This is a genomic window from Streptomyces sp. NPDC088733, from assembly GCF_044751185.1.
Taxonomy (GTDB): Bacteria; Actinomycetota; Actinomycetes; order Streptomycetales; family Streptomycetaceae; genus Actinacidiphila.
The window spans coordinates 288,358-511,083 of record NZ_JBIVLH010000001.1 but is presented as its reverse complement, the minus strand read 5'-3'; the positions used below and the strand labels follow the sequence as shown (position 1 = coordinate 511,083).

Genomic DNA, 222,726 nt, shown 5'->3' with positions numbered 1-222,726 from the left:
GCGCGCACTGTGTTGGTCCACGCACCCAACGTAGGCGCCCCGCAGGGGGAAAACAGGGGCAGGACACGACTTTTCAGCCCCACAGGGGGCGAGGCGGGCCGCCGGAGCCTCCGGGGGTCTCCCGCTTCCGTAGACTGGTGGATCGGTCCGTCCCCGCCCGCCCCGGGCGCACGGGCCCTCCACCCACCTCGCTACGGGAAGTCGTCACGTGTCGCTCACGATCGGAATCGTCGGCCTGCCGAACGTCGGCAAGTCGACCCTGTTCAACGCCCTGACCAAGAACGACGTGCTGGCGGCCAACTACCCGTTCGCCACGATCGAGCCCAACGTCGGCGTCGTCGGTGTCCCCGACCCCCGCCTGGACACGCTCGCGAAGATCTTCGACTCGCAGCGCAAGCTCCCGGCGACGGTCGACTTCGTCGACATCGCGGGCATCGTGCGCGGCGCCAGCGAGGGCGCGGGCCTGGGCAACAAGTTCCTCGCGAACATCCGCGAGTCCGACGCGATCTGCCAGGTCATCCGGGCCTTCGTCGACCCGGACGTGGTCCACGTCGACGGCAAGGTGTCCCCGAAGGACGACATCGAGACGATCAACACCGAGCTGATCCTCGCCGACATGCAGACCATCGAGAAGGTCCTGCCCCGGCTGACCAAGGACGCCCGTCTCCAGAAGGAGAAGGCGGCGATGCTCGCCGCCGTCCAGGAGGCCCAGCAGATCCTCGAGGACGGCCGCACCCTGTTCTCCGCCGGCATCACCGCCGCCACGGAGAAGGGCGGCCTCCTGCACGAGCTGCACCTGCTGACCACGAAGCCGTTCCTCTACGTCTTCAACGTGGACGAGGACGAGCTGACCGACGACGCGTTCAAGGCGGAGCAGCGCGCCCTGGTCGCTCCCGCGGAGGCGATCTTCCTCAACGCCAAGATCGAGTCCGAGCTCATCGAGCTCGACGACGAGGAGGCCCTGGAGCTCCTGCAGTCCATGGGCCAGGACGAGCCCGGTCTCGCCACCCTCGCCCGCGTCGGCTTCGACACCCTCGGCCTCCAGACCTACCTCACGGCCGGCCCGAAGGAAGCCCGCGCCTGGACGATCAAGAAGGGCGCCACCGCCCCCGAGGCCGCCGGTGTCATCCACACCGACTTCCAGAAGGGCTTCATCAAGGCGGAGATCGTCTCCTTCGGCGACCTGGTCGAGTGCGGCTCCATCCCCGAGGCCCGCGCCAAGGGCAAGGCCCGCATGGAGGGCAAGGAGTACGTCATGCAGGACGGCGACGTGGTGGAGTTCCGCTTCAACGTGTGATCGTTGAGCAGCGGTCCTGAGAAGGTCGCGGCTCAGAGCGGGAAACCGCAGGTCAGGGGCCAGATCGAAAGGTCTGGCCCCTTCCTGTTTCCTTCCATTGGGTCAGGCCTCCTGACGCTGCGTCAGGAGGCCTGACCTGTGGTTCTTGCGCCCCTTCGGGCGACTGTCGAGCGGCCGATCACGGGCTGGAGCTACCGGCGCACGAGACCGTCGTCGAGATCCCCGTTGAACTCTTCCGGAAGGTCCGCCGTGATCAGCGCATCCGACAACCTGGCCGCCCGCTTCTCCTCCTTCGAGTCGGCGGCGTTTCGCCTGGAGACCCTGGACGACTACGGGAAGTCCGATGACTCCGCCGCCTACCGGGCCTTCCTGGCAGGGGAGCCGAAGCCGGAGGACTACAACGCGGCCTGGCTGGAGACGGTGCGCCGCGCAACCGAGAGCGGCAAGCACATGAAGCGGGTACACATCGTGTCCCGGCCGCTGACGCCCTACCTGCGCTATGAGCTGGGCTGGGGCTACCTGACGAACATGACAGCCGGCGAGGAGTTCTTCATCCTCGACACCACTGACCGCCCGAACCCGCTGGAAGGCGTGCCGGACTTCTGGCTGTTCGACGGCTGCGAGCCGGTCGTCCTGAACTACGACAAGGCCGGGGCCTTCCTCGGTCCCACCTTCTTGCCCGCCAAGGACGAGCTGCCCACCGAGGCGGAGTTCGAGTTCGCCACCCACCGGGACATCGCGCTGGCGCAGTCGGTGCCGTTTCCGGAGTGGTGGGAAGAGCACGGGGCGGAGTGAACCGAGCAGAGCCGGGTGCGGCGCTGGGGGCGCCACGGCAGGCATCCGGCAAGGAAGCCAAGGCTGTCGCCCGCAGCGCCGTGATGTCCACCAGCAAGCTCAGCAAGATCGAGAACGGTCGTGCTGCGCCGAGCGTGGTGGAGGTGGAGCGCATCCCCCTGATCCCGGGCCTCCTCCAGACCCCCGAGTACGTCCGAGCCGTATTGTCTGAACAAGAATGTGATCCGACTGCCCGCCTTGGATGAGAACACGCCAAATGTGAACGAGAATTTCAAGGCCATGGTTCGGGCGATGACGGCTCTCGAAGGATGGAGTGGGGCTGCCCGAAGCCTTGGCGGGTACGGTCCGTGATGTCCTACAGTGGAGTACGGCCGAGAGCCGTAAAGAGGCCCTGGAGCCTGAGGGCCGTACGAACGTCACGGTGGTAGCCGTGCCGACCCTTGGGGGGAAACGCTCATGGACCTGAAGAAGGAAATCAAGGACACGCCGCAAGGGCAGATGGCCTCGCTCCTGGCCGAGGTGGTCAAGGTCGCCAAGGACCTCAAGTTCGAGAAGAAGAAGGACGGGAGCATGCACGCCTCCGCCACCTTCAACGCAACTCGGCTGGTGGTCGAGTGGGGCGGTCCCGATGGATTCAGCCTGAGAATCCCTCGCGTCAAGACCGTCCCCGGCGAGGTGAAGAAGTCTTCTTGAGGCGTGAAACAAAGAATGGCCCGCCCCACGAAATGGGGCGGGCTTCTCTGTTTTCCTCCCGCTCCGGGACGGACCCCTTTGCCTCGGGCCCGGGGTCGATCCGGCCGCGAAAGCAGGCCGAAATGCGGCGCGGGAAGAATGAATTCCCTGGGGCATGTTCCGGGTCTGCTTCCTGCGGTTCGCGGACAGTGCGGGGGGTGCGCGTTCAGGACTCGGGCCATGGGTCATTTGGGCCAGGTTACTAACGTCCATGTTGCCAACATGAATGTTAGTGTGGTCCGTGGAGGTGGCGGACATGGTCGATTTTGTGGGTCGGGGGCAGGAGCTGGCGACGCTGGAGCGAGAGCTCCAGAAGGTCGTGGCCGGGGTTGGCGGGGAGCGGCCCGGTCGGTGCGTGATGCTGCGCGGGCGGCGCCGGGTGGGCAAGTCGCGGCTGGTCGAGAGGTTCGCGGAGCATTCCGGAATGCCGTTCCTGTTCTACGCGGCGACCGGCGCGTCTCCCCGGGCCGATCTGGCCCGGCTGGCGCGGGACGCACAGGCGTCGACGCTGCCGTTGGCCGGGCTGGTGGCCGCCGCGCGGCCGGAGAGCTGGGACGCCGCATTCGATGTGCTGGCCGCGGCGCTGCCCGCAGACCGGGCGAGCGTACTGGTCATCGACGAGGTGCCGTACCTGATGGATGCCGACGGTGCTTTTGAGGGGATGCTGCAACGGGCCTGGGACCGGGTCCTGGAGGCCAAGCCGGTTCTGCTGGTCCTCATCGGCTCCGATCTGTCGATGATGGAGGCGCTGAACAGCTACGGACGCCCCTTCCATCAGCGCGGCCGGGAGATGGTTCTGGGTCCGCTGAACCCCGCCGAGGTGGGGCGGATGCTCGGGCTGGATCCGGCGGAAGCCTTCGACGCCGCGCTGGTCACCGGCGGGCTGCCGCTGATCTGCGCGGAATGGCCGCACGGGGCCGGGGTGTGGGACTTCCTCGGCGAGGCGCTGAGCGACCCGGTGTCGGCCCTGCTGGTGTCGGCCGAGCGCTCACAGGCTGCCGAATTCCCCCCGCAGGCCCAGGCGCGCACGGTGCTGGCGGCCATCGGCAGTGGCGAGCGGACCTTCACCAACATCGCCCGTGCGGCCGGTGGGATCGGGGCCACGCCGCTGCAACGGGCGCTGGAACTGCTCACGGACAAACGGATCGTCGCCGCGGAACTGCCCGTGTCGCCGCGTCCGTCGAAGGACCGCCGCTACCGGGTGGCGGATCCGTACCTGCGGTTCTGGTTGCGATTTCTCGGCCCGTCCATGGAGGAGATCGAGCGGGGGCGCGGCGATCTGACTCTGGCGCGGATCCGGGAGGGCTGGTCCAGCTGGCGTGGCCGGGCCGTCGAGCCCCTGGTCCGCGAGGCCCTGGCGCGGATACTGCCCGACGACAGGCTGCCGGCAGCCCCCGCGGTGGGGGGCTACTGGACCCGTACCAACGACATCGAGATCGATATCGTCGGGGCGGACCGCGCCCCTGTCGCCAAGGAGCTGCTCTTCGTCGGTTCCATCAAGTGGCTGGAGCGGTCGCCCTTCGACCGGCACGACTCGGCCGCTCTCCATCGGCACCGGGCCGCCCTCACCGACCAACCCGTTCCCGTCGTGGCGGTCTCGCGCAGCGGAGTCGACTCTCCGGGCCTCGATGCCGCCTACGGCCCCGGCGACCTGCTCACCGCTTGGCCGCTGTGAGCGGCGCCACCCCCGATGGTGGCCGGCTCGTCTGCGCGCTCCATTGCTTCCGGCGGGTGCCCGCACCCCAGACCTTGACATAAGTAAACGTGTTACGGTTCTTTCATCGGGAACGCTGGAGATTCTTGCCGCAGGGGCCCCGCCGCGAGGAGGCCGCAGGCCGATGCGCGGCAACGGAAGCCGGTCGCGGTTGAGGGGGGCTCTCCGGCCCCGATTCCTGGAGGCGCCGACGACGATGCCGGCGCAGCATTGTTCCTGTGCGGAACGCCCGCCGAGTTCGCCGGGCGTTGCGAGACGAAAGGTCCCCCCTCATGCCCCCATCCATGCGTGCGCTCGTGGCCGGCGAAGTCGGCGAGCCCGGTGACGTCCTGCGGCTGGAGTCCCGGCCGGTGCCCACGCCGGAGGCCGGCCAGGCGCTGATCCGTGTGCGGGCGACGCCGATTCACGCCAGTGATCTGCACGTGCTGCGCGGCCGCTACGGTTTCTCCCCCGAATTCCCCGTCGTGGGCGGTCACATGGAGTGCGTGGGCCGCGTCGAGGCCCTGGGACCGGACACCGAGGGGCCGGCGGTCGGCGAGCGGGTGGTGGTCGCCGCCGTTCCCGCCGTACCCGGCCCGGCGGTGGCCGGCACCTGGCAGGAGTACCTCGTCGCCGACACACGAAGGCTCCTGGCGGTCCCCGACGGGCTGAGCGACTCCAGCGCCTGCCAGCTCGCCGTCAACCCGCTGACCGCGCTGCTCCTCGTGACGCGCGAACTCGACGTCCAGCCGGGGGAGTGGCTGCTGCAGACGGCCGCGGGCTCCACCGTCGGCCGGCTCGTCATCCAGCTGTCCCGGCACCTGGGCATCCGCACGATCAATGTCGTGCGGCGGCGCGACGCCGTCGAGGAGATCAAGGCGCTGGGCGGTGACGAGGTCATCTGCACCGAGGACGAGGACCTGGTGCGGCGCGTGGCCGAGATCGCCGGACCGGCCGGGGTGCGCAAGGCCGTCGACTGCGTCGCGGGCCCGGTCGGCGCCCAGGTGTCCCAGGCGCTGGCTCCGGGCGGCGAGGTCGTGGTCTACGGCGCGCTCTCCACCCACCGGCAGACCGACCCGGCGGCGCTGACCATCCCGTTGGCGGCACGCTCGGTCATCTACGAGACCAAGGCGGTCCGCGGCTTCTGGCTGAACCGCTGGTTCGGCACCGCCGCACCCGAGGAGGCGCTGCGCGCGCTGGCCCAGGTGCGCGATCTCGTCGCCGAGGGCGTGCTGAGCATCCCCCAGGGACGGCCGTTCCCGCTGGACCGCTTCGCGGAGGCCGTCGCGGTCGCCGAAGCACCCGCACGGGGCACCAAGCCGCTCTTCGTCCTCGACGGCGACTGATCCGGCGAACGGACTGCGCGAGGGGCCGGCTGCTGGTCAGCCGGTGCGCGGCGGCGTGAGCGTGCCCAGGTCCAGGCTGATCCCGAAGGGCACCGGGCGCCGGAGGGTGCCTCGGAAGATGCCGGCGGGTGCGTAGGCGCCGGTGGGTGAGTCGAGTTCATGGACGTGGACGACGGGTGCCCCGTCCTCGTCCTCGATGCACCAGTAGTGCGGGATGCCGGCCTCCGCGTACTTGCGCGGCTTCACCGTGCGGCCGCGGTGGGCGGACTCGGGGGAGACGACCTCGATGACGAGCTTGACGTCCTCCGGGGCGTACCAGGTGCGGTCCGGGTCGTAGGGCAGGTCCGTCAGCAAGAGGTCCGGCTCGGGGCGGTTCCTTGCGTCGAGGCGGATCGTCATCTCGCGCTCGACCTCGAAGCCGACCGGCGCCTGCGCCATGAGCGTGGCGGTCAGGGCGGTGACGAGGCGGCCGTGCCAGGCCCGCTGCGGCGCCAACGGGAAGACGAGTGCTCCGTCGATCAGCTCTGTGTGGCGAGGTGCCTCGGGGAGGCGGTCCAGGTCCTCCGCGAACCAGCCTTCCGCGCGCGGCGGCCACATCCAGTCGGGCAGCGCGGTCATGGCTCAACGGTAGCGATTCCGCGGGGACCGGACCATGAAGCCGGTCGCGCCGTCCGGGGCCGCGTCTCCTATCCCGCCTCATTTCTGGACTTGCCGGTCCAATCTTTTCTCCGCACGATGGGTGGACCAGCCAGTCCAGAAGAGGTGGTCGACCCATGGATACCGCAGAGCGTCTGAGCATCACCGAGGATCTTCGCCGTCTGATGGCGCGCTACGTCCGCTACGCGGACCACCAGCGCTGGCAGGACCTGGCGGGCCTGTTCACGCCGGACGGCACCTTCACCCCGCGCAAGCCGGACGGTTCGGTGTGGCTGCGCATGGAGGGCCGCGAGCAGATCGTGGCGACCGTCGGCTCCAGCGGCGGCCCCGGCGTCACCCTGATCCACCACCTGTTCTCCGACGAGATCGACGTCGCCTCGGCGACCGCCGCCCGGGGTGTATGGGCGATGGAGGACATCGTGACCCGCCCCGCGGACGCCCCCGTGTCCGAGGCCGTCCCCTTCCGGGGCATGCACGGCTACGGCCACTACCGCGTGCGCTTCGTCAGGACCGGCGGTTCCTGGTTCATCGCCGAGCTCGAGCAGACCCGGATCCGTCTCGACTTCAGCGACTGACGCCGGCCGACGCCCCCTCCCACCACCCCCCTACGCGAAGGAAGCACGACTGTGAGCGACAACACCGAGCGCGCCGCGCTCGCCCCGTACCGGATCGACGTCCCGCAGGACGTCCTGGACGACCTCAAGGACCGCCTGCGGAGGACCCGTTTCTTCGACGACCTGGACAACGAGGAGGAGTACTACGGGGTGAGCACCGCCTACCTCAGGCCGCTCGTGGAGTACTGGGCCGACGGCTTCGACTGGCGGGCGCAGGAGGCGCGGCTGAACTCCTTCAACCAGCACAAGGTCGAGATCGACGGCGCGCCCGTGCACTTCGTCCACGAGCGCGGCAAGGGCACGGACGCGATCCCCGTCATGGTCCTGCACGGCTGGCCGTGGCCCGGTGAGTTCAGTCTTCCGGTCGTCGGCCCGCTGGCGGACCCCGTCGCCCACGGCGGCGACGCGGCGGACGCCTTCGACGTCGTCGTGCCGAACCTCCCCGGTTTCGCCTGGTCCACCCCGCTCACCAGGGGCGATCTCAACTACTGGAAGATCGCCGACATCCTGCACACGCTGATGACCGAGACGCTGGGCTACGAGAAGTACGCCGTGGCGGGCTCCGACTACGGCTCTCTGGTCGCGAGCGCGCTCGGCCACAAGTACGCGGACAGCATCATCGGCCTGCACTACGGGCAGGACCTGCCCCCGGGCATGTTCGCCAACGAGCGGTTCTGGGACGTGACCGACGGGGCCACGATCCCCGCGGACGCCTCACCGGAACTGCGCGCGGGCATGGAGGACTTCGTCACCACGTACGTCTCCCACGTCACCGCGCACATGCTGGACGCGTCGACCCTCACCCACGGTCTGAACGACTCGCCGATCGGCATGCTGGCCTGGCTGCTCCAGCGGTGGCGGAAGTGGAGCGACAAGAACGGGGACTTCGAGGCGGCGTTCCCCCGCGACTTCGTCCTCACGCAGGCCACCACCTTCTGGGTGACCGAGTCCATCGGCTCGTCCATCCGCATGTACCGCAACGCGGTGCGCTACCCGTGGGTGCCCTCGCACGACCGCCGGCCGACCGTCGAGCCGCCGGCCGGTTTCACCTTCCTCCTCGGTGACGCCTACCCGCCCGGCGTCCGCACCGTCGAGGAGCGCATCGCCGCGTTCGAGAACGGGCCGACCCGTGCCGCGTTCAACGCGATCAACGTCAACGCCCATGAGAAGGGGGGCCACTTCGTGCACTACGAGAACACCGAGGCCTTCGTCTCCGACCTGCGGGGAACCTTCAGGAAACTGCGCTGACCCGGAGCCGGCCGGGCCCCGGGGACGGCGAGGCGGCGCTGCCACCGCCTCGCCGGCCCGGCCGGTCAGAGCGTGTTCAGCACGGCGAACGGGTCGAGCGAGGCCCGGTTGTCGACCGCGGTGATCCGCCGGCGCAGGGTCCAGGCCGCCCCCGGCTCGATCGTGACCTGGCGCTGGCTCATCGCCCAGATGTCGCACGCGTACGCGGTGAACGCGGTGTCCTCGTAGAGCAGGCCGTACGTCTGGCTGTCGGCCCCGGTCATGCCGATCCACGGCGCGGTGGGCGCGTAGTCGGCGGGCGTGCCGGTGGTGATGGTGCCGTGGCCGGGGACGCCGCTGCGCTGGCCCGTTCCGTCGTGGTCGATCACGTCGCCGATCCACAGGGTGCGGGCCACCGTGCCGCGGTTGGTGAAGACGCTCTCGGCGGTGATCCAGCGCTCGCCCTCGCGGACGGAGTACTCGGTGACCACCGCGACGTCCGGGAACGCGGTGCTCGCGCCGGTGGCCCTGATCCGGGCCTCGGCGCCGGTCGAGGAGACCACCTGGACCGACGTCGACTTCACGGTGCGCTGCTGCCAGGCGTTCGAGCCGCGCGGCTGGGCGGCCGACGCGTAGGGCAGGTTGAACCAGTCGATCTGGTCCAGGTGGCCCACGGCGGCCATGTCGCGCGGCTTGCCGAGGGTGACGGGGGTCAGCTGCGAGTCCTCGGAACCGGCCGAGATCGCCAGGGCCAGCTGGTCGTTGGAGATCACCAGGTCGGAGACCAGGCCCTCGGCCACGGGGCCGGGGATAGTGGTTCCCGTGCCGGCGCGCGCCCGCGCGCGGTCCGCGCGCAGGGTGACGCGGGTCTGCGCGCCGTCCTGCACGGTGGCGGTCACCTGGACGGGGTCGTAACCGACGCCGTCGGCGGCCACGGTGTAGACGCCGGGGACGGCGAAGGCGAGGAACTCGCCGTCCGCGCCGGTCGTGCTCGACACGACCGCCTTGCCGGCCGAGTCCAGCACCTTGACGCGCATGTTGGTGAGCGGGGTGCCGGTCGCGCTGTCGGTGATCCGGCCGGACAGGCCGTCGCCCGCGCCGTCGACCCGGCGGGCGCCGGGGACGCCGTCGAGCACCTCGAACGCGGCGATCGTGTACGCGGGGGACGCGGCGTCGCCGGCGCTCAGCACGATCCGCAGGTCGGCGCGCCAGCGCTCCGGTGTGACGTCGCAGATCACATAGCCGCGGTAGGTGCCGTTGTAGAACTTCACGTGCGGGTTGGCCGCAAGACCCGCCCGGACGTCCGCGTCCCAGCTCGCGCCCGAGGAGATGGACGTGCCGACGAACTCGGTGGCGACGGTGCGGGAGGCCGGGTCGTCGAAGTCCTTCTTGAGGTCGTTGACCCAGTGCGTGTGCCAGTCGCCGCTGAGGACCACCGGGTTCTGGGGGCGCTCGGTGTCCAGGAAGTCCAGGATCCGGGAGCGGGCGGCGGGGTAGCCGTCCCACTGGTCGAGGTTGACGATCTTCGACGGGCCCAGGTCGTAGTCGAACGCGGCCATGATGGTCTGCTGCGCGATGACGTTCCACTGCGCGCCGGACTTGTGCAGACCCCGGAGCAGCCACTTCTCCTGCTCCGGGCCGGTGAGGGTGGCCGCCGGGTCGCCGACCGCCTCGCAGGGCGTCTTCCGGCCGTCGCCGCACGGCTGATCGGTGCGGTACTGGCGGGTGTCCAGGACGCTGAACCCGGCCAGCCGCCCGAAGTCGAACCTGCGGTACATCAGCGCGTCGGGGCCCTCGGGCCGCTGCTCCCGGCGCAGCGGCAGGTGCTCGTAGTACGCCTGGTAGCCGTTGGCCCGGCGCTCCAGGAACGGCCGCCCGTCGCCGGCGCCGCCCGCGACATCGCCCGCGTAGTTGTTCTGGACCTCGTGGTCGTCCCAGGTCACGAAGAACGGGAAGCGGGCGTGGGCGTCGCGGAGTTCGGGGGCGCTCTTGTACAGGGCGTGCAGCCGGCGGAACTCGGTCAGGCTGCCGTCGGCGGTCTCGTAGATGTAGTCGCCGAGGTGCATGACGAAGTCGAGTTCCTGCCCGGCCAGGTCGCGGTAGGCCGCGAAGTGGCCGCCGGCCCAGCTCTGGCAGGACACGAAGGCGAAGCGCAGCTGGTCGGCCGGGGAACCGGGCTTCGGCAGGGTGCGGGTACGGCCGGTGCGGCTGTAGGTCCCGTTGACCTGGAAGCGGTACCAGTACCAGGTGTCGGGCGTCAGGTGCCTCGCCTCGACGAGCACGCTGTGCGCGGACTCGGGGACGGCCTCGGTGTGACCGTCGTCGACGATGTGGCGGAACTCCTCGTCCCGCGCCAGCTCCCAGCTCACCTTGACCGGCACGGGTGCCATGCCGCCGGTCTCCGCGTCGAGCGGGTCGGTGACGAGCCGCGTCCACAGCACGACGCTGTCCTCGTCGGGGTCGCCGGAGGCGACACCGAGCAGGAAGGGGGCCGGGTCGACGACGCCCGACGGGCCGGTGGCGGCGGTGGCGGTTCCCGTCCCGCCGTCGGCGGCCGAGGCGGCTCCGATGGCCAACTGGCCTGCGGCGACGGCGCCGAGGGTGGTGCCGCCCGCCGCCGCCAGGAACTTCCGGCGGTCGAAGGGAACGATCGTAGGTGTGTCGGTCATGCGTCGAGGGTTGTCCGGGCAGGTGCCGCCCCGGTTGCGTGATCATGAATGGACCGGTCACGACAGGCCACCGGGCGATGTTGCCGGCCGCCGCGCGGCAGGCGGGCGGGCCGGTCCGCCGCCGGAACGTTCCGCCATCCGCCGGCCGGGAGGGCGCGACACGTGCGCGCCCCGGGCCGGGGCGAGTGTCGCGGGCACAGCCCGATGGGCCATACTGCCCGCCGTGGAGCAGAGCAGAGGTTCGAACATCCCGCTCGTACAGGCGGCCGGCATCGATCCGGCGTACGTCCCCGGCATCGCCGTGCCGGAGCCGGACGAGCCCCAGGTCACGTCCGCGGAGCCGTCCGCGGACCTGGTGAAGGCGGCGCCCGCGCCGGACGACGCCCCGACCCCCGTGGAAGACACCGCCGAGGACACCGGCGACGACAGCTCCGTCGAGGAGCCCGCCGTCGAGGAGGCCCCGCGCAGCGACGCGGAGCCGGCCGGCGGACCGGAGTTCGAGGTCGCCGACCGCCGCGGCTCGATCCGGGCGGACCGGGACGGCGTCACGTTCCGGCTCGACGACACCGAGGCCGAGTTCGGCTGGGACGAGATCGGCGCGGTCGAGGTCGACGCCCCGCGGTGGGGGCGCCGGTTCGGTGTGACGGTCTACCTCTCGCCGCGGCGCTGGTACGAGACCTGGGTCGAGGCGCCCTCCAGGAGCCGGCTGAAGACCTGGTCCGAGGAGCTCGACGCCGTGCTCGACACCTACTTCGAGAAGGCCGACGAATCGGCGGAGACCGCTGACGCCGCCGAGGCCGCGGAGCCGGCCGGCGCGTAGGGCTGCTGTCCGGCGACCGGGGACTTGGGCGTGATCAGCCCCGACTCGTAGGCGAACACGACCAGTTGGGCCCGGTCGCGGGCGCCCAGCTTGGTCATGGCCCGGCTGACGTGGGTCTTGGCGGTCAGCGGGCTGATGACCATGCGCGCGGCGATCTCGTCGTTGGCCAGTCCGCGCGCGGCGAGCGCCACCACCTCGCGCTCGCGGTTGGTGAGCGCCTCCAGGCCCGCCGCGTGCGCCGCGTCCGGCGGCCGGGAGACGAACTCGGCGATCAGGCGGCGCGTGATGGCCGGGGACAGCAGCGCGTCGCCGCGCTGCGCGACATGGATGGCCTGGACGAGGTCGGCGGGCTCGGTGTCCTTGAGCAGGAAGCCGCTGGCACCGGCGCGCAGCGCGTCGAAGACGTACTCGTCCAGGCCGTAGTTGGTCAGGATCACGACGTGCACCTCCGCCAGCCGCGGGTCGGCGGCGATCCGCCGGGTCGCACCGATGCCGTCGAGCACGGGCATCTGGATGTCGAGCAGCACCACGTCGGGCACATGCCGTTCGGCGAGCGCGACGGCCTCCTGCCCGTCGGCCGCCTCGGCGACGACCTCGATCCCCTCCTCCGCGTCCAGCAGGGCCCGGAACCCGGCGCGCATCAGTGCCTGGTCGTCGACGATCAGTACCCGGATCATGTCGCGGCCTCCAGTGGCAGTTCGGCCCGTACGGTGAAGCCGCCCTCGGGCCGCGGTCCGGCCCGCAGCCGCCCGCCGAGCGCGGTGACCCGCTCGCGCATGCCGGTGAGGCCGACGCCGGGCACCGGCTGTGCGTCCGGCGCGGCGGTGCCGTCGTCGTCGACCTGGACGACGAGCTGCCGGTCGGCGTACTCGATGCGGACGGTGGCGCGCGGCCGGGGTCCCGCGTGCCGGGTGACGTTGGTCAGCGCCTCCTGCACGATGCGGTACGCGGCCCGGTCCACGCCGTCCGCGAGCGGCCGCTCCCGGCCGCTGACGGTGACGCTGGTGGGCAGCCCGGCGGTCCGGGAGCGCTCGGCCAGGTCCCCGATGCGGTCCACGCCGTGGCCGCCCCCGCTGCCGCGCAGCACCTCCAGCGTCGCCCGCAGTTCCCGCATGGCCTCGCCGCTCGCCTCCTGGATGGCGAGCAGCGCCTCGGGGGCCTCCTCGCCGCGCTTGCGGGCCAGATGGACGGCGACACCCGCCTGGAGCTTGATGATCGAGATGCTGTGCGTCAGCGAGTCGTGCAGCTCCCGTGCGATGCGCAGCCGTTCCTCGCCCGCGCGGCGCAAGGCGGCCTCCTCGCGGGTGCGTTCGGCCTCCAGTGCCCGCCGTTCCAGCTGCTCCAGGTACGCGCGGCGGTGCCGCCCCACGACCGCCATGGCGACCGAGGCGAGGAACCAGCCGAGCAGCAGCGCGGTCGACTGCGCCGCGGTCGGCGCGGGCTGCCCGGAGGCCAGGTAGCCGCCGAGGAAGGCGAGCACCGCCAGCTTCACCGGCAGCCGCCGCCCGCCGCTCCTGACCGCGATGTGCACGGCGACCAGCACCGGGAAGGCCGCCGACGGCCCCGGGTGCACCCGCAGCGCGTAGGCCAGCATGCAGCCCGTGCACAGCAGCAGCGCGGACACGGGGGCGCGGCGGCTGCCGCTGACGGCCAGCGTGCCGACGAGGGCGAGGACGAGGTCCACCGCGTCCGCGGGCGCCGGCACCCCGGGCAGCAGCAGGACGTCGGCGACGAGCACGAGACCGAGCAGCCCGTCGAAGAGGACGCCCTGCCACCCCCGCAAGTCCAGCGGCGACTCGCGGACCTGACGTGCGATCAGCCTGGCTCCTCCCATGACGGCACCTTAACCGGGGCCCGCGCCCCGCACGTCCTCCTGGAAGACGGCTCCCGCGCTACTCCCCGGGGAGTAGCGCCGCCCCGCCACGCGGCCCGTGCAGCAGTGCCATGTCACTTCCCGGGGACGACGACCCGGGGGCCGGTCCGGGTCCACGATCGAGATCCGCGAACGGGCCGACGACCCCGGAGGAGGCATCCCGTGCCCGCACCCTTCCGCCTCACCACCCCCGCGCCGCCGGACACGCTCACCGGGCGGTCCGCCGCGGTGTACGCCCAGCTGGCGACCGACTTCGGCATCCGGCGGGCGCCCACCTTCGTGGTGCTGTCGCCCGCCCCCGACCTGCTGGCCGCTACCTGGGCCGTGCTGCGCGAGTCGCTGCTCGCGGGCCGCGCCTCCCGTACCGCGAAGGAACTCGTCGCGCTCGGGGTCTCGCAGGCCAACCGCTGCCCGTTCTGCGTGGACGCGCACACCGTCCTGCTGCACGCCACCGGCGACCACCGGCTCGCCGAGACCGTCGCCCGCGGTGACGCGCCCGCCGACCCGGGGCACGCCGCGCTGCTCGCCTGGGGGAAGGCGACCAGGACCGCGCTCGGGCCGGACGCGCCCGAGGCGGCGGGCCGGCCCTTCGACGCCGCGGACGCACCGGAGTTCATCGGCACCGCGCTGGCCTTCCACTTCATCAACCGCATGGTGTCGGCGCTGCTCACCGACGACATGCTGCCCGCGGGACTGCAGCGGCTGCGGCTGGTGCGCAGCGCCGGGGGCCGGGCCCTGGGGCGCACCGTGCGCAGGGAACTGGAGCCCGGCGCGAGCCTGCCGTTGCTGCGCGGCGTGCCGGCCGGGCCGCCGCCGGACTGGGCCGAAGGGGCGCCCGTGGGGACCGCGTTCGCCGCGCTGCGGGTCGCGGCGGGGCGCGGCGGGGAACGGCTCGGCGTGCAGGCGCGGGAGGCCGTGGCCGCCGCCGTGGACGTGTGGGACGGCTCGCACCCGCCGCTGGACGGCGGCTGGATCGCGCACCGGACGTCCCCGCTGCCCCCGGCCCAGCGCCCGGCGGCGCGGCTGGTGCTGCTCGCCGCGCTGGCCCCGTACCGGATCACCGAGGCGGACGTGGAGGCCTGGCGCGCCGCCGACCCCGATCCGTACGACGCGGACCTGGTGCGACTGATCGCGTTCGGCGCACTTTCCGCCATTTCCCGGATCGAAACCTCGATCCAACGACCTTTTCAGCGGGCCAGGTTGACAGGCCATTGACGCAGACACGACGATGCGTGGTGCCACTGGGGCCGGAGAGCCCCGTGTGCACCTCGACCTCTGCCCGGCGACGCCTCGGCCTGCTCGCACACGGGGAAGCAGCTGCCGTCCTTCGCGCTCCCGCCGGGCCACGCAACGCAAGATTGGGTTCCGCATGGCCATATCGCGACGCGTCACCATCGGACGGCTGCTCGGTGTGAGTGCCGCCGCCGTCGCCCTCTCCGCGGCCGGTGCCACCTCCGCCTGGGCGGGCGACTGCCCCGGCGGCAAGGGCTGGGACAAGGGCGGCCACCACACCTACAAGCCCGGGCAGGGAGGCGGCACCAAGACCAGCACCGACCGCTGCGAGTTCTCGCTCGACGGCACCAACTGGTACGCGTCGGTGAAGGTCGACGACGTCACCCTCAAGCCCGCCGAGGACGGAAAGGTGCACGTCAAGGTGCGCGTCGCGGACGGCTCCTCGTCCTGCACCGTGTCCCTGGCCTCGTACCGCACGCACGGCGCCACCTTCGAGACCTCCGGCAAGCAGGTGTTCCACGACTGGGACACCGTGACGATCACCAACGGCACCGACACGCTCGACGTCGCCGTCCCGGACGTCACCTGCTTCGCCCAGGTCGACCTGTACTACGGCAACAAGAAGTACGACGGCGTCATGGACGCCAACGACGGGTACGAGCACGGGCCGCTGCCCGAGGGCCCGGACCACGCGGTCATCGGCGACAAGAAGATCGCCTGGTGGAACGGCGGCACCAAGGACTGCAGCACGCAGACCGTGCCGTCCACGCCGCCGACCACCGCCCCGCCGACCACGCCGTCCGGCGGCGACGAGACCACGACGCCGCCGGTCTCGGCGACGCCGTCCACCTCGGCTCCGGTCACCGAGTCCGAGACGCCGTCGGCTTCGGCTTCGGCGTCGGACTCCGCGTCCGCGTCCGCCTCCGCCTCCGCGTCGGACTCCAGCCCCGCGGTCGACGCCGCCCAGTCCCCGAACGGTGACTCCGGCGACCTCGCCGAGACCGGTTCCGGCAACGTCGGCATGGTCTCCGCGGCCGCCGCGCTGCTGCTGCTCGCCGGCGGTGGCGTCGTCTTCGCCTCGCGCCGCCGCCAGGCCGCCCGTCGCCACTGACGCTCCGGCAGGGAAGGGGGTACGGCTGCGCCAGGCGCCGTACCCCCTTCATCCGTGTGCGGCGACCACGCCTACGCGTACTAGCCCCGGGTTGACGGGCATTGGAACAATCCAGTGCGACCGTTCGACCACAGCGGGGGGGCTGTATGAGACATCCGGGGGAGACCACCGCCGGCGACCGCTACCCGACCGTGGACGAGGTGAACGCGGCGGCCAGGGCGCTGACCCTCCGCCGGCCCGATCTGTGCCGGGTACGGACGGTGGGGACCTCCCGGGCGGGCGAGCCGCTGCTCCTGCTGTCGGTGGGCCACGGACGGCGCAACGTGCTGGTCGTGGCCGGGCCGCACGCCAACGAGATGATCGGCGGCGCCACCGCGCTCCGGCTGGCCCGGCGGGTGGCCGCCGACCCCGCGCTGCGCGAGGGCGCCGACGCCGCCTGGCACTTCCTGCTGTGCGCCGACCCGGACGGCGCGCGGCTCAACGAGGCCGTTCCCGACGGCCGGTTCACGATGCTCGGCCACTACCGGCACTTCTTCCGGCCGCGCGCCGCCGAGCAGCCGGAGTGGCTGCCCGACGACGGCTCACTGGCCGGCGCGCTGCCCGAGACCCGGGCGCTGATCGCGGTCATCGACGAACTGCGCCCGGTGCTCCAGTGCTCGCTGCACGGCATCGACGTCGGCGGCAGCTTCATCCAGGTGACCCGGGCCATCCCCCGGCTGGCCGAGCGGATCGCCAAATCGGCCGCCGAGTTCGACATCCCGCTGGAGGCCGGCTCGTCCGACGCCTTCCACTGGCCGAGCCCCGGGCCCGGCGTCTACGTGATGCCGCCCCCCGGCGGCCCGCGCGAGGACGCCAGCAACTCCACCTGGACCTACGCCCACCGCTACGGCGGCATCACCGCGATCGCGGAGGTGCCGATGTGGGCCTGCGACCGCGCGGGCGACACCTCCCCGCACCCCGCCGCCGACGAGGCGCTGCGCGCCGCGGGCGTCGCCCTGCGCCGGGCGAGCGAGCACGTCGGCGGGCTCATAGGTGAGCTGCGGCCCTGCCTGCCCGGGGACGGCGGGCCGCTGCTGCGCGCCGCGCAGGAGATCGTCGCCGTGGGCCCGCAGCTCGCCGCCGACTGGGACCCGGCGCTGCGCACCGCCTCCGCGCCGCCGCTGCCCGCGATGACCCGGGCCCGGGTCAGCAGCGTCGAGATCTACGCGCAGCGGCTGCCGCTGCGCGCCGCGGCCATGCTGCTGCGACTCGCCCGGGGCGCCGATCCGTCCCAGGTCCCGGCCGCCGCGGTGCGCGAGTGCCTGGAACGCCTGGTCGCGGACTGGTGCCGGGCGTACGAGACCGCGCACCGGGCGCGCTGGGTCCCGGTCAGGCACCAGGCGGAGCAGCACGCCAGGGTGGTCCTCGCGGCGTTCGAGCTGTTGCCGGGTTGACGCGACAGAAGTAATCCGATGGGCAAGACTTGCGACTGGCAACGGTGTGTTGCCAAGCTGTTGCACACAGTCAACCCGAGGGAGGGGCACGTGCCTTTCGGTGAGCAGCCCGCGTACCTTCGCGTCGCCGGGGATCTCCGCCAGAAGATCCTCGACGGCACGCTCCCTCCGCACACCCGCCTGCCGTCGCAGGCCCGCATCCGCGCCGAGTACGGGGTGTCGGACACCGTCGCGCTGGAGGCCCGCAAGGTCCTGATGGCCGAGGGCTTCGTGGAGGGCCGCTCCGGCTCCGGTACGTACGTCCGCGAGCGCCCCGACCCGCGGCTGATCGTCCGCACCGGCTACCGGCCGGGCGGCGGCCAGGCGTCGCCGTTCCGGCAGGAACAGGCGGACGAGAGCTTCAAGGGCAACTGGGAGGCGAACAGCTTCCAGGACGCGGCCGGACCGCGGGTCGCCGAACGGCTGGGCATCCAGCCCGGCGACCGGGTGATGCGCACCCGCTACCTCTACCGCACGGAGGGCGAGCCGATGATGCTCGCCACCTCGTGGGAACCGCTGTCGGTCACCGGACGCACCCCGGTCCTGCTGCCGGAGGAGGGTCCGCTGGCCGGGCAGGGCGTGGTCGAGCGCATGGCCGCGCTGGACGTCGTCGTCGACAACGTCGCCGAGGAGGTCGGCGCCCGCCCCGGGCTCGCGGAGGAGACCGCGGTGCTGGGCGGCGTCCCCGGCCATGTCGTCATCGAGATCCGCCGCACGTTCTACGCCTCGGGCCTGCCCGTCGAGACCGCGGACATCATCGTCCCCGCCGAGCGCTACCGGGCGTCCTACCGCATGCCGGTCAAGTGACCCCGGCGGCGCGGTCCGCCCTCTGACGGCACGTCCCGGCGCGGTGGGCGCCGCGGTCGTTTCCGGCCCGCCGTCCCTTCCGCGGCGCGGTCCCGGCCGGAGTGGGATCCGACCGCCGCGCCCGGCCCCGACGATCGGCGCGGGCCCCGGTGAACCGTCCGCGCGGCGGCCGCGGACCGGGCCCCGGGCACGCGTCGGCGACCCACCGACCGGGAGGCCGCCCGCCCCCGGCCAGGGCCGGGTCAGCCCACGAGGGACTGGGTGCCGAGCACGGTGAGCAGGGAGAGGCGTTCGGCGTCCTCGGTGCCGGGTTCGGCGGTGTAGACCATGATCCGCAGGTCGCTGCCGGCCACGGTGAGCACGTCGCAGTCCAGCCGCACGGCGCCGACCCCCGGATGGTCGATGGTCTTGCGCGCGGCTTCGTGGCGGCCGATCGCGCCGGAGTCCCACCGCGCGCTGAAGCGTTCGCTGCCCGCCCTCAGCTCCGTGATCATGCGTCGCAGCCGCTGGTCGGACGGGTAGCGGGCGGCCGCCGCGCGCAGGTCGGAGACCACCGCGGTCTCGAACGCCTCCAGCTCCTCCGGGGTGAGCCGGGCGCGGCTGCCCGCACCGAGGAAGTGCCGCCACACGCCGTTGCGGTCGTTGCCGCGCCATCCGGAGGGGTCGCCCATCAGGGCCGCGTACGGCGGGTTGTACTGGAGCAGCGTCCAGGAGGCGTCGTAGACCGCGACGGGTGTGCCGGTCATGCGGTCCAGCAGCCGGTGGACGCTGGGGGTGATGTACGCGGGGACGGTCTCGGGCCCCGGCGGCGCCAGCCCGGCCAGCTCGAAGAGGTGGCCGCGCTCGGTCGGCGACAGCCGCAGCGCCCGCGCCATGGCCTCCACGACCTGGGCGGACGGGTTGGAGGCGCGGCCCTGTTCCAGCCGGGTGACGTAGTCGACGGAGATCCCCGCGAGCTGCGCCAGTTCCTCCCGGCGCAGCCCCGCGGCACGCCGGTGACCGCCCGCGGGCAGGCCGGCCGCCTCCGGGGACACCTGGTCGCGCCACCGGCGCACCGCCCTGCCGAACTCCGCTGTCGCCATGCTCCCCAGTGTGCGCCGCGCGGGCTCGATCGCCCTGGTACCGCGAGTCCCAGGAACACGGGACGACTGTCTGCGCGGCGGCCCCCGCCGCACGCTGGAGGCATCAGTCACCGACCCTCCCACACCCCCACAGGAGCAAGACCATGCCGACGATGCCGACCACGCCGACCACTCTCATCACCGGCGCCAACAAGGGCCTCGGGTACGAGACCGCCCGCCGTCTGATCGCCGAGGGCCACACCGTCTGGATCGGCGCCCGGGACGCCGGGCGCGGCCGGGAGGCCGCCGAGCGGCTGGGTGCGCGCTTCGTCGTCCTCGACGTCACCGACGACGCCTCGGTGGCGGCCGCCGCGCGGACGGTCGAGGCCGACGGCGGACTGGACGTCCTGATCAACAACGCCGGCATCGAGGTGCGCCGGCCGGACAACAGCGTGGTGCCCACCGTCGAGACCACCGCCGACGCGATGCGGCAGACCTTCGAGACCAATGTCTTCGGCGTCGTGCGGGTCACCCACGCCTTCCTGCCGCTGCTGCGCAGGTCCGCCGCTCCCGTCGTCGTCAACGTCAGCAGCGGACTGGCCTCGCTGCACCACGTCACCGACCCCGACCAGCCGGCCCACATGTTCCCGGGCCTGGACTACCCGGCGTCGAAGCTGGCGGTCAACATGATCACCGTGCAGTACGCGAAGGCGCTCCCGCACTTCCGGATCAACTCCGTGGAGCCCGGCTTCACCAAGACCGACCTGAACGGCAACACCGGCTTCCAGACGGTCGAGGAGGGCGCCGAGGTCATCGTCCGCATGGCGACGGTCGCCCCCGACGGCCCGACCGGCGGCTACTTCGACCGCAACGGCGTCCTGCCCTGGTGATGCACCGTCACTTCGCCTGCTCCGGCGGCCGCTTGGGGATCCGAGCGGCGCCGCCGGGGCGCGCGGGGAGCCCGAAGGGCGCGAACGAGTGGCCCTTCTGAGTCAACTCCCCATCGAACATGGCCCGATCGAGTCGAATACCGTCCGAACGTGTCCGGCGCGTCACGTTGAGGCGTAGGCTCCGGCATATGCGCATCGCCGTTTCCTCGGACATGGACGAGCCAGTGGCGCGGCAGCTCGTCGACGAACTGCGCGGCCGCGGCCACACCGTCCTCCCGCACGGCGCACTGCGCGCCGGTGACCGCCAGGACTGGGCCTGGAGCGCCGAGAGCGCCGCCCGGGACGTCGCCGAGGGCCGCGCCGACCACGCCGTGGTCTGCTGCTGGACCGGTACGGGAGCCTCCATCGCCGCCAACAAGCTGCCGGGCGTCCGCGCCGCCCTGTGCGTCGACGCGTACTCCGCCGACGGCGCCCGCACATGGAACGACGCCAACGCCCTCGCGCTCAGCCTGCGGCTGACCAGCGGACCGCTGCTGCGGGAGATCCTCGACGCCTGGTTCGCGGGCCGGCCCAGCGCCGAGGACGACGACCGCGCCAATGTCGCGCACCTGGAGGAGATCCGATGAGCGGCGAGCTGGTGTGGGTCGTCATACGCCAGGACGACAACGGCAACCGCTACCGCGTCGGCCGCTACGCCACCCGCCAGGAGGCCGAGCGGGTCGCGGACACCCTCGACGCCCGGGGGCACAAGCAGCTCTACCTGATCGAGCGCATCGACCGCCGCGCGTCGTAAGGTTCCGCGCATGACGACGCGTGACGTGACCGTGGTGGTCGGTGCCGCCCTGCTCGACGACGGCAGGCTGCTGGCCGCCCGGCGCACCGCCCCGCCGGAACTGGCCGGCCGCTGGGAGCTGCCGGGCGGCAAGACCGAGGCCGGCGAGACCGCGCGGGACGCGCTGGTGCGGGAGCTGCGCGAGGAACTCGGCATCGAGGCGGAGCCCCTGGAACGCGTCCCGGGCGAGTGGCCGCTGAAACCGGGGTACGTCCTGCACGTCTGGACGGCGCGCATCCTCGCGGGGGAGCCCCGGCCGCTCCAGGACCACGACGAACTGCGCTGGCTGGCCGCCGACCGCGTCGACGAGGTCGACTGGCTGGACCAGGACCGGCCGGCCGTGGCCTGGGTGGCGGCACGCGCGTCCGCACGCCGATGAGCCGTCCTCCGGCCGCCGGACCCCCCGCCGCCGTCCCGCGATATGCGGACCGGAATACCGGGTATGGGCTGATTGATCTGTCCAGGACGCTCCGACGGGCACCCGCCGGACACCCCCCAATGGTCTGGGGCCCCCATTCATGACAGGGAGCGACGACTCCACCCAGGACGCGGAGGGCGCACGGGAGCCCGCGCCGCCCGCGGCCGCGACTGCGCGTGGGCTCGGACCCGCCAGGGCGCTGCCGCCGCCGTTGCCGCCGCCACCCCTGCGCACCATGGCGGGCGGCCTCCTGGACAGCCTGCGGCTGGCCGTGGTCATGCTCGACACCTCCGGGCGGGTCCTGCTGTGGAGCCCGCTCGCGGAGGAGATGCTCGGCTGGGCGGGCGAGCACATCGTGGGCCGCCGGGTGGGCACCCTGCTGGCGGCCGGCGCCCGGCCGTCCGCTCGCGGCGCCCCCCGGTCCGGCGCGGTGCCGGGCCCGGGCCCGGCGGAGGGCATCCTGGAGGAACTGCTGCGCTCCGGGAGCTGGGACGGCGTCCTGTGGCTGCGCCACCGGGACGGGCACAGCGTCCAGGTGGAGGCCAGGGCCTCGATGCTCGTCGACGGGGACGGCCGCCAGTTCGTGCTGGCCTCGGTCGCCGAGACCAGCCGGATCCGCACCCTGGAGCACGATCTCGCGGCCCTGGACCCGCTCTTCGACTCCTCCCCGCTGGGCGTCGCCATCTTCGACACCGACCTGCGCTACATCCGCGTCAACGACGCCCTGACCCGGATGAACGGCGTCCCCCGCGAGCGGACTTTGGGCCGCCGGGTCGACGAGGTCGTCCACAAGGGCGCCGCGGACGAACTGGCCGCGCTGCAACGGCACGTACTGGCCACCGGGCGGGCCGTCATCGACGTCGTCATCCCCGGACGGGACGGCGGATGGCGGTCGGTGTCCTACCACCGCCTGGAGGACGGGGCGGGCCGGGTGCTGGGCATCAGCTGCACCGTCATGGACGTCACCGAACGGCAGCACTCCGCGGCGAAGATCGAACGCGCCCGGCGCCGCCTGGCCCTGCTCAACGACGTCGGCTCGCGGCTGGCGGACCTCCTGGACGTGCGGCGGATCGCCGAGCAGCTGGCGCAGACCGTGGTGCCGCGGTTCAGCGACTACAGCGGCGTCATCCTGCACACCGCGGTCCCCGACGGCGGCGAGCTGCCCGGCGCCCCGTACGGCGAGACCACGAGGATGCGCCAGCTCGGCATCGGGGCGATCAAGGAGGGGCCGCTCGTCGAGCGGATGCTCGGCATCGGCAAGACGATCCAGGTCGACCGCGCGTCGATCTTCGGCGCCGTGCTGCACACCGGCAGGCCCGCCCTGGTGCAGAGCCCGCGGGAACTGCGCGACACGATCACCACCTACCCGGGCGACCCCAAGGTGCAGGCCGCGGTCGACCTCGGCATCCACTCGCTGATCGTGGCCCCGCTGGTGGCCCGCGGCATCGTGCTGGGCCTGCTGGTGGTCAGCCGGGCCGGCGGGCGCGAGCCCTTCGACGCCGAGGACCTCGCGCTGGCGACGGAGCTCGCCGACCGCTCCGCCGCCGCCCTGGACAACGCCCGCCTCTACATCCGCGAGCGCGAGGGCGCGCTGATGCTCCAGCGCAGCCTGCTGCCGCAGAGCGTCCCCGAACCGCCGGGCGTCGAACTCGCCTTCCGCTACGTGCCGGGCAGTTCGGGAGCCGCCGCCGGAGGCGACTGGTTCGACGTCATCCCGCTGGCCGGCGGCCGGGTGGCGCTGGTCGTCGGCGACGTCATCGGGCACGGGCTGCGGGCCGCGGCGACCATGGGGCGGCTGCGCACCGCGGTGCGCACCCTGGCGGCGATGGAGATGGCGCCGGAGGAGCTGCTGAGGCGCGTCGACGACCTCGGGGACGACCTGGCCGGGGACACCGCGGAGGGCTGGACGGCGACATGCGTCTACGCCGTCTACGACCCCTCCACGCGGCGGCTGACCGTCGCGCGCGCCGGGCATCCGCCGCCCGTCCTGGTCGTCCCGGGAACGGGCCGTACGGAGGGGACGGCCGGCACGGCGGTCACGGACCCCGCGGACCCCGCGGACCCCGTGAAGGAGGTGCGGCTGATGGACATCCCCGCCGGGGTGCCGCTCGGTGTCGGCGGGGTGGAGTTCGAGTCGGTGGAACTCGACGTCCCCGACGGGGCCGTGCTGGTGCTCTACACCGACGGCCTGATCGAGGCGCGCGACGAGGACATCGACGTCGGCCTGGAGCGGCTGCGCGCGGTGCTCGCCGCCCGGCCCCCGCACTCCCTGGAGGCCACCTGCGACGACCTGCTGGCCACCCTCGCGCACGGCCGCGAACCCGACGACGTGGCCCTGCTGGTGGCCCGCCTCGGCGGTCTGCCCGAGGGCAGCACGGCCTCCTGGACCTTCGCCGCGGAGCCCAGCGCGGTGCGCCACGCCCGGGCGCTCGTACGGGACACCCTGGCGCGGTGGGAGCTGCGGGAACTGACCGACGTGACCGCGCTGCTCGTCAGCGAACTCGTCACCAACTCCCTGCGCCACGCCCACGGGCCGATCGGCGTCCGCGTCGTGCGCGGCAGCTCGCTGCTGGTCGAGGTCTCCGACCCGCTGCCCGATCCGCCCCGCGAACGCTCCGCCGGCGCCGAGGACGAGGGCGGCCGGGGCCTGCAGCTGGTGGCCCGCGCCTCCCGGCGCTGGGGGACGCGCCACGGGCCGCCGGGGAAGACCGTCTGGTTCGAACTCGCCCTGCCCGTACCGGCATGACCCCCTCGCGCACGGTTCGACGCGCTGGAGCAGGGTAGTTGAAGTGGGGCACCGGCGGGATCGGTACGCCTTGAGATGATGCTGTGATCGACAAGACCATGTGCGAAACGGGGGTAATGCTGAATACTCGGCACCAGCCGGTCCGTATGTGTGAGCTGGAGGGGTCGGGCGTGAGCGATGAGCCATCGGGGGCCGTTGGGCCCCGGAACCCTGAGGCCCTGCCGCAGAGCGCCTGGCAGTCGAGCCCTCCCGGGTCGATCTACGACTACATCCGGGTCGCCTCGTTCTCCCTCGGCCCCGACGGGCGGATCGAGCAGTGGAGCGAGCGCGCCGAGGAGTTCTTCGGGGTGTCCGCGGCCGAGGCCCTCGGCAAGGACCCGATCCGCGCCTTCGTGCCCGAGGACCGCCGGGAGCGCGCGCACGAGCGCGTCGCGGAGATCCTCGACGGCCGCGAGTGGACCGGTGTCGTCCCCTACCGCGACAAGGCCGGCCAGGAGGGCCTCGCCGAGGTCTACGTCATGCCCTCGCGCGGTGAGACCAACGCCCGCGGGGCACTGTGCATCGCCGTCGACATGCGGGTGCTGCGCCAGATCGAGACCGATCTCGCCTCCTCCCAGGCGGTGTTCGGCCAGTCGCCGATGGGCTTCATCCTCTTCGACACCAACCTGCGGCTGCTGCGCGTCAACGAGCGCTTCGCCACCGTCTTCGGCCGTACTCCCGGCGGCCACCACGGCCGCAGCCCGCACGACTTCCTCTCCCGGGTCGAGGCCGACCGGCTGACCGCCGCGCTCAAGCAGGTCCTGGACAGCGGCAACCCGGTGCTCGACATGACGATCGTCGGTACGGTCCCCGCGGCCGGCGGGACCACCAGCCGCCGGCGCTGGGCGATCTCGCTCTACCGGCTGCACAGCGGCAGCGGGCGGCCCATCGGCGTCGCCGGCCTCGCCCAGGACGTGACCGGGCGCCAGCGCGCCGAGCGGGAGGCCGCCCACACCCGCCGCAACCTCGCCCTGCTCAACGAGGCCGGCCGGCGCATCGGCAGCTCCCTGGACCTGGAGACCACCGCGCGCGAGCTGCTCGACGTCGCCGTGCCGCACTTCTGCGACCTGGCCTCGGTCGACCTCTACCAGGCGCTCCTGGTGGGCGAGGAGGGCCCGGTCGGGACCGCCGACGGCAGCGGCGAGGTCCGCCGGGTGGCCTTCGCCAGCGCCGTCTCCGACGCGCCGGTGACCCGGCTGGGCGGCGACACCGGCAGCAGCCCGGTGTCGGTCGGCGCCGTGCACCGCTATCCGTTCAACTCGCCCTGGGCGGGCGCCCTGCGCACCGCGCAGACCCAGGTCATAGCCGGCGACGGCGGCGACACCGAGGTCGAACTCGGCGAACTGGGCGGCGGGCTCGTCCAGTCCATCCTGGCGGTGCCCGTGGTCGCCCGCGACACCGTGCTCGGCCTGGTGCAGTTCGCCCGCGCCAAGGGCAGCGAGCCGTTCTCCGAGCGCGACCGCATGATCGCCGAGGAACTGGCCGCCCGCGCCGCGATCTTCATCGACAACGCGCGGCTCTACCGCCGCGAGCACGAACGCGCCCTCATCCTCCAGCGCAGCCTGCTGCCCCCCGGCAACCCCGAGGCCGCCGGGCTGGACATCGCCTGCCGCTACCTGCCGGGCAACATGGAGACCGAGGTCGGCGGCGACTGGTTCGACGTCATCGAACTGCCCGGCCACCGCACCGCGCTCGTCGTCGGCGATGTCATGGGCCGCGGCCTGCGCGCCGCCGTCGCCATGGGCGAACTGCGCACCGCGGTGCGCACCCTGGCCCTGCTCGACATCGAGCCCGCCGACGTGCTGACCGCCCTGGACGAGGTCGCCCGCGGCCTCGGCGGCAGCGGCGAGGGCCGCACCAGCCGGCACGGCAAGGAGGCGGACTCCTCCGACCTGTCCGAGGTCTACCTCGCCACCTGCGTCTACGCCGTCTACGACGCGATCACCCGCCGGGTCGTCATCGCCAACGCCGGCCATCTGCCGCCCGTCCTCGTGGAGCCCGGCGAGCCGGCGATGATGCTGGAGGTGCCCACCGGCATGCCGCTCGGCGTCGGTGGCGAGCCCTTCGAGGAGGTCGAGATCGACCTCCCGGACGGCGCCTTGCTGGCCCTCTACACCGACGGCCTGGTCGAGTCCCGCAGCCACCCCCTGGACGAGGGCCTGCGCGCGTTCCGGCTGGCCCTGGACGACCCCCAGCGCCCTCTGGAGGACGTCTGCGACCACATACTGGCCCGGCTCGACACCGCCCACGGCGAGGACGACATCGCCCTGCTGATGGCCCGCGTGCACGGCCTGCCCGCCGACTCCGTCGGCGACTGGACGCTGGAGCCGACCCCCCGCTCGGTCGCGAGAGCCCGCGAACTGGCCCGTGACTGCCTGCTGTCGTGGGACCTGGAAGCCCTGGTGGACACCACCGAGCTGCTCGTCAGCGAACTGGTCACCAACGCCCTGCGGCACGGCCACGGCGACATCCGGCTGCGCCTGCTGCGCGACCGCACCCTGGTCTGCGAGGTCTGGGACGACGCCCTCCTGCAGCCCCGCCGCCGGCGTGCCCGCGCCACCGACGAGGGCGGCCGCGGCCTGCAACTGGTCTCGCTGCTCAGTACGCGATGGGGCTCGCGCCGCACCCACCGCGGCAAGACGGTCTGGTTCGAACTGGCGCTGCCCGCGGACGGCGGCGGCACCTCGGGGGAGGACACGATCGAGGCGCTGCTCAGCCTGTTCTGAGCAGCGCCCCGGTGCGAGCGTGCGGGCCGGCCCCGCGGGGCCGGCCCGGGCCGGTCAGCTGCTGCTGCGGCGCCGGATCTTGTCGCCGAGCCAGACCAGCGGGTCGTACTTGCGGTCCACCGCGCGTTCCTTGAGGGGGATGAGCGCGTTGTCCGTGATCTTGATGTGCTCGGGACACACCTCGGTGCAGCACTTGGTGATGTTGCAGTAGCCGAGCCCGTGGTCCTCCTGCGCGGAGCGCTTGCGGTCCAGGCCCGACTCCTCGGCCGCGTCCAGCGGGTGCATGTCCAGCTCGGCCACCCGCATCAGGAAACGCGGGCCCGCGAAGGCCTTCTTGTTCTCCTCGTGGTCACGGACGACGTGGCAGGTGTCCTGGCACAGGAAGCACTCGATGCACTTGCGGAACTCCTGCGAGCGCTCCACGTCCTCCTGGAACATCCGGTACTCACCCGGCGCGACGCCCTTGGGCGGGACGAAGGAGGGGACCTCCAGCGCCTTCTCGTAGTTGAAGGACACGTCCGTCACCAGGTCCCGCACCACCGGGAAGGTGCGCATCGGGGTCACCGTGACGGTCTCCTCGCGGGTGAAGACCGACATGCGCGTCATGCACATCAGCCGCGGCCGCCCGTTGACCTCCGCGCTGCACGAACCGCACTTGCCCGCCTTGCAGTTCCACCGCACCGCCAGGTCGCCGGCCTGGGTGGCCTGCAGGCGGTGGATGATGTCGAGGACGACCTCGCCGTCGTGCACCTCGACCTCGTAGTCCTTGAGCTCACCGCCGTCGGCGTCGCCGCGCCACACCCTGAAGTGCCCCGAGTACGTGCTCACCGGTCCAGCTCCTCGTCCGTCAGGTACTTCAGCAGCTCGTCCTTCTCGAACAGCGCGAGCAGGTCGTCACGGATCGGGACCGACTCCCGCCGATCCACCGAGACGTCGCCGAAGGCGTTCGCCGGATCGGCCAGCCGGCACACCAGATTGACCTTGCGCCAGCGGCGGTCCATCTCCGGGTAGTCGTCCCGGGTGTGCCCGCCGCGCGACTCCGTGCGCTGCAGGGCCGCCCGCGCCACGCACTCGCTGACCAGCAGCATGTTGCGCAGGTCGATCGCCAGGTGCCAGCCGGGGTTGAACTGCCGGTGCCCCTCGACACCGGCCCGCCGCGCCCGCACCCGCAGGGCCGCCAGCCGGGTCAGCGCCTCCTCCATCTCGTTCTGCTTGCGGATGATGCCGACCAGGTCGTTCATCGTCTGCTGCAGTTCCTGGTGCAGGCCGTACGGGTTCTCGGCGACCTCGTCGGCGACCGTCTCGGCCTCCGCGCTGAACGGGCGCAGCGCCTCCGCCGCGGCGGCGTCGACCTGCCACTCGGCCACCGACGGACGGTCCGCGGCCAGCCCGGACGCGTACTCGCTCGCGTGCAGGCCCGCCCGCCGGCCGAAGACCAGCAGGTCCGACAGGGAGTTGCCGCCGAGCCGGTTGGAGCCGTGCATGCCGCCCGCGACCTCACCGGCCGCGAACAGCCCCGGCACCCCGGTCGCCGCCGTCGTGTCCGGTTCGACGTCCACGCCGCCCATCACGTAGTGGCAGGTCGGGCCGACCTCCATCGCCTCGGCGGTGATGTCGACATCCGCCAGCTCCTTGAACTGGTGGTGCATGGAGGGCAGTTTGCGCCGGATGACCTCGGCGGGCAGCCGGGTGGAGACGTCCAGGAAGACACCGCCGTGCGGGGTGCCGCGGCCGGCCTTGACCTCGGAGTTGATCGCGCGCGCCACCTCGTCGCGGGGCAGCAGCTCGGGCGGGCGCCGGTTGTTGTCCGGGTCCTCGTACCAGCGGTCGCCCTCCTCCTCGCTCTGCGCGTACTTCTCCTTGAACACGTCCGGGATGTAGTCGAACATGAACCGCTTGCCGTCGGAGTTGCGCAGCACCCCGCCGTCGCCGCGCACCGACTCGGTGACGAGGATCCCCTTCACCGACGGCGGCCAGACCATGCCGGTCGGGTGGAACTGCACGAACTCCATGTTGATCAGCGGAGCCCCGGCCAGCAGCGCCAGCGCGTGCCCGTCGCCGGTGTACTCCCAGGAGTTCGACGTCACCTTGAAGGACTTGCCGATGCCGCCGGTGGCCAGCACCACGGCCGGTGACTCGATCACGAAGAAGCGCCCGGACTCCCGCACGTAGCCGAAGACCCCCGACACGCGGTCGCCGTCCTTGAGCACCCGGGTGACCGTGCACTCCTGGAAGACCTTCAGCCGGGCCTCGTGGTCGCCGTACTCGGCCAGGTCCTCCTGCTGCAGCGAGACGATCTTCTGCTGGAGGGTGCGGATCAGCTCCAGGCCGGTCCGGTCGCCGACGTGCGCCAGCCGCGGGTACTCGTGGCCGCCGAAGTTGCGCTGGGAGATCCTCCCGTCCTTGGTGCGGTCGAAGAGCGCGCCCCAGGTCTCCAGCTCCCACACCCGGTCCGGTGCCTCGCGGGCGTGCAGCTCCGCCATCCGCCACTGGTTGAGGAACTTGCCCCCGCGCATGGTGTCGCGGAAGTGCACCTGCCAGTTGTCGTGCGGATTGACGTTGGCCATACTCGCCGCGATGCCGCCCTCGGCCATGACGGTGTGCGCCTTGCCGAAGAGCGACTTGCAGATCACGGCGGTGCGCATGCCCTGCTCGCGCGCCTCGATGGCGGCCCGCAGTCCCGCCCCGCCCGCACCGACCACGACGACGTCGTAGGTGTGCCGTTCGACTTGTGCCATCAGAAGAACCTCGGATCGTCGAACGCGCCACTGGCGACCAGGTAGACATAGAAGTCGGACACCGCCACGCTCACCAGCGAGGCCCAGGCGAGTCCCATGTGGTGCCGGTTGAGCCGCCCCACCCAGGTCCACGCGCGGTAGCGCACCGGATGCCGCGAGAAGTGCTTCAGCCGCCCGCCGACGATGTGCCGGCAGGAGTGGCAGGAGAAGGTGTACGCCCAGATCAGGGCGATGTTCACCAGCAGCACCAGGGTGCCGAGCCCCATGTGCCCCCACGCGCCCCGCCCGTCCCGGAAGGCCAGGACGACGTCGTAGCTGAGGATCGCGGCCACCGGGATCGCGAAGTAGAAGAAGTACCGGTGGATGTTCTGCAGGATCAGCGGGAAGCGGGTCTCGCCGGTGTAGCCCGTGTGCGGCTCGGCCACCGCGCAGGCGGGCGGCGAGGCCCAGAAGCCCCGGTAGTACGCCTTGCGGTAGTAGTAGCAGGTCAGCCGGAAGCCCAGCGGGAAGATCAGCACCAGCAGCGCCGGGGACAGCCCCCACCAGTCGCCGAAGAGCGGCCAGCGGGCGCCGAGCGGCATGTCCACGCAGTTCGATCCCAGGCAGGGGGAGTAGAACGGCGAGACGTACGGCTCCGCGTAGTAGTGCGCGTTGGCGAAGGCGCGCCACGTCGAGTAGACGACGAAGGCGGTCAGGCCCAGCGCGGTCAGCAGCGGTTGCAGCCACCACCGGTCGGTGCGCAGGTGGCGGGCGGGAATGGCGGCGCGCCCGGCGGAAAGGACACCGTGGCGCGCGGGTGGTGCGGGTGGAGGCGGTTCGGTTCCGGGTGCGGTTCCGGTATCTGTGGCCAAAGGTGGCTCCCTAGGGCGCTCGGCGGTCCGGCGCCCCCAGCCCTTCGTCCTCCGCGCCGGACCAGAATGAGGGGTCGTACGGCGTGTCGGGGATGGTCACCATCTCCGGGCGCGGCTTCTGGCCCGCGTGTGTGGCGCCGACACTGTCGCGCAGCAGCGCGAGGTCGTCGCTCAGGTGCTTGGTGTCGGCGCGCACGCGCCGCATGTCAAGGCTGTCGCCGACCTGCTGTTCCAGCCGGGAGACGGCTCTGCCGAGCTCGTCCAGCCGACGCTGTACCGATGTCAGATCGTCCTGCAGGGACATGGCTGTCCTCACCTCCGCCACGGTGCGGGCGCACGACGCCGGCGCCTGCCGAGTGTTGCGCGTCACAGTCGCGCTTGGGAAGAGATCTGCCGTGATTCTCCCACTCATGGGGGGGGCGTATGCCCGGCGCCGCGCGCCCCGTTGGGCCGGGCGGGTGGGAGCCGGGAGGTGTGCGCCGTGTCGAACACGAGGGGGCGCGATGATCGCTTTCAGTGAGGTGCGATAAGCGGCAAATAACGCCAGATGGTCATGGCCCCGGTTCGCGGAGGTACGCAACGATGGCCCGCAGCGCCCCCCTGTCCCCTCCCGCGCTCGCCACCGCGCTGGCCCTCGCGGTGGCGACGCTCGCCGGCTGCTCCTCGGGCCGCGAGGACCCGCTCGCCGGGACCGACCTCGCCTCCGCGCCGCGCGACGCCGTGCGCGACGGCGGCACGCTGCACTGGGCCGTCGACACCGCGCCCGCCACCCTCAACGCCTTCCAGGTCCAGGCCGGCGACACCACCGACATGGTGGCCGCGGCGGTGCTCCCCGCGACGTTCCGGCTGGACGGAAGCGGACGGCCCCAGCGGGACACCGACCTGCTGCAGTCCGCGGAGGTCGTGGAGCGCGCGCCGCGGCAGGTCGTGTCGTACAAGCTCAATCCGAAGGCGGTGTGGAGCGACGGCCGGGCCGTGTCCACCGCCGACTTCGCCGCCCAGTGGAAGGCGCTGCGCGGCAAGGACGAGGCCTACTGGGCCGCCCGCAACGCCGGCTACGACCGCATCGCCTCGGTGGCCCAGGGCAAGGAGCCGGGCGAGGTCCGCGTCACCTTCGCCCGTCGCTTCGCCGACTGGCAGTCCCTGTTCACCCCGCTCTACCCCAAGTCCGTCACCGGCACGGCCGCCGCGTTCAACGACTCCGCCCGGCGCTCGCTGCCGGTCTCCGGCGGTCCGTTCCAGGTGCGGAAGGTCACCGGCAAGGACGTCACCCTGGTCCGCAACCCCCGCTGGTGGGGTGACCGGGCGAGACTCGACAAGCTGGTGCTCACCGCGGTGCCGGCGCACCTGCGGGCCGCGGGCCTGGCCGACGGCAGCCTGGACCTGGCGAACGTCGACCGCACCCCGAAGATCAAGAACGTGTCCGTCTACCGGACGCGGTCGGCCTCCTACACCCAGCTCGCCCTGAACGGCGCCGACGGCCCGCTGGCCGACGAGCGGGTCCGGCGCGCGGTGGCCCGTGCGATCGACCGCCAGGCGATCGCACGGGCGGTGCTCAAGCCGGTCGGCCTGCCCGACGAACCGCTCGGCAACCACCTGCTGCTCGCTTCCCAGGCCGGGTACGCCGACCACAGCGCGGCCCTCGGCGAGTCCGACCCCAAGGCCGCCCAGGCGCTGCTCGCCGACGCGGGCTGGCGCCGCACCGCCCTGGCCCCCGCCCGTCCCGCCGAGCGCAACCTCGCGGCACCCGCGCACAAGGTGCGGGTCACGGTCGTCGAGCCCTCCACCACCGTGCTGCGCAAGGACGGCAAGGCGCTCACGCTGCGGTTCGTGCTGCCGGAGTCCAACAAGGCCCTGGACACGGTCGGCGGCCGCGTCGCCGCGATGCTCTCCGGGATCGGCGTCCGCACCGAGATCCAGAAGGTCTCCGACGAGAGCTTCCTGCGCGACCACCTCGCCGCCGGCGACTTCGACCTGGCCCTCTACTCCTGGCCCGGCACGGCCTACCCGGCCACCGACACCCGGCCCATCTACGCCAAGCCGGAGGCGGGCCCGGACGGCAGCCTGGTCGTCGCGCAGAACTTCCCCCGGGTCGGCACCGACCAGATCGACCAGCTCCTCGACCAGGCCGCCGGCGAACTCGACCCCTCCCGGGCCCGCGACCTCGCCGCCCGCGCCGACGCCCGCATCTGGGCCGTCGCCGGCTCCCTCCCCCTCTTCCAGCGCCCCGAACTGGTCGCCCTGCGCTCCTCCGTCCGCAACGCGGGCGCCTTCGGCTTCGCGACCCCGCGCTTCCAGGACATCGGCTTCAAGAAATGACCTTCCCGTTCGGGTGACCACTCCGGATCACGCCCTCGTCGAGTCCCCCCGAGTCATAGCGTTCGTGCTATGGCTTGGGGTAGCGTGGAACTCGAACCGGAGGTCGCGCAGTGGCTCGCGGCTCTCGACGACAGGCGCTGGGCTCAGGCTCTGATGCACCTGGATCTTCTGGAGGAACGGGGAGTTCTGCTCGGCGAGCCGTATACGCGGCAGCTGGACGGGAAACTTCGCGAGCTGCGGTTCTACTGTGGCGAGCGCCAGGTCCGGATCACGTACTGGATCGCGGAGAAGCGCCGGATCATCATGCTGACCGTGTTCGTCAAGACGAGGATGCGCGAGACAGACGAGGTGAACCGAGCCCGGCGGGCTCTGCAACGCTGCGTGGATGAAGGTCACACCGCCGACCACGAGGAGGAGCTGTGAGCGCTGAGTCGGGGCGTACGACGCTCGCCGGGGCGCGGCAGGCACGGGCCGTCACGCCGGAAATGGAAGAGGAGTACACGGCTGCGCGCCTGCGCTTCGAACTGGGTACTGCCGTGCGGGAGCGGCGCCTGGAGCTGGGTATCTCGCAGTCCGAACTCGGCCGCCGGTCGAATCTCACACAGTCGGCCGTGGCCCGGTTCGAAGCGGGCGGCACCGTGCCGACTCTGCCGGTGCTCGATCGCCTGGCGCGGGCGCTCGGCCTCGATCTGCGCGTCGAGCTCATCCCGCACACCGCGACCGCCTGAAAGGCACCTGGGGACGGCCCGGGGGCGGGCGATCATGCCCGGGCGGGCGTTACCGTTCGGGCCCCGTACCATGGGGTGAGGCCGTGGCTCGACTCGCCCGGCGGCAGGTGTGCCGACGAGGGTATGCCGCCACACCCACCAACCCGGGAGAAGCGCCGCAGTATGCCCACGCGCAACGACATTCGTAATGTCGCCATCGTCGCCCACGTCGACCACGGCAAGACGACGCTGGTCGACGCCATGCTCAAGCAGGCCGGAGCCTTCGCCGCGCACCAGCATCTGGACGACCGGATGATGGACTCCAACGACCTGGAGCGCGAGAAGGGCATCACGATCCTCGCGAAGAACACGGCCGTGAAGTACCACCCCAAGGGTGGTGGCGACCCCATCACGATCAACATCATCGACACCCCCGGCCACGCCGACTTCGGTGGCGAGGTCGAGCGCGGCCTGTCGATGGTCGACGCGGTCGTGCTGCTGGTGGACGCCTCCGAGGGCCCGCTGCCGCAGACCCGCTTCGTGCTCCGCAAGGCGCTGGCGGCCAAGCTGCCGGTCATCCTCTGCATCAACAAGACCGACCGCCCGGACTCCCGGATCGACGAGGTCGTCAACGAGACGTACGACCTGTTCCTGGACCTGGACGCGGACGAGGACCAGATCGAGTTCCCGATCGTCTACGCGTGCGCGCGCGACGGTGTGGCCTCGCTCACCAAGCCGGAGAACGGCACCGTCCCCGCGGACAGCGACAGCCTGGAGCCGTTCTTCTCCACGCTGCTGGAGCACGTGCCTGCCCCCTCCTACGACGAGGCCGCGCCGCTCCAGGCGCACGTCACCAACCTCGACGCCGACAACTTCCTCGGCCGTATCGCGCTGCTCCGCGTCGAGCAGGGCGAGCTCACGAAGGGCCAGACGGTCGCGTGGATCAAGCGCGACGGCTCGATCCAGAACGTGCGCATCACCGAGCTGCTGATGACCGAGGCGCTCACCCGCAAGCCCGCCGAGAAGGCCGGCCCCGGTGACATCTGCGCCGTCGCCGGCATCCCGGACATCACCATCGGCGAGACCCTGGCCGACCCGGAGAACCCGGTCGCGCTGCCGCTGATCACGGTGGACGAGCCCGCGATCTCCATGACCATCGGCACCAACACCTCCCCGCTGGTCGGTCGCGGCCCCGGCGGCAAGGGCGCCGTCAAGTCCGCGGTCAAGGACCGCAAGGTCACCGCTCGCCAGGTCAAGGACCGTCTTGACCGCGAGCTGATCGGCAACGTCTCCCTCCGGGTGCTGGACACCGAGCGTCCGGACGCGTGGGAGGTGCAGGGCCGAGGTGAGCTCGCGCTCGCCATCCTGGTCGAGCAGATGCGCCGTGAGGGCTTCGAGCTGACCATCGGCAAGCCGCAGGTGGTCACCCGCGAGGTCGAGGGCAAGGTCCACGAGCCGGTCGAGCGCATCACCATCGACGTGCCCGAGGAGCACATGGGCGCCGTGACGCAGCTCATGGGCACCCGCAAGGGCCGGATGGACAACATGTCGAACCACGGCTCCGGCTGGGTCCGCATGGAGTTCGTCGTCCCCTCCCGCGGTCTGATCGGCTTCCGTACCGAGTTCCTGACCGGTACGCGCGGCACGGGCATCGCCCACTCGATCCACGAGGGCCACGAGCCGTGGTTCGGCCAGCTGGTCACCCGTAACAACGGTTCGCTGGTCGCCGACCGCGCCGGTGCCGTCACCGCCTTCGCGATGACGAACCTCCAGGAGCGCGGCGTGCTGTTCACCGACCCGGGCACCGAGGTGTACGAGGGCATGATCGTCGGCGAGAACTCCCGCGCCGACGACATGGACGTGAACATCACCAAGGAGAAGAAGCTCACCAACATGCGCTCCTCCTCCGCCGACTCCTTCGAGGCGATCGTGCCGCCGCGCAAGCTCTCCCTGGAGCAGTCGCTGGAGTTCTGCCGCGACGACGAGTGCGTCGAGGTGACCCCGGAGACGGTCCGCATCCGCAAGGTCGTGCTGGACCAGAAGGAGCGCGGCCGCACCGCCTCCCGCGCCAAGCGCTGACATGCACCAGGGGCACCGGTCCTGCTCCCGTTCCCACGGGCGGCCAGGGCCGGTGCCTTTGCGTGACGGCACCGTGACGGGGCGGTCCGCGCATGTGAGGCGGGCCACGGACCGGGCCCTCACGGGCGGTTGCTGTGACCGATGTCACCGTCGGCAACCGCCGGTCGCGGCGGGCCTCGTGGACCGGGGCGAAGTGTCGCGGTTACGCCAGTGGCGCGGCCGCGACAGCACGTTCCCTGGCGGTCCGTCAGCGCCGTAGATTCGCGTGGATCCACGCGCTTTGAGGCAAGTGTTTTTCAGTTTCAGACGTCCGAATACCGGACAGTGTTCACCGATACTTGTGTTACAAGTCCGTTTCGTCGGTGTCTGTCTACAATCCAAATGTCCGAATTGCGAAACTGTTTTGGACCGGTTGTGACCAAAACGAGATCGTAAGTGTGTGGTTCGTAGGCCCAACGTGACCGATAGTTGGAGCCGTTGAGCTCGGGTCAATGGGTCCAAGCGCTTATGGGGAGCGCCGACTCACGAGCACAGGTAGCCGGTAGTCCACTGTCAGGGGTGTCAGTGGGGTCCGGCGCCTTTCACGTACGGACAGTGACTCCTGAGGAGGCAAACCCATGCGCGGTGCCAAGAGCGCCACTTGGGTCGCAGGCGCGATCATCGTCGCCATGGCCGCAACTGCTTGCGGCGGTGGCAAGGACAATGCCGGTGGTGGCAGCAAGTCTGACGGCATTGTGTCGATGGAGATTGGCGAGCCGCAGAACGGTCTCGTCCCCTCGAACACCTACGAGACCGAGGGTGGCGAGGTTGTTCACGCCCTCTTCGTCGGTCTCACCAAGCTCGACGCCGACAACAAGATCGTCGACGACATGGCCCAGTCCATAGAGACGACGGACTCCAAGGTCTGGACGATCAAGCTCAAGCCGGGCTACACCTTCCACAACGGTGAGAAGGTGACCGCCCAGTCCTACGTCGACGCCTGGAACTACGGCGCCAACCAGGACAACGCGCAGCAGACCAACGCGCTGTTCTCGCACATCCAGGGCTACGCGGACCTGAACCCGGGCGAGGGCAAGAAGCCGGCGACCGACAAGCTGTCCGGTCTCCAGGCGGTCGACGACTCGACCCTGAAGGTCACGCTGACCGCGCCGTTCTCGGCGTTCAAGGCGCAGCTGTCCTTCAACGGCTTCGACCCGCTGCCGAAGGCCTTCTTCAAGGACCCCAAGGGCTTCGGCGAGGCCCCGATCGGCAACGGCCCTTACATGATGAAGGGCAAGGTCAAGCACAACGAGTCGATCAGCGTCGTCAAGTACGACAAGTTCCCCGAGGCCTCGCAGTACGAGGTCAAGGGCATCAACTTCAAGGTCTACTCGGACTCCGACACGTCCTACAAGGACCTGGTCGCGGGCAACCTCGACATCGACGACTCGATCCCGACCTCCGGTCTGGCCACCTACAAGAAGGACCTCGGCGACCGCGCGATCGACGAGTCCGACTCCGGCGTGGGCTACATCGGCTTCCCGCTGAAGTACAACAAGGCCTTCCAGAACGCGGACCTCCGCAAGGCCATCTCGATGTCGATCGACCGCAAGACCATCGCGGACAAGATCTTCCTCGGCGCCCGTATGCCGGCTGACGACTTCATCAGCCCGATCATCCCGGGTTACCGCCAGGGCGCCTGCGGCGACGCGTGCACCCTGAACCCGACCGAGGCCAAGGAGCTCTACAAGAAGAGCGGCGGCCTCCCGGGCAACACGCTGGAGCTCGGCTACAACGCCGACGGTGACCACAAGGCGTGGATCGAGGCTGTCGCCAACGAGATCCAGACCAACCTGGGCATCAAGGTCACGGCGAAGCCGTTCGAGCAGTTCCAGACCATCCTGAACGACCTGGACGCCAAGAAGTACCAGGGCGCCTTCCGTATGGGCTGGAACATGGACTACCCGAACATGGAGAACTACCTCCGTCCGATCTTCTCGAAGGACGCCATCGCCAACGGCTCCAACTACGCGGGCTACACCAACCCGCAGTTCGAGAAGCTGCTCGCCGACGGTGACCAGGCGGCGACCGACGCGGACGCGCAGAAGCAGTACCAGGCTGCCGACGACATCCTCCTCAACGAGATGCCGTACATCCCGGTCTACTTCTACAAGCTGAACGCGGGCTACAGCGACAAGCTCTCGGCCCTGAAGATCGCCGGCGGCAACGTCCTGTGGGACACCGTCAAGCTCGCCTGAGCGAGTACGCCCTTGAAGTAACGGGCTGACATGGGGTGGGTTAGGGGAGGCCTGATGGTTTCCCCTGCCCACCCTGTCTGCCGTCCGCGTCCGCCCCGCCGCCCCCTCCCAGCCCTCCGGCGGCAGGCGGGTCAGCACCCCCTTCTGGAGAACCAATGGGCCGATACGTCGCGCGCCGTATCTTGCAGGCGATACCTGTACTGATAGGCGTCACGTTGATCATCTATGTCCTGGTCTTCGCCCTGCACGGCGACCCGATCCAGGCGCTTGCAGGCGAGAAGCGAGCCGATCCCAACATCGCCGCGATCCTCAGAGACCAGTACCACCTCAACGATCCCTGGTACGTGCAGTACTGGTACTACATCAAGGGGGTGTTCACCGGGGATCTGGGCACCACGTACACCGGGCGCCCGATCTCCGAGATCGTCTCCCAGCGCTTCCCGGTGACGGCGCAGCTGGCGATCACCGCCTTCGTCATCGAGGCCGTCATCGGCATCCTGGCGGGTGTGCTCTCGGCGCTGCGCAAGGGCAAGTTCCTGGACCAGCTGGTCCTGGTCAGCACCCTGCTGCTGATCTCGATCCCGGTCTTCGTGCTCGGCAACGTGCTCCAGCTGGAGCTCGGCGTCAACCTGGGCATCGTCCCGGTTGCCGGTACCGACGACGGCTGGCCCACCAGCTTCATCCTGCCGGGCCTCGTGCTCGCGTCCACGTCGATGGCGTACATCACCCGTCTGACCCGGGCCAGCATGATGGAGTCCATCCGTGCCGACTACGTGCGTACCGCGGTCGCCAAGGGCCTGCCGTACCGTCGGGTGATCGGGCTGCACGCCCTGCGCAACTCCCTGATCCCCGTCGTCACGTTCCTGGGCATGGACCTGGGCGCGCTGATGGGTGGTGCGATCATCACGGAGAGAATCTTCAACCTGCCGGGCATCGGCCAGCAGCTGGCGCAGTCGGTGTACCTGCGCGAGCGTCCGGTGGTGGTCGGGATCGTCACCCTGCTCGTCCTGATCTACCTGGTGGCCAACCTCGTCGTAGACGTTCTCTACGCCGTGCTCGACCCGAGGATCCGCTATGAGTGAGAACACCATCGAGAAGTCCATCCCGGCCAAGGACGGGATGCCCGGCGAGCCGGTGACGGCTGCCGAGGAGAAGCCGGCCCGCGCGGCCAGCCTGCTCAAGGACGGCTGGACCGACCTGCGCCGCAATCCGATGTTCATCGTCTCGGGCGTGATCATCCTGCTTCTGCTGGCGCTCGCGGTCGCGCCTGGCGTCTTCACCTCCCGCAGTCCGTTCGTCGACGGTTTCTGCCAGCTGGAGCACTCGCTGGACCGGCCCTCCTCGGGCCACCTGTTCGGCTACGACCTCCAGGGCTGTGACATCTACACCCGCACGGTCTGGGGCACCCGGAACTCGATCATCGTCGGTGTGGTGACCACCCTGCTGACCTCGCTGGTCGGCTGTGTGCTCGGCATGATCGCCGGTCTGCGCGGCGGCTGGCTCGACAACGTCCTGTCCCGGGTCACCGAGGTCTTCTTCGCCCTGCCGCTGATCGTCGGCGCGCTGCTGATCATGTCGATGTTCAACACCGGCAACGTGTGGACGGTCTCGCTGGTGCTGGCGATCCTGGGCTGGCCCCAGGTGTTCCGCATCATGCGTGGCGAGGTGATCTCCAACAAGCACAACGACTACGTCATGGCGGCGAAGGCGCTGGGCGCGGACAGCAAGCGCATCGCGTTCCGGCACATCCTGCCGAACGCGCTGGCGCCGGTGATCGTCATCACGACGATGAACCTCGGTGTGTACATCGCCGCGGAGGCCGCGCTGTCCTACCTCGGTATCGGCATCCAGTCGCCGAACATCTCCTGGGGTCTGATGATCAGCGACGTGCAGGACCGGTTCCTGACCGCCCCGCACGCCCTGCTCTTCCCGGCCGGTGCGCTCAGCCTCACGGTGCTGGCGTTCATCATGCTCGGCGACGCGGTCCGCGACGCCTTCGACCCCAAACTGCGCTGAGGAGGGCGTACATGACCACCATGGATATGACGGAGGGCGTGCCGGCCCCCCGGCGCGCCGACGGCACGGGTGTTCCCCTGCTGGAGGTCCGAGACCTGCACGTGGAGTTCCACACCCGGGACGGCGTCGCCAAGGCCGTCAACGGTGTGAACTACACCGTCGAGCCGGGCGAGACCCTTGCGGTGCTGGGCGAGTCCGGTTCGGGCAAGTCCGTGACCGCGCAGGCCATCATGGGCATCCTCGACATGCCGCCCGGCAGGATCCCGCAGGGCGAGATCCTCTTCCAGGGCAAGGACATGCTCAAGATGTCCTCGGAGGAGCGCCGCAAGATCCGCGGTCGCAAGATCGCCATGATCTTCCAGGACGCCCTGTCCTCGCTGAACCCGGTGCTGAGCGTCGGCTACCAGCTGGGCGAGATGTTCCGGGTGCACCAGGGCATGTCCCGCAAGGACGCCAAGGCCAAGGCCATCGAGCTGATGGACCGGGTCCGCATCCCCGCGGCGAAGCAGCGGGTGGGCGACTACCCGCACCAGTTCTCCGGCGGTATGCGTCAGCGCATCATGATCGCCATGGCGCTGGCACTGGAGCCCGACCTGATCATCGCGGACGAGCCGACCACCGCCCTGGACGTCACCGTCCAGGCACAGGTCATGGAGCTCCTCGCGGAGCTCCAGCGCGAGTTCAACATGGGCCTGATCCTGATCACCCACGACCTCGGCGTGGTCGCCGACGTCGCGGACAAGATCGCCGTGATGTACGCGGGGCGCATCGTGGAGACCGCCCCCGTCCACGAGATCTACAAGCGTCCGGCCCACCCTTACACCAAGGGCCTGCTGGCGTCGATCCCGCGCCTGGACCAGAAGGGCCAGGAGCTCTACGCGATCAAGGGCCTGCCGCCCAACCTCCTGCGCATCCCGACCGGCTGCGCGTTCAACCCGCGCTGCGAGATGGCGCAGGACATCTGCCGCACCGAGGTGCCCAGGCTCGTCCCGGTCACCGAGCGGGACGGTGGCGAGCTGCCGGGCCGCGGCAGCGCGTGCCACTTCTGGAAGGAGACGATCCATGGCTGAGCTCCCCACGAACGATGAGGCGGCAGCCGAGGTCGTCGAGGCCGCGATCGCCAAGCCGGTCGAGCGCGGCGAACCGATCCTGCAGGTGCGCAACCTGGTCAAGCACTTCCCGCTGACCCAGGGCATCCTGTTCAAGAAGCAGGTCGGCGCCGTCAAGGCCGTCGACGGCGTCTCCTTCGACCTGTACCAGGGCGAGACCCTGGGCATCGTCGGCGAGTCCGGCTGCGGCAAGTCCACGGTCGCCAAGCTGCTGATGAACCTGGAGCGCGCCACCGCCGGCGAGGTCTTCTACAAGGGCCAGGACATCACCCGGCTGTCCGGACGGGCGCTCAAGGCCGTCCGCCGGAACATCCAGATGGTCTTCCAGGACCCGTACACCTCGCTGAACCCGCGCATGACGGTCGGCGACATCATCGGCGAGCCCTTCGACATCCACCCCGAGGTGGCCCCGAAGGGCGACCGGCGCCGCAAGGTGCAGGAGCTGCTGGACGTCGTCGGTCTCAACCCGGAGTACATCAACCGGTACCCGCACCAGTTCTCCGGCGGCCAGCGGCAGCGCATCGGCATCGCCCGCGGCCTGGCGCTCAACCCGGAGATCATCATCTGCGACGAGCCCGTCTCGGCGCTGGACGTGTCCGTGCAGGCGCAGGTCATCAACCTGATGGAGAACCTCCAGGACGAGTTCAACCTGTCCTACATCTTCATCGCGCACGACCTGTCCATCGTCCGGCACATCTCCGACCGCGTCGGCGTGATGTACCTGGGCAGGATGGCCGAGATCGGTACCGACACCGAGATCTACGAGCACCCCACCCACCCGTACACGCAGGCCCTGCTGTCGGCGGTGCCCGTGCCGGACCCGGAGGCCCGCGAGCACCGCGAGCGCATCATCCTCACCGGCGACGTGCCGTCCCCGGCCAACCCGCCGTCGGGCTGCCGCTTCCGCACCCGCTGCTGGAAGGCGCAGGACAAGTGCGCCACCGAGGAGCCGCTGCTGGCGATCCCGGAGCGTTTCAAGAACTCCGAGACCCCGGCCGCGCACGACTCGGCGTGCCACTTCGCCGAGGAGAAGGACGTCGTCAACGCGACGGTCTGATCCCGGCCCAGCCCCCGAAGGGCGCCCACGCGATCATCGCGTGGGCGCCCTTCCGCGTTCGCGCATGGGCCCGGGAACGCCGAGGGCCCCGGTGCCGGTCCTGGTCCAGGTGTGGCGGAACGGCTCACGGCGGCCCGTGGTTGCCCTGGACGACGCGACCGTCAGGGAGGGCACCTGGGCGCCTCCGGCGCGGAGGTGCGGATCCAGCCCGTGTGACGGACCGCGCGGCGCCGCAGGGTGCCCCCGGGAACGGCTCCGCCCCGCCGCCGCGGGGTGCGGTGGCGGGGCGGAGCCGGCGGGACTTACTTGGTGTAGCCGATGTTCTCGTAGCGCAGGTCCTGGAAGCCGTAGGCGCCGATGTTCGCCAGGTTCTTCTGGACGGCGTAGATGTCGGGGCGCTGGTACAGCGGCAGCAGGTTGGCCTGCTGCCAGATCAGCACGTCCGCGGCGTTGGCGTCGGTGATGGCCTGGGCCGCGTCGGTGTCCGCCGCCGCCTTGTTCATGGCCGCGTCGAGCTCGTCGCTGCCGACACCGGTGTAGTTCTGCTGGATGTTGTCACCGACGGGCTTGGCGTAGATCGACTTGGTCGACGACACCGGGAAGGCGGTGCCCAGCCAGGAGAAGGCCGTCAGGTCGAAGCTGCCGGTGTTGACGTACTTGTCGAAGAAGTCCTGGATCGGGACGGTCTTGATGTTCAGCTTGATGCCGACCGCCTTGAGCATGGGCTGCATCAGCTTGCCCTCGTTGGCGGAGGTGGCGACGTTCGCCGGGATGACGAAGTCCAGCTCCAGGGTCTTGCCGCCCTTGGTGCGGAACTCGCCGTCCTGCTTCCAGCCGGCCTCGTCCAGCAGGCTCTTGGCCTTGGCCTGGTCGAAGACGCCGATGCCGGTCGCGTTGTCCTTGTACCCCTTCTGGTTGGTGACGAAGAAGTGGTTGTTCAGCGGCTTGGGGTCCCAGTCCAGTCCCTGGAGGTCGGACTGGGCGATGGCGTCGCGGTTGAGGGCCGACATGATGGCCTGCCGCACCTTGACGTCCTTGAGGTTGTCGTGCGCGCCGTTGAAGGTGATGTGGCGGTAGTTGGGGCCGGCCGCCTTGCGGATCTCGGCGTTCGTGACCTCCTTGGCCTGCTTGTACGCGGCCGAGTCGGGGCCCACGTTGAAGAAGCCGATCTCGCCGTTGGCGAAGGCGCCGGCCTGGGCGTCGGCGTCCAGGGCCCGGAAGATGATCTTGTCCAGTATGGCCTTGTTGCCCCACCACTTGTCGTCGCGGACGACGGTGAGGGTCTTGGTGGTCTTGTCGATGCCCTGGAACTTGAACGGGCCGGCGGTGACCGGGATCTTGCCGAGGTAACCGGTGTTGAAGCCGTCCGGGGTGCCGATGACCGAGGCCGGGTAGAGCGGGCTGAACAGGCTCTTCCAGTCACCGAAGGGGCTGTCGAAGGTGACCACGACCTCCTGGTCGGTCTTGCCCTTCGCGACGCTGCTGATCAGCTCGTAGCCGGTGCTGGAGGAGATCTTGTACTTGGCGTCCTTGCCGTTCAGCGCCTTCCAGCTGGCCTCGTAGTCCTTCCAGGACATGGCCGTGCCGTCGGACCACTTGGCCTTGGGGTTGATCTCGTAGGTGACGACCTGCTTGCCGGAGCTGTCGTCGACCTTCGCCGAGGTCAGGTAGTCCGGGTTCGGCGTCACGGTGCCCGTCGCGTCCGACAGCATCGTGATCGGGATCAGGGAGCGCTCGACGTCGAAGCCGTCCGCGAGCGTGCCGTCGATCTCGTTGTAGTTGAAGTTCTCGGCGATCTCCGCGACCGGCCAGTTGAGGGTGCCGCCCTCCTTCAGCTGGTCGCGGTCGGTGGCCTTGATGTTGTTGGCGCTGGACTTGGGCACCGAGTTCTTCTTGGCCGCGGCGTCGTCACCGCCGCTGTCGCCGCCGCACGCGGTGAGCACCAGCGCGCCGGCGGTGGCCAGCGCGACCATGACCGCGGAAGTACGGGTTCTGTTCAACGGACTCTCTCCTCTAACGGGTTGGGACAACAAGGGGGTCAGACGACAGTGACCGCGGCGGCGTAGTGGCAGGCCGCGTTGTGGTCGCCCGCCAGGGCGGAGGGTGACGGGTCCTCGTCGCGGCAGCGGCCGCGCTGGACCTCGTCGAGGGAGGCGAACTTCGGGCACCGGTTGCGGAAGCGGCAGCCGGTGGGCACATCGGTGGGACTGGGCAGGTCGCCGGAGAGCAGGACGCGCTTGCGCATCCGTTCCTTGCGGGGGTCGGGCAGGGGGACCGCCGACAGCAGGGCCTGGGTGTACGGGTGCGAAGGGGCGTCGAAGACGGCCTCCGCGGAGCCGATCTCGACGATCCGGCCCAGGTACATCACGGCGATCCGGTCGGCGATGTGCCGTACGACGGACAGGTCGTGCGCGACGAACAGATAGCTGAGCCCCAGCCGCGACTTGAGCTCGTCCAGCAGGTTGAGCACACCGGCCTGGATGGAGACGTCCAGGGCGGAGACCGGTTCGTCCAGGACGACCAGCTTGGGCTCCAGGGCCAGGGCGCGGGCGATGCTGATGCGCTGCCGCTGGCCGCCGGAGAACTCGGCGGGGAAGCGGTCCACGTGGTCCGGGTCGAGGCCGACCTGCGACAGCAGTTCGGGCACGCGGGCGGCGATGCGGTCCCGGGACCAGCCGTGGGTCTTCATGGGCTCGGCGAGGATGTCCCCGACCGGCATGCGCGGGTCGAGGGCCGCCATCGGGTCCTGGAAGACCACCTGGAGGTCGCGGCGCAGCGCCTTGCGGTCGGCGCGCCCCAGGCCCCGGATGTCCTTGCCGAAGACCGTGACGGCGCCGGACTGGCCCGACGGCAGGTCGAGGATCTCCAGCAGCGTGGTGGTCTTGCCGCAGCCGGACTCGCCGACCAGGCCGAGGGTCTCGCCCTCGCGGATGTCGAAGGTGATGCCGTCGACGGCCCGCACCTCGCCGACCCGGCGCTTGATGACGGCGCCGTGCATCAGCGGGAAGTGCTTGACCAGCCCGCGTACCTCCAGCACGGTGTCGCGCAGGTCGCGGGGCACGTCCGCGGCCGGCGGCGGCGGGGGCAGTTCCGGCACCGGGTAGACGGTGGCCGGGTCCAGGGAGCCGCCGTCCTCCAGCTCGTGACTGCGGTGGCAGGCGGTGGGGTGGTTGCCGCCCTCGCGCACCGTCAGCTCCGGCTCGGTCCGGCGGCACACGTCGATCGCCACGGGGCAGCGGGCGGCGAAGGGGCAGCCCGTCGGCAGGGCGACCATCGACGGCGGGTTGCCGTCGATGGGGGTCAGGGCGTGCCGGCCGCCGTCGTCCAGCCGCGGGATCGAGCCCAGCAGGCCGATGGTGTACGGCATGCGGGGCGCGTAGTAGACGTCGTCGACGGGGCCGGTCTCCACCGGGCGGCCCGCGTACATCACCTGGACCCGGTCGGCGAAGCCGGCCACCACGCCGAGGTCGTGGGTGATGATGACGATGGCGGCGCCGGTGACCTCCTGGGCCTTCTTCAGCACGTCCAGGATCTGCGCCTGGATGGTGACGTCCAGGGCGGTCGTCGGCTCGTCGGCGATGATCACCTCGGGGTCGTTGGCGATCGCCATCGCGATCATCGCCCGCTGGCGCATGCCGCCGGAGAACTCGTGCGGGAAGGCGTCGGCGCGCCGCTGCGGGTCGGGGATGCCGACCAGGTCCAGCAGTTCGACCGCGCGCTTGCGGGCGGCGTCCTTGTCCAGGTCCTGGTGGATGCGCAGGGCCTCGACGATCTGGTCGCCGACGGAGTAGACCGGGGTCAGCGCGGACAGCGGGTCCTGGAAGACCATCGCGATGTCCTTGCCGCGGATCTTCGTCATCTCCCGGTCGTCCAGCTCCAGCAGCTCACGGCCGTGCAGCTTCACCGAGCCCTTGACGTCGGCGGTGTCCGGCAGGAGGCCGAGGACGGCCAGGGAGGAGACGGACTTGCCGGAACCCGACTCGCCGACGATGCCGAGGACTTCGCCGCGCCGCACCGAGAAGGAGACGCCGCGTACGGCCCCGACCGGCCCGGCCTCGCTCGGGAAGGAGACGTGGAGGTCGGTGACCTCCAGGGCGGGGATCTCGGTCACGACGTGCGTCCTTCCTTGGACGTGCTCTTGAGCGTGCGGGGGGCGCGGGCCTTGGCACCGGCGGAGTTGGGGTCGAGGGCGTCCCGCAGGCCGTCGCCGATGAAGGCGATCGACAGGCAGATCAGCACCAGGCAGCCGGCCGGGAAGTAGAACAGCCACGGGAAGGCGGGGGCGGCGGGGGTGCCGGTGGCGATGAGGGTGCCGAGCGAGATGTCGGGGGCCTGCACGCCGAAGCCGAAGTACGACAGGCTGCTCTCGCCGATGATCGCGGCACCGACCTGGATCGTGCCGTCGATGATCAGCATCGAGGCCATCGACGGCAGGATGTGCCGGAAGATGATGACCGGTGCCGGGACGCCCATGTACTTGGCGGCCTTGACGAACTCGCGGTCCTTCAGTGTCAGCGTCATGCTGCGGATGACCCGGCCGGTGATCATCCAGCTGAACAGCGCCAGCAGGAGCACGAACACCAGCCAGGTGGTGCCCTGGAAGAGCGGGGAGAGCACCGCGATGATCAGGAAGCTGGGCATCACCAGCAGCAGGTCGACCACCCACATCAAGGAACGGTCGGTCCAGCTGCCGAAGTAGCCCGCGCTCGCCCCGACCGCGGCGGCGAAGAACGTGCAGATGATGCCGGTCAGGATGCCGATGACCAGGGACTTCTGCAGGCCGCGCATGGTCATGGCGAACAGGTCGGTACCGGTCTGGTCGGTGCCGAACCAGTGGGCTCCCGAGGGCGGCTTCTGGAACGCGGTGAAGTCCAGCTCCGTGTAGCTCCACTTGTAGAACAGCGGGGAGCCGTAGGCCAGGACGAAGAGCACGAAGAGCATGCACAGCCCGAACAGCGCCAGGCGGTTGCGGGCGAAGCGGACGGCGGTGAGCCGCAGCCGTCCGCCGCTGCGGCGCCGGGCCGGCGGGGCGGGGAGGGTGGCGGGCTGGACGGAGGGGGTCTGGACGGCCATGAGAGAGGGCTCCTGGTGACGCGGGATCAGGGCGACGGAGGCGCGGTGGGGCTCAGCGCACCCGTACGCGCGGATCGAGTGCCGCGTAGAGCACATCGGAGAGCAGACCGGCCACCAGGACGACGAGGGCGGTGAACATGCCCACGGCGGCGACCGCGTTGACGTCATTGGTGTTGATCGAGTTGACCAGCCACTCGCCCATGCCGTGCCAGCCGTAGATCTTCTCCGTGAAGGTGGCGCCGGTGAAGAGCAGCACGACGTTGTAGACCAGCAGCGGGACCACCGGCAGCACGGCGGTGCGCAGTCCGTGCTTCATCAGGGCCGCCCGCCGGGACAGGCCCTTGGCCCGGGCCGTGCGCAGGAAGTCGCTGCCGAGTACGTCCAGCATGGTGCTGCGCTGGTAGCGGCTGTAGAGCGCCACCTGGACGAGGATCAGGGTGAGGCTGGGGACCAGCAGGTGCTGGAGCCGGCTGAGCAGGATGTCCCAGGTGCCGGTCAGGCCCGGATCGTACTCGTTGGTGTACTCGATGAGCTTGAAGCCGACGGCCTCGTTGACGTCGATCGACCACAGCTTGAGCGTCACCGCGATCACGGGCACCGGCATCGCCAGGATGAAGAAGGAGCCCAGTGTGGCGACCCGGTCCGAGACGCGGTACTGCCTGATGGCGCCCCAGGCGCCGACCAGCACGCCGCCGATCGAGCCGACGATGGTGGCGATCAGCAGCAGCCGGGTGCTCACCCCGACGCGCCGGGCGAACTCGTCGTTGACCTGGCCGCCGGTGACGGTCCGTCCGAGGTCGCCGTGGGCCACACCGTCGGCCCAGTGGCCGAAGCGCACCACGAAGGGGGTGTCCGGGTTGAGGTTGTACTCGTCCAGGGTGGCCGACACGGAGGTGGCCGAGACCGGGGGGTTCCGGCCCAGGAAGTTGGACCTCGGGTCGAGGCTCAGCGCCGCCAGCGTGTAGGTGAGCGAGGCCGCGATGAGGACCAGCGCCAGATAGTTGACGAGTCGGCGCAGCAGATATCGGCCCACGAGTCACACACTCTCACTCGGTTGAAGATAATGAAAAATAATTCGGCGTTACGTTTCAGCCGGCTCTGGCATAGTGGTGCAACGCGGTTGAAACATTGGGGACGCATCCGTCTTCGCAGGTCGTGCGAGTGGGGGTGCGCGGCCCTTGCGGGTTGAGTGGGACTTTCGCAACGGAATTACATCCGCGTCAATGAAGGCCGGTTCGTCGTGATCGATCCTTTATTTTCTTGATCGAAACTTAACCTGACGATCGGGTAAACCCTTATTGGCGGACCGCGACCGAGGGATAACCCTTCATCGCCGCGGCGGCCCGGCCCGGGCCCGGTGAGCCGCAGTGCGCAATGTCCGGTTTTGCGGTCTGATGGGGGCTCAGGTGTCCTGTGCGGCACAGAGTTCCCTGAGGAGGCGGCCGATGCGACGGAGCGCGGCGGGTCGGGCCATGAGCGCGGCGGCCCTCGTCCTGGCGGCGACGGCGTGCGGGGGCGGAGGGAGCGGCTCGGGGGGCGAGCCGGACGGCAAGGACGTGCTCAGCGCCTCGTGGAGCGACCCGCAGAACCCGCTGGAGCCCGCCAACACCAATGAGGTGCAGGGCGGCAAAGTGCTCGACATGATCTTCCGCGGCCTGAAGCGCTACAACCCGAGGACCGGGGCCGCCGAGAACGTCGTCGCCGACTCGGTCTCGACCACCGACTCCCGCACCTTCGAGGTGCGGCTCAAGGACGGCTGGACGTTCAGCAACGGCGAGAAGGTCACCTCCGACTCGTTCATCAACGCCTGGAACTATGCCGCGCTGGTGACGAACAAGCAGGTCAATGCGCCTTTCTTCAGTTACATCGAGGGCTACGGCACGGTGCACCCGGCCAGTGGCGCCCCGACCGCCAAGGTGCTGTCCGGACTGGTGAGGAAGGACGCCCTGAACTTCACCGTGAAGCTCAACCAGACGTTCTCCAGCTGGCCCGACACCCTCGGCTACAACGCCTTCATGCCGCTGCCGAAGAGCTTCTTCACCGACCACGCGGCGTGGCTGAAGAGGCCGGTCGGCGACGGCCCGTACCAGGTCGACTCGTACACCAGGGGCCAGGTCATGAAGCTGCGCACGTGGCGCGGCTACAAGGGCGCCGACGCCGCGGTCAACGGCGGTGTGGACCTTCAGGTCTACACCGACAGCAACACCGCCTACACCGATCTGCAGGCCGGCAACCTCGACCTGGTCGACGACGTCCCCGCCCAGCAGTTGAGGCACGTCCGGTCCGACCTCGGCAACCGCTACCTCAACACCCCGGCCGGCATCATCCAGACCCTCGCCTTCCCGCTGTACGACAAGGCCTGGTCGGGGCCGCGCTCCGCCGAACTCCGCCAGGGCATCTCGATGGCGATCAACCGCGACCAGATCACCCAGCAGATCTTCCAGAAGACCCGCACGCCCGCCAAGGACTGGACCTCACCGGTGCTCGGCGCGCGGGGCGGCTTCGACGACACCATCTGCGGCGACGTCTGCCGTTACGACCCGGCGCGGGCGAAGCAGCTGGTCAAGGAGGCCGGCGGCATTCCCGGCGGCACCATGAAGATCACGTACAACGCCGACAGCGGGTCCCACAAGGACTGGGTGGACGCCGTCTGCAACAGCATCAACAACGCCCTGGGCAACGACAGGGCCTGCGTCGGCAATCCCGTCGGCACCTTCGCCGACTTCCGCAACCAGATCGCCAACAAGCAGATGAAGGGCCCCTTCCGGGCGGGCTGGCAGATGGACTACCCGCTGATCCAGAACTTCCTCCAGCCGCTGTACTACACCGGCGCCTCGTCCAACGACTCGCACTTCAGCGACCCGAGGTTCGACAAGCTGGTCGACCGGGCCAACGCTGAGACCGACCTCGCCAAGGCCGTCGCCACGTTCAAGGACGCCGAGCGCATCCTGCCCCAGCAGGTGCCGGCCATCGCGCTGTGGTACCAGAACGGCAGCGCGGGCTGGTCGGAGCGGCTGTCCGGCGTGGCGCTCAACCCGTTCAGCGTCCCCGTCTACAACCAGATCAAGGTCAGCTGACGCCGTGGGACGGTACGTCGTCCGCAGGCTGCTGCAGATGATCCCCGTGTTCATCGGCACCACCCTGCTGATCTTCCTCATGGTGTACGCGCTCGGCGACCCGGTGCAGGCCAAGTGCGGGGACCGCGCCTGCGACCCCGCCACCGCCGCGCAGGTCCGCCACGACCTCTACCTGGACCACCCCCTCGCGCAGCAGTACCTGCACTACATGGGGCAGATCTTCCAGGGCGACTTCGGCACGGCCTGGAACGGCCAGGCGGTCACCGAACTGATGCGGACCGCCTTCCCGGTCACGCTGCGCCTGACGATCGTCGCGATCCTCTTCGAGATCCTGATCGGCATCAGCCTCGGGGTGCTCACCGGGCTGCGCCGCGGCCGCCCGGTCGACACCGCGGCGCTGCTCGCCACCCTGATCGTCATCTCGGTCCCGACGTTCGTCTCCGGCTACGTGCTGCAGTACCTGCTCGGCGTCAAGTGGGGCCTGATCGCGCCCTCGGTCTCCATCGAGGCGCCCTTCGGTGAACTGATCGTCCCGGGCCTGGTCCTGGCGCTGACCTCGCTCGCGTACGTCACCCGGCTCACCCGCACCTCGATCGTGGAGAACGCCCGTGCCGACTACGTGCGCACCGCCGTCGCCAAGGGACTCCCGCGCCGCCGGGTGGTCACCCGCCACCTGCTGCGCAACTCCCTCATCCCGGTGGTCACCTTCATCGGCACCGACATCGGGGCCCTGATGGGCGGCGCCATCGTCACCGAGCGCATCTTCAACATCCGCGGCGTCGGCTTCCAGCTCTACCAGGGCATCCTGCGGCTGGACTCGGCCACCGTCGTCGGCTTCGTGACGATCCTGGTCATCGTCTTCCTCGTGGCGAACCTGCTCGTCGACCTCCTGTACGCGGTGCTCGACCCGAGGATCCGCTATGCCTGAGCCGGACGGCGGCGGCCCGGAGCGAGCCGGCAGCACCTTCAGCCCGAGCCGGGGGACCACCATGCCCGAACCCACCGACCACCCCGACGAGGCCATGGAGGCCGCCGGCGGCACCGGCGCCTCCATGGGGCTCGGGCAGGACGAGGCACGCAGCCTGGAGAAACCGCTTCCGGGCGGCCCCGGCGGCTCCGGCGAGACGGGACCGCCGATCGCGGACAAGCCGCGCAGCCTGTGGTCGGACGCCTGGCGCGACCTGCGGCGCAATCCGGTCTTCCTGCTCTCCGCGCTCGTCATCGTCTTCCTCGTCGTCATCGCGATCCGGCCGCAGCTGATCGCCGACGGCAATCCGCTCAGCTGCAACCTCGCCAACTCCCAGTTGGGGTCGTCGCCCGGCCATCCCTTCGGCTTCGACAACCAGGGCTGCGACGTCTACACCCGGGTCGTGTACGGCGCCCGCGCCTCGGTCACCGTCGGCCTTTGCGCGACCGTCGGCGCCGCGCTCCTCGGCAGCCTCCTCGGCGGCCTGGCGGGCTACTTCGGCGGCTGGACGGACGCCGTCCTCTCCCGGGTCAGCGACATCTTCTTCGGCATCCCCATCGTGCTGGGCGGCCTGGTCTTCCTGTCGGTGGTCACCAATTCCACGGTCTGGCCCGTGGTCGGCTTCATCGTGCTGCTGGGCTGGCCGCAGATCGGCCGTATCGCGCGCGGCGCGGTCATCACCGCCAAGCACAACGACTACGTGCAGGCCGCACGGGCACTGGGCGCCGGCAACGGGCGCATCCTGCTCCGGCACATCGCGCCCAACGCCGTGGCGCCGGTCATCGTCGTCGCGACCATCGCGCTCGGCACGTACATCGCGCTGGAGGCCACCTTGTCCTATCTCGGCGTCGGCCTGAAACCGCCCACGGTGTCCTGGGGCATCGACATCTCCCAGGCGTCCACCCAGATCCGCAACGCCCCGCACATGCTGCTGTGGCCCGCCGGGGCGCTCAGCGTGACGGTGCTGGCGTTCATCATGCTCGGCGACGCCGTGCGCGACGCCCTCGACCCCAAGCTGCGCTGATGGACGGAGGCGTGATGACCGGCCCGGTGACGGACGCGGCGGCGGCGCGGGACGCGGCGCCGCTGCTCGACGTCCGCGACCTGCACGTGGAGTTCCGCACCCGCGACGGCGTCGCCAAGGCCGTCAACGGCGTCAGCTACTCCGTGCGGTCCCGCCAGACCCTCGCCGTGCTCGGGGAGTCCGGCAGCGGCAAGTCGGTGACCGCCCAGGCGGTGATGGGCATCCTCGACTCGCCGCCCGGCCACGTCACCCGGGGCGAGATCCTCTTCCAGGGCCGGGACCTGCTCACCATGAGCGGCGAGGAGCGCCGCAAGGTCCGCGGCGCCCGGATGGCGATGATCTTCCAGGACGCGCTGTCCTCGCTCAACCCCGTGCTCACCGTCGGCGACCAGCTCGGCGAGATGTTCCGGGTGCACCGGGGCATGTCGCGCAAGGACGCCAAGGCCAAGGCCGTCGAACTGATGGACCGGGTCCGCATCCCGGCGGCGAAGGAGCGCGTGGGCCAGTACCCGCACCAGTTCTCCGGCGGTATGCGGCAGCGCGTCATGATCGCCATGGCGCTCGCCCTCGAACCCGAGCTGATCATCGCCGACGAGCCGACCACCGCCCTGGACGTCACCGTCCAGGCGCAGGTCATGGAGCTCCTGGCCGAGCTCCAACGCGAGTACGGGATGGGCCTGATCCTGATCACCCACGACCTCGGCGTGGTCGCCGACGTCGCGGACCACATCGCCGTGATGTACGCGGGGCGCATCGTGGAGACCGCCCCCGTCCACGAGATCTACAGGAACCCCGCCCACCCGTACACCAAGGGCCTGCTGGCGTCGATCCCGCGCCTGGACCACAAGGGCCGGGACCTGTTCGCCATCAAGGGCCTGCCGCCCAACCTGCTGCGCATCCCGCCCGGTTGCGCCTTCCACCCCCGCTGCCCGATGGCCCGCGAGAGGTGCCGCACCGACGAACCCGGGCTCTACCGGGTGAGCGACACGCGCGGCAGCGCCTGCCACTTCTGGAGGGAGTGCCTCGGTGGGCACGAGCACTGAACCCGTTCTCCAGGTGCGCGGGCTGGTCAAGCACTTCCCGCTCACCCAGGGCATCCTGGTCAAGAAGCAGATCGGCGCCGTCAAGGCCGTCGACGGCGTCGACTTCGACCTCCACAAGGGCGAGACCCTGGGCATCGTGGGGGAGTCCGGCTGCGGCAAGTCCACCGTCGCCCGGCTGCTGGTCAATCTGGAGCAGGCCACCGCGGGCCGCATCCTCTACAAGGGCGAGGACATCACCCGGCTGTCCGGGCGCGCCCTCAAAGCGGTGCGCCGGAACATCCAGATGGTCTTCCAGGACCCGTACACCTCGCTCAACCCGCGCATGACGGTCGGCGACATCATCGGCGAGCCCTACGACATCCACCCCGAGGTCGCCCCCAAGGGCGACCGCCGCCGCAAGGTGCAGGAGCTGCTGGACGTCGTCGGTCTCAACCCGGAGTACATCAACCGCTACCCGCACCAGTTCTCCGGCGGCCAGCGGCAGCGCATCGGCATCGCCCGCGGCCTGGCCCTGCGCCCGGAGATCATCGTCGCCGACGAGCCCGTCTCGGCGCTGGACGTCTCCGTCCAGGCCCAGGTCGTCAACCTGATGGAGCGGCTGCAGAACGAGTTCGAGCTGTCCTACGTCTTCATCGCGCACGACCTGTCCATCGTCCGGCACATCTCCGACCGCGTCGCGGTGATGTACCTCGGGCGGATCGTGGAGACCGGCGACGACTCCCAGATCTACGAACACCCCACCCACCCGTACACGCAGGCCCTGCTCTCCGCCGTCCCCGTGCCCGACCCCGAGGCCCGCGGGCACCGCGAACGCATCCTGCTCTCCGGCGACGTGCCCTCCCCGGCCGACCCGCCCTCCGGATGCCGCTTCCGCACCCGCTGCTGGAAGGCCCAGGAGCGCTGCGCCCTGGAGGTCCCCGAACTCGCCGTCCCCGCGGTCTTCCGCGGCCTGGACTCCCCGGCGGCGCACCCCAGCGCCTGCCACTTCGCCGAGGAGAGGACGGTGGTCCCCCCGGACCCCGCGGAGGGCTGACCCGCCGTACGCGCCCCGTCGCCGTGCCGATCGCGGTTACGCGCGGGCAACGCGCCCGACCCGCCCGCGACATGCGGACGCGGCAGGCTGGGCGCGTACGGCCGTGCGGGTGCCGTCCGCCGGCCGGGGCGACCTCGGGTCGCCCCGGCCGGCCACCGCAGGGCCCCGCGTTGAACGCGGGGCGCCCGCGCCCCGTATTCCCCCGGAACGCAAGGACACTGCTGCCGGAGGGGCCTGGGAGGTGGCCATGCGGCAGACGTATCGGCTCGGAGGAGCGATCTGTGCCGCCCTGGGAACGGCCGAGGCCGTCTGGGTGGCGCAGGACATCACCCAGTTCCGGGCGGAGGGCGCCCTCAGGGTGTGGACCGGGCTCGGAGTGCCGGTCGGCGGGGCACCGATGATCACCTCCACCGTGGACCTGCTGCTGCTCGGGCTGTACGCGGCCGGCGCGGTGGCCGCCTTCCGGCCCGGCGGGGTGGGGGTGCTCGGGGCCGCCGCCGTCATCACCCTGGCGCTGCGCACCCCCGCGGCCCTCCTGCTCGCCCCCGCCTCCGGCGGCGTCCTGCGCGGCCTCCAGGGGCCGTTGCTGCTCACCGCCGGCGGCCAGGTGGCCGGGGCGCTCCTGCTGCTCCTGGTCGTGCGCCGCAACGGCACGGACGCCCCCGCGCCGCCCAGACCCGCCGCGGGAGTGCTGGCGGGGCTGCTGCTGCTGGTCGCCGCGGCGATCACGGGCATCTGGGAGTTCACCCGCACCCACGGCGACCCGGCCGCCACCCCGCTGCCGCCCAGCTTCCTGTTCCGCACGGCCGTCGGCGGCTACCTCGTCAACTCCCAACTGGGCGCCCCCTTCGACTGGCAGGCCTGGGCGGGCACGGCCCTGGCCGCGGCCGCCGGGGCGGCGGCCCTGGCACGGGCGCCGTTCTCCCGGCCGCTGGGCATCTCGGTCGCGTGCCTGCTGGGGGCCGTCGCGGTCCCCGTCCTCGTCACCTTCCGGCTCCAGGCCCTGGGCGGCGCCGAGTTCGCGGCGGGCTTCTCGGCGGCCGCGGCCGTCGTGGCCGTCCTGCTGCTGATTCCCCGCCGGCCGGACCATGACGGGGCGCCGGAGGGCGACCCCTTCGCGGACGCGGAGGTGGTGCCGGCCGCCGACACCCTCAGCATGCCGCTGTTCGACCGGACGGCGGTCCTGCCCGTCGTCGACGCGTACGGGCCGCCGCCCGGGGAGGCCCGGGCGGCGTACCTGCGCGAGCCCCCGTTCGGCTAGGAAGCGCCGCCCGGGGTGGTGCTCCGTGAGGCTCGTGGTGCGTGGCCGGTGCGCTCGGGCCGGCGCGGCGGAGCCGGGGGAGGGACCGGGTCAGGACGCGGTGCCGAGTCCCAGTGCCCGCTTGAGGAAGGCGACCTGGAGCAGCAGGAGGTTCTCGGCGACCTGCTCCTGCGGGGTCATGTGGGTCACCCCGGACAGCGGGAGGACCTCGTGCGGGCGCCCGGCGGCCAGCAGGGCGGAGGACAGCCGCAGGGTGTGGGCGGCGACCACGTTGTCGTCCGCGAGGCCGTGGACGAGCATCAGCGGCCGCGCCCGCTCCGCCGGTGCGGACAGCCCGGCGTCGGTGACGAGGGAGTTGGCGGCGTACACGGCCGCCTGCTGCCCGGGGTCGCCGAGATAGCGCTCGGTGTAGTGGGTGTCGTACAGCCGCCAGTCGGTGACCGGGGCGCCGGCCACGCCCGCGTGGAAGACGTCCGGACGGCGCAGCACCGCCAGTGCGGCGAGGTAACCGCCGTACGACCAGCCGCGGATGGCGACCCGGCCGAGGTCCAGCGGGTAGCGGGCGGCGAGCGCGTGCAGCGCGTCGACCTGGTCGTCGAGGGTGACCCCGGCGAAGTCGCCGGCGATCGCCTTCTCCCACGCGGGGGAGTGCCCGGGGGTGCCGCGGCCGTCCGCGACGACGACCGCGAAGCCCTGGTCGGCCAGCCACTGCGCGTGCAGGTAGGCGCGCTGGGAGCGCACCACCATCTGGCCGTGCGGGCCGCCGTAGGGGTCCATGAGCACGGGCAGCGGCCCGTCGCCGTCCCGGTACCCGGAGGGCAGCAGGACCGCCGCGGGGATGTCCCGCCCGCCGGCGGTGGTGAGCGCGGGGCGGGCGGTCAGCACGGGGGTCTCGGCGTGCGAGGCGATCACGGACGCCTCCGCGCCGTCGCGCAGCACGCGCGTGGTCGCGGCCGGCTCCTCCAGCGAGGCGGACGTCAGCACGGTGACGCCGCCGGAGCGCACCGCGGTGTGGACGCCCGGGGTGCCGGACAGCCGGACCGGGCCGCCGGGCCCGCCGTCCGCCCGGTACACATGGATCTCGCCGGTCTCCGGGTCCTTGGCGCCGGCACCCGCCGAGGCGGTCAGCAGGAAGGCGTCCCCGTCGCTCCCGAGCACCGAACGCACGTGCAACTCGGGCCCGGTGAAGGCGCGTTCACCCACGACCAGGCACCGCGCGCCGCTCTCGTCGGTGATCCGCACCAGGCGCTCACCGCTCGCCCAGGCCGGCACTCCAGCGAAAAGATCGAGCCAGATTTCGTCGCGCTCGCGGTGCACCTCGCGGGTGCCGCCGGTGGCCGTGTCGACCGCCAGGTACACCTGCTCGCGCTGGTCCCTGGCCTGTACGAGCAGCAGCGGCGGGCCGGCCGCCGACCAGTGCACCCGGGCCAGGTACGGATAGCGCTCCCGGTCCCACTCCACGGGCGTCGCCGCGCCGTCCAGGGCCAGCAGCACCAGCGTGACCTGGGCGTTCGGCGTGCCGGCCGCCGGGTAGGCGACCTCGACGGGCTCCTGCCCGGGGTTGGCGGGGTCGGCGATCCACCAGCGCCGCACCGGGGTGTCGTCCACCCGCGCGGCGAGCAGCGCGCCGCCGTCCGGGGCCCACCAGTGGCCGCGGCTGCGGGACATCTCCTCGGCGGCGATGAATTCCGCCAATCCGTAGGTGACGCCGGGGCCCTCCGGCACGGCCAGCGCGCGGTCACCGCCGCCGTCCGCGTCCACCACGCGCAGCGCGCCGTCCGCCACATAGGCCACCCGGCGCCCGTCGGGCGAGGGCCGGGGGTCCGCCACCGGGCCCGGCACCGGGAGCTCCCGGGCGGTGCCCGCGGCCAGGTCCGCCGCGAACAGCCGCCCGGACAGCGCGAAGGCGGCCAGGGCGACCGCGTCGTCCGTCGCGTACGCCACGATGCCCGCCGAGCCCTCGCGGCTGCGTTCGCGCCGCGCCCGCTCCTGCGGCGACAGCTCCTCGTCCGCGCCGGCGAGCAGCGCCGCGGGGTCGGCCGCGACCCGCTCGGCCGCCGTGCCGCCGCCGGCGGGCAGGTCCAGCACCCACAGCAGGTGCGAGCGGTCGGTTCCGGACCGGGAGCGCAGGAAGGCGATGCGCCCGCCGTCCGGCGAGACGGAGAAGGCACGCGGGGCGCCGAGCGAGAACCGCTGCGTGCGGGCGTACTGCCGCGGGAAGGAGAGCGATTGCGTCATGCCGCGATCCTCCCACCGGGCCGGTCGCCGGACCCGGCGCGCGCACCCGCGAGAACCGGCCATGCGCCCCCGCGTGCTCCCGTGCACCGAGCTGTGCGGTCCACCACAAAGTTATGATCCATTGCCAAGAGTGGGTAACAACCGGTTGGCAACTGCTGTCGCGACCCTGAGGCCCTGGAGGTGAGCCGCTGTGGCACTCTCGATTTCGGCGGTGCTGCTGCTGCTGATCGTCGTGTTCCTGCTCGTCCGGAAGTCCGGGCTGAAGGCGGGCCATGCGGTGGTCTGCGTACTGCTCGGCTTCTATCTGGCGAGCTCGTCGATCGCCCCGACGATCAGGGACCTGACCAACAACGTCGCGGGCATGATCGGGGACTTCAAGTTCTGAGCCGTAGGCTCTCCCCATGACCGCTACGCCCGCCCGCCGGCTGCTCCTCGTCCACGCACACCCCGACGACGAGTCGATCAACAACGGCGCCACCATGGCCAAGTACGTCGCCGAGGGGGCCCTTGTGACGCTCGTGACGTGCACCCTGGGCGAGGAGGGCGAGGTGATCCCGCCGGAACTGGCCCACCTGGCCGCCGACCGGGACGACACCCTCGGCACGCAGCGGATCGGCGAACTGGCCGACGCCATGAAGGAGCTGGGCGTCACCGACCACCGGTTCCTCGGCGGCCCCGGCCGGTACCGCGACTCGGGGATGATGGGCGTCCCGCAGAACGAGCGGCCCGACTGCTTCTGGCAGGCGGACCTCGACGAGGCGGCCTCGTACCTCGTGGAGGTGATCCGCGAGACGCTGCCGCAGGTGCTCGTCACGTACGACCCCGACGGCGGCTACGGCCACCCCGACCACATCCAGGCGCACCGCGTCGCCATGCGTGCCGCGGAGCTGGCCGCGGACGCGTCCTGGAGACCGGACCTCGGCGACCCGTACACCGTCGCCAAGGTCTACTGGAACTGCATTCCGCGCTCCGAGGTCGAGAAGGGCTTCGCGCGGCTGCACGCGGCCGGCAGGTCCGCGCTGTTCGAGGGCGTCGCGAGCCCCGACGACCTGCCGGGCGTCGTGGACGACTCCGTGGCGACCGCGGTCGTCGACCTGGAGGGACGGCATGCCGCGCAGAAGACGGCGGCGATGCGCGCCCACATCACGCAGATCGCGGTGGACGGCCCGTTCTTCGCCCTCTCCAACGACCTCGGGCAGCCGCTCTTCGGCGCCGAGTACTACCGGCTGGTCCAGGGCGAGCCCGGGGTCGCCGACGGCCGTGAGGACGACCTGTTCGCGGGGGTGGTGGGGGCATGAGGCGGCTCGCGTACCCCGTACTGGCGGTGCTCGGCGCCGCCGTCGCCGTCGCCGGGGCGCTGGTCCAGGCGGCCTGGTTCCCCGGCGGGCTGATCCTGGCCCTTGCCGGGAGCGCGGCCCTGTTCTGGGGCGGCGGCAGGCTGACCGGCGGGCGGGTGGGGGCGGTGGTGCCGGCGGCCGTCTGGCTGCTCACCGTGATCTTCCTCAGCTCCGCGCGCCCGGAGGGCGACTTCCTGTTCGCCAATGGACTCAGCCCGTACATCTACTTGTTGGGCGGTGCGATGGCCGGCGTGATGTCGGCCACGCTTGCGCAACCCGGGCCTCCCGGCGGCGGATCGCTTGAGGCACGATAGGCGCCACGTTCCGTCCGTTACGATGCGCGCGTTGACCGCTCACGAACTGCGCGTCGTCCGATTTGGTGGATGACGTCGCATAAGTCCCGTTGGTACGGGCGGTCTCCCCCCGGCGGCAGGCGACTCCTCGGCGGTGCCCAGTATGGTGGTGCGCGCCGCCGGGCCGCCCGCGGAAGGCCGTGACGGGTGGCGAAGCGAACCGGGAGAGCCTGCATTGAGTCGTGAAACTGACCGTCCGTCCCCCGGCCACCAGGGCCGGGGCGGAGCCGCGTATCCCTCGGGCACCCCGCCGTACGGGACCCGCCCGTTTCCGTCGCTGCATCCGCAGGAGGGCCCGCGGGACGAGGCGGCCGCCGAAGGGGAGACCCCGGCCGCCGCAGCCGCGGGAGAGCCGAGGACCGAGACGACGCTGACCACCCGGGTCCGGATCAACATCCCCGGGTCCCGGCCGATTCCGCCCGTCGTGGTCCGTACGACCGTCGACGGCGGCGCCGAGGGCGAGGCCCCGGCCTCCCCGGCCGCCGGCCCCGCCGCCGAGGCGGCGCAGCAGCCCATGGGATGGACCGGGGGCGGCGCCGCCGGCCCCGGGCAGGGCGAGCCCGCCCCCGCGCCGGCACCGGCCGCCGAGCCGGAGCTCCCGGCGCAGGGCGGCTCCAAGCCGACCAGCGACTGGTTCGCCCCGCGCAAGGCCACCCCGGCCCCGCAGGCGCCCGAGGCGGCGGCACTGCCCGCCCCCGCACCGGCCCCGGCACCCGCTCCGGCGCAGGACTTCGCTCCCGCCCAGGACTTCGCCCCGGCGCAGGAGTTCGCTCCCGCCCAGGACTTCGCCCCGGCGCAGGACTTCACCGCCCCGGAGACCACGCAGCCGATGCAGCTCGGCGACCTGCCGATGCGCAACGGCGGGCCGGGACGCGGTCCCGGCCGTCCGGGCGGCCCCGCCGCGTCCGGCGGCGGCCCCATCCCGTACCTCACCGACGGCCCCATGGGCCCGGGCGGGCCCGGCGGCCCGGGTGCTCCCGGCCCCCGGCCGTTCCCCGGCCAGGCGGGCCCCGGCGGGCCGTCGGGGCCCGGTGCGCCCGGTCCCGGCGCCGGTGGCCCCGGCACCCCGTTCCGCGGCTTCCAGCCCCCGTCCGGCCCCACCACGGGCCCCGTGACCGGCGACATGCGGATCCCCCCGGCCGGTGCCCCGCACGCCGCGCAGTCCCCGGCGCCCTTCCCCGCCGCGTTCGCGCCCGCGGGTGAGCGGCTGTCCGGTGACACGGTCGTCAGCGGCATCCCGGCCGTGCCCCCCGCGGGCCCCTCGGTGACCCGCCCGGTCCCGGCGGCCGGGGGCGACGCGTACCACTTCCAGAAGGACGAGGAGCCGGCCCCCAAGCCCAAGGGACGCTCCAAGCTGATACTGGCGGGCGCGGCCGTGGTGGTCCTGCTCGGCATCGCCTACGGGGCGGGTCTGCTGATGGACCACTCCGACGTCCCGGCCGGCACCACCGTCTACGGCGTGGACATCGGCGGCAAGTCCAGCGACGACGCCATGGCGTCGCTCGACGCGGCGCTCGGCAGCCGCAAGGACGCGCCGATCACCGTCACCGTCGGCGACCAGACCAGGAAGCTCAAGCCCTCGGCCGCCGGTCTCGTCCTCGACACCGACGCGACCGTCCGCAACGTGGCGCACCGCGACTACAACCCGGTCACGGTGATCGGCTCGCTGTTCGGCGGCAGCCGCGAGGTCGACCCGGTCGTGGACACCGACAAGGACAAGCTCCGCGCGCAGCTGGAGAACCTCTCCGCCGGCCTCGGCGGCGCCGGCTCCGAGGGCAAGGTGACGTTCGTGTCCGGCAAGGCCGTGGCCGTCGCCGGCAAGCCGCACCAGGCCGTCGACGTCGACGGCTCGGTGGACAAGCTGACCGCGGCCTACGCCACGCAGCTCGCCAGCGGCAAGCCCGGCCTGGTCACCCTGGCGGCCACCACCGTCGAGCCCAAGGTCACCCAGGCCGCGCTCGACGACGCGGTCAACGGCTTCGGCAAGACCGCCATGTCGGGCTACGTGTACGTGAAGGCCGGCAACGGCTCCCCCGTCCCGTTCAGCCCGGAGCACTCGCTCTCGGAGATCCTGTCCATGGTCCCGGACAAGGACGGCAACCTGAGCCCGTACATCGACACCAAGGTGCTCAAGGAGCTGTACGGCGGCGCCTTCGACGGCGTGCTGGTCACCCGCGGGGACGGCAGCAAGACCGCCGTGACCCCGCAGGACGTCGCCTCGGCCATGCTGCCCGCGCTGCGGACGGACGACCCGCAGAAGAAGACGGTCACCGTGGAGGGCACCTCCTGACCGGCTGAGCTCCGCGTCACGAAGGCCATGGGTGTGGCCCCGGTACCCGTACCGGGGCCACACCCATGACATCTGTCATGCGCGGAACGGGACGCCCGGCACTGCCGGGCGGGGCCCCGCACCGGCGAATCTGCTGCCATGACCGCCATCGCGTTCACGCACGTGACGAAGAACTTCGGCCCGGTACGGGCCGTCGACGACCTGACCCTGACCCTCCACCCGGGCGAGACCGTCGCCCTCCTCGGCCCCAACGGCGCCGGCAAGTCCACCGCGCTGGACCTGCTGCTGGGCCTGCGCACCCCCGACTCCGGCACCGTCGAGCTCTTCGGCCGCCCCCCGCGCCGGGCGATCTCCGAGGGGCTGGTCGGCGCGATGCTGCAGAGCGGCGGCCTCATGGAGGACGTCACCGTCCGGGAGATCGTGCGGCTCGCCTGCGACCTGCACCCCCGCCCGCGTCCCGTCGCCGAGGTGCTCTCCGGCGCGGGCCTGGACGCGATCACCGACCGCAAGGTCAACAAGCTCTCCGGCGGCCAGGAGCAGCGGGTGCGCTTCGCCATGGCGACCGCCGGGGCGAGCGACCTGCTGGTCCTGGACGAGCCCACCACCGGCATGGACGTCTCCGCGCGCCAGGCCTTCTGGGACGCCATGCGCGGCCAGGTGCGGCAGGGCCGCACCGTGCTCTTCGCCACCCACTACCTGGAGGAGGCCGACGCGGTCGCCGACCGCGTGCTCGTCCTCCAGGGCGGCCGGCTGCTGGCCGACGGCACCGCCGCGGAGATCAAGGCCCGCGCCGGCGCCCGGCGGATCGTCTTCGACCTCGACGACGCGTGGGACGAGGCGGCGCTGCTCGCCCTGCCCGGCGTCACGGCGGCCGAGGTGACCGGCCGCACCGTGCGGCTGCGCTCCACGGACGCCGACGCGACCGTGCACGCCGTCTACGCCGCCGGGCTCTACCCCCGGCACCTGGAGGTCGCCGGACTCGGCCTGGAGCAGGCCTTCCTGGCGATCACGGCCGCCACAGCGGACATGTCCGAGGACGAGGAGGTGGCGGCCCGATGAGGACGCTGGTCACGCTGGAGATCCTGCGCGTGCTGCGCAACCGCAAGTTCATGTTCTTCTCGGTGCTCTACCCGGTGCTGCTCTTCCTGATCCTGACGGCAGGTCAGAACAGCACCCTGGTGACGTACTACATGGTCGCGATGTGCGCCTTCGGGGCCATGACCGCCGTGCTCATGGGCAACTCCGAGCGCATCGCCCGCGAACGCGACAAGGGCTGGGTCCGGCAGCTGCGGCTGACCGCCCTGCCCGGCCGCGGCTACGTCCTGGCGAAGATCGCCTCGGCCGCCACCGTCAGCCTGCCCTCCATCGTCCTGGTCCTGATCGCGGGCGCGGCCGTCAAGGGCGTGCGGCTGGACGCCTGGCAGTGGGGCGGCGTGCTGCTGACCAGCTGGGCCGGCAGCTTCGTCTTCGCCGCGCTGGGCGTGGCCATCGGCTACGTCGCCACCGCCGACGTGGCGCGCCCGGTCGCCATGATCGCCTACTTCGGGATGGCACTGCTCGGCGGCCTGTGGATGCCGTACAGCTCTTTCCCGGGCTGGCTGCGGCGCATCGCGGACGTGCTCCCGGCACGCCCGTACGCCGCGCTCGGCCAGGCCGTCGAGCTCGGCCACGCCCCGCACCTGCGCGACGTGGCGGTGCTCGTGGTCTACCTGGTGCTCTTCGCGGGCACAGCCGCTTGGATGTACCGCAAGGACACCGCGAAGGCCTGACCGCCGCGACGGGACCGGGAAGAACGACGGAGAGGAAGACGCCGTGGCGGACCACGACAACACGGCGATCGGCCGGGCGCCGGAGAACCGCCGGCAGGCGGTCGTGAAGCTGATCTGGATCGCGATGTGGATGCTCTACCTGGGCTCCCCCGTCAGCGACCTGGCCGACGGCGGCCACGCCCTGCCCGGCACCCTGCTGGGGTGGGCCGGGCTCGCCGCCTACGTCACGCTCTACCTCGGGCTGGTCTTCCGGCGGACCAACGCCGAACGGCAGCCGCGCTGGGTGTACGGGGTGCTGGGGCTGCTCGGTCTGCTCGCCCTCGTGCTGGGGCTGACCCTCGGCAGCGCGTTCCTCGTGCTCTTCGTCTACCTGTCGGTGGCCTGCGGCGCCGTCCTGCCCGTCCGCCAGGCGCGCTGGGCGATCCCCCTGGCCACCGCCGCGCTCGCCCTGTGCGCCGCGCCCGTCGGCGTGAACGGCATCACGCTGGTCTCCCTGCTCGTGCCGTGCATGCTCGGCGGCTTCGCCATGACCGGCGTACGGCAACTGGTCCGCACCACCCGGGAACTGCGCGAGGCCCGCGAGGCCGTCGCGCAACTGGCCGCCACCGAGGAACGGCTGCGGCTCGCCCGCGATCTGCACGACCTGCTGGGGCACTCGCTGTCCCTCATCACCCTCAAGAGCGAACTCGCCGGACGGATGCTGCCCGACCGGCCCGGCGACGCCGCCGCGCAGGTCGCCGACATCGAGCGGGTCAGCCGCCAGGCCCTCGTCGACGTCCGCGAGGCCGTCACCGGCTACCGGCGGCCCAGCCTCGCCGACGAACTGATCGCCGCCCGCGGCGCCCTGCGGACCGCCGGCATCCACGCCGACCTGCCCGCCGAGGTCACCGCCTCCCTCACGTCCGACACGGAGGGCGCGCTGGCCTGGGCCCTGCGCGAGGCGGTCACCAACGTCGTACGGCACAGCGGCGCCCGGAACTGCGCCGTCTCCGTCGGCGAGGACGGCGCAACGGTGTGCCTGACCGTCTCCGACGACGGGCACGGCCCCGGCGACGCCGGGCCCGGCAACGGCCTCACAGGGCTGGAGGAGCGCCTCGCACTCGCCGGCGGCCGCCTGGAGACCGAGGGCGGACGCGGCTTCACCCTCCGCGCCTTCGTCCCGGCGGGCTACGCTGCCGCCCATGATCCGGGTGCTGCTGGCGGAGGACCAGTCGATGGTGCGCGAGGCGCTGGCCGCCCTGCTGGGGCTGGAGGCTGACATCGAGGTCGTCGCGCAGGTCGCCTCGGGCGACGGGATCGTGGCCGCCGCCCGGGAGGCCCGGCCGGACGTCGCGCTGCTCGACATCGAGATGCCCGGCACCCTGACGGGCCTCGACGCGGCTGCCGCGCTGCGGGCCGAACTGCCGCACGTGCGCGTCGTCATCGTCACCACCTTCGGCCGCCCCGGCTACCTGCGGCGCGCCATGGAGGCCGGCGCCGACGCCTTCCTGGTCAAGGACGCCCCCGCGGCGCGGCTCGCGGACGCCGTGCGCGCCGTCCTGCGCGGCGAGAAGGTCATCGACCCCGCCCTCGCCGCGGCCGCCCTCAGCGAGGGCGCCGACCCCCTCACCGCCCGCGAGCGCGACGTCCTGCGGGCGGCGGCCGACGGCTCGGTCAACGCGGAGATCGCGCGACGGCTGCATCTCTCCGAGGGGACGGTGCGGAATTATTTGTCGACCGCGATGCAGAAGGCGGGGGCGCGGAATCGGGCGGAGGCGGTCCGGGTCGCCCTCGAGCGCGGCTGGCTCTGACCCTTTCCCTCCCCGCCCGCCCTCCCTCCCCCAACCTTCGGCCGGGGGTGCCCCCAGCCCTGTGAAGTCACGCGCCCCGACGCAAGTTGTTGGGGGGCCGGGTTCGGGGCCCCCGGGGCTGCCATTCTGGACAGCACATTTAGGTGCCTCAGGCACTCGGATTGATCGCTCCGGGTTGTGCACCCAAATATGCTCCACAGTCCAGAACGCCACCCTCCCCCAGCTACCGCTGGGAGGTGCCCCCAACTCCCCCGCCCCCTCCGTCTCGTATCGCGCCTGATCCCCGGTGGGTGGGTGAAGAGGCGGTCCGGGGTTGCTGCAAGTGCTCTCTGAACCCCCACCGGCCGTCAGTCGCCCCAACCGGCCCGGGAGGGGGTGCGCCGGGGTCCGCCCGCAGGGGACGAGCGGCGACCGCGGTGCGCAGCACGTTGGCGTAGACCGCGAGCCCCGAGGACGGACTCCGGAGCGGCGCCGACCCCACAACGCACGCAGCGCAGGGCCCGCACTTACCGCGCCGGGTACACGGGCGGGAGGGTGGGGAAAAGCCCAGGCACACAACCTCAGTTGAGGCGTGCGCGGGCGGCCCGGGCCTGATGACGCAACGCCCCAGCCACGCCAGGCTCCACCGCGTCGAGGGCGTCCGCGTACGCCTCCATCTCCGCCGCGCCCCGCGCGAACTCCCCCGCCCGCACCAGCAGTTGCGCATGCTCCTGGCGCAGCCGCGCCGGATGGTGGGGCAGCAGCAGCGCGAGCTCCACGGCCCACAGCTGCACCGCGAGGTGCTCGGGGCGGGCGTCGGCCCAGGCGCGGATGTTGTTCAGGACGCGCAGCACGATGTCGAGCGGGTCGGCCGGGCTGAGCATCGCGGGGGACAGGCCCGAGCCGGTGGCGCCGGCCACGAGGAGGCGGACGTCCTCGTCGCCGAGGGGGCGGCCGCCGTTGAAGGGGTCGGCGAGCACGAACGCGCCGGCCGGGTCGCCGAAGCCGACCACGAAGTGGCCGGGCAGGGCGACACCGTAGACCGGGGCGCCGGCCCGGCGGGCGACCTCGATCCACACCACGGAGAGCAGGATGGGCAGTCCGCGCCGCCGTCGCAGCACTTCGTGCAGCAGGGAGGAGTCCAGCCGCTGGTAGTCCGCGGGCGTGCCGCCGAAGCCGAGCCGGCCGCCGAGCAGGGCGGCGGTGGCGGCGGCCCAGTCGGCGGGGCGGGTCAGCCCGTACGGCAGGAGCCCGGCGAGCCGGTCGAGTTCGATCTGCGCGGCGTCCGTTCCCGCCTCGCCGAGGTCCGGGTCGGCCTCCTCGCCGATGAGCAGGCAGAGCGTCGCCAGGTCCGGGCGCGGGTCGCGGGCGGCCTCGGTGAAGCGCGGCCTGACCGTGTCGTCCATGCCGTCGCTCCTAACCGTCGGCCGGGCGCGGTCCGCGCCGGTAGTGGTAGGCGTGGTGGGTGACGAAGCCCAGCCGGTCCCAGAGTGCGCGGGCGCCGTCGTTGTCGGCCTCGACCTGGAGGTACGCGCCCGAGGCGCCCTCGTCCAGCGCCTTGCGGGCCAGGGCCGCGACGACGGCCGTGGCCAGCCCGGTGCGGCGCAGGGCGGGGTCGGTCTCGACGGCGGCGAAGGACGCCCAGCGTCCGTCGACCGCGCACCGCCCGATGGCGGCGGGCGGGCCGCCCGCGGTGCCCGGGACGCTCGCGAGCCACACGGAGGGGCCGCCGGTGAGCACGGCGAGGGCCGCGTCGCCGAGTCCGCCGGTGCGGTGGTAGCGGGCGAGCCATCCGGTGTCCGGTTCGCGGGTCAGCGTCACGTGTTCGGCGCCGGGCAGGTCCGCGAGCGGCGCGAGCGGGGCGGTGCGCAGCAGGGCGTGGCCCTCGGCGGTCCAGCCGAGGCCGTCGAGGGTGTCCGCGAGGGCGTCGTCCCCGACCTGGATGTACGCGGGCAGGCCGCGTTCGCGGTACCAGTGGGCCACCGCCTCGGCGGCGGCCGGGGCGGGCATGCCCGGTTCGCCGAGCGGCAGCGCGGAGTTGGCCCGCCGGGTGAAGCCGCCGGCGGCGCGCAGGGTCCAGGTGCCGAGCCGTGCGGTCTCGGGCGCGGGCCAGCAGCGCGCGGCGCTCTCCTGGAGTTCGCGGGCCGTCGCGCGGGGAGCCCGCGCGCCGCGCCGGGCGGGCGTGTCGGGCACGATCTTGGCCGCCACGAGCAGGCGTTCCGCGATGCGGACGGCCGCGCCGTCCCTGCGGGTGACGACCAGTTCGCCCCCGTCCCACGATGTGAGAACCCCTACCGCGTCGGTGAACACGGGGCGTCCGCCGACGATCTCTGCGATACGGCGGGTTGACACGCGTTTGCCCACGTCAGAGGGGGTTATCCGTACGTCAGCCCGGGCTCCGGCGGTGAAATCCATGCTCATGACCGCCCCTCCTGTTCGTCTGCCGCCCAAGAACGGAGATACTAGGTGCGGGCATCGACGACGCCGCGCTCCCGCGCGAGACAGCCCTATCGAGGAGGAACGACAGCGTGACCTACGTCATCGCGCAGCCTTGTGTCGACGTCAAGGACAAGGCGTGCATCGAGGAGTGCCCGGTCGACTGCATCTACGAGGGCCAGCGGTCCTTGTACATCCACCCGGACGAATGCGTCGACTGCGGAGCCTGTGAGCCGGTCTGCCCGGTGGAGGCCATCTTCTACGAGGATGACACCCCGGAGGAGTGGAAGGACTACTACAAGGCGAACGTCGAGTTCTTCGACGAGCTCGGTTCGCCCGGTGGTGCCTCCAAGCTCGGGCTGATCGAGCGCGACCACCCCTTCATCGCCGCTCTGCCGCCGCAGGGCGAGTGACCCCGACAGTTGTGGGCGGTCCCGCACGGCACACCGCCGTGCGGGGCCGCCGTGTTTGGCGGCCCCCGGCCGTTCGGTAACGGAAAGTGAGCACCAGCGTGGCGCAGCCCGTCTCGTCCAGACTCCCCGTCTTCCCGTGGGACCGGCTGGAGCCGTACAAGGCCACGGCCGCCGCACACGCCGGCGGCATCGTCGACCTGTCGGTGGGCACCCCCGTCGACCCGGTCCCGCACATCGTCCGCCGTGCGCTGAGCGAGGCCTCCGACAGCCCCGGCTACCCCACGGTGTGGGGCACCCCCGAGCTGCGGGCCGCCATCACCGGCTGGGCGGGGCGCCGGCTCGGCGCCGCGGACCTGGGGGACACCCATGTCCTGCCGGTGGTCGGCTCCAAGGAGCTGGTCGCCTGGCTGCCGACGCAGTTGGGCCTGGGCGCCGGCGACAAGGTCGCGTACCCGCGGCTGGCCTACCCGACCTACGAGGTCGGCGCGCGCCTCGCGGGCGCCGAGCCGGTCGTCTACGACGAGCCGACCGGGCTCGACCCGGCGGGCCTGCGGCTGCTGTGGCTCAACAGCCCCTCCAACCCCACGGGGCGGGTGCTCGGCAAGGACGAGCTGCGCCGGGCGGTGGCCTGGGCGCGCGAGCACGGCGTGCTGGTCTTCAGCGACGAGTGCTACCTCGAACTGGGCTGGGAGGCCGACCCGGTCTCGGTGCTGCACCCGGACGTCTGCGGCGGCTCGTACGAGGGCATCGTCGCCGTCCACTCGCTGTCCAAGCGCTCCAACCTGGCCGGGTACCGGTCCGCCTTCCTGCTGGGCGACCCGGCCGTGCTCGGTGAGCTGCTGCAGATCCGCAAGCACGGCGGCATGATGACGTCCGCCCCGGTGCAGGCCGCCACCATCGCGGCCCTCGGCGACGACGCGCATGTGGCCGGGCAGCGCGAGCGCTACGCGCGGCGCCGGGCCGCGCTGCGCACGGCGTTCGAGGCGGCCGGTTTCCGCATCGAGCACAGCGAGGCCAGCCTCTACCTGTGGGCCACGCGCGACGAGTCGGGCTGGGACACGGTCGCCGACCTGTCCAAGCGCGGCATCCTCGTGGCGCCGGGCGACTTCTACGGTGAGGCCGGCGAGCGGTTCGTGCGGATCGCCTTCACGGCCACCGACGAGCGGGTCGCGGCCGCCGTGCGCCGCCTGACCGCCTGATCCGTTCCGGAGCAGCCCGAAGGGCCCGGGGAGCCGAGGCTCTCCGGGCCCTTCCGGTGCGGCTGTGGGGGTCAGCCGCCGAGGGGAAGCCCCTTGAGGGGAAGCTGGTCGGTGGTGGGCAGGCTCTGCAGCGGCAGACCGGTCTTGCCGGCGCGCTTGCCGACCTCGACGGCGGCGCCGCCGATGGTGCCCGCCGCCTTCGTGGCGACGCCGCTGACGGCCGGCTGGGCCGTCTTGCCGAGCCCGGCGACGGTGCGCGCCGCGGCGGGCACGGTCTGCTGGACGGCCTTCACCGCGCCGGAGTCCTGGGCGGCGTTGGTGACCGTGCCGGCGAGTTCCGGGGCCTTGTCCACGTTGGTCAGCCCACCCAGGTCGCCGACCTGAGGCAGCTCGGCTGCGGACGCGGCACCGGCACCGATGAGGGGAGCCGCGGCCGCGCCGACCAGCAGGGCGGCCCGGGCGATCCGACGCGTGAGGGGGAGAGACATGGTGCTCCTCTTACGGAGAGACGACAGTTACGGCGTGACATGTCCGCGGGGCGGACGTCGTGACTACCGCGTGAGGTGCCCCGAAGGTTGCGGCCGCCCAAGGTAAAGAGTTGGTAATGCGGCGCGTTCCGGCGCCAGGTAAAGCGGAGCAATTCGGGCGTTGTGAGCTGCACCGACGAAACGTCACAGCCCGTCCTCAGAAGGAGTTTTGACGCTTCGCCAAGACGGTTTCCCATCTGATGGGTTTGGCGTACAAGCGACCCGCCTGGGGGTGAATGCCCGCACTATTGCGCGACGGTGATGCGCACGTCTTCCGCCGCGGCACCGGAATCGGCGCTATTCGATTTCGTCCAGCCCTTGCGGGAGGCCGCCGCGGACCACTCCTGGTGCGCGAACGCCACTTTCTCGACCTTCAGTTCGTCCGCGTGTGCCACCGCCCACTGCGCCAGTTCCCAGCCGCGCCGGGCATCGCCGCCCCGCGCCCCGCCGCCGGCCGGTGCGGACGGCACCGCCACCGTCCGCCGGTCCGGGGACTGTTGGGGGGCGGCCCCGGCGCGCTCGGGAGTGTCGGCGTTCTTGGCGTCGCCCCCGGCGCCGCGGGCCGCCAGCGTCCGCGGCGCCACCTCCGGGCCGAACTCCCGCACCAGGCGGGCCCGTACCTTCGCGGGGTCCCCGCCGGCGGCGGTCCGCCCGCCGTCCGCCGTCGTGCAGGTCAGCGCCGCACCGTGACGGCCCGTCAAGGCGGCGGCCAGCAGCGCCGCGTCGGCCTCGTGCTTGGCGTACGCCTGCGGGTAGCCGCTCTTCTGCACCCGCTGCGCGGCCACGGTGAGCGGCAGCCGCGAATAGCCCTGGATCTTCACCAGGCCGTCGAAGAACTCGTTCGAGGCGTAGACCGGGTCCATGATCTGCGCCGCCGTGCCCCAGCCCTGCGAGGGACGCTGCTGGAACAGGCCCATCGAGTCGCGGTCGCCGTGGTTGATGTTGCGCAGCGCTGACTCCTGCATCGATGTCGCCAGCGCTATCGCCACGGCCCGCTCCGGCAGCCCGCGGGAACTGGCCACGGCGGCGATCGTGGAGGCGTTGGCGGCCTGCTGCGGCTCCAGCCGCAGCGTGCCGCCCTCGGCGGTCACCGTGCACTCGACGGCCCCGGGACCGCCGATCAGACCGAAGTGGTAGGCCGCGTAGCCCGCGACCCCCAGCAGCACCAGCGAGGAGGTGACCAGGCGCGCGGCCCGCCGGCGCCCCCTGGGGGCGCGCGCGGCGGGACGGGACGAGGACGTCGGCTTCGGCACGCGCACACCGTACCGAAGGCGGCTGTGCCGCCCCCGGTATTCGTCCCCCGGTAGGGTCGGCGCCATGGAACGGCCCGTGCTCGATCTCAGTCAGGACGCCGCCGCGGTGACGGCGCAGCTCGTCGACATCCCCTCCGTCAGCCTCCACGAGAAGCCGCTGGCCGACGCCGTCGAGGCGGCACTGCGCGCCCTGCCGCACCTCACCGTCGACCGCGACGGCGACGCCGTGGTCGCCCGCACCCGTCTGGGGCGCGCCGAGCGGGTCGTGCTCGCCGGGCACCTGGACACCGTGCCCATCGCCGACAACGTGCCGTCCCGGCTGGACGACGACGGCATCCTGTGGGGCTGCGGCACCTCCGACATGAAGTCCGGCGTCGCCGTGCAGCTGCGCCTCGCCGCCACCCTCCCCGAGCCCAACCGCGACCTCACCTTCGTCTTCTACGACGCCGAGGAGATCGAGGCCGAGCGCAACGGGCTGCGGCGGCTGGCCGAGCACCACCCCGACTGGCTCGAGGGCGACTTCGCGGTCCTGCTGGAGCCCACCGACGCCAAGGTCGAGGGCGGCTGCCAGGGCACCCTGCGGGTCCGCGTCGAGACCACCGGCCGCCGCGCCCACTCGGCCCGCAGCTGGCTCGGCGAGAACGCCATCCACAAGGCCGCACCGATCCTGGCCCGGCTCGCCGCGTACGAGCCCCGGCAGGCCGTCATCGACGGACTGACGTACCACGAGGGCCTCAACGCCGTCATGATCGAGGGCGGTCACGCCGGCAACGTCATCCCCGACTTCTGCGCGGTGATCGTCAACTTCCGCTTCGCCCCCGACCGTTCGGAGGCCGAGGCGTTCGCCCACGTCCGCGAGGTCTTCGAGGGCTTCGACGTGCTGCTCACCGACAGCGCCCCCGGCGCCCTGCCCGGTCTGTCCCACCCCGCCGCGGCGGCCTTCGTGGCGGCCATCGGCACCGAACCCGCCCCCAAGGACGCCTGGACCGACGTCGCCCGCTTCTCCGCGCTCGGCGTCCCCGCCGTGAACTACGGCCCCGGCGACCCCCGGCTCGCCCACACCCGCGAGGAGCACGTCGCCGTCGCCGCCGTCCTGGAGGCGGAGCGGAAACTGCGCGCCTGGCTGGTGTAACGAGCTGTTAAGCGGCGCGTTCTTGATCCCTGCGGTGGGCGCGTGCGTACCCTGACCGGACCGGGGGGACGCAGCGAAAGGAGCGCGACATGGACCGTGACGCGGAGGAGGCGGCGGCAGCCGAGACGGCGGCGGCGGAGGGCAGCTCCACGGGCCGTGACTGGCCCGAGCGCCACACCGGCCCGGTGGTGCGCCGCCGGGGCCAGGTGCAGAAGTCCACCACCGACCAGCGGCTGCTGGACACCCGCGGCCCGTCGGACTGGGTGCACGGCGATCCCTGGCGCGTGATGCGCATCCAGTCCGAGTTCGTCGAGGGCTTCGGCGCCCTGGCCGAACTCGGCCGTGCCGTCAGCGTCTTCGGCTCCGCCCGCACACCCGAGGGCGCACCGGAGTACGAGACCGGCGTCCGCATCGGCCGCGCCCTGGCGGAGGCCGGCTTCGCCGTCATCACCGGCGGCGGGCCGGGCGCCATGGAGGCGGCCAACCGCGGCGCGTGCGAGGCCGGCGGCGTCTCGGTGGGGCTCGGCATCGAGCTGCCCTTCGAGCAGGGGCTCAACCCCTACGTCGACATCGGCGTGAACTTCCGCTACTTCTTCGTCCGCAAGACGATGTTCGTGAAGTACGCCTCCGGCTTCATCGTGCTGCCCGGCGGCTTCGGCACGCTCGACGAGCTCTTCGAGGCCCTCACCCTCGTGCAGACCCGCAAGGTCACGCAGTTCCCCATCGTCCTGTTCGGCACCGCGTACTGGCGGGGCCTGGTCGACTGGGTCCGGGAGACCGTCGTCCACCAGGGCAAGGCGTCCCCGGTGGACCTGGAGCTGCTGCACCTCACCGACGACGTGGACGAGGCCGTCGCCCTGGTGACCAAGGAGAGCGGGGACTAGCGGGACGCCCCGCACCGACTGCCGCGCGCCGGTGTCGACCTCCGGCCCCGGCGTTCCGGGACCGGGGGAGGAGTCCGCGGTGCGGGAGGCCCTCCCCGCGGTGCCGCCGCCGCGGCCGCTCGGCCGCGGCAGCAGCCTCACCGCGGGCCGTTGCGTGTGCGGCGACCACCGTGGCACGGCTCGGCGCGGGCGGCCCCGTCAGGCCAGTCCGCGCCGGGCGACCGCCGGCGGGCGGCGGCCCGCGATCGAGGCGACCATGTCGAGCACCTGCCGGGTCTCGGCGACCTCGTGCACGCGGTACACCTGCGCGCCCAGCCACGCCGACACCGCCGTCGTCGCCAGGGTGCCCAGCAGCCGTTCCTTGACCGGCCGGTCCAGCGTCTCGCCGACGAAGTCCTTGTTGGACAGCGAGACCAGCACCGGCCACCCCGTCGCCGTCATCTCCGGCAGGCGCCGGGTCGCCTCCAGGGAGTGCCGGGTGTTCTTGCCGAAGTCGTGCCCGGGGTCGATGAGGACGGCGTCCCGCCGCACCCCGAGGGCGACCGCGCGTTCCGCGAGCCCCACGGTGACCTCGAGGATGTCGGCCATCACGTCGTCGTAGCCCACGCGGTGCGGCCGGGTGCGGGGCCGCGCGCCGCCCGCGTGCGTGCACACCAGGCCGACGCCGTGCGCGGCCGCGACCTCGGCGAGCCGGGGGTCGACCCCGCCCCACGCGTCGTTCAGCAGGTCCGCGCCCGCGGCGCAGGCGGCCTCGCCGACCTCGTGCCGCCAGGTGTCCACGCTGATGACGATGTCCGGGTGGCGCCGCCGCACCTCGGCGACGAAGTCGGCCGTGCGCCGGATCTCCTCCTGCGCCGACACCTCCGCGCCCGGGCCCGCCTTGACGCCGCCGATGTCGATGATCGCGGCGCCCTCGGCCACGGCCTGCGCCACGCGCGCCAGGGCGGGCTCGTCGCTGAAGGTGGCGCCCTGGTCGTAGAACGAGTCCGGCGTCCGGTTCACGATCGCCATGATCACGGGCTCGTGCTCGCCGAATTCCCGTGTGCCCAGCCTCAGCATGTCGTGCCCGTCTCCTCGAAATGTGATCCGCCGACCGAAGATAGTCGCCGACCGCGCACCGCGCGCACGGCGCGGCGTGGCACGATCGTGCCGTACAGGTCGGGCCGACTCCGGGAGAGGTCTTGTTCTGGTTCTTGCTCATCGCGCTGGTCGCGGTGGTCGCCGCGGTGGCCCTCGCGGTGCTCGGCGACGGCGGGGGGCTTCGCGACGTGGAGCCGGACCGGTTGGACGACCGGCTGCCCCAGGAGCGCCCGGTGGGGCGCGCCGACATAGAGCAGCTGCGGCTGCCGGTGGCCGTGCGCGGCTACCGCATGCTCGACGTCGACGACGTGCTGGACCGGCTGGCCGCGGAACTCGCCCAGCGCGACGCGCACATCGCCGACCTGGAGGCGGCCCTCGCCGGGGCGCACGCCACCGCGTTCGGCGGCCCCTCGCTGGTCAAGGACGCCGCCCAGGACGCGGAGGACGCCGCCCACGAGCCCAGCGGGCCCGGGGGCGAGCGATGAGCGGTGCGGTCGTCGGGGCGGACGGCAAGGCGCGCTGCCCCTGGGGACTGGAGACCGCGGCCTTCGCGGACTACCGGGAGTACCACGACACCGAGTGGGGCCGTCCGGTGCACGGCGAGGCCCCGCTGTTCGAGCGGGTGTGCCTGGAGGCCTTCCAGTCGGGGCTGTCGTGGATCACGATCCTGCGCCGCCGCGAGGGCTTCCGGAAGGCGTTCGCGGGCTTCTCGCCCGACGCCGTGGCCGTGTTCACCGACGAGGACCGCGAGCGGCTGCTGGCCGACACCGGCATCATCCGCAACCGCGCCAAGATCGACGCGGCCGTCTCCAACGCCCGGGCCACGCTCGAACTGCGCGCGGGGTACGAGGGCGGCCTGGACGCCCTCGTGTGGTCGTACGCCCCCGATCCCGCCGCGCGGCCCGCCCCCCGCACCTCCGCGGACGTACCGGCGGTCACGGCGGAGTCCACCGCCCTGGCCAAGGACCTCAAGAAGCGCGGGTTCCGCTTCGTCGGCCCCACCACCGCCTACGCGCTGATGCAGGCCTGCGGGCTGGTGGACGACCACCTGGCCGGCTGCTTCGCACGCCGCTGAGGGCCCGCGGCAGCCGGCCGCCGGAGGCCGTCAGCGGCCCAGGTAGTGGGGCTTGTCCTTCTTGAGGAAGGCCTCGACCGCGATCCGGTGGTCCTCGGAGGCACCCGCGAGGGTCTGCAGTTCGTCCTCCTTGGCCAGGCTCTCGATCAGCGAGTGGTCCTCGCCGTACGCCAGGGACGCCTTGACCGCGGCGTAGGCGACCGTGGGCCCCTCGGCGAGGCCGCGGGCCACCTCCGCGGCCACGGCGGGCAGGTCGGCCGCCGGGACGAGCCGGTTGACGATGCCGAGCTGGTACGCCTCCTGCGCGGGCACCGTCCGCGGGAAGAGCAGCAGGTCGGCGGCGCGGCTGCGGCCGATGAGCCGGGGCAGCGTCCAGGAGGCGCCGGAGTCGGCGGTCAGCGCGACGCCGACGAAGGAGGTGTTGAACCCCGCGGTGTCCGCGGCCACGCGGTAGTCGCAGGCGAAGGCGAAGCCCGCCCCCGCGCCCGCCGCGACGCCGTTGATCCCGGCGACGACCGGCTTGGGCATCGTCGTGATGGCCGTGACGATCGGGTTGTAGTGCTCACGGACCGTGGACATCGAGGAGCCGCCGTCGCCGCCCGCCTCGATGATCGAGATGTGCTCCTTGAGGTCCTGGCCCACGCAGAACGCCTTGCCGGTCGCCGTCAGCAGCACCGCCCGCACGGCCCGGTCGGCGCCCGCGGCCTGCAGGGCGTCGCGCAGGGCGACCTTGGTCTCGACGTTCAGCGCGTTCATCGCTTCGGGGCGGTTCAAGGTGATGGTGGCGAGCCCGTCGCTCACCTCGTACAGCACGGTGTCCGTCATGTGATCCCCTTCGTCGCGGCTCGCGTTCGGGGTCAGCATGCCGGAGATCACCGCACACGAACATGTGACGTCCATCAAACGCACGCGAGTGGGCGATCACCGAAATGGACGGTTTTGCGGGACCGCGTTCTCGAACGGATGGGAACCGATGTTGGTCATCGGGTCACCCGATGCGGGATAATGGCCGAGAACCAATGTGTTCGAGTCCGGTGGCGCCTGGGCCACCGTGTGCGAAGAGCTGGTTTCAGGAAGGGGAACGAGCATGGCGGCCATGAAGCCGCGGACGGGTGATGGCCCGCTCGAGGTGACCAAGGAGGGGCGGAGCATCATCATGCGCGTTCCGCTCGAGGGCGGCGGACGGCTTGTCGTCGAGCTGACCCCGGACGAGGCGGATGCACTCGGCGAGGCATTGAAGAAGGCCATCGCCTGAACCGGCCAATCCAAGCCTTGGGCCCCCGGCAGCACGCATGCGCCGGGGGCCGCTTGCTTTTCTTTTCGGAACGGCCGGACGCTTCACGGCGCCCGGGAATGCGGACGCGGACCGGCGGGGGCGGATGCCGGAATTGTCAGCCGCGCCGTACCGCGCAGAGCAGGCCGTCGTCGGTCGGCAGCAGGACGGGGGCGAGCGCGGGGTTGTCGCGGACCGTCCGCATCAGCTCGCGCAGCCGGATCACCTCGGCCTCCTGGTGGGCGGCGTCCATCGCGCGGCCCTGGGCGAAGGCGCCCTCGAAGCAGACCAGGCCGCCGGGCCTGAGCAGCCGCAGCGATTCGGCGAGGTAGTCCGGGTACTCCAGCCGGTCCCCGTCGCAGAAGACGAGGTCGTAGCCGCCGTCGGCGAGGCGGGGGAGCACGTCCAGCGCCCGGCCGGAGATGCAGCGGGCGCGGTTGGTGGCGAAGCCGGCCTCGCGGTAGGCGCCGCGGGCCAGTTGCTGGCGGTCCGGCTCGGTGTCGACAGTGGTCAGCACCCCGTCGGCGCGCATGCCGTGCAGCAGGTGGATGCCGGAGACACCGGTGCCGGTGCCGATCTCCACGACCGCCTTGGCGTCGGTGGCCGCGGCGAGCAGGCGCAGCGTCGCGCCGGTGCCCGGGGAGACCGGGCGCACTCCTGCCTCGCGGGCTCGCGCGCGGGCCCGTATCAGCGCGTCGTCCTCGGCGACGAAGGCGTCCGCGAACGCCCAGCTCGCCTGCCGATTCCCGGTAATTGCCCTCTCCTGTCCGCGTGACGGTTGCAGCCCGCCCGGCGACTGTATCCGTTGCGGTCGGGAACCCGGAGATGGGACCAGTCGTTGGGAGGTTCGACAGATGGTGGGGAACGAGGGCCGCGGCGATGAGCTCGGCACTTATCCGGAGCTAACGGGCGAGGTGGATATGGTAGGGGCTCTACTGGACACCACCAGAGCCGACAGGGGAGGTGCGGCTGCGGCGGGTCACCGGGGAGTGCTTTCGCGCTTTCGCAGGTCGGCCGGCGAGCCGAAATCCGTGACCGATACAGCTGACGACCGTCCGCGATCCGACGAGTCCTCGACAGTGGCCGCCAACGCGACCTTCGCCACCGACGGGGGTGCTCAGACGTGGACCCCTCCCTCATGGGAGGAGATCGTCAGTACCCACAGCGCCCGGGTCTACCGTCTCGCCTACCGCCTGACGGGCAACCAGCACGACGCCGAGGACCTCACGCAGGAGGTCTTCGTCCGGGTCTTCCGTTCGCTGTCGACGTACACGCCCGGCACCTTCGAGGGCTGGCTGCACCGCATCACCACCAACCTCTTCCTGGACATGGTCCGGCGCCGCCAGCGCATCCGCTTCGACGCCCTGGGCGACGACGCGGCCGAGCGCCTGCCCAGCCGCGAGCCGTCCCCCGCGCAGCACTTCGCGGACACGCACTTCGACGCCGACATCCAGCAGGCGCTGGACACCCTGGCGCCGGAGTTCCGCGCCGCGGTCGTGCTCTGCGACATCGAGGGCCTGTCGTACGAGGAGATCGCGGCCACGCTCGGCGTCAAGCTCGGCACCGTGCGCAGCCGCATCCACCGCGGCCGCTCCCACCTGCGCAAGGCGCTGGAGCACCGGGCGCCCGCCGCCCGTCCGGGCCGGGCACCCGTCCTGACCACGGGCCGGGCGGCCCTGGAGGGCGGGGGCACGTGAGCAATACCCGCAGCCGGCATCTGCACTGCGCCGAGCAGCACCTCGGGGACCATCTCGCCGCCTTCGTCGACGGCGAGCTCCAGGACGACGCCCGTGACCGCGTGCTGGCGCACCTGGCGACCTGCACCGAGTGCAAGGACGCCGCGGACGAGCAGCGCCGTATGAAGGACGCGATCGCCGCCTCCGCGCCGCCCGCCCTCTCGGCGGGCCTGCTGGCCCGCCTCCAGGAACTGCCCGCGGGCGACGGCGACGGCACGGGCGGACCCTTCGACGGCGGCTTGATGCAGGCCGCCAGCCTCGGCGGCGAGCGGCTGAACGGCGACCTGTTCGGCCAGGCCCGCGAGGAGTTCGCGCTGCCGCTGTCGGCGTCCGCGTCCCGGGGCTTCCGGATCCACGAGACGGCGCGCCCCGCCACCCCCGGTGCGCCGGGCCCGACGGGCTCCGCGGCCCGCGGCCGGCGGCGGTTCGCCTTCGCTGCTGCGGCCGGCGCGTTCTCCATGGCGGCCATCGCCCTCGGCGGCGCGCTCCCGCTGGACGGCGCCCCGGATCCCGGCATGGACGAGACGGGCGCCGCGGTGACCCCGCTGAGCTCGCAGCAGTCCGCCCGGCCGGCCGCCGACGTGTGGGCCAGGCCCACCGACGACCTCCTGCACCCCACCAACGGCGCACGGCCCTTCGCGCTGACCTCGCCGTCGTCCATGGGCCGGGTCGACCCGGCTGCCGTCGCGCGTTCCCTGGCGGCACCCCCGCCGTCCGCGTCCGCCACCGGGACGCCCGCCTCGCCGGACGTGTCGGTCGCGCCTGTTCCCGCCGGCACGGTCACCCCCCTCCTGGGCACCTTCCCCGTCAGCCGCTGAGCGGGCGGCTGCGGGCGGCGCCGACTCCTGGTTCAATCCAGGGAGGACAGGTCGTCGTAGGGGAGCACTGTGGACCAGGGGAAGGCCGCCGGGCCGAAGTGGTGGAGCCGCCCGGAGCCGGTGACACCGGCTCCGCCGGAGGCGCATGCCGCGCCTGCCACGCCCTCCCCGCAGGCCCCGGAGGACGCCGTGCCGCGGCACGGCTCCGACCCGTACGACACCCCGCCCTACGGTGAGCCCGGACCCTGGGCGCCCGCCCCTCCCGTCACCCGTCCGGCGGACACCCCGCCGCCCGCCGTGCCTCCTGTGCCGCCCATGCCGCCGCACACCGCGGCCCCGGCCGCGGGACCGGTCCCGCCGCCGCTCCCGGTAGGCCAGTGGCACCGCTACGACCCCTGGGCGGCCCCTGGGCCGCTGCCCGCCGCCCCCCGGACCTCGCGCCGCCGCGGCCCGCTGGCGGCCGTCCTGATCGCCCTCACGCTGGCCGCGGGCGGCCTCGGCGGCGTCCTGGGCGCCTATGCGGCGCGGGACGGCGGATCGGAGCGGGTGACCCTGCCCCAGGCCTCCGCACCCGGGGAGGCCGGGAAACGTGCCCCGGACAGCGTCGCGGGCATCGCCGCCAAGGTCCTGCCGGGCGTGGTCTACATCCACGTCAAGAGCGACAGCGGGGAGGGCACCGGCACCGGCTTCGTGCTGGACGACGAGGGCCACATCCTCACCAACAACCACGTCGTGGAGACCGTCGCGAAGAGCGGCACCATCTCGGTGACCTTCAACGGCGGCCAGATCCGGACCGCGAAGATCGTCGGCCGCGACACCGGCTACGACCTGGCGGTCATCAAGGTCGCCGGCGTCAAGGGCCTGCGCCCGGTCACCCTCGGCGACTCCGACGCCGCCCAGGTGGGCGACCCGGTGGTCGCCATCGGCGCCCCGTACGGCCTGGAGGGCACCGTGACCTCCGGCATCATCAGCGCCACCCAGCGCCCGATCACCGCGGGCGGCGAGACCGAGGGCAGCGACGTCAGCTACGTCGACGCCATCCAGACCGACGCCCCGATCAACCCGGGCAACTCCGGCGGCCCGCTGGTGGACTCCCGGGGCCTGGTCATCGGCATCAACAGTGCCATCCGCTCGGCCGACAGCAGTTCCGACCCCTTCGGCAACGGCAGCCAGGGCGGCAGCATCGGCCTGGGCTTCGCGATCCCCGTCAACCAGGCGAAGCGGGTCGCCGAGCAGCTGATCAACAACGGCAAGGCCACCCATCCGGTGATCGGTGTCAGCATCAATCTGCAGTACGACGGCGACGGCGCCCAGGTGAGCCCCGAGGGCGAGGGCGACGGGGACTCCATCACCCCGAACGGTCCCGGCGCCAAGGCCGGCATCGAGCCCGGCGATGTGATCACCGCCATCGACGGCAAACGGGTGCACAGCGGCGAGGAACTGATCGTGCGCATCCGCAGCCACCGTCCCGGCGACAAGCTGGCCCTCACCCTGAAGCGGGGCGGCAAGGAGCGCAGCGTCCAGCTGGTCCTGGGCTCGGCCACCGGCTGACCCCGGGCCCGGGTTTACCCCGGCGCGGTCTACTGTTGACCCCGGCCCACTCCCGTCTTCCTGGTTCGGGCAGGTACGGTGAGATCCGCGGGATTTCGTCCGCCGGCCGAGGACCACGAGGAGCTGCACGGTGTTTTCAGACATAGGCGTGCTGGAGGTCGTCGCGCTCGTGATCCTTGCCGTGCTCGTGTTCGGGCCCGACAAGCTGCCCAAGGTCATCAGGGACGTCACGCAGTTCATCCGCAAGGTGCGTGAGTTCTCCGACAGCGCCAAGGCCGACATCCGCAAGGAGCTGGGCCCGGAGTTCAAGGACTTCGAGTTCGAGGACCTCAACCCGCGCAACTTCGTCCGCAAGCAGCTGCTGGACAACGACGAACTCGGCCTGAAGGAGATCCGCAACGGATTCGACTTCAAGGAGGAGATGTCCGCGGTCGCCGACGCGGTCCACGGGCGGGACAGCGGTTCGTCCGCCGGTTCCTCCGGGTCCTCCGGCACGCCGGACCGGCTGAAGAAGCGGGACGGGCTGGAGCCGGGCGAGGCTCCGCCGTTCGACTCCGACGCCACCTGAACCGGGGCCCCTGCCCCGTTCAGGTCGCGCGAGTGGCTATTCTCCCTTTGTTTGCCCTTATGGAGGAGGCGCCGCGCGTATGGAGACCACAGCTGATCCAGCGGATCGTACGATCGACGGCTATCTCAGGGCCGACTTCGCCTGGTACGGGCTGGACGAGGCCTTCACCGGGCACCGCTGGCTCGCACCCGTCGGCAGGAGCGCGGACGGCACCGTGGAGCACGGCTCGACGGGCCACGGCGACGAGCCCTCCGTCAAGGTCGAACCCACCCCGGACGAGCGCCGTTTCGTGGTGGTCGTGACGGTCGCGGAGCGCCCGGTACGGCGCAGCGCGGACGGCACGGGCGTCCTGGAGGAGACCTCGGTGTCCTCCGCGGCGTGGCTGGCCGGCTCCGGCCTGCTGTCGTGCACCTGGCCCACCCAGATGGACCGTCATCTGCGCGAGGACTGGCTGGACCAGCAGACGGCCATCGCCTGGGATCTCGCCGACAACCTCGACGGCGCCGGCTGGTCGGCGCTGACCCTGCCGGTGGACGGCGAGCCGACGCCCTTCCACTACCGCGAGTCCGAGTACGGCTGGGTGATGGCCGGTTCGGCGCGCGGGGTGCATCTCGGCGCGTTCGGGCGCGGCATGAGCGCCTACGGTCTCGGGCTGTCACGGGTCAAGGACATCCACGCCTACCGGCGCTGACCCCCGGACGCACGGCAGGGGCGCCCTCGCGCGGAGGACGCCCCTGACACGGCGGCAGGTGCCGCTCAGAACTTGTTGCGCGGCGTGATGCCCAGGGACATCCCGGCCAGGCCGCGCTGCCGCCCGCCGAGCTTGCCGGCGATGTCGCGGAGCGCGGAGCCCGCGGGGGACTCCGGGTCGGTGAGCACGACCGGGCGGCCGTCGTCGCCGCCCTCGCGCAGCCGGACGTCGATCGGGATCTGGCCCAGCACCGGCACGTTGGCGCCGGTCGTGCGGGTCAGGCCCTCCGCCACGCGCTCGCCGCCGCCGCTGCCGAAGACGTCGACCATCTCGCCGCAGTGCGGGCAGGGCAGCCCGGACATGTTCTCGATGACGCCGACGATCTTCTGGTGGGTCTGCACGGCGATGGTGCCGGCGCGCTCGGCGACCTCGGCCGCCGCCTGCTGGGGCGTCGTCACGACGAGGATCTCGGCGTTCGGGACCAACTGGGCGACGGAGATGGCGATGTCGCCGGTGCCGGGCGGCAGGTCGAGCAGCAGCACGTCCAGGTCGCCCCAGTACACATCGGCGAGGAACTGCTGGAGCGCGCGGTGCAGCATCGGGCCGCGCCACACCACGGGGGCGTTGCCCGGGGTGAACATGCCGATGGAGATGACCTTCACGCCGTGCGCCGAGGGCGGCATGATCATGTTCTCGACCTGCGTGGGGCGGCCGTCGGCGCCCAGCATGCGGGGCACGCTGTGGCCGTAGATGTCGGCGTCGACCACACCGACCTTGAGGCCGTCGGCGGCCATCGAGGCGGCGAGGTTCACCGTCACCGAGGACTTGCCGACGCCGCCCTTGCCGGAGGCCACCGCGTACACACGGGTCAGCGAGCCCGGCTGGGCGAAGGGGATCTCGCGCTCGGCCTGCCCGCCGCGCAGCGAGGAGGCCAGCTCGCGGCGCTGCTCGTCGCTCATGACGTCCAGTTCGACGCTGACCCCGGTGACGCCCGCGACCTTCGCGACCGCCGCCGTCACCAGGCTGGTGATGGTGTCCCGCATCGGGCAGCCCGACACCGTCAGGTACACGCCGACCCGCACCGCTCCGCCGTCGGCGATGTCGACGGACTTGACCATGCCCAGGTCGGTGATCGGCTTGTGGATCTCGGGATCGTTCACCGTCGCGAGGGCGGCGCGCACCGCGTCGAGCGAGACAGCGCCTGCGGGAGTGTCGTCAGCCATGGCTCGATGGTACGTCGCGCGTGAACGGCCCATGACCCGCGGTGGTCGGGTTCACACGGGCCCGCGGGCCCTCAGTCCGCGTCGGCGCGCCTGGGCTCGTGCATCTCCTTCAGCAGTTCCTGGAGCTCCGAGCGGATCCAGTCGCGGGTGGCGACCTCGCCGAGTCCCAGGCGCAGCGCGGCGATCTCGCGGGTGAGGTACTCGGTGTCGGCGATGCTCCGCTCGTTGGCCTTGCGGTCCTGCTCCAGATTGACCCGGTCCCGGTCGTCCTGCCGGTTCTGGGCCAGGAGGATGAGCGGGGCGGCGTAGGAGGCCTGGAGGGACAGCATGAGGGTGAGGAAGATGAACGGGTACGGGTCCCACCGCATGCCGGGCGGCGCGAGCGCGTTCCACGCCACCCACGCCACGATGACCACGGTCATCCAGACAATGAAGCGGCCCGTCCCCAGGAAGCGGGCGATCTTCTCCGACAGCCGTCCGAAGGCCTCGGGGTCGTAGGCGGGCAGCAGGCTGATCCGGCGGGCGAGCGGCTGGTCCAGCCGGACGCGGGGGCGCTCGTCACTCATCGCCCGCCGCCCCGTGCAGTTCGGTCTCCCGCCAGTCCTCCGGCAGCAGGTGGTCCAGGACGTCGTCGACGGTCACCGCGCCGAGCAGCGAGCCGCCCTCGTCCACGACCGGCACGGCCACCATGTTGTAGGTCGCCAGGAAGCTGGTGACGGCCGGCAGCGGGGTGTCGGGGCGCAGCGGCTCCAGGTCGCTGTCGAGCAGCGAGCTGACCAGCGTGAACGGCGGGTCGCGCAGCAGCCGCTGGAAGTGCACGGTGCCCAGGTACTTGCCGGTGGGGGTCTCGTCCGGCGGCCGGCACACGTACACCTGGGCGGCGAGCGCGGCGGACAGATCGGGGTTGCGGACCCGCGCGAGCGCGTCGGCGACGGTGGCGTCCGGGCGCAGCACGATCGGCTCGGTCGTCATCAGGCCGCCCGCCGTGCGCTCCTCGTACGACATCAACCGCCGCATGTCGGCGGCCTCGTGGGGCTCCATCAGATCGAGCAGCCGCTCCTGCACCCGCTCGGGCAGCTCGGTGAGCAGGTCGGCGGCGTCGTCGGGGTCCATCGCCTCCAGGACGTCGGCCGCCCGCTCCTCCTTCAGCTTGCCGAGGATCTCCACCTGGTCGTCGTCGGGCAGCTCCTCCAGGACGTCGGCCAGCCGGTCGTCGTCGAGCGCGGCCGCCACCTCGGCACGGCGCTTGGGCGACAGATGGTGCAGCACGCCGGCGAGGTCCGCCGGGCGCAACTGGTCGAAGGTGGCGAGCAGCGCCTCCGCGCCCTGCGCGTGCTCGTCCAGCGAGAAGCCGGTGACCGCCGACCATTCCACGGTCAGGGTCTCGCCCGCCCGCCGTCCGCCGGCGCCCCGCCACGGAAGCCCGACGCGCCCCTTGCCGCGGCGGACGAAGACCTTGTCGATCTCCCAGTCGCGGCGGGCGGGCAGCCGCACCATCGACACGTCCAGCACGGTCACCTCCTCGCCTGTCTCGACCAGGGTGACCCGCCGGTCCAGCAGCTCGCCGATGACCAGGGTCTCGGTGGGGCGCTGCTCGAAGCGCTGCATGTTGACCACACCGGTCGTGATGACCTGGCCGGACTCCACGCCCGTCACCCGCGTGATCGGCAGGAAGATCCGGCGCCGGCTCGCCACCTCGACCACCAGGCCGGGCACGCGCGGCGGGCGGCCGCCGACCCGCAGCATCACGATCACGTCCCGGACCCGGCCGACCTGGTCCCCGTTGGGGTCGAAGACCCGCACTCCCGACAGGTGCGAGAGAAAGACCCGGGAGGTTCCGGCTGCCATGCGGTCAGGCTAACGCCGCAGGTCGCGCCGGGCGCGCGGGGATGCTCCACGGGGGCTTCGCATCGTGTTCACAGGCGGTCACCCGGCCGGGGGTACGCTTCGGTAGCTTCGGCTCCGCCCCGCCGCTCGGTCCGGTGGCGACGACCGCAGGAGGAAGAGAACCCCGTGATCCCCGGCCGCCGTTCAGCCGCGCTCCCCGCACTCGTGTGCGCACTGCTCGCGCTCCCCCTCCTGACGGGATGCGCGGGTGATCCGGACGCGGGGACCAACGGCGTCGGCAAGCTGCCGCCCACCACCATCGAGCAGCGCGCCCGCGCCGCGGCGGAGGCCGCCGACACCGTCCGGCTGTCCGGCACGGTCGTCAGCAAGGGCCGCACCTACACCCTGGACATGCGGCTGCGCGCGGGAGGCGGCTTCGGCGAGGTCAGCACCCGGGGCAGCACCTTCGAGCTGCTGAGGGTCGGCAAGGACCTGTACCTGAAGGCGGGCGCGGGCTTCTACGGCGACGAGGTCGGCGCCAAGCTCAAGGACAAGTACGTCAAGGTGCCCACCGGTGATCCCGCCTACGGCCAGTTCAGCGGCTTCACCGACAAGAAGGTGCTGCTGGACGACTTCTTCGTGCTGCACGGCGACCTCGCGGTCGGCGACCACCGCAAGGTCGGCTCCGCCCGCACGATCGCGGTCACCGCGGACGGCGGCAGCGGCGGCACGATCGACGTCTCCCTGGAGGGCACGCCCTACCCGCTGCGCTTCGAGCGGGCCGGCGGCGCGGGCACGCTGACCATGGCCGACTGGGGCAAGGACTTCGCGCTGCGCGCCCCCGACAGGGACGAGGTCGTCGACTACGGCCGGTCCGTGACGTCCTAGCCCCCATGGTTGATGGCCGGCTTGCCTCCGGGTGCCGTGCGGTGCGGCATCGGTGGGGCCGGGTGCAGGCCCGTTCCTGGGGCAGGGTGCGGTGGAAGCGTTCGGCACCGCCGTTGGACTGCGGCCGGTACGCGCGGGTGCGCTTGCCGGTCGTTCCGAGGCCGGCCGGGTCGTGCCCGGGCTGCGCGGACGATGCGACCCCGCGGCTTTCCTCACCCGCGGCCGCGCCTCCGGAACAGCAGCTTGGGCAGACCGGCCGGGACCGGGCGGCGGGTGGTGGCGGTGGTGGGCACCGGAGTCGCGGCGCCGCTGTGCTCCGGCATCCGGCCGGGCCGCTCGGTGGGCGCCCCCGCCGGCTCCAGGCGCAGGACGCGGCATTCGCGCGCCCAGCGCTCGGTCATCGTCTCGGCGTCCGGCGCGTTGAGCCGCTTGCCCTTGAGTTCCGCGACGGCGGCGGTCCACGCCTCCTCGTGCGGCGGCAGTTCCGTGACCCGGGCCGGGAAGGCGACCAGCCGGCCGCCCTTGTCCTTGCTGCGGAGGGTGACCAGCGCCGTGCCGCCGGGGGAGAGCCCGGGCAGCGGCTGCTCGCCGGGGCCGCCGCCGACCACCACGACCGCGCCGTCCACCCACGCGTGCCACAGCGCCTGACCGTCGGCCCACAGCAGCCCCGACTTCTTCGCGGCCTCCTCGATGAGTGCCTGGTCCAGCAGGGGCTGCTCCACGGTTTCCGTCATGCGCCAAGACTATGGCCTGACCTCCCGGGGCCGTCGGTCGCACGCATCGTGAGACGACAGGAGCGCGGGTGGGGTACGGGCCTTACGCTATGGGGGTCGTCGTCCCGCCGCCCCGAGGAGAACCCGCGTGTCCGCCGCGCCGCCCACCAGCAGCAGCCCCGCTCTGACGAAGGCTGCCGAGGCCCCGGACGCCGTCCCGCACGCCAAGGCGCCGCTGGACTTCGCGCTGCTGGCGGTGGCCATCGCCGGGGTGTCGCTGTCGGCCCCGCTCATCGCCGCGACGGCCGCGCCCGCGCTCGCCATCGCGTTCTGGCGCAACGCCATGGCGGTGGGTGTGCTCAGCCCGTTCGCGCTGCTGCGGCACCGCGCGGAGCTGCGCGGCATGGGCCGGCGGGCCCTGTGGCTGTCGCTCGCCGCGGGCGTGGTGCTGGCCCTGCACTTCGGGCTCTGGCTGCCCAGCCTGTCGATGACCTCAGTGGCGTCATCGACGGCCATGGTCACCACGACGCCGGTGTGGACCACGCTGCTGCTGCGGCTGCGCGGTCAGCGGCAGCCCGCACTGGTGTGGGCGGGCACCGGCCTCGCCGTCCTCGGTGTGGTGATCCTCACCGGCGTCGACCTGTCGCTGTCGCCGCGCGCCCTGGCCGGGGACGGGCTGGCGCTGGCCGGCGGCATCGCGGCCGCCGGCTACGTCCTGCTGGGCGCGGAGGTCCGACGGACCGTCAGCACCACCGCGTACAGCCTCGTCTGCTACACCACCACCGCGGTGGCGCTGCTCGTGGCCTGCCTGGTCTCCGGCTCCGCGCTCGCCGGCTACTCGGGCACGACCTGGCTGAAGCTCGCCGCGCTGACCGTCGCCGCGCAGCTGCTCGGGCACACCATCCTCAACCGCGTGGTGCGCGGCCTCGGCGCCTCGACGACCTCCACGGCGATCCTGCTGGAGACGCCGGGTGCCGCGCTGGTCGCGGCCCTCTGGCTGGGCCAGACCCCGCCCGTGGGCGCCTACCCGGCGCTGGTGGTGATCCTGGCCGGGCTGGCCCTGGTCGTCCTCGCCGACCGCAGGAAGGGCTGACCCGGCTCCGGCCCTACAGCCAGCCGTTGCGGCGCAGGATGCGGTGGATCGCGAGGCAGATGCCGCCGATGGCGACCAGCACCATCGGGTAGCCGTAGCGCCAGTGCAGTTCCGGCATGTGCTCGAAGTTCATGCCGTACACACCGCAGATCATGGTCGGGACGGCGATGATGGCCGCCCAGGAGGTGATCTTGCGCATGTCCTCGTTCTGCGCGACCGCCGCCTGGGCGAGGTTGGCCTGGAGGATGGAGTTGAGCAGGTCGTCGAAGCCGACGACCATTTCGTGGACACGGGCGACGTGGTCGGCGACGTCCCGGAAGTACTTCTGGATCTCCGGGTCCACCACGCGCATCGGACGCTCGCTGAGCATCTGCATCGGCCGCAGCAGCGGGGAGACCGCGCGCTTGAACTCCAGTACCTCGCGCTTGAGTTGGTAGATCCGTCCGGCGTCCGTGGCGCGCGGGGACTTGCCCTGCGCGGAGAAGACGTCGATCTCCACCTCGTCGATGTCGTCCTGGACGGCCTCGGAGACCGCCAGGTAGTCGTCGACGACCTGGTCGGCGATGGCGTGCAGCACCGCGGAGGGGCCCTTGGCCAGCAGTTCGGGGTCGTCCTCGAGACGGTGGCGCAGCGCGCGCAGCGAGCCGTGCCCGCCGTGCCGGACGGTGATGACGAACTGCCGGCCGGTGAAGACCATGACCTCGCCGCTCTCCACCACCTCGCTGGTGGCGGTGAGTTCGGCGTGCTCGACGTAGCGGATGGTCTTGAAGACCATGAAGAGCGTGTCGTCGTACCGCTCCAGCTTGGGCCGCTGGTGGGCGTGGACGGCGTCCTCCACGGCCAGCGGGTGCAGCCCGAAGACGTCCGCGATCTCGGAGAACTCGCGCTCGGACGGCTCGTGCAGGCCGATCCACACAAAGCCCTCGTCGCCGCCGCTCACCTTCTCCAGCGCCTCGCGCGGGGTGATGTGGTCGCTGCTGCGGCGGCCGTCGCGGTAGACGGCGCAGTCCACGACGGCGCTGGGCACGCCTGCGGTGCGGGAGCGGTCCGGGCCGTAGTCGTACGAAGTGCTGCTCTTGCGCAGGGCGGGACGGACGACTGCGCGGAGGTCGCGGATCATCGACATGGCAAGCTCCTTCACGGACTGGCCGGACTGAAATGCGGATCAGGGCAGGGGTGATCACCGTTGATCACTGCGCAGTTCAGCGAGCTCTTCCGGAGGCGGCAGGCGGCCCGGGCAGACCAGGAGTGCGAGCGGGGCGGCGGCGGGGCACGCGAGCGCTCGCGGGGGGTTCCGAAAATCCCCTGAGGTTCCGTGAATTTCTTGGTTTCACGGCCTGGTGGCCGGGTACGGAACGCTGGGGATCAGGAGAGTTGCCGGGCGGAAGAGCTGCCGGTACTGCACGGTCGACTAGGATCCATCGCAGCCCCACCTCCTCCGGCCTGTCCCCGCTGGGGGAAGTCGAGCACGCCTCTACCGGCGTGGCCGACGGCCCACCCTACCAGGCACCCAAAGCCCCACAGCGCTCCTTTGCCCATTTCATACGCGCTCTATGCTCGGCTCATGGTCGATGTACTGGGGCTCGTCGAGGCGCGTCTGCGCATGTCCTTCGGGGAACCGGACGCGCGTGCGGCGGTCACCTTCCTCGGGACCGAGCGCATCGAGGTGCTGCGTTTCCGGGACGTCCGCGACTCCCATCACGGGGAACTGGTGCGCTACGCGACGCTCGGCATGTCCCGCGCCCCCATGAACGACCCCGCCGGCCCCTCCGCCGGCACGGCCCCGTCGACCTTCGCGGCGCCCCTGTCGGTCACCGTCGCCGACCCCGTGCGCGGCCCGCGGGCCGAACTCGTGCTCACCCTGCGCTCCGGAAGCGGCGCCGACATCGACAAGGTGCTGCGCCCGCTCGCCGTGCTGGCCGCCTCGCCCCAGGTCGAGGGGGTGGTCGTGGCCCCCGGCAACTCGCTGGACGTCGGCGAACCCCTGTGGCCCGGCGCCGCGTTCTCCGCCGTCCTGGTCGCCGAGCCCGGCGGCCTCGTCGAGGACCTCGACCTCGATCCGCCGATGGACCCGGTCCGCTTCTTCCCGCTGCTGCCCATGACGGCCAACGAGGCCGCCTGGAAGCGCGTGCGGGGTGCGGGTCCGCTGCAGGAGCGGTGGCTGGAGGCGGGCACCGACCTGCGCGACCCGCTGCGCGCGTCGGTGCCGCTCTCCGGCTGACGGCCGCACCGTGCCGGGGCGTTGCACCGGGGGCCCGCGTCGTCCGCTCCGACCCGGACGGGTGATCGTCCTTGACGCGGGCACGCCGTGGTAGGACCGTGGGGCGGTATGAGGGGCGAACCCAGTTGCCCGAAGTGCGGTGGACGGGTCCGCGCGCCCGGCCTCTTCGCCGACTCCTGGCAGTGCGACGAGCACGGCGCCGTGTACCCGATGCAGCCCGTCGTACCGCCGAGTGTCGAGGCGCTCGGCGTTGTCGTCAGCCGTGCCCGCGTCCCGGTGTGGATGCCCTGGCCGCTGCCGGTCGGCTGGCTGTTCAGCGGTGTCTCCTCGGCGGGCGACGACCGCAGCGGCGGCCGGGCGACGGCGGTCGCCTGCTCCGGCCCGGGGCCGCTCGGCGGCCCGGGGGAGATGGTGCTGGTCGCGGAGGAACTGGGCGTGGGCCTCGGCGCGCGGTTCGCGGGCATCGCCGGGCCCGATCCGGGGCCGCAGATGTGCGTCGGCAAGCCGCCGGCCGCCAAGGTGGTCGCCGCGGGGCGGCCGACCCCCCTGTGGCACGTGTCGGGCGTCCCGCTGGACCGGGCCGTCTTCGCGGGCGAATCGTTCGGCCTGTGGCTGTGGGCGATCGTCTGGCCGGAGGAGTCCGGACTGCTCATCTACGACGAGCTGATACTGACCGATCTCCGCGAGGCGGGCGCCGAGATCGACCTCGTTCCGTGCGGGGCGCTCTCCCCCCGCCTGCTCTCCTGAGATTCACAGGCTCGCCGGGCAGTTATCCTGGTAATCGGAGGGCCGCCGTCCGTGGCCGGCCCCGAGCACCGAGAGCCCTGGAGTGACGTTCGTGCGCATCGACCTGCACACCCACTCCACGGCGTCCGACGGCACCGACACCCCGGCCGGGCTGGTCCGGGCCGCGGCCGCCGCGGGGCTGGACGTGGTGGCCCTCACCGACCACGACACGGTGGGCGGGCACGCCGAGGCCGGGAAGGCGCTCGACGAGCTGCACGCCCGCGGTGAGAGCGGCCTGACCCTGGTCACCGGCGCCGAGCTCTCCTGCCGGCACGACGGCGTGAGCATGCACATGCTCGCCTACCTCTTCGACCCGCTGGAGCCGGAGCTGCACCGGGAGCGCGAACTCGTGCGCGACGACCGGACGCCCCGTGCGCAGGCCATGGTGGCCAAACTCCGCGAATACGGCGTGCCGGTGACGTGGGACCAGGTCGCCCGCATCGCGGGCGACGGCGCCGTGGGCCGCCCGCACATCGCGCAGGCACTCATCGACGCGGGCCTGGTGGACAGCATCGCCGAGGCGTTCACCCCCGAGTGGATCGGCCCCGGTGGCCGCGCCTACGTCGAGAAGCACGAGCTGGACCCCTTTGCGGCGATCCGCCTGGTCAAGAACGCCGGCGGAGTCGTCGTCTTCGCGCACCCCGCCGCCGTCAAACGCGGGGCGGTCGTTCCGGAGAGCATGATCCAGGAGCTGGCCGCGGCCGGACTGGACGGCATCGAGGTCGACCACATGGACCACGACGAGTCCACCCGCGCCCGGCTGCGCCACCTCGCCGCCGAACTGGGGCTGCTCGCCACGGGCTCCAGCGACTACCACGGCACGCGCAAGACCTGCCGGCTCGGCGAGTACACCACCGACCCCGATGTCTACCGCGAGATCGTCCGCAGGGCGACCGGCGCGGCCCCGCTCACCCCTCCCGTACACCGCTAGGCCCATGGATCTCTTCTCCCTGACCCTGTTCGGGTCCGTCTTCGTCACGCTCTTCGTGATCATGGACCCGCCCGGCATCACGCCGATCTTCCTCGCCCTCACCTCCGGCCGCGCGGCCAAGGTCCAGCGCCGCATGGCCTGGCAGGCCGCCTCGGTCGCGCTCGGCGTCGTCACCGTCTTCGGGATCTGCGGCCAGCAGATCCTGGACTACCTGCATGTCTCGGTGCCCGCCCTGATGATCGCCGGCGGACTGCTCCTGCTGCTCATCGCGCTCGACCTGCTCACCGGCAAGGCGGACGAGCCGACGCAGACCAAGGACGTCAACGTCGCGCTGGTGCCGCTCGGCATGCCGCTGCTGGCCGGGCCGGGCGCGATCGTGACGGTGATCCTCGCGGTGCAGCGCGCACACGGCTTCGGGGAACAGGTGTCGGTGTGGTGCGCGATCGCCGCCATGCACGTGGTGCTCTGGCTGACGATGCGTTACTCATTGGTGATCATCCGTCTGATCAAGGACGGCGGTGTGGTCCTGGTCACCCGGCTGTCCGGGATGCTGCTCTCGGCGATCGCCGTGCAGCAGATCGCCAACGGCGTCTTCGGCTTCATCCGCGGCGAGGGCTGACGGTCCGTCGCCCGCCGCACGCGGGCACGACGAGGGCCCCGCAGCCGCGGCGTACGGGGCCCTTTCCGCTGTGTGTCCGTCAGGCCGTCTCGACCGGGCGGATGTAGATGCGCTGGCCGATCGCGGCGGCCTGCTGGACGATCTGATCGACGGAGGCGGCGTCCACGACCATGCAGTCGACGGCGCGGCCGTCCTGGTCGTTGAGGCGCATGATCTCGAAGCGCATGGTCTTCATGGCTTCTCCCTTCGTCCGGGCACTCCTCCATTGGAGTACGGGGCTGCGTCGCAGCCGTTACCTGCGTGGGTCATTCATGTATCGACAACTGTTGCCGCGCCGAAAACCTTCCCTGTCCTAAGGAAAATTTTCGAGCCGCCTTCTACCCGCAGGTAACAACAGCCCGCAGCGGCCCCCCCGGCCGAGGTCCCGGTTGTGAGTGCGGACGGGGGCGCCGGACAATGTGAGTTCTATGGAAGACGAAGCCCTTTCCGCCATCGCCGCCGGCATCGAGCGCACCAACGAGCTCCTGCAGCGGGTCCTCGCCGAGGTCGCCACGACCCCGGCGACCCACGCCGTGTTCGTGGACGCCGGGTACGTGTACGCCGCCGCCGGCCGGCTCGTCGCGGGCACCGAGGACCGCAGGGCTTTCGAACTCGACGCCGAGGGGATCATCGAGGCCTTCATCGACCGCGCCCGCAAGCTCTTCCCGGACAGCCGGCTGCTGCGGGTCTACTGGTACGACGGGGCCCGCCGCCGCATCCACAGCGCCGAGCAGGAACGCATCGCCGAGCTGCCCGACGTCAAGGTGCGGCTCGGCAACCTCAACGCCAGCCGGCAGCAGAAGGGCGTCGACTCGCTGATCCGCAGCGACCTGGAGTCACTGGCCCGGCACCGGGCCATCTCCGACGCCGTGCTGATCGGCGGCGACGAGGACCTGGTCTCGGCCGTCGAGGCCGCCCAGGGCTACGGCGCCCGCGTCCACCTGTGGGGCATCGAGGCCGCCGACGGACGCAACCAGGCCGACCCCCTGCTGTGGGAGGTCGACAGCCTGCGCACGCTCGACCTGGACTTCTGCAAGCCGTACATCACCCGGCGCACCGCGCCCATCTACGGCGACGCGCCCATCCCCACCGGCCCCATCCCCACCCGCGAGGACGTGCACTTCGTCGGTGCCCGCGTCGCCTCCCAGTGGCTGGCGACCCGCGGCCGCGACTCCCTGGCCGAGCTGCTGCCGGGCCACCCCTACCTGCCGCCCGCCTACGACCAGGAACTGCTCGTCGAGGCGGAGGGCATGCTCAACATCTCGCTGCGCGGCCACGCCGACCTGCGCCGCGTCCTGCGCGACGGCTTCTGGGAGCACCTGCAGGCCCGGCTCTAGGCCTCGTCGTTCCCGTTCCAGAACGCGACGAGCGCCGCCGCCGTCTCCGCGGTGCGCTCGGTGTTGGGCGAGTGCTCCGCGCCCTCGACGACCACGCGGCGGGCACCCAGCCGCTCCGCCATGTCGTCCATCCACGGCACCGGCCACGCGTGGTCGACCGCGCCGGACAGCACCAGCATGCGCAGCGGCACCGCGGCCAGCTCCGCGACCCGGTCCGGCTCCGCGATCAGCTGCCCGCCCGTCGCCATCAGCTGCTCGGGCACGGTGCGCAGCCAGCGCTGGTGCAGGAACTCCTCGACCTCGCCGGTCGCGCCCGCCGTTCCCTCGAGATCCTGGGCGTCCAGCTCGCGCATCGCCCGCCACACGCTCTCCATGTCCATCGAGGACAGCGCCTCCAGCAGCAGCTTCGTCCGCGCCTGCTGGGCCGCCTCGATCGCGGCGGGCCCGGAGCTCATCAGCGTCAGGGACGCCCACGGCACACCGCTGCCCGGCGCCGCCCCGGCCGTGATCGCCGCGGCGCGCACGACGAGGCCGCCCATCGAGTGCCCCAGCAGATGGACCGGGCCCGCGTCCGGGCCCAGCGCGGCGGTCTGCGCGAGGACGTCGGCCGCCAGCTCCCCTTGCGCGTACGCCGACTCGTCCCGCGGGCCCACCGACTCGTTCTGGCCCCGGCCGTCCACGGCGACCGCGCGGAAGCCCGCCGCGGCCAGCGGTGTCAGCAGCGCGAGGAAGTCCTCCTTGCTGCCGGTGAAGCCGGGCACCAGCAGTGCCGTGCCGCGCCGCGCGGTCCCCGCCGGCGGGACCGCCTCCAGGACGGCGAAGCGACCGCGTTCGGTGGACAGCGGGTGTGCGGTGACGTTCTCGGGCAGGGTCACAAACGGCGGTCGGCTCATGCGGCGAGGCTATCCGCGGCGGGTTTCCGTCGTGCTACGCGCCCCCCACGGCTGTCGCGCGCGACGGCGAACGGCCGGACACCGCTGAGGGTGTCCGGCCGTTCGCCGTCGTATCCGTCCCGGCAATACGCCGGGCGGGGTGTGTCAGCCCGCCGTCTCGGTGTCCGCGGGCTTGGCCGTACGGGTACGGCGCCGGCGGCGCGGGGCCTTGGCCTCGCCGCCGTCGCCCTCGGCGGCAGCCGCCGCGGCCGGGGCCTCGGTCCCGGCCGTCGGCGCGGACTGCGCGGGAGTGGTGGCGGAGGCCGCACTGGCGCGCGTGCGCCGGCGACGCGGGGCGGCGGGCGCCTCCGCGGCGGCGGTCTCCTCGGTGGCCGTGGCCGTGCCCGTCGTTCCGGCCGCGGACTCCGCGCCGGAACGGGTGCGGCGCCGGCGGCGCGGTGCGGGCCGCTCCGCGGCCGGTGCGCCCTCGGCGGTGTCGAGCGCGGCCTCGGCGGCCTGCTCGGCGCCCTCGGCCGCCTCCGTCACCGGGCTCCCGCCGCGGGTGCGGCGGCGCTGGCGCGGGGCACGGGTGCGGGCCGGACGCTCCTCGGTCTCCACCGCGGCACCGGCAGCCTTGCGGCCGCCGCGACCGCGGCCGCGGCCGCCGGTCTCGCCCAGGTCCTCGATCTCCTCCGCGTCGAGCCCGGCGCGAGTGCGCTCCGCGCGCGGCAGGACGCCCTTGGTGCCCTGCGGGATGCCCAGCAGCTCGTAGAGGTGGGACGAGGTGGAGTAGGTCTCCTCCGGGTCGTTGAACGGCAGGTCCAGCGCCTTGTTGATCAGCTGCCAGCGCGGGATGTCGTCCCAGTCGACCAGGGTGATCGCGGTACCGGACGCGCCCGCGCGGCCGGTACGGCCGATGCGGTGGAGGTAGGTCTTCTCGTCCTCCGGCGTCTGGTAGTTGATCACGTGCGTGACGCCCTCGACGTCGATGCCGCGGGCGGCGACGTCGGTGCAGACCAGGACGTCGACCTTGCCGTTGCGGAAGGCGCGCAGCGCCTGCTCGCGGGCGCCCTGGCCGAGGTCGCCGTGGACCGCGCCCGAGGCGAAGCCGCGCTGCTCCAGCTGCTCCGCGAGATCGGCCGCGGTGCGCTTGGTGCGGCAGAAGATCATCGCCAGGCCGCGGCTGTCCGCCTGGAGGACGCGGGCGACGAGCTCCGGCTTGTCCAGGGAGTGCGCGCGGAAGATGTGCTGCGTGATGTTGGCGACGGTCGCGCCCTCGTCGTCCGGCGACGTGGCGCGGATGTGCGTGGGCTGCGACATGTAGCGGCGGGCCAGGCCGATCACGGCTCCGGGCATCGTCGCGGAGAAGAGCATGGTCTGCCGCTTGACCGGCAGCATGTCGATGATCTTCTCGACGTCGGGCAGGAAGCCGAGGTCGAGCATCTCGTCGGCCTCGTCGAGCACCAGCGCGCGCACATTGCGGAGGCTGAGCTTCTTCTGCCCGGCCAGGTCCAGCAGCCGGCCCGGAGTGCCGACGACCACCTCGACGCCCTTCTTCAGGGCCTCGACCTGCGGCTCGTACGCGCGGCCGCCGTAGATCGCCAGCACGCGCACATTGCGCACCTTGCCGGCGGTCAGCAGGTCGTTGGTCACCTGCTGGCACAGCTCACGGGTGGGGACGATCACCAGCGCCTGCGGGCCGTCGACGACGTCCTCCGGGCGGGCGCGCCCGGCCTCGACGTCGACCGGGACGACGACGCGCTCCAGGATCGGCAGGCCGAAGCCCAGGGTCTTGCCCGTGCCGGTCTTGGCCTGGCCGATGACGTCGTTCCCCGCCAGGGCGACCGGCAGGGTCATCTCCTGGATCGGGAAGGGAGTGGTGATGCCGACGGCTTCGAGCGCCTCGGCGGTTTCGGGGAGGATCCCCAGGTCACGGAAGGTCGTAATGGTGGTCAGGATGCTGCCTCTTCTGTTTCTGGGCGCGGCGCCGTGCTGTGAAGCGGGGAGGGTCGAGCGCAGGGAACTGCGCTGACCGCGCGGGGTGTCGTACGGCCATGGGCGGCCGAGGTGCGCGGGACCGCTGCCCTCGCGTGCGCCGCGAAGCGGGCCCCTCCCCAGACGCGGGGAGGGCGGTCGGTAGGAGCCGATCGGGCCACCGACCGGGCATCCATTGGTGCTCGTTCACACATTACCCGCCGGTTCACCTGGCGGGCTCATACCACTGTACCCCGGAATCACACAGCCGAGGGGGTCCGATTTCCGGGATGCGGGACACACCCCCGGGGACTTCCGCGTGGCGGGGTCGTACGGGATGGTTGCCGGGCTGGTGGGGTTGGCTATTGTGCGCACCATGGAGACGCCTGAGACCCCCGCCGAGACCCCCGACGCTCCCACCATCGCGGCCCAGGACTGGGCCGCCGCGTCCGACGATCCGCAGTACCGCGCCGCGGTCGTGGATCTGCTGGGGGCGCTCGCCTACGGGGAGCTGGCCGCGTTCGAGCGACTGGCGGAGGACGCGAAGCTCGCGCCGTCCCTGGAGGACAAGGCGGAGCTCGCCGCGATGGCGTCCGCCGAGTTCCACCACTTCGCGCAGCTGCGCGACCGGCTCTCGGCGATCGAGGCGGCCCCGACCCAGGCCATGGAGCCCTTCGCGGCCGCGCTGGACGAGTTCCACCGCCAGACCGCGCCCTCGGACTGGCTGGAGGGCCTGGTCAAGGCCTACGTGGGCGACTCGATCGCCTCCGACTTCTACCGCGAGGTCGCGGCCCGGCTGGACACCGACACCCGCGAGCTCGTCCTCGCCGTGCTCGACGACACCGGCCACGCCTCCTTCGCCGTGGAGAAGGTGCGCTCGGCGATCGAGGCCGACCCGCGCCTCGGCGGCCGGCTCGCGCTGTGGGCCCGGCGGCTGATGGGCGAGGCGCTGTCGCAGGCGCAGCGGGTGGTCGCGGACCGGGACGCGCTCTCCACGATGCTCGTGGGCGGCGTCGCGGACGGCTTCGACCTCGCGGAGGTCGGGCGCATGTTCACCCGGATCACCGAGGCCCACACCAAGCGCATGGCGGCCCTGGGGCTGTCTGCATAGTTTTGAGGGCTCGGTTCGCCTCCGGGTCGCTCAGTCGCTGTTGGGGGCACCTCCCAGCGGTAGCTGGGGGAGGTCGACCGTGCTCGGTCGCTCGTTCCTCGCGACCTCCGCGCTCCCCCAGCTACCGCTGGGGGTGCCCCCACTCTCTTTCGACACCGACCGCTCCCCTTCAGCTCACTCGCCGGGGCAGTTGGTCGTGTGGTTCAGGGCGCGCGATGCGACTTCGGCGCGGTGAAGCGGTGCTCGGCCCCTCCAGCGGTATGGGGGCGAGTCCGGGTTCCCCGACCGCGTCGGCGTCCCCTTCGGCTCACTCGCCGGACGCAGGGGCCATTGCTCAGGGTGCGCTGCGCCTTCGGTGAGATGGGCCGAGCCCCGCTCCCTTGCGGGGAGTGGGGCGCTTCGGGCCTACGCCGGGCGCGGGGCGGGGCGGTGGTGGTCGGGGCGGGGGCGGCGGACGAGGACGGAGAGCAGGGCGGCCGCCACGGCCACGGAGAGGGTGAGGTTGAGCGGGAAGAGCGCGGAGCCGAGCACCGTGCGGGCGATGGAGCCGCCGACGAGGGCGGCCACGGGGCCGGTGATCAGGGCGAGCGGTGTCGCGGGGAGCCGGCGCCGGGGGAGCAGCCTGGTCGCCACATAGGCGACGACGAGCCCGGCGGCGGCGAACGCGATCGTTTCCCACAGCATGCGGCGGCCCCTCCCTGAGGTGACGGTCGCTCGGGGTCCTACCCCTCCGCAGGGGAACGCGAAACGGCGGGCCACCCCCCTCGTGAGGGTGACCCGCCGTCGTGTTCCGGAGCCGCGTCGCGGCTAGAGCTGGGCGCCGAAGCCCACGCGGCGCTGGGCGGGCTCGCCGATCTCCACGTAGGCCAGCCGGTCGGCGGGGACGAGCACGCGCTTGCCCTGCTCGTCGGTGAGGCTGAGCAGCTTGCCGGTGCCCGTCAGGGCGTCGGCGACGGCCTTCTCGACTTCCTCGGCCGTCTGCCCGCTCTCGATGCTGATCTCACGCGGCGCGTGCTGCACGCCGATCTTGACCTCCACGGCTTTCGTCCCTCCGAACGGTCTGCGGTGTGCGCGGTGATTCGCGCCGTACGCAGGACACATTAGCCGCGCCCGCGCCCCGCCGATCGGCCGACGGGCACGCCCACAGCGAACAGTCAGTGTTCGGTGCCGTGCAGCGGGAAGCCGGCGATGCCGCGCCAGGCCAGTGAGGTCAGCAGTTGGACCGCGGTGTCCCGGGGCATGGAGCTGCCGCTGGAGAGCCAGTAGCGGGCCACGACCTGGGAGACGCCGCCGAGGCCGACGGCCAGCAGCATGGACTGCTCGGTGGCCAGCCCGGTGTCCTCGGCGATCACCTCGCTGATCGCCTCGGCGCACTGGAGGGAGACCTTGTCGACGCGCTCGCGCACCGCGGGCTCGTTGGTCAGGTCCGATTCGAAGACCAGCCGGAAGGCGCCGCCCTCGTCCTCCACGTACGCGAAGTAGGCGTCCATGGTGGCCGCCACGCGCTGCTTGTTGTCCGAGGTGGAGGCCAGGGCGGTGCGGACCGCGTCCAGCAGGGCCTCGCAGTGCTGGTCCAGCAGGGCCAGATAGAGGTCCAGCTTGCCGGGGAAGTGCTGGTAGAGCACGGGCTTGCTGACGCCCGCGCGCTCGGCGATGTCGTCCATCGCGGCGGCGTGGTAGCCCTGGGCGACGAACACCTCCTGGGCCGCGCCCAGCAGCTGGTTGCGCCGGGCCCGGCGCGGCAGGCGGGTCCCGCGAGGGCGCGCCTCAGTCTGCTCGATGGCTGTCACGCCGCCTCCCAAGTGATGTCGTTCTGCGCTGCGGGTGCCATCGTACTTTTCGGTAGTGGGGCCATGCGCTGTGCGAACGCACATTCTCACCAAGTGGAACTCACCTGTAGTCGTCCTCGTCCAGTTCCACCACCCGTCGCTGCTCGGCGACGTCGGCCGGATCGGCGTCGTCGGGCCGTTCGGTGATCGGGACGTCGCGGTGCTGGAGCAGCTCCAGGTGCTGCTCGGCGATGTCGTTCTCGGGGGCCTCGATGTCGGCCTCGGTGTCCTCCAGGTCGTCGGTGAGCTCGGCGAGGTCGGTGACGTCGGTGAGGTCACCGTCGAATGTCTCGATGTCGTCGGACACGGGCACCTCCCTTCCTGTCCGGAACCGGCGGACCCGGTCTCGCACGGGACCGCCCGGCCGCTTGCGCTGTGTCCGTCTGTTTGTCCTTGTTCCCCTCGTTTCCCTCGTTCCCCTCTTGCGAGCGTAGGAGACGTCATCCGCCCCTGCAGAGTGACGGGAGGGACGAAAAAAACCCGACGGCGCGTGTGAGAGCGAACACACAAGCGTACGCGTGATCGTCTCGTAACATTGCCCCATGTCCTCGACGGAGTCCCGCGAAGCCGCACTTGCCGCCGTGCCTCTGCCGCCTGCGGGGCCCAGAGCAGGGGACGGGGAGAGCGTGCGCGTCGTGTCCCTGCCGGGCCTGACGCTGACCGTCCGAGCCCGCGCCGACGAGGACGAGCGGCTGCCCCCCGCGCTCTTCGTGCACGGCCTGGGCGGCTCCTCCCTCAACTGGTCGATGCTGATGGGCGTGGTGTCCGACCGGGTCCGCGGCGAGGCCCTGGACCTGCCCGGATTCGGCTACTCGCCGCCGCCGGACGACGGCAACTACACGATCGGGGGGCACGCGCGCGCGGTCGTGCGCCTCATGGAGGCCTCCGGGCGCGGTCCCGTGCACCTCTTCGGCAACTCCCTGGGCGGGGCGGTCGCCACCAAGGTGGCCGCGGCCCGGCCCGACCTGGTCCGCACCCTCACTCTGATCTCGCCCGCCCTGCCCGAGGTGCCGCCGCAGCGCAGCGCCTGGCCGACCGGCATCCTCGGGGTGCCCGGCGTGGCCGGGCTCTTCACCCGGGCGACCCGGGGCTGGACGGTGGACCGGCGCACCCAGCAGCTGCTCTCGCTCTGCTACGGCGACCCGGGCAAGGTGACCGAGGAGGCCTTCGCCGAGCACGCGCAGGAGTACGCGCGCCGGCTGGCCCTCCCCTATTTCTGGGACGCGCTGACACGTTCCGCGCGCGGCATCATCGACGCCTACACCCTGGGCGGCCAGCACAATCTGTGGCGGCAGGCCGAGCGCGTGCTGGCGCCGACCCTGCTGGTGTACGGGGGCCGGGACAGGCTCGTCGCCCCCCGGATGGCGTACCGTGCCGCGCGTACCTTCCGGGACGCGAGGCTGCTGCTGCTCCCCGACAGCGGGCACGTCGCGATGATGGAGCACCCGGACGCGGTGTCGCGGGCCTTCCGCGAGCTGCTGGACGCCACGGACACGGACGCGCGGACGGATCACTGACGGCATGGGCAGGCACAGCGCACCGGGCGGCCGCGACGGCCGCCGCGACGACACCTCCGGCGGCATATCCGGCGGCTCGGGCAACGGGCGCCGCAGGCGCGGCGGCCCGGCCACCACGGTCCCGCCGCGTCCGGCGGGCCCGAACACCCCGGCCCCCGGCGGCTGGGACGGCTTCCGGCCCGGTGACACCGCCCGGGACCGGCAGGAGGGCCCGGGGCACGGGCACCCGGAGCACCGGGAGCACTCCGCCTGGGGCCGGACCGGCTCCTGGACCTCGCCGCGCACCCCGCGGGGCACGCGGCCGGCGGATCTCGCCGACTCGGGGCTGGTCCCGGATGACCTTCGAGGCCCCGCCGACACGGACGATCCCGCCGACACCGACGACCCCGCCGATACCGGCGGCCGCCGGGCGGCCGGGCTGCTGCCGCGCCAGCGCACCGCGCCGCGTCCGGCCGACCGCCGAATACCCGGCCCGCGGCAGGACTTCGTCGCCGCTTTCGACGCCGTCGCATCGCCGGCCCCCGGGACGGTGGAGGAGGACGGGCCCGCCGAGGAGGCGCCGAAGAAGAGCGCCAAGGGGCGCGCGTTCACCGGAACGGCCGCAGCCGCGGTGGTCACCGTCCTGGCCGTCGTGGTGGCCGGGCAGCTGTACGGCGGCGACGACGCGAAGCGTCCGGCGACGGCCGGCGCCACCGGCCCCTCCCGGGGCGCAGAGGACTCCGCGTCCCGTTCCGAGGGCCGGGCCACCCCCTCGGCCCCGCCGTCCGCCGCCGTCGCGCCGCTCACCTACGACCAGGCGATGGCCCGGCAGTACCCGCTCGGCAAGGACCTGCACCTGGGCGGCGCTTTCCAGACCGTGGGCGGCCACCAGAAGGCGCCGGGCAGGGGCACGCTGCTGCGCGTGCGGGTCGACGTTGAGAAGGGCCTGCCGCTGGACGGCCGGCTTTTTGCCGACGCGGTCTTCACGACGCTCAACGACAAACGGAGTTGGGCCCACGACGGCGCCCGCACTTTCGAGCGCGTTTCAACGGGCCGTGCGGACATCGTCATTACTTTGGCAAGTCCCGGGACAACGGCAAAGGTGTGCGCGGAATCCGGTCTGGACACCACAGTTGACAATGTGTCATGTGACGCGGCGTCGACTCCACGCACCATGATCAATGCTTTTCGGTGGGCGCAGGGATCGGAGACGTACGGCCCGGCGAGGATGTTCGCCTACCGCCAGATGCTGATCAACCACGAGGTCGGGCACCGGCTCGGCTACAACCACGTGCTGTGCCCGAAGAACGGGGCTCTGGCCCCGGTGATGATGCAGCAGACGAAGTTCCTGACCGCCGACGGAGTGACCTGCAAGCCGAACGCCTGGCCCTACCCCCGGGGATAGGTTTTTTGACATCGGGCGATTCATCGTTCAATGTTTCTGGCATGCCGCAGCACCGCCCTGCCACAGACGCCGACGCCAGCATCGAGCTGGCGCTCATCGGCGTGGACGGGCAGAGTGTGGCCGATATCTCGTGTCGCCCTTCCACGGTGCCGGACGCGTAACGGGAATCCTCCCCTTCACCGCCCCGGAGCCATCCGCCCGTGGGCGCAGTGCTTGACGCACGTATTTCATCGGTCCTCCTGACAGGACCGTTCGCCGCTGCCTGCGGGCCTTCTTCCGTCCCGCCCCCTTGCCTCGCAGCCGCGAAAGGTCTTCTCGATGTCCAAGTTGTCCGTCACACCCCGCCGCCTCGCCGCGGCCGCCGTCGTCCTGGCGATCACCGGTGGCGCCGCCGCGTGCGGCCCGGAGGAGAACGGGGCCAAGGCAACCGGCGGCGGCAAGCCCGCCAAGGGCGGCACGCTCTACGTCCTCAACCAGTCGCCCCAGGAGGACTTCGACCCCGCCCGGCTCTACACCTCCGGCGGCGGCAACATACCCGGCCTGGTCTTCCGCACGCTGACCACGCGCAACCGCGAGAACGGCGCCCCGGGCGCCAAGGTCGTCCCGGACCTGGCCACCGACACCGGCACCCCCAACGCGGACGCCACCGTCTGGACGTACCACCTCAAGGACGGCCTGAAGTACGAGGACGGCTCGCCCATCACCACCGCCGACATCAAGTACGGCATCGAGCGGTCCTTCGCCGGCGAACTGTCCGGCGGCGCCCCCTACCTGCGGGACTGGCTGACCGGCGGCAAGGACTACCAGGGCCCGTACAAGGACAAGGGCGGCCTGGACTCCATCGAGACCCCGGACGCGAAGACCATCGTCTTCCACCTGGACAAGCCCGAGGGCGACTTCCCGTTCCTGGCCACCCAGACCTCCTTCGCCCCGGTGCCGCAGGCCAAGGACACCGGCACCAAGTACGAGAACCACCCCTTCTCGTCCGGCCCGTACAAGGTCGTGTCGAACCAGAACGACGGCGAGCACCTGGTCCTGGAGCGCAACACCCACTGGGACCCGAAGACCGACGAGGAGCGCAAGGCCTACCCGGACACGATCGACGTCACGTCCGGCCTGGCCGCCGCCGTGATCAACCAGCGGCTGTCCTCCGGCGCCGGCAAGGACGCGGCCGCCGTCACCACCGACACCAACCTCACCGCCGCCGAGCTCGCCAAGATCACCGGCGACAAGGAGCTGGCGAGCCGCGTCGGCACCGGCCACTTCGGCTACACCGACTACATCGCCTTCAACCCGAAGGTGAAGCCCTTCGACAACCCGAAGGTGCGCCAGGCCATCGCCTACGCGACCGACCGCACCACGGTCGTCAACGCCCTGGGCGGTTCCTCCCTCGCCGAGCCCGCCACCACCTTCCTGCCGGCGCAGAAGTCCTTCGGCTACACCCCGTACGACCCGTTCCCCGCGGGCGCGAACGGCAACGCCGCCAAGGCGAAGGAACTCCTGAAGGAGGCCGGGTACCCGGGCGGCCTGACGGTCACCCTCACCCACGACTCCACCGGCGGCGACGAGCAGGGTCCCGAGGTCGCCACCGCCCTCCAGGACGCGCTGAAGAAGGCCGGCATCACCGTCGAGCTCCAGGGCCTGGAGTCCAGCGCCTACAGCGAGAAGATCCACACCCTGAAGACCGAGCCGGGCTTCTTCCTCGCCGGCTGGGGTGCCGACTGGCCGTCCGGCGGCCCCTTCCTGGCCCCGATCTTCGACGGCCGGCAGATCGTCAAGGACGGCTACAACTACAACGCCTCGCAGCTCGACGACCCGGCCGTGAACAAGGAGATCGACGAGATCAACAAGCTCACCGACCTCCAGGCCGCCGCCACCCGCTGGGGCGCGCTCGACAAGAAGATCGGCGAGCAGGCGCTGACCGTGCCGCTGGCGTACCCCGTGTACAAGCGCCTGTACGGCAAGGACGTCAAGAACATCGTCATCAGCGACTGGACCGGTGTCCTCGACGTGGCGCAGGTCGCGGTCAAGTGACCACCACCGACGTCCTGGTGACGCCCGGCGCCGCCCCGGAGGAATCCGGGGCGGCGCCGGGCGCCCGGCAGGTCTGGCGGCGGCTGCGCGCCCAGCGCGCGGCCCTCGCCGGTACCGCCGTCATCGCCCTGCTCGTCCTGGTGGCCCTCGCCGCGCCGCTGCTCGCCGCGCTGGAGGGGCAGGACCCCGACGCGTACCACGCCTCGGCCGTCGACTCCGCCCTCGGCGGCGTCCCGCTCGGCTCCTTCGGCGGCGTGAACGCCCACCACTGGCTCGGTGTCGAACCCGGCACCGGCCGCGACCTGTTCGCCCGGCTCGCCTACGGCGCCCGGATCTCGCTCGGCATCGGCATCGGCGCGACCCTCGTGCAGGTGGTCATCGGCGTCGGCGTCGGCCTGGCCGCCGGACTCGGCAACCGCCTCCTGGACGGACTGCTCAGCCGGACCACCGACGTCATGCTCGCGCTGCCCACCCTGGTCTTCTCCATCGCGCTGCTGGCGATCGTCCCCGCCGACTTCCCGCGCCCGGTGCTGCTCGTCCTCGTCCTCGGCCTGCTCGGCTGGGGCGGCACCTCCCGCATCGTCCGCGCCCAGACCCTCAGCCTGAAGTCCTTGGACTACGTGGCCGCCGCTCGGCTCGGCGGGGCGGGCCGCTGGCGCGTCGCCCGCCGCGAACTGCTGCCCTCGCTGGCCGCGCCCGTGGTGACGTACGCCGCGCTCCTGGTGCCGAGCAACATCGCCTCGGAGGCCGGCCTGTCCTTCCTCGGCATCGGCGTGAAGCCGCCCACGCCCTCCTGGGGCCAGATGCTCTCCTCGGCCACCACCTGGTACCAGGCCGATCCGACGTACGTGCTGCTGCCCGCGGGGCTGATCTTCGTCACCGTGCTGGCGTTCACCGCGCTCGGCGACGGGGTCCGCACCGCGCTCGACCCGCGGGCGGCCGGCCGGGTCCGCGTCCTGTCGCGGCGGCGGAAGAAGAAGGCGGGTTCCTGATGGCCATGACCCGGTTCGCGCTCCAGCGGCTGCTTTCGGCGCTGGTGGTCCTCCTCGTCCTGAGCGTCGCGGTCTACGCGCTCTTCTACCTCCTGCCCGGCGACCCGGCGCGGCTGGCCTGCGGGCCCAAGTGCACCGCCGACCAGGTCGACCAGGTCCGCACGCAACTCGGCCTGGACTCCCCGGCCTACGCGCAGTACCTGCACTTCCTGCACGGCCTGGTGGCCGGCACGGACGTCAGCACCGGCGTCGGGACCGAGCACTGCGGCGCTCCGTGCCTGGGCTTCTCCTACCAGAGCGGGGAGCAGGTCACCTCGCTGCTCGCCCAGCGCCTGCCGGCCACCGCCTCGCTCTCGCTGGGCGCGATGGTGCTGTGGCTGGTCATCGGCGTCGGCAGCGGACTGCTCTCCGCCCTGCGCCACGGCGGGATCGGCGCGCGGCTGCTCACCGCGCTGACGCTGGCGGGCAACGCCGTGCCCGTCTTCATCATCGGCATCCTGCTCATGCTGCTGTTCGTCTCGGTGCTGGGCTGGCTGCCCTTCCCGTCGTACGTCCCGCTCACCGAGGACCCCGAGCAGTGGGCGTGGAACCTGCTGCTGCCCTGGCTCTCCCTGGCCATCCTGGAGAGCGCCAAGTACGCACGGCTGACCCGCAGTTCCATGCTGGAGACGCTCGCCGAGGACCATGTGCGCACACTGCGCGCCTACGGCGTCCGTGAGCGTTCCGTCATCGGGCGGCACGCGCTGCGCGGCGCCCTTCCCTCGGTCATCGCGCTGTCCGCGCTGGACCTGGGGACGATGTTCGGCGGCGCGGTGCTCACCGAGTCGCTCTTCGGCATCCCGGGGCTCGGCAAGAGCCTGGTGGACTCGGTCAGCACCGAGGACCTGCCGGTGGTGGTCGGCCTCGTGCTGGTCACCGGCTTCTTCGTGGTACTCGCCAACGCCCTCGCGGACGTGCTGTACGCGGTGGCCGACCGACGGGTGGTGCTGGCATGACGTCACCGCTGATCGAGGTCGCCGACCTCACGATCGACTTCCCGACCGGGGCCGGCCCGGTCCGCGCCGTGGACGGGCTCTCCTTCACCCTGGAGGCGGGCGGCGCGCTCGGCGTCGTCGGCGAGTCCGGCAGCGGCAAGAGCGCCACCGCCTACGCCCTGCTCGGACTGCACCGGGACAGCGGCGCGGAGATCGGCGGCTCCGTGCGGGTCGCCGGGGTCGACGTGCAGACCGCGGAGGAACGCGAGTTGCGGCGGCTGCGCGGCGGACTGGCCGCGATGGTCTTCCAGGACCCGCTGTCCTCGCTGGACCCCTACTTCGCCATCGGAGACCAGATCGCCGAGGTGTACCGCGTGCACCACCCCAAGGCCTCCCGTCGGGCGGCCCGGCAGCGCGCGGTCGAGGTGCTGGACCGGGTGGGCATCCCGGACGCGCCGCGCCGCGCGCGCTCGCGCCCGCACGAGTTCAGCGGCGGCATGCGGCAGCGCGCGCTCATCGCCATGGCACTGGCCTGCGAGCCCCGGCTGCTGATCGCCGACGAGCCCACGACCGCCCTCGACGTCACCGTCCAGGCGCAGATCCTCGACCTCCTGCACGAACTGCGCCGCGAGACCGGCATGGGCCTGCTTCTCGTCACGCACGACCTGGGGGTCGTCGCGGGCAGCGTCGACCAGGTGCTGGTCATGAAGGACGGACGCGCCGTGGAACGCGGCCCGGTCGGCGAGGTGCTGGGCGCGCCGGAACAGGCGTACACCCGCGACCTGGTGGCGGCGGTGCCGCGGGTGGAGAACGCCCGGACGCCCGCGCCGGACGCGGGCGGCGGGCAGATCCTGCTGGAGGCCACCGGTCTGCGCCGGGAGTTCGGCCGGCGCGGCGCCCGCTTCGCGGCCGTCGACGACGTCTCGCTGACGGTGCGCGCGGGGGAGACCCTCGGTGTCGTCGGCGAGTCCGGCAGCGGCAAGACCACCCTCGGACGCATGCTCGTCGGCCTGCTGGAGCCCAGCGGCGGCCGGATCCGGCACGAGGGCGGCCGGACCGGGCTGCAGATGGTCTTCCAGGACCCCGTCTCCTCGCTCAACCCGCGGCGCAGCATCGGCGAGTCCATCGCCGACCCGCTGCGCACGGCCGGCGTCCTCGACGACGCGGCCGTGGTGGCGCGGGTGCGCGAACTGCTGGAGCGGGTCGGGCTCGACCCCGCCTGGTACCACCGCTACCCGCACGAGTTCAGCGGCGGGCAGCGGCAGCGGGTCGGCATCGCGCGGGCCCTGGCGCCCGAGCCCCGGCTGATCGTCTGCGACGAGCCCGTCTCGGCGCTGGACGTCACCACGCAGGCCCAGGTCGTCGCCCTGCTCGGCGAGTTGCAGCGCGAACTCGGCATCGCGCTGGTCTTCGTCGCCCACGACCTCGCCGTCGTGCGCCAGGTCAGCGACCGCGTCGCCGTCATGCGCGCCGGACGCATCGTGGAGCACGGGCCCGCCGACCAGGTCTACGAGGCGCCGGAGCACGACTACACCCGGGGCCTGCTGGCGGCCGTGCCGGTGCTGGACCCCGCCGCCGCGGCGGCGCGTCGCACGGAGCGCGCCCGCGTGGCGTGATCCGCACGCCCCTGGGGCAGGATGGGCGCGGCCCGCGCGACGTGCGCGGGCCGGGGGCGAGGGGAGCGCACAAGTGCGGCGGCGGGCGTTCATGATGGGGGGCGCGGTCGCGACCGCGGCCGCGCTGGGCGGGGGCATGGTGGGGGTGGCCGAGGACGCGCTGCCCGAAAGCGCCGCGTTCCGCAGGCAATTGGGCTGGACCGGCCCGGACGGCGTCGTCCCCGACGTGCCGGAAGGGCGGGTCACCCGGCGCCGGGTGACCTCGCGGGCCACCCGCAGCCGCCCTGAGCTGGTGACCGTCGACCCGCACGGCATCCCGGCCGCGCAGGCGGACCGGCTGCCGGTCTGCCTGCTGCTGCACGGCCGGGGCTCGTCGGCGTACGGCCTGGTGGAGCTGGGGATGGCCCGCTTCCTGACGCAGGCGGTCCAGGGCGGCGTCCCGCCCTGCCGCCTGGTCGCGGTCGACGGGGGCCAGGCCTCGTACTGGCAGGCGTCGGGCGGCTCGGACCCGCAGCGCATGCTGCTGCGGGAACTGCCCGGATGGCTCGGCGGCCGCGCCCCGCGCGCCGTGCTCGGCATATCCATGGGCGGCTTCGGCGCGCTGCGCTACGCCCGCTCCCGCGCCGTCGACGCCGTGGCGGTGCTGAGCCCGGCGCTGTTCCGCACCTGGACCGACGCCCGGGCGGTCGGGGTGTTCGGCGGGCAGATCGACTGGGAGGCGGACGAACCGCTGCGCCACACCGGGCAGTTGAAGGTCAAGGGCGACCGCGTCGGAGTGTGGTGCGGCCGCGAGGACCCGTTCCACGACGCCGCGCGGGAGTTCGCGGACGCCGTGCACCCGGCGGTGGCCGCCTTCGACCACGGCGCGCACGACGACGGCTACTGGCGCCGGGTCGCGCCCGACGCACTCCGCTTCGTCGGCGAACGCCTACTCGGTAAAAACGCGTAACGCTTGCGAAAGTTACGCCTCTTCACCCCTTTCGGTGGCACGGCGGACAACCGTCCGTCGTGTCGGCACGTCACCGGCATACGGTCATCGCGCCCGAGAAGACCGGTGCCGAGAGGGGGCAGACGTGCGGATCGCATTACTCACCGAGGGTGGTTATCCGTATGCGCGGGGCGAGGGGAGTGCCTGGGTCGACCGCCTCGTGCGCGGGCTCGACGCCCACGAGTTCGCGGTGTACACGCTCGGCCGCAGCGAACGCGCCGACGCCTCCGGGCTGCTGGAGCTGCCGCCGCAGGTGACCGCCGTGCGCACCCTGCCGCTGTGGGGCCCCGCCCCCCGGCCGGCGGCGGCCGGGACGAAGGCGCGCAGACGCCGCTCCCTGGTGCTGGAGCACTACCGCGACCTGGCCGGGACGCTCGCCGGCGACGTCGGCGCCAACGGCGTGGCGGACCGTTTCGCCTCCGCCCTCTACGGACTGGCCGACCTCGCCCGGGAGGACGGCGGCGTCCCCGCGCTGCTCCGCTCCGAACTCGCCCTGCGCGTCCTGGAGGACGCCTGCCGCGCACCCGGTGCACGCCCCCTGGTGGCCGACGCGGGCGTGGGCGACCTGATGGCCGTCGCCGACCAGCTGGAGCGCGCGCTGCGCCCGCTGAGCGCCCCCTGGTACGACGAGTTCGGCGACGCCCTGGCCGGAGCCGACCTCGCCCACGCCGTGACCGGCGGTACCGCGCTGCTGCCCGCCCTTCTGGCCAAACGGTTCTTCGGAACGCCCCTGCTGATCACCGAGTACGGCGTCCGCCTGCGCGAGACACTGCTCGCCCACCGCGCCGCCGGACTCCCCGCCCCCGTAAGGGCCCTGCTCGCCGCCTTCCACCGCCGCCTGGCCGGCGAGGCCTACCGCAAGGCCGCCCTCGTCACCCCCGGCAACGCCCACGCCCGGCGCTGGCAGGAGCACTGCGGTGCCGACCGCGAACGCGTCCGCACCGTCCATCCCGGCTATCAGGGCACCGTGCCCGGCCCCGTGGACACCGGCGGCGGCGACCCCGCGCTGGTGTGGGTGGGCCGGATCGAACCCGGCAAGGACCTGATCGCCCTGCTGCACGCCTTCGGCGAGGTCCGCCGCGCCGAACCCGGCGCCCGGCTGCGCATCATCCGGGCCGCCGACGCCGATCCCGGCTACCTGCACCACTGCCGCGCCCTGGCGGCCCAGCTCTTCCCCGACGAGGCCGCGAACGCGGTGACCGTCGGCGAGAGCCCGGTGACCTTCGAGGAACTCGGCGCGCCGGGCACCCCCGGACTCGCGGACGCCTACGCGGCCGGCGACGTGGTGGTGCTCTCCAGCATCGTGGAGGGCTTTCCGCTCTCCCTCGTCGAGGCCATGTTCTGCGGCCGGGCCACCGTCTCGACCGACGTCGGCGCCGTCCGCGAGGTCATCGGCGGCACCGGCCTGGTCGTCCCGCCCCGCAACCCCCGCGCGCTCGCCGAGGCGTGCGTCGCCCTGCTCCGCGACCCCGAACGGCGCCGGCGGCTCGGCGCGGCGGCCCGCGAACGCGCCCTGGAGCTCTTCACCGTCGAGCAGAACATCGCCGCCTTCCGCGAGATCTACCTCGACCTCGTCGCCCACGCCCCCGGCCGCGACGGGCCCCTGCGGGACGAGGACGGCGCGCCCGTGCCCTTCGGCCGGCCCGCCGAGGCGCACGTCCCCGGCCGCTGGACGGCCACCCCCACCTGGGCGCGCCGGCGCGAGCCCGCGTTCGCCGGCCCGGAGAGGCAGGACCACGCATGAGCCGCGCGCCGCAGGAGCAGTCGCACGACCGGCCCGCCGCCCCGGCGGCCGGCGCGTCCTGGGGCGACCCGCCGCCCCCTGCCCCCGCCGATCCGGCCGCCCGCAAGGCCGGCACCCCGCCGCGCAAGCACGGACCCGCCGACCCCGTACGCGGACTGATGCACCGTCACCACCACCTGTGCGCCGAAGCGGTGGACCCGCTGGAGATCGTCGCCGGACTGGAGGCGCAGGGCGTCACCGACCGGGTCGCGGGCTCGTTCCGCCATCGTGACGTCTTCACCCTCGCCGAGGAGCTGTACGCCCGGGTGCCCCGGGCCGACGGGCCGGAACCGGCCGCCGAGACACCCGTACGGCCCCCGGTGCTGCTGACCCTCGCCCCCGGCCTGGTGTGCGCGGCCGCCACCTGGGCGCTGCACACCCTGCACTCGCTCGCCGTCGTCGCCGTCGCCGGCCCGCTGCTGCTGGCCGCGCTCTTCGCCGCACTGCGCACCGGGCCGCTGCGGACCCCCTACGGCAACGGCGCCGGCGGCACCCTGTGGGCCTGCTGGCTGCTGGGGTTCGCCGCCTTCGCCGAGGGCGTCCGGCAGCCGGCCGCGGGGGCCGTCACGACCGCCCTGGCGCTGTCGCTCGCGCCCGCCGCCTGGTGCGCGCACCGCTTCGCCGTACGCGCCCGGGGCCATCTGCTGCGCAGCCGCAGCCTGGAGGAGTTCGGGGCCGCGGTGCGCCCGCTGCTCCTCGGCACCCTGGCGCTCCACCTGGCCGCGGTCACGGCCCTGCTGTGCGCCGCACGCGCCGTCGTCGGCGCCCCCTTCACCCCCGCCACCCTCGCCGGGCCCGCCGCGCTGGCCCTGCTGCTGTTCACCGGCCGCCTGCTGGCGATCCACGGCTACCCCGACGCCGGCGCGGTCGCCACCGGCCTGGCCTGCGCCGCCGAGGCCGTCGGCCTGGCCGCGGTCCCGCTCGGCCGGCTGTCGCTGGCCCCCGCCGAGGTTGCCGCCGTCGCGTGCGCCGCGGCGGCCCCGGCGCTGGCGGCCTACGCGCTGTCCGCGCTGTCCCGGGCCTCGGCCCACACCTTCGCGGCGGCGCCCGCGATGACCCGCCCCGCCCCGCGAGGCACGAAGAAGCAGTCAAGGAGCAACTGACGATGAACCACCGACCCCCGATCCCAGCGCACGCCCGGCGGAGGCACGCGCGATGAGAGTCCTCCTGCTCGGGGCCGACGGATTCGTCGGCCGTCATGTGGCGGAACGGCTGCTCGCCGACCCCGCCGTGCAGCTCACCGCGCTGGGCCGCAGCGACGACGCGGACGTGCGCTTCGACCTGTCGTCGGGGAGCCCGGGGGCGCTCGCCCGCTTCATGGACGCGGTGCACCCCGGCGTCGTCGTCAACTGCGCGGGAGCGATCCGGGGCGGCGCCCGCGAACTGACCCGGCACAACACGATCGCGGTGGCCACGGTCTGCGAGGCCATGCGCCGCAGCGCCACCTCGGCGCGGCTGGTGCAGGTCGGGTGCGCCGCCGAGTACGGACCCTCGCCCGCCGGCAGTTCCACCGCCGAGGACGCGGTGCCCCGGCCTGGCGGCCCGTACGGGGTCAGCAAACTCGCCGCGTCCGAACTGGTGCTGGGGTCCGGGCTGGACGCGGTCGTCCTGCGCGTGTTCACCCCGGTGGGCCCGGGCACCCCCGCCGCCTCGCCCATCGGCCGCCTCGCGGAGGCGCTGCGCCGGGCGATGCAGACCGGCGACGGGGAGCTCAAACTCACCGGACTGGGCGTGCAGCGCGACTTCGTGGACGTCCGCGACGTGGCCCGCGCCGTGCACGCCGCCTCCCTGTCCGCCGCGCAGGGCATGGTCAACATCGGCACCGGCCGCGCGGTCCCGCTGCGCGACGTCGCCGCGGGCCTGGCGGCCGCGGCCGGCTACACCGGCGCGCTGCACGAGGTCGAGGAGCCGCAGATCGCCGGCGGCGGCCCGCCGCACTACCCCGACGGCTGCGGGGCCTGGCAGCAGGCCGATGTCCGCACCGCGCGCGACCGCCTGGGCTGGCGGCCCAGAATCGCCCTGGAGGAATCACTCGCCGACGTCTGGATGGAGGCGGCATGCCGGGTCTGACCTCGGCCGGAACACGCCGGCCGATCGGCCGCTGCGACGGGCTCGGCTTCGGCGTGCCCGCGTACGCGCACCCGCTGGTCGCCCCCGCGGAGTGGGCCGAACTCGCCCGCCCCGAGGCGCCGCTGCACTGGGTGGTCGTCAACGTCTCGCGGGGGCCCGGCAGCCGCGTGGACCCCCTGTACACCGACGCGGCCGTGCGGCTGCGGGACGCGGCCGTACCCGTCCTCGGCTACCTGGACGCACGGCACGGGGCCCGCCCCTTCGGGCAGCTCGTCGCCGACGCGCACCGCTTCCTGGACTGGTACCGCGTCGAGGGCTTCTACGTCGACCGGGCCCCGACGACCTCCGCCGAGCTCCAGGACTGCCGGCGGCTGATCACCACGCTGCGCGCCCTGCTCGCGGTCGAGGGCGGCAGCCGCGGCCACGTGGTCCTCGGCCACGGCAGCCACCCCTACGAGGGCTACGCCGAGATCGCCGACCAGCTCGTCACGTTCGCCGGGCCCTGGACCCAGTACCGCTGGTCCGAGGCACCGGAGTGGACCGCGGCCCACCCGCCCGAGCGCTTCTGCCACCTCGTGCACGGCGTCCCCGCCCCGCACCTGGAGAACGCCATGCGGATCGCCCGCTGGCAGGGCGCCGCCACCGTCTACTTCACCGACCGCACCGACCACGCGGCCTGGGAGGGGCTGCCCGCGTACTGGGCGGAGGCGTCGCGGCTGCTGCAGAGCCAGCCGCCGCCCAGTATGTGACCGGATCGCGTCTCGGTCCTCGGGACGGCGGTCTTGGAATGAAGACGGGCGTGGCAGTGTTACGGGTAGAACCACCCGTAGTGATCGATCGACAAACGGAGTCCCCGTGTCGCTGCCACCCCTGGTCGAGCCGGCCGCCGAGCTCACCGTCGACGAGGTCCGCAGGTACTCCCGCCACCTGATCATCCCCGACGTCGGGATGGACGGGCAGAAGCGGCTGAAGAACGCCAAGGTGCTCTGCGTCGGCGCCGGCGGGCTCGGCTCGCCGGCCCTGATGTACCTCGCCGCCGCCGGTGTCGGCACGCTCGGCATCGTGGAGTTCGACGAGGTCGACGAGTCCAACCTGCAGCGCCAGATCATCCACAGCCAGGCCGACATCGGCCGCTCCAAGGCGGAGTCCGCCCGCGACAGCGTCAAGGGCATCAACCCGTACGTCGAGGTCGTCCTTCACGAGGAGCGGCTCGAGGCCGACAACGTGATGGAGATCTTCAGCCAGTACGACCTGATCGTCGACGGCACGGACAACTTCGCGACCCGCTACCTGGTCAACGACGCCTGCGTGCTGCTGAACAAGCCGTACGTCTGGGGCTCCATCTACCGCTTCGACGGCCAGGCCTCGGTCTTCTGGTCCGAGCACGGCCCCTGCTACCGCTGCCTCTACCCGGAGCCCCCGCCGCCGGGCATGGTCCCCTCCTGCGCCGAGGGCGGCGTGCTGGGCGTGCTGTGCGCGTCCATCGGCTCCATCCAGGTCACCGAGGCCATCAAGGTCCTCACCGGCACCGGCGAGCCCCTGGTCGGCCGGCTGATGATCTACGACGCCCTGGAGATGCAGTACCGCCAGGTCAAGGTCCGCAAGGACCCCGACTGCGCGGTCTGCGGCGAGAACCCCACCGTCACCGAACTCATCGACTACGAGGCCTTCTGCGGCGTCGTCTCCGAGGAGGCGCAGGCGGCGGCCATGGGCTCGACGATCACTCCCAAGCAGCTCAAGGAGTGGATCGACGACGGCGAGAACATCGACATCATCGACGTCCGCGAGCCGAACGAGTACGAGATCGTCTCCATCCCCGGCGCCCGTCTGATCCCCAAGAACGAGTTCCTGATGGGCAACGCCCTCCAGGACCTCCCGCAGGACAAGAAGATCGTCCTGCACTGCAAGACCGGCGTCCGCTCGGCCGAGGTCCTCGCCGTCCTGAAGTCCGCGGGCTTCGCCGACGCGGTCCACGTCGGCGGCGGCGTCATCGGCTGGGTCAACACGATCGAGCCGGAGAAGCCCGTCTACTGATCACCGTCCCGCTGACCGGCAGGGCCCCCGGAAGCCCGCGGCTGCGACGCCGCGGGCTTCTGCCGTTTCCGGCGGCCGGCGCCGCGCGGTCTCATTCGGGCCTGACCCGCGATCGCCCCGCCGCGCCCATCGCGCCGGCCAACCGTGCGGAACTCGCTGACCTGGTCTCGGACTTTCCTCTTGCCACTCATGACCGCGTACACCACGCTGTGGCTGACTGAGCCAAGTCGGTCAGGGGCCGTTCTCGTTTGCTCCCCATCAGCCACCGCGGCTGCCAGGCAGTCCCCGATCGATCGGGGAGGCGAGGGGGACGCTATACGCGGGGGTTGGGGACTTGCTTCCAGCCGTCGATCGACTTGGTCACGAACAGCGCTCGATAGACCTCGCGGGTCCACACAGTGGCGCCCTCACCGTACTCGGGGAGTTCCTCGAACGCCTCCTCTTCCGAGTCGTAGTTGTACTTCCGGCCCTTCGCGTCCTTGATCATCCACTCTCTGTCGGGCAGCCCCGCGAGTCCCATAGCCACGAAGATCTTCCTCCCCACTCGTCTGGGCGGGATCGTAGCGGCCGCGGCCTCGACGGCGGACAAAGGGGTATCACCTGCACTCCGGGTGAAGGCCGCGCGTGGCTAGGAGTCGCTGAACCAGGAGCCGATCGAGTTCCATTGGAAGGCATTCCGCCAGGCAATCCCGCCCGTCTCCCAGCCCGTCAGAGCCGCGACGACCTTCTCTGCTGAGAGTGTCCGTGTCTGGTAGTGCTCGGCAGGACTGCGATCACGGTATTCGAGTTCGTAGGTGCCGTCGGGCCGAAGCCACACCTGGGCGTAGCAGTCCGCCTCCACGGCACACCCCAGCACGAGGACCCCGTCGCGGGGAAGGCTCAGCACCGCTGCTTCCAGTCGCGCGCCGCGTGGGCAGTTCTGCTCGGGGCGGTGGCCCGGGTGCACTGCGGGATCGTCCCGGGCAGGCTCTGCGAGTGGCAGTCCGCAGGCGTCGACCAGTTCGAAGAAGAGGTCCTCCACGAGCGGATCCGCCCTCTTGGTCAAGACCGCACGCAGTGCTTCCCGATCCGCAATGAACGCGCCCTCGGCCGCCCAAAGGGCTATCCGATCCGCAGCCTTGGGCACATCCGCGAGCAACGAGCGGACCCTCCCGTCTTCGACCGGATCAAGGAAGGTCGACCAGGCGACCCCGGACGGGGTGAGACCGCGGACGTGGCAGACACCGCTGTCCATGACGCTCGCGATCATGACGGGCGAGCCGGTCGCTGCGACCAGCCGATGCAGCCAACGGTCGTCGTCGTTCTCCGGCAGATAGTCGTTCACCTGCAGCGTCTGCCAGCCACCGGGGCGCGGCCGGCACTCGTGGAAGTAATCGGCCTGCTCCTCGATGCACCACTCCGGGTCATCGAATGCCGGCAGGTCCCGCAACGAGGAATCGCTGCGCGCCAGAACGAAGTCGCCCGAGTAACCCATGCTTCCTCCCCAGAGAATGCCGCGATGCTAGCGACGGGGACGGACACCGGCCCGGGCGCCCACGCGGCCGGCGTAGCGACTTCGGCCGGGCGTTTCCATGAGCCAGTCGATCACCGGGGCGCCGTCGAACCTGGCGCGCGGCCGTCTCCGTCGCGGGTCGTACCCTGCACGGCCTCGCTGCCTGAGGGTGTGACGTCCGCGCTGTGGTGTGGTGCTTCGAAGGCCACAGTGTCGACAGGGCACTCACCCTCGCGGTCGGGGTCTTCGCCGCCGCGCCGATGTTCGGGCTCTACCTCACCGAGCCACCACGCCGGCGCGTGGGATGTGCCTTCGCGCTCCTGGCCGTGATCGTGTCGGCCGTGGTCGGCTTGGCGGTGCAGTCGTGGCTCTGTCCCACGCTCCCTGTGGGGTTCCCGATGGGCGAGATTGCCGGAGTGCCCATCGGGGCGGCCCTGTTCGCTCTGGTCGTCAGCCGGGCGAAGGCTGCCTGACGGGCGGTGCGAGTCACCCAGGGGCAGGTGCGGCCCGGCCTGTCGCGGCGATGACCAGCGGGGCGTCCTTCTTCGGCAGCGCGACCTCGTGGCTCCCGTCGGCCGTGGTCAGTTCGTAGAACGCGAACCTGCCGCCGTTCAGCGGCAGCTTCTTGTCGCGCTGCGTGAGCGTGAACGGGCCGGTGAGCACGGTCTCCTGCTTGGTGCGGCGCTCCTGCCACACCAGCGGCTGCCCGTGGGCGACCAGGAGCCGGCCCGGCTTGAGTTGCTGGATCTGCCGGCCCTTGCCGACGTTCAACGAGGCCACGTGGCCGAGGGTCTTGCTGAGCGCGATCGGAGACGTCACGGCAGTGATCTCGGCAGCCGTGGTGGGGCCGGCGAGGGCCGCGAGAGCCTGCGCCGGGCTACCCCGCCCGACGCCCGGTGCAGGCCCGGGTTGGCGCCGTCGCGGAGGCCGGGGAAGCCCTGGGCGATGACGGCCGCGGGGGCGAGGGGCATGGCGGGTGGCGGCGGGGCGCCGCGACGGCCCGAGCCGCCGCGGCGCCCGCCCGCGTCAGCGGCCCGCGGTCAGCGCCTCCAGCGATCCGCGGTGCAGGACGAGGTCGTCCGGGTCGGCCGGCAGTTCCCGCTCCCCGGCGGCCACCTGCCGGTAGCCCTCGTCCAGCATCAGCACGGCGTGCCGCAGGGCCGCGTACAGGGTGTGGAACTCCGGGTCGCGGGGGGTGTGCCCGGTCAGTTGCGCGTAGATCCCGGCGACCCGGCCGCCCTCCAGGAAGCCGGGCAGGCCGGGGAAGCCGGAGGCGGTCGCCAGTTCCTGGAAGCAGCGGTGCCGGTGCACCAGCCAGGCCAGGTCCAGTTCGCGGGGCCCGGCGCCGCTCATCTCCCAGTCCAGTACGGCCACGGGTGCGAAGTCGGCGTCGTAGACGATGTTGCCGATGCGGGCGTCGCCCCAGCTCAGCACCGACGGCCCGGGGTCGGCGGGCCAGATGTCCGCCAGCCGGGCGAAGGCCCGCTCGATCATGGGGGAGGGGGCCCGCCCCTTGACGACCCGGGCGTAGAGGGCGCGTTGCGCCTCGACGTGCTCCCGCAGCCCGCCCTCCGCCGGCACCGAGTGGATCTGCGCGAGCACGTCCACCGTGGCGCGCTCCAGCCGTGCCCGTTCCTCCTCGGTGGCGTCGAAGAGCCAGTTGGAGCCGTACGTGTACGGCATGACGTCCGGCGGGACGCGCCCGGCGACCCGCTCCATGACGAAGAACGGCGCGCCCAGGGGCTCCGGGTCGGGCTCCAGCCAGAGCAGCTCGGGGACGGGGACGCGGGTCCGTGCCGCGACGGTCCGGAGGGTTCGGTACTGGGCGGCCATGTCGTACGACGGGATGGCCGCGGGCCCCTCCGGGCCCGCCGCCAGCCGCAGTACGCAGGGCCGGACCCGCTGCCGGGCGGTGCCGGCTGGATGCGGGACGGCGAGGTCGAACAGGACGGTCTCGCCCGACGGGCCGACGGCGGCGGGCACGCGCACGTTCCGGCAGCGGGCGCCGGGGTGCTTGGCGTTCAGCCAGTGATCGAGTCGGCGGCACAGCAGTTCGGGGTCACGGGTGGTCGTGCGCACCGTGGTCACAGGGCCTCCTTGCCGGTGGAACCGCTGGGGGTGTGGCGGCCGATGCTGCCGAGCTCAAAGATGCCGTAGCCGACCCTGCCGTCCCTGGCGCAACGCGCGGCATGATCGGTGACTCCCTCCCCGGTCGGACGCACGACGGCCGGCCGGGCCGGTTCGCGCGCCGGTGGGTCGTGCGGGTTGTGCGCAGGCAGCTGACTGATGATGCGTCAGAGTTCCCGTGACGGGAAGAGGGCCGTCAGGTCCCGGATGTGTCGGACGTGGCGTCACCGGGCTTGCTGCGGGCCCGGCTCGGCTGCACGCGCAGCGGCTCGCCCGGCATCTTCGGGTGGTCCGGCGGGTACGGCATGTCCCCGAGCCCGCGGTCGCTCTCGTCGCGATCGGCCAGTTCCAGCACCGCGTCCAGGCGGAAGGCCTGCCCCTCCATGTCCGCGTGGACGTCGCCCTCCTCGGCGTACCGCACCGGCATGCTGGCCAGGTCGAAGTCGCGGGGGTGGGCGTCGGGCAGCTCGTCCCAGCGCAGCGGCGCGGAGACCGGGGCGCCGGGCCGGGGCCGGACGGAGTACGCGGAGGCGATGGTGCGGTCGCGGGCGGTCTGGTTGTAGTCCACGAAGATCTTCTCGCCGCGCTCCTCCTTCCACCACGCGCTGGTCACCTGCTCGGGCATCCGGCGTTCCATCTCCCGCGCGATGGCGATCGCCGCCCGCCGCACCCCGGTGAACGTCCACTCCGGCGCGATCGGCACGAAGACGTGCACCCCGCGCCCGCCGGAGGTCTTGGGCCAGCCGCGCAGGCCCAGCTCCTCCAGCAGCCCGCGCAGCTCGCGGGCGACCCGGACGGCGTCGGCGAAGTCCGTGCCGGGCTGCGGGTCGAGGTCGATGCGCAGCTCGTCGGGGTGGTCGAGGTCGCCGCGGCGGACCGGCCACGGGTGGAAGGTGAGGCAGCCGAGGTTGGCGGCCCACAGGACGGCGGCGGCTTCGGTGGGGCAGATCTCGTCCGCGTACCGGCCGGAGGGGAAGCGGATGCGGCCGGTGGGGATCCAGTCGGGCGTGTTCTTGGGCGCGCGCTTCTGGAAGAACGACTCGCCGCCGATGCCGTCCGGGTAGCGCTCCATGGTCGTCGGCCGGTCGCGCAGCGCGCGCAGGATGCCGTCGCCGACGGTGAGGTAGTAGCGGGCCAGGTCCAATTTGGTGAACGCGGATTCGGGGAAGTACACCTTGCCCGGGTTCGAGAGCCGGACCGTCCGCTCGCCGACGGTCAGCTCGACAGCCTCGCCCATGCCGCCACCGCCTCTCCCATGCGCACACCGTAGGCCCGACGGGCGTGCGCCGCCTGTCGGGCGGACAATCGCGGCATGGACCTCCCGGTGATGCCGCCCGTGAAGCCGATGCTCGCCAAATCGGCGCCCGCGATCCCGCCCGGCATGCTCTACGAGGGCAAGTGGGACGGCTTCCGTGCCATCGTCTTCCGCGACGGTGCCGAGGTCGAGATCGGCAGCCGCACCGGCAAACCCCTGACCCGCTACTTCCCCGAGGTCGTCGAGGCGGCGCGGGCCGCGCTGCCGGCGCGCTGCGTCGTCGACGGGGAGATCGTCGTCGCCCGGGACGGCCGGCTGGACTTCGACGCGCTGCTGGAGCGCATCCACCCCGCCGACTCCCGGGTGCGGCAGCTCGCCGAGCGCACCCCGGCCTCCCTCGTCGCCTTCGACCTGCTGGCGCTCGGCGACCGCTCGCTGATGACGGACCCGCAGAGCTGGCGCCGCCAGGCGCTGGTGGACGCGCTCGGCCCGGTGCGGCCGCCGGTGCACGTGGCGCCCTCCACGACCGACATCGACCTGGCCCGGCAGTGGTTCGAGCAGTTCGAGGGCGCCGGGCTGGACGGCGTCGTCGCCAAACCCCCGGACGTCGGCTACCGCCCGGACGAACGCGTCATGTTCAAGGTCAAGCACGAGCGCACCGCGGACTGCGTCCTGGCCGGCTTCCGCTGGCACAAGTCCGGCCCCGTCGTCGGCTCCCTGCTGCTCGGCCTGTACGACGCCGCGGGGCGGCTCCAGCACGTCGGCGTCAGCGCGTCCTTCCCGATGCGCCGCCGCGAGGAACTGGCGGCGGAACTGGAGCCGCTGCGCATGACGGGTGTCGAGGGGCATCCGTGGGCCGAGTGGGCGGAGGCCGAGCCGGGCGGCCGGATGCCCGGCGCCCAGAGCCGCTGGAGCGCGGGCAAGAACCTCTCCTGGGTCCCGCTGCGCCCCGAACGCGTCCTGGAGGTCGCCTACGACCACATGCAGGGCGACCGCTTCCGGCACACCGCCCAGTTCCGCCGCTGGCGCCCGGACCGCGACCCGGCCGACTGCACGTACGCGCAACTGGAGGAACCGGTGGGCTACGACCTGGCGGACATCCTCGGCTAGCGCTCGCGGACGGCAGACCCCCCCGGGCACGGTCAGCCCAGCGGGCCGCGCACCGGGACCAGCCGCAGCTCTTGGAAGGGCCGCCGCAGGGCGCCGGCGGGCAGCGGCGCGGACGGGGCCGCCCGGTGGGCGTCGGCGTCGGCGTGGGCGGAGAACCACACGACGACGTCCTCGCCGGTGCGCACGGGCAGCGCGGGGAAGCCGTTCTCGGCGTGCTCGGTGCGGTGCACCGCGCGGGCGGACGGCGGGGCCGTGAAGCCGGCCGGATCGGCCGGGTGGCAGATCGTCGCGACGACCAGCCCAGCATCGTCCGGAACGCGGTAGCCGGGGCCGCGCAGCAGCAGGACGTTGTCCGAGTCGGCCATGGTGGCGTTGGCCTCCGCGCGGTGCGCCCGCCAGACAGGGCCGCCGTAGAACGCCTGGAGGGCGCGGGTCCTGGCCGCCATGTCCGGGAAGGCGCGCATCCACACGAAGCGGTCCGGGGCGTCCAGGTCGCGGAAGCGCCCGCCGACGCGGATGCCCGCGGCCTCCTGGCCGGTGACGAACTCCCGCTCGAAGAGCGGGAGAAGGGTGCCGAGTCCGCCCGGGTGCAGCGTGTACTGGCGCAGTTCGACGATCTGCGAGGTCTCCATGGCGGGACCGTAGGGGCGGCCCACTGACATCTCCTGTCAGTGGGCCGGCCTCACAACGCCTGCCGTCGGGTGAGCTGGGTGAACGCCAGCCAGCCCGGCAGCACCGGCAGCCAGAAGGTCAGCACGCGGAACAGCAGGACGGCCGAGGTCGCCGTCGCCGAGTCCAGCCGTCCGATGGTCGTCAGGCCCGCGATCAGCGCGCCCTCGACCGCCCCGAGACCGCCGGGGGTGGGCGCGGCCGAGCCGAGCGCGTTGCCGGCCAGGAAGATCACGGCGACCGCCGCGAAGTTCACCTCGCCGTGGAAGGTCCGGACGCTGGCGTCCAGGCACAGCACGAAGAAGAGCGTCAGCAGCAGCGTGCCGCCGATGCCCGTGGTGAGCTTCAGCGGCTGCTGGAGGACGTCCAGCATGCGCGGCACCACACCGGCGAACAGCGCCCTGATCCGCGTGGACGCGAAGCGCCGCAGGGACGGGACCGCGGTGACGATCAGGAAGAGCACTCCGACGGTCAGCACGCCGGCCATCACCGTCCGGGACGGTGACAGGGACGGGGTCTTCTCCGTGCCGGTGATGTAGCCGAAGACCGCCAGCAGCATGATGTGCGAGCCGAGGCCGATCAGCTGCGAGGCGCCGACGCTGGCCACCGCCAGCCCCGGCCGCACCCCGGACTTCTGGAGGTAGCGGGTGTTGAGCGCCACACCGCCGATGGCGGCGGGCGCGACCAGCTTCACGAACGAGCCCGCGATCTGGGCCAGCGTCGTCTTCAGGAACGACAGCTTCTCCGGCACGAAGCCGGACAGCGCCATCGCCGCCGCGACGTAGCTCGCCGCGGACGCCAGCACCGCGACGATGATCCAGCCCCAGTTCGCCTCGGCCAGCAGGGTCGCCGGGTCGATGCTGCTGATCTGGGAGAGCAGGAAGTACGCGGCGAAGGCGCCGGCGATGATGCTCACCAGGGTGCGCGGCCGCACCCGCTCCAGCCGCACCGGCTCCACCGGGGCCTGCGGACGGATCAGCAGCACCTGGTGCCGGATACGCGTGAGCAGGTCCTCCTCGCGGGCCTCTTCCAGCGCGTCCTCCAGGGCCTTCTTCTCGGCCCGCCGCGCCGCCTTGGTCTCCTTGGCGGTCTCCTTGGACCCGCTGACCTGATCGGTTTCGGCTCCCGGGTCCGCGGTGGCCATCCGCCGCGCCTTGGAGGCGGCGAGCACCGCCTCGCGCTCGCGCTGAGCCCGTTCCCGGGCGAGCTGCTTGAGCGTCGCGCGGGTGGTGCGGCTCAGCGCGATGGGCTGCAGCAAGGGCAGCGAGTCGGCGACCGCGTCCGGGCCCAGGACGGCCACGGCGGAGGCCACCGAGCGCTCCGGGCCGACGCGCAGCGCCAGGGTGGTCAGCAACTGCGCCACGTCCATGCGGAGCACGAGGTCGCCGGCCGCGATCTCCCCGCCGCGCAGATCGGTCAGGAAGACCCTGCCGGAACGATCCACCTGCAAGGACTCGCCGACCAGCCTGCGGTGCGCGATACGCCGCGACTGGAGCGACCGCACCTGCTCCCAGGCGCCGCGCAGCAGCCCGTCGGTGATCTCCGCGTCGGACAGGGCGTCCAGCGAGCGGCCGCCCATGTGCTCGTAGACCAGCATCACCGCGTCCGGGCCGAGCTCGGACGTGGCGATCAGCCGGGGGGCGTTCGCGCCGGCGGAGATGGCGGCGTAGGCGAGCAGCGCCTCCTGCTCCAGCGCCTGCCGCAGCGACTGGAGGCTGCGGCGCTGGGTGATGCCGCGCAGCTGGAGCCGGCGCCACATGCGGTAGAAGAAGCCGTGCGCCTGCTGCTCGCGGTCCACCACTGTGACGTCCAGCAGCGGGCCGTCCTCCAGCGCCACCAGGTAGCGGCGGCCGCGCTCCGACTCCGGGGAGTCCGGGAACTCGTCCTCCGCCCGCACCGCGGTCAGTGGCGCGAAACCGACCCGGCGCAGGCCCGCCAGCAGGTTCTGGCCGGTCGGACGCACATTGGGCGAGCCGACGCCGTAGAGCGTGCCGTAGGCCACCGTCCAGCCGATCAGCACGGTGACGACGATCGAGAACGGCGTGGTGTAGCCGCCCATCAGCACGGCGAAGGAGTCCAGGAACAGCACCGACCACAGCGCCACCCGCCAGCGCGGGCGGCGCGCCATGCCGACCGCGGTCATGTAGGCGATGACCGGCGCGAGATAGCCGTGGACCGGGTCGGTCAGACCGCCGCCCGGCGCGTCCCGGGTCAGCGCGTCCCGGATCGCGACCGGCGCCGCGTCCGAGACCCACAGGTCGGTGGCGAGGGAGACGCCGTGCGCGAGGACGGCCGCGAGCACACCGTCGGCGATGCGCAGCCCGTCCCGCTTGATCAGCCGTTCCACGGCGAACGCGACGGGCACGATGAGCACCGCCACCGTCGCCAGCAGCCCGGCGATGGTGATCAGCGGCTCGGGCGCGTGCGTGGCGCCCTGGGCGATGTCCTGCTCCACGCCGGAGGTCGTCGCGTGGGCGAAGCCGGCGATGCCCAGCACCAGTGCGATGCCGAGGACGCCGAACAGGAAGCTCATGAGGTCGACGGGCCGGTGCACGCGAGCGGGCAGCAGCGGCTCGTCACGGGCCACCGGGTCGGTGTGCGGGCAGTCCTCGGCGTTGTGGGAGTCGTGGGGGGCGTGCGCGTCGTCGGCGCCCGCGTCCGAGGAGGCGTCGCCGTCACCGGTACCGGGGGAGCCGGCGGGGGGTGTGACCTTCGCCTCGTTCCCGGTGCTGCTCCCGGTCGCCGGCTCCCCGTCCCGCCCGCTGCGGGCGGGCTCCGCCGGCCCCGTGGGCTCAGCGGGACCGGTCGACGGCTTTTCCTTGTGCCGGTCCCCGTCGTCCTGGCCCTCAGGGGTGCCGGCCGCGCCGGCGGCGGCGACCTGCTCGGCCGCCGCGCCCGGGACGACGGCGACCGCGTCGGTGTCCGCGGATGCCGCGGGGGCAGCGTTCTCGCTGGTCAGAGGCACGTCAGAGGCAGCGCCGACCGCGCCAGCGGCTTCGTTCCCGCTCACGTCGTGCTTGCCGTCTGTCTCTTTTTGATCTCGTATCACCAGTCACCGCCCGGATGATGGTGGCACGAGCCGCCCGCGCATGGGCGCAGGAGGGGGCAATTCGCCGCCATCGGCACCCCCGCGCGCGCTCCCGTCCGCCCCGACTGTCGGTGCCCTCGGGCACGATGTGACGTATGAGCGAGGAGGAGACGGCCGACGGCGCCCCGGAGCTGCCCGCCTACGCGGAGCGTGTCCTGGACGTGACCGAGCGGATTCCGCACGGGAAGGTCATGACCTACGGCGATGTCGCCGAGTGGCTGGGGGAGGGCGGCCCCCGGCAGGTCGGCCGCGTGATGGCGCTGTACGGGGGCGCCGTTCCGTGGTGGCGCGTGGTGCGCTCGGACGGCGGCCTCCTGCCGGGCCACGAGCTCGACGCCCTGGCCCACTACCGCGAGGAGGGCACCCCGCTGCGCCCGGCCCCGCACGCCGCGAAGGGGCACATACCCCGCCTCGACATGCGCCGGGCCCGCTGGGACGGGACGGCGGCCCCCGACGGCCGCGACGGCCCCGGCGGTACGGACTGAACAGCGCGCGCTCACACCCTCCAGCTTCCGCCATCCGGGCGCCGAAGATGCCATCGGCCGTCCGTAAGGAGTACGGCGGGCGGCGCGCCCCGGCTCCCGCATCGGTACCGGAAGGGCGGGACGCGTCACGGCGCCGCCGGCCGGTGGCGTAGCGTCGGCACCCGGCCGCTCCCGGCCCGGCACACCAACAGCACATGAACGCACACGGAACCGGCGAACCACGTGACCTCCTCCTCCACTCGGCAGACGGACGCCGCCGCGCGGCGCTCCGGGGGGACGGTCGGGCCGTCGGGCGGCTACCGACTGCTACGGACCCCGCCGCAACGGGTGACGCCCCCTGAACTGGACGCCTCGCAGCGTGCGGTGGTTGAGCACTCCGGCGGACCGCTGCTCGTCCTCGCCGGACCGGGCACCGGCAAGACGACCACCCTGGTGGAGTCCGTCGCCGAACGGGTGCGGCGCGGCACCGACCCCGAGCGCGTCCTCGTGCTCACCTTCAGCCGCAAGGCGGCCGGCGAACTGCGCGACCGCATGGCCGCCCGGATGGGTGGCGCGGCGGCTCCGGTGGCGACCACCTTCCACTCGTTCTGCTACGCCCTGGTGCGCGCCCACCAGGCCCCCGAGCTCTTCGCCGACCCCCTGCGGTTGCTGTCCGGCCCCGAGCAGGACCTCGCCGTGCGCGAACTGCTTTCCGGCGAGCCCGAGCTCGAGCGCGCCGGGCGGGGCCGGGTGCGCTGGCCCGACGAGCTGCGGGCCGCGCTGACCACCCGCGGTTTCGCCGACGAGGTCCGCGCGGTGCTCGCCCGCACCCGCGAACTGGGCCTCGGACCGCGCTCCCTGGCCGCCTTCGCGCGCCGCACCGGCCGCCCGGACTGGACGGCGGCCGCCGGATTCCTCGCCGAGTACCTCGACGTCCTCGACCTCCAGGGCGTCATCGACTACGCAGAGCTCGTGCACCGCGCCGTGCTCCTCGCGGGCCGGCCCGAGGTCGCCCGCCACCTTGCCGGGGCGTACGAGGCCGTGTACGTCGACGAGTACCAGGACACCGACCCCGCCCAGGTGCGGCTGCTGCACGCGCTGGCCGGCGGCGGCCGCACCCTGGTGGCGTTCGGCGACCCCGACCAGTCCGTCTACACCTTCCGCGGCGCCGACGTGAACGGCATCCTCGGCTTCCCCGACGCCTTCCGGCACCGCGACGGCCGCCCCGCCGACGTCCGCGTCCTCCGGGTCGCCCGCCGCTCCGGCGCGCGGCTGCTCGCCGCCACCCGGCTGCTCACCGCCCGCATGCCGCTGACCCGGCTGCCGGCCGCCGCCGTACGCGCCCACCGCGAACCGGTCCCGGACCGCGACGGCGGCGCATTGGCCGTCCGCACCTACCCCACGCCCGGTGCCGAACTCGACGGCATCGCCGACGTCCTGCGCCGCGCGCACCTGGAGGACGGCCTGCGCTGGTCGGACATGGCCGTCCTGGTCCGCGCCGGCTCCCGCTCACTGCCCTCGCTGCGCCGCTCCCTCACCTCCGCGGGCGTCCCCGTCGACATCGAGGGCGACGACCTGCCGCTGCGCGACGAGCCCGCCGTGGCACCGCTGCTGCTCGCCCTGCGCGTGTGCGCACAGGCCGCCGTCCCCGCCGAGACCCCACCCGCGTGGCTGGGCGCCGAGGACGCCCTGACCCTGCTCGGCTCCCCGCTGGGCGGCATGGACGCCGCCGACCTGCGGCGCCTGGGCCGCGCCCTGCGCGAGGAGGAGCGGGCCGCCGGCGTGGCCGTGCCCAGGCCGTCGGACGAGCTGATCACCGAGGCGCTCGCCGAACCCGAGCGCCTCGTCGCACACGATCCGTCCTTCGCCCGCGGCGCCCAGCGCCTGGGCGGACTGCTGCGCACCGCGCGCGAGCTGCTCACGGACGGCGGCACCGCCGAGGACGCCCTGTGGGCGCTCTGGGACGGCACCCCGTGGCCGGGGCGGCTGGAGCGGGCCGCGCTGCGCGGCGGCGCGGCCGGCCGCAACGCCGACCGCGACCTGGACGCGGTCTGCGCGCTGTTCGACACCGCGGCGCGGGCCGAGGAGCGCACCGGCGGCCGCGGCGCGCTGAACTTCCTGGAGGAACTGGCCGCCCAGGACATCGCCGCCGACGTGCTGACCCGCCGCGCCGTCCGCCCCGACGCCGTACGGCTGATGACGGCGCACCGCTCCAAGGGCCTGGAGTGGCCGCTCGTGGTCGTCGCGGGCGTACAGGAGGGGCTCTGGCCCGACCTGCGCCGCCGCGGCTCCCTGCTGGAGGCCGACCGCATCGGGCGGGACGGCCTCGCCGAGCCGCTGACCCCGGGCGCGCTGCTCACCGAGGAGCGCCGGCTGTTCTACGTCGCCGCTACCCGCGCCCGCGACCGCCTGGTGGTCACCGCCGTGAAGGCAGCCGCCGACGACGGCGACCAGCCCTCCCGCTTCCTGCGCGAGCTCGGCGTCGAACCGGTCGACGTCACCCAGCGCGCCCGCCGCCCGCTCGCCGTCGCCCCCCTGGTGGCCGAACTGCGCGCCACCACCGTGGACCCGGCCGCCTCCCCGGCGCTGCGCGAGGCCGCCGCCCTGCGGCTGGCCCGGCTGGCCGCCCTGGAGGACGCGGGCCAGCCCCTGGTGCCCGCCGCGCACCCGGAGCGCTGGTGGGGGCTGTACGAGCAGACCCGCTCGGAGGTCCCGCTGCGCGACCGCGACCAGCCGGTGGCGCTGTCGGGCAGCGCCCTGGACCAGCTGGCCAACACCTGTGCCCTGCAGTGGTTCCTCGGCCGCGAGGTGAAGGCCGAGCCCCCGGCCACCGCCGCCCAGGGCTTCGGCAACGTCCTGCACGTCCTCGCCGACGAGGTGGCCTCCGGCCGCACCCCGGCCGACCTCGACGTCCTGATGGAGCGGCTGGACTCGGTCTGGAACGCCCTCGCCTTCGACGCGCCCTGGAAGTCGCAGCAGGAGAAGGAGAACGCGCGCGCCGCACTGGAACGCTTCCTGCACTGGCACGTCATGGAGCGCGGCCGGCTCCCCGTCGCCTCCGAGCACGGCTTCGACGTCACCCTGGAGACCGGCGAGGTCTCCGTCCGTATCCGCGGCAGCATGGACCGGGTCGAGACGGACGCCGAGGGCAACGCCTATGTCGTCGACTTCAAGACCGGCAAGAGCAAGCCCACCGCCGCCGAGGTCGAGCGCCACGCCCAACTGGCCGTCTACCAGCTCGCCGTGCGCGAGGGCGCGGTCGACGGGCTCTTCCACGACACCCGGCCCGCCCCCGGCGGCGCCGAACTCGTGCAACTGCGCCTGGGTGCCGCCCGCAGGGACGGCGGCGACGCGCAGCCCACCGTGCAGGCTCAGGAAGCCCTGACCGGGGAGTGGGCCGACGGCCTGCTCGCCGACGCCGCCGCCCGCGTCCTGGACGAGCGCTTCACCCCCTCCAGCGGCCAGCACTGCGACAACTGCGCCTTCAAGGCGGCCTGCAGCGCCCGCCCGGAGGGCCGCCAGGTCGTGGAATGACGCGCCGCGGCCCGCGGCCCGCGGTCCGCGGCGCGTCAGGCGCCTCGGTGACCGGTGAGCCTGGCGAGCACACCGGGGACGCCCGCGAGCGCCTGCGGGGCGGACCGGCGCAAGACGCCCGGCACTTCCACCTCGACGAGTGACGACGACACCATGGGCTCGTCGGGACGGTCGTTCAGCCAGTTGCCCAATTCCCCGGTGCCTTGCTCCTGGTGGACCGTCTTCACTATCGCCGCCGAGTCGAGGTAGATCACCAACGCTCCTCGTCGCGCATCGAGACGAGTGCGGCCGCCGTGTCGATCTCCGGGTCGCCGAGCGCGGGGGGCAATGGGACCGGGCCCGAGGCCGCAGGCGCGGTGGCGCGCCCTTCGGCGACGATGCCCCCGATCGGGTGGCAGCCCCGCGTCTCGGCCACGGCGGACCCCTGTCGGTGGCGCCCGATAGCCTCCCCTTTGTGTCGTCCCGTATCACCGGCCCCGAGCAGCTCAAGGAGCTGCTGGGCATCCCGTTCACCCCGGAGCAGCTGGCGTGCATCACCGCGCCGCTCGCGCCGCAGGTGATCGTGGCCGGTGCCGGGTCGGGCAAGACGACGGTGATGGCGGCCCGCGTGGTGTGGCTGGTCGGCACAGGGCAGGTCGCGCCGGAGCAGGTGCTGGGGCTGACGTTCACCAACAAGGCGGCGGGGGAGCTCTCCGAGCGCGTGCGCAAGGCGCTGGTCCGGGCGGGCGTCACCGACCCGGACCCGGCCGACCCCGGCCATGCCCCCGGCGAGCCGCAGATCTCCACCTACCACGCCTTCGCCGGGCAGTTGCTGAAGGAGCACGGGCTGCGCATCGGGCTGGAGCCGACCGCGCGGCTGCTCGCCGACGCGACGCGCTACCAGCTGGCCGCCAAGGTGCTGCGGGCCGCGTCCGGTCCCTTCCCCGCGCTCACCAAGGGCATCCCGGGGCTGGTCAGCGACCTGCTGGCCCTGGAGGGCGAGCTCGCGGAGCACCTGGTGCCGCCCGAGCGGCTGCTCGCGTACGACCGCGCGTGGCTCGACGAACTCGACGGCATCCGGCTCACCAACGCCGATCTGCGCCGCCTCCCCGAGACCGCCCGCGCCCGGACCGACCTCACCGGTCTCGCGGCGGCCTACCGGGCGGAGAAGGAGAAGCGCGACCTGCTCGACTTCGGCGACCAGATCGCGCTGTCCGCGACACTCGCCCGCACCCGCCCGGAGGTCGGCCGGATCCTGCGCGAGCAGTACGCGGTGGTGCTGCTCGACGAGTACCAGGACACCTCCGTCGCCCAAGGGCTCCTGCTCTCCGGCCTGTTCGGCGACGGCACCGGCCACCCGGTCACCGCCGTCGGCGACCCCTGCCAGGCCATCTACGGCTGGCGCGGCGCCTCGGTCGCCAACCTCGACGACTTCCCCCGCCACTTCGCGCACACCGACGGCACGCCCGCCCGCCGCCAGTCCCTGTCGGAGAACCGGCGCAGCGGCGGCCGTCTGCTGGACCTCGCGAATGAGCTCGCCACCGAACTGCGCGAACGCCACGAGGGCGTGGAGGCCCTGCGGCCCGCGCCGGGCGCCGAGCTGGACGGTGTCGTGCGCTGCGCGCTGCTGCCCACCCAGGAGCAGGAGATCGACTGGATCGCCGACTCCATCGCCCACCTGGTCCGCACGGGCACCGCGCCGGGCGAGATCGCCGTGCTGTGCCGGGCCGCGGGCCACTTCGCCGACATCCATGCCGCGCTCGTCGCCCGGGACGTGCCCGTGGAGGTCGTGGGCCTGTCGGGGCTGCTGGACCTGCCCGAGGTCGCCGACCTGGTCGCGGTCTGCGAGGTGCTGCAGGACCCCACCGCCAACGCCGCCCTCGTACGGCTGCTGACCGGGCCGCGCTGGCGCGTCGGCGCCCGCGACCTGGCGCTGCTGGGGCGGCGGGCGCGGCTGCTGGTGCCGGGCCGCGGCGACATCGCCGACCGGCTGGCGGCCGCTGTCCAGGGCGTCGATCCGGCCGAGGTGGTCTCCCTGGCCGACGCCCTGGAGACCTTCGTCGACGGGGAACCCGAGGACCGCCTGCCCTTCTCCCCCGAGGCCCGGGTGCGTTTCGCGCGGCTGGCCACCGAGATACGGGAACTGCGCCGCGCCCTGGCCGACCCGCTGATGGACGTCCTGCACCGGGTGCTGGCCGTCACCGGCCTGGAGGTCGAGCTCTCCGCGTCGCCGCACGCCCTGGCCGCGCGGCGCCGCGAGACGCTGCACGCCTTCCTGGACGTCGCCGCCGGTTTCGCCTCCCTTGACGGCGAGGCGACCCTCCAGGCCTTCCTGGCGTTCCTGCGCACCGCCGCCCAGTACGAGAAGGGCCTGGACAGCTCGCTGCCCGGCGGCGAGAACACGGTCAAGGTGCTCACCGCCCACAAGTCCAAGGGCCTGGAGTGGGACGTCGTGGCCGTCCCGGGACTGGTGCGCAAGGGCTTCCCGAGCGAACGCGGCCGGGAGTTGTGGCACACCAACCCCAAGGTGCTGCCGCATGCCCTGCGCGGGGACGCCGCCACGCTCCCCGACGTCCAGGAGTGGTCGCGGGCGGGCCTGGCCGAGTTCAGGACGGCGATGGCCGAGCACAACCGCGTGGAGGAACTGCGCCTCGGCTACGTCACCTTCACCCGCCCCCGCTCCCTGCTGCTGGGCTCCGGCCACTGGTGGGGTCCCTCGCAGAAGCGCCCCTTCGGGCCGTCGGCGTTCCTGGACGCGCTGCGCGCCCACTGCGAGGCCGGCCACGGCGAGGTCGAGCACTGGGCCGACCCGCCGGGGGAGGACGACACCAACCCGGCCCTCACCCGCGGCACCGAGCCCGCCTGGCCGCTGCCCCTGGACCCGCAGGCCCTGGGCCGGCGCCGCGAGGCGGCCCGCCGCGTGCTCGACCACCTGGACGCCTCCTTGCGGCAGGCACCCGCCGGCGCCGCACCGGCCGATCCCGACTGGCCGCCCCCGGAGGAGGAGCCGCCCTTCGACGACGAGGAGCTGCCGTACGGCGTCGAGGACGAGGAACCCGGCGACTGGGAGGACTGGCCCGCCGAGCGGCCCGCCGTCCCCGCGCCGCGGCCCACGCCCGGGCCGGAACCGGAGCCCGAACCCGAACCCGAGCCGGAACCCGAGCACGGGCACGGCGGCCGCACGCCGCTGCTGCCGGAGGAGGCGCGGCTGGCCGCCTCCTGGGACCGCGACCTGGACGCCCTCGCCGCCGAGTTGCGCCGGGCCCGTGCCACCGTGCGCGACGTGCCGCTCCCGCCGACGCTGACCGCGTCCCAGCTGCTGCGCCTGGCGGCCGACCCCGACGGTTTCGCCCGCGAGCTCGCCCGCCCGATGCCGCGTCCGCCGAGGCCCGGCGCGCGCCGCGGCACGCGCTTCCACGCCTGGGTGGAGTCCCGGTTCGAGGAACTGCCGCTGATCGCCCCCGAGGACCTGCCGGGCATGGAGGGCGACGACGAGATCGCCGACGAGCACGACCTCGCCGCGCTCAAGGAGGCCTTCCTCGGCACCCCGTACGCCGACCGCACGCCCTACCGGGTCGAGGCGCCGTTCCAGCTCAGCCTGGCCGGCCGGGTGATCCGCGGCCGGATCGACGCCGTCTACCGCGAGGGCGGCCGCTACGAGATCGTCGACTGGAAGACCGGCCGCGCCGGCACCGCCGACCCGCTGCAGCTCGCCGTCTACCGGCTCGCCTGGGCCGAGCAGCACGGCGTGCCACCGGAGGAGATCGCGGCGGCCTTCCTCCACGTCCGCACCGGCGAACTGGTCCGCCCGTCCGTGCTGCCCGGCCGGGCGGCGCTGGAGCGTCTGCTGCTGGGGGAGCCCGGAGGCGACGAGGGGTCCGGGGCCGCCGCCCGATAGGCTCGTCGCCATGAGCACCACCCCGGACAGCGCCGTCCGTACGTACATCGCGACCCACCGTGAGGCTTTTCTCGGCGAACTCGCCGACTGGCTGCGCATCCCGTCCGTGTCGGCCGATCCCGAGCGGTCCGCGGACGTCGAGGACAGTGCCCGGTGGCTGGCCGCGAAGCTGCGGGAGACGGGGTTCCCGGTCGCCGAGGTGTGGCCGACCGCGGGCGCGCCGGCGGTCTTCGCCGAGTGGCCCTGCGACGACCCGGACGCGCCGACGGTGCTGGTCTACGGCCACCACGACGTGCAGCCCGCGGCCCGGGAGGACGGCTGGGACAGCGATCCCTTCGAGCCCGTGGTCCGCGACGGGCGGATGTACGCGCGCGGCGCCGCCGACGACAAGGGCCAGGTGTTCTTCCACACGCTCGGTGTCCGCGCCCACCTGGCCGCCACCGGCCGCAGCACGCCCGCCGTGCACCTGAAGCTGCTGGTCGAGGGCGAGGAAGAGGCCGGCTCACCGCACTTCGCGGGCCTGGTGCGGGCCCACGCCGGCCGGCTGGCGTGCGACACGGTGATCGTCTCCGACACCGGCATGTGGGACGAGGACACCCCGACCGTCTGCACCGGCATGCGCGGCCTGGTCGACTGCCAGGTCGACCTGCGCGGCCCCGACCAGGACGTGCACTCGGGTTCCTTCGGCGGCGCCGTCCCCAATCCGGCCACCGAGGCCGCCCGGCTGGCCGCGGGGCTGCACGACGCGGACGGCCGGGTGGCGATCCCCGGCTTCTACGACGGCGTCGTGGAACTGGCCGGGCGGGAGCGGGAACTGTTCGCGCGGCTGCCCTTCGACGAGAAGCGCTGGCTGCGCACCGCCCGGTCGTACGCGGCGAGCGGCGAGGCCGGCCACTCCACCCTGGAGCGGGTCTGGGCCCGCCCCACCGCCGAGGTCAACGGCATCGGCGGCGGCTACCAGGGTCCCGGCGGCAAGACGATCGTGCCGGCCTCCGCCCAGCTGAAGCTGTCCTTCCGGCTCGTCGCAGGGCAGGACACGGACGTGGTGCAGCGGCTCGTCGCCGACTGGATCGCCGCACGCGTCCCGGACGGCATCCGGCACGAGATCACCTTCTGGGGCGCCACCCGCCCGTGCCTGACCCCGCTGGACCACCCGGCGCTGGGCGCGCTGACCCGCGCGATGGGGCGGGCCTTCGGCAAGGAGATCCTGTTCACTCGTGAGGGTGGTTCCGGACCGGCGGCCGACCTGCAGGACGTGCTCGGCGCGCCCGTCCTCTTCCTGGGAATTTCCGTGCCGTCCGACGGTTGGCACTCAGTGAACGAGAAGGTCGAGATCGACCTGCTCCTGAAGGGCGTGGAGACCTCCGCGTACCTGTGGAGCGAGTTCGCGACCCGGTGAGCATCCGCAAGAATCCGCGCGTTACGGGGAGTTGACAGCAGCTTTGTCCGAAATGCCTGGTACGTCCGGTAATTCCGGCACCGGGAAGGGCTCCGGCCCGGTGCCCGACCCGGCGGCCCTCCCACCCCTGGCCCGCTGGTCGGGCATCGACCGCGCCGCCCTCCACCGTCTCGACGAGGCATGGCTGGCGGCCGCCTGGAGCCACCCCACCACCCGGGTCTTCGTCGTCTCGGGCGGCCAGGTACTGGTCGAGGACACCCCGGACGGCGGCACCGAACTGGTCATGATGCCCTCCTTCGAGGCGCCGGAGGCCGAGGTGCACCGCTACTTCCTCGGCATCGACGAGGACGGGGTGCGCTACTTCGCGCTGCAGAAGGACACCCTCCCGGGCCGGATGGACGACGTGGCCCGCCCGGCCGGGCTGCGCGAGGTGGGCGCACTGCTCTCCGACCGCGACGCCGGCCTCATGGTGCACGCGGTCGCCCTGGAGAACTGGCAGCGGATGCACCGCTTCTGCTCCCGCTGCGGCGAGCGCACGGTGGTCGCCGCGGCCGGTCACATCCGGCGCTGCCCGGCCTGCGGGGCCGAGCACTACCCGCGCACCGACCCCGCGGTGATCATGCTGGTCACCGACGACCAGGACCGCGCGCTGCTGGGCCGCCAGGTGCACTGGCCGGAGGGCCGGTTCTCGACCCTGGCGGGGTTCGTGGAGCCGGGGGAGTCGCTGGAGCAGGCCGTCGTCCGCGAGGTCGCGGAGGAGGCGGGGGTGACGGTGGCCGGGGTGTCGTACGTCTCCAGCCAGCCGTGGCCGTTCCCGTCCAGCCTGATGCTGGGATTCATGGCCTGGGCCTCGTCGTCGGAGATCACGGTGGACGGCGAGGAGCTGCACGAGGCGCGCTGGTTCTCCCGCGAGGAGTTCCGCAAGGCGATGGAGACGGGCGAGGTGCTGCCGCCGCACGGCATCTCCATCGCGGCCCGGCTCATCGAGCGCTGGTACGGCAAGCCGCTGCCGACACGGCCCTGACGGGCGTCCCGGCGCCTTCACGGGGGCCGGAGAAGCGGACGGGCCCGGCCGCGGGGACTTCCGCGACCGGGCCCGCCGGGCCGGGCCTCAGCTCGCCAGGGCCTGCTTGACCTGGGCGAGGCTCGGGTTGCTCAGCGGGATCGGGTCCGCGCCGCTCTCCGGGGTGACCAGCAGCGTCGGGACCAGCTGGTTGCCGCCGTTGACGGTCTCGACGAACTTCGCCGACTCCGGGTCCTGCTCGATGTTGATCTCCTTGAAGGGGATGCCCTCGCGGTCCAGCTGGCCCTTCAGGCGGCGGCAGTAGCCGCACCACGTGGTGCTGTACATCGTCACAGTGCCGGACATCGGTGTTCGCTCCTCAGGTCTGGGGATCTCGGGTCTGGGGCCTGGGGGTCTTGGGCCCCGGTCGGGATGGCGTCCTGGAAACGCCGTCCCCAGGGTCTCGCATTCCTTGCATTCGCATCCGATCCGACGATCGGACCTCAGCTGTGGATAACTTTCCCGGGTGCCTCCCGGGACCTGGCAGCATGGCGGGGTGACTGCTCCCACGCATACCCCGCTCTTCCCGGAGTTCCCCGCCGTCCCGGACTCCCCGGACGCCGTGCTCGCCGGGCTCGACCCCGAGCAGCGCGCGGTCGCCACCGCGCTGCACGGGCCGGTGTGCGTGCTGGCCGGCGCCGGGACGGGCAAGACCCGCGCGATCACGCACCGCATCGCGTACGGGGTGCGGGCCGGGATCCTGCAGCCCGCCAGCGTGCTCGCGGTCACCTTCACCGCCCGGGCGGCCGGCGAGATGCGCGGCCGGCTGCGGCAGCTGGGAGCCGGCGGCGTGCAGGCGCGCACCTTCCACTCCGCCGCGCTGCGGCAGCTCCAGTACTTCTGGCCGCGCGCCATCGGCGGCGAGATGCCGCGGCTGGCCGAGCGCAAGATCCAGCTGGTGGCGGAGGCCGGGGCGCGCTCGCGCATCCGGCTGGACCGCAACGAGCTGCGCGACGTCACCGGCGAGATCGAGTGGGCCAAGGTCACCCAGACCGTCCCCGAGGACTATCCGGCGGCCGCCGCCAAGTCCGCCCGCGAGGTCCCGCGCGACGCCGCGGAGATCGCCCGGATCTACACCACGTACGAGCAGCTCAAGCGCGACCGCGGCGTCATCGACTTCGAGGACGTGCTGCTGCTCACGGTCGGCGTCCTGGAGGACCGCCCGGACGTCGCCGAAGCCGTCCGCGGCCAGTACCAGCACTTCGTCGTCGACGAGTACCAGGACGTCAGCCCGCTGCAGCAGCGGCTGCTCGACCTGTGGCTCGGCGGGCGGGACAGCGTCTGCGTGGTCGGCGACGCCTCGCAGACCATCTACTCCTTCACCGGCGCCACCCCCGAGTTCCTGCTCGGCTTCCGCACCCGGCACCCGGACGCCACCGTGGTCAAACTGGTCCGCGACTACCGCTCCACCCCCCAGGTGGTGCATCTCGCCAACGGACTGCTGTCCCAGGCCCGCGGCCAGGCCGCCCAGCACCGGCTGGAGCTCGTCTCGCAGCGCGAGGCCGGCCCCGAGCCGTCCTACACCGAGTACGCGGACGAGCCCGCCGAGGCGGAGGGCACCGCGCGGCGGATCCGGGAACTGATCGACGACGGAGTGCGGCCCAGCGAGATCGCCGTGCTCTACCGGGTCAACGCCCAGTCCGAGGTGTACGAGCAGGCCCTCGCCGACGCCGGGGTGCCCTACCAGCTGCGCGGCGCCGAGCGCTTCTTCGAGCGGCCCGAGGTCCGCGAGGCGGGCATGCTGCTGCGCGGCGCGGCCCGGGCCAGCGATCCGCTGGAGGACGCGGACCTGCCCGGGCACGTCCGGGCGGTGCTGGGCACCCGCGGCTGGTCCCCGGAGCCCCCGGCGGGCTCCGGCGCGGTGCGTGACCGGTGGGAGTCGCTGGCGGCGCTCGTGCGCCTCGCCGAGGACTTCGCCCGCGCCCGCGCGGACGCCGTGCTCGCGGACTTCGTCGCCGAGCTCGACGAACGGGCCGGCGCGCAGCACGCCCCGACCGTCGAGGGCGTCACGCTCGCCTCGCTGCACGCCGCCAAGGGCCTGGAGTGGGACGCGGTGTTCCTGGTCGGCCTGACCGAGGGCACGATGCCCATCACCTACGCCAAGACCGACGAACAGGTGGAGGAGGAGCGGCGGCTGCTCTACGTCGGCGTCACCCGCGCCCGCTTCCACCTGGGGCTGTCCTGGGCGCTGTCCCGTTCCCCGGGCGGCCGCGGCGGCCGGCGGCCCTCGCGCTTCCTGGACGGACTGCGGCCGGGCACGGCCGCCAGGGGCCGGGCGGGCGCCCGCCCGGCCGCCGGGGGCGGTGTGGAGCGCGGCGCGGGCGGCCGGCGGAAGCGTGGACCGGTGCACTGCCGGGTCTGCGGCCGCGCGCTCTCCGACGCGGGCGAGATCAAGCTGATGCGCTGCGAGGACTGCCCCTCCGACATGGACGAGGCGCTGTACGAGCGGCTGCGCGAGTGGCGGGTCGAGCAGGCCAAGGCGCTCGGTCAGCCCGCCTACTGCGTCTTCACCGACAAGACGCTGCTCGCCATCGCCGAGGTAAGGCCTTCCACGGAGGCAGAATTGTCGGTTATCTCCGGAGTCGGAGCCCGCAAACTGGACAAGTTCGGCGCCGACGTCCTGGCCCTGTGCACCGGCTCCGGGACGGGTGATGAAGCTGTTGCAGAAGACTCCGGAAAATAGTTTGCGCGCCCCGAGGAAATCCCCATAGCCTGCGTGAGCGCGGACGACGCGGCTTCGTGGAGGACCTTCCCGGAGCGGTGGAATCCGTGATGTACTGACCCAGCACAATCTGTCCGGACCAGCCCACGAGACGCCTGAGAGGAGGCGAGACCAGTGATCACTTACACCGACATCACGACCGATCGCACGGTCATCGCCGCCTGCCCGCTCGGTGCCTCGCTTGTCGGCACCGGTCTGTCCAGCAGCCTGTCCGGTCGTCTGTCCGTCCTGGGCACCCCCGCTCTCTCCCTGCGGGAGCGCGCGGGCGAGCGACCGACCCAGGCGCCGGCGGAAGCGGTAATGGCAATGGCCAAGGGCTATGCCTTTGCGGCAGCCAATGGTGCCGGAAACCCGAAGACGCAGCAGCACCCGAAGTGGGCCTTCCGCGGGCTCGAACCCTGGAGTGATCCAGCCTGACAGACGATCAGGCCGGCGCCTTCAGGGCCGCGGAATCCCAGACCGGGATCCGCGGCCCTTCTGTTTTCCCACCCCAAGACAAACAGATGAGGAACGAAGCGATCGTGCACATCACCTCGCACGCACCGTCCGTACCCACCCCAGTTCGCCCGCCTGACCCGGAGGTCACCTTGATCCCCCTCACCGAGCTCGACGACGAGATCGAGCGCCTCGGCGTCCCCGTCCCGTGCCGGACCTTCGACCCGGAGGTCTTCTTCGCCGAATCCCCGGCCGACGTCGAGTACGCCAAGTCGCTGTGCCAGACCTGCCCGGTCCGTGAGGCCTGCCTCGCCGGCGCGAAGGACCGCCGCGAGCCCTGGGGTGTCTGGGGTGGAGAGCTGTTCGTCCAGGGTGTCGTGGTGCCCCGCAAGCGGCCCCGTGGCCGTCCGCGCAAGAACGCGGTCATGGCATGAAGCGCCCAGCCGTCGGAACGATCGATCGACCCCTCACGCGCGACCCGATGAAACAGGCCCCGATGATTCCGCCCACCAGCGAACGCCCCGCACCCACTGCCGACGCGCCGACCGCGCGCCAGAACAGGAACCTTGAAATGCAACTCATGCCAGAAGCCCTGGCTCGCGCCCATATGCAAGAGCGCCTCTACGAGGCCGAGCACGAACGCATGGCGCTGCGCGCGCTCAGGGCCCGCCGACTGCAGCGCCGCGCCGAACGAGCCTCGCTGCGCGCCCGCCGGGCGCTCGCGATGGCCGTGATGCAGTAGCGGTAACACGCGGTCACACATCCGTAACGACACACAACCGCGGGGCCGGTCGATTTCGACCGGCCCCACGATATCGTCACGAAGTGGACCAGAAGACTCAAGGCGATCGGGTCGGGACTGCTCCCATGACGACGACGTGCGCCCGCTGCGGCGCGGTCGCCCAGGGGCTCCCCCTCACTTGGACCTGCTCCGTGGAGAACGGCAGCCGCGTGTACTTCTGCGACGACTGCGCGCGCGGCAACATCCGCAGTATCGAGGGCCGGCTCGACTCCGCCTGGTGGTAGCGGTCCGGTCCCCTGCCCTACGCCGAGGCGTCCTCGACCTCGGGCAGGGGCGCCTCGCCGTCGCCGGCGAAGCCGGGCAGCCACTCGAGCAACTCGTCCCGCAGCCGCACGGTGGCCGCCAGCTGGCACAGCACCCCGATGGTGCTCAGCGTCACCCGGTGGATCAGCAGGTACGAGGGCGGCAGATTGAGCTGCTTGCCCAACTGGTGCGCGGGCGAGCGCGGATCGGCGATCCGCGCGGCCTGGGCGCGCATCCAGTCGCGCGCGAAGGTGAACTCCTCCACCGCCGCGGGCTCGATGATCGGACGCAGATAGTCCAGTACCGCGTCCGGGTCGAGGTCGATGGTCGGCCTGACGAAACCCTCCTGGCGGAGCATCGCGTGCACCGACTCGGCGTCGTCCGCCAGCGCCATGCGCAGGGCCGTCCCTATCGGTACCGGGAGCCCCTCCGGAAGGCGGTCGACGGTACCGAAGTCCAGCACGCCCAGCCGCCAGCCGGCCGCGGGGCCGTCGTCCGTGAGCAACCGGAAGTTGCCGGGGTGCGGGTCGGCGTGCAGCAGCCCCGTGCGGGCGGGGCCGGCGAACAGGAAGCCCGCCAGCAGCTGCCCCGCGCGATCGCGCATCTCCTGGCTGCCCCGGGAGATCACCTCCGCCAGCGGCACCCCGTCCATCCACTCCGTGACCAGCACCCGTTCCGTGCGGTGCACCACATCCGGCACGAACACGTCGGGGTCGCCGGCGAACTCCGCCGCGTGCGCGTGCTGGGCCTGGGCCTCCAATTCGTAGTCCAGTTCCTCCGAGATCCGGTCGCGCAGCTCCGTGATCAGGGGCTTGATGTCCATACCGGGGATGAGGGGCCCGAACAGCCGGGCCACCCGGCCCAGTTGGTTCAGGTCCGACAGCAGGGCGTCGCCCGCGCCGGGGTACTGGACCTTCACCGCGACCTTGCGGCCGTCGTGCCACACGGCGCGATGCACCTGGCCGATGGAGGCGGCCGCCGCGGGCTGGTCCTCGAACTCGGTGAACAGCTCGCGCCAGTCCTCGCCCAGCCGCTCCGCCAGCACCCCGTGCACGGTGCGGGTGGGCATCGGCGGCGCAGCGTCCTGCAGTTTGGTCAGCGCCGCCCGGTAGGGTCCGGCGACCTCCTCGGGCAGCGCGGCCTCGAAGACGGACAGTGCCTGCCCGAACTTCATCGCCCCGCCTTTAAGGGATCCCAGGGTCGCGAAGAGCTGTTCGGCGGTCCGCTTCTGGAGTTCGGCCGAGACCTCGTCCGCGGGGCGGCCTCCGAGCCGCTTGCCCAGCCCCAGTGTCGCCCGGCCCGCGAATCCCAGGGGGAGCGCGGCCAACTTGGCGGTACGGGTCACCGCTTTACGCGGAAGATCAGACATGCGCCCCCACTTTCCGGTCGGTCACCCCGTCATTGTCCCCCGCCCTTCCCCGACAGCGGCACCCAGTTCCCGGGTCGCACCACATCCGCACCGGCGGTCCGCGGGGACCGGACGCATCTCGCTCGCCAGCCGGGCGAGCCCCAGTTCCCAGCGCGCGCCGCAGCTCGGCGGCCGTCCCCCGTCGACGAACGCCAGGGCATGGGCCGCCGCCACCCCCGCGACCGTCGTGGCCAGCGCCACGTCGCAGGCCGGCACCCCGCCCCGACCGGACCGCAGCTGCGCCAGTACCCGGGGCCACGCCGCGTCCGCGTCGGCCATCCGCAGCCCGAGGCAGCCGGCGCAGCCGGTGCTCCCCGGCACCACCAGCGGACCGACGACCCCCATGCCCTCCAGCACCCCGGCGTAGAGATGGGGGATCCCCGCCGCCAGCAGCGGCTCGGCCTCACGGGGATCGGGCGCGTAGGCCGCCAGCCCGTCCCTCGGTGCGAGCACGACCAGCGCGAGCCCCGGGTCCGGCCGGGCGGCCGGCCCCCGTCTGCCGACCGCACCGGCCCGCGGATCGGGTGCCGCCCGCCGGACCAGACCGCGCGCCGCCGCGTCGCGGCGCTCGCCGATGTGGTCGGCGGGGATGCCGCCCGGCGCGGTGTCCCACGGTTCGACCCGGCCGTCGTCGCGGACGTCGACCCGGCCCACCCCCGCCGCCGAGAGCACCGCCGCGATCGTGCCGCCGACGCGCCCTGCCCCCACCACGCGGACCCGCGTGCCGCGCCGGTCCCGTATCCGGGCGGCCGCGCCACCGGGATCGGTGTGGACGACGGACAGCGCCGCCAGGTCGGGCCGGAGCCGGTCCAGCGCGGCCGAGCGGTGACTCATCGCCTCCGACAGCTCCGCGTGCGAGGACGCGTCGTCCAGCACGCCGCCCTCGGCGAGCAGCCCGAGCAGCCGCCGGGCCTGCCGGGGCTCCAGCCCGAGGGACTCGGCCTCCCGGGACAGTGGGCCGATCCCCCGCGTGCCGTCGAGCAGGTCGAGGAAGGCGGACGCCGCGCCGTCCACCGAGTCCAGCACGACGGCATGGGCCGGGTCGACCCCGAATTGCAGGCTTTCCCGGCTGCGCCAGCTGCGGCGCATGGCGGGTTTGAGCATGGGACGCATCGCCACCCCCGTGGACGGGGACCTCCGGTGGGAGATCCCGGTGAATCCGTGACGACCAGCATGCACGGAATCCGCGAACCGGCCGCGAAAGTTATCCACAGGTAGCGGCAATGATCATTTGATCGGTAAATCCAAGGGTCTCGTCTTTTTTCAGGTGAGCACACCCCGGGGCGGGACTTCACGGACCCCGTGCGGGTAAGTTCGTGCCGTGTCCGCCGACCCCTCCCACAGCCTTTCCAGCCAGCCCCCGCGCGTCTCCCGGACCAGCGCGGTGGAAGTGCGCCGGAGCGCCCGTCGACGCCGCACGGTCTCGGCGTACCGCGAGGGCGACGTCACCGTGGTCCTCATCCCGGCGCGGATGTCCGCCGCCGAGGAGAAGCGCTGGGTGACGGTCATGCTCGACAAGCTCGCCGCCCAGGAGAGCCGCAAGATGCTCGGCGACGAGCAGCTCGCCGCCCGGGCCGCGCAGCTGTCCGCCCAGTACCTCGGGGGCCGCGCCGCCCCGCGCACCGTCCGCTGGGTGACCAACCAGAACTCCCGGTGGGGCTCGTGTACGCCGGCCGAGGGCAGCATCCGCCTGTCCCACCGGCTTCAGGGCATGCCCGAGTACGTCGTCGACTACGTTCTCCTCCATGAGCTCGCGCACCTCCTGGTGCCGGGCCACGGACCGGACTTCTGGAAGGTGCTGGAGACCTATCCGCGCACGGAACGCGCGCGCGGATACCTGGAAGGGGTGGTCGCGGCGGCCGGCCTCCCGGACCCTCCGACGGCACGCGAGGAATAGCCCGGGGAATGGTCCGTCGTCGGAGCCAGCGGATAGCCTGGCGCAACGCAGAGGCACGTACGTACGGATGGGGGGCGGTCGTTCGCAATGGCCAGGGAATTCCAGCGCGGCCACAAGGCCAAGATCAGTGATCTCACGGCAGGGACGGATCTGTACGTCGGTGTTCAGATCAGCGGACCCGGCCTGTCGTTCGACATCAGCTGCTTCGGTCTCGACGCCGCGGAACAGCTCTCGGACGACCGCTATTTCGTCTTCTACAACCAGCCCAAGTCGCCCGAGGAGTCGATTCAGCAGCTCGGCGCGCAGGCCGGCGACTCCGAGTCCTTCCGGGTGACGCTGGACCGCATCCCGCCGCGGATCCACAAGCTCAGCTTCACCGCGACCCTCGACGGCTCCGGGCAGATGTCCCAGGTCGGCCCCGGCTACATCAGGATCGTCGCGGGCGGCGAGGAAGTGGCGCGCTACGCCTTCAGCGGCGCCGAGTTCAGCACCGAGCGCGCGGTGATGCTGGCGGACATCTACCTCAAGGACGTCTGGCGCTTCGCGGCGGTCGGCCAGGGCTTCGACGGGGGACTGGACGCGCTGCTGAAGAACTTCGGCGGCGAGGTCGCCGAGGAGCAGCAGCCCGCCGTGCCGCAGCAGCCCGCGGCGGCCCCGGGCTTCGCCCCGCCGGCCGGTCCCGCACCCGGCTTCGCGGCACCCCCGGCGCCCGCTCCCGCACCGGCGCCCCCGGCTCCGCAGCCGGCGCCCGCGTTCGGCGCGCCCCAGGCGCCGGCCGCACCCCCGGTCCACGCGGCGCCCACCATGGCGGCGCCGATGACCGCACCACCCCAGGGGCAGCCCCAGGCCCCGCCGCAGGTGCCGGGGCAGCCGCCCTTCGGCCAGGTCCCGCCGCCGCAGGCGCCGCCAGGGCCTCCCGGGTATCCCGCTCCCGGCCAGGTGCCGGGCCAGCCCCCGTTCGGGCAGCCCCCGGCCGCGCCGTCCTTCGGCCAGGCCCAGTACGGACAGCCGCCGCAGGCCCCGTTCGGCCAGCCGCCGGCCGCTCCCGCGCCGTACGGCCAGGCCCCGGGCGCGCCGCAGGTCCCGCAGACTCCCGGCGCCGGCCTCGCCGCCGCCATGCAGAAGTACCGCGAGGTGCCGACCGGCCAGCGCTGGACGCAGCAGAACGCCAAGCTCGTCCGCGTCGACCTCTCCCAGGCCGGCGGCCAGCCGGTGCTCGCCCGCCAGGGCAGCATGGTGCTGTACCAGGGCAAGGTCGAATTCGGCTACAAGGGTGCCGGGTTCGCCGGCCGCATCGTCGGCAACATGACCGGCCAGGAGATGCAGTTGATGCGCTGCACCGGCCGCGGCCAGGTGTTCTTCGCCGAGGACGCCTCCTATCTGCACCCGATCGAGCTCCAGGGCGACGCGATCTGCGTCTCCGCGGAGAACGTGCTCGCCTTCGACGAGTCCCTGCAGCACGAGGTGCGCCGCATCGAGGGCCACGGCATCCCCGGCGGTGCCCTGTTCACGATGCAGTTCCAGGGCACCGGCACTGTCGTCGTCAAGACCCACGGCACGCCGGTGGTGCTGCCGGTCACACCCACCACGTACGCCGACAGCAACGCGATCGTCGCCTGGTCCGCCGCGTCGCAGGTGGTGCTCTCCAGCCAAGTGCGGCTGCGCCGGAACGCCTATCCGGGACACAGCGGGGAGACCGTGAACCTCCAGTTCCGCGGCGCCCCCGGCAACTTCATCGTCGTCCAGCCGTACGAGGTCTGAGGGAGCCCGCCATGGACCAGACTCTGATTTCCGGGTACTCCCCGGCACCGGTGACCGCCCGTATGGAGAACCACGGCAGCAGCATGCTGAAGGTCGCCATGCAGACCGGCCAGGACCTCTTCGCGCGCACCGGATCGATGGTCGCCTACGAGGGCTTCGTCCAGTACGAGCCCAACCCGCCCGCCGTGCGCCAGATGGCGTCGCAGTGGCTGACCGGGGAGGGCGCCCCGCTGATGAAGTGCACCGGCGACGGGCTGCTGTACCTCGCCGACTACGGCGCCGACGTCGTCTGCCTGTACCTCAACAACGAGTCCCTGTCGGTCAACGGCACCAATCTGCTCGCCTTCGACGCGCATCTGCAGTGGGGCGTGGAGCGGGTGAAGGGGCTGGCCAAGTTCGCCGGGCAGGGCCTGTTCAACGTGGGCGTCTCCGGCACCGGCTGGGTGGCGATCACCTCGCGCGGCACGCCGGTCGTCGTCGACTGCGGGCGCGGCGAGGACGAGACCTATGTCGACCCGGACGCCCTGGTGGCCTGGTCGAGCGGGCTGAAGACCAAGTCCAAGCGCAGCTTCAAAGCCTCCTCCCTGATCGGGCGGGGCAGCGGCGAGGCCTTCCAGATCGGCTTCTCCGGCCAGGGCTTCGTCGTCGTACAGCCCAGCGAAGACAGCACCGACCGCCTCCGAGTCCGGGGCTGAGGGGGAGCGATCCATCATGCAGAGCCCGCTTTTCGGCTACACCGAGGTCCAGACCGAGGACCAGTACGCCCTGCAGAACCCGTACCTGCTGCGGGTGAAGCTCGACGGCAGGAACGACTGCCTGGCCCGCAAGGGCGCCATGGTCGCCTATCAGGGCCTGATCGAGTTCGACGGCGAGTACCAGAGCCACGCCCAGCGCGGTGCCCGCTACCGCACCGGCGAGGGCCTGGACCTGATGCGCTGCTCCGGGCAGGGCACGGTCTACCTCGCCAACCTCGCCCAGCAGATCCACGTCGTGGACGTGGACCACGACGGGCTGACCGTGGACGGCGCCTATGTGCTGGCGCTCGACTCGGGACTGCACTGGGAAGTCATCTCGGTGGACAGCCAGTTCGGCATCTCGGGCAGCGGCGCGTACAACCTCAACATCTCCGGCCACGGCAAGGTCGCGCTCATGACCTCCGGCCGGCCGCTGCTGATGCCCGTCACCCCGGACAAGTACGTCTCCGCCGACTCCGACGCGGTGGTCGCCTGGTCGTCCTCGCTGCGTGTGCAGATGCAGGCGCAGACCAGCTCCTCCGGCGTGTGGCGGCGGCGCGGCAACACCGGTGAGGGCTGGGAGCTCAACTTCCTGGGCCAGGGCTACGTCCTGGTGCAGCCCAGCGAGCTGATGCCGCCGCAGAACGCCCAGGTCGGTCAGGGCATGGCCGCCCAGTACGGTTTCGGCCAGCACGGTGCGCACGGCCAGAACCAGGGCAACATCTTCACCAACCGCTGACGCCGCCCCGGCCCGGGCCCGCGCGCCGGCTCACATCAGCGCGCGGGTGCGGGCCAGCAGCGTCCGTACCGATCCGTCGGCGACCTCGGCGATCTCGTCGTAGGCGAACCACTTGAGGTCCAGCGACTCCTCGCTGATCGCCTCCACGGCGCCGGGCGGCGCCACCGCGGCGTACTGCACGTCGAGATGCCAGGCGCAGGGCGTCAGATGGCGGTCGAGGTTGACCGGCCCTGGTCGCAGCAGCGTCAGCCCGGCGATGCCGGACTCCTCGACGCCCTCGCGCAGCGCGGCCCCCGCCAGTGTGGTGTCCTGCGGTTCGCAGTGACCGCCCATCTGCAGCCACATCTTGAGCTTCTTGTGCAGGGTGAGCAGGACACGGCCGCCCTCCGGGTCCAGCACAAGGGTGCTGCCGGTGATGTGCCCGGCGGAGCACGACTTCCACAGGCCGTCGGGATGCGCGTCGAGGTGCGACAGGTACTCCAGCCGCAGGCCTTCCTGGGCGGTGTCGGGCGCGTCCCACTCCTTGAGGACGCGCACGGCGTCGTCGAACAGGCTCACTTCTGGTCGTCGTCCTTGCTGTCGGTGCCTTCGGTGCCTTCGGTGTCCTCGGCGCCGCCGGGGTTCTCGGCGTCCTTGCCGCGGGCGGCCTCCCCGAGCATCTTGTCGAGCTCGGCGAAGTCCAGCTGCTCGTGGTGGACGAAGCCGTCGGGGTCGTCCAGGTCGGCGGCCGTCGGCAGCATGTCGGGGTGCGCCCACAGGCCGTCGCGGCCGTCGACACCGCGCGCGTCGGTCAGCGACGCCCAGAGGCGGGCGGCGTCCCGCAGCCGGCGCGGCCGCAGCTCCAGCCCGATCAGGGTGGCGAAGGTCTGCTCGGCGGGGCCGCCGGAGGCCCGGCGCCGCCGCAGGGTCTCCCGCAGGGCCGCGGCCGAGGGCAGGTGCGGGGCAGCGGCGGCGTGCACCACCGCGTCGACCCAGCCCTCGACGAGCGCGAGCGCCGTCTCCAGACGGGCGAGCGCGGCCTTCTGCTGCGGGGTGTCCTCGGGCTGGAACATGCCCTGCTGGAGCGCGTCCTGGAGCGCCTCGGGGTGGGACGGGTCGAGCTGGCCGACCGCGTCCTCCAGCTTGGCGGTGTCGACCTTGATGCCCCGGGCGTAGCCCTCGACGGCGCCGAACAGGTGCGCTCGCAGCCAGGGAACGTGCGCGAACAGCCGCTGGTGGGCGGCCTCGCGCAGCGCCAGGTAGAGCCGGACCTCGTCCAGGGGCACGCCCAGTCCCTCGCCGAACGTGGCGATGTTGGTCGGGAGCAGCGCGGCCTTGCCCGCCGGGCCGAGCGGCAGGCCGATGTCGGTCGAGCCCACGACCTCACCCGCCAGCGTGCCCAGGGCCTGCCCGATCTGCGTGCCGAACATGGCGCCGCCCATGGAGCGCATCATGCCGATCAGCGGGCCGGCCATGGCCTGCATCTCCTCGGGGAGCACGTCGCCCATGGCGTTGCCGACACGCTCGGCGACCGGGTCGACGAGCTCCTTCCACACCGGCAGCGTCGTCTCGACCCATTCCGCGCGGCTCCACGCCACCGCCGAACCGGCCCCGGACGGCATGGACGTCACGCCGTCCAGCCACAGGTCGGCCAGGCGCAGCGCCTCCTCGACCTTCGCGCGGTCGGCCGGGCCCACACTGGGGTCCTTCACGCCGCCGGAAGCGGCCTGGGCGACGGTCTGCCGGGCGATGTCCTTGGCCATCTCCCAGTTCACCGGGCCGCCCTCGTACGAGAGCATCTGCCCCAGCTGCTGGAACGCCGCGCCCAGGTCATTGGGGTTGAGCGAGCCGAACATCGCGGCGAAGGGGTTCTCTCCGCCCGCACCGAACGGGTTGCCGCCGCCGAACCCGAACGGATTGGCCGGACCTTGGGAGCCCCCGCCGGAACCGCTCGGCTTCTTGCGGTCGTCCGCGCCCCCGTCCTCGGGCTCCTCGGGAGGGACTCCGAATCCGAATGGGATGTCGCTCACGGTTTCCTCGGCTCTGTGTGTTGTGGGCTGTACCTCCAGCCTAGACACCCGTCAGGCAGGATGGCTGCGTACGGACCGTGGTTGCGGACCGCGCACCTCGTACCGGAAACAACCGTGGGAGACACCTGGTGAGTTCCCCAGAACCGACCGTTCGCCCAGAGCGGAGCGGCGGCAGGGCCGCCGCCGGCCCGGTGGTCGCCGTGACCGGCGCCGCTTCCGGCGTCGGGCTGCGGCTGGCGCTGCGGCTGGCCGAGTCCGACGAGGTCAAGAAGGTGGTGGCGATCGACGAACGGCGCGGCGACGTGCCCGGCGCGCAATGGCGCGTGCTGGACGTGCGCGACCCGGCGATCGCCGAGCGGCTGCGCGGCGTGGACGTCGTCGTCCATCTCGCGCTCGACCTCGACCTGGAGTCCGACCCCAAGGCGCGCAGCGCCTTCAATGTGCGCGGCACGCAGACCGTGCTCACGGCCGCGGCCGCGGCGGGAGTGCGGCGGGTGGTGCTGTGCACCTCGGCGATGGTCTACGGCGCCCAGCCGGACAACGACGTGCCGCTCGCGGAGGACGCGCCGCTGCGCGCCACCGCGGAGGCGTCCTTCGTGGGCGACCTGCTGGAGATCGAGCGGCTGGGCAGGCGGGCGCCGCGTGCCCACCCCGGGCTCCATGTGACGGTGGTGCGCCCGGCGGTCCTCGTGGGCGGCACGGACACCGCGCTCACCCGCTACTTCGAGTCGCCGCGGCTGCTGGTGGTGGCGGGCAGCCGGCCGTGCTGGCAGTTCTGCCATGTCGACGACCTGGTGACGGCGCTGGAGCACGCGGCGCTGGAGAAGGTCGACGGCGAGATGACGGTGGGCTGCGACGGCTGGCTGGAGCAGGAGGAGGTCGAGGAGCTCTCCGGAATCCGGCGCATGGAGCTGCCGCCGGCCATAGCGCTGGGCGCGGCTTCCCGGCTGCACCGACTCGGCCTCACTCCGTCGCCGGCCGGGGACCTGGCGTACACGATGCACCCTTGGGTCGTCAGCGGCAGCAGGCTGCACGAGTCGGGCTGGCGGCCGCAGTGGACGAACGAGGAGGTGCTCGCCGTTCTCCTGGAGGAGGTGGCGGGCCGCAACTCCGTCGTCGGACGGCGGCTGGGGCGCAAGGACGCCGCCACCCTGGGCGCGGCCGGCGCCACGGTCGCGCTGGTCGGTACCGCGGCCATGGTGCGGCGGGCGCGCAAGCGCCGGGGGGTGTGAGGGCCGCACTGGGCGGGGAGGGTGCGGCGGGAACGGTGTGGTGGAAAACAGTTTCCGCATAGTGGTAGATGAGGGAGCATGAGTCCCATGGCACAGACGCACGAGGAACCCATCAGGCTCATCGCCGTCCGCGACACCGAGCTGTCCTTGGACGAGGTCTTCCGTGCGGTGGGGCACGCCTCCGCCGGGGGCACCGCCCTGTTCGTCGGCACCGTGCGCGACCACGACGGCCCCTCGGGCGCCGAGGTTACGGCCCTGGGCTACTCCGCCCACCCCGGGGCCGAGGCGGAGCTGCGACGGGTCGCGGAGAAGGTGGCCGCCGACTTCCCCGTCCGTGCGCTGGCCGCCGTCCACCGGGTCGGCGACCTCCGTGTCGGGGACCTGGCGGTCGTGGTCGCCGTCGCCTGCCCGCACCGGGCGGAGGCCTTCGCGGCGTGCCGGCGGCTGATCGACGACCTCAAGCGCGAGGTGCCGATCTGGAAGCACCAGGAGTTCGCCGACGGCACCGAGGAATGGGTGGGTTCCTGCGCGCACTGAGCGCGGGAACGGGGGTCGGGCGGCATCGTCGAGGAGGCGGTGCGGCCCCCCAGTCGAACTGGTGTTCATCGACTGTCGGACGATCTGCCTGCGGTTGCGTAACCCCGGACCCGCCCGGAACGTTATAGCAGCAAACGATTAGTCTGCTCATAGTTTCTTGATCGACTGCGCGATCCTCTCGCGCAATACGGGAGGCCTCAGTGGCGGCGCTCGCATGGTTGCTCATTCCGGTGGTTGCCGCAGTCGCCGCCACTGTCTGGGGAAGCTGGGCGGCGCGTACGCGCTCCACAGGGGACGGCGCGTCCCTCGCCGGCTATGAGCGCTTCCGCGAGGCCATGCAGCGTTCCGAGTCGGGCAGCGTCTGAGGGTCCGCGGAGCGCCTGCCGGTCTCGTACCGTACTGTCGTTCCATGCCACGCCGCACCGCGACGCTGCTCGCGTCGACCCTGACGCTCATAGCACTGCTCTGTGTCGGGCTGCTGATGCGCGTTCCGTACGCGGAGATGTCGCCGGGGCCGACCGTCAACACGCTCGGTGAGCACGACGGCGCCCCGGTGCTGCAGATCTCGGGGCACCGGACGTATCCCGCCGGCGGTCACCTGAACATGACCACCGTGCGGGTGACGAGTGCGGACTACTCCATGAACCTGGTCGAGGCCGTGGCCGGGTGGCTGGCGCACGACCAGAAGGTCGTCGAGCACGACACGCTCTACCCGCAGGGCCAGACGGCCGAGCAGGCCGACCAGGAGAACGCCGAGGAGTTCACCCAGTCCCAGGACAGCGCCAAGGTCGCCGCCCTGAAGGAGCTGGGGATCCCGGTCGGCTCCCAGGTGATCGTCTCCACCGTCGTGAAGGACGCCCCTTCGGAGGGCAAGCTGCACGCCGGTGAGGTGATCAAGGCGGTGGACGGCACCCCGGTCAAGGCGGCGGGCGACGTCGCGACGCTCGTCACCAAGCACCAGCCGGGCCAGAAGGTGGTCTTCACCGTCATCCCCAAGGGGGCCAAGGGCGACGCCACCAAGGACGTCACCATCACCACGGGCACCTCGGACGACGACGGCAAGCGGCGGGCGATCGTCGGCATCCAGGCCGGCGTCGGGCACACGCTCCCGTTCACGATCGACATCAAGCTCGCGGACGTCGGCGGCCCGAGTGCCGGCCTGATGTTCGCGCTCGGCATCGTGGACAAGCTCACCCCCGGGGACCTCACCGGTGGCAAGTTCGTCGCGGGCACCGGCACGATCGACGACGACGGCAAGGTCGGCCCCATCGGCGGCATAGACATGAAGACCATCGGCGCGCGCTCTAAGGGCGCCGAGTACTTCCTGACCCCCGCCGACAACTGCGCGGAGGCCGCCCAGGACACCCCGAGCGGCCTCACCCTGGTGAAGGTCAAGACCATCGGCGACGCCATGGACGCCCTCAAGGACATCCGCGAGGGGAAGACCGCCGACCTGCCGAGCTGCTCGGCGAATTGAGCCCGTCCGGGCGGGGGGCGGCGCGGGCCTCCCCCCGCGCCGTCACTCCTCGAAGGTCGCCGACAGGGCCTCCGCCAGTCCCGGCACCAGGGCGGCGCCGGTCAACACCTCGGTCGCCGAGTCCTTGGAGCGCAGCCGCACGGCCGACTCCCTGGTGCCGTCGCGCAGCACGGCCACCGTCATCCGCACCTCCTGGCGCTCGGGGTGCGCGGCGACCCACTCGCCCAGCGCGGCCTCGTCCAGGTCCTCCGGGATGGCCTGCTCGGCGGACGGCGGCAGCATCAGCCGCTCCACGGTCAGGGCGCAGCCGCTGACCACCTCGGGCCAGGCGATCGTGGCCAGGAACTCGTCGAGCGGCGTGCCGGCCGGCAGCTCGTCCTGCTCGATCGGGGTCAGCGCCCCCGCCGTCTGCTCGGCGAGGCCGAGTTCGTCGGCGAGCCCCGGCTCCTGTACACGGAGCCGGTCCGTGTCGACCAGCGCGAAGAGCCGGGCGGGCTGGTCCCAGCCCAGACCGGACGCGTAGTCGTCGATCTCCAGCACGGCCTGGGTCAGCGGGTTCGCGGCGAGCGGGGCGCCGCCGGACTCAATATTGGACATGCTCAACATCCTGCCTGTTCTGTGACCCGCATCCCCAATCGAGCACCTTGGGGAACTGTGTAAACCGTGAGTAAGTTGCATCAGTGGGCGCCGGCCGGGCGTCCGCCGGAGACCGACTCTTGAGGTGCGCACCTTGGTATTCCAGATGCCGGACCGTGGCGGGGGTCCGCACGGGCCGCGGATCAGAGCGGGGCGCCCCTCGCGGCGAGCCCGGACACTGCTCATGACGCTGGGGGTCCTGGCCGTTCTGGCCATGGCCTTCGTCATGTTCGCGGGCTTCTGGACCGACTGGCTCTGGTACCGCTCCGTCCATTACTCCTCGGTGTTCACCACGACACTGTGGACCAAGATCGGGCTGTTCTTCGTCTTCGGCCTGCTGATGGCGGTGGCCGTCGGCATCAACGTCTACCTGGCGCACCGGTTGCGGCCGCCGCTCAGCGCGATGTCGCTGGAGCAGCAGAGCCTGGACCGCTACCGGATGGGCATCGCGCCCTACAAGAGGTGGGTGCTGCTGGCGGTCTGCGCCCTGGTGGGCCTGATCGCGGGGGCGTCCGCCTCCAGTCAGTGGCGCACATGGCTGCTGTGGACGAACGCCACCCCGTTCGGCACCACGGACCCGCAGTTCCATGTCGACGTCTCCTTCTACGCCTTCGACCTGCCCTGGTACCGCTTCCTGCTGAGCTTCGGCTTCGCGGCGGTCGTGCTCTCGCTGCTGGCGTCCGCCCTGGTGCACTACCTGTACGGGGGGCTGCGCATCACCTCCCCGGGCGGCCGCGCCACCGCCGCGGCGACCGGCCACCTGTCGGTGCTGCTGGGCCTGTTCGTGACCCTCAAGGCGGTCGCCTACTGGCTCGACCGGTACTCGCTGGCGGTCAAGTCCGGCAACCTCAAATCCGGGGACTGGACAGGGCTGCGCTATGTCGACGCCAACGCCTACCTGCCGGCCAAGACGATCCTCTTCGCGATCGCCATCATCTGCGCCCTGCTGTTCTTCGCCACCTTGTGGCGGCGTACGTGGTCGCTGCCGCTGATCGGCTTCGGCCTCATGGTGCTGTCGGCGATCCTGATCGGCGGGCTGTACCCGGCGATCGTGCAGAAGTTCCAGGTGCAGCCGAACGAGGCCGCCAAGGAGCAGCCGTACATCCAGAAGAACATCGACGCCACGCGGCAGGCGTACGACATCGCGGGCACCAAGGTGTCCGACTACGCGGGCACCAACCCGGCCGACACCGAGACCGCCAGCGACGCGGACAGGGCGAAGTTGCGCGCGGACGCCGACACCACCGCGTCCATCCGGCTCCTCGACCCCAACGTGGTCTCGCCGACCTTCCAGCAACTGCAGAAGGTGCGCGGCTACTACGCCTTCCCCTCCACGCTCGACGTCGACCGCTACAAGGTGGACGGCAAGGAGCAGGACACCGTGGTCGGCCTGCGCGAGCTGAACCTCGCGGGCATCCCGCAGCACAGCTGGATCAACGACCACTTCAAGTACACCCACGGCTACGGCCTGGTTGCCGCGAAGGGCACGACCGCGACCGAGGGCGGCGAGACAACGGGCGGTGAGCCGGTCTTCACCGAGTCCGACCTGCCGACCACCGGCGATCTCGGAGAGTACGAGCAGCGGATCTACTACGGCGAGGAGACCAAGCAGTGGTCCATCGTCGGTGACAAGACCACGCCCGAGATCGACTACAACACCGACGACGACGGCGAGAAGTCGTACACCTACACCGGCAAGAGCGGTGTCGGGCTGAAGAACCCGGTGACCCGGGCCGCGTACGCGGTGGCCTTCGGGGACCCGCAGATCTTCTACTCCGGCGCCGTCGGCGACGACTCGCGCATCCTGTACAACCGCACACCCAAGGAGCGTGTCGAGGCGGTCGCGCCCTGGCTGACGATCGACGGCGACTCCTACCCCGCGGTCGTCGACGGCCACGTGGTGTGGATCGTGGACGCCTACACGACGAGCAACGGCTACCCGTACTCGTCGCGGACGACGCTCGGCGACACCACGGCGGACTCGCTGACCGACGGGCAGCGCGCGGTGCTGGCGCAGCAGAACCAGGTCAACTACATCCGCAACTCGGTGAAGGCGACCGTGGACGCCTTCACCGGTGACGTCACGCTCTACCAGTGGGACGACAAGGACCCGGTGCTGAAGACCTGGATGAAGGCCTTCCCGCACACGGTGCAGCCGAAGAGCAGCATCAGCGCCGCTCTGATGGCCCATCTGCGCTACCCGCAGGACCTGTTCAAGGTGCAGCGCCAACTGCTGACGCGCTACCACGTCACCAAGGCGTCGACCTTCTACAGCGGCAGCGAGGTGTGGCAGGTCCCCAACGACCCGGCGACGAAGACGGGCAAGGCGGTGCCGCCGTACTACCTGAGCCTGCGCATGCCGGGCCAGGACGCCCAGAAGTTCTCGCTGACGACGACCTACACGCTCAACCGGCGGGAGAACCTGGGCGCCTTCATGGCGGTCGACGCGGACGCCACGAGCGAGGACTACGGCACGATCCGACTGCTCAAGCTGCCGTCGAACACCCAGGTGTACGGTCCACGTCAGGTGCAGAGCCAGTTCAACTCCGATCCCGACGTCGCGCAGAAGATCAAGCTGCTGAGCGGCGGCGGGGGTTCCACCGTCGAGTACGGCAATCTGCTCACCATCCCGCTCGACGGCGGCCTGCTCTATGTGGAGCCGGTCTACCTGCGCGGTGCCGACTTCGACTACCCGCTGCTGAAGAAGGTGCTGGTCTGGTACAGCGGACGGGTGGAGTTCGAGGACACCCTCGGACAGGCGCTGAACGCGGTGTTCAACACAGCGGACGGCGGGACCACGCCGCCACCGGGGACCGGCGGCGGCACCGGCACCACGCCGCCACCGGCCGACGCGACGGTCGCCCAGGCACTGGCGGACGCCCAGGCGGCGTACGACGCGAGCCAGAAGGCGCTGAAGGCCGGCGACTGGTCTGCGTACGGCCAGGCCCAGAAGGATCTGGCGGCAGCGCTGCAACGGGCGCAGGAGGCCGAGAAGCAAGCCGGGAAGCCGGCCGGTGAACAGCCGGAGAAAAGGGGCTGAGCAGGCACTCCCCGCGTCGTGGTACGGTTGGGACACAACGACGCGGGGTGGAGCAGCTCGGTAGCTCGCTGGGCTCATAACCCAGAGGTCGCAGGTTCAAATCCTGTCCCCGCTACTGTTCGAGAGGGTCCGGAGTCAACTAGGCTCCGGGCCCTTTCACTTGTACGGGGGAACTGCGCGCGCAGAGGTTTCGTCGAGGCTGATGTCGGGAAGTCGACAAAACGCTGAAGTGACCTCCTGGGACGGTCTCAACCCCGCAGGGTTGTTGCATACCAGGTGTACTGCGGGTACGGGTGGTGCGACGATGGACCTCATGGGGGATGGTGCAAGGCTGCTGAAAACTCGTCGGATTCCTGACAGTGGGTCCGCGGGCGGGACGACCCTGCCCGCGTTCGTTCCCGCGCAGACAGGCGCCTTCGCGCCGACCGTCGCGGAACTGCTGCCGGGCCCGCGCATGGGCGCCGACGAGGAGGAGCGGCTCATCGAGTCCGAACTGCCGGACGAGGAGAGCCTGGAGGCCCGCGAGGAGGCCGAACTCGAGGCGCGCCACCGGCGGGCCGCCGAGCACGGCGACATCGCCGCAGCGAGCGTTCTCGGCACCCTGCTGCTGCGCCGTGGCGACCTGGAGGGGGCCGAGCCGTACCTGCGCGCGGCCGCCGCCGGGGGAGAGCGGCCGGCCGCCAACAACCTCGGGCTGCTGCTGCACCAGCGCGGCCATGCCGAGGAGGCGGCGGGCTGGTGGCGCATCGCCGCCGTCGCGGGCTCCGCCGCGGCCGCGCACGCGCTCGGCCGGCACTTCCGCGAGCGCGGCGACGAGCCCGGCGCCGAGTACTGGCTTCGGCAGGCCGCCGAGTCCGGGCACACCCTGGGCGCCTACGCGCTGGCCGACCTGCTCGACCACCGGCGCGACGTCGGCGCCGAGCGCTGGTTCCACGCCGCCGCCGAGCACGGGCACCGCGAGGCGGCGTACCGGCTGGCCCGCATCTGCGCCGAGCGCGGCGAGGAGCGCGAGGCCGAGCAGTGGTACCGGCAGGCCGCGGCCCGCCGGCACCGGCGGGCCGCGCTGCGCCTCGGCACGCTGCTGGAGGAGCGCGGCGAGTACGAGGAGGCCAAGCGCTGGTACCTGACCGCCGCGCGTGATGGCGAGCCCCGGGCCGCCTGCGCGCTCGGCTTCCTGCTGCGCGACGCCGGCGACGTCGACGGCGCCGCCACCTGGTGGCGGCGGGCCGCCAACGCCGGTGACGGCAACGCCGCGAACGCGCTCGGCGCCCTCCACGCGCAGGAGGGCGAGACCCAGACCGCCGAGCGGTGGTACCGGGCCGCGCTGGAGTCCGGCGACGTCAACGGCGCCTTCAACCTCGGCCTGCTCTGCGCCGGCCAGGGACGCACCGCCCAGGCCGAGCAGTGGTACCGCAAGGCGGCCTACACCGGCCACCGCGAGGCGGCCAACGCGCTCGCCGTGCTGCTGCTGCAGCGCGGGGACGCGGCGGGCGCCGAGCCGTGGTTCTCCAAGGCCGCGGAGGCCGGCAGCGTCGACGCCGCGTTCAACCTCGGCATCCTGTACGCCGGCCGGGGCGACGACGGCACCGCGCGGCGCTGGTACGAGCGGGCGGCCGCCAGCGGCCACAGCGAGGCCGCGCTCCAGGTCGCGATCGCCCTCCAGAAGGACGGGGACCCGCACGGCGCCGAGCGGCACCTGCGGTGCGCCGCGGGCGGCGGCAGCCCCGAAGGCGCCTTCCGGCTGGGCGCGTTGCTCGACGCGCAGGGCACGGAGGACGCGGCCGCAGAGGCGGAGGAGTGGTACGCCCGCGCCGCCGGCCAGGGGCACCGGCGTGCCCAGGTCCGGCTCGGCATGTGCGCCGCCAGGCGGGGGGACGTCGTGGACGCCGCCCACTGGTACCGCGAGGCGGCAGAAGGGGGCAGCCGCAATGGGGCGTTCAACCTCGGGCTCCTCCTCGCGCGCGAGGGCGCGGAGCCGGAGGCGGCGATGTGGTGGACCCGGGCCGCCGACGCGGGGCACGGGCGTGCGGCGCTGCGGCTGGCGCTGCTGGCCGCCCGGCACGGGCAGCTCGCGGACGCGCGGGCGTGGTGTGCGCGGGCGGTGGAGTGCGGGCCTGTGGAGGTGGCGGAGCGGGCGGCGCGGCTCACGGATGCGTTGGAGCACGAGATGTCGGCGTGAGGGGCGCTGCGCTTCGCTGTACCGGGTTTTTCCCCCGCCCTCCCGCCCGTGTGCCCTGTGAAGTCACGCACCCCGACGCGAGTCGTTGGGGGCCGGGTGTGGGCCCTCCGGGGCTGCCGTTCTGGACAGCACATTTAGGTGCCTCAGGCGCTTTCTGCTGCGCACTCCGGGTCACGCACCCAAATATGCTCCACAGTCCAGAACGCCACCCCTACAGCCCCGCCCCCTCCGTGAGCTCTCGCGCCTGATCCCCGGTGGGTGGATGAGACGGCACCGTGCTCGGGCAGCCGTAGGCGCAGCGCCGACATACGGCCCGAGGTGTAGGACCCGGCCGGAATGGATTTGCGCTGCTCAGGGGCGGGGGGTTACTCTAAGGACACAACGACGCGGGGTGGAGCAGCTCGGTAGCTCGCTGGGCTCATAACCCAGAGGTCGCAGGTTCAAATCCTGTCCCCGCTACTGATGAGAAGGCCCGGAAGCCAATGGCTTCCGGGCCTTCTTGTATGCCGTGGGTACAGCCCAGGCATGGATCGGGCAAAAGCGTGCGAACCTTTCGTCGCGGGTCCCGGGCGCCGGAGGATGCTGGAGGCGTGGCGAGGGCGGCGGCGCGAGGAGGCGGGGTTGCTGCGCAGGCGGCGTAAGCGGCGGCCGACGGAACTCAGGGACGTGACGCGGTGGGGGCGGCTGTGCGCGGCCGGTGCGGTGGCCGAGTTGCTGGCGGAGCTGCGCGCGGCGGCGGGGGCCGGTGAGGATGGCGCGTACGACCGGGGGGCGGCGCTGAAGGCGCTGGAGGAGGCGGAACCGGGGCTCTGGCTGTCGCTGGACCGTGCTGTGCGGGCTGCGGAGGGGCAGTGGTCGCCGGCGGCGGGGGAGGCCGATCCGCTGCGGCTGCTGCTGGCCGCGATGGACCGGGACGGCCGTACGCGGCAGGCCGCCGTGGAGGGCCTGGCGCACACGGGCGGTCCGCTGGTGGCCACCGCCTTGGCGCTGCGGACCGCGGACTGGGTGGACCGGGTGCGGGAGCGGGCCGTGGCGGCGCTGGCGCTGCGGGCCGCGCCGGACGAGGCCGCCGCGGCGGTGCGGATACTGCTCCGGCTGCGGGGCAGGCGCCGGGCGGCGGGGGCACTGGAGGCGTACCGGGAGGTGCTCGCGGCTCCGGAGGCGCGGCGGGCCGTGCGGGCGCTGGCGGCCGACGCGGAACCGGCGACCCGGCGGTTCGGGGTGGAACTGGCCTTGGAGCTGGGGGAGTTCGTCCGCGGCGATCTGGTCCGCACCGCGCTGCGCGATCCGGACCAGGTGTGCCGGCGGCTGTGTGCGCAGCGGCTGCTGGAGCTCGACCCGGACCAGGCGGGCCGCCTGCTGTGGGCCCGGTCCGCGGCGGTGCGGGAGCTGGCGGTGGCGGCGCTGCCGGAGGACGTGCCGGCGGCGCGCCTGACGGCGCCGCTGGCGGACCCGGCGCGGATCGTGCGGGCGCAGGCCAGGTGGCGGCTGTACAGCAGGGGCGAGCCGCCCGCGCTGACGTACCGCAGGCAGCTGGTGCGCTGCGGGCCGCAGAGTCCGCCGCGGCTGGTCGCCGGACTGGCCCTGGGGCTGGGGGAGTGCGGGGACGGGACGGACGTGCCGCTGCTGCTGCGGCTGGTCCGGGAGGCGCGGACGCCGTGGCCGCCGGTGGTGCGGCGGGCCGCGGTGCGTGCGGTGGGCCGTCTGGCGCCGCGTGAGGGGCTGCTGGGCCTGCTGGGGCCGCTGGCGACGGACGCGGACCCGGGCGTGGCCAGGGAGGCCTTCGAGGCGCTGGCCAGGGTCGCCGGGGAGGTGCCGCCGGAGACGGTGTGGTTCGGCCGGACGCGGCCGGAGCCCGCCGTGCGGAAGGCGGCGGAACGGCTCCGCCGCTCGGCGCAGCGTCAGGCGCAGTCGGGGCACAGGCCCCGGTAGGTCACCTCGACGTCGGAGACGGTGAACCCGAAGCGCTCGCTGTCGGGCAGGTCGGTCAGCGGGTTGCCGGCGGGGTGGACGTCCCGGATGGTGCCGCAGCGGGAGCAGACCAGGTGCTGGTGGGCGTGGTGCGCGTTCGGGTCGTAGCGCTTGGCGCGGCCGTCGGTGGCGACTTCCATGACCTCGCCCAGCGACACCAGTTCGCCCAGGGTGTTGTAGACCGTCGCCCGGGAGATCTCGGGCAGCCGGGTCGCGGCCAGTGCGTGCACCTCGTCGGCGGTCAGGTGGACGTGCTCGCCGTCGAGGACCTCGGCCACGACACGCCGCTGCGCGGTCATCCGCCAGCCGCGTCCGCGCAGTCGTTCCAGCAGGTCACTCATGCAGCCAGCTTAACAGCGGCGGTCCGGTTTCTGAATCCGTATGACTCTGACCCTCTTCTTGACTTAGACCTTGTCCATCGTAGGATCGGTTCCGGCGACAGCCGTCGCACAGACGAACGCAGGGAGAAGGACGTGACGGTTCACAAGACCGGCCCGCTGACGACCGAGGCAGGCGCCCCGGTCGCGGACAACCAGAACAGCGAGACCGCGGGGGTCGGCGGACCTGTCCTGATCCAGGACCAACTGCTGCTGGAGAAGCTCGCCCACTTCAACCGCGAGCGCATCCCGGAGCGCGTGGTGCACGCGCGCGGCGCCGGCGCCTACGGCACCTTCACGGTGACCGCCGACGTGACGCGGTACACCCGTGCGGCGTTCCTGTCCGAGGTGGGCAAGCAGACGGAGACCTTCCTGCGGTTCTCCACCGTCGCCGGCAACCTCGGCGCGGCGGACGCGGTGCGCGACCCGCGCGGCTGGGCGCTGAAGTTCTACACCGAGGAGGGCAATTACGACCTCGTCGGCAACAACACCCCGGTGTTCTTCATCAAGGACGCCATCAAGTTCCCCGACTTCATCCACACCCAGAAGCGCGACCCGTACACCGGCTCCCAGGAGGCGGACAACGTCTGGGACTTCTGGGGCCTGTCGCCCGAGTCGACGCACCAGGTGACCTGGCTGTTCGGCGACCGCGGTATCCCGGCGAGCTACCGCCACATGAACGGCTACGGCTCGCACACCTACCAGTGGACCAATGAGGCGGGCGAGGTCTTCTGGGTCAAGTACCACTTCAAGACCGACCAGGGCATCAAGAACCTGACCGCCGAGGAGGCGGCCGGGGTCGCCGGGCTCGACCCCGACTCGCACCAGCGCGACCTGCGCGAGTCGATCGAACGCGGCGAGTTCCCGACCTGGACCGTGCAGGTGCAGATCATGCCCGCGGCAGAGGCGGCGGCCTACCGCTTCAACCCGTTCGACCTCACCAAGGTGTGGCCGCACGCGGACTACCCGCCGATCGAGATCGGCAAACTGGAGCTCAACCGCAACCCGCAGAACATCTTCGCCGAGGTCGAGCAGTCGATCTTCTCCCCGGCGCACTTCGTGCCCGGCATCGGCCCCTCCCCGGACAAGATGCTGCAGGGGCGCCTGTTCGCCTACGGCGACGCCCACCGCTACCGGGTCGGCATCAACGCCGACCACCTGCCGGTGAACCGTCCGCACGCCACCGAGGCGCGCACCAACAGCCGCGACGGCTACGCCTACGACGGCCGGCACGGCGGCGCCAAGAACTACGAGCCCAACAGCTTCGGCGGACCGGCCCAGACGGGCGCCCCGCTCTGGTCGGCCACCGCGGTCACCGGCTGGACCGGCAACCACGAGGCGCCCTCGCACGCCGAGGACAACGACTTCGTCCAGGCGGGAGACCTCTACCGGCTGATGTCGGAGGGTGAGAAGGAGCGTCTGATCGCCAACCTCGCCGGCTTCATCGCCAAGGTGTCGCGCGACGACATCGCCGAGCGGGCGATCGACAACTTCCGCCGGGCGGACGAGGACTACGGCAAGCGGCTGGAGGCCGCGGTCCAGGCCCTGCGCGGCTGACGGGCGCTTGCCCTAACAGACCAGGAGGGGTTCGGGTACGTCCAGACGCCCGAACCCCTCCGATCCATGTCCCCGCGCCCTCAGCCCGCCAAGGCGGCCGCCGAGTGCGCGGGATGCCAGCAGCGCACGATGTCGCGTACGGAGACCATGCCGACCGCGTTGCGGTCCTCCATCACCACCAGGTGACGGAAACCGCCGCGCACCATGGCGGCGGCGGCCTCCTCGAGGGTCCACTGGGGTGCGGCGAAGACGACGTCGGTGGTGGTGTGGGCGGCGGCGAGTTCGTTGTCGGGGCTGAGTCCGGCACCGACGGCGTTGAGGATGTCGCGCTCGGTGAGGATGCCGAGCCCGCAGGTGTCGGGATCGAGGACGACCGCCGCACCCACCCTGCGGGCGGACATCAGCCGGGCGGCCTGGCGGAGGGTGTGAGCCGGGCCGATCGTGAGAACGACCGTGCTCATGGCTTCGCGTACGAGCATGGGATACCCCTTGGCTGCGTCGTGGGCCGTCTTGAGAACTGTTTCACAAATTCACAAGCTCACGCATTCTCATGTTCACATGCGGAACGGCGCGCAGCAAGGGGCGTGCGGAGGGTGATGGGTGGTACACCGGGGGCGGCCCGGGCCGTGCGGTTCAGGCGCGGTTGAGGAAACCGAGCATCTGCTCGTGCAGCAGTCCGTTCGAGGCCGCCGCATTGCCCCCGTAGGGGCCGTCCGTGCCGTCCAGGCTGGTGAAACGACCGCCCGCCTCCCGGACGATGACCTCGTTGGCGGCCATGTCCCACAGGCTGAGCTCGGGCTCCGCGCAGAAGTCCACCGAACCCTCGGCGACCATCATGTACGGCCAGAAGTCACCGTACGCACGCGTGCGCCAGCAGGAGCGGGTCAGGTCCAGGAAGCCGTCCAGCCGTCCCTGCTCCTCCCAGCCGCCGAGCGAGGAGTACGCGAACGAGGCGTCCTCCAGCCGGCTCACCCGGGACACCCGCAGCCGCGTGGCGGAGGACAGGCTGCGCCCGGTGTACGCGCCGCCGCCCTTCACCGCCCACCAGCGGCGGCCCAGCGCCGGCGCGGAGACCACGCCGACCACGCCCTCGTCGCCGTTCTCGCCGCGCACCATGAGGGCGATGAGCGTCGCCCACACCGGCACGCCCCGGACGTAGTTCTTCGTGCCGTCGATCGGGTCGACGATCCAGCGGCGCGGGCCCGTGCCCTCGAAGCCGTACTCCTCGCCGAGGACGGCGTCGCGCGGCCGCGCGCGGCCGAGCTGGCTGCGGATCAGCTCCTCGGCGCGCTTGTCGGCCTCGCTGACCGGCGTCATGTCGGGCTTGGTCTCGACCTTCAGGTCCAAGGCCTTGAAGCGCTCCATGGTCGCGGCGTCGGCGGCGTCGGCGAGGATGTGCGCGAGGCGCAGGTCGTCGTTGAAGTCCGGCATGGAGCGAACAGTATCGATCGGGGCCTGTCGAGGTCACGCAGGGTGCGCGCGAAGGGTTGACACGAACCGACAGCGCGTCAATTCTTTGCCCACGGCCGCATGACGACGGCGTGGAGGCGGATCATGCCGACAGCGCGTGCATCCCTGCTGGACGCGGCACTGGCCGCGCTGTCTGCCCAGTCGTGGGCGACGATCCGGATGGTGGACATCGCGGCGACCGCCGGAGTGTCGCGGCAGACCCTCTACAACGAATTCGGCACCAAGGAGGGCCTCGCGCGGGCCCTCGCGCGGCGCGAGGCCGACGAACTCGTCGCAGGTGTCCAGCGCGCCCTGACCGCCGCCGCCCAGCAGGGCGGCGACCCCGGCGACTGCTTCGCCGCGGCGACCGGCCTGCTCCTGCAGCAGGCCCGCCGCAACCCCCTGGTGCGCGCCGTCCTGACGGGATGCCGCGGGGGCCGCGTCCCGGCCGCCGCCATCACCCGCGTCCCGGTGCCCCGGTCGCCCGGGGCGCGGGCGCGCAAGAGCGACCTGCCGCTGACCCCCACCGAGGTGCTGGCGGCACTGCGCGCCGGCGCCGCCGCGGTCATGGAGCGGAGCTTCCCGAAACTGGACTCCGCCGATCTCGCCTGGGCGTGCGAGGCGGCGGTGCGCGTGGGCGTGTCCTACGTCATGGCGCCGCTGGCCACCGACGAGGACGCGTGCCTGCGCGTGGCCCGGCTGGTGCGCGGGATGCTCGGCCGCGGATGGACCGGGGCCGCCTGAACCCGGGGAGGGCGGGTCAGTGCGCGGAGCCGGACAACTGGAGCCCGATGGCGCCGAGGACGACGAGCGCGACGGAGACCAGCTTCAGCGTCGAGACGACGTCACCGAGGAAGGCCATGCCGTAGATCGCCGTCCCCGCCGCCCCGATGCCCGTCCACACCGCGTACGCGGCACCGACGTCCAGCTTCTTCAGCGACAGCGTCAGCAGCCCGAAGCTGCCGAGCGCGAAGACGCAGAAGGCGATGGTCGGCCACAGCCGGGTGAACCCGTGGGAGAGCTTGAGGCAGACCGCGAAGCCGGTTTCGAGGAGACCTGCGACCACCACGAGGAGCCAGGCCATCGAACGCCCTCCCGTTTCCGTCTGTCGATGAGCGATCATCACACAGCATGCCCGGAAATCGGCCGTCAGTCCCCTTCCTTGCGCTCCCGCGTCGCGAGCAGCCGGCGGAGCGAGAAGAGCCGGGCGGGTTCGGCGTGTCCGTCGGCCACCCAGGCGTCCAGCGCGCAGTCCGGTTCGTCGTGGCTGCAGGCCCGCGGGCAGCCCTCCGTGCCCGGCTCGAGGTCCGGGAAGGCGTGGATGACCCGCGAGGGGTCGATGTGCGCCAGGCCGAAGGAGCGGACCCCCGGGGTGTCGATGACCCAGCCGTCCTCGCCCTGCAGCGGCAGCGCCAGCGCCGAGGTGGTGGTGTGGCGGCCGCGCCCGGTGACGGCGTTGACATGGCCGGTGGCGCGCTGACGCTCCACCAGGGCGTTGACCAAGGTGGTCTTCCCGACCCCGCTGTGGCCGACGAAGGCGGTGACCCGGCCCTCCAGGTGCTCGCGCACGGCCGCGGTCGCGTCCTCGTCGAAGTTCTCGCGGCTGGTGACCACATAGGGCACGCCGAGCGGCGCGTACGTCTCCAGCAGCGTTTCCGCGGGGGCCAGATCGGACTTGGTGAGCACCAACAGCGGTTCCAGCCCCGCGTCGTAGGCCGCCACAAGGCAGCGGTCGATCAGCCGCGGCCGCGGTTCGGGGTCGGCGAGGGCGGTGACGATCGCGAGCCGGTCGGCGTTGGCGACGACCACGCGCTCGAACGGGTCGGTGTCGTCCGCCGTGCGGCGCAGCACGGATGAGCGCTCCTCGACCCGCACGATCCGCGCCAGGGTGTCCTTGTCGCCCGACAGGTCACCGACGATGCCCACCCGGTCGCCCACCACGATGCCCTTGCGGCCGAGTTCACGGGCCTTCATCGCGGTGACGGTGCGGTCGTCGACGAGGCAGGTGATCCGGCCGCGGTCGACGGTGAGGACGAAGCCCTCCTCGGCGTCCTCGTGCTTGGGGCGGAGAGTGGAGCGGGGCCGGTTGCCCTTGGGGTTCGGGCGGGACCGGACGTCGTCCTCGTCGGTGTGCTTGCCGTAGCGGCGCATGTCCTCAGACCCGCACCGGGGACGCGGGGGCGGCGGGTGCGGTGCCCAGCATGGCCGTCCACATGTCGGGGAAGTCCGGGAGTGTCTTGCCGGTGGTGGCGACGTTCTCCACCTGCACGCCGTCCACGGCCAGGCCGAGAACCGCGCCCGCGGTGGCCAGGCGGTGGTCGTCGTAGGTGTGGAACACGCCGCCGTGCAGCGGGCGCGGGCGGATGCGCAGGCCGTCCTCGGTCTCGGTGACGTCGCCGCCGAGGCCGTTGATCTCCTTGGTCAGCGCGGCCAGCCGGTCGGTCTCGTGCAGCCGGAGGTGGCCGACCCCGCGCAGCACCGACTCGGAGTCCGCGAGCGCGGCGACCGCGGCGATGCCCGGGGTGAGCTCGCCGACCTCCGACAGGTCGGCGTCGATGCCGTGCACCCGGCCGGAGCCGGTCATGACCAGGCCGGCGTCGGTCAGCTCGCAGGAACCACCCATCCGGGTGAACAGTTCGCGCAGCGCGTCGCCCGGCTGCGTGGTACGCGAAGGCCAGTCGGGAATGACGACCCGTCCGCCGGTGACCAGGGCCGCCGCCAGGAACGGCTGGGCGTTGGACAGGTCCGGCTCGACGGTGACGTCCACACCCAGCAGCGCGCTCGGGTCGACCCGCCACACATTGGGCTCGCCCCCGTTCTCCGGGGTGTCGACCTTGGCGCCGGCGTGCCGCAGCATCTCCACCGTCATCCGGATGTGCGGCATCGACGGCAGGGTGGGGCCGGTGTGGCGGACCTCCACGCCCTGGTTGTAGCGCGGGCCGGACAGCAGCAGGGCGCTGACGAACTGCGAGGAGGAGGACGCGTCGATCGAGACCGGGCCGCCGTCCAGCGCCCCGCCGCCCTGCACGGTCAGCGGCAGCGCGCCGCGCCCCTCGTCGTCGATACGGGCGCCGAGCGCGCGCAGGGCGTCGATCACGCCGTGCAGGGGCCGCTCGTACGAACGCGGGTCGCCGTCGAAGCGCACCGGGCCGTCGGCGAGGGCGGCGACCGGCGGCAGGAAGCGCATCACGGTGCCGGCGTTGCCGACGTCGACGGTCGCGGGGCCGTGCAGCCCGGCGGGGATGACCCGCCACGCCTCGCCGCCGTAGGGGTTGACCACCTCGTCGATCTGGACGCCCATGGCCCGCAGCGCGTCGGCCATCAGCACGGTGTCCCGGCTGCGCAGCGGCCGGCGCAGCCAGCCGGGCTCGGAGGCCAGGGCCGCCAGCACCAGGGCGCGGTTGGTGACCGACTTGGATCCGGGCACGGTGACCGTGGCGTCGACGGGGGCGGACGCGTGCGGTGCGGGCCACAGGGCGGTGTGCGCGGGAGTACCGGTCATGGAAACCAAGCCTAGTGGTTGAACGTGAGGCTGAATCGCGCACAAAGCGGACGAAACCTGACGGAAACAGGGGTCCGCCCGCAAGGGCTACACGCGGACTACGGCCCCAGCAGCCAGCGGCCGCCCCCGAACAGGGAGAACAGCGCGACCGCGTAGAAGAGCAGCATCCACAGGGCGGCCGGCGTGTGGGTGAGGCGCGCCAGCTGGTCCGCGTCCGAGCTCGGCGCCGCTCCGCCGCGCCTCTTCTGCTGGAGCTCCAGCAGCGGGCGCACGCCGCCCAGGAGCAGGAACCACACCACCAGGTACGCGAAGACCGCCTGCACCTGCGGCCCGGTCTGCCACGACACCAGGAGGAAGAGGCCGCCGGTGACGAAGACCGTCAGCACCCCGTAGGCGTTGCGGATCATGACCAGCATCAGCAGGAGCAGCGCGGTCGCGCTCCAGAGCAGCAGCGTGATGTGCCCGGCCGCCAGCAGCAGCGCGCCGCCCGCCCCGAGGAGCGACGGCGCGGTGTAGCCGGCCGCCGCGGTCAGGACCATGCCGAGGCCGTGCGGTTTGCCGCGGGAGACGGTCAGCCCCGAGGTGTCCGAGTGCAGTCGGATGCCTTGCAGGCGGCGTCCGGACAGCAGCGCGACCAGGCCGTGGCCGCCTTCGTGCGCAATGGTGACGGCGTTGCGCGACAGCCGCCATATGGCGTGCGGGAGGACCGCGGCCAGGGCGAGGGCGGCGGTCGCGCCGACCACCCAGACGGAGGGCGCGGGCTGGGTGCCGAAGAGCGAGTCGATGAGCTGCACGGTTCCGCACCCTACGACGGCGGGCTGTGCCCGCGCCGTGGCAATCTGGCACTCATGTGCGGTCGATATGCAGCGAGCCGGCGGCCCGAGGACCTCGTCGACCTCTTCGACGTGCGCAAATGGGACCCCACCGAGGCGCTGGACCCCAATTGGAACGTCGCTCCCACCGACAGCACCTACGCGGTGCTGGAACGCCCCGACAAGGAGACCGGCGAGATCGTCCGGCAACTGCGCGCACTGCGCTGGGGCCTGGTGCCGAGCTGGGCCAAGTCCCCCGAGTCCGCCGCGAAGATGATCAACGCGCGGGCCGAGACGGTGCACGAGAAGCCCTCCTACCAGCGGCCGTTCGCCTCCCGCCGCTGCCTGCTGCCCGCCGACGGCTACTTCGAGTGGGTCACCGGCAAGGACGAGCGGCAGCTGGAGGAGCAGGGCAGGAAGAAGCGGCCCCGCAAGCAGCCGTACTTCGTCACCCCCGCCGACGGATCGGTCTTCGCGATGGCCGGGCTCTACGAGTTCTGGCGCGACCGCACCCTGCCCGACGAGCACCCCCGCGCCTGGTGGGTCACCTGCGCCGTCATCACCACCGAGGCCGACACCGAGCCCTTCGCCGACGCCGACGCGCGCCCCGGCGGCCCGCGCGCCCTGTCCGACATCCACCCCCGCATGCCGCTGTGGCTCACCCCCGACCGGTGGGACGCCTGGTTGGACCCCGCCCGCACCGATCCCGGCGCGCTGCGCGCCCTGCTGGTCCCGCCGGGCCACGGGCTGCTGCGCGCCCATCCGGTGCGCACCGAGGTCAGCAACGTCCGCAACAACGGGCCCGAACTGGTGGAACCGATCGAGGCGCCGGAGGAGGCGACCCTGTTCTGAGCTGTGCTGAGCTGTTCCGACCGTCCGCGGTGGCAGACTGCGACGGTGAACGTGATCTCCGACACGGTCCAGACCGTGCCCACCCCCGTGGGGGACGCCCGCATCACCTGGCACCGGGCGCGCCGGGCCCGCGCCGTCGTCGCGCTGGGTCACGGAGCGGGCGGCGGCATCGAGGCCCGCGACCTGCGCGCGCTGGCGGCCGCGCTGCCGCCGCACGGCTGGACCGTCGCGCTGGTCGAGCAGCCCTGGCGGGTGGCCGGCAAGAAGCTGGCGCCCGCCCCGAAGACCCTCGACGCGGCCTGGACCGCCCTGTGGCCCGCGCTGGCCGCGCCGGGCCTGCCGGTGGTCGCCGGGGGCCGCAGCACGGGGGCGCGGGTGGCCTGCCGCACCGCCGACGCACTGGGCGCGGCCGCGGTGCTCGCGCTGTCCTTCCCCCTGCATCCGCCGGGCAGGCCGGAGAGGTCCCGTGCCGACGAGCTGACCGGCGCGGGCGTCCCGGCCCTGGTCGTCCAGGGCGGCCGGGACCCCTTCGGCAGGCCCGAGGAGTTCCCGCCCGGCCACGAGCCGGTCGAGGTGCCGTACGCCGACCACGGATTCGCCGTCCCGAAGTCCGCGGACCTCGGCCAGGACGAGGCTGTGACGATCCTCACGGACGCCGTGCTGGGCTGGCTGGGGGAGCTTCCGCGACTTCGGGAATGAGCCGCGACCGGGCCGTGTTGTGCGAGGCGTCCAGACAGAAGTTCGTACGTACAGTGAGGAAGCCGCATGGCGACAGCCGCATGCCGCGCCCGTGCCGAGGCGCCTTACCTGGCTTGGCCCGAGTGGCCGGCGATGGGTGGTGCGGCGGGCACGACCAGCGCACCGATCCCGCCCGGGATATCCTCCGATGGCGTGGGGTCGGTGTATGGCCCCGTGACCGTCGTGGAGGAGGTGGGTCCGGTCAGCGGCACCGACGACAGTACGTCCGAGGTACACGAGCAGGTCCAGGTATCCCAGGAGTCGGACCTCGAGCGCAGCGCGCGCTTCGAGCGGGACGCCCTGGAGTACCTCGACCAGATGTACTCGGCGGCGCTGCGCATGACCCGCAACCCGGCGGACGCCGAGGACCTGGTGCAGGAGACGTACGCCAAGGCGTACGCGTCCTTCCACCAGTTCCGCGAGGGGACCAACCTCAAGGCGTGGCTGTACCGCATCCTCACGAACAGCTTCATCAACTCCTACCGCAAGAAGCAGCGCGAGCCCCAGCGCAGCGGCACGGAGGAGATCGAGGACTGGCAGCTGGCGCGTGCGGAGTCGCACATGTCCACCGGCCTGCGCTCCGCGGAGTCCCAGGCGCTGGACCACCTGCCCGACTCCGACGTGAAGCAGGCGCTGCAGGCGATCCCCGAGGAGTTCCGGATCGCGGTCTATCTCGCGGACGTCGAAGGCTTTGCCTACAAGGAGATCGCCGACATCATGGGTACCCCCATCGGTACGGTGATGTCGCGTCTGCATCGGGGGCGGCGGCAGCTGCGCTCGCTGCTGGAGGACTACGCGCGGGAGCGCGGGCTCGTCCCGGCGGGCGCGGGCGACGAGAAGGGCTCGGGCACATGAGCTGCGGCAACGCGCATGAGACGGACTGTTCCGAGGTACTCGACCATCTTTACGAGTACCTGGACAACGAGATGTCCGACGACGCCTGCGCCAAGTTCAAGCAGCACTTCGACGAGTGCCACCCGTGCTTGGAGAAGTACGGCTTGGAGCAGGCCGTCAAGAAGCTGGTCAAGCGGTGCTGCGGCCAGGACGACGTCCCCTCGGACCTGCGGTCCAAGGTGCTCACCCGGATCGAGCTGATCCGCGAGGGCGAGGTCGCGCCGGTACCCGGCCCGCTCGAGGGCGGGGACGCCACCACCGCGGCCTCCTAGACATACCGGCGATCCGGCGGTGCCTCCTGGCACCGCCGGATCGGCGTACGGTCCCGTCCGTAGCACGCGAGGTCACGCGGGATCACCCGAAGGCGGGAATCCCGGCCGCTCCCGCGAATGCCGGGGACCGCGCCCCTAGCCTCGTCACGTGCGTGAGATGCGGGTGGTGCGGGAACTTCCGCCGGCGGCGCGGGTCTACCTGCCCGCCGTCGTGCTGTCGGCCTGCGGCGCGCTCGTCGCCGCGCCGTACGACGCCGTTCCCTGGCTGACCGCGGCTGCGCTGGCGGCCCTGTACCTCGCCGGGGAGCTCGCGAGGGCCCCGCTGCGGCCGGTGCTGTTCGCCGCCGCGCTGCTGCTGCCGCCCGGCGCGGCCGCCCTCGTGGCGGTGCCGGGCGCGCTGGCCGCTCCGGTGCGGGGCGAGCCCCGCGGAGTGCGCAGGGTGTGGCACGCCGCGCAGCTCTCGCTCGCCGTGTACGCGGCCGCCGGCGCGCGGGGCCTGCTCGACGACGGGCGGTCCGACCGGCTGCCCGGGCTGCTGCTCCCGGCGGCGGGGGTGGCGCTGGTGTTCTGGCTGGTGTCCGCCGCGCTGAGCGGCGGGGTGCTGATCGCCGCGGAACGCGTGCCCCCCGTCCCCGCGTGGCGCGACGCCCTGCTCGGCACCCTCGCGCCGAACCTCACGTACGCGCTGGTGGGACTGCTGGCCGCGGTGCTCTGGCAGGGCCCGTACGGCGGCCTCGCCGCGGTCCTGGCGCTGCTGCCCACCCACATCGCGCGCTGGGTCGCCGGGCAGGCGCAGCGCGAACGCGCCACCCACCAGGCCACGGTGCGCGCCCTGGTGCAGGCCGTCGAGATCAAGGACCGCTACACCCGCGGCCACAGCGAGCGCGTCGGCCGGGCCTCGGCGCTGATCGCCCGCGAGATCGGCCTGCCCGCCGAGCGCGTGGAGGCCCTGCGGCTCGCGGGGATCCTGCACGACATCGGCAAGATCGGCGTCCCGACGCGCGTGCTGCGCAAGGACGGCCCGCTCACCCCCGAGGAACGCCGCATCATCGAACTGCACCCGGGCTACGGCCACGACATTGTGCGCGGCATCGACTTCCTGGACGACGCACGGTCGGCGATCCTCCACCACCACGAGCGCATGGACGGCTCCGGCTACCCGCACGGCCTGGCCGGCGACGCGATCCCCTCCTCGGCCCGCGTCGTGGCCGTCGCCGACGCCTTCGACGCCATGACCTCCGCACGCAGCTACCAGCGCGCCCGGGAGGTCGGCGAGGCGCTGGGGGAGCTGCGCCGGTGCTCCGGCCGCCACTTCGACCCCGAGATGGTCGAGGCGCTGGTGCGCATCGTGGACCGCGACGGCTGGAACCCCGCGCTCACCACGGACGAGCCGGAACCCTTCGCGGCGGGCGGTTCCGCCGGTGTGACCCCGGCCGCCGGACGGGTCGTCGCACCGCGCCGGCACGCCCGCGGCCCCGGCGCCCCGGACCGGACGCCCGGCCGCCGCGGCGGCAAGGGGCGGCGGGCGTGACCGAACCGGCCGGCCGAGGGCACCGGCGCGCCACACCAGCGGCGGCCGCGGCGGACGCCGTGGCCGGGCTGCTGCGCCGCCGCCACCGCGGGCGGACCCCGCCGGTGGCGTACGCCGTGCACGCCCTCGCCGTCGGTGCCGCGGTCGCCGGGCTCGGCTGGACGGCCGTGCACGGGGTGGCCGATCCGGCGTCCGCCGTCGTGTTCGGGGCGCTCGTGGTGGTCGGCGAGGTGCTCCGGGTCGCCGAGGCGGACGGCCGGGAGGCGGCGCCCGCGGCCTTCGCCGGGGCGCTGGGGTACGCACTGGTGGGCGCCGGGACGGTGCCCGTCGTGGTCACGGTCGTCGGCTGCGCCGTCCTCGCCGGGCGGGCGCGCGGCGGGACGTGGGACGCGGCCGCCCGGCGGGTCCTGACCACCGGCTTCGCCGCGGTCTGCGCGCAGCCGCTGTACGGCGGCAGCGGCGGACACCCGGTGTACGCCGTGCTGCTGCTCGCCAGCACCATCCTGTGCGACGCCGTGCTCGCCGCCTGGCTGACCGCCGCCCGTACGCGGGAACCCTTCGCGCCGGTGCTGCGGGACGAGGTGGCCGCGCTGCCCGGCGTCGGTTCGGCGGTGTGCGCGGGCGGAGCGGTGCTGGCGCAGGCGGTGGAGGCCGCGGGGCTGTGGGCCGTGCCGGTGTGCGCGGTGCCGCTGCTGCTGACGCAGACCGCCTTCCGGCGGCACGCCGCGATCCGGGCGACGCGGCGTGCGACGGTCGCCTCGCTCGCCCGGGCCACCGACCTCGCCGGCTACACCCCGGCCGGCCACGCCCGCCGGGTCGGGGCGCTCAGTCACGCACTGGGCAGGGAACTCGGCCTGGGCGGACGGGCCCTGGCCGCGCTGGAGCACGCCGCGCTGCTGCACGACATCGGCCAACTCTCCCTCGTGGACCCGGTACCCGGCGGCGCGACCGCGCCCCTGGACCCCGCGGAACGGCGCCGCATCGCCCTGCTCGGAGCGGCCGTCGTACGCCGGACGGGGGCATCCGAGGAGGTGGCCCGGATCGTGGAGGTCCAGGCCGATCCGTACCGCGAACAGCCGCTCGCCGGGCGGATCGTGCGTACGGCCAACGCCTACGAGGACCTGGCCGGGGGCGGGGCGCCCGTGGGCCGGGGACTGCAGGCGCTGGAACGATTGCGCCTGGACACCGCGCAGGAATACGACCCCCGTGTGGTCGAGGCGCTGACCAGGGTCATTGCCAGGGAAGGGCAGTGAACCGACCGGTAATGAGCGGGCGTACCAAGGGGCATGGTTGGATGCCCGCAGGGGCGCAGAGCGCCCGAGAGGCACGCATGTCGCCCATGCCGGCAAACCGGCGGGCCCGGCCGTGTGTGACGGGCCCCGCCGATGGCAAGGAGGACTGATGAGCACCGCTGAGCACGGGATGTGGGGGGACGGACGGGGCACCGTGGGACACCGGCGAAAGCGAACGGCAGGCGGGACACCTTGAGGATCTTCGGCAGGGCACGCCATCGGCCCTCCGCCACCTGGCGGCAGGCGACCGATCGCGCGTTCACCCTGATCAGCGACGGGCGGTACGAGGACGCCGGCGCGCTCCTCATCCGCGCCGCGGATCTGGAGCCCTGGCGCTCGGAGTCCTGGTACAACCTCGCCCTGCTGCACAAGTTCCGGCACGACTGGGAGCAGGCCCGCACCGCCGGCCTGCGGGCCGTCGCCCTCCTCGACCGGGCCCCCGGAGCCCCCGACTGGTGGAACGTCGGCATCGCCGCCACCGCGCTGCAGGACTGGCCGCTGGCCCGGCGCGCCTGGCAGGCCTACGGACTGCGCCCCGACACCGCCGGCACCGGCCCGATCGAGATGGAGCTGGGCAGCTCCACCGTGCGGCTCTCCCCGGAGGGCGAGGCCGAAGTGGTGTGGGGCCGCCGGCTCGACCCGGCCCGCATCGAGGTGCTGAGCATCCCGCTGCCCTCCTCCGGGCGGCGCTGGGGCGAGGTCGTCCTGCACGACGGCGTGCCGCACGGCGAGCGCAGGACCGCCGACGGCGCCACGTACCCGGTCTTCGACGAGATCGAGTTGTGGGCGCCCTCGCCCGTGCCGACGTGGCTGGTGCTGCTGGAGGCGGCCACCGAGGCCGATCGCGACGCGCTGGAGCAGCTGGCCGCCGACGCGGGGTACGCCGCCGAGGACTGGTCGTCCTCCGTTCGGCTGCTGTGCCGGACCTGCTCGGAGAGCCGGATGCCCACCGACGACGGCTCCGACGCCTCCCGCGACCCCCACGACCAGGGTGAGCCCGGCCACCCCGGGCACCTCAGCCACCGCAGCCCCGGCGCCCTGTGGGCCCCGGAGCGGGAGTGCGGCATCGCCGCCCCCGTGGGGCTGGTGCGCGGGCTGCTGGACAGCTGGGTGGCGGACAGCCCGGACACCCGGGACTGGCGTGATCTCGAAGAGGTCTGCTGATCCGGTCGGGTGCACGTACCCTTGATGGGCTATCGAGCGTTGAAGCAGGCCCCAGGAAGGCGTACGACGGACCATGTCGCAGCAGGACACCGAGCAGACCGCATTCACCGACGACGTGACCGGCGCGGAGGAGCGTGAGGCCGCCCACCGCGAGCGCGGCACGGCCCGCCCCATCACGGTCGTCGGCAACCCGGTCCTGCACCACCCGTGCACCCCGGTCACGTCCTTCGACGACGAGCTGGCCGCCCTCGTCGACGACATGTTCGCCAGCCAGCGTGCCGCCGAGGGCGTCGGCCTCGCCGCGAACCAGATCGGCGTGAACCTGCGCGTGTTCGTCTACGACTGCCCGGACGACGACGGCGTCCGCCACGTCGGCCACATCGTCAACCCGGTCATCGACGACCTGCCCGCCGAGCGCCGCGTCCTCGACGACGGCAACGAGGGCTGCCTGTCGGTCCCCGGCGCCTACGCCGAGCTGCCGCGCCCCGACTTCGCGATCTGCCGCGGCCAGGACCTGCACGGCAACCCCGTCGTCGTCCAGGGCACCGGCTTCTTCGCCCGCTGCCTCCAGCACGAGACGGACCACCTCAACGGCTACCTCTACATCGACCGGCTCTCCAAGCGCGACCGCAAGGACGCGCTGCGTCAGATGGCGGAGCTGACGCCGAAGTACGAGACCGTCCCGAACGACTGACCTTTCCCCCGGGCGGTGAGCCTGTCCTCCCCGGCGCGATCTTGCCGGGGACACACAGGGGAGGGACATTGCGCAACAGAGCGCTGACGGCTGTCGCGGCGGGCGCGGCAGCCCTCGTGGTACTCGGCGCCCCGGCGGCACACGCCGAGGGCCGGGGCGACATCCGGGTCATCAAGACCGTGGTGCACGGCGGCACCGATGTGAGCGTGGGGACGAAGGGCACCGTCGTGTTCCCGATCGTCATGACGATCAGGGACAACTCCGGGGTCAAGAGCGTCTCGCACGTGAGTGCCTTCAACAGGTCGAACCTGTTCGGACCCGTCAGCTGGACGGGTACCCGCTGCACGAAGAAGAGCGCCACCACGTCGGTGTGCACGGCCACCATGGCCATCCACCCGGAGGGGATCCGGCCGTACGGCGAGGGCGGCTTCGAGGGCTGGAACGCCAACCAGGTCGCGGGCCTCTGGCAGGTCAACGCCACGGTGCGGGCGAACGACGGCGACTACTGGATCAGCGACGACATCGCCCGGTTCAAGGTGAGGCGCGGGGCGGTGCTCACCACCGACGCCGGTCCGGAGCCGGTCGCCAAGCGCGGCACGCTCACCGTCAAGGGCCAGCTCAAGCGGGCGGACTGGCAGGACCTGAAGTACCACACCTTCGCGGGGCAGCCCGTGAGGCTCCAGTTCAAGAAGGCCGGCTCCACGCAGTGGAGCACCGTCAAGACCGCCACCACGAACAGCAGCGGCGGCGTGAGCGTCAAGATGACCGCCACCGCGGCGGGCAGCTGGCGCTGGGTTTTCTCCGGTACGTCCACGACGGGGCAGGCGACCTCGGCCGCCGACGCGGTCGTCCTGAAGTGACCGCGGGTGGGGCCCGGCCGATGCGGCCGGGCCCCACCCCCCGCGGTGCGGATCAGAAGTCGTCGTCGAAGGAGACCGAGCCCTCGACCGCCACCTGGTAGGCGGAGGCGCGGCGCTCGAAGAAGTTGGTCAGCTCCTGGACGTTCTGCAACTCCATGAAGGAGAACGGGTTCTCCGAGCCGTAGCGGGCCGGCAGGCCGAGCCGCACCAGGCGCTGGTCGGCGACGCACTGGAGGTACTCGCGCATGGAGTCGGTGTTCATGCCGGGCAGGCCGTCGCCGCACAGGTCGCGGGCGAACTGGAGCTCGGCCTCGACGGCCTCCTCCAGCATCGCGGTGACCTCCTTGCCCATCTCCTCGTCGAAGAGGTCGGGCTCCTCCCGGCGGACGGTGTCGACCACGTGGAAGGCGAAGTCCATGTGCATGGACTCGTCGCGGAACACCCAGTTGGTGCCGGTGGCGAGCCCGTGCAGCAGGCCGCGGGAGCGGAACCAGTAGACGTACGCGAAGGCGCCGTAGAAGAACAGGCCCTCGATGCAGGCCGCGAAGCAGATCAGGTTGAGCAGGAAGCGGCGGCGGTCCGCCTTGCTCTCCAGGCGGTCGATGGACTCGACGGAGTCCATCCAGCGGAAGCAGAACTGCGCCTTCTCACGGATGGAGGGGATGTTCTCCACCGCCGCGAACGCGCCCGTGCGCTCCTCGGGATCGGGCAGGTAGGTGTCGAGCAGCGTCAGGTAGAACTGGACGTGCACGGCCTCCTCGAAGAGCTGCCGCGACAGGTACAGCCGCGCCTCGGGGGAGTTGATGTGCTTGTAGAGCGTCAGCACGAGGTTGTTGGCCACGATCGAGTCGCCGGTGGCGAAGAAGGCGACCAGTCGGCCGATCATGTGCTGCTCGCCGGCGGACAGCTTGGCGAGGTCGGCGACGTCGGAGTGGAGGTCGACCTCCTCCACGGTCCAGGTGTTCTTGATGGCGTCGCGGTAGCGCTCGTAGAAGTCCGGGTAGCGCATCGGACGCAGGGTCAGCTCGAAGCCCGGGTCGAGCAGGTTCTTGGTGGTGCTCATTACTGGCAGGCCTCGCAGGACTCGGGGTTCTCAAGGGAGCAGGCGATCGCGTCGGCGTCGGGTGTCGTCTGCTGGACGGGGATGGCGGCGGGAGCTGCCGCGCGGGCGGACTGGGCGATGCGCGTGGCCGGGCGGGAGCGCAGGTAGTACGTCGTCTTCAGGCCCTGCTTCCAGGCGTAGGCGTACATCGAGCTGAGCTTGCCGATGGTGGGCGAGGCCATGAAGAGGTTGAGCGACTGGCTCTGGTCGAGGTACGGGGTGCGGGCCGCCGCCATGTCGATCAGGGCGCGCTGCGGCAGCTCCCAGGCGGTGCGGTACAGCTCGCGCACGTCGGCGGGGATCCAGTGGAAGCCCTCGACGGAGCCGTTGGACTCGCGCAGGGCGTCGCGGGTCTGCGCGTCCCAGACGCCGAGCTTCTTCAGGTCGGCCACCAGGTAGGAGTTGACCTGGAGGAACTCACCGCTCAGCGTCTCGCGCTTGAAGAGGTTGGAGACCTGCGGCTCGATGCACTCGTAGACGCCCGCGATGGAGGCGATGGTCGCGGTCGGGGCGATGGCGAGCAGCAGCGAGTTGCGCATGCCGGTGGCGGCGACGCGGGCGCGCAGCGCGTCCCAGCGCTCGGGCCAGTTCTCCTCGGTCGCGTAGTGGTCGGGGTGCAGCACACCGCGCGCGGCGCGGGTCTGCGACCAGGCCGGGTGCGGGCCGTGGCGCTCGGCGAGGTCGCAGGAGGCCTCGTACGCGGCGAGCATGATGCGCTCGGCGATCCGGGTGGACAGCGCCTTGGCCTCGGCGGAGTCGAAGGCCAGCCGCAGCTTGAAGAAGACGTCCTGCAGGCCCATCACGCCCAGGCCCACCGGGCGCCAGCGCTCGTTGGAGGCGGCCGCCTCGCGGGTCGGGTAGAAGTTGATGTCCACGACGCGGTCGAGGAAGGTCACGGCGGTGCGGACGGTGGCGTCCAGCCGTTCCCAGTCGAGCGAGCCGTCCTCACCGACGAACGCGCCGAGGTTGACCGAACCGAGGTTGCAGACCGCGGTCTCGCCGTCGTTCGTGACCTCCAGGATCTCCGTGCAGAGGTTGGAGGAGTGGATGACCCGGCCGGGCTCGGCGGTCTGGTTGGCGGTGCGGTTGGAGGCGTCCTTGAAGGTCATCCAGCCGTTGCCGGTCTGCGCGAGGGTGCGCATCATGCGGCCGTACAGCTCGCGGGCCGGGAGGGTCTTGCGGGCCAGGCCGGCCGCCTCGGCCTTGCGGTAGGCGGTGTCGAACTCCTCGCCCCACAGGTCGACCAGTTCGGGCGTGTCGGAGGGGGAGAACAGCGACCAGTCGCCGTCGGCGTCGACGCGGCGCATGAACTCGTCCGGGATCCAGTGCGCCAGGTTGAGGTTGTGGGTGCGGCGCGCCTCCTCACCGGTGTTGTCGCGCAGTTCCAGGAACTCCTCGATGTCCGCGTGCCAGGTCTCCAGGTAGACGCAGGCCGCGCCCTTGCGGCGGCCGCCCTGGTTGACGGCGGCGACGGAGGCGTCGAGGGTGCGCAGGAACGGGACGATGCCGTTGGAGTGGCCGTTGGTGCCGCGGATCAGCGAACCGCGGGAGCGGATACGGGAGTACGACAGGCCGATGCCGCCGGCGTGCTTCGACAGCCGGGCGACCTGGTGGTAGCGGTCGTAGAGGGAGTCCAGCTCGTCCAGCGGGGAGTCCAGCAGGTAGCAGGAGGACATCTGCGGGTGCCGGGTGCCGGAGTTGAAGAGCGTGGGGGAGCTGGGCAGGTAGTCCAGCCGGCTCATCAGGCCGTAGAGCGCGGCGACCTCGTCGAGGGCGCGGGTGGTGTGGTCCTCGGCGAGTCCGCAGGCCACGCGGAGCATGAAGTGCTGCGGGGTCTCGATGACCTGACGGGTGATCGGGTGGCGCAGCAGGTAGCGGCTGTGCAGGGTGCGCAGGCCGAAGTAGCCGAAGCGGTCGTCGGCGCGGCCGGCGAGGGCGGCGTCGACCAGGCCGTCCAGTCGGGCGGCGTGGGTGGCCACGAACTCGGCGGTGCCGTCGGCGATCAGGCCCTCGCGGTGGCCGACGGCGATGGACGCGGAGAAGGACACGGCTCCCTGGCCGGCCGCCTCCTCGGCGACGGCGACCGTCAGCAGCCGGGCGGCGAGGCGGGAGTACTGGGGGTCCTCCGAGATCAGTCCGGCGGCGGCCTCGGTGGCCAGCGCCCGCAGTTCCGCCTCGTCCGCCGCGGCGCTGCGGCCGCGCAGCGCGGCGGCGGCGACCCGGCCGGGGTCGGTGTCGGGGAGGTCTGCGGTCAGCTCCGTCAAGGAGCTCAGCAACTCGGTTCCCGGTGAGGCGGGGTCCGATGCGGTGGCGGGTGCTGCGGGCGCGATGGTCACGTGTGCTCTCTCCCTCGAACGGCGACGACGCGGGAGGGAGGGACGGGGCGCACGCAGGGCAGGGCATGCCCGCGGCGCGTCCGCCGGCCCAACCCGCGAGGCCCGGACACTTCACCGTCCGGACGGCGCGCCGGACGGTGCCGTCGGCAGGTACTCGGACTCGCGGGCATGCCTCCGAGGCGCCCGCACACCGTTGCGGGGCAGTCCCGGATTCCCACCGGCTTCCCCTGCGGCGACAGCGGAGTCGAGCATACATCTAGTGGCGCCTGCCCATGGCGCCACCAGATGTTGTGTCGGAGCGGTCACGGATTGCCCGGTTCACGCGTGCCAGTCGTGGCCGTCCCGGGAGTCGTGGACGTGTCCGGTCAGGGCGGCGAGCGCCAGGAGGAGGAAGAAGACCAGTGCGGTGGCGGTGGCGAGAAGCGTTTCCATGCCCTCGACTGTGCTCCTCGCCGGCCCCCGCCGGGAGTGGCAGGACTGACGTACTCCCTCGAAATCCTGCCACGCCTCTGCCGTGCCTCTGCCATGCTGGGCGCATGCTGCAGAACGTGGCCGTGGTGCTGCTCGACGGCGTCCATCCCTTCGAACTGGGCGTGGTCTGCGAGGTGTTCGGGCTCGACAGATCGGCCGACGGGCTGCCGGCGTACGACTTCGCCGTGGCCTCCGCGGAGGGCCCCACGCTGACCTCCCCGGGCGGGTTCACCATCGGCACCTCGCACGGGCTGGAACGGCTGGAGGAGGCCGACCTCGTGGCCGTGCCGGCCGGCGACTCCTATGTGCGCCGGGAGTACCCGCCGGAGCTGCTGCGGGCGCTGAACCGCACGGTGGAGCGCGGTGCGCGCGTGCTCAGTGTGTGCTCGGGCGTCTTCGTGCTGGCGGCCGCGGGCCTGCTGGACGGCCGCCGCTGCGCGGCGCACTGGCGGCACGCGGAGGAACTGGCGGCCCGTTACCCGCGGGCCCGCGTGGAGCCCGACGTGCTCTACGTGGACGAGGACCCGGTGATCACCTCGGCCGGCACCGCCGCCGGGATCGACGCCTGCCTGCACCTGGTCCGCAAGGAGCAGGGCAGCGACGTGGCCAACGCGATAGCGCGGCGCATGGTGGTGCCGCCGCACCGCGAGGGCGGCCAGGCGCAGTACATCGAGCGGCCGTTGCCGCGCACCCAATGCGACACCGTGGGCGAGGTACTCGGCTGGATGGAACGCCACCTGGACCGCGAGGTGAGCGTGGACGAGCTCGCGGCCCGCGCCCACATGTCGCCGCGCACCTTCGCCCGCCGCTTCCAGCAGGAGACCGGGACGACGCCCTACCGCTGGCTGCTGGGTCAGCGGGTGCTGCTGGCCCGGGAGTTGCTGGAGGCCACCGACGCGACGGTGGACGCGGTCGCGCTCCGCGCCGGCTTCGGCAACGCGGCGACGCTGCGCCACCACTTCGCGCGCTGGGTGGGGACCACCCCGCAGGCCTACCGCCGTGCCTTCCGGCGGCCCGAGCGGGCGCGTACCGCGTGACGACGGGGCCGTCGCCCTGTCCCTGGGCGGGCGGCCACCGCCGGGGTCGCCGGCGTCGGCGGTGTGGTCCCGCCGGGCCGTCTCGTCCACGTCCTCGGGCGCCTTGAGGGTCCATAGGACCAGGGTGAGGACGACGCCCCACCGGCGGGCGGCCACCGAGGCGCGGTCGCGCTCCTCGCAGGCCTGCCGCCGTGCCTTCCGGCGGCCCGAGCGGGCGCGTACCGCGTGACGACGGGCCGCCGCCCCGTCCCAGGGCGGCGGCCCGCGACCGTGGCCGGAGGCGGCCGTCAGTGGCCGGCGACCACCGGCAGTTCCCGCTGGACGTCGGGGTCGCCGGCGTCGGCGGAGTAGTCCTGCTGCGCCGTCTCGTCCACGCCCTCAGGTGCCTTGACGGCCCGGAGGACGAGGGTGAGGACGACGCTGACCACCACGTTGAGCACGAAGGCGGTCAGGCCGATGTAGCCGATCTGCCCGATGACCGGGATGGTGTCGGAGGAGCCGCCGAAGTGCTTCTGGGCGGGGCTCGCGACGCCGTAGGCGACCCAGGTGCCGTAGACCATGCCGACCGCCCAGCCGGCCAGCAGCGCCCAGCGGTGGAACCAGCGGGTGAACAGCCCGCCGACCAGGGCCGGGAAGGTCTGCAGGATCCAGATGCCGCCCAGCAGCTGGAAGTTGATGGCGACCGTCTTGTCCATGGTGAGGACGAAGACCAGCGCGCCGACCTTGACCAGCAGTGAGACGATCTTGGAGACCTGGGTCTCCTGCGCCGGGGTGGCGTCGGGCTTGATGAAGTCCTTGTAGATGTTGCGGGTGAACAGGTTCGCCGCGGCGATCGACATGATCGCGGCGGGCACCAGGGCGCCGATGCCGATCGCGGCGAAGGCCACGCCCGCGAACCAGGACGGGAACATGTTCTCGAACAGCTGGGGGATCGCCAGCTGCCCGTTGTAGCCCGTGATCCCGGCCCCGACCCCGCTGGCCAGCGCCATGAAGCCGAGCATCGCCAGCAGGCCGAGCATCAGCGAGTACAGCGGCAGCACGGTGGTGTTGCGGCGGATGACGTCGCGGCTGCGGCTGGAGAGCACCGCGGTGACCGAGTGCGGGTACATGAACAGCGCGAGGGCCGAGCCCAGCGCCAGCGTCCCGTACGCCCACTGCGCCGTGTCGCCGGGCGCCAGCGCCCCGCGGGGCTTGCCGGTGGCCGGGCTCACCTGCGAGTAGGCCTCGCCCGCCTTGGCGAAGATGTGGTCGAAGCCGCCGAGTCTGATCGGTATGTAGATGATCGCCACGGCGATGACGATGTAGATCAGGGTGTCCTTGACGAACGCGATCAGCGCGGGCGCGCGCAGGCCCGAGGAGTACGTGTACGCGGCCAGCACGCCGAAGGCGATGAGCAGCGGCAGGTCCTTGACGAACCAGTTGGACGAGGCGCCGCCGCCGACGCCCATCACGTCCAGCACCGCCTGGATGCCGACGAGCTGGAGCGCGATGTAGGGCATGGTGGCGAGGATGCCGGTGACGGCCACCGCCAGGGACAGGCCCTTGGAGCCGAAGCGGCCGCGGACGAAGTCCGAGGTGGTGACGTAGCCGTGCTTGTGGGACACCGACCACAGCCGCGGCAGGAAGGTGAAGACCAGCGGGTAGACCAGGATCGTGTACGGCACGGCGAAGAAGCCGGCCGCGCCCGCCGCGTAGACCGCCGCCGGGACGGCGACGAAGGTGTAGGCGGTGTACAGGTCGCCGCCCAGCAGGAACCAGGTGATCCAGCCGCCGAAGCTGCGGCCGCCGAGCCCCCACTCGTCCAGGTGCAGGGAGTTCTCGGCCTTGCGCCAGCGCGCGGCCAGGAAGCCGAGCACCGTGACCGCCACGAAGAAGAAGATGAAGACGGCGAGTGCTACGCCGTTGACCCCGTCCTTCACTTCGACGCCTCCTTCCGTGCCCGCTCCTCACGGCGGACCAGGACGTACGCGGTGTACGTCAGGCCCGAGGAGAGGAACACCCACAGCATCTGGTACCAGTAGAAGAACGGGATGCCGATGAACTCGGGGGTCAGCGTCGCGTACGAGCCGACCCAGAGCATCGCGACGAACGGGATGACGAGGCAGACACCGGCGATCACACGGGTGGGGGTGACCACCGGTGGCCGGGCCGGAGTTCCGGTTGGTTGCTCGGACATTGCTGCGGCTCCGTCCTGATCTCACTCCTGTGTAATGCGCAGGAAATCTAGGTCAGGCACCGGCGCACGTCACTACCCGTCCGCATTGCGGTATGGAAACGATCTCCAGGGACGGGAACCTTCCGGGAACTTCCCGGCATCCTCACCGGACTACGGCCGGCGCAGCCGTGCCACGAACTTGTAGCGGTCGCCGCGGTAGACCGAGCGCACCCACTCCACCGGCTGCCCGCCGGTGTCGATGGAGTGCCGGGACAGCAGCAGCATCGGCAGCCCCACGTCGGTTCCGAGCAGTCCGGCCTCGCGCGGGGTGGCCAGCGAGGTCTCGATGGTCTCCTCGGCCTCGGCCGGCCGCACGTCGTAGACCTCGGCGAGCGCGGTGTAGAGCGAGGTGTACTTGGCCAGGCTGCGGCGCAGCGCGGGGAAGCGCTTGGCCGACAGATGGGTGGTCTCGATCGCCATCGGCTCGCCGTTGGCCAGCCGCAGCCGCTCGATGCGCAGCACGCGGCCGCCGGCCTTCATGTCCAGCAGCTCGGCCAGCCGGTCGTCGGCGGTGATGTAGCCGATGTCCAGCAGCTGCGAGGTGGGCTCCAGGCCCTGGGCCCGCATGTCCTCGGTGTACGAGGTGAGTTGCAGCGCCTGGGAGACCTTCGGCTTGGCGACGAAGGTGCCCTTGCCCTGGATGCGCTCCAGGCGTCCTTCGACGACCAGCTCCTGGAGGGCCTGGCGCACGGTGGTGCGGGAGGTGTCGAACTCCGCCGCCAGGGTGCGCTCCGGGGGCACCGGCGAGCCGGGCGGCATCGTCTGCGTCAGCTCCAGCAGATGGCGCTTGAGCCCGTAGTACTTGGGCACCCGGGCGGTTCGTCCGGCCGCGGTCGCCGCGGTCTCCGCGGACTCCGTCACCGCCGCTCCGGTCTCGCCGTCGCTGTCCATCGCCTGTGCTCCCGTGTGCTGTCGTGCTGCCGTCACCGGCTCCTCCGTCATTCGCGGCTCACATCGTGGCACGGTCAGGGCCCAAATCGCGTTACGGGCCCAGATGTCGGTCCGGTAACGGACGCGACCGGTGCTCTTATACACCCTTGACACCCCTAAAGGTCTAGGCCAAGCTTCGGGCACTGGTCTACACCACTTGGTACTCACTGCCCTGGGGAGGGTGTTGTGAAGCGCAAGCTGATCGCGGCGATCGGTGTCGCAGTCATGGTCGCCGGCGTTGCGGCCTGCGGTTCGGACGACAAGGGTTCCGACAAGGCCGCCGCGCCCAAGGAGATCACCGTCTGGCTGACGGTCGACGCACAGAAGAACTGGCCCGAGCTGGTGAAGCAGGCGGACGACGCCTTCACGGCCGCGCACAAGGACGTGAAGATCCACCACGAGTACTACGAGTGGACCGCCAAGAACCAGAAGCTCGACGCCGTCCTCGCCACCAAGAAGGTGCCGGACGTGGTCGAGATGGGCAACACCGAGACGCTCGGGTACCTGGTCAAGGGCGCGTTCGCCCCGATCGACAAGAGCAAGTTCGAGAACTCCGGTGACTGGCTGGACGCCCTGGAGGGCTCCGTCACGTACAACGGCAAGACCTACGGCGTGCCTTACTACGCCGGCGCCCGTGTCGGCACCTGGCGCAAGGACGTCGCCAAGGCGGCCGGCGTCACCAAGACCCCCGCCACCTGGGCCGAGCTGACCGACGCCCTCGACAAGATCCAGAAGAAGAACGGCGACAAGTTCTCCGCCTGGTACCAGCCCAGCCGCGACTGGTACACCGCGCTGGCCTTCGTCAAGGACGCCGGTGGCGACGTCGCCAAGGAGGACGGCGGCAAGTGGACCGCCTCCCTGTCCGACCCCAAGTCCATCGAGGGCCTGAAGACCTGGAAGGGCGTCCTCGACAAGTACTTCCACGGCGACAAGAACAAGGACGAGTCCGACCGCTACATCGTCTACGGCCAGGGCAAGTCCGCGCTCATCTACGGCGCCAGCTGGGAGGGCGGCGCCGCCGCCGACCCGAAGACCGACAAGACCGGCAAGCTCAAGGACAACCTGGAGACCTTCGCGCTCCCCGGCCCGAACGGCGACCTCCTGCCGAACTTCATCGGCGGCTCCGACCTGGTCATCCCGGTCAAGTCCGCCGCGCAGGACCTCGCCGCCGACTGGATCAACGACTTCACCAACACGGCCGCGCAGAAGGTCCTGATCTCCAAGGGCAACCTGCCCAACGCCAAGTCCCTGCTCGCCCCGCTGAAGGACGACCCGGCCACGGCCGCCTCGGCCCGCGCCAACGAGAACACCTGGTTCGTGCCGACCGCGCCGGGCTGGCTCCAGGTGGAGAAGAAGCAGATCCTGCAGAACATGCTCAACGACATCGCCGTCGGCAAGGCGACCATCGAGGACGCCACGAAGTCCGCCGACGAGCAGATCAACGCGGTGATCAACGCCGGCTGACCGGGGGTCGGGGAAACCACAGTGATCGACGCCGGCCGGCCGCCCTCGGGCGGCCGGCTCCGGTGCGCGACCACCAGGGACTGGAGTAGCCGAGGAGCACATGATGAGTGCCGTTGACACACCGCTCGACAAAGTGCCGCTCTCGCGGCAACCGGCGGGACCGGGCCGCAGGCCACGCCGCCTGGGCGGGGCCGCGCTTCCCTGGGCCCTGCTCGCACCGACCATCGGCGTCCTGGTGCTGGTCCTCGGGTATCCGCTGGTCCGGCTGATCACCCTGTCCTTCAAGCAGTACGGGCAGGCCGAGCTGTGGCAGGGGCTGCCCGGCGACTGGCAGGGCTTCGCCAACTACACGCATGTGCTCGGCGATTCGGAGTTCTGGGCCGTCGTCCTGCGCACCCTGCTGTTCACCGTGGCCGCGGTGCTGCTCACCCTGGTGCTCGGCATGGCGGTGGCGCTGCTGCTCCAGCGGGTCTCGCCCTGGATGAAGACGCTGATCAACATCGCGCTGGTGGCGAGCTGGGCGATGCCCGTCGTCGTCGCCATCACCGTCTTCAAGTGGATGTTCGACAGCGACTACGGCGTCCTCAACTGGCTGCTCAGCCGGCTGCCCGGGGTCGACTTCAGCGGCCACAACTGGTTCACCGACACCCGGCAGGGCTTCCTCGTCATCACCCTGATGGTGGTCTGGGGCGCCATCCCCTTCGTCGCCATCACCCTGCACGCCGGACTCACCCAGGTGCCCAGGGAACTGGAGGAGGCCGCCCGGATGGACGGCGCCGGTCCGGTCAAGGTCTTCCGGCACGTCACCCTCCCGGTGCTCAAGCCGCTCATCGTCATGTTGACCACCCTGTCGGTCATCTGGGACATGGGCGTCTTCCCGCAGGTCTTCCTCATGCGCGACGGCCACCCCGAGCCCGACTACCAGGTGCTCACCACCTACTCCTACGACCAGGCCTTCGTCGCCAACGACTACGACGCGGGCGCGGCCATCGCCGTCATCACCGTGCTGCTGCTCCTCGGCGTGATGGCCGTCTACATGCGCCAGATGCTGAAGATCGGAGAGGTGGAGTGACGACCGTGCTCGACACCGCCCCCGCCCCGGCGGCTCCGCCCGCCTCCCCGGCCCGCCGCGCCGCCCGGCGCCCGCGCCGCAAGGGACGTACCGTCTACAACCTGCTCGGCCTGCTGGTCGTGGTCGTCACCGGCTTCCCGGTCTACTGGATGCTGAACACGGCGTTCAAGCCCGCCAAGGACGCCATCGACCCCGACCCCAAGTTCTTCCCGACCAGCCTGTCCTTCCAGAACTTCTCCGACGCCCTCGGCATCGGCGACTTCTGGGGCTCGGTCGGCCGCAGCCTCATCGTCTCCGGCTCGACCGTCGGCCTCGGCCTGGTCATCGGCCTGCTGGCGGCGCTGGCCATCTCGCGCTTCGTCTTCCGCGGCCGCAAGGCGGTCATCGTCGCGATCCTCGCCGTCCAGATGGTGCCGCTGGTCGCGATGATCATCCCGGTCTTCCTGCTGCTCAACCAGATCGACCAGATCGACAAGCTCTCCGGCCTGGTCATCACCTACCTGACCTTCGTGCTGCCGTTCACGGTCTGGACCCTGCGCGGCTTCATCGTCAACATCCCCAAGGAACTGGAGGAGTCGGCGATGGTCGACGGGTGCACGCGCATGGGCGCGTTCTTCCGCATCGTGCTGCCGCTGCTCGCCCCCGGCCTCGTGGCCACCTCGATCTACGCGCTCATCCAGGCCTGGAACGAGTACCTCTACGCGATGCTCATCATGAGCCAGGAGCACCAGACCGCCACCGTCTGGCTGGGGAACTTCGTCACCTCGCGCGGCACGGACTACGCGCCGATGATGGCGGGTTCGACCATGATGGGCGTTCCCGTGGTGGTCTTCTTCCTGATCGTGCAGCGCAAGGTCGCCGCCGGCCTGACCGCCGGGGCGGTGAAGGGATGACCGAGACCTTGAGTCAGATCCCCGGCGGAACCGCGGACGCCGACGACCTCGCGCGGGACGCCCTGGCCGTCCTGCAGCCCGGATTCCACGGCACCACCGCCCCCGAGTGGCTGCTGCGCCGGCTCGCCGAGGGCCTCGGTTCCGTGGCGCTGTTCGCCCGCAACATCGAGTCGCCCGAGCAGCTCGCCGCGCTCACCGCGCAACTGCGCGCGGTACGGCCCGAGGTGCTCATCGCCGCCGACGAGGAGGGCGGCGACGTGACCCGGCTGGAGGCCCGCACCGGCTCCTCCTTCCCCGGCAACCTCGCGCTCGGCGCGGTCGACGACACCGCCCTGACCCGTGACGTCGCCGCCGAGCTGGGCCGCCGGCTCGCCGCCTGCGGGGTCAACCTCAACTGGGCGCCGTCCGCCGACGTCAACTCCGACCCCGGCAACCCGGTCATCGGGGTGCGGTCCTTCGGTTCGGAGCCGCTGCTCGTCGCCCGGCACACCGCCGCCTATGTCGAGGGGCTGCAGTCCGCGGGCGTGGCCGCCTGCACCAAGCACTTCCCCGGGCACGGCGACACCTCCGTCGACTCCCACCACGCCCTGCCCCGCGTGGACGTCGACCTGGACACCCTGCACTCCCGCGAACTCGCCCCGTTCCGCGCCGCCCTGACCGCCGGCACCAAGGCCGTCATGAGCGCGCACATCCTCGTCCCGGCCCTCGACCCCGACCGCCCGGGCACGCTCAGCCCCGCCGTCCTGACCGGGCTGCTGCGCGACGAACTCGGCTACGACGGCCTCATCGTCACCGACGGCATCGAGATGCGCGCCATCGCCGACACCTACGGCGTCGAGCGCGGCACGGTGCTGGCCATCGCGGCCGGTGCCGACGCCATCTGCGTCGGCGGCGGCCTCGCCGACGAGGAGACCGTGGTCGCCCTGCGCGACGCCGTCGTCGACGCCGTGCGCGCCGGTGAACTGCCGCGCGGACGGCTCGCCGACGCCGCCGCCCGGGTACGGGCGCTGGCCGCCTGGACCACCGGCGCGGCCCGTGCCGCCGCCGGCGCCGCGCCGGACTCCGACATCGGCCTCACGGCGGCGCGGCGCGCGCTGCGCGTGACCCGCACCGGGGAGTACGAGCCGATCACCGAGGCGCCCTACGTCGCCGCCTTCACGCCGGTCGCCAACATCGCCGTCGGCGCCGAGACACCGTGGGGGGTCGCCGCGGAACTCGACCGGCTGCTGCCCGGGACGGTGACCGGCACCTTCCGCCAGGGCGATGCTTTGACCGCAAATGTGCTCCGCTCCGCGGCGAACCGTAGGATCGTCGCAGTGGTCCGTGACGTGCACCGTCACCCGTGGATGGCCGAAGCGCTGGGTGCCCTGCTCGCCGCCCGGCCGGACACGGCGGTGGTGGAGATGGGCGTCCCCCAGGCTCCGCCCTCCGGCGCGCTGCACATCGCGACCCACGGCGCGGCCCGCGTGTGCGGGCGAGCGGCCGCGGAGGTCGTCGTCGGCAAGGACGCCGACGCCTGACCGCCCCGGCGGCGCCACCCGTTCCAGAGACCGACCTGGAGGCTCCCAGAATGTCCGCCCCGACTCCGACCCAGCAGCCCCCGATGCCGGGCCGGATCATGTCCGGCGAGATGGCCGAGCAGCCCACCGTGCTGCGCCGCATCCTCGAGGAGGGCGCGCCGCGCATCCGTGAGATCGCCGAGCGGATCGCCGCGCGCAACCCGCGCTTCGTGCTGCTCACCGCGCGCGGCACCTCCGACAACGCGGCGCTGTACGCGAAGTACTTGATCGAGGTGCTGCTCGGCAAGCCGGCGGGCCTGACCTCCATGTCCACCACGACCGCCTACGGCGCCCGCCCGGACCTCACCGACTGCCTGGTCGTCACCGTCAGCCAGTCCGGCGGCTCGCCCGACCTGGTGGCCTCCACCCGGGCCGCCCGCGAGGCCGGCGCGATCACCCTGGCGGTCACCAACAACGCCGACTCGCCGCTGGCCGAGGTCTCCGAGTTCCACATCGACGTGCTCGCCGGGCCGGAGAAGGCGCTCCCGGCGACCAAGACGTACACGGCCGAGCTGCTCGCCCTCTACCTCTTCGTCGAGGGCCTGCGCGGCGGCGACGGCAACGCGGCCAAGATCCTCCCCGAGCTGGCCGAGCAGATCCTGGCCCGGGGGGACGAGGTCAAGGCGCTGGCCGGCCGGTACCGCTTCGCGGAGCGCCTGGTGCTCACCTCGCGGGGCTACGGCTACCCGACCGCGAAGGAGGCCGCCCTGAAGCTGATGGAGACCAGCTACATCCCGGCCCTGTCCTTCTCCGGCGCCGACCTGCTGCACGGTCCGCTGGCGATGGTCGACAACGTCTCGCCGGTCATCGCCATCGTCACCGAGGGCAAGGGCGGCCAGGCCCTGCAGCCGGTCCTGGACCGGCTCCGCGGCCGCGGAGCCGACCTCGTCGTGATCGGCAACCAGGCGTCCGTCGAGGCCGCCTCCGCGGGCTTCGTGCTGCCGACCGCGGGCGTCGCCGAGGAGGTCCAGCCGATCCTGGAGATCCTGCCGCTGCAGATGCTGGCCTACGAGATCACGATCGCCCGCGGCCAGGACCCGGACGCGCCGCGCGCCCTGGCGAAGGTGACCGAGACGCACTGACGCCGTTCCGCGCTGCGGCCCGCGGACGCGGTGGACGGGAGGCAGATCTCCCGTCCACCGCGTCCGCGGGCCTTTTCGCGCGGTGAAACGTCAAAGCCGTGAAGGCGGCGTGGGAAAGGCGTGGGGGACACGGCACGGATGCCCCCGGAAACCACTTCGGGCCGCGGCGCCGGAACGGGACCCTCAACCCGTCCAGCACCGCAGCCCGGAGCTGCTGTCGGCACCTGGCACGCGGGGTGTGCGGTTCCCGCGGCTCACTGGGGCCGACTCGTGAGGCCTGGCGCAGTCAGGGCAGAGAGCGCCCCGGCCTCGCTCCACCCTTCTGTGCGGGAAGGGTGGAAGTTCAGTTGTTCACATCAATTCTGGACTAGACCATTATCCGTTGTCCATAACCTGACGCAGTCAGATCATAGGGGTTGGAAGGCCTTTGTGGGGACTGGATGTCAGCGCTTGCCATGAGCGCGGGTACGCTCATTTGCGTGCCCTCCATGAACGATCTCGTACGCCAGCACACCGACCTCGATGATTCCGATCTCGAGTGGCTTCATCTGCTGGTGTCGGAGTGGCAATTGCTCTCGGATCTCTCCTTCGCCGACCTCGTCCTGTGGGTGCCGACGAGCGACGGCACGCGGTACGTCTCCGTCGCGCAGATGCGCCCCAACACCGGCCCCACCTCCTACCAGGACGACATGGTCGGCCATCTCGTGCCGCGCGGCCGCCGCCCGATGCTGGACGCCGCGCTCGACGAGGGCCGGATCGTGCGCGAGGGCGACCCCGAATGGCGCGAGGAGGTGCCGGTGCGGGTCGAGTCGATCCCCGTGCGCCGCGCCGGACGGGTCCTCGGGGTGATCGCGCGCAACACCAATCTGCTCACCGTGCGCACGCCGAGCCGGCTGGAGCTCACCTATCTGCAGAGCGCGTCCGACCTGGCGCAGATGATCGCGGCCGGCACGTTCCCCTTCCCGTCCGAGCAGGTCGACATGGACGCCTCGCCGCGCGTCGGCGACGGGCTGATCCGCCTCGACGCCGACGGCATCGTCCAGTACGCCAGCCCCAACGCCCTCTCCGCCTACCACCGCCTCGGCCAGGCCGCGGACCTCGTCGGCCACCATCTGGGCACCGCCACCGCCGAGCTGGCCCCCTCGCGCGGCAAGAGCCACGAGGCGCTGGTGACCGTCGCCAGCGGCAAGGCGCCGCGCGAGACCGAGATCGAGGGCAACGGCGGCGTCATCCAGCTGCGGGCCATCCCGCTGAGCCCCAAGGGCGTCCGCAGCGGATCGCTGGTGCTGCTGCGCGATGTGACCGAGCTGCGCCGCCGTGAACGGGAGCTGATCACCAAGGACGCCACCATCCGGGAGATCCACCACCGGGTGAAGAACAACCTCCAGACGGTCGCCGCCCTGCTGCGGCTCCAGGCCCGCCGGATGGATTCCGACCAGGGCCGTGAGGCGCTGGAGGAGGCGGTGCGGCGGGTCGGCTCGATCGCGATCGTGCACGAGACCCTGTCGCAGAACCTCGACGAGCGCGTCGAGTTCGACGAGATCGCCGACCGCGTCCTGGCCATGGTCGCCGAGATCTCACCCGGTCGGGTCACCACCCGGCGCGCCGGATGCTTCGGGGTCCTCAGCGCGGATGTCGCCACGCCGCTGGCGATGGTCCTCACCGAGCTGCTGCAGAACGCCCTGGAGCACGGTTTCGGCCCCGCGGAACAGGGGTCGGTCGAGGTCTCGGCGGAGCGGCGCCACGGCAGGCTGGCGATCGCCGTGCGCGACGACGGCCGCGGGCTGCCCCCGGGCTTCGATCCGCAGCAGGCGGGCAACCTCGGTCTGCAGATCGTACGGACCCTGGTGGTGGGGGAGTTGGGCGGCACCTTCGACATGGTCCCGGCCGAGGGGCGCGGGACGAAGGTGCTGCTGGAACTGGCGCTGGAGGGCTGAACGCCCGCTGGGCGACCGGCTGGTGGAACGGAGAAGCCCCGGCTGCTCGGGCGAGCTGCCGGGGCTTCCTGCGTCGTGATGCTGCGCGGTTCGGAGGTGCTGCGCGCTGCGGCTCGGGGGTAAGCGCGTGTGTCAGGCGCTGGCGTTGCGGGCGCGGTTGCGGGCGGCGCGGCGCTTCATTGCGCGACGCTCGTCCTCGCTGAGGCCACCCCACACGCCGGCGTCCTGGCCGGTCTCGAGCGCCCACTGCAGGCACTGCTCCATGACGGGGCAGCGGCGGCAGACGGCCTTGGCTTCCTCGATCTGCAGCAGCGCAGGACCGGTGTTGCCGATAGGGAAGAAGAGCTCAGGGTCTTCTTCGCGGCAAACGGCGTTGTGACGCCAGTCCATGGCTGCTCCATCTCCTTGTATTGCTTGCACGTTGCTTGTGAATGTGAACGCTTTCACGAATCCCCAGACACGGCACGGGACATCGCCCAGTCTCCTGGGTGCGGTCCCGCGGGGGTGTGGTGAGGATTGCGGCTACTGAGGACGCCCGTAGAGCGGCTGTCCCGATCGCCAAGAAGAGACTCGCAAACCTGGGCTGCGGATACAACCCCTTCCGGAAACTTTTTTTTGATTCCTCGGTGTCGGCTCGGTCACAGCCGTACTTCCATGGGGTGCAGGGCAGTCTAAACGTTCGAGTGGAAGGACTTTATGTCCTTCTGCTTACACAATCACACGCAGTGCACGGCGTACGCCTGAGAAGGTTGCGCTGATTCGCAGTCCCAGGTGGTCTCCGTCCACCTGGAACGGCAGTGGCGCCTGCGAATGCAAGGTGAAGTCCGTCAGATCGTGCAGCGAGGTCACGTGCTTCCCGCGCGGGCCCCGCTCGGGGGTCGAACGCAGCAGTTGCGTGGCGATGCGGGTCACCGCGGGGGTCGACAGACGGGACAGCCCGAGCACGTCCAGCGCCGTGTCGAAGGACGCCCGCGGCGACGCGTAGACCGGGCGACTGCCCAGGTAGGTCCACGGAGTGGTGTTGCAGACTATGGCGATCGCGAGATCGGTGACGGGGTCCTCGCCCGGCTGCTCCAGCGTGATCGTCCCGCCGCCGCGCGAGGACTCGGCGAGGAACTGCCGGACCATCTGCCGTATGTAGAGCGCGTGCGTCGACCGCTTGCCGAGCTCCCGCTGCTGTTCGACCCGGCCGACGACACCGGCGTCGAAACCGAGGCCGGCGCAGAAGGTGAACCAGCGCGCCGGCACACCCTCGTCCGCGGTGCCCGGCGTGCCGCTCACGCGGCCGAGGCCCACCGTCCGCGAGTTCCCCTCCCGGAGGGCGTCCAGCAGCGCCCCCGTCGCCTCGACGGGGTCATTGGGGAGCCCGAGGGCGCGCGCGAAGACATTGGTGGAGCCGCCCGGCACCACCGCGAGCTTCGGCAGCCCCTCCGGGTCGGGGCCGTTGTGCAGCAGCCCGTTGACGACCTCGTTGACGGTGCCGTCGCCGCCCAGGGCCACGACGAGCTCGATCTCGCCGCCCTCCGCGGCCTGCCGCGCGAGGTCGCGCGCGTGGCCCCGGTACTCGGTGGCGGCCACCTCCAGTTTCAGGTCGCTGGCGAGCGCGTGCGCGAGGACGTCACGGGTTCGGGCGCTGGTGGTGGTGGCGGCGGGATTGACCACGAGGAGAGCGCGCATGACCGCCAGGGTACCTACCGGGCGGTACCGGCCCGTAATCCCGGTCGGAGCGCAGGCCGATACCCTGCTGGGGTGAGTGGCACAGAGAACACCGTGCGCCCGGGCCGTACGCGCCGCCTCGCGGCCGCCGCCGCGGTCGCGGCACTGGAAGGCGCCGCGCTGGCCGCGTGGGGCATCGCGATGCTCGTCCTCGGGCTGGTCGGCAACCCCGACAGCCCGCGCCAGGCCGAGGCCGGCGGCCTGACGGTACTGGCCCTGGCGGCCATGCCGCTGGCGGCGGCCTACGGGCTGTGGCACGCCCGCCGCTGGAGCCGCGGACCCGCCCTCATCATCCAGCTCGTCGCCCTGCCGGTCGCCTGGACCATGGCCCAGAACGGCGGCGTGATGATCGCCGCGGGCGCCGCACTGGGCGCCGCGGCGATCGCCGAACTGGTGCTCCTCGTGCACCCCGCGGCCACCGAGGCCCTCGGCATCGCCGCCACCGAGGGCTAGGGACCGTTTCGAAATCCCCCAGCTACCGCTGGGAGGTGCCCCCGGCGTCGGCCGCCCGGAGGGCGACCGACGCTGCCGTCACTCCTCGACGAGGAGCTTGTCGCGCAGCTGCGCCAGGGTGCGGGCGAGCAGCCGGGAGACGTGCATCTGGGAGATGCCGACCTCCTGCGCGATCTGCGACTGCGTCATGTTGCCGAAGAAGCGCAGCAGCAGGATCTTCTTCTCGCGCGGCGGCAGCTGCTCCAGCAGCGGCTTGAGGGACTCCCGGTACTCCACGCCCTCCAGGGCGTCGTCCTCGGCGCCCAGGGTGTCGGCCACGGCCGGCGACTCGTCGTCGGTGTCGGGCACGTCGAGCGAGAGCGTGCTGTAGGCGTTGGCGGATTCGAGGCCTTCGAGGACCTCCTCCTCCGTGATCTTCAGATGCTCCGCCAGCTCGTGCACGGTCGGGGCCCGGCCGTGCCGCTGGGAGAGCTCGCCGGTCGCCGTCGTGAGCGCCAGGCGGAGCTCCTGGAGCCGCCGCGGGACGCGCACGGCCCAGCCCTTGTCCCGGAAGTGGCGCTTGATCTCGCCGACCACGGTGGGGGTGGCGTACGTGGAGAACTCCACCCCGCGGTCGACGTCGAACCGGTCGACGGACTTGATCAGGCCGATCGTGGCGACCTGGGTGAGGTCGTCCAGCGGCTCGCCGCGGTTGCGGAAGCGCCGGGCCAGGTGCTCCACCAGCGGCAGGTGCATCCGCACCAGCTGGTTGCGCAGCTCGGCCCGCTCCGGGGAACCCAGCGGAAGCTTGCCCAGCTCCACGAAGAGCGCACGCGCCCCGGCCCGGTCGTGCGGGTCGTGGTGCCCGTGCTGCTCCTGTTGCTCCTGCTCCATGCGACCCGCCTGATCCGCCAGATCCGTCTGCTCGGGCGCGTCCTTGTCGTCGGGACGGTCCGCCGGTCCACCGCCGGGATGGGGCCGTGCCTCGTCCTGTCGCGCCGCAGGGGCGGGTACGGGGCGGCCCCTCACCCCGGGCGTACTGCCTTCCAGATCGTTCACGGCGATTCCCCCGTTACAGCTGTCCCGGTCCTGCACCGCGCTTCTTGTGCAGAGCGATGCTCACGGTCTTGTCCTCGGCCACGCTGGAGTCCACCTCGCCGGCCAGGGCGGAGAGCACCGTCCAGGCGAAGGTGTCGCGCTCCGGGGCGCGGCCGTCGGTCGTGGGAGCCGACACGGTCACCCACAGTGCGTCCCCGACCAGGCGGAAGACGCAGCTCAGCACGGACCCCGGGACGGCCTGCTGGAGCAGAATCGCGCACGCCTCGTCAACGGCGATGCGCAGGTCTTCGATCTCGTCGAGGGTGAAGTCCAAGCGGGCCGCGAGGCCGGCGGTCGCCGTACGCAGCACCGAAAGATAGGCCCCCGCCGCGGGCAGCCGGACCTCGACGAAGTCCTTCGACCCGGGCTCGCCTGCGATCTCGGACACCCTCACCTCCAAGGTGGCACTCGCACTGCCCTCATCGGCACTGCACTGATCTGGTTCGGTTCGCCAGCGACGCTATCGCGATCCGTACCCCGGTGTCGCCCGGACGGAGCACGGCCGCCGCCATGAATGAGCCCCGGCCCGGCACCCCATGGCTGTCACCCATAGTAGGCGCATGCGCACGCACCGTGGGTAGGGGGCGAGGGGTCTCAATTCGAAAGAGAAGTCGCTTTGTTGACACGGGCCTGCTCCGCGAGGGTGCGCAGCGGTTCGCCGGTCAGCCGCTGCACCGTCCATCCGTCCTGGGGACGGGCGCCCATCGCACGGTAGAACGCGATCGACGGCTCGTTCCAGTCCAGCACGGACCACTCGAAGCGCTCGTAGCCCCGCTCGACGCAGACGGCGGCCAGCTCGGCGAGAAGCGCCTTGCCGTGGCCGCCCCCGCGCGCGGAGGGGCGCACGAACAAGTCCTCAAGGTACACGCCGTGGGTGCCGGTCCAGGTGGAGAAATTCAGGAACCACACGGCGAAGCCGACCACGGCGCCGGTGTCGTCGTCCTCGGCGATGAACGCGAAGACCGCGGCCCCGGGTCCGAAGAGCGCCTCGTGCAGCTGCGCGGGGGTCGCCCGCGCGCTGTCCGGCTCCCGCTCGTACTCCGCGAGTTCGCGGATCATCGAGTGGATCTCCGGGATGTCGCCGGGCGCCGCGGATCGGATCATGCGGCCAAGGCTAACCGCTCGGCCGGCCCGTCACGACGGCGGCGAGGACCGTCCCCTCGGCGAAGGCCCCTTCGGCGGCCAGAGAGAACAGGCCGTGCAGCATCTTGGCGACGTACACGGGGTCCGGCACGAAGCCGTGGCGCGCGCCGAAGTCCTCCGCGAAGGCGTCGAGGGCGGGCGTGCGGCGGGCGTAGCCGCCGTGGTGGAAGCGCTCCTCCAGGTGCCAGTCACCGCGCCGCCCGCCGAAGGCCGCCTCCTGGAGGCGGCCTATGTCCTCCCGCAGGAATCCGCCGCCCTTGAGGACGGGAAAGCCGATCGCGCGCTGCTCCGGACCCAGTCCCGCGGCAAGCCCCGCCAGGGTGCCGCCCGTGCCGCAGGCGACGCCCACGACGTCCGCCGCGCCGCGCAGTTCCTCGCCGAGTGCCACGCACCCTTGTGCCGCCAAGGCGTTGCTGCCGCCCTCGGGCACCACATAGGCGGGGCCGAACCGCTCCAGGAGCCCCGCCAGGACCTCCGGCTCGTCCTTGCGGCGGTAGGTCGCGCGGTCCAGGAAGTGCAGGCGCATGCCGTCGGCGGCGGCACGGGCGAGCGAGGGGTTCAGCGGGCGCCGGACGAGCTCCTCGCCGCGCACGACCCCGACGGTGGCCAGTCCCAGCAGGCGGCCCGCGGCGGCGGTCGCGCGCAGGTGGTTGGAGTAGGCCCCGCCGAACGTCAGCAGCACCTGGTGTCCCTGGTCCGCCGCGGCGCGCAGGTTCAGGTGGAGCTTGCGCCACTTGTTGCCGGGCACCTCCGGGTGGATCAGGTCGTCCCGCTTGACGAGCATGCGCAGCCCGCGCCCCGTCAGCCGCTCGTCGCCGGTCAGCTCGACAAGAGGGGAGGGCAGCCGGACGTCCACGATCACCGCCCCAGTGTGACGTCACCGGGAACCGGCCGGGAGTCGGGAGCAGCCCCCGGCGGGGCCGCTCCGGCTCAGCGGGCGGCCGTGTCGAGGGCGTTCGCCAGCCCCGCGGCCGCCTCCCCGGCGTTCCACTCCTGCAGCGGCTGCTCGGCCCACAGGACCTTTCCCTCGGGGGTGTAGCGGGTGCCCCAGCGTTCGGCGATCTGGGCGACGAGGAACAGGCCCCGGCCGCCCTCGTCGGTCGTGGCCGCGTACCGCAGGTGCGGCGAGGTGCTGCAGCCGTCGGAGACCTCGCAGGTCAGGGCGCGGTCGCGGAGCAGCCGTACGGAGATCGGCGGGGAGCCGTAGCGGATGGCGTTGGTGAGCAGTTCGCTGAGGATCAGTTCCGCGCCGAAGCTCAGCTCGCACAGGCCCCATTCCTCCAGCCGCTCGGTCACCGCGGCCCGCATGCCCGCGACGGCGGCCGGGTCGAGCGGTACGTCCCACTCGGCGACGTGGCAGGCCGGGGTGCGGCGGGTCCGGGCGATCAGCAGGGCCACGTCGTCCTTGGGCCGGCCGGGCAGCAGCGCCTCCAGCACGGCCCGGCAGCTCTCCTCCGGCGGCCGCTCGGGGTGCGCGGCCAGCGCCCGGCGCAGCATCTCCATGCCGACGTCCAGGTCGCGCGCGCGGTCCTCGATGAGCCCGTCGGTGTACAGCACGAGCTGCGTGCCCTCGGCGAGCTCCAGTTCGGCGGTCCTGAACGGCATGCCGCCCAGCCCCAGCGGCGGGCCGGCGGGCAGGTCGGGGAACTCCACGGCGCCGTCCGGGCGCACCAGTGCGGGCGGGTGGTGCCCGGCCCGCGCCATGGCGCAGCGCCCGGTGACGGGGTCGTAGATCGCGTAGAGACAGCTGGCGCCCATGACGCCGGCGCCGATCTCGGTGTCGGACTCGTCCTGGTCGATCCGGCCGACGAGGTCGTCGAGGTGGCCCAGCAGCTCGTCGGGCGGCAGGTCGAGGGTGGAGAAGTTGTGCACCGCGGTGCGCAGCCGGCCCATGGTGGCGGCGGCGTGCAGTCCGTGGCCGACGACGTCGCCGACGACGAGCGCCACCCGGTTGCCCGGCAGCGGGATCACGTCGAACCAGTCGCCGCTCACGCCCGACTGGGCCGGCAGGTAGCGGTGGGCGACGTCCAGGGCGCTCTGCTCCGGCAGGGCGCGCGGCAGCAGGCTGCGCTGCAAGGTGACGGCCAGGGCGTGCTCGCGGGTGTAGCGGCGGGCGTTGTCGATGTTGATGGCGGCACGCGCGACCAGTTCCTCGGCCAGCGAGAGGTCCTCCTCGTCGAACGGCTCCGGCTTCTGCGAGCGCCAGAAGTTGACCACGCCCAGGACGACGCCGCGGGCCTTGAGCGGGGTCGCGATGAGCGAGTGGATGCCGTAGCGGACGATGCTGTGCGTCCGCTCGGGGTCCTGGGCGAGCCAGCCGGGGTCCTCGCCGAGTCTGCCCACCACCTCCGAGCGCCCGGTGCCGAAGCCGCGCGCCTGCGGGGTCGACGGCAGGAAGTCGATCAGCGTGCCCAGCGGGTACAGCGGGGCGTCGTCGCGGATGCCGTTGACGGCGGTGCGGCGCATGTCGACCGCGTTCACGCCGGTGGGCTCCTCGCCGTGCAGGACGGGGTCGGCGAGGTCGACGGTCACGTAGTCGGCGAAGCGGGGGACCGCGACCTCCGCCAGCTCCTCCGCGGTGCGGACCACGTCGAGGGTGGTGCCGATGCCCAGCCCGGCGTCGTAGAGCAGTTTGAGGCGTTCGCGGGCGACCTCGGCGCGGCCGGCGAGCGCCTGGAGCTCGGTCGAGTCGCGCAGCGTCACCACTGAGCCCGACAGGACGCCGTCGGCGTGGTTGAGCCGCTGGTTCACCGCCAGCAGCCGGTCGCCGGCCGGGAGGAACTCGTCGGTCGCCTCGCGGCGGGAGACCAGCAGCTCGACCATGGCGGGTTCGAGGTCCGCCAGCTCGGTGACGTACCGCCCCTCGGTGTCGGCCGGCAGGTGGAGCAGGCGCGCGGCCTCGTCGTTGACCAGCAGCAGGCGGCCGTCGGCGGCGACGATGAGCACACCCTCCCGCACGGAGTGCAGCACTGTGTCGTGGTGCTCGTACATGCGGCTGATCTCGGCGGGGTCCAGGCGGTGGGTCTGCCGCCGCAGCCGCCTGGAGATGAGTGCCGTCCCCGCCATGGCCAGGGCGAGCGCGGCGGCGCCCGCGCCGAGGATGATCGGCAGCTGCCGGTTCACCACGACCGTCACATTGGTGACCTTCATGCCGGCCGCGACCAGGCCGACGATCCTGCCGTGCGGGTCCTCCACGGGGTCGTGGACCGGGACGACGGCCTGCACCTCGTGACCCAGCGGCCCCCGGACGCTCTCGGTGTAGACCTTGCCGTGCAGCGACGGCTCTATGGTGCCGACGAACCGCCGGCCGATCCGCGCCGGCATGGGGTGCGTGTAGCGGGTGCCGTGGGTGTCCATGACGACGATGAAGTCGACGCCCGCCTCCTTGCGAGCCAGTTCGGTGACCGGTTGCAGCACCTTGGAGGGGTCGGGGCTTCTCAGTGCCTGCGGCAGCCCGGGGGAACGGGCGAAGGTGCGGGCCGCGGCCACCGAGCGGTTGACGGCCTCGCGCTCGCTGTCGTGCCGCGACTGGAGCACCAGGGCGAGCACTCCGCAGGCCACGAGCAGCACGACGACCGCCACCTGGAGGACGAAGACCTGCCCGGCGACGCTGCGGGGACTCTTCTCGCTCAGTGATCGCACCGGTACGCACCGAATCAGCCGAAAAGGTCGGCCATGTCGCCTTTGTAGCACTGCGGATGAGGCGCTGCCAGAGGCCGAAAGGGCCGTCGGCGGGCCCGGTGGCGCCCGGAGGCGTGCGGGAGCGTGCGGGGGACCGCCTCAGAAATGCAGTTCGGCGGGGAAACCCGTCCAGCGCAGTTCTTCCGGGAGGTGCCGCATGTCGTTGTAGAGCAGGACGGAGTGCGGACGGCCCGGCGTGTAGCGGATGACGGTCAGGGCGGCGTTGGCGTGGTCGAGGCCGAGCCAGCGCCACGGCGGCGCGTCCAGGGCCGCCGAGACCAGCGTGCCGATCAGGAAGTTGTGGGTGACCACGAGCTCGTGGGCGGCCTTGCCCGCGGCCGGCGGCCCCGCGAAGCGCGCCAGCGCCTCCCGCCCCAGCTCCGGCCCCCACGCCCGCTCCTCCGGGCCGAAGCGGTCCAGGAACCGGGAGAGGTAGTACGCGCTGTCCGACGGCAGCTCGGACTCCTGCGGGATGTAGGGCGGGTAGTCGCCGGCCAGGTCGTTCGCCCCCACCGGCACCGCGCCGCCCAGCCGTTCGCCGATGAGCGCGGCGGTCTGCGCGGCACGGGGGAGCGGGCCGTGGTGGACGGCGGCGATCGGGGTCCCCTTGAGACGCTCGCCGAGGAGTTCCGCCTGCCGGAAGCCGTTCTCCGTCAGGCCGCTCTCGTCGGGCAGCGCCTCCGCGTGGCGGGTCAGATAGAGATAGCGGCTCGCCGTGCCGGTCATGCCGGGCCCCTCTCGGGTGTCGGGATGCTGGGCGTGGAGACGCCGCCCGTGCGGGCCCGGTTCCGCCGTGCCGCGGGGCGTCACCCCGCAGGATGATGTCACGCGCCGTCCGGCGGGCCGACAGCACTGCCGTCAATTCGCCCCGGCCGCACGGTGGTTGGCGTCCTGTCCGGCCGGACAGGACGACTGCGCGCCGGGGGCGGGAAACCGCCCGCGGCGTACGATGGAAGGTGAATTCTCGGCGAGCCGACGCGGGAGGCCGCGATGCGAACGCCCGGAACACCCGCCCTGCCGCGCAGCGGCCGCCACTGGGCCGTCGCCGCGGTCCTCGCCGCCCTTGCCGTGGTGGTCGCCCTGAGCGTCGGCGTCCCCTTCGCCGCGGTGTTCATCCTCGCGGTGGCGCTGATGTGCCCGCTGCTCATGATGATCATGCTGCACGCGCTCCGCGGCCCGCGTCGCGGCGGCTTTCAGCCCCGGCCGCCGGATTCGCCGCCGCGGGTCTGACCGGCCGCCGAGGCCCGTCCCAGCAGCAGGGCGCGCTCGCGCTCGTTGCGGGTGAGTTCCGCGGCGCGCAGGAATTCCGCGCGTGCCTCGTCGTGGCGGCCCAGGCGCTCCAGCAGGTCGCCGCGGACACTCGGCAGCAGGTGGTACTCGCGCAGCGCGGGCTCGCCGGTCAGCCGGTCCACGACGGCCAGCCCCTCCTGCGGCCCGTACGCCATGGTGACCGCGACCGCCCGGTTGAGCTCCACCACCGGCGAGGGCGCCCGCACCGCCAGCACCCCGTACAGGTCCGCGATGCGCCGCCAGTCGGTGTCCTGCGCGCGGGCCGCCTGGGCGTGGCAGGCGGCGATGGCGGCCTGGAGCGCGTACGGCCCCGGCGGGCCGCCGGCCGCGTCGGAGCGGGCCAGGGCGGCGAAGCCGCGGCGGATCAGCAGCCGGTCCCAGCGCCGCCGGTCCTGGTCGATCAGCAGCACCGGCTCACCGTCGGGGCCGGTCCTCGCCGCCGCCCGGGACGCCTGGATCTCCATCAGCGCGACCAGGCCGTGGACCTCGGGCTCCTTCGGCATCAGGCCGGCCAGCAGCCGCCCCAGCCGCAGCGCGTCCTCGCAGAGCGCCGGGCGCATCCAGTCGTCCCCGGCGGTGGCCGAGTACCCCTCGTTGAAGACCAGGTAGATGACCTCCAGCACCGAGGACAGGCGCTCGACCCGTTCCGGTCCCTGCGGCTGCTCGAAGGGCACCTCCGCCTTGGCCAGGTTGCGCTTCGCCCGGACGATGCGCTGCGCGACGGTCGCCTCGGGCACCAGGAAGGCCCGTGCGATCTCGGGGGTCGTCAGGCCGCCCAGCAGGCGCAGGGTGAGCGCCACCCGCGCCTCGGTGGACACCACCGGGTGGCAGGCGGTGAAGACCAGCCGGAGCAGGTCGTCCTCGATGTCGTCGTCGGCCGCCGCCTCGGCCGCCGCGAAACCGGCCTCGGACTCGGGCGGGCGCGCCTCCAGGGCGTGCCCCAGCTCCTCCAGCTTGCGCGCGAAGACCTCCTTGCGGCGGACGAGGTCGATCGCGCGGTGCTTGGCCGCGGCCGTGAGCCAGGCGCCGGGGTTGGCGGGGACACCGTCCCGGGGCCACTGCTCCAGGGCGGCCACCAGGGCGTCCTGGGCGAGTTCCTCGGCGACGCCGATGTCGCGCACGACGCGCGCGACAGCGGCGATTACCCGGGCCGACTCGATCCGCCACACCGCGTCGATCGCTCGGCGGGCGTCATCGGAGCCAGAAGCCGTACCGGTCACAGCCACCCATCAGAGCAGCCGCCCCCGGGAGCCGCAACCCGTTCGGCGGAGCGGCGCGGCCGCGCCCTCAGGCCAGCTCGGGGGCCTCCTCCATCTCGCGGACCTCGCAGGTGAGCTCCCATTCGTCGCCGTGCACCTGGAGGAAGCGCTTGGTCCACTCCAGCGCCTCCTCCTTCGACTTCGCCTGGATGATCGCGTAGCCGCCGATGAACTCCTTCGACTCGGTGAAGGGCCCGTCGACGACGGTCAGCTTCCCGTGGTCCCAGTGCATCCGGAAGCCCTCGGCGGGCGGGCGCAGCCCGGCGGTGTCCAGCAGCACGCCGGCCGCGGACATCTCCTCGATGAGCTTGCCCATGTCCTGCATCAGCTGCTCGCTCGGGCCGCCTGCCGGGACCTTGTCCTGGTCGATCAGGATCAGGGACATGAAACGCATTGCCGTACTCCTCTGTCTTGGTGCAGGCGGGGCCGCTGCCCCGCTTCTGCATACGCGTCGAACGGGCGGCACGCGGATCGACACGTCGGCCGAAGATTTTTTCCGGGCCGGTCCCGGCGGGGTCGGCGAGGGCCCGCGGGGCCCTCGCCGCGAGGGCGGCGCAATCGGGTGACGTGCACGTAAGCCCGCCCGTACAGGGGTCACCCGGTCCGGTGATATCCGGCGGCCGGGCTTGGTCCCGGGGGATCCCGGCCGTGATGCTGAGGAGAGAGCGGCTGCGCCCCGGACCAGACGCCGCGCCGGGTGCGCGGCGGGCGTGTGCCCGGCATGAAGGAATTTGTCCCAGATGATCCAGATTTTCTTCGCGGCGACGCAGTACGCGGCGGCGACCGTCACGGCGGCCGTCCGGGCGGGGCTGTTCGGCCCGCGCGAGGGGCACCGGCGCCTCCTCGTGGTGAGCAACACCTCGGCCATCCCCGAACTGACCACACCATTGGACCGGATGGCCGGATTCGAGGAACTGCGCCCGGAGTTCGACGCGGTGCACTTCTGGAACGAGACCGTCGCCCCGCACCACCCGGTCGGCTGGTCCCCCCGCGAGCAGGACCTCACCCTGTGGGAGCGGTCGCTGCGCCTGGCCTGGGACCTCGGGGACGAGCCGGTGGAGATCGCCTGCGAGTCCCTGCAGGCCAACCCCTCCCGCGCGGCGGCCGAGATCTTCGCCGAGAGCACGATCCATGTGTACGCGGACGGCCTGATGAGCTACGGCCCCACCCGCGACCGGCTCCCCGGCGGCATCGCCTGCCGCATCGCGCGCCTGCTCCACCTCGACCTGCTGCCGGGACTGCGCCCCCTGCTGCTCTCGGAGTACGAGGTGGAGGCGGTGCCCATCCCGGTCGAGTCCTTCCTGCGCACGCTCTCCGGCATCGGCGCCGCCGCGCCGGCCGTGTCCGGCCGGTACACCGCGGTGCTCCTCGGCCAGTACCTGTCCGCGCTGGACCTCATCTCCGAACAGGAGGAGGAGGAGCTGCACGCGCGGATACTGCGCGGCGCGGTGGCCGCGGGCCACACCTCGGTGCTCTTCAAACCGCATCCCAGCGCACCCGCGCACCTGTCGCGCTCCATGGAGCGGGCGGCCGCGGAGCTCGGGGCCGAACTGGCCGTCCTCGACGCGCCGGTGCTCGCCGAGACCCTCTTCGAACGGGACCGTCCCGAGCTCGTCGTGGGCTGCTTCTCGACGGCGCTGGTCACCGCCGCGTCCTTCTACGGCATCCCGGTCGCCCGGGTCGGCACCGAACTGCTGCTGGAGCGGATCAGCCCGTACGAGAACAGCAACCGCGTACCGCTGACGCTGATCGACGCCGCGCTGCCGGACCTGGAACGCGACACTGAGGTGGTCGGCAAGCCCCTTGCGCTCACCGGGGAGTTGGTCGCGGAACGCCTCGCGCCGCTGATCCGGACCGTGGGCTACTGCATGCAGGCGCGGGCCCATCCCGGGCTGCGTCCGGAGGCGGAGGCCTGGCTCACCCGTCATCAGGCGGGCCCGGCGCGGTACTTCAAGCGCCGCCGCCTGACGAGCCTGCGGCTCCCCGGCGGGGCCCCGGTCCGCGCCGAGGCGCTGCGCCGCCATCCGGCCGTGCGGCGCATCGTGCGCACGCTGCGAGCCGTCAGGTCGTGAGCGCGGGCCCCGGGCGAGGGGCGGCCCGGGCACGGCCCGCGGGATCCGTCGCACCGGTCCTTCCCGGATCCGCCGCGGGCACAACAGCGAACGTCAGCTGTCGGCATCTGCTGCGCCCCATGCCCATGACGTTGAATCACTTGATCGGATGGGGCAAAAGCGGCCAGTTTTGGGCATCCGGGTTGCGCCGGGGTTGATCACCTCTAGATTCCGTCCGGATGCGGCGGGTGCCGGGCGTGACGTGCCGTGTCGCGGAAGCGTTGAAGGTGGGGACGATGCGCCCGGGGTGCAGTTTTGGTGATGCTCGGGAAAATCGCCCCGGGGCGCGTGGAATCGCTGTCAGGATTTCCGGGGTCGGAACGTCGCCGGAAGGAGGGCCGGCCCGGGCGGACGGATGGTCCGCGTTGCGCTGTCCAGAAGTATTGGACGGCACGTCTGGTCACGTCGGACGCTAGTGGCTGGGGCGGCTCGCGGCAAGCATTTCGCGGCATTTGAGTCCGGACGGTGCCGCGTGGAAGGGTGAAGGTGCAGGTGAGGGCAGCCGCAGCCGGGGCGTGCCGCGGTGGCCGCTATAGACTCGATCTCACCCGGACGGGTCAACCGACGTGCTAGCAGGAAGAATCCACCCCGTGGGCAACGCACTGCAGGAACTGATCAGGCGCCGGCTGGAGCAGCGGGGCTGGTCGTACGGCGAGGTGGCGCGCCGGGGAGGCGTGCCGCGGTCGACCGTGCACCACCTGGCCACCAGCGCGCGGGTTGCCAGGATGCCGCAGCAGTCCACTCTGGACGGGCTGGCCCGGGGCCTGGAACTGCCGCTGGACGCCGTGCGCAGAGCCGCCGCCGAGGCCTGCGGGATCCACCTGTACTTCGCGGACGGCGCGGCCGCCGGCGGTGAGGGCGGTGCCGCCCCCGACCCGGAGGTCGCCACCCTGATCGCCAGCGTCCAGCGGCTGTCCGAGGCGGATCGCCGCCATGTCGCCGCACTCGTCGAGTCCTTGCTGCGCAGCGCCCCTGAACCGGACGCCGGACCCGGGTCCGGCGCAGGTCCCGCGGCCGCCCCGGAGTCGTCCGGCTGATCGCCCGTCATGACCGCCGGCGCGGCGGGAAGATGGGGGAGCCGTTGGTGGATGGACAGGTACTGCCGATGGCCCGGGCGGTCTGATGCAGCAGTGTGCTGATTTGGCCCTTGCCGGGGTCCGCTGACCGGGGCATCCCCTCCAGAACGGCATGGGCATGCCGGTTCTGCCGTGCCGGGTGGTGGTGAAGTAACCCAAGAACGGACAAAGAGCGGAGGGAACGGGGATATTCTCTCCAGTCCCGGGACGAGTGGGTGGGCCCCCGGAGCCTCCGGTGAGAGGGGTGCACGTGCTTTTCGTTCAAGGGGCGTCCGCGACCGCAGTCGTCCGCCACCGGACAGGAGAGTCCGTTGTTCTGCTTTCCGGCGAACTCCCCTCCGTTCTGACCCCGTCGAGTCTGAACGAACTGCTGAATCTGGCTGCCGCGGTACTGACCCCGGAGGAGATGGAGCTGTTCCGGAGCTGTCTGACCGCGCTGCGCTGCGGGGAGAAACTCCAGGAGCGCCGCATCGAGGTGAGCGGCGCGGTCCTCACCGTCTACAGCAGCTGATCCGCCATCATGGCGGGCAGGGGCGGGGCCCCCGGGGGAATGCGCCCCCCGGGGGCCCGCCTCATGAGCCCGCGGGATCAGAAACGCCCGCCACGGAAACCGTCGCCGCAGCCGCAGTCCCTCCCGTCGCGTCCGAACACGAAGCGTTCGCCTCCGAAGCCGAACCGGTCACCTCCGCGGTTGTCCCAGCCCCGGCCGTGGCCCCAGCCGTTGCTCCAGCGGTAGTAGGTCCACAGCCGGACCCCGCCCCGGTGGTGGCCCCCGCACCAGTTGCCGTTGTGGCCCCGGCCCCAGCCTCCGTCGCCGCGGCCCCAGCCGTCACCCCGGTCCCAGCCGCCGGAAACGGCGTGCGAGGGCGCGGCCACGGCCGTGCCGGTGAGCGGCACGATCACCGCGACGGCTGCCAGGGCGGTCGTCGCAGCGGCCCGAGCGATTTTTCTCATCGGTTTTCTCCTCACAGTGGATGAATTGCCGGATGGCCCGCCGAACGTTACTCGGCGACTGGACGGAATTCATTCGGCGACGGGTGCCGGCGAGGCCGATCGGGCGACCTGGGAAGGAAGTTGTCAACGAGATGCAAAACCGCCCGTGAGCTTTGCCGTCGACTCTGTTGAGGGCTTTCGGTGAACGGTCCCGGGAAACACCCTCCAGGGTGACCGGTATTCGGCATGTCGGGCGCCGGAGGCGTTTTTGGAAATGCCCCGGAAATTGAGTCCGTAAAATTCCCTGTCGTGTGTTTCAGCTGCTGTGGACGGTGAGGACCGCGCCGCTCACCTCGATGCGGCGCTCCTGGAGTTTCTCCCCGCAGCGCAGCGCGGTCAGACAGCTCCGGAACAGCTCCATCTCCTCCGGGGTCAGTACCGCGGCAGCCAGATTCAGCAGTTCGTTCAGACTCGACGGGGTCAGAACGGAGGGGAGTTCGCCGGAAAGCAGAACAACGGACTCTCCTGTCCGGTGGCGGACGACTGCGGTCGCGGACGCCCCTTGAACGAAAAGCACGTGCACCCCTCTCGCCGGAGGCTCGGTCGGCTCTTGCACCTCGGAGATCGAGAGGATAGCCACCGATTCGCCGGACTTCGCCGCTTCCATGGGGACTTCCTCAGTTCGGGAAGCGAGCGGATTGACCCGTTCGGGTGATAACGGGGTGGCCCGGTGGTGCGGCCGGCTGGCCGCACGACGGCCTCCCACCAGTTGTTTCCCGTACCAGGCTGCACAGTTGACGCTGCGTCGGCACAGGCGAGGACGCTTGCCCGGGGTGGGGTGCGCAGCTACTGTCCAACGCCGTCAGACAGTTCGTCCGGTGTGGATGGACGGATTCTGGGATCCGTTGCCTGCCCACGCCCCTCGTCCGAAGGAACCTTCATGCTCGACATGCGAGAGCTGGACACCGAGTCCGCGGAGCTGCTGCCCGGCCGCGAGGCCCTGGGCAAGCTCAAGTTCAGCTTCGTCAAGACGACGCACGTGACCAAGCACGTCGCGCACGTCGACGCCCACAACCAGTCGCTCGGCGTCAACGTCGACTCCCCGTACGCCGTCGCGCAGTCGCAGGCCACGCAGGCCATCAGCATCTGCCAGTAGCCCGCGGCCGCTCGCCCCCCATCATCCGAGAGAGGTACCCGTTCATGAACAACGACCAGCTCGACGCCGAGTCCGCGGAGCTGCTGCCCGGCCGCGAGGCCCTGGGCAAGCTGAAGTTCAGCTTCGTCAAGACCACCCACGTCACCAAGCACGTGGCGCACGTCGAGGCCCACAACGACTCGCTCGCCGCGAACGTCGACTCGCCGTTCGCGGTCGCCCAGTCCGAGGCCACCCAGGCGATCAGCATCCGCCAGTAACCACACCCCGTGTCCGTGCGGACCGCGCCCGGCGCGGTGCGGTCCGCCTCGGGAGGAAGAGCAGACGGTGCCCCACAGTCACAGGGCGGGCAGCCCCGGCCCCACGGGAACGGCGGTGTACGAGGCGGATGCGAGCCCGCCCGCGTACGACACCGGCTTTCCGGTTCCGCGTCTCGGCGCGGGACTCCAACTCCTGGGCGAGTACCAGGGATCGGGCTTCACCGAGCCCCGCTACCTGGTCCGCCGGGGAGACGGGCAGGTCGTGCAGCTGAGCAGGCTGCTCTACCTGGTCGCCGGCGCCATCGACGGACGCCGGGACACCGAGGCCGTCTCGCACCGGGTGAGCGGCCGGTTCGGCCGCGAGGTCAGCGCGGACAACATCCACTACCTGATCGAGCACAAACTTCAGCCGCTCGGCGTCACCGTGCCGTTCGGCCAGGAGGACGACAAGGTCAGCGGCCCGACCGCGGACCTGCTGCTGGTCCTGAAGGGCCACCGCGTGGTGCTGCGCGAGCGGCAGGTAGCCCGGATCGCGAGCGCCCTGGCCTGGCTGCACCGCCCACCGGTGGTCGCCCTGGTGCTCGGCGCCGCCGTCGTCATGGAGCTGTGGCTGTTCCTGGTGCACGGGGCGATGACACCGGTGCTCGAGGTACTGGAACAGCCGGTGCTGATGCTGGTGGTGTTCGCGCTGACGGTGGCCTCGCTGGTCTTCCACGAGTTCGGGCACGCCTCCGCCTGCCGCTACAGCGGCGCCCGGCCGGGCGCCATCGGCTGCGGGCTCTTCCTGATCTGGCCGTCCATGTACACCGACGTCACGGACGTGTACCGGATCGGCCGGGCCGGGCGCATGCGCACCGACCTGGGCGGCGTCTACTTCAACGTCGTCTTCATACTCGCCCTGGCCGCCGGGTACTTCGCCACGGGGCAGTCCTTCTTCCTCGGCGCGATCTATCTGGCGCACTTCGAGATCGTCGAGCAGCTGATGCCGGCGGTGCGGCTCGACGGCTACTACATCCTCGGTGACCTGGCCGGGGTTCCCGACCTCTTCGGCAAGATCAAGCCCATCCTGCTCAGCATGCGGCCGGGCCGCCCGGTGCACCCGGACGTCGCCGACCTCAAGCGCTCCGCGCGGGTCATCGTCACCGCGTGGGTCGTCACCATGGTGCCGCTGCTGCTGGCCGAACTCGGCTACGTGCTGTGGAACCTGCCGCGGCTGCTGGCCACGAGTCTGCGCTCGCTGGCCGAGCAACTGGCCGGGACCTGGTTCGCCTTCGCCGACGGCGAGATCGCCGCGGGCCTCGTCGGCATCCTCGGCAGCCTCATGCTGATCTGCCCGCTGGCCGGCGCGGCCTACCTGTCGGTCCGCCTGGGCGGGCGGGCGGTACGTGCCGTGGTCCGGGCCACCGAGGGCAACCTGCGGCTGCGGCTGGCCCTCTGCGGGGTCGTGCTGGCGGGAGGCGCGGCGCTCTGCGGCGCGTGGCTGGGCGGCGTGACCCCCAAGCCGCTGCCGCCGCAGCCGCCGATCGCCCCGATCCTGCAGCCCGGGGTGCCGGAGGTCCGGCCGCTCCGCACGGTGGCCCCCTCGCCGCTGCCCAGCACGACCCCGCCCTCGCTGCCCCCGGCGGCGAGCACCGCGCCCCTGGCGGCCGAGCCGTCCGCGTCACCGTCGCCGAGCGCCTCCTCCTCCGCTCCGGCGACGCCCAGCGCCTCCCCCTCGGCCGTCAGGACCTCCGCCTCGCCGCAGCCCACCCGCAGCGGCCCGACCCCCAGCGGCAGCAGTACCAGCGCGACGGCCGGGCCCAGTCCGTCCGAGGGCTCGCCCAGCGCCTCGCCCTCGGACTCGGTGACGCCGTCGGTGCCGCCCTCCACCCCGCCGTTCACCTTCATCAGCCCCCCGCCCTTCCCCTCGTGACGCGCGGCCGGTCCCCTCCCGTCGCGCACCCCCTTCCGCACACCCGTACAGGAGAAGCACGTGACGCACCGAAAGCCCCGCACGGGCACGTTCGGCCGCAAGGCCGCCGGGCCGGTCATGCTGGCCGCCGCAGGACTGGCCGCCCTCGCCACCGCGGCCCCGGCCGGAGCGGTCGCGGCACCGCGGTCGGGCATCCCCCGCGATGTCGCCGCCGCCGTCGACGAGGCCCACACCCTGGCCAATCGCGCCCACCGGGTCCAGTACGACGACTCGTTCGCGATCCACGAGTACGGCCCGCTCGTCGCCGCCGTCGCGCACAACCGGGCGGTCGCCGCCTCCGCCGGCTGCTCCCTCGACCGGCCGTGCCGGTCGGTGGCGCTGTCCTTCCAGATCGTCACCACGTCCGGTGTCGACATCCGGCGGATCACCGCCACGAACATCAGCCGCGCCGTGAACGAGCACTGCGCCGGCTGCCAGACCTTCGCCGGCGCGTACCAGTTCATCGTGGCGACCCCGCGCCCGCTCGTCCTGGGCCGGGCCGACCGCGCCCGGCTCGCCGACGTACGCCGCCGGCTGTCCGCACTGGAGCACTGCGACGACCCGGCCGGCGTGGTGGAGAGCCGGGCCGACGCGCTGGCCGCCGAGGTCAAGGCGATCCTCGGCCGGGCGGCGGACGCCGTGCCGGCGGCGCGCGGCGTGAGCCCGCTGAGCGCCTTCCAGCCCACCGTCAGCATGCGGCGCCACGTCAGCTGAAACGTTTCCTGAACGCACCGACCCACCGACTCCCGGACCGGGGCCCGCCCGCACACACCCCCTGACCCCAAGGCGGGCCCCGGTCCGGGGCACACCCCGAACCGGCTCCCCCCGGAGGAAAAAGAAGTGCCCACTCGTCGTTACCCGCCCGAGCTGCGCAGCAAGGCCCTCGATCTGCTGACCGCCGGCGAGCCCGTACGGAAGGTCGCCGACGCGCTCGAGCTCAGCGACCAGACGGTCTACCAGTGGCGGCGCACCCACCTGCCGCACCTGGGCAGGAAGCGCCGGCTGCCGACGACCGGCGCCGAGCTCAGCGCGGCGCGCAGGCGCATCAGCGAGCTGGAGACCGAACTGGCCGTGCACCGGCGCGCGACGGAGCTGCTGCGCGATGTGGTGTCCCCAAAAGGCGTTTCGAGGCCGTGCACATGATGGCGGGGGAGGGGCTGCCCGTACGCACCGCCACCCGCGTGCTCGGCACCTCCGAGTCGGGCTACTTCACCTGGCGCAACCGCACCCCGTCGGCGCGCTCCCTGCGCCACGCATGGCTCACCGACCTCATCACCTCGATCCACACCGCCTCGCGCGGCACGTTCGGATACCGGCGCGTCCACGAGGAACTGCTGCTGCGGCACGGCGTCTCGGTCAGCCACGGCACGGTGGAACTGCTCATGCGCCGCGCCGGTCTCCAGGGACGGTCGGGCGTTCCCGGCCGGCTGTGGGTGACCGACGCCGTGTCACTGCCCACCCGGCAGGGCGACGTGCTGTGCGTGGTCGTCCTGGAGGCCCACAGCAGGCGGCTGATGGGCTGGAGCACCGGGCCCGGGCCCGCGGCCGGTGTCGCGGCGGACGCCCTGAGCAGGGCCGTACTGCGCGACGCGGCGCCCGCCGAGGCCGGCCCGGAGAGCGAGCGTGCCCCCCTCGTCACGCTCGTCTTCACCGACCGGGCGCACGCGGGCGGCCTGGCCCCGCCCACCGGCCTGGTCGCCGACCGCGCCGACCACGCGGTGGTCGCGGCCTTCTGGTCCCGTGTGTACACCGAACTCATCGGCCACCGGGAATGGAACAGCAGGCCCGAACTCACCGGCGCCCTGTCCGACTACTTCGAGGGGATCCGCGCATGACCGTGGAACGACCGACGCCGCCGCTGCCGATCTCCTCGTCGCTGCGGCAGCAGATCCGGCCGGGGCAGATCCTGCCCGCCACCCAGGCCCACCAGGTCATGCTGCACTGCGCGCTCGACGCCGCCGGTGTCCGTATGCGCGGCGACGACGCCTGGGCCGTCGCCCGGATCGCCGAACTGGACTATCCGACGGTCAACGCCGTGATCGGCTGGCTGCGTTCCGGACCGGCGGTGTCCTAGATGCGCGCCCGCTTCCGTGTGCGCCGGCGTCCGCGTCCGCTCCGGCGGGGCCGCGGTGTCCTGCCGCGCGCCGCCGGTCTGGTCCGCCGCCTCGCCGGGCCGCGCCGCCGTCCGCCGGCCGTCGAGCCGCTGCTGCCCATGACGGTCCTGTGCGTCATGGACGAGCTGGAATTCCTGCGCCGCGTGCGCGGCACCCCTTCCCCGGTGCCGCCGCCGGCCGTGCTCGACCGCGGCTGAACACGCCCGGGACCGCGCGCCGCCTGACGGCGCGTGTCCCGGGAACGGCAGCGCCCGGCCGCCGAAGCGGCCGGGCGCCCACCTGCCGACGCCAGGTCAGGCCTTCTTCGTCTCCTGGAAGATGGCGTCGATCTGGTCGATCAGGTCCAGCAGCTTCTGGCCCGTCGCCGGGTCGGTCGACGCCTTGGCGGCGCTGCCGGCCTTCAGCGCGTCGTTGAAGAGCTGGTGCAGCTGGGGGTACTTCTCGAAGTGCGGGGCCTTGAAGTAGTCGCTCCACAGCACCGAGAGGTGGTGCTTGACGAGCTCCGCACGCTGCTCCTTGATGACGATGGCGCGCGCGCGGAAGTGCGGGTCCTCGTTGGCCTGGTACTTCTCCTGGACCGCCTTGACGGACTGCGCCTCGATGCGGGCCTGGGCCGGGTCGTAAACGCCGCAGGGCAGGTCGCAGTGGGCGCTGACCTTCACCTTGGGCGCGAACAGGCGAGCGAGCATGACTGTCCTTCCTCGTGATCGTCTTTCCACGAGCGAGATTACTCCCTGTCCGGGTGGTTTTCTCGGGGCCCCTTGGTGCTTAGGACAAAAGTCTGGTGACACCCTGGGCTGGTGGAGGACGGGACGAGGAGGCTGAGCATGCGGGAACCGGGGGCTGGGCAGAGGAGGAGAGTGCCGTTCCAGCTGGTCGAGGTCACGGGTCCGTCGATGGCGCCGACACTGGTCCACGGCGACTGGCTGCTCGTGCGTCATGTCGCGGGCGCCGACGAGGTCCGTGAGGGCGAGGTCGTGGTGATGCGGCATCCGCTGCAGCAGGACCTGCTCATCGTCAAACGCGCCGTGGAGCGGCGCGAGGGCGGCTGGTGGGTGCTGGGCGACAACACCTTTGTGGAGAACGACAGCCGGGAGTTCGGCACCGTCCCGGACGAGCTGGTGCTCGCCCGGGGGCTCGGCCGGTTCCGGCCGCCGATCGAGGTTCAGCGGTCGGTGGCCGGGGTGGCGGGCTGGGTGGCGTCGTCGGTGCGGCCGCTGAGGGCCGACCGGTCGTTCTCCAGGCGCTTGCGGGCGCGGTAGGCGGCCACGTTGGCCCGGGTGGCGCAGCGGTCGGAGCAGTAGCGGCGCGAGTGGTTGGTCGACGTGTCGATGTAGGCGTTGCGGCAGGTGGTGGCCTGGCAGATGCCGAGCCGGTCCACCCCGAGGACGGTGAGCTGGAACGCCAGGCCCATGCAGGCGGTGGCGGCGTAGGACGCGGTCGCCGTCGCCGCGTGCTCGGCCAGGTGCATGTGCCAGTCCGGCCGGCCGCTCTTGTTCAGGTGCTGGTGCCCGGAGATCTGCGGGCTGACCGGGAACTCCAGCAGCAGTGAGTTCAGCAGGTCGACGGCGCGGACCTCGTCGCCCTCGGAGGCGGACTCGAAGACGCCCCGCAGGCGGGTGCGCACGCCGCGCAGCCGCTGCACGTCGGCCTCGGTGATGCGGCTCGCGGCCTGACTGGCCGGCCCGAACAGCTCCCGTACGGCCTCCACCGAGGTCAGGGTGTCGGTGCCGCGCTCGGGCTCCTCGCTGTTCACCAGGCGCGAGGCGAGGTCTGAGTAATGGGCCAGTTCCACTTGTAGTCCTTACGCCCGCGCTCTAGGGTTGGTAATGGCTGATCTGGCTTTCAGGGTATTACATCTGGAGGGGATGCGGATGTCCGGAACCACCACGACCACCACCGGGGCCGCCGGCTGGCAGGCCTGGCAGGACAGCTGGGACCGGCAGCAGGAGTGGTACCTCCCGGACCGCGAGGAGCGTTTCCGGATCATGCTCGACATGGTCGAGGCCCTGGTCGGCCCGGAACCCCGGGTGCTGGACCTCGCGTGCGGCACCGGCAGTATCTCCGACCGCCTGCTGCGCCGCTTCCCCGGGGCGACGTCCACCGGGGTCGACCTCGACCCGGCGCTGCTCACGATCGCCCGGGGGCACTTCGCCGGTGAACGGCGCGTCGAGTTCGTCACCGCCGACCTGCGCGACCCGCAGTGGCCGGCCCGGCTGCCGCACGGCCGCTACGACGCCGTCCTCACCGCCACCGCGCTGCACTGGCTCAAGCCCGGGCCGCTCGGCGACCTGTACGGCACCCTCGCCGGGCTGCTGCGCGACGGCGGCGTCCTGATGAACGCCGACCACATGCCCGACGCGTCCACCCCGCGGCTCAACGCCGCCGTCCGCGCCCTCGACCACGCCCGCCGCGACCGCGAGAAGGCCGCGGGCGCGCTGGACTGGGAGCAGTGGTGGGCCACCGCCAAGGCCGACCCGCTGCTCGCCGGCCCCGTCGAGGAGCGTTGGGCGATCTACGGCTCCCACGCGGACGGTGACGAACTGCCGCCCTCCTGGCACGTCGCGGCCCTGCGCCAGGCGGGTTTCGGCGAGGCACGGGAGATCTGGCGTTCGGCGACCGACGCGATCGTCCTCGGCCTGCGCTGAGCCGGCCCCCCGTACGCCCCGGCACGCGGAACGGCGAGGGACGGCGCCGCCGGGCGCCGTCCCTCGCCGTGTCGTGTCCCGCCCCGGGGCTCCGGTCAGAGCACCTTGGACAGGAACGCCTTGGTGCGGTCGTGCTGCGGGTTGGCCAGCACGTCGCGGGGGTGGCCGGACTCGACCACCACACCGTCGTCCATGAAGACCAGCGCGTCGCCGACCTCGCGGGCGAAGCCCATCTCGTGCGTCACGACGATCATGGTCATGCCGTCCTCGGCGAGCCCGCGCATCACGTCCAGCACGTCGCCGACGAGCTCGGGGTCGAGCGCGGAGGTCGGCTCGTCGAAGAGCATCAGCTTCGGCTCCATCGCCAGCGCGCGGGCGATGGCCACGCGCTGCTGCTGGCCGCCGGAGAGCTGCGAGGGGTAGTGGCCCGCCTTGTCGGCGAGGCCGACCCGGTCGAGCAGGCGGGTGGCCCGCTCGCGCGCGACGGCCTTGGACTCCTTCTTCACGCGCACCGGTGCCTCGATGATGTTCTCCATCGCGGTCATGTGCGGGAAGAGGTTGAAGCGCTGGAAGACCATGCCGATGTCGCGGCGCTTGGCGGCGACCTCGCGGTCCTTGAGCTCGTAGAGCTTGTCGCCCTTCTGCCGGTAGCCGACGAGTTCGCCGTCGACCGACAGCCGGCCCGCGCTGATCTGCTCCAGGTGGTTGATGCAGCGCAGGAACGTGGACTTGCCCGAGCCGGACGGGCCGATCAGGCAGAACACCTCACGGGGCGCGACCTCCAGGTCGATGCCCTTGAGGATGTGGGCCGGGCCGAAGTACTTGTGCACCGCTTCGGCCTTGACCATCGGACGGCCGCCGGTGCCCTTGCTGAAGTCGGTCATCAGGCACCTCCCGCCACCGGGCCGCGGCGGACCGGGGCCAGGTTCTGCTTGATCCTCTGCCACGGGGTGGGCGGCAGGTTGCGCGTCGTGCCCCGGGCGTAGCGGCGCTCCAAGTAGTACTGGCCCACGGAGAACACCGAGGTGAGCACCAGGTACCAGACCGCGGCGAGGAAGAGCATCTCGACCGTGGCGCCGGTGGTGTTGCCGATGTCCGTGGTGGAGCGCAGCAGTTCCGCGTACTGCGCGGCCTGCGCCGCCAGCGACGAGGTCTTCAGCATGTTGATGAACTCGTTGCCGGACGGCGGCACGATGACCCGCATCGCCTGCGGCAGCACCACACGGCGCAGGTTCTGCCCCTGGGTCATGCCGAGCGCGTGCGAGGCCTCGGTCTGACCCTCGTCGACGGACTGGATGCCCGCGCGCACGATCTCCGACATGTACGCGGCCTCGTTCAGCCCCAGGCCCAGCAGCGCGGCCATGAACGGGGTCATGAACTGGTTCATCTCGTCCTTGTAGAAGCCGAGATTGATGACCGGGAAGATCAGCGCCAGGTTGAACCAGATCAGCAGCTGGACGTAGACCGGGGTGCCGCGGAAGAACCAGATGTAGCCCCAGGCCACCGAGGAGGTGACCGGGTTCTTCGACAGCCGCATCACCGCGAGCACGATGCCCAGCACCAGTCCGACGAGCATGGACACCACCGTGATGATCACGGTGTTGCGCAGGCCCTTGAGGACGGCGGAGTCGAACAGGAAGTCCGGGATCGCCTGGTAGTTGATGTTCGCGTTGGCGAAGGCGTTGACGAGCAGGCCGAGCACCGCGAGCACCACCAGGGCGGCGACCCAGCGGCCGTAGTGCCGCACGGGGATCGCCTTGATGGCCTCGGGGTGGGAGGCCACGCCGGCCGGGGGCCCGGCCGGCGTGCTCTCGTCCTTGGGTTCCGATGTGTCTGACATGGGGAGTGCCCTCTTGCCGTCGTGGCTCAGGAGCCGCCGTTGACCTTGGCCTCGGTGACGGCGCCGTCGGAGACGCCCCACTTCTCCATCACCTTGCTGTAGGAGCCGTCCTTGATGATGGCGTCCAGCGCGGCCTGGAGGGCGTCACGCAGCTGGGTGTTGGACTTCGACACGGCGATGCCGTACGGGCCGGCCTCGACCTGCTCGCCCGCGAGCTCGAAGTTCTGGCCGCCGCCGGAGGTCTTCACCGCGTAGGCCGCCACCGGGAAGTCGGAGACGTCCGCGACAACGCCGCCCGCCTTGAGGCGGGTCTGCGCGTCCGCGTCGGTGTCGAAGGGCTGGATCGCCATCGGCTTGTCGCACTTCTGCGCCTTGAGCAGGTCCTGCGAGGTGGTGCCGCGCTGCACGGCGACGTTCTTGCCGCACAGGTCGGCGAGCGACTTGATGCCCTCCGGGTTGCCCTTCCTCACGATGATCGAGGAGCCCGCGGTGAAGTAGTCGACGAAGTCGACACCCTCGCCGACCTTCTTGCCGGTGGCGGAGTCGACGCCGTCCTGGCGGTTCTTGGTGTCGCTCATCGCGGACATCACCACGTCGTAGCGCTTGCCGCGCAGACCCGTGAGCAGGGTGTCGAACGTGCCGTTGTTGAACTCGAACTTCACGCCGAGCTGCTCGCCGAGCGCGTCGGCCAGGTCCGGGTCCATGCCGACGGTCTTGCCGCCGTCGACGAACTCCACGGGCGCGTAGGCGATGTCGGAGCCGACCTTGATCACACCGGCGGACTGCACCGACGCCGGCAGCTTGTCGAACAGCGGTGCCTTGGAGGCGCTGGTGGAGGGCGACGCGGAGGATCCCTTGTCCGTCTGGTCGCCGCAGCCGGTGAGCACGAGGGCACCGGCGACCGCGATCGCTCCGACGGCGGCGAAGCGGCTCGTCACGGTCGAGCGACGGGGGGTGGGTGCGGTCATTGCTGGTTCCTCCTGCGGGAGTCCTGGATCAGGCGATCATCCGGGTACATGTATGCGGTTGTCGCTACAGCGTGTGATCCCCGCATCTTGCCATCCGGGCATGTCTTCGGAGGTGTCCGGTTGTGTCAAAATCGCATAACGGGCGATCCCCTGGATCTCATCGGGCAGGTACACCAAGGCCGGACCGCGCTGGGGTCGCGTCGCGACGTTGCGTGCGTCACGTTTCCTGTCCCGCTATGCGGACAACTTGTCGCGTTCCCTGCGGAACCCCCCGGTGTGCGACACCGCGGAACGACGGAGTTGACTCGTCGGCGGAAACCCTCTTCCGGTACAACGGATCGTCACCCCTCACCTGGGGCCCTCGGCGCGCGTGCGGCGCGTCCGGCGTCCGGGCTGCCCGGGACCACTGCGCGCCCGGGCGCGGAAGCCGAGCCCACCTATCCCCTGTCGCGGGGGGTAGTACCCTCATAGACAATTCCGACAAAGGGGTCAACAGTGGCAGCGGAGATTCTGAATCCTCGCACCGACGGCAGTGAATCCGGCGACAGCGCAGGCAGCGAGGGCCCCGAGAGCCCGGTGGACCCGGCCTTCGCACTGCACCGCGGCGGCAAGATGGAGGTGTCCGCGACCGTCCCCGTGCGGAACGCCGACGACCTGTCGCTCGCGTACACCCCGGGCGTCGCGCGCGTGTGCACGGCCATCGCCGAGAAGCCCGAGCTGGTGTACGACTACACGTGGAAGTCCCAGGTGGTCGCCGTCGTCACGGACGGCACGGCCGTGCTGGGCCTGGGCGACATCGGCCCCGAGGCCTCGCTCCCCGTCATGGAGGGCAAGGCGATCCTCTTCAAGCAGTTCGGCGGCGTCGACGCGGTGCCGATCGCCCTCGCCACGACCGACGTGGACGAGATCGTCGAGACCGTCGTGCGCCTCGCGCCGTCCTTCGGTGGGGTGAACCTGGAGGACATCTCCGCGCCCCGCTGCTTCGAGATCGAGCGCAAGCTCCAGGAGCGCCTGGACATCCCGGTGTTCCACGACGACCAGCACGGCACGGCCGTCGTCACCCTGGCCGCGCTGCGCAACGCCGTCCGGCTGACCGGCCGTACGCTCGGCGAACTGCGCGCGGTGATCTCCGGCGCCGGCGCCGCGGGTGTCGCCATCGCCAAGATCCTCGTCGAGGCGGGCATCGGCGACGTCGCCGTCACCGACCGCAAGGGCGTGGTGCACGCCGGGCGCGAGGACCTCAACTCCGCCAAGCGCGAACTGGCCGCGTATACCAACAGGACCGGCCTCACCGGCTCGCTGGAGGAGGCCCTGGAGGGCGCGGACGTCTTCATCGGCGTCTCCGGCGGCACCGTCCGCGAGGAGGCCGTCGCGGGCATGGCCAAGGGCTGCTTCATCTTCGCCATGGCCAACCCGACGCCCGAGATCCACCCCGACGTGGCGCACCGGTACGCCGCCGTCGTGGCCACCGGCCGCAGCGACTACCCCAACCAGATCAACAACGTGCTCGCCTTCCCCGGCATCTTCTCCGGCGCCTTCCAGGTGCGGGCCTCCCGCATCACCGAGGGCATGAAGATCGCCGCCGCCGAGGCGCTGGCCGCCGTCGTCGACGGCGACCTGTCGGCCGACCGGGTGATCCCCTCGCCCTTCGACGAGCGGGTCGCCCCCGCGGTCGCCGCGGCCGTCGCCGCGGCCGCCCGGGCGGAGGGCGTCGCCCGGCGCTGAGCCGGCTGCCGCAACCAGCCGTCGCGCCGTCGCGCAGCGGCGCGTGTCACATCCCGGTACGGTTCCGCCGGGGTGCCGCGCGCCGCTAGCGTCATGGCCATGTTCGCTGCCTACGCCGCCCGCATCGACCGCGACCAGCCCCTGAACGGCCTCGAACTCGGGGACCGCCCCGAGCCGGAGGCCCGCCCCGGCTGGAGCACCGTCACCGTCAAGGCCGCCTCCCTCAACCACCACGACCTGTGGTCGCTGCGCGGGGTGGGCCTCGGCGAGGAGAGCCTGCCGATGATCCTCGGCTGCGACGCCGCCGGGATCGACGAGCACGGCAACGAGGTGGTCGTCTACCCGGTCGTCGGCCTCAGCGGCCACGGCGTCGGCCCCGACGAGCCCCGCTCCATCCTCACCGAGCGGTACCAGGGCACCTTCGCCGAGAAGGTCTCCGTCCCCACCTGGAACCTGCTGCCCAAGCCGAAGGAACTCTCCTTCGAGGAGGCCGCCTGCCTGCCCACGGCATGGCTGACGGCCTATCGGATGCTCTTCACCAACGCCGGTGTCCGGCCCGGCGATTCGGTGCTCGTCCAGGGCGCCGGCGGCGGCGTCGCGACCGCGGCGATCGTGCTCGCCAAGGCCGCGGGCCTGCGGGTCTACGCCACCAGCCGCGACGAGGCCAAGCGCAAGCGCGCCGAGGACCTGGGCGCGGACGCCGCCTTCGAGCCGGGCGCGCGACTGCCCCGGCGGGTGGACGCCGTCATCGAGACCGTGGGCGCCGCCACCTGGTCGCACTCGGTCAAGTCGCTGCGGCCGGGCGGCACCCTGGTCATCTCCGGCGCGACCTCCGGCCCCAACCCCCAGGCCGCGGAGCTCAACCGGATCTTCTTCCTGGAGCTCAAGGTCGTCGGTTCCACCATGGGCACCAAGGACGAGCTGGAGGACCTGCTGAGCTTCTGCGCGGTCACCGGGGTCCGTCCGGTCGTCGACACCGTGCTGCCGCTGGACCGGGCCCGCGAGGGCTTCGAGAAGATGGCCGGCGGCGACCTGTTCGGCAAGGTCGTCCTGACGGTCTGAAGGCGCCCGCTGCCCCGCCGGGTATCCCGCACGGACGCCCCCGTGGCGCCCGTGCGGGACGGCCGGTCAGTCCTTCTGGTCCTTGCGCCCGCCGCGCACGACGACGCCGATGTGCGCGGCCGCGGTGGACAGGTGGCGGCGCACCTCGCGGAGCTGCTCGGCGTCGACGCCGTTGTCGCGGGCCGCGTCCCGGACGTCGTCGCGGAAGCGGTCCAGCAGGCGCTCCAGGTCGCGGGCCGGGTCGCCGGTCGCCGCGGCGTCCTCCGCCCCCCATTCGGGGGCCTCGGCGGGCTCGGGCTTGACGTACGGGGGCCAGGTGGACGTGCGGCCGAACGAGCCCAGCTCGCGGGTGAGTTCGGCGAGGCCCTCGCGGACGCCGGCCTGCCAGTCGCCGCGCCGGACGTGGTCCTGGACCTCCTCCTGCACGCGCCGCGCGATGCGCTGCACCTCGTCGCGGGCGGCGTCCTGCGCCTCCTTGGCGGCGCGCTTGGCGTTGCGGGCCTCCTCTCGGGCCTGCCGGATCTCCTCCTTCGACCGGCGCACCTGCTCCTTCCAGTCGGACTGGGAGTTCCTCGGCTGCGTGCGCGTCGCCTGCTGGGTGGCGGCCCGGATCTCCCGGCGCAGGTCCCCGGCCGCGCCGCGGACGTCCTCGCGGATCTCCGCGGCCAGGGAGGACACCGAGTCGCGGATCTCGTTCTCCAGGTCGGCCAGTTCGTCGCCGCGGGAGGCGAGTTCGGCGCGCCCGGCGTCGGTGATGGAGTACACCTTGCGGCCGCCCTCGGTGGAGTGGGTGACCAGGCCCTCCTGCTCCAGCTTCGCCAGGCGCGGGTACACGGTGCCGGCGGAGGGGGCGTACAGGCCCTGGAAGCGCTCCTCCAGGAGGCGGATGACCTCGTAGCCGTGGCGCGGGGCCTCGTCCAGCAGCTTCAGCAGGTAGAGGCGGAGCCGGCCGTGGGCGAAGACGGGGGCCATGTCAGACACCCTTCCGGAACGGATCCGCCGCGTCCGTGCCGTACCCGCTGTCCGGGGAGGGTGGCCGGCGCAGCAGGGCGATCGCGCCCGAGACGGTGGTCGCCTTCAGGCGCGTGCCGCCCGCCCCCATCCGGCCGGAGATCCGCTTGGCGCCCCACTGGCCGCTGACCCGCAGCTCGTCGAAGGCGCAGGAGACGTGGCCGCTGGTGGTGTTGGCGTCCACCTCGGCGTCGGCCGGGTCGGGGATGCGGATGGCGATCTCGCCGGAGACCGAGGTGAGGCGGACCTCGGAGCCGCTGCGCGGGTCCAGGTCGAGCACCATGTTGCCGCTCACCGAGTCGGCCTTGACCTGGCTGCCGCTGCCCTCGACCACGGTGAGGTCCCCCGAGACGGTGTTCACCCGCAGGTCGCCCGAGACCGCCTGGGCCTCGACGTTCCCGGCCACCGTCTCGGCCGTCACCGGCCCGGCCTGCCCGACGAGCGTGATGTCGCCGTTGACGCCGCGGACCGCCGTACGGTCGGAGATCCCCGAGACGACCGCGCTGGCGCCGACGACCCCGACCGAGACCTGGGTGCGCTGCGGCACCGCGAGCGAGACGACGGCGTGCCGCTGCCAGCCCTTGCGGTCGAGCCACTTGAGCAGGCCCTTCCACGGCAGGTCCTCGTAGGAGACGGTGAGGGTGCCGCCGTCGTGGGTCACGATCAGCGGCGGCCCCTCCAGTTCGCCGACCTCCAGCCGCGCCGGGCCCTCGTCGACGCCGACGACGTTGACGGCTCCGTTGACGATGCGCACGTGCAGGGTGTCGACGGCTCCGTCGAAGACCAGCTTGTGCGGCTCCGTGACCTTCCACTCCCGTGTGCCGGGTGTTCCGCTCATTCCGCCCCTCCTCGGGGTCGCCGGGCGCGGGGGCCGCGCCGACACCGACAACGCAACATATCGCGTCTCTCGATAGACACGATATATCGCGTAACGGGGAAGTCAAGCGTCCTCGCGCATCGCGCGGCGCCGAGTCCCGGCCGGACCGGGGTACTTGGTGACCGGTTGCCCAGGGCTACCGGTGAGGTGGATCATGCCCGCGCGGCGGGCGCGGGAAGCGCGGGGCCGTACGGGGCCGCCGCGGCCGGGCGGCCGCCGGTCACTCGTCCTCGTCGTCGTCCAGCCGGGCTAGCCAGGTGGCCAGCCGCTCCACGGGGATCTCGAACTCGGGGTTGAGGTCGACGAACTCGCGCAGCCGCTCGGCGAGCCACGCGAGAGTCACCTCCTCCTCGCCCCGGCGGTTGTCCAGCTCCTCGATGCCGCGGTCGGTGAAGTACATGGGGGTGCTCCGGAGGACTCGGTCGGGCCCGGCCGGCCCCAGGTGGGCCGGCCGGCCGCTGACGGACGTTTCGCCCGGTCAGGATAGGCGGAATCGGGATTCTCCCGTGCAATGGCCCTCACGGCGATAGCCTGATCATTCGTCATCTCGTGGGGCGGAGGGTTCGATGGGGGAGCGGGCGCGGCCGATCCGGCTGCCGGACGGCACACAGATATGGGCCCGGGTGTCCAGGCTGGACGACGAGGCCGACGGTGCGTACGAGGACGAGTGGGAGGACGTCGGCCTCTGGGACACCGTGAGCACCAAGGTCGAGGGGCTGCGGGAGATGGTCGGCGGGGTCGCCGCCTCCGTGCGGGAGGCCGCCGCCGCGGCCAAGCCGCAGGAGTGGAGCGTCACCTTCGGGGTGGAGGTGGCCGCCAAGCCGGGCAAGGCGATCGCGCTCCTCGCCGACGGCGAGGCCAAGGCGAATCTGTCGATCACGCTCACCTGGCGGGACGCGGGGCAGTGACGGGCCCCCAGGGCCCGGGTGACCGTTTCGGCCAGGGTCACCTCGGCGAACTGCTGCGCCTGGTCGGGGAGGCCACCGTCGGCATCCGCGCCCTGCCGGGCCCCGGTGGCGCGGGACGGGGCAAGGGGTGGGGGAGCGGCTTCCTGGTCGCACCCGGCTGGGTGCTCACCTGCGCGCACGTCCTCGTGCACTCCGACGGGAGGCGCCGCGGCACCGGCCGCGACGAGGACATCGGCGTCGTGGTCGGCAGCCGGGTCGTCCGCGGCCGCCTCGCCTACCACCTGGCCGGGGAGTCCGCGGCCGTGCCGGCCCGCTGGGACGACGGCACCGACTCCGAGCCGTACCCGCGCGCGGCGATGGGCATCCATCCCGACCTCGCCCTGATCCGCCTCCTGGAGGACGTGCCGGACCAGTCGTGCGTCTGGCTCACCGACCGGACCTGGGTGCCGATCGGCGACGCCCACATCTTCGGGCGCCAGGACGACAGCGACGACGACCCGGCCGCCGGGCCCTGGGAGATCGACTGCCGCCTCGCCGGCCAGGACCGCGGGCAGTTCCTGCTCAACGCGGCCGCACGGCCGC

The 222,726-nt window shown here is 72.3% G+C and carries 215 protein-coding genes, 2 tRNA genes, 1 pseudogene and 1 riboswitch (2 of these 219 cut by a window edge); of the genes and pseudogenes, 135 read left to right on the top strand and 83 right to left on the bottom strand.

The genetic code is table 11. The features are described 5' to 3' along the window. On the bottom strand, nt 1-21 hold the beginning of the coding sequence (locus tag ACIP64_RS02320) for a DUF6542 domain-containing protein (RefSeq protein WP_360915076.1). The gene continues 516 nt to the left of window position 1, outside the view; only the first 21 of its 537 coding nucleotides appear in the window; its start codon is at nt 19-21; the stop codon falls past the left edge of the window. 187 nt (nt 22-208) lie between these two features. Between ACIP64_RS02320 and ychF the strand changes: the two genes are divergently transcribed. From ychF to ACIP64_RS02290, 6 genes are all read left to right on the top strand, one after another. After that, nucleotides 209-1,297, top strand: a complete 1,089-nt coding sequence (gene ychF / locus ACIP64_RS02315; RefSeq protein WP_360915073.1) for a redox-regulated ATPase YchF — start codon at nt 209-211, stop codon at nt 1,295-1,297. Nucleotides 1,298-1,546: 249 nt separating this feature from the next. After that, nucleotides 1,547-2,092: a DUF6879 family protein gene (locus ACIP64_RS02310; RefSeq protein WP_401580760.1), complete on the top strand. Its 546-nt coding sequence runs from the start codon at nt 1,547-1,549 to the stop codon at nt 2,090-2,092. Further along, the gene (locus ACIP64_RS02305) at nt 2,089-2,337 is read left to right on the top strand and encodes a Scr1 family TA system antitoxin-like transcriptional regulator (RefSeq protein WP_401580758.1); all 249 of its coding nucleotides are present in this window, start codon (nt 2,089-2,091) and stop codon (nt 2,335-2,337) included. Before ACIP64_RS02310 ends, ACIP64_RS02305 begins: the two co-directional genes overlap by 4 nt. 211 nt (nt 2,338-2,548) lie before the next feature. Beyond that, nucleotides 2,549-2,785, top strand: a complete 237-nt coding sequence (locus ACIP64_RS02300) for a hypothetical protein (RefSeq protein WP_401580756.1) — start codon at nt 2,549-2,551, stop codon at nt 2,783-2,785. Between the two features lie 295 nt (nt 2,786-3,080). Next, entirely contained in the window at nt 3,081-4,499 is a 1,419-nt protein-coding gene (locus ACIP64_RS02295) for an ATP-binding protein (RefSeq protein ID WP_401581150.1), read from the top strand. Between the two features lie 311 nt (nt 4,500-4,810). Further along, a complete protein-coding gene (locus ACIP64_RS02290; protein ID WP_401580754.1) occupies nt 4,811-5,863 on the top strand; it encodes a zinc-dependent alcohol dehydrogenase family protein in 1,053 nt (350 codons plus the stop codon). Nucleotides 5,864-5,899: 36 nt separating this feature from the next. On the opposite strand, the gene ACIP64_RS02285 is transcribed toward ACIP64_RS02290, so the two are convergent. Further along, nucleotides 5,900-6,481 carry a Uma2 family endonuclease gene (locus ACIP64_RS02285; protein WP_401580752.1) on the bottom strand — a complete coding sequence of 194 codons (582 nt, stop codon included), beginning with the start codon at nt 6,479-6,481 and terminating at the stop codon, nt 5,900-5,902. Nucleotides 6,482-6,636: 155 nt separating this feature from the next. Between ACIP64_RS02285 and ACIP64_RS02280 the strand changes: the two genes are divergently transcribed. Both ACIP64_RS02280 and ACIP64_RS02275 read left to right on the top strand, forming a co-directional pair. Then, the gene (locus ACIP64_RS02280; protein WP_360915061.1) at nt 6,637-7,095 is read left to right on the top strand and encodes a nuclear transport factor 2 family protein; all 459 of its coding nucleotides are present in this window, start codon (nt 6,637-6,639) and stop codon (nt 7,093-7,095) included. Between the two features lie 51 nt (nt 7,096-7,146). Then, nucleotides 7,147-8,382 (top strand): epoxide hydrolase family protein, encoded by a 1,236-nt coding sequence (locus ACIP64_RS02275; RefSeq protein WP_401580751.1) that lies wholly within the window; start codon nt 7,147-7,149, stop codon nt 8,380-8,382. A 65-nt stretch (nt 8,383-8,447) separates the two neighbouring features. Here the strand turns inward: ACIP64_RS02275 and ACIP64_RS02270 are convergent, their stop codons facing one another. Next, nucleotides 8,448-11,030: an alkaline phosphatase D family protein gene (locus tag ACIP64_RS02270; RefSeq protein WP_401580749.1), complete on the bottom strand. Its 2,583-nt coding sequence runs from the start codon at nt 11,028-11,030 to the stop codon at nt 8,448-8,450. Nucleotides 11,031-11,253: 223 nt separating this feature from the next. On the opposite strand from ACIP64_RS02270, the gene ACIP64_RS02265 reads away from it, so the two are divergent. After that, entirely contained in the window at nt 11,254-11,850 is a 597-nt protein-coding gene (locus ACIP64_RS02265) for a hypothetical protein (RefSeq protein WP_401580747.1), read from the top strand. Here ACIP64_RS02265 and ACIP64_RS02260 read toward each other — a convergent pair. Then, complete coding sequence (locus ACIP64_RS02260) at nt 11,778-12,527, bottom strand: response regulator (protein WP_401580745.1); 750 nt, start codon at nt 12,525-12,527, stop codon at nt 11,778-11,780. The genes ACIP64_RS02265 and ACIP64_RS02260 overlap by 73 nt on opposite strands. Next, nucleotides 12,524-13,684 carry a sensor histidine kinase gene (locus tag ACIP64_RS02255; RefSeq protein ID WP_401580743.1) on the bottom strand — a complete coding sequence of 387 codons (1,161 nt, stop codon included), beginning with the start codon at nt 13,682-13,684 and terminating at the stop codon, nt 12,524-12,526. The genes ACIP64_RS02260 and ACIP64_RS02255 overlap by 4 nt, the downstream gene beginning before the upstream one ends. A 201-nt stretch (nt 13,685-13,885) precedes the next feature. Between ACIP64_RS02255 and ACIP64_RS02250 the strand changes: the two genes are divergently transcribed. The 4 genes from ACIP64_RS02250 (at nt 13,886) to ACIP64_RS02235 (ending at nt 18,346) form a co-directional block, all read left to right on the top strand. Continuing rightward, nucleotides 13,886-14,938, top strand: a complete 1,053-nt coding sequence (locus ACIP64_RS02250) for a carboxymuconolactone decarboxylase family protein (RefSeq protein ID WP_401580741.1) — start codon at nt 13,886-13,888, stop codon at nt 14,936-14,938. 154 nt (nt 14,939-15,092) lie between these two features. Continuing rightward, nucleotides 15,093-16,067: an LPXTG cell wall anchor domain-containing protein gene (locus tag ACIP64_RS02245; protein ID WP_401580739.1), complete on the top strand. Its 975-nt coding sequence runs from the start codon at nt 15,093-15,095 to the stop codon at nt 16,065-16,067. Nucleotides 16,068-16,213: 146 nt separating this feature from the next. Then, nucleotides 16,214-17,500, top strand: a complete 1,287-nt coding sequence (locus tag ACIP64_RS02240; RefSeq protein WP_401580737.1) for a M14 family zinc carboxypeptidase — start codon at nt 16,214-16,216, stop codon at nt 17,498-17,500. A 90-nt stretch (nt 17,501-17,590) separates the two neighbouring features. Further along, nucleotides 17,591-18,346, top strand: coding sequence for a GntR family transcriptional regulator (locus tag ACIP64_RS02235; protein WP_401580735.1), 756 nt, complete (start codon nt 17,591-17,593; stop codon nt 18,344-18,346). Nucleotides 18,347-18,588: 242 nt separating this feature from the next. Here ACIP64_RS02235 and ACIP64_RS02230 read toward each other — a convergent pair whose 3' ends face one another. Further along, nucleotides 18,589-19,428, bottom strand: coding sequence for a helix-turn-helix transcriptional regulator (locus ACIP64_RS02230; RefSeq protein ID WP_401580734.1), 840 nt, complete (start codon nt 19,426-19,428; stop codon nt 18,589-18,591). A 143-nt stretch (nt 19,429-19,571) separates the two neighbouring features. Between ACIP64_RS02230 and ACIP64_RS02225 the strand changes: the two genes are divergently transcribed. The 6 genes from ACIP64_RS02225 (at nt 19,572) to ACIP64_RS02200 (ending at nt 27,058) form a co-directional block, all read left to right on the top strand. After that, on the top strand, nt 19,572-20,297 hold the full coding sequence (locus ACIP64_RS02225; protein ID WP_401580732.1) for an SDR family oxidoreductase: 726 nt from the start codon (nt 19,572-19,574) through the stop codon (nt 20,295-20,297). 188 nt (nt 20,298-20,485) lie between these two features. Continuing rightward, nucleotides 20,486-20,923 (top strand): RpiB/LacA/LacB family sugar-phosphate isomerase, encoded by a 438-nt coding sequence (locus tag ACIP64_RS02220; protein ID WP_401580730.1) that lies wholly within the window; start codon nt 20,486-20,488, stop codon nt 20,921-20,923. Next, a complete protein-coding gene (locus ACIP64_RS02215; RefSeq protein ID WP_384279148.1) occupies nt 20,920-21,090 on the top strand; it encodes an SPOR domain-containing protein in 171 nt (56 codons plus the stop codon). Before ACIP64_RS02220 ends, ACIP64_RS02215 begins: the two co-directional genes overlap by 4 nt. A gap of 10 nt (nt 21,091-21,100) precedes the next feature. Beyond that, complete coding sequence (locus tag ACIP64_RS02210; protein WP_401580728.1) at nt 21,101-21,508, top strand: (deoxy)nucleoside triphosphate pyrophosphohydrolase; 408 nt, start codon at nt 21,101-21,103, stop codon at nt 21,506-21,508. A 139-nt stretch (nt 21,509-21,647) separates the two neighbouring features. Then, a complete protein-coding gene (locus ACIP64_RS02205; RefSeq protein ID WP_401580726.1) occupies nt 21,648-24,293 on the top strand; it encodes a SpoIIE family protein phosphatase in 2,646 nt (881 codons plus the stop codon). A 146-nt stretch (nt 24,294-24,439) separates the two neighbouring features. After that, complete coding sequence (locus ACIP64_RS02200; RefSeq protein WP_401580724.1) at nt 24,440-27,058, top strand: SpoIIE family protein phosphatase; 2,619 nt, start codon at nt 24,440-24,442, stop codon at nt 27,056-27,058. 54 nt (nt 27,059-27,112) lie between these two features. Here ACIP64_RS02200 and ACIP64_RS02195 read toward each other — a convergent pair whose 3' ends face one another. The 4 genes from ACIP64_RS02195 to ACIP64_RS02180 are packed head-to-tail and all read right to left on the bottom strand — an operon-like array spanning nt 27,113 to nt 30,951. Continuing rightward, nucleotides 27,113-27,886 carry a succinate dehydrogenase/fumarate reductase iron-sulfur subunit gene (locus tag ACIP64_RS02195; protein WP_401580722.1) on the bottom strand — a complete coding sequence of 258 codons (774 nt, stop codon included), beginning with the start codon at nt 27,884-27,886 and terminating at the stop codon, nt 27,113-27,115. Beyond that, the gene (locus tag ACIP64_RS02190) at nt 27,883-29,796 is read right to left on the bottom strand and encodes a fumarate reductase/succinate dehydrogenase flavoprotein subunit (protein WP_401580720.1); all 1,914 of its coding nucleotides are present in this window, start codon (nt 29,794-29,796) and stop codon (nt 27,883-27,885) included. Before ACIP64_RS02190 ends, ACIP64_RS02195 begins: the two co-directional genes overlap by 4 nt. Continuing rightward, the gene (locus tag ACIP64_RS02185; protein WP_401580718.1) at nt 29,796-30,647 is read right to left on the bottom strand and encodes a hypothetical protein; all 852 of its coding nucleotides are present in this window, start codon (nt 30,645-30,647) and stop codon (nt 29,796-29,798) included. Before ACIP64_RS02185 ends, ACIP64_RS02190 begins: the two co-directional genes overlap by 1 nt. A 10-nt stretch (nt 30,648-30,657) precedes the next feature. Then, nucleotides 30,658-30,951 (bottom strand): hypothetical protein, encoded by a 294-nt coding sequence (locus tag ACIP64_RS02180; protein ID WP_401580716.1) that lies wholly within the window; start codon nt 30,949-30,951, stop codon nt 30,658-30,660. 278 nt (nt 30,952-31,229) lie between these two features. On the opposite strand from ACIP64_RS02180, the gene ACIP64_RS02175 reads away from it, so the two are divergent. The 9 genes from ACIP64_RS02175 (at nt 31,230) to ACIP64_RS02135 (ending at nt 42,171) form a co-directional block, all read left to right on the top strand. Beyond that, nucleotides 31,230-32,966, top strand: coding sequence for an ABC transporter family substrate-binding protein (locus tag ACIP64_RS02175; protein ID WP_401580715.1), 1,737 nt, complete (start codon nt 31,230-31,232; stop codon nt 32,964-32,966). A gap of 84 nt (nt 32,967-33,050) precedes the next feature. Further along, nucleotides 33,051-33,389 (top strand): type II toxin-antitoxin system RelE/ParE family toxin, encoded by a 339-nt coding sequence (locus ACIP64_RS02170; protein WP_401580713.1) that lies wholly within the window; start codon nt 33,051-33,053, stop codon nt 33,387-33,389. Continuing rightward, on the top strand, nt 33,386-33,694 hold the full coding sequence (locus tag ACIP64_RS02165; RefSeq protein ID WP_401580711.1) for a helix-turn-helix domain-containing protein: 309 nt from the start codon (nt 33,386-33,388) through the stop codon (nt 33,692-33,694). Before ACIP64_RS02170 ends, ACIP64_RS02165 begins: the two co-directional genes overlap by 4 nt. Nucleotides 33,695-33,856: 162 nt before the next feature. Further along, entirely contained in the window at nt 33,857-35,752 is a 1,896-nt protein-coding gene (gene typA / locus ACIP64_RS02160) for a translational GTPase TypA (protein WP_360914996.1), read from the top strand. A gap of 617 nt (nt 35,753-36,369) precedes the next feature. After that, nucleotides 36,370-37,989, top strand: coding sequence for an ABC transporter substrate-binding protein (locus ACIP64_RS02155; protein WP_401580709.1), 1,620 nt, complete (start codon nt 36,370-36,372; stop codon nt 37,987-37,989). 155 nt (nt 37,990-38,144) lie between these two features. Further along, nucleotides 38,145-39,071: an ABC transporter permease gene (locus ACIP64_RS02150; protein WP_401580707.1), complete on the top strand. Its 927-nt coding sequence runs from the start codon at nt 38,145-38,147 to the stop codon at nt 39,069-39,071. Beyond that, nucleotides 39,064-40,005, top strand: coding sequence for an ABC transporter permease (locus ACIP64_RS02145; protein WP_401580706.1), 942 nt, complete (start codon nt 39,064-39,066; stop codon nt 40,003-40,005). Before ACIP64_RS02150 ends, ACIP64_RS02145 begins: the two co-directional genes overlap by 8 nt. 11 nt (nt 40,006-40,016) lie before the next feature. Next, nucleotides 40,017-41,075 (top strand): ABC transporter ATP-binding protein, encoded by a 1,059-nt coding sequence (locus ACIP64_RS02140; protein WP_401580705.1) that lies wholly within the window; start codon nt 40,017-40,019, stop codon nt 41,073-41,075. Beyond that, nucleotides 41,068-42,171 (top strand): ABC transporter ATP-binding protein, encoded by a 1,104-nt coding sequence (locus ACIP64_RS02135; RefSeq protein WP_401580704.1) that lies wholly within the window; start codon nt 41,068-41,070, stop codon nt 42,169-42,171. The genes ACIP64_RS02140 and ACIP64_RS02135 overlap by 8 nt, the downstream gene beginning before the upstream one ends. 302 nt (nt 42,172-42,473) lie before the next feature. Here ACIP64_RS02135 and ACIP64_RS02130 read toward each other — a convergent pair whose 3' ends face one another. From ACIP64_RS02130 to ACIP64_RS02115, 4 genes are read right to left on the bottom strand one after another with little or no spacing between them, the layout of a single operon-like run. Then, complete coding sequence (locus tag ACIP64_RS02130; RefSeq protein ID WP_401580702.1) at nt 42,474-44,171, bottom strand: ABC transporter family substrate-binding protein; 1,698 nt, start codon at nt 44,169-44,171, stop codon at nt 42,474-42,476. Between the two features lie 38 nt (nt 44,172-44,209). After that, nucleotides 44,210-46,282 (bottom strand): dipeptide ABC transporter ATP-binding protein, encoded by a 2,073-nt coding sequence (locus tag ACIP64_RS02125; protein WP_401580700.1) that lies wholly within the window; start codon nt 46,280-46,282, stop codon nt 44,210-44,212. Then, a complete protein-coding gene (locus tag ACIP64_RS02120; RefSeq protein WP_401580698.1) occupies nt 46,279-47,244 on the bottom strand; it encodes an ABC transporter permease in 966 nt (321 codons plus the stop codon). The genes ACIP64_RS02125 and ACIP64_RS02120 overlap by 4 nt, the downstream gene beginning before the upstream one ends. A 52-nt stretch (nt 47,245-47,296) precedes the next feature. Continuing rightward, the gene (locus tag ACIP64_RS02115; protein ID WP_401580697.1) at nt 47,297-48,277 is read right to left on the bottom strand and encodes an ABC transporter permease; all 981 of its coding nucleotides are present in this window, start codon (nt 48,275-48,277) and stop codon (nt 47,297-47,299) included. Between the two features lie 412 nt (nt 48,278-48,689). Here ACIP64_RS02115 and ACIP64_RS02110 point away from each other — a divergent pair, with 412 nt between their 5' ends. The 6 genes from ACIP64_RS02110 to ACIP64_RS02085 all read left to right on the top strand — a co-directional run bounded on the left by ACIP64_RS02110 (nt 48,690) and on the right by ACIP64_RS02085 (nt 55,649). Continuing rightward, complete coding sequence (locus ACIP64_RS02110; protein WP_401580695.1) at nt 48,690-50,321, top strand: ABC transporter substrate-binding protein; 1,632 nt, start codon at nt 48,690-48,692, stop codon at nt 50,319-50,321. Between the two features lie 4 nt (nt 50,322-50,325). Further along, nucleotides 50,326-51,249 (top strand): ABC transporter permease, encoded by a 924-nt coding sequence (locus ACIP64_RS02105; RefSeq protein WP_401580694.1) that lies wholly within the window; start codon nt 50,326-50,328, stop codon nt 51,247-51,249. A gap of 61 nt (nt 51,250-51,310) precedes the next feature. Continuing rightward, a complete protein-coding gene (locus tag ACIP64_RS02100) occupies nt 51,311-52,312 on the top strand; it encodes an ABC transporter permease (protein WP_401581147.1) in 1,002 nt (333 codons plus the stop codon). A 14-nt stretch (nt 52,313-52,326) separates the two neighbouring features. Continuing rightward, nucleotides 52,327-53,355: an ABC transporter ATP-binding protein gene (locus ACIP64_RS02095; RefSeq protein WP_401581144.1), complete on the top strand. Its 1,029-nt coding sequence runs from the start codon at nt 52,327-52,329 to the stop codon at nt 53,353-53,355. After that, the gene (locus tag ACIP64_RS02090) at nt 53,339-54,388 is read left to right on the top strand and encodes an ABC transporter ATP-binding protein (RefSeq protein ID WP_401580692.1); all 1,050 of its coding nucleotides are present in this window, start codon (nt 53,339-53,341) and stop codon (nt 54,386-54,388) included. Before ACIP64_RS02095 ends, ACIP64_RS02090 begins: the two co-directional genes overlap by 17 nt. Before the next feature lie 247 nt (nt 54,389-54,635). Continuing rightward, entirely contained in the window at nt 54,636-55,649 is a 1,014-nt protein-coding gene (locus ACIP64_RS02085) for a hypothetical protein (RefSeq protein WP_401580690.1), read from the top strand. 90 nt (nt 55,650-55,739) lie between these two features. On the opposite strand, the gene ACIP64_RS02080 is transcribed toward ACIP64_RS02085, so the two are convergent. Further along, entirely contained in the window at nt 55,740-57,887 is a 2,148-nt protein-coding gene (locus ACIP64_RS02080) for an alpha/beta fold hydrolase (RefSeq protein ID WP_401580688.1), read from the bottom strand. Nucleotides 57,888-58,077: 190 nt separating this feature from the next. Between ACIP64_RS02080 and ACIP64_RS02075 the strand changes: the two genes are divergently transcribed. The 8 genes from ACIP64_RS02075 (at nt 58,078) to ACIP64_RS02040 (ending at nt 65,426) form a co-directional block, all read left to right on the top strand. Beyond that, nucleotides 58,078-58,272, top strand: a complete 195-nt coding sequence (locus tag ACIP64_RS02075; RefSeq protein ID WP_319665541.1) for a hypothetical protein — start codon at nt 58,078-58,080, stop codon at nt 58,270-58,272. 16 nt (nt 58,273-58,288) lie between these two features. After that, entirely contained in the window at nt 58,289-59,185 is an 897-nt protein-coding gene (gene mshB, locus ACIP64_RS02070; RefSeq protein ID WP_401580685.1) for an N-acetyl-1-D-myo-inositol-2-amino-2-deoxy-alpha-D-glucopyranoside deacetylase, read from the top strand. Then, on the top strand, nt 59,182-59,538 hold the full coding sequence (locus tag ACIP64_RS02065; protein ID WP_360907401.1) for a DUF6113 family protein: 357 nt from the start codon (nt 59,182-59,184) through the stop codon (nt 59,536-59,538). Before mshB ends, ACIP64_RS02065 begins: the two co-directional genes overlap by 4 nt. A gap of 214 nt (nt 59,539-59,752) precedes the next feature. Continuing rightward, nucleotides 59,753-61,867, top strand: coding sequence for a hypothetical protein (locus ACIP64_RS02060; protein ID WP_401580683.1), 2,115 nt, complete (start codon nt 59,753-59,755; stop codon nt 61,865-61,867). A 138-nt stretch (nt 61,868-62,005) separates the two neighbouring features. Next, on the top strand, nt 62,006-62,926 hold the full coding sequence (locus ACIP64_RS02055) for an ABC transporter ATP-binding protein (protein ID WP_401580682.1): 921 nt from the start codon (nt 62,006-62,008) through the stop codon (nt 62,924-62,926). After that, the gene (locus ACIP64_RS02050) at nt 62,923-63,636 is read left to right on the top strand and encodes an ABC transporter permease (RefSeq protein ID WP_401580680.1); all 714 of its coding nucleotides are present in this window, start codon (nt 62,923-62,925) and stop codon (nt 63,634-63,636) included. The genes ACIP64_RS02055 and ACIP64_RS02050 overlap by 4 nt, the downstream gene beginning before the upstream one ends. 43 nt (nt 63,637-63,679) lie before the next feature. After that, complete coding sequence (locus tag ACIP64_RS02045) at nt 63,680-64,894, top strand: sensor histidine kinase (protein WP_401580678.1); 1,215 nt, start codon at nt 63,680-63,682, stop codon at nt 64,892-64,894. After that, nucleotides 64,818-65,426 carry a response regulator gene (locus ACIP64_RS02040; protein WP_401580676.1) on the top strand — a complete coding sequence of 203 codons (609 nt, stop codon included), beginning with the start codon at nt 64,818-64,820 and terminating at the stop codon, nt 65,424-65,426. The genes ACIP64_RS02045 and ACIP64_RS02040 overlap by 77 nt, the downstream gene beginning before the upstream one ends. Nucleotides 65,427-65,986: 560 nt before the next feature. Here ACIP64_RS02040 and ACIP64_RS02035 read toward each other — a convergent pair. Together ACIP64_RS02035 and ACIP64_RS02030 are read right to left on the bottom strand one after the other, a co-directional pair. Next, the gene (locus ACIP64_RS02035) at nt 65,987-66,811 is read right to left on the bottom strand and encodes a transglutaminase-like domain-containing protein (protein ID WP_401580674.1); all 825 of its coding nucleotides are present in this window, start codon (nt 66,809-66,811) and stop codon (nt 65,987-65,989) included. A 10-nt stretch (nt 66,812-66,821) separates the two neighbouring features. Next, the gene (locus ACIP64_RS02030) at nt 66,822-67,820 is read right to left on the bottom strand and encodes a GNAT family N-acetyltransferase (RefSeq protein WP_401581141.1); all 999 of its coding nucleotides are present in this window, start codon (nt 67,818-67,820) and stop codon (nt 66,822-66,824) included. A 113-nt stretch (nt 67,821-67,933) separates the two neighbouring features. Here ACIP64_RS02030 and fdxA point away from each other — a divergent pair, with 113 nt between their 5' ends. Further along, a complete protein-coding gene (gene fdxA / locus ACIP64_RS02025; protein ID WP_018561461.1) occupies nt 67,934-68,254 on the top strand; it encodes a ferredoxin in 321 nt (106 codons plus the stop codon). Between the two features lie 86 nt (nt 68,255-68,340). Beyond that, nucleotides 68,341-69,453 (top strand): succinyldiaminopimelate transaminase, encoded by a 1,113-nt coding sequence (gene dapC, locus ACIP64_RS02020; RefSeq protein WP_401580673.1) that lies wholly within the window; start codon nt 68,341-68,343, stop codon nt 69,451-69,453. Nucleotides 69,454-69,524: 71 nt separating this feature from the next. Here the strand turns inward: dapC and ACIP64_RS02015 are convergent, their stop codons facing one another. Continuing rightward, nucleotides 69,525-69,941, bottom strand: coding sequence for an ATP-binding protein (locus ACIP64_RS02015; protein ID WP_360907385.1), 417 nt, complete (start codon nt 69,939-69,941; stop codon nt 69,525-69,527). 284 nt (nt 69,942-70,225) lie between these two features. Then, nucleotides 70,226-71,233, bottom strand: coding sequence for a heavy metal transporter (locus ACIP64_RS02010; RefSeq protein WP_401580671.1), 1,008 nt, complete (start codon nt 71,231-71,233; stop codon nt 70,226-70,228). Between the two features lie 64 nt (nt 71,234-71,297). On the opposite strand from ACIP64_RS02010, the gene dapE reads away from it, so the two are divergent. After that, a complete protein-coding gene (gene dapE, locus ACIP64_RS02005; protein WP_401580669.1) occupies nt 71,298-72,365 on the top strand; it encodes a succinyl-diaminopimelate desuccinylase in 1,068 nt (355 codons plus the stop codon). Nucleotides 72,366-72,454: 89 nt separating this feature from the next. After that, nucleotides 72,455-73,249: a TIGR00730 family Rossman fold protein gene (locus ACIP64_RS02000; protein ID WP_360907380.1), complete on the top strand. Its 795-nt coding sequence runs from the start codon at nt 72,455-72,457 to the stop codon at nt 73,247-73,249. Between the two features lie 198 nt (nt 73,250-73,447). Here the strand turns inward: ACIP64_RS02000 and folP are convergent, their stop codons facing one another. Beyond that, nucleotides 73,448-74,308: a dihydropteroate synthase gene (gene folP / locus ACIP64_RS01995; RefSeq protein ID WP_401580667.1), complete on the bottom strand. Its 861-nt coding sequence runs from the start codon at nt 74,306-74,308 to the stop codon at nt 73,448-73,450. A 122-nt stretch (nt 74,309-74,430) separates the two neighbouring features. On the opposite strand from folP, the gene ACIP64_RS01990 reads away from it, so the two are divergent. Both ACIP64_RS01990 and ACIP64_RS01985 read left to right on the top strand, forming a co-directional pair. After that, complete coding sequence (locus ACIP64_RS01990) at nt 74,431-74,814, top strand: DivIVA domain-containing protein (RefSeq protein WP_401580666.1); 384 nt, start codon at nt 74,431-74,433, stop codon at nt 74,812-74,814. Further along, nucleotides 74,811-75,404: a DNA-3-methyladenine glycosylase I gene (locus ACIP64_RS01985; protein WP_401580665.1), complete on the top strand. Its 594-nt coding sequence runs from the start codon at nt 74,811-74,813 to the stop codon at nt 75,402-75,404. Before ACIP64_RS01990 ends, ACIP64_RS01985 begins: the two co-directional genes overlap by 4 nt. 30 nt (nt 75,405-75,434) lie before the next feature. Here ACIP64_RS01985 and ACIP64_RS01980 read toward each other — a convergent pair whose 3' ends face one another. Continuing rightward, nucleotides 75,435-76,229: an enoyl-CoA hydratase/isomerase family protein gene (locus ACIP64_RS01980; RefSeq protein ID WP_401580663.1), complete on the bottom strand. Its 795-nt coding sequence runs from the start codon at nt 76,227-76,229 to the stop codon at nt 75,435-75,437. A 262-nt stretch (nt 76,230-76,491) separates the two neighbouring features. Between ACIP64_RS01980 and ACIP64_RS01975 the strand changes: the two genes are divergently transcribed. Then, nucleotides 76,492-76,659, top strand: coding sequence for a DUF3117 domain-containing protein (locus ACIP64_RS01975; RefSeq protein ID WP_018561471.1), 168 nt, complete (start codon nt 76,492-76,494; stop codon nt 76,657-76,659). 136 nt (nt 76,660-76,795) lie between these two features. On the opposite strand, the gene ACIP64_RS01970 is transcribed toward ACIP64_RS01975, so the two are convergent. After that, nucleotides 76,796-77,461, bottom strand: a complete 666-nt coding sequence (locus ACIP64_RS01970; RefSeq protein WP_401581138.1) for an O-methyltransferase — start codon at nt 77,459-77,461, stop codon at nt 76,796-76,798. A gap of 136 nt (nt 77,462-77,597) precedes the next feature. On the opposite strand from ACIP64_RS01970, the gene sigE reads away from it, so the two are divergent. Together sigE and ACIP64_RS01960 are read left to right on the top strand one after the other, a co-directional pair. Then, nucleotides 77,598-78,374: an RNA polymerase sigma factor SigE gene (gene sigE, locus ACIP64_RS01965; RefSeq protein ID WP_360907370.1), complete on the top strand. Its 777-nt coding sequence runs from the start codon at nt 77,598-77,600 to the stop codon at nt 78,372-78,374. Next, complete coding sequence (locus ACIP64_RS01960; RefSeq protein WP_401580661.1) at nt 78,371-79,231, top strand: zf-HC2 domain-containing protein; 861 nt, start codon at nt 78,371-78,373, stop codon at nt 79,229-79,231. Before sigE ends, ACIP64_RS01960 begins: the two co-directional genes overlap by 4 nt. Nucleotides 79,232-79,263: 32 nt before the next feature. Here ACIP64_RS01960 and ACIP64_RS01955 read toward each other — a convergent pair whose 3' ends face one another. Continuing rightward, nucleotides 79,264-79,392, bottom strand: a complete 129-nt coding sequence (locus tag ACIP64_RS01955; RefSeq protein WP_401581182.1) for a hypothetical protein — start codon at nt 79,390-79,392, stop codon at nt 79,264-79,266. On the opposite strand from ACIP64_RS01955, the gene ACIP64_RS01950 reads away from it, so the two are divergent. The 3 genes from ACIP64_RS01950 (at nt 79,352) to ACIP64_RS01940 (ending at nt 82,041) form a co-directional block, all read left to right on the top strand. After that, nucleotides 79,352-80,782, top strand: coding sequence for a S1C family serine protease (locus ACIP64_RS01950; RefSeq protein WP_401581136.1), 1,431 nt, complete (start codon nt 79,352-79,354; stop codon nt 80,780-80,782). The two genes, ACIP64_RS01955 and ACIP64_RS01950, sit on opposite strands and share 41 nt — an antisense overlap. 130 nt (nt 80,783-80,912) lie before the next feature. Further along, the gene (locus ACIP64_RS01945) at nt 80,913-81,350 is read left to right on the top strand and encodes a sec-independent translocase (RefSeq protein WP_401580660.1); all 438 of its coding nucleotides are present in this window, start codon (nt 80,913-80,915) and stop codon (nt 81,348-81,350) included. Nucleotides 81,351-81,429: 79 nt separating this feature from the next. Beyond that, nucleotides 81,430-82,041 carry a hypothetical protein gene (locus ACIP64_RS01940; RefSeq protein WP_360907362.1) on the top strand — a complete coding sequence of 204 codons (612 nt, stop codon included), beginning with the start codon at nt 81,430-81,432 and terminating at the stop codon, nt 82,039-82,041. Between the two features lie 65 nt (nt 82,042-82,106). Here ACIP64_RS01940 and ACIP64_RS01935 read toward each other — a convergent pair whose 3' ends face one another. The 3 genes from ACIP64_RS01935 to ACIP64_RS01925 form a co-directional block, all read right to left on the bottom strand. Then, nucleotides 82,107-83,264, bottom strand: coding sequence for an Mrp/NBP35 family ATP-binding protein (locus ACIP64_RS01935; RefSeq protein ID WP_401580659.1), 1,158 nt, complete (start codon nt 83,262-83,264; stop codon nt 82,107-82,109). 71 nt (nt 83,265-83,335) lie between these two features. Next, complete coding sequence (locus ACIP64_RS01930) at nt 83,336-83,830, bottom strand: DUF1003 domain-containing protein (RefSeq protein ID WP_401580657.1); 495 nt, start codon at nt 83,828-83,830, stop codon at nt 83,336-83,338. Beyond that, nucleotides 83,823-85,112 carry a magnesium transporter MgtE N-terminal domain-containing protein gene (locus ACIP64_RS01925; protein WP_401580655.1) on the bottom strand — a complete coding sequence of 430 codons (1,290 nt, stop codon included), beginning with the start codon at nt 85,110-85,112 and terminating at the stop codon, nt 83,823-83,825. Before ACIP64_RS01925 ends, ACIP64_RS01930 begins: the two co-directional genes overlap by 8 nt. 165 nt (nt 85,113-85,277) lie before the next feature. Here ACIP64_RS01925 and ACIP64_RS01920 point away from each other — a divergent pair, with 165 nt between their 5' ends. After that, nucleotides 85,278-85,979 (top strand): hypothetical protein, encoded by a 702-nt coding sequence (locus tag ACIP64_RS01920; protein WP_401580653.1) that lies wholly within the window; start codon nt 85,278-85,280, stop codon nt 85,977-85,979. Nucleotides 85,980-86,037: 58 nt separating this feature from the next. Here ACIP64_RS01920 and ACIP64_RS01915 read toward each other — a convergent pair. Further along, a pseudogene (locus ACIP64_RS01915) lies at nt 86,038-86,136 on the bottom strand (IS481 family transposase); the annotation flags it as partial. Between the two features lie 55 nt (nt 86,137-86,191). Continuing rightward, nucleotides 86,192-86,713, bottom strand: coding sequence for a hypothetical protein (locus ACIP64_RS01910; protein WP_401580651.1), 522 nt, complete (start codon nt 86,711-86,713; stop codon nt 86,192-86,194). A gap of 127 nt (nt 86,714-86,840) precedes the next feature. Here ACIP64_RS01910 and ACIP64_RS01905 point away from each other — a divergent pair, with 127 nt between their 5' ends. After that, nucleotides 86,841-87,785 (top strand): DMT family transporter, encoded by a 945-nt coding sequence (locus ACIP64_RS01905; RefSeq protein WP_401580649.1) that lies wholly within the window; start codon nt 86,841-86,843, stop codon nt 87,783-87,785. Nucleotides 87,786-87,798: 13 nt separating this feature from the next. On the opposite strand, the gene ACIP64_RS01900 is transcribed toward ACIP64_RS01905, so the two are convergent. Beyond that, entirely contained in the window at nt 87,799-88,911 is a 1,113-nt protein-coding gene (locus tag ACIP64_RS01900; protein ID WP_401580647.1) for a magnesium and cobalt transport protein CorA, read from the bottom strand. Nucleotides 88,912-89,349: 438 nt separating this feature from the next. On the opposite strand from ACIP64_RS01900, the gene ACIP64_RS01895 reads away from it, so the two are divergent. From ACIP64_RS01895 to ACIP64_RS01880, 4 genes are all read left to right on the top strand, one after another. Next, on the top strand, nt 89,350-90,006 hold the full coding sequence (locus ACIP64_RS01895) for a suppressor of fused domain protein (protein ID WP_401580646.1): 657 nt from the start codon (nt 89,350-89,352) through the stop codon (nt 90,004-90,006). 108 nt (nt 90,007-90,114) lie between these two features. Continuing rightward, complete coding sequence (locus ACIP64_RS01890; protein WP_360907346.1) at nt 90,115-90,753, top strand: DUF6758 family protein; 639 nt, start codon at nt 90,115-90,117, stop codon at nt 90,751-90,753. Nucleotides 90,754-90,844: 91 nt separating this feature from the next. Beyond that, the gene (locus ACIP64_RS01885) at nt 90,845-91,723 is read left to right on the top strand and encodes a PHP domain-containing protein (RefSeq protein WP_401580644.1); all 879 of its coding nucleotides are present in this window, start codon (nt 90,845-90,847) and stop codon (nt 91,721-91,723) included. 4 nt (nt 91,724-91,727) lie between these two features. Beyond that, on the top strand, nt 91,728-92,342 hold the full coding sequence (locus ACIP64_RS01880; RefSeq protein ID WP_401580642.1) for a MarC family protein: 615 nt from the start codon (nt 91,728-91,730) through the stop codon (nt 92,340-92,342). Nucleotides 92,343-92,421: 79 nt separating this feature from the next. Here ACIP64_RS01880 and ACIP64_RS01875 read toward each other — a convergent pair whose 3' ends face one another. After that, entirely contained in the window at nt 92,422-92,577 is a 156-nt protein-coding gene (locus tag ACIP64_RS01875; protein ID WP_360907450.1) for a hypothetical protein, read from the bottom strand. A gap of 232 nt (nt 92,578-92,809) precedes the next feature. Between ACIP64_RS01875 and ACIP64_RS01870 the strand changes: the two genes are divergently transcribed. After that, complete coding sequence (locus ACIP64_RS01870) at nt 92,810-93,718, top strand: NYN domain-containing protein (RefSeq protein WP_319665574.1); 909 nt, start codon at nt 92,810-92,812, stop codon at nt 93,716-93,718. On the opposite strand, the gene ACIP64_RS01865 is transcribed toward ACIP64_RS01870, so the two are convergent. Continuing rightward, nucleotides 93,715-94,611 carry an alpha/beta fold hydrolase gene (locus ACIP64_RS01865; RefSeq protein WP_401580639.1) on the bottom strand — a complete coding sequence of 299 codons (897 nt, stop codon included), beginning with the start codon at nt 94,609-94,611 and terminating at the stop codon, nt 93,715-93,717. The genes ACIP64_RS01870 and ACIP64_RS01865 overlap by 4 nt on opposite strands. Before the next feature lie 144 nt (nt 94,612-94,755). Beyond that, nucleotides 94,756-96,447 (bottom strand): DEAD/DEAH box helicase, encoded by a 1,692-nt coding sequence (locus tag ACIP64_RS01860; RefSeq protein ID WP_401580637.1) that lies wholly within the window; start codon nt 96,445-96,447, stop codon nt 94,756-94,758. Between the two features lie 493 nt (nt 96,448-96,940). On the opposite strand from ACIP64_RS01860, the gene ACIP64_RS01855 reads away from it, so the two are divergent. Further along, nucleotides 96,941-97,675 carry a ferritin-like fold-containing protein gene (locus ACIP64_RS01855; protein WP_401580635.1) on the top strand — a complete coding sequence of 245 codons (735 nt, stop codon included), beginning with the start codon at nt 96,941-96,943 and terminating at the stop codon, nt 97,673-97,675. A 405-nt stretch (nt 97,676-98,080) separates the two neighbouring features. On the opposite strand, the gene ACIP64_RS01850 is transcribed toward ACIP64_RS01855, so the two are convergent. From ACIP64_RS01850 to ACIP64_RS01835, 4 genes are all read right to left on the bottom strand, one after another. Then, the gene (locus tag ACIP64_RS01850) at nt 98,081-98,359 is read right to left on the bottom strand and encodes a hypothetical protein (protein ID WP_401580633.1); all 279 of its coding nucleotides are present in this window, start codon (nt 98,357-98,359) and stop codon (nt 98,081-98,083) included. A gap of 123 nt (nt 98,360-98,482) precedes the next feature. Then, entirely contained in the window at nt 98,483-98,713 is a 231-nt protein-coding gene (locus tag ACIP64_RS01845; RefSeq protein ID WP_401580632.1) for a DUF3107 domain-containing protein, read from the bottom strand. 116 nt (nt 98,714-98,829) lie between these two features. Further along, nucleotides 98,830-99,465 (bottom strand): TetR/AcrR family transcriptional regulator, encoded by a 636-nt coding sequence (locus tag ACIP64_RS01840; RefSeq protein WP_401580630.1) that lies wholly within the window; start codon nt 99,463-99,465, stop codon nt 98,830-98,832. A 100-nt stretch (nt 99,466-99,565) separates the two neighbouring features. Beyond that, nucleotides 99,566-99,811: a hypothetical protein gene (locus ACIP64_RS01835; protein ID WP_360907328.1), complete on the bottom strand. Its 246-nt coding sequence runs from the start codon at nt 99,809-99,811 to the stop codon at nt 99,566-99,568. 235 nt (nt 99,812-100,046) lie between these two features. On the opposite strand from ACIP64_RS01835, the gene ACIP64_RS01830 reads away from it, so the two are divergent. The 12 genes from ACIP64_RS01830 (at nt 100,047) to moeZ (ending at nt 114,896) form a co-directional block, all read left to right on the top strand. Further along, complete coding sequence (locus ACIP64_RS01830; protein WP_401580628.1) at nt 100,047-101,021, top strand: alpha/beta fold hydrolase; 975 nt, start codon at nt 100,047-100,049, stop codon at nt 101,019-101,021. Nucleotides 101,022-101,025: 4 nt separating this feature from the next. Next, nucleotides 101,026-102,405: a DUF3152 domain-containing protein gene (locus ACIP64_RS01825; protein ID WP_401580626.1), complete on the top strand. Its 1,380-nt coding sequence runs from the start codon at nt 101,026-101,028 to the stop codon at nt 102,403-102,405. 318 nt (nt 102,406-102,723) lie between these two features. Continuing rightward, a complete protein-coding gene (locus tag ACIP64_RS01820; protein ID WP_401580624.1) occupies nt 102,724-104,439 on the top strand; it encodes an ABC transporter substrate-binding protein in 1,716 nt (571 codons plus the stop codon). Continuing rightward, complete coding sequence (locus ACIP64_RS01815; RefSeq protein ID WP_401580622.1) at nt 104,436-105,431, top strand: ABC transporter permease; 996 nt, start codon at nt 104,436-104,438, stop codon at nt 105,429-105,431. Before ACIP64_RS01820 ends, ACIP64_RS01815 begins: the two co-directional genes overlap by 4 nt. 5 nt (nt 105,432-105,436) lie before the next feature. Further along, the gene (locus ACIP64_RS01810) at nt 105,437-106,426 is read left to right on the top strand and encodes an ABC transporter permease (RefSeq protein WP_360907442.1); all 990 of its coding nucleotides are present in this window, start codon (nt 105,437-105,439) and stop codon (nt 106,424-106,426) included. Continuing rightward, nucleotides 106,423-108,021, top strand: a complete 1,599-nt coding sequence (locus tag ACIP64_RS01805; RefSeq protein ID WP_401580620.1) for a dipeptide ABC transporter ATP-binding protein — start codon at nt 106,423-106,425, stop codon at nt 108,019-108,021. Before ACIP64_RS01810 ends, ACIP64_RS01805 begins: the two co-directional genes overlap by 4 nt. A 73-nt stretch (nt 108,022-108,094) precedes the next feature. Then, complete coding sequence (locus ACIP64_RS01800) at nt 108,095-108,970, top strand: alpha/beta hydrolase (protein ID WP_401580618.1); 876 nt, start codon at nt 108,095-108,097, stop codon at nt 108,968-108,970. A gap of 124 nt (nt 108,971-109,094) precedes the next feature. After that, a complete protein-coding gene (gene pelF / locus ACIP64_RS01795) occupies nt 109,095-110,753 on the top strand; it encodes a GT4 family glycosyltransferase PelF (protein WP_401580616.1) in 1,659 nt (552 codons plus the stop codon). Then, the gene (locus tag ACIP64_RS01790) at nt 110,750-111,895 is read left to right on the top strand and encodes a hypothetical protein (protein ID WP_401580614.1); all 1,146 of its coding nucleotides are present in this window, start codon (nt 110,750-110,752) and stop codon (nt 111,893-111,895) included. Before pelF ends, ACIP64_RS01790 begins: the two co-directional genes overlap by 4 nt. A 52-nt stretch (nt 111,896-111,947) precedes the next feature. Further along, nucleotides 111,948-112,862 (top strand): NAD-dependent epimerase/dehydratase family protein, encoded by a 915-nt coding sequence (locus tag ACIP64_RS01785; protein WP_360907310.1) that lies wholly within the window; start codon nt 111,948-111,950, stop codon nt 112,860-112,862. Next, a complete protein-coding gene (locus tag ACIP64_RS01780; protein ID WP_401580612.1) occupies nt 112,850-113,611 on the top strand; it encodes a spherulation-specific family 4 protein in 762 nt (253 codons plus the stop codon). Before ACIP64_RS01785 ends, ACIP64_RS01780 begins: the two co-directional genes overlap by 13 nt. 106 nt (nt 113,612-113,717) lie before the next feature. Beyond that, the gene (moeZ, locus tag ACIP64_RS01775) at nt 113,718-114,896 is read left to right on the top strand and encodes an adenylyltransferase/sulfurtransferase MoeZ (RefSeq protein WP_401580611.1); all 1,179 of its coding nucleotides are present in this window, start codon (nt 113,718-113,720) and stop codon (nt 114,894-114,896) included. A 313-nt stretch (nt 114,897-115,209) separates the two neighbouring features. On the opposite strand, the gene ACIP64_RS01770 is transcribed toward moeZ, so the two are convergent. Then, entirely contained in the window at nt 115,210-115,422 is a 213-nt protein-coding gene (locus ACIP64_RS01770) for a hypothetical protein (RefSeq protein ID WP_401580610.1), read from the bottom strand. Between the two features lie 102 nt (nt 115,423-115,524). After that, on the bottom strand, nt 115,525-116,370 hold the full coding sequence (locus ACIP64_RS01765) for a hypothetical protein (protein WP_401580608.1): 846 nt from the start codon (nt 116,368-116,370) through the stop codon (nt 115,525-115,527). A 203-nt stretch (nt 116,371-116,573) separates the two neighbouring features. On the opposite strand from ACIP64_RS01765, the gene ACIP64_RS01760 reads away from it, so the two are divergent. After that, nucleotides 116,574-116,861: a hypothetical protein gene (locus ACIP64_RS01760; protein WP_401580606.1), complete on the top strand. Its 288-nt coding sequence runs from the start codon at nt 116,574-116,576 to the stop codon at nt 116,859-116,861. 13 nt (nt 116,862-116,874) lie between these two features. Here the strand turns inward: ACIP64_RS01760 and ACIP64_RS01755 are convergent, their stop codons facing one another. From ACIP64_RS01755 to ligD, 3 genes are all read right to left on the bottom strand, one after another. After that, nucleotides 116,875-117,207: a hypothetical protein gene (locus tag ACIP64_RS01755; RefSeq protein ID WP_401580604.1), complete on the bottom strand. Its 333-nt coding sequence runs from the start codon at nt 117,205-117,207 to the stop codon at nt 116,875-116,877. 207 nt (nt 117,208-117,414) lie between these two features. Further along, nucleotides 117,415-118,476 (bottom strand): phosphotransferase family protein, encoded by a 1,062-nt coding sequence (locus ACIP64_RS01750; protein ID WP_401580602.1) that lies wholly within the window; start codon nt 118,474-118,476, stop codon nt 117,415-117,417. Between the two features lie 235 nt (nt 118,477-118,711). Then, on the bottom strand, nt 118,712-119,752 hold the full coding sequence (gene ligD, locus ACIP64_RS01745) for a non-homologous end-joining DNA ligase (RefSeq protein WP_401580601.1): 1,041 nt from the start codon (nt 119,750-119,752) through the stop codon (nt 118,712-118,714). Between the two features lie 75 nt (nt 119,753-119,827). Here ligD and ACIP64_RS01740 point away from each other — a divergent pair, with 75 nt between their 5' ends. Beyond that, nucleotides 119,828-120,880, top strand: a complete 1,053-nt coding sequence (locus tag ACIP64_RS01740) for an ATP-dependent DNA ligase (protein WP_401580599.1) — start codon at nt 119,828-119,830, stop codon at nt 120,878-120,880. A 32-nt stretch (nt 120,881-120,912) separates the two neighbouring features. Here ACIP64_RS01740 and ACIP64_RS01735 read toward each other — a convergent pair whose 3' ends face one another. Beyond that, nucleotides 120,913-121,512, bottom strand: a complete 600-nt coding sequence (locus ACIP64_RS01735; protein ID WP_401580597.1) for an NIPSNAP family protein — start codon at nt 121,510-121,512, stop codon at nt 120,913-120,915. A 50-nt stretch (nt 121,513-121,562) separates the two neighbouring features. Further along, nucleotides 121,563-124,514 carry a YbhN family protein gene (locus ACIP64_RS01730; RefSeq protein ID WP_401580595.1) on the bottom strand — a complete coding sequence of 984 codons (2,952 nt, stop codon included), beginning with the start codon at nt 124,512-124,514 and terminating at the stop codon, nt 121,563-121,565. Nucleotides 124,515-124,732: 218 nt separating this feature from the next. On the opposite strand from ACIP64_RS01730, the gene ACIP64_RS01725 reads away from it, so the two are divergent. Together ACIP64_RS01725 and ACIP64_RS01720 are read left to right on the top strand one after the other, a co-directional pair. Continuing rightward, a complete protein-coding gene (locus ACIP64_RS01725) occupies nt 124,733-125,122 on the top strand; it encodes an MGMT family protein (protein WP_401580593.1) in 390 nt (129 codons plus the stop codon). Between the two features lie 222 nt (nt 125,123-125,344). Then, nucleotides 125,345-128,635 carry an ATP-dependent helicase gene (locus tag ACIP64_RS01720; RefSeq protein ID WP_401580591.1) on the top strand — a complete coding sequence of 1,097 codons (3,291 nt, stop codon included), beginning with the start codon at nt 125,345-125,347 and terminating at the stop codon, nt 128,633-128,635. Nucleotides 128,636-128,670: 35 nt separating this feature from the next. Here the strand turns inward: ACIP64_RS01720 and ACIP64_RS01715 are convergent, their stop codons facing one another. Both ACIP64_RS01715 and ACIP64_RS01710 read right to left on the bottom strand, forming a co-directional pair. After that, nucleotides 128,671-128,889 carry a hypothetical protein gene (locus tag ACIP64_RS01715; protein WP_401580589.1) on the bottom strand — a complete coding sequence of 73 codons (219 nt, stop codon included), beginning with the start codon at nt 128,887-128,889 and terminating at the stop codon, nt 128,671-128,673. Next, a complete protein-coding gene (locus tag ACIP64_RS01710; RefSeq protein WP_401580587.1) occupies nt 128,886-129,050 on the bottom strand; it encodes a hypothetical protein in 165 nt (54 codons plus the stop codon). Before ACIP64_RS01710 ends, ACIP64_RS01715 begins: the two co-directional genes overlap by 4 nt. Before the next feature lie 39 nt (nt 129,051-129,089). Between ACIP64_RS01710 and ACIP64_RS01705 the strand changes: the two genes are divergently transcribed. The 3 genes from ACIP64_RS01705 to nudC are packed head-to-tail and all read left to right on the top strand — an operon-like array spanning nt 129,090 to nt 134,935. Next, the gene (locus tag ACIP64_RS01705; protein ID WP_401580585.1) at nt 129,090-132,512 is read left to right on the top strand and encodes a UvrD-helicase domain-containing protein; all 3,423 of its coding nucleotides are present in this window, start codon (nt 129,090-129,092) and stop codon (nt 132,510-132,512) included. A 10-nt stretch (nt 132,513-132,522) separates the two neighbouring features. Further along, nucleotides 132,523-133,911: a M20/M25/M40 family metallo-hydrolase gene (locus tag ACIP64_RS01700; RefSeq protein WP_401580584.1), complete on the top strand. Its 1,389-nt coding sequence runs from the start codon at nt 132,523-132,525 to the stop codon at nt 133,909-133,911. Nucleotides 133,912-133,963: 52 nt separating this feature from the next. Continuing rightward, nucleotides 133,964-134,935: an NAD(+) diphosphatase gene (gene nudC, locus ACIP64_RS01695; RefSeq protein ID WP_401580582.1), complete on the top strand. Its 972-nt coding sequence runs from the start codon at nt 133,964-133,966 to the stop codon at nt 134,933-134,935. 87 nt (nt 134,936-135,022) lie between these two features. Here nudC and ACIP64_RS01690 read toward each other — a convergent pair whose 3' ends face one another. Then, nucleotides 135,023-135,280, bottom strand: a complete 258-nt coding sequence (locus ACIP64_RS01690) for a glutaredoxin domain-containing protein (RefSeq protein WP_360907274.1) — start codon at nt 135,278-135,280, stop codon at nt 135,023-135,025. Nucleotides 135,281-135,470: 190 nt separating this feature from the next. Between ACIP64_RS01690 and ACIP64_RS01685 the strand changes: the two genes are divergently transcribed. The 5 genes from ACIP64_RS01685 (at nt 135,471) to ACIP64_RS01665 (ending at nt 139,157) form a co-directional block, all read left to right on the top strand. Next, complete coding sequence (locus ACIP64_RS01685) at nt 135,471-137,657, top strand: ATP-dependent DNA helicase UvrD2 (RefSeq protein WP_401580580.1); 2,187 nt, start codon at nt 135,471-135,473, stop codon at nt 137,655-137,657. A gap of 153 nt (nt 137,658-137,810) precedes the next feature. Next, nucleotides 137,811-138,113: a hypothetical protein gene (locus tag ACIP64_RS01680; RefSeq protein WP_401580578.1), complete on the top strand. Its 303-nt coding sequence runs from the start codon at nt 137,811-137,813 to the stop codon at nt 138,111-138,113. 104 nt (nt 138,114-138,217) lie between these two features. Next, the gene (locus ACIP64_RS01675; protein WP_319665065.1) at nt 138,218-138,565 is read left to right on the top strand and encodes a WhiB family transcriptional regulator; all 348 of its coding nucleotides are present in this window, start codon (nt 138,218-138,220) and stop codon (nt 138,563-138,565) included. Then, a complete protein-coding gene (locus ACIP64_RS01670; protein WP_360907268.1) occupies nt 138,562-138,873 on the top strand; it encodes a hypothetical protein in 312 nt (103 codons plus the stop codon). Before ACIP64_RS01675 ends, ACIP64_RS01670 begins: the two co-directional genes overlap by 4 nt. 125 nt (nt 138,874-138,998) lie before the next feature. Further along, nucleotides 138,999-139,157 carry a hypothetical protein gene (locus tag ACIP64_RS01665; RefSeq protein ID WP_360907266.1) on the top strand — a complete coding sequence of 53 codons (159 nt, stop codon included), beginning with the start codon at nt 138,999-139,001 and terminating at the stop codon, nt 139,155-139,157. 17 nt (nt 139,158-139,174) lie between these two features. On the opposite strand, the gene ACIP64_RS01660 is transcribed toward ACIP64_RS01665, so the two are convergent. Further along, on the bottom strand, nt 139,175-140,545 hold the full coding sequence (locus ACIP64_RS01660; RefSeq protein ID WP_401580576.1) for an ABC1 kinase family protein: 1,371 nt from the start codon (nt 140,543-140,545) through the stop codon (nt 139,175-139,177). A 21-nt stretch (nt 140,546-140,566) separates the two neighbouring features. After that, nucleotides 140,567-141,697: a TOMM precursor leader peptide-binding protein gene (locus ACIP64_RS01655; RefSeq protein WP_401580574.1), complete on the bottom strand. Its 1,131-nt coding sequence runs from the start codon at nt 141,695-141,697 to the stop codon at nt 140,567-140,569. A 208-nt stretch (nt 141,698-141,905) separates the two neighbouring features. Here ACIP64_RS01655 and ACIP64_RS01650 point away from each other — a divergent pair, with 208 nt between their 5' ends. From ACIP64_RS01650 to ACIP64_RS01635, 4 genes are all read left to right on the top strand, one after another. Continuing rightward, nucleotides 141,906-142,481: a M48 family metallopeptidase gene (locus tag ACIP64_RS01650; RefSeq protein WP_401580572.1), complete on the top strand. Its 576-nt coding sequence runs from the start codon at nt 141,906-141,908 to the stop codon at nt 142,479-142,481. Nucleotides 142,482-142,568: 87 nt separating this feature from the next. After that, nucleotides 142,569-144,242, top strand: a complete 1,674-nt coding sequence (locus ACIP64_RS01645; RefSeq protein WP_401580570.1) for a TerD family protein — start codon at nt 142,569-142,571, stop codon at nt 144,240-144,242. Between the two features lie 11 nt (nt 144,243-144,253). Then, nucleotides 144,254-144,937 (top strand): AIM24 family protein, encoded by a 684-nt coding sequence (locus tag ACIP64_RS01640; protein ID WP_360907256.1) that lies wholly within the window; start codon nt 144,254-144,256, stop codon nt 144,935-144,937. Between the two features lie 16 nt (nt 144,938-144,953). Continuing rightward, nucleotides 144,954-145,715, top strand: coding sequence for an AIM24 family protein (locus tag ACIP64_RS01635; RefSeq protein WP_401580568.1), 762 nt, complete (start codon nt 144,954-144,956; stop codon nt 145,713-145,715). Between the two features lie 30 nt (nt 145,716-145,745). Here the strand turns inward: ACIP64_RS01635 and ACIP64_RS01630 are convergent, their stop codons facing one another. Both ACIP64_RS01630 and ACIP64_RS01625 read right to left on the bottom strand, forming a co-directional pair. Then, nucleotides 145,746-146,273: an NUDIX hydrolase gene (locus ACIP64_RS01630; protein WP_401580566.1), complete on the bottom strand. Its 528-nt coding sequence runs from the start codon at nt 146,271-146,273 to the stop codon at nt 145,746-145,748. Further along, nucleotides 146,270-147,724, bottom strand: a complete 1,455-nt coding sequence (locus ACIP64_RS01625; RefSeq protein ID WP_401580564.1) for a zinc-dependent metalloprotease — start codon at nt 147,722-147,724, stop codon at nt 146,270-146,272. Before ACIP64_RS01625 ends, ACIP64_RS01630 begins: the two co-directional genes overlap by 4 nt. Before the next feature lie 128 nt (nt 147,725-147,852). Between ACIP64_RS01625 and ACIP64_RS01620 the strand changes: the two genes are divergently transcribed. The 3 genes from ACIP64_RS01620 (at nt 147,853) to ACIP64_RS01610 (ending at nt 150,970) form a co-directional block, all read left to right on the top strand. Then, entirely contained in the window at nt 147,853-148,956 is a 1,104-nt protein-coding gene (locus ACIP64_RS01620; protein WP_401580562.1) for an SDR family oxidoreductase, read from the top strand. 87 nt (nt 148,957-149,043) lie between these two features. Beyond that, nucleotides 149,044-149,493, top strand: coding sequence for a molybdenum cofactor biosynthesis protein MoaE (locus ACIP64_RS01615; RefSeq protein ID WP_401580560.1), 450 nt, complete (start codon nt 149,044-149,046; stop codon nt 149,491-149,493). Between the two features lie 409 nt (nt 149,494-149,902). Continuing rightward, nucleotides 149,903-150,970, top strand: coding sequence for a PDZ domain-containing protein (locus ACIP64_RS01610; protein WP_401580558.1), 1,068 nt, complete (start codon nt 149,903-149,905; stop codon nt 150,968-150,970). Nucleotides 150,971-151,012: 42 nt separating this feature from the next. On the opposite strand, the gene ACIP64_RS01605 is transcribed toward ACIP64_RS01610, so the two are convergent. Beyond that, nucleotides 151,013-151,567 (bottom strand): PPA1309 family protein, encoded by a 555-nt coding sequence (locus ACIP64_RS01605; protein WP_360907242.1) that lies wholly within the window; start codon nt 151,565-151,567, stop codon nt 151,013-151,015. A 145-nt stretch (nt 151,568-151,712) separates the two neighbouring features. On the opposite strand from ACIP64_RS01605, the gene ACIP64_RS01600 reads away from it, so the two are divergent. The 5 genes from ACIP64_RS01600 (at nt 151,713) to ACIP64_RS01580 (ending at nt 158,757) form a co-directional block, all read left to right on the top strand. Next, nucleotides 151,713-154,646 carry a UPF0182 family protein gene (locus ACIP64_RS01600; RefSeq protein ID WP_401581133.1) on the top strand — a complete coding sequence of 978 codons (2,934 nt, stop codon included), beginning with the start codon at nt 151,713-151,715 and terminating at the stop codon, nt 154,644-154,646. 41 nt (nt 154,647-154,687) lie between these two features. Further along, a tRNA-Met gene (locus ACIP64_RS01595) sits at nt 154,688-154,761 on the top strand. 339 nt (nt 154,762-155,100) lie between these two features. Next, nucleotides 155,101-156,825, top strand: a complete 1,725-nt coding sequence (locus ACIP64_RS01590) for a tetratricopeptide repeat protein (RefSeq protein WP_401581132.1) — start codon at nt 155,101-155,103, stop codon at nt 156,823-156,825. Nucleotides 156,826-157,210: 385 nt separating this feature from the next. Continuing rightward, nucleotides 157,211-157,284, top strand: a tRNA-Met gene (locus ACIP64_RS01585). Between the two features lie 207 nt (nt 157,285-157,491). Continuing rightward, nucleotides 157,492-158,757, top strand: coding sequence for a hypothetical protein (locus ACIP64_RS01580; protein WP_401580556.1), 1,266 nt, complete (start codon nt 157,492-157,494; stop codon nt 158,755-158,757). On the opposite strand, the gene ACIP64_RS01575 is transcribed toward ACIP64_RS01580, so the two are convergent. Beyond that, on the bottom strand, nt 158,727-159,137 hold the full coding sequence (locus ACIP64_RS01575; protein ID WP_360907238.1) for a Fur family transcriptional regulator: 411 nt from the start codon (nt 159,135-159,137) through the stop codon (nt 158,727-158,729). The genes ACIP64_RS01580 and ACIP64_RS01575 overlap by 31 nt on opposite strands. Before the next feature lie 132 nt (nt 159,138-159,269). Here ACIP64_RS01575 and ACIP64_RS01570 point away from each other — a divergent pair, with 132 nt between their 5' ends. After that, entirely contained in the window at nt 159,270-160,730 is a 1,461-nt protein-coding gene (locus tag ACIP64_RS01570) for a catalase (RefSeq protein ID WP_401580554.1), read from the top strand. Between the two features lie 80 nt (nt 160,731-160,810). On the opposite strand, the gene ACIP64_RS01565 is transcribed toward ACIP64_RS01570, so the two are convergent. Further along, the gene (locus ACIP64_RS01565) at nt 160,811-161,209 is read right to left on the bottom strand and encodes a cyclic nucleotide-binding/CBS domain-containing protein (RefSeq protein WP_401580553.1); all 399 of its coding nucleotides are present in this window, start codon (nt 161,207-161,209) and stop codon (nt 160,811-160,813) included. Nucleotides 161,210-161,363: 154 nt separating this feature from the next. Further along, nucleotides 161,364-162,161 carry a histidinol-phosphatase gene (gene hisN / locus ACIP64_RS01560; RefSeq protein WP_360907232.1) on the bottom strand — a complete coding sequence of 266 codons (798 nt, stop codon included), beginning with the start codon at nt 162,159-162,161 and terminating at the stop codon, nt 161,364-161,366. A gap of 123 nt (nt 162,162-162,284) precedes the next feature. Here hisN and ACIP64_RS01555 point away from each other — a divergent pair, with 123 nt between their 5' ends. Continuing rightward, complete coding sequence (locus tag ACIP64_RS01555) at nt 162,285-162,923, top strand: TetR family transcriptional regulator (protein ID WP_401580551.1); 639 nt, start codon at nt 162,285-162,287, stop codon at nt 162,921-162,923. Between the two features lie 16 nt (nt 162,924-162,939). Here ACIP64_RS01555 and ACIP64_RS01550 read toward each other — a convergent pair whose 3' ends face one another. The 4 genes from ACIP64_RS01550 to ACIP64_RS01535 all read right to left on the bottom strand — a co-directional run bounded on the left by ACIP64_RS01550 (nt 162,940) and on the right by ACIP64_RS01535 (nt 166,475). After that, nucleotides 162,940-163,263 (bottom strand): DMT family transporter, encoded by a 324-nt coding sequence (locus ACIP64_RS01550; RefSeq protein WP_401580549.1) that lies wholly within the window; start codon nt 163,261-163,263, stop codon nt 162,940-162,942. 65 nt (nt 163,264-163,328) lie between these two features. Beyond that, nucleotides 163,329-164,330: a ribosome small subunit-dependent GTPase A gene (gene rsgA / locus ACIP64_RS01545; RefSeq protein WP_401580547.1), complete on the bottom strand. Its 1,002-nt coding sequence runs from the start codon at nt 164,328-164,330 to the stop codon at nt 163,329-163,331. Between the two features lie 4 nt (nt 164,331-164,334). After that, nucleotides 164,335-165,681 carry a 3-phosphoshikimate 1-carboxyvinyltransferase gene (gene aroA / locus ACIP64_RS01540; RefSeq protein WP_401580545.1) on the bottom strand — a complete coding sequence of 449 codons (1,347 nt, stop codon included), beginning with the start codon at nt 165,679-165,681 and terminating at the stop codon, nt 164,335-164,337. A 98-nt stretch (nt 165,682-165,779) separates the two neighbouring features. Continuing rightward, the gene (locus tag ACIP64_RS01535; RefSeq protein ID WP_401580543.1) at nt 165,780-166,475 is read right to left on the bottom strand and encodes a M50 family metallopeptidase; all 696 of its coding nucleotides are present in this window, start codon (nt 166,473-166,475) and stop codon (nt 165,780-165,782) included. Between the two features lie 54 nt (nt 166,476-166,529). Between ACIP64_RS01535 and ACIP64_RS01530 the strand changes: the two genes are divergently transcribed. From ACIP64_RS01530 to ACIP64_RS01490, 9 genes are all read left to right on the top strand, one after another. After that, nucleotides 166,530-167,345, top strand: coding sequence for an SOS response-associated peptidase (locus ACIP64_RS01530; RefSeq protein ID WP_401580541.1), 816 nt, complete (start codon nt 166,530-166,532; stop codon nt 167,343-167,345). Nucleotides 167,346-167,390: 45 nt separating this feature from the next. Further along, nucleotides 167,391-168,044 carry an alpha/beta family hydrolase gene (locus ACIP64_RS01525; RefSeq protein ID WP_401580539.1) on the top strand — a complete coding sequence of 218 codons (654 nt, stop codon included), beginning with the start codon at nt 167,391-167,393 and terminating at the stop codon, nt 168,042-168,044. 231 nt (nt 168,045-168,275) lie between these two features. Then, nucleotides 168,276-168,938: a sigma-70 family RNA polymerase sigma factor gene (locus ACIP64_RS01520; RefSeq protein WP_384278624.1), complete on the top strand. Its 663-nt coding sequence runs from the start codon at nt 168,276-168,278 to the stop codon at nt 168,936-168,938. Then, the gene (gene rsrA / locus ACIP64_RS01515) at nt 168,935-169,249 is read left to right on the top strand and encodes a mycothiol system anti-sigma-R factor (RefSeq protein ID WP_360907217.1); all 315 of its coding nucleotides are present in this window, start codon (nt 168,935-168,937) and stop codon (nt 169,247-169,249) included. Before ACIP64_RS01520 ends, rsrA begins: the two co-directional genes overlap by 4 nt. A 166-nt stretch (nt 169,250-169,415) precedes the next feature. Then, the gene (locus tag ACIP64_RS01510) at nt 169,416-170,780 is read left to right on the top strand and encodes an HD-GYP domain-containing protein (protein WP_401581129.1); all 1,365 of its coding nucleotides are present in this window, start codon (nt 169,416-169,418) and stop codon (nt 170,778-170,780) included. A 68-nt stretch (nt 170,781-170,848) separates the two neighbouring features. Continuing rightward, nucleotides 170,849-172,033, top strand: a complete 1,185-nt coding sequence (locus tag ACIP64_RS01505) for an HD-GYP domain-containing protein (RefSeq protein WP_401581126.1) — start codon at nt 170,849-170,851, stop codon at nt 172,031-172,033. A gap of 231 nt (nt 172,034-172,264) precedes the next feature. Next, nucleotides 172,265-173,236 (top strand): tetratricopeptide repeat protein, encoded by a 972-nt coding sequence (locus tag ACIP64_RS01500; RefSeq protein WP_360907215.1) that lies wholly within the window; start codon nt 172,265-172,267, stop codon nt 173,234-173,236. A gap of 73 nt (nt 173,237-173,309) precedes the next feature. After that, nucleotides 173,310-173,930 (top strand): peptide deformylase, encoded by a 621-nt coding sequence (gene def, locus ACIP64_RS01495; protein ID WP_401580537.1) that lies wholly within the window; start codon nt 173,310-173,312, stop codon nt 173,928-173,930. Nucleotides 173,931-173,998: 68 nt separating this feature from the next. Next, entirely contained in the window at nt 173,999-174,790 is a 792-nt protein-coding gene (locus tag ACIP64_RS01490) for a hypothetical protein (protein ID WP_401580535.1), read from the top strand. A 52-nt stretch (nt 174,791-174,842) separates the two neighbouring features. Here ACIP64_RS01490 and ACIP64_RS01485 read toward each other — a convergent pair whose 3' ends face one another. Together ACIP64_RS01485 and ACIP64_RS01480 are read right to left on the bottom strand one after the other, a co-directional pair. Beyond that, nucleotides 174,843-175,853 carry a ribonucleotide-diphosphate reductase subunit beta gene (locus ACIP64_RS01485; protein ID WP_401580534.1) on the bottom strand — a complete coding sequence of 337 codons (1,011 nt, stop codon included), beginning with the start codon at nt 175,851-175,853 and terminating at the stop codon, nt 174,843-174,845. Continuing rightward, nucleotides 175,853-178,228, bottom strand: coding sequence for a ribonucleoside-diphosphate reductase subunit alpha (locus ACIP64_RS01480; protein ID WP_401580532.1), 2,376 nt, complete (start codon nt 178,226-178,228; stop codon nt 175,853-175,855). The genes ACIP64_RS01485 and ACIP64_RS01480 overlap by 1 nt, the downstream gene beginning before the upstream one ends. A 127-nt stretch (nt 178,229-178,355) precedes the next feature. Beyond that, nucleotides 178,356-178,497, bottom strand: a riboswitch (cobalamin riboswitch). A gap of 267 nt (nt 178,498-178,764) precedes the next feature. On the opposite strand from ACIP64_RS01480, the gene ACIP64_RS01475 reads away from it, so the two are divergent. Further along, nucleotides 178,765-179,736, top strand: coding sequence for a helix-turn-helix domain-containing protein (locus ACIP64_RS01475; RefSeq protein WP_401580530.1), 972 nt, complete (start codon nt 178,765-178,767; stop codon nt 179,734-179,736). A gap of 287 nt (nt 179,737-180,023) precedes the next feature. On the opposite strand, the gene mctP is transcribed toward ACIP64_RS01475, so the two are convergent. From mctP to ACIP64_RS01460, 3 genes are all read right to left on the bottom strand, one after another. After that, the gene (mctP, locus tag ACIP64_RS01470; protein ID WP_401580529.1) at nt 180,024-181,655 is read right to left on the bottom strand and encodes a monocarboxylate uptake permease MctP; all 1,632 of its coding nucleotides are present in this window, start codon (nt 181,653-181,655) and stop codon (nt 180,024-180,026) included. Further along, a complete protein-coding gene (locus ACIP64_RS01465) occupies nt 181,652-181,912 on the bottom strand; it encodes a DUF3311 domain-containing protein (protein ID WP_401580527.1) in 261 nt (86 codons plus the stop codon). Before ACIP64_RS01465 ends, mctP begins: the two co-directional genes overlap by 4 nt. A 150-nt stretch (nt 181,913-182,062) precedes the next feature. Then, nucleotides 182,063-182,842, bottom strand: a complete 780-nt coding sequence (locus tag ACIP64_RS01460) for a GntR family transcriptional regulator (protein WP_401581123.1) — start codon at nt 182,840-182,842, stop codon at nt 182,063-182,065. A 225-nt stretch (nt 182,843-183,067) separates the two neighbouring features. On the opposite strand from ACIP64_RS01460, the gene ACIP64_RS01455 reads away from it, so the two are divergent. The 6 genes from ACIP64_RS01455 to ACIP64_RS01430 all read left to right on the top strand — a co-directional run bounded on the left by ACIP64_RS01455 (nt 183,068) and on the right by ACIP64_RS01430 (nt 190,888). After that, nucleotides 183,068-184,345 carry an extracellular solute-binding protein gene (locus tag ACIP64_RS01455; RefSeq protein ID WP_401580526.1) on the top strand — a complete coding sequence of 426 codons (1,278 nt, stop codon included), beginning with the start codon at nt 183,068-183,070 and terminating at the stop codon, nt 184,343-184,345. A 103-nt stretch (nt 184,346-184,448) separates the two neighbouring features. Further along, nucleotides 184,449-185,417, top strand: coding sequence for a carbohydrate ABC transporter permease (locus ACIP64_RS01450; RefSeq protein WP_401580524.1), 969 nt, complete (start codon nt 184,449-184,451; stop codon nt 185,415-185,417). Between the two features lie 5 nt (nt 185,418-185,422). Then, entirely contained in the window at nt 185,423-186,310 is an 888-nt protein-coding gene (locus ACIP64_RS01445) for a carbohydrate ABC transporter permease (RefSeq protein WP_401581120.1), read from the top strand. Further along, nucleotides 186,307-187,830 carry a glycoside hydrolase family 3 protein gene (locus ACIP64_RS01440; protein ID WP_401580522.1) on the top strand — a complete coding sequence of 508 codons (1,524 nt, stop codon included), beginning with the start codon at nt 186,307-186,309 and terminating at the stop codon, nt 187,828-187,830. Before ACIP64_RS01445 ends, ACIP64_RS01440 begins: the two co-directional genes overlap by 4 nt. A gap of 50 nt (nt 187,831-187,880) precedes the next feature. Further along, nucleotides 187,881-188,951 (top strand): SIS domain-containing protein, encoded by a 1,071-nt coding sequence (locus ACIP64_RS01435; RefSeq protein WP_401580520.1) that lies wholly within the window; start codon nt 187,881-187,883, stop codon nt 188,949-188,951. Between the two features lie 488 nt (nt 188,952-189,439). Next, on the top strand, nt 189,440-190,888 hold the full coding sequence (locus ACIP64_RS01430; protein ID WP_401581117.1) for a sensor histidine kinase: 1,449 nt from the start codon (nt 189,440-189,442) through the stop codon (nt 190,886-190,888). Between the two features lie 132 nt (nt 190,889-191,020). Here the strand turns inward: ACIP64_RS01430 and ACIP64_RS01425 are convergent, their stop codons facing one another. Continuing rightward, a complete protein-coding gene (locus tag ACIP64_RS01425; protein WP_018563321.1) occupies nt 191,021-191,278 on the bottom strand; it encodes a WhiB family transcriptional regulator in 258 nt (85 codons plus the stop codon). A gap of 318 nt (nt 191,279-191,596) precedes the next feature. Further along, nucleotides 191,597-192,565: a diacylglycerol/lipid kinase family protein gene (locus ACIP64_RS01420; protein ID WP_401580518.1), complete on the bottom strand. Its 969-nt coding sequence runs from the start codon at nt 192,563-192,565 to the stop codon at nt 191,597-191,599. Nucleotides 192,566-192,637: 72 nt separating this feature from the next. Here ACIP64_RS01420 and ACIP64_RS01415 point away from each other — a divergent pair, with 72 nt between their 5' ends. After that, the gene (locus ACIP64_RS01415) at nt 192,638-193,057 is read left to right on the top strand and encodes a hypothetical protein (protein ID WP_360907191.1); all 420 of its coding nucleotides are present in this window, start codon (nt 192,638-192,640) and stop codon (nt 193,055-193,057) included. 78 nt (nt 193,058-193,135) lie between these two features. Here the strand turns inward: ACIP64_RS01415 and ACIP64_RS01410 are convergent, their stop codons facing one another. From ACIP64_RS01410 to ACIP64_RS01385, 6 genes are all read right to left on the bottom strand, one after another. After that, the gene (locus tag ACIP64_RS01410) at nt 193,136-194,065 is read right to left on the bottom strand and encodes an RNA polymerase sigma factor SigF (RefSeq protein WP_401581114.1); all 930 of its coding nucleotides are present in this window, start codon (nt 194,063-194,065) and stop codon (nt 193,136-193,138) included. Between the two features lie 43 nt (nt 194,066-194,108). Further along, nucleotides 194,109-194,522 (bottom strand): anti-sigma regulatory factor, encoded by a 414-nt coding sequence (locus ACIP64_RS01405; protein WP_319665704.1) that lies wholly within the window; start codon nt 194,520-194,522, stop codon nt 194,109-194,111. A 206-nt stretch (nt 194,523-194,728) separates the two neighbouring features. Next, nucleotides 194,729-195,238, bottom strand: coding sequence for a GNAT family N-acetyltransferase (locus tag ACIP64_RS01400; protein ID WP_360907187.1), 510 nt, complete (start codon nt 195,236-195,238; stop codon nt 194,729-194,731). Between the two features lie 10 nt (nt 195,239-195,248). Continuing rightward, complete coding sequence (locus tag ACIP64_RS01395) at nt 195,249-196,139, bottom strand: 1-aminocyclopropane-1-carboxylate deaminase/D-cysteine desulfhydrase (RefSeq protein WP_401580515.1); 891 nt, start codon at nt 196,137-196,139, stop codon at nt 195,249-195,251. Nucleotides 196,140-196,207: 68 nt separating this feature from the next. Next, the gene (locus tag ACIP64_RS01390; protein WP_401580513.1) at nt 196,208-198,919 is read right to left on the bottom strand and encodes a SpoIIE family protein phosphatase; all 2,712 of its coding nucleotides are present in this window, start codon (nt 198,917-198,919) and stop codon (nt 196,208-196,210) included. A gap of 138 nt (nt 198,920-199,057) precedes the next feature. Continuing rightward, the gene (locus ACIP64_RS01385) at nt 199,058-199,684 is read right to left on the bottom strand and encodes a histidine phosphatase family protein (protein ID WP_401580511.1); all 627 of its coding nucleotides are present in this window, start codon (nt 199,682-199,684) and stop codon (nt 199,058-199,060) included. Nucleotides 199,685-199,948: 264 nt separating this feature from the next. On the opposite strand from ACIP64_RS01385, the gene ACIP64_RS01380 reads away from it, so the two are divergent. Further along, nucleotides 199,949-200,188, top strand: a complete 240-nt coding sequence (locus ACIP64_RS01380; RefSeq protein ID WP_401580509.1) for a hypothetical protein — start codon at nt 199,949-199,951, stop codon at nt 200,186-200,188. On the opposite strand, the gene ACIP64_RS01375 is transcribed toward ACIP64_RS01380, so the two are convergent. Beyond that, the gene (locus ACIP64_RS01375) at nt 200,152-201,474 is read right to left on the bottom strand and encodes an RNA polymerase sigma factor (RefSeq protein ID WP_401580507.1); all 1,323 of its coding nucleotides are present in this window, start codon (nt 201,472-201,474) and stop codon (nt 200,152-200,154) included. The genes ACIP64_RS01380 and ACIP64_RS01375 overlap by 37 nt on opposite strands. Nucleotides 201,475-201,535: 61 nt before the next feature. After that, the gene (locus ACIP64_RS01370) at nt 201,536-201,901 is read right to left on the bottom strand and encodes a YciI family protein (RefSeq protein ID WP_401580505.1); all 366 of its coding nucleotides are present in this window, start codon (nt 201,899-201,901) and stop codon (nt 201,536-201,538) included. Between the two features lie 346 nt (nt 201,902-202,247). Between ACIP64_RS01370 and ACIP64_RS01365 the strand changes: the two genes are divergently transcribed. From ACIP64_RS01365 to ACIP64_RS01355, 3 genes are all read left to right on the top strand, one after another. Then, nucleotides 202,248-203,579, top strand: a complete 1,332-nt coding sequence (locus ACIP64_RS01365; RefSeq protein WP_401580504.1) for a polysialyltransferase family glycosyltransferase — start codon at nt 202,248-202,250, stop codon at nt 203,577-203,579. 629 nt (nt 203,580-204,208) lie between these two features. Beyond that, nucleotides 204,209-204,655 carry a helix-turn-helix domain-containing protein gene (locus ACIP64_RS01360; RefSeq protein WP_401580502.1) on the top strand — a complete coding sequence of 149 codons (447 nt, stop codon included), beginning with the start codon at nt 204,209-204,211 and terminating at the stop codon, nt 204,653-204,655. Nucleotides 204,656-204,944: 289 nt separating this feature from the next. Further along, complete coding sequence (locus ACIP64_RS01355) at nt 204,945-205,205, top strand: hypothetical protein (RefSeq protein ID WP_360907169.1); 261 nt, start codon at nt 204,945-204,947, stop codon at nt 205,203-205,205. 77 nt (nt 205,206-205,282) lie between these two features. Here the strand turns inward: ACIP64_RS01355 and ACIP64_RS01350 are convergent, their stop codons facing one another. Together ACIP64_RS01350 and ACIP64_RS01345 are read right to left on the bottom strand one after the other, a co-directional pair. Beyond that, a complete protein-coding gene (locus ACIP64_RS01350; protein WP_401580500.1) occupies nt 205,283-205,648 on the bottom strand; it encodes a hypothetical protein in 366 nt (121 codons plus the stop codon). A gap of 295 nt (nt 205,649-205,943) precedes the next feature. Beyond that, on the bottom strand, nt 205,944-206,294 hold the full coding sequence (locus tag ACIP64_RS01345) for a hypothetical protein (protein WP_401580498.1): 351 nt from the start codon (nt 206,292-206,294) through the stop codon (nt 205,944-205,946). A gap of 273 nt (nt 206,295-206,567) precedes the next feature. Here ACIP64_RS01345 and ACIP64_RS01340 point away from each other — a divergent pair, with 273 nt between their 5' ends. The 8 genes from ACIP64_RS01340 (at nt 206,568) to ACIP64_RS01305 (ending at nt 211,302) form a co-directional block, all read left to right on the top strand. Continuing rightward, a complete protein-coding gene (locus ACIP64_RS01340; RefSeq protein ID WP_319665718.1) occupies nt 206,568-206,783 on the top strand; it encodes a hypothetical protein in 216 nt (71 codons plus the stop codon). A gap of 44 nt (nt 206,784-206,827) precedes the next feature. Beyond that, nucleotides 206,828-207,040, top strand: coding sequence for a hypothetical protein (locus tag ACIP64_RS01335; protein WP_360907163.1), 213 nt, complete (start codon nt 206,828-206,830; stop codon nt 207,038-207,040). Nucleotides 207,041-207,107: 67 nt separating this feature from the next. Continuing rightward, on the top strand, nt 207,108-208,952 hold the full coding sequence (locus tag ACIP64_RS01330) for a hypothetical protein (protein ID WP_401580497.1): 1,845 nt from the start codon (nt 207,108-207,110) through the stop codon (nt 208,950-208,952). Between the two features lie 60 nt (nt 208,953-209,012). After that, nucleotides 209,013-209,705 carry a hypothetical protein gene (locus ACIP64_RS01325; protein WP_401580495.1) on the top strand — a complete coding sequence of 231 codons (693 nt, stop codon included), beginning with the start codon at nt 209,013-209,015 and terminating at the stop codon, nt 209,703-209,705. Nucleotides 209,706-209,831: 126 nt separating this feature from the next. Beyond that, a complete protein-coding gene (locus tag ACIP64_RS01320; protein WP_401580493.1) occupies nt 209,832-210,134 on the top strand; it encodes a transposase in 303 nt (100 codons plus the stop codon). Continuing rightward, nucleotides 210,131-210,826, top strand: a complete 696-nt coding sequence (locus ACIP64_RS01315; RefSeq protein WP_401581111.1) for an IS3 family transposase — start codon at nt 210,131-210,133, stop codon at nt 210,824-210,826. The genes ACIP64_RS01320 and ACIP64_RS01315 overlap by 4 nt, the downstream gene beginning before the upstream one ends. Beyond that, nucleotides 210,823-211,065 carry a hypothetical protein gene (locus ACIP64_RS01310; RefSeq protein ID WP_401580492.1) on the top strand — a complete coding sequence of 81 codons (243 nt, stop codon included), beginning with the start codon at nt 210,823-210,825 and terminating at the stop codon, nt 211,063-211,065. Before ACIP64_RS01315 ends, ACIP64_RS01310 begins: the two co-directional genes overlap by 4 nt. Further along, a complete protein-coding gene (locus ACIP64_RS01305) occupies nt 211,066-211,302 on the top strand; it encodes a hypothetical protein (RefSeq protein WP_401580490.1) in 237 nt (78 codons plus the stop codon). It begins immediately after the preceding gene. 96 nt (nt 211,303-211,398) lie between these two features. On the opposite strand, the gene sodN is transcribed toward ACIP64_RS01305, so the two are convergent. After that, nucleotides 211,399-211,794 (bottom strand): superoxide dismutase, Ni, encoded by a 396-nt coding sequence (sodN, locus tag ACIP64_RS01300; protein ID WP_018563636.1) that lies wholly within the window; start codon nt 211,792-211,794, stop codon nt 211,399-211,401. Between the two features lie 138 nt (nt 211,795-211,932). Here sodN and sodX point away from each other — a divergent pair, with 138 nt between their 5' ends. After that, nucleotides 211,933-212,367 carry a nickel-type superoxide dismutase maturation protease gene (sodX, locus tag ACIP64_RS01295; protein ID WP_401580488.1) on the top strand — a complete coding sequence of 145 codons (435 nt, stop codon included), beginning with the start codon at nt 211,933-211,935 and terminating at the stop codon, nt 212,365-212,367. Here sodX and ACIP64_RS01290 read toward each other — a convergent pair. Further along, nucleotides 212,271-212,900 (bottom strand): CGNR zinc finger domain-containing protein, encoded by a 630-nt coding sequence (locus ACIP64_RS01290; protein ID WP_401580486.1) that lies wholly within the window; start codon nt 212,898-212,900, stop codon nt 212,271-212,273. The two genes, sodX and ACIP64_RS01290, sit on opposite strands and share 97 nt — an antisense overlap. Nucleotides 212,901-212,979: 79 nt before the next feature. On the opposite strand from ACIP64_RS01290, the gene ACIP64_RS01285 reads away from it, so the two are divergent. Further along, nucleotides 212,980-213,753: a class I SAM-dependent methyltransferase gene (locus tag ACIP64_RS01285; RefSeq protein WP_401580485.1), complete on the top strand. Its 774-nt coding sequence runs from the start codon at nt 212,980-212,982 to the stop codon at nt 213,751-213,753. A 95-nt stretch (nt 213,754-213,848) separates the two neighbouring features. Here the strand turns inward: ACIP64_RS01285 and ACIP64_RS01280 are convergent, their stop codons facing one another. The 3 genes from ACIP64_RS01280 to ACIP64_RS01270 are packed head-to-tail and all read right to left on the bottom strand — an operon-like array spanning nt 213,849 to nt 216,561. Continuing rightward, complete coding sequence (locus ACIP64_RS01280; RefSeq protein WP_401580483.1) at nt 213,849-214,637, bottom strand: amino acid ABC transporter ATP-binding protein; 789 nt, start codon at nt 214,635-214,637, stop codon at nt 213,849-213,851. Further along, nucleotides 214,637-215,593, bottom strand: coding sequence for an amino acid ABC transporter permease (locus ACIP64_RS01275; RefSeq protein WP_401580481.1), 957 nt, complete (start codon nt 215,591-215,593; stop codon nt 214,637-214,639). The genes ACIP64_RS01280 and ACIP64_RS01275 overlap by 1 nt, the downstream gene beginning before the upstream one ends. 26 nt (nt 215,594-215,619) lie before the next feature. After that, a complete protein-coding gene (locus ACIP64_RS01270; RefSeq protein WP_401580480.1) occupies nt 215,620-216,561 on the bottom strand; it encodes an ABC transporter substrate-binding protein in 942 nt (313 codons plus the stop codon). Nucleotides 216,562-217,056: 495 nt separating this feature from the next. Here ACIP64_RS01270 and ACIP64_RS01265 point away from each other — a divergent pair, with 495 nt between their 5' ends. Further along, nucleotides 217,057-218,286: an NADP-dependent malic enzyme gene (locus ACIP64_RS01265; protein ID WP_401580479.1), complete on the top strand. Its 1,230-nt coding sequence runs from the start codon at nt 217,057-217,059 to the stop codon at nt 218,284-218,286. A gap of 99 nt (nt 218,287-218,385) precedes the next feature. After that, a complete protein-coding gene (locus ACIP64_RS01260) occupies nt 218,386-219,348 on the top strand; it encodes a zinc-binding dehydrogenase (RefSeq protein WP_401580478.1) in 963 nt (320 codons plus the stop codon). A gap of 66 nt (nt 219,349-219,414) precedes the next feature. Here the strand turns inward: ACIP64_RS01260 and ACIP64_RS01255 are convergent, their stop codons facing one another. The 3 genes from ACIP64_RS01255 to ACIP64_RS01245 form a co-directional block, all read right to left on the bottom strand. Then, entirely contained in the window at nt 219,415-220,320 is a 906-nt protein-coding gene (locus ACIP64_RS01255; RefSeq protein WP_401580476.1) for a helix-turn-helix transcriptional regulator, read from the bottom strand. A gap of 1 nt (nt 220,321) precedes the next feature. After that, nucleotides 220,322-221,197 (bottom strand): DUF4097 family beta strand repeat-containing protein, encoded by an 876-nt coding sequence (locus ACIP64_RS01250; RefSeq protein WP_401580474.1) that lies wholly within the window; start codon nt 221,195-221,197, stop codon nt 220,322-220,324. A gap of 259 nt (nt 221,198-221,456) precedes the next feature. Then, the gene (locus tag ACIP64_RS01245; RefSeq protein ID WP_360907133.1) at nt 221,457-221,636 is read right to left on the bottom strand and encodes a DUF6104 family protein; all 180 of its coding nucleotides are present in this window, start codon (nt 221,634-221,636) and stop codon (nt 221,457-221,459) included. Between the two features lie 166 nt (nt 221,637-221,802). Here ACIP64_RS01245 and ACIP64_RS01240 point away from each other — a divergent pair, with 166 nt between their 5' ends. Both ACIP64_RS01240 and ACIP64_RS01235 read left to right on the top strand, forming a co-directional pair. Next, nucleotides 221,803-222,144 carry a CU044_2847 family protein gene (locus ACIP64_RS01240; protein WP_401580472.1) on the top strand — a complete coding sequence of 114 codons (342 nt, stop codon included), beginning with the start codon at nt 221,803-221,805 and terminating at the stop codon, nt 222,142-222,144. Further along, a protein-coding gene (locus ACIP64_RS01235) for a trypsin-like peptidase domain-containing protein (RefSeq protein WP_401580471.1) crosses the window boundary here: on the top strand, nt 222,141-222,726 show its 5' end (the start). It continues 1,493 nt past the right edge of the window; the window shows 586 of its 2,079 coding nt (coding positions 1-586); it begins with the start codon at nt 222,141-222,143; its stop codon lies beyond the right edge, outside the window. The genes ACIP64_RS01240 and ACIP64_RS01235 overlap by 4 nt, the downstream gene beginning before the upstream one ends.

What these genes read in the sequence shown, in the direction of transcription:
- ACIP64_RS02300 (WP_401580756.1), top strand. Translation starts at nt 2,549, where the DNA reads ATGGACCTGAAGAAGGAAATCAAGGACACGCCGCAAGGGCAGATGGCC.
- ACIP64_RS02295 (WP_401581150.1), top strand. Translation starts at nt 3,081, where the DNA reads ATGGTCGATTTTGTGGGTCGGGGGCAGGAGCTGGCGACGCTGGAGCGA.
- ACIP64_RS02290 (WP_401580754.1), top strand. Translation starts at nt 4,811, where the DNA reads ATGCCCCCATCCATGCGTGCGCTCGTGGCCGGCGAAGTCGGCGAGCCC.
- ACIP64_RS02285 (WP_401580752.1), bottom strand. Translation starts at nt 6,481, where the DNA reads ATGACCGCGCTGCCCGACTGGATGTGGCCGCCGCGCGCGGAAGGCTGG.
- ACIP64_RS02280 (WP_360915061.1), top strand. Translation starts at nt 6,637, where the DNA reads ATGGATACCGCAGAGCGTCTGAGCATCACCGAGGATCTTCGCCGTCTG.
- ACIP64_RS02270 (WP_401580749.1), bottom strand. Translation starts at nt 11,030, where the DNA reads ATGACCGACACACCTACGATCGTTCCCTTCGACCGCCGGAAGTTCCTG.
- ACIP64_RS02260 (WP_401580745.1), bottom strand. Translation starts at nt 12,527, where the DNA reads ATGATCCGGGTACTGATCGTCGACGACCAGGCACTGATGCGCGCCGGG.
- ACIP64_RS02255 (WP_401580743.1), bottom strand. Translation starts at nt 13,684, where the DNA reads ATGGGAGGAGCCAGGCTGATCGCACGTCAGGTCCGCGAGTCGCCGCTG.
- ACIP64_RS02245 (WP_401580739.1), top strand. Translation starts at nt 15,093, where the DNA reads ATGGCCATATCGCGACGCGTCACCATCGGACGGCTGCTCGGTGTGAGT.
- ACIP64_RS02240 (WP_401580737.1), top strand. Translation starts at nt 16,214, where the DNA reads ATGAGACATCCGGGGGAGACCACCGCCGGCGACCGCTACCCGACCGTG.
- ACIP64_RS02230 (WP_401580734.1), bottom strand. Translation starts at nt 19,428, where the DNA reads ATGGCGACAGCGGAGTTCGGCAGGGCGGTGCGCCGGTGGCGCGACCAG.
- ACIP64_RS02225 (WP_401580732.1), top strand. Translation starts at nt 19,572, where the DNA reads ATGCCGACGATGCCGACCACGCCGACCACTCTCATCACCGGCGCCAAC.
- ACIP64_RS02220 (WP_401580730.1), top strand. Translation starts at nt 20,486, where the DNA reads ATGCGCATCGCCGTTTCCTCGGACATGGACGAGCCAGTGGCGCGGCAG.
- ACIP64_RS02215 (WP_384279148.1), top strand. Translation starts at nt 20,920, where the DNA reads ATGAGCGGCGAGCTGGTGTGGGTCGTCATACGCCAGGACGACAACGGC.
- ACIP64_RS02210 (WP_401580728.1), top strand. Translation starts at nt 21,101, where the DNA reads ATGACGACGCGTGACGTGACCGTGGTGGTCGGTGCCGCCCTGCTCGAC.
- ACIP64_RS02205 (WP_401580726.1), top strand. Translation starts at nt 21,648, where the DNA reads ATGACAGGGAGCGACGACTCCACCCAGGACGCGGAGGGCGCACGGGAG.
- ACIP64_RS02200 (WP_401580724.1), top strand. Translation starts at nt 24,440, where the DNA reads ATGTGTGAGCTGGAGGGGTCGGGCGTGAGCGATGAGCCATCGGGGGCC.
- ACIP64_RS02190 (WP_401580720.1), bottom strand. Translation starts at nt 29,796, where the DNA reads ATGGCACAAGTCGAACGGCACACCTACGACGTCGTCGTGGTCGGTGCG.
- ACIP64_RS02180 (WP_401580716.1), bottom strand. Translation starts at nt 30,951, where the DNA reads ATGTCCCTGCAGGACGATCTGACATCGGTACAGCGTCGGCTGGACGAG.
- ACIP64_RS02175 (WP_401580715.1), top strand. Translation starts at nt 31,230, where the DNA reads ATGGCCCGCAGCGCCCCCCTGTCCCCTCCCGCGCTCGCCACCGCGCTG.
- typA (WP_360914996.1), top strand. Translation starts at nt 33,857, where the DNA reads ATGCCCACGCGCAACGACATTCGTAATGTCGCCATCGTCGCCCACGTC.
- ACIP64_RS02155 (WP_401580709.1), top strand. Translation starts at nt 36,370, where the DNA reads ATGCGCGGTGCCAAGAGCGCCACTTGGGTCGCAGGCGCGATCATCGTC.
- ACIP64_RS02150 (WP_401580707.1), top strand. Translation starts at nt 38,145, where the DNA reads ATGGGCCGATACGTCGCGCGCCGTATCTTGCAGGCGATACCTGTACTG.
- ACIP64_RS02145 (WP_401580706.1), top strand. Translation starts at nt 39,064, where the DNA reads ATGAGTGAGAACACCATCGAGAAGTCCATCCCGGCCAAGGACGGGATG.
- ACIP64_RS02140 (WP_401580705.1), top strand. Translation starts at nt 40,017, where the DNA reads ATGACCACCATGGATATGACGGAGGGCGTGCCGGCCCCCCGGCGCGCC.
- ACIP64_RS02135 (WP_401580704.1), top strand. Translation starts at nt 41,068, where the DNA reads ATGGCTGAGCTCCCCACGAACGATGAGGCGGCAGCCGAGGTCGTCGAG.
- ACIP64_RS02120 (WP_401580698.1), bottom strand. Translation starts at nt 47,244, where the DNA reads ATGGCCGTCCAGACCCCCTCCGTCCAGCCCGCCACCCTCCCCGCCCCG.
- ACIP64_RS02110 (WP_401580695.1), top strand. Translation starts at nt 48,690, where the DNA reads ATGCGACGGAGCGCGGCGGGTCGGGCCATGAGCGCGGCGGCCCTCGTC.
- ACIP64_RS02100 (WP_401581147.1), top strand. Translation starts at nt 51,311, where the DNA reads ATGCCCGAACCCACCGACCACCCCGACGAGGCCATGGAGGCCGCCGGC.
- ACIP64_RS02095 (WP_401581144.1), top strand. Translation starts at nt 52,327, where the DNA reads ATGACCGGCCCGGTGACGGACGCGGCGGCGGCGCGGGACGCGGCGCCG.
- ACIP64_RS02085 (WP_401580690.1), top strand. Translation starts at nt 54,636, where the DNA reads ATGCGGCAGACGTATCGGCTCGGAGGAGCGATCTGTGCCGCCCTGGGA.
- ACIP64_RS02080 (WP_401580688.1), bottom strand. Translation starts at nt 57,887, where the DNA reads ATGACGCAATCGCTCTCCTTCCCGCGGCAGTACGCCCGCACGCAGCGG.
- mshB (WP_401580685.1), top strand. Translation starts at nt 58,289, where the DNA reads ATGACCGCTACGCCCGCCCGCCGGCTGCTCCTCGTCCACGCACACCCC.
- ACIP64_RS02065 (WP_360907401.1), top strand. Translation starts at nt 59,182, where the DNA reads ATGAGGCGGCTCGCGTACCCCGTACTGGCGGTGCTCGGCGCCGCCGTC.
- ACIP64_RS02055 (WP_401580682.1), top strand. Translation starts at nt 62,006, where the DNA reads ATGACCGCCATCGCGTTCACGCACGTGACGAAGAACTTCGGCCCGGTA.
- ACIP64_RS02050 (WP_401580680.1), top strand. Translation starts at nt 62,923, where the DNA reads ATGAGGACGCTGGTCACGCTGGAGATCCTGCGCGTGCTGCGCAACCGC.
- ACIP64_RS02040 (WP_401580676.1), top strand. Translation starts at nt 64,818, where the DNA reads ATGATCCGGGTGCTGCTGGCGGAGGACCAGTCGATGGTGCGCGAGGCG.
- ACIP64_RS02035 (WP_401580674.1), bottom strand. Translation starts at nt 66,811, where the DNA reads ATGGACGACACGGTCAGGCCGCGCTTCACCGAGGCCGCCCGCGACCCG.
- ACIP64_RS02030 (WP_401581141.1), bottom strand. Translation starts at nt 67,820, where the DNA reads ATGGATTTCACCGCCGGAGCCCGGGCTGACGTACGGATAACCCCCTCT.
- ACIP64_RS02015 (WP_360907385.1), bottom strand. Translation starts at nt 69,941, where the DNA reads ATGTCTCTCCCCCTCACGCGTCGGATCGCCCGGGCCGCCCTGCTGGTC.
- dapE (WP_401580669.1), top strand. Translation starts at nt 71,298, where the DNA reads ATGGAACGGCCCGTGCTCGATCTCAGTCAGGACGCCGCCGCGGTGACG.
- ACIP64_RS02000 (WP_360907380.1), top strand. Translation starts at nt 72,455, where the DNA reads ATGGACCGTGACGCGGAGGAGGCGGCGGCAGCCGAGACGGCGGCGGCG.
- folP (WP_401580667.1), bottom strand. Translation starts at nt 74,308, where the DNA reads ATGCTGAGGCTGGGCACACGGGAATTCGGCGAGCACGAGCCCGTGATC.
- ACIP64_RS01985 (WP_401580665.1), top strand. Translation starts at nt 74,811, where the DNA reads ATGAGCGGTGCGGTCGTCGGGGCGGACGGCAAGGCGCGCTGCCCCTGG.
- ACIP64_RS01980 (WP_401580663.1), bottom strand. Translation starts at nt 76,229, where the DNA reads ATGACGGACACCGTGCTGTACGAGGTGAGCGACGGGCTCGCCACCATC.
- ACIP64_RS01975 (WP_018561471.1), top strand. Translation starts at nt 76,492, where the DNA reads ATGGCGGCCATGAAGCCGCGGACGGGTGATGGCCCGCTCGAGGTGACC.
- sigE (WP_360907370.1), top strand. Translation starts at nt 77,598, where the DNA reads ATGGTAGGGGCTCTACTGGACACCACCAGAGCCGACAGGGGAGGTGCG.
- ACIP64_RS01940 (WP_360907362.1), top strand. Translation starts at nt 81,430, where the DNA reads ATGGAGACCACAGCTGATCCAGCGGATCGTACGATCGACGGCTATCTC.
- ACIP64_RS01935 (WP_401580659.1), bottom strand. Translation starts at nt 83,264, where the DNA reads ATGGCTGACGACACTCCCGCAGGCGCTGTCTCGCTCGACGCGGTGCGC.
- ACIP64_RS01930 (WP_401580657.1), bottom strand. Translation starts at nt 83,830, where the DNA reads ATGAGTGACGAGCGCCCCCGCGTCCGGCTGGACCAGCCGCTCGCCCGC.
- ACIP64_RS01925 (WP_401580655.1), bottom strand. Translation starts at nt 85,112, where the DNA reads ATGGCAGCCGGAACCTCCCGGGTCTTTCTCTCGCACCTGTCGGGAGTG.
- ACIP64_RS01910 (WP_401580651.1), bottom strand. Translation starts at nt 86,713, where the DNA reads ATGACGGAAACCGTGGAGCAGCCCCTGCTGGACCAGGCACTCATCGAG.
- ACIP64_RS01900 (WP_401580647.1), bottom strand. Translation starts at nt 88,911, where the DNA reads ATGTCGATGATCCGCGACCTCCGCGCAGTCGTCCGTCCCGCCCTGCGC.
- ACIP64_RS01895 (WP_401580646.1), top strand. Translation starts at nt 89,350, where the DNA reads ATGGTCGATGTACTGGGGCTCGTCGAGGCGCGTCTGCGCATGTCCTTC.
- ACIP64_RS01890 (WP_360907346.1), top strand. Translation starts at nt 90,115, where the DNA reads ATGAGGGGCGAACCCAGTTGCCCGAAGTGCGGTGGACGGGTCCGCGCG.
- ACIP64_RS01880 (WP_401580642.1), top strand. Translation starts at nt 91,728, where the DNA reads ATGGATCTCTTCTCCCTGACCCTGTTCGGGTCCGTCTTCGTCACGCTC.
- ACIP64_RS01875 (WP_360907450.1), bottom strand. Translation starts at nt 92,577, where the DNA reads ATGAAGACCATGCGCTTCGAGATCATGCGCCTCAACGACCAGGACGGC.
- ACIP64_RS01870 (WP_319665574.1), top strand. Translation starts at nt 92,810, where the DNA reads ATGGAAGACGAAGCCCTTTCCGCCATCGCCGCCGGCATCGAGCGCACC.
- ACIP64_RS01865 (WP_401580639.1), bottom strand. Translation starts at nt 94,611, where the DNA reads ATGAGCCGACCGCCGTTTGTGACCCTGCCCGAGAACGTCACCGCACAC.
- ACIP64_RS01860 (WP_401580637.1), bottom strand. Translation starts at nt 96,447, where the DNA reads ATGACCCTGCCGGTCGCCCTGGCGGGGAACGACGTCATCGGCCAGGCC.
- ACIP64_RS01855 (WP_401580635.1), top strand. Translation starts at nt 96,941, where the DNA reads ATGGAGACGCCTGAGACCCCCGCCGAGACCCCCGACGCTCCCACCATC.
- ACIP64_RS01850 (WP_401580633.1), bottom strand. Translation starts at nt 98,359, where the DNA reads ATGCTGTGGGAAACGATCGCGTTCGCCGCCGCCGGGCTCGTCGTCGCC.
- ACIP64_RS01830 (WP_401580628.1), top strand. Translation starts at nt 100,047, where the DNA reads ATGTCCTCGACGGAGTCCCGCGAAGCCGCACTTGCCGCCGTGCCTCTG.
- ACIP64_RS01825 (WP_401580626.1), top strand. Translation starts at nt 101,026, where the DNA reads ATGGGCAGGCACAGCGCACCGGGCGGCCGCGACGGCCGCCGCGACGAC.
- ACIP64_RS01820 (WP_401580624.1), top strand. Translation starts at nt 102,724, where the DNA reads ATGTCCAAGTTGTCCGTCACACCCCGCCGCCTCGCCGCGGCCGCCGTC.
- ACIP64_RS01810 (WP_360907442.1), top strand. Translation starts at nt 105,437, where the DNA reads ATGACCCGGTTCGCGCTCCAGCGGCTGCTTTCGGCGCTGGTGGTCCTC.
- ACIP64_RS01805 (WP_401580620.1), top strand. Translation starts at nt 106,423, where the DNA reads ATGACGTCACCGCTGATCGAGGTCGCCGACCTCACGATCGACTTCCCG.
- ACIP64_RS01790 (WP_401580614.1), top strand. Translation starts at nt 110,750, where the DNA reads ATGAGCCGCGCGCCGCAGGAGCAGTCGCACGACCGGCCCGCCGCCCCG.
- ACIP64_RS01785 (WP_360907310.1), top strand. Translation starts at nt 111,948, where the DNA reads ATGAGAGTCCTCCTGCTCGGGGCCGACGGATTCGTCGGCCGTCATGTG.
- ACIP64_RS01780 (WP_401580612.1), top strand. Translation starts at nt 112,850, where the DNA reads ATGCCGGGTCTGACCTCGGCCGGAACACGCCGGCCGATCGGCCGCTGC.
- ACIP64_RS01765 (WP_401580608.1), bottom strand. Translation starts at nt 116,370, where the DNA reads ATGGGTTACTCGGGCGACTTCGTTCTGGCGCGCAGCGATTCCTCGTTG.
- ligD (WP_401580601.1), bottom strand. Translation starts at nt 119,752, where the DNA reads ATGGGCGAGGCTGTCGAGCTGACCGTCGGCGAGCGGACGGTCCGGCTC.
- ACIP64_RS01740 (WP_401580599.1), top strand. Translation starts at nt 119,828, where the DNA reads ATGGACCTCCCGGTGATGCCGCCCGTGAAGCCGATGCTCGCCAAATCG.
- ACIP64_RS01735 (WP_401580597.1), bottom strand. Translation starts at nt 121,512, where the DNA reads ATGGAGACCTCGCAGATCGTCGAACTGCGCCAGTACACGCTGCACCCG.
- ACIP64_RS01725 (WP_401580593.1), top strand. Translation starts at nt 124,733, where the DNA reads ATGAGCGAGGAGGAGACGGCCGACGGCGCCCCGGAGCTGCCCGCCTAC.
- ACIP64_RS01700 (WP_401580584.1), top strand. Translation starts at nt 132,523, where the DNA reads ATGAGCACCACCCCGGACAGCGCCGTCCGTACGTACATCGCGACCCAC.
- nudC (WP_401580582.1), top strand. Translation starts at nt 133,964, where the DNA reads ATGCCTGGTACGTCCGGTAATTCCGGCACCGGGAAGGGCTCCGGCCCG.
- ACIP64_RS01690 (WP_360907274.1), bottom strand. Translation starts at nt 135,280, where the DNA reads ATGTCCGGCACTGTGACGATGTACAGCACCACGTGGTGCGGCTACTGC.
- ACIP64_RS01670 (WP_360907268.1), top strand. Translation starts at nt 138,562, where the DNA reads ATGAAGCGCCCAGCCGTCGGAACGATCGATCGACCCCTCACGCGCGAC.
- ACIP64_RS01665 (WP_360907266.1), top strand. Translation starts at nt 138,999, where the DNA reads ATGACGACGACGTGCGCCCGCTGCGGCGCGGTCGCCCAGGGGCTCCCC.
- ACIP64_RS01660 (WP_401580576.1), bottom strand. Translation starts at nt 140,545, where the DNA reads ATGTCTGATCTTCCGCGTAAAGCGGTGACCCGTACCGCCAAGTTGGCC.
- ACIP64_RS01655 (WP_401580574.1), bottom strand. Translation starts at nt 141,697, where the DNA reads ATGCGTCCCATGCTCAAACCCGCCATGCGCCGCAGCTGGCGCAGCCGG.
- ACIP64_RS01645 (WP_401580570.1), top strand. Translation starts at nt 142,569, where the DNA reads ATGGCCAGGGAATTCCAGCGCGGCCACAAGGCCAAGATCAGTGATCTC.
- ACIP64_RS01640 (WP_360907256.1), top strand. Translation starts at nt 144,254, where the DNA reads ATGGACCAGACTCTGATTTCCGGGTACTCCCCGGCACCGGTGACCGCC.
- ACIP64_RS01635 (WP_401580568.1), top strand. Translation starts at nt 144,954, where the DNA reads ATGCAGAGCCCGCTTTTCGGCTACACCGAGGTCCAGACCGAGGACCAG.
- ACIP64_RS01615 (WP_401580560.1), top strand. Translation starts at nt 149,044, where the DNA reads ATGGCACAGACGCACGAGGAACCCATCAGGCTCATCGCCGTCCGCGAC.
- ACIP64_RS01610 (WP_401580558.1), top strand. Translation starts at nt 149,903, where the DNA reads ATGCCACGCCGCACCGCGACGCTGCTCGCGTCGACCCTGACGCTCATA.
- ACIP64_RS01605 (WP_360907242.1), bottom strand. Translation starts at nt 151,567, where the DNA reads ATGTCCAATATTGAGTCCGGCGGCGCCCCGCTCGCCGCGAACCCGCTG.
- ACIP64_RS01600 (WP_401581133.1), top strand. Translation starts at nt 151,713, where the DNA reads ATGCCGGACCGTGGCGGGGGTCCGCACGGGCCGCGGATCAGAGCGGGG.
- ACIP64_RS01590 (WP_401581132.1), top strand. Translation starts at nt 155,101, where the DNA reads ATGGGCGCCGACGAGGAGGAGCGGCTCATCGAGTCCGAACTGCCGGAC.
- ACIP64_RS01575 (WP_360907238.1), bottom strand. Translation starts at nt 159,137, where the DNA reads ATGAGTGACCTGCTGGAACGACTGCGCGGACGCGGCTGGCGGATGACC.
- ACIP64_RS01565 (WP_401580553.1), bottom strand. Translation starts at nt 161,209, where the DNA reads ATGCTCGTACGCGAAGCCATGAGCACGGTCGTTCTCACGATCGGCCCG.
- hisN (WP_360907232.1), bottom strand. Translation starts at nt 162,161, where the DNA reads ATGCCGGACTTCAACGACGACCTGCGCCTCGCGCACATCCTCGCCGAC.
- ACIP64_RS01555 (WP_401580551.1), top strand. Translation starts at nt 162,285, where the DNA reads ATGCCGACAGCGCGTGCATCCCTGCTGGACGCGGCACTGGCCGCGCTG.
- ACIP64_RS01550 (WP_401580549.1), bottom strand. Translation starts at nt 163,263, where the DNA reads ATGGCCTGGCTCCTCGTGGTGGTCGCAGGTCTCCTCGAAACCGGCTTC.
- rsgA (WP_401580547.1), bottom strand. Translation starts at nt 164,330, where the DNA reads ATGCGCCGCTACGGCAAGCACACCGACGAGGACGACGTCCGGTCCCGC.
- aroA (WP_401580545.1), bottom strand. Translation starts at nt 165,681, where the DNA reads ATGACCGGTACTCCCGCGCACACCGCCCTGTGGCCCGCACCGCACGCG.
- ACIP64_RS01530 (WP_401580541.1), top strand. Translation starts at nt 166,530, where the DNA reads ATGTGCGGTCGATATGCAGCGAGCCGGCGGCCCGAGGACCTCGTCGAC.
- rsrA (WP_360907217.1), top strand. Translation starts at nt 168,935, where the DNA reads ATGAGCTGCGGCAACGCGCATGAGACGGACTGTTCCGAGGTACTCGAC.
- def (WP_401580537.1), top strand. Translation starts at nt 173,310, where the DNA reads ATGTCGCAGCAGGACACCGAGCAGACCGCATTCACCGACGACGTGACC.
- ACIP64_RS01485 (WP_401580534.1), bottom strand. Translation starts at nt 175,853, where the DNA reads ATGAGCACCACCAAGAACCTGCTCGACCCGGGCTTCGAGCTGACCCTG.
- ACIP64_RS01475 (WP_401580530.1), top strand. Translation starts at nt 178,765, where the DNA reads ATGCTGCAGAACGTGGCCGTGGTGCTGCTCGACGGCGTCCATCCCTTC.
- ACIP64_RS01465 (WP_401580527.1), bottom strand. Translation starts at nt 181,912, where the DNA reads ATGTCCGAGCAACCAACCGGAACTCCGGCCCGGCCACCGGTGGTCACC.
- ACIP64_RS01460 (WP_401581123.1), bottom strand. Translation starts at nt 182,842, where the DNA reads ATGGACAGCGACGGCGAGACCGGAGCGGCGGTGACGGAGTCCGCGGAG.
- ACIP64_RS01450 (WP_401580524.1), top strand. Translation starts at nt 184,449, where the DNA reads ATGAGTGCCGTTGACACACCGCTCGACAAAGTGCCGCTCTCGCGGCAA.
- ACIP64_RS01440 (WP_401580522.1), top strand. Translation starts at nt 186,307, where the DNA reads ATGACCGAGACCTTGAGTCAGATCCCCGGCGGAACCGCGGACGCCGAC.
- ACIP64_RS01435 (WP_401580520.1), top strand. Translation starts at nt 187,881, where the DNA reads ATGTCCGCCCCGACTCCGACCCAGCAGCCCCCGATGCCGGGCCGGATC.
- ACIP64_RS01430 (WP_401581117.1), top strand. Translation starts at nt 189,440, where the DNA reads ATGAACGATCTCGTACGCCAGCACACCGACCTCGATGATTCCGATCTC.
- ACIP64_RS01425 (WP_018563321.1), bottom strand. Translation starts at nt 191,278, where the DNA reads ATGGACTGGCGTCACAACGCCGTTTGCCGCGAAGAAGACCCTGAGCTC.
- ACIP64_RS01420 (WP_401580518.1), bottom strand. Translation starts at nt 192,565, where the DNA reads ATGCGCGCTCTCCTCGTGGTCAATCCCGCCGCCACCACCACCAGCGCC.
- ACIP64_RS01400 (WP_360907187.1), bottom strand. Translation starts at nt 195,238, where the DNA reads ATGATCCGATCCGCGGCGCCCGGCGACATCCCGGAGATCCACTCGATG.
- ACIP64_RS01385 (WP_401580511.1), bottom strand. Translation starts at nt 199,684, where the DNA reads ATGACCGGCACGGCGAGCCGCTATCTCTATCTGACCCGCCACGCGGAG.
- ACIP64_RS01380 (WP_401580509.1), top strand. Translation starts at nt 199,949, where the DNA reads ATGCGAACGCCCGGAACACCCGCCCTGCCGCGCAGCGGCCGCCACTGG.
- ACIP64_RS01370 (WP_401580505.1), bottom strand. Translation starts at nt 201,901, where the DNA reads ATGCGTTTCATGTCCCTGATCCTGATCGACCAGGACAAGGTCCCGGCA.
- ACIP64_RS01365 (WP_401580504.1), top strand. Translation starts at nt 202,248, where the DNA reads ATGATCCAGATTTTCTTCGCGGCGACGCAGTACGCGGCGGCGACCGTC.
- ACIP64_RS01350 (WP_401580500.1), bottom strand. Translation starts at nt 205,648, where the DNA reads ATGAGAAAAATCGCTCGGGCCGCTGCGACGACCGCCCTGGCAGCCGTC.
- ACIP64_RS01345 (WP_401580498.1), bottom strand. Translation starts at nt 206,294, where the DNA reads ATGGAAGCGGCGAAGTCCGGCGAATCGGTGGCTATCCTCTCGATCTCC.
- ACIP64_RS01340 (WP_319665718.1), top strand. Translation starts at nt 206,568, where the DNA reads ATGCTCGACATGCGAGAGCTGGACACCGAGTCCGCGGAGCTGCTGCCC.
- ACIP64_RS01335 (WP_360907163.1), top strand. Translation starts at nt 206,828, where the DNA reads ATGAACAACGACCAGCTCGACGCCGAGTCCGCGGAGCTGCTGCCCGGC.
- ACIP64_RS01315 (WP_401581111.1), top strand. Translation starts at nt 210,131, where the DNA reads ATGATGGCGGGGGAGGGGCTGCCCGTACGCACCGCCACCCGCGTGCTC.
- ACIP64_RS01310 (WP_401580492.1), top strand. Translation starts at nt 210,823, where the DNA reads ATGACCGTGGAACGACCGACGCCGCCGCTGCCGATCTCCTCGTCGCTG.
- ACIP64_RS01305 (WP_401580490.1), top strand. Translation starts at nt 211,066, where the DNA reads ATGCGCGCCCGCTTCCGTGTGCGCCGGCGTCCGCGTCCGCTCCGGCGG.
- sodN (WP_018563636.1), bottom strand. Translation starts at nt 211,794, where the DNA reads ATGCTCGCTCGCCTGTTCGCGCCCAAGGTGAAGGTCAGCGCCCACTGC.
- sodX (WP_401580488.1), top strand. Translation starts at nt 211,933, where the DNA reads ATGCGGGAACCGGGGGCTGGGCAGAGGAGGAGAGTGCCGTTCCAGCTG.
- ACIP64_RS01285 (WP_401580485.1), top strand. Translation starts at nt 212,980, where the DNA reads ATGTCCGGAACCACCACGACCACCACCGGGGCCGCCGGCTGGCAGGCC.
- ACIP64_RS01280 (WP_401580483.1), bottom strand. Translation starts at nt 214,637, where the DNA reads ATGACCGACTTCAGCAAGGGCACCGGCGGCCGTCCGATGGTCAAGGCC.
- ACIP64_RS01275 (WP_401580481.1), bottom strand. Translation starts at nt 215,593, where the DNA reads ATGTCAGACACATCGGAACCCAAGGACGAGAGCACGCCGGCCGGGCCC.
- ACIP64_RS01270 (WP_401580480.1), bottom strand. Translation starts at nt 216,561, where the DNA reads ATGACCGCACCCACCCCCCGTCGCTCGACCGTGACGAGCCGCTTCGCC.
- ACIP64_RS01260 (WP_401580478.1), top strand. Translation starts at nt 218,386, where the DNA reads ATGTTCGCTGCCTACGCCGCCCGCATCGACCGCGACCAGCCCCTGAAC.
- ACIP64_RS01255 (WP_401580476.1), bottom strand. Translation starts at nt 220,320, where the DNA reads ATGGCCCCCGTCTTCGCCCACGGCCGGCTCCGCCTCTACCTGCTGAAG.
- ACIP64_RS01250 (WP_401580474.1), bottom strand. Translation starts at nt 221,197, where the DNA reads ATGAGCGGAACACCCGGCACACGGGAGTGGAAGGTCACGGAGCCGCAC.
- ACIP64_RS01245 (WP_360907133.1), bottom strand. Translation starts at nt 221,636, where the DNA reads ATGTACTTCACCGACCGCGGCATCGAGGAGCTGGACAACCGCCGGGGC.
- ACIP64_RS01240 (WP_401580472.1), top strand. Translation starts at nt 221,803, where the DNA reads ATGGGGGAGCGGGCGCGGCCGATCCGGCTGCCGGACGGCACACAGATA.